The organism is Clostridium sp. LS3 (assembly GCF_055330225.1).
This window is the reverse complement of sequence record NZ_CM143921.1, coordinates 1271272-1501957: the sequence shown is the minus strand read 5'-3', so window position 1 is coordinate 1501957 and position 230686 is coordinate 1271272. Positions and strand designations below refer to the sequence as shown.

General features: G+C 28.2%; 224 protein-coding genes, 3 pseudogenes, 2 riboswitches and 1 other annotated feature (2 of these 230 running past the window's edge). Of the genes and pseudogenes, 14 read left to right on the top strand and 213 right to left on the bottom strand.

Going from position 1 to position 230686, the window contains the following annotated elements; all coding sequences use genetic code 11:
• From rpe to ACZJV1_RS06620, 64 genes and pseudogenes are all read right to left on the bottom strand, one after another.
• Positions 1-510, bottom strand: the 5' portion of a protein-coding gene (gene rpe, locus ACZJV1_RS06935; RefSeq protein ID WP_460287824.1) for a ribulose-phosphate 3-epimerase. It extends 138 nt beyond the left edge of the window; 510 of the gene's 648 nt are visible here — the first part of the coding sequence; its start codon is at positions 508-510; its stop codon lies off the left edge, out of view.
• On the bottom strand, positions 504-1373 hold the full coding sequence (gene rsgA / locus ACZJV1_RS06930; RefSeq protein WP_411170497.1) for a ribosome small subunit-dependent GTPase A: 870 nt from the start codon (positions 1371-1373) through the stop codon (positions 504-506). The genes rpe and rsgA overlap by 7 nt, the downstream gene beginning before the upstream one ends.
• Positions 1374-1485: 112 nt before the next feature.
• Positions 1486-3438, bottom strand: a complete 1953-nt coding sequence (pknB, locus tag ACZJV1_RS06925) for a Stk1 family PASTA domain-containing Ser/Thr kinase (RefSeq protein WP_463651835.1) — start codon at positions 3436-3438, stop codon at positions 1486-1488.
• A gap of 1 nt (position 3439) precedes the next feature.
• The gene (locus ACZJV1_RS06920) at positions 3440-4159 is read right to left on the bottom strand and encodes a Stp1/IreP family PP2C-type Ser/Thr phosphatase (RefSeq protein WP_460287828.1); all 720 of its coding nucleotides are present in this window, start codon (positions 4157-4159) and stop codon (positions 3440-3442) included.
• A 15-nt stretch (positions 4160-4174) separates the two neighbouring features.
• The gene (gene rlmN / locus ACZJV1_RS06915) at positions 4175-5206 is read right to left on the bottom strand and encodes a dual-specificity RNA methyltransferase RlmN (protein ID WP_463651834.1); all 1032 of its coding nucleotides are present in this window, start codon (positions 5204-5206) and stop codon (positions 4175-4177) included.
• Between the two features lie 8 nt (positions 5207-5214).
• A complete protein-coding gene (gene rsmB, locus ACZJV1_RS06910; RefSeq protein WP_411170493.1) occupies positions 5215-6534 on the bottom strand; it encodes a 16S rRNA (cytosine(967)-C(5))-methyltransferase RsmB in 1320 nt (439 codons plus the stop codon).
• 10 nt (positions 6535-6544) lie between these two features.
• A complete protein-coding gene (locus ACZJV1_RS06905; protein ID WP_411170492.1) occupies positions 6545-7243 on the bottom strand; it encodes a zinc metallopeptidase in 699 nt (232 codons plus the stop codon).
• A gap of 45 nt (positions 7244-7288) precedes the next feature.
• Positions 7289-8215 (bottom strand): methionyl-tRNA formyltransferase, encoded by a 927-nt coding sequence (gene fmt, locus ACZJV1_RS06900; protein WP_463651833.1) that lies wholly within the window; start codon positions 8213-8215, stop codon positions 7289-7291.
• A 15-nt stretch (positions 8216-8230) separates the two neighbouring features.
• Entirely contained in the window at positions 8231-8674 is a 444-nt protein-coding gene (gene def / locus ACZJV1_RS06895; RefSeq protein WP_411170490.1) for a peptide deformylase, read from the bottom strand.
• 11 nt (positions 8675-8685) lie between these two features.
• Positions 8686-10884: a primosomal protein N' gene (priA, locus tag ACZJV1_RS06890; RefSeq protein ID WP_463651832.1), complete on the bottom strand. Its 2199-nt coding sequence runs from the start codon at positions 10882-10884 to the stop codon at positions 8686-8688.
• Positions 10885-10941: 57 nt separating this feature from the next.
• A complete protein-coding gene (gene coaBC / locus ACZJV1_RS06885) occupies positions 10942-12141 on the bottom strand; it encodes a bifunctional phosphopantothenoylcysteine decarboxylase/phosphopantothenate--cysteine ligase CoaBC (protein ID WP_463651831.1) in 1200 nt (399 codons plus the stop codon).
• A gap of 2 nt (positions 12142-12143) precedes the next feature.
• The gene (rpoZ, locus tag ACZJV1_RS06880; protein ID WP_322546209.1) at positions 12144-12368 is read right to left on the bottom strand and encodes a DNA-directed RNA polymerase subunit omega; all 225 of its coding nucleotides are present in this window, start codon (positions 12366-12368) and stop codon (positions 12144-12146) included.
• On the bottom strand, positions 12349-12987 hold the full coding sequence (gene gmk, locus ACZJV1_RS06875; RefSeq protein WP_460287836.1) for a guanylate kinase: 639 nt from the start codon (positions 12985-12987) through the stop codon (positions 12349-12351). The genes rpoZ and gmk overlap by 20 nt, the downstream gene beginning before the upstream one ends.
• Entirely contained in the window at positions 12987-13256 is a 270-nt protein-coding gene (gene remA, locus ACZJV1_RS06870) for an extracellular matrix/biofilm regulator RemA (protein ID WP_042396960.1), read from the bottom strand. Before remA ends, gmk begins: the two co-directional genes overlap by 1 nt.
• A 14-nt stretch (positions 13257-13270) precedes the next feature.
• Positions 13271-14152, bottom strand: coding sequence for a YicC/YloC family endoribonuclease (locus tag ACZJV1_RS06865; protein ID WP_463651830.1), 882 nt, complete (start codon positions 14150-14152; stop codon positions 13271-13273).
• Positions 14153-14459: 307 nt separating this feature from the next.
• Positions 14460-15827 carry an NCS2 family permease gene (locus ACZJV1_RS06860; protein WP_460287838.1) on the bottom strand — a complete coding sequence of 456 codons (1368 nt, stop codon included), beginning with the start codon at positions 15825-15827 and terminating at the stop codon, positions 14460-14462.
• 108 nt (positions 15828-15935) lie between these two features.
• A riboswitch (purine riboswitch) is annotated at positions 15936-16037 on the bottom strand.
• Between the two features lie 72 nt (positions 16038-16109).
• Positions 16110-17081: an asparaginase gene (locus ACZJV1_RS06855; protein WP_463651829.1), complete on the bottom strand. Its 972-nt coding sequence runs from the start codon at positions 17079-17081 to the stop codon at positions 16110-16112.
• A gap of 476 nt (positions 17082-17557) precedes the next feature.
• Positions 17558-17953: a PBECR3 domain-containing polyvalent protein gene (locus tag ACZJV1_RS06850; RefSeq protein ID WP_460287840.1), complete on the bottom strand. Its 396-nt coding sequence runs from the start codon at positions 17951-17953 to the stop codon at positions 17558-17560.
• 147 nt (positions 17954-18100) lie between these two features.
• The gene (spoIVA, locus tag ACZJV1_RS06845; protein ID WP_460287841.1) at positions 18101-19579 is read right to left on the bottom strand and encodes a stage IV sporulation protein A; all 1479 of its coding nucleotides are present in this window, start codon (positions 19577-19579) and stop codon (positions 18101-18103) included.
• A 175-nt stretch (positions 19580-19754) separates the two neighbouring features.
• Complete coding sequence (locus tag ACZJV1_RS06840; protein ID WP_463651828.1) at positions 19755-20750, bottom strand: NAD(P)H-dependent glycerol-3-phosphate dehydrogenase; 996 nt, start codon at positions 20748-20750, stop codon at positions 19755-19757.
• Between the two features lie 2 nt (positions 20751-20752).
• Positions 20753-22069, bottom strand: coding sequence for a ribosome biogenesis GTPase Der (gene der / locus ACZJV1_RS06835; RefSeq protein ID WP_411170480.1), 1317 nt, complete (start codon positions 22067-22069; stop codon positions 20753-20755).
• Positions 22069-23403 (bottom strand): DUF512 domain-containing protein, encoded by a 1335-nt coding sequence (locus ACZJV1_RS06830; protein ID WP_463651827.1) that lies wholly within the window; start codon positions 23401-23403, stop codon positions 22069-22071. Before ACZJV1_RS06830 ends, der begins: the two co-directional genes overlap by 1 nt.
• 437 nt (positions 23404-23840) lie before the next feature.
• Complete coding sequence (phoU, locus tag ACZJV1_RS06825) at positions 23841-24497, bottom strand: phosphate signaling complex protein PhoU (protein ID WP_411170478.1); 657 nt, start codon at positions 24495-24497, stop codon at positions 23841-23843.
• Positions 24498-24521: 24 nt separating this feature from the next.
• Positions 24522-25271, bottom strand: a complete 750-nt coding sequence (gene pstB / locus ACZJV1_RS06820; protein ID WP_460288191.1) for a phosphate ABC transporter ATP-binding protein PstB — start codon at positions 25269-25271, stop codon at positions 24522-24524.
• A 44-nt stretch (positions 25272-25315) separates the two neighbouring features.
• Entirely contained in the window at positions 25316-26140 is an 825-nt protein-coding gene (pstA, locus tag ACZJV1_RS06815) for a phosphate ABC transporter permease PstA (protein ID WP_463651826.1), read from the bottom strand.
• Positions 26141-26142: 2 nt separating this feature from the next.
• Positions 26143-27027, bottom strand: a complete 885-nt coding sequence (pstC, locus tag ACZJV1_RS06810) for a phosphate ABC transporter permease subunit PstC (RefSeq protein ID WP_463651825.1) — start codon at positions 27025-27027, stop codon at positions 26143-26145.
• Between the two features lie 61 nt (positions 27028-27088).
• Positions 27089-27937 (bottom strand): phosphate ABC transporter substrate-binding protein, encoded by an 849-nt coding sequence (locus tag ACZJV1_RS06805; protein WP_463651824.1) that lies wholly within the window; start codon positions 27935-27937, stop codon positions 27089-27091.
• Between the two features lie 209 nt (positions 27938-28146).
• Complete coding sequence (locus ACZJV1_RS06800) at positions 28147-29853, bottom strand: HAMP domain-containing sensor histidine kinase (protein ID WP_411170473.1); 1707 nt, start codon at positions 29851-29853, stop codon at positions 28147-28149.
• Positions 29854-29856: 3 nt separating this feature from the next.
• Positions 29857-30555, bottom strand: a complete 699-nt coding sequence (locus ACZJV1_RS06795) for a winged helix-turn-helix domain-containing protein (RefSeq protein ID WP_411170472.1) — start codon at positions 30553-30555, stop codon at positions 29857-29859.
• A 13-nt stretch (positions 30556-30568) separates the two neighbouring features.
• Positions 30569-31306 carry a peptidoglycan editing factor PgeF gene (gene pgeF / locus ACZJV1_RS06790; RefSeq protein WP_463651823.1) on the bottom strand — a complete coding sequence of 246 codons (738 nt, stop codon included), beginning with the start codon at positions 31304-31306 and terminating at the stop codon, positions 30569-30571.
• Between the two features lie 145 nt (positions 31307-31451).
• Positions 31452-31907, bottom strand: a complete 456-nt coding sequence (nrdR, locus tag ACZJV1_RS06785) for a transcriptional regulator NrdR (protein ID WP_411170470.1) — start codon at positions 31905-31907, stop codon at positions 31452-31454.
• Between the two features lie 69 nt (positions 31908-31976).
• Positions 31977-32303 (bottom strand): YlmC/YmxH family sporulation protein, encoded by a 327-nt coding sequence (locus ACZJV1_RS06780; protein WP_460287848.1) that lies wholly within the window; start codon positions 32301-32303, stop codon positions 31977-31979.
• Positions 32304-32370: 67 nt separating this feature from the next.
• Entirely contained in the window at positions 32371-33144 is a 774-nt protein-coding gene (gene sigG / locus ACZJV1_RS06775; protein ID WP_411170468.1) for an RNA polymerase sporulation sigma factor SigG, read from the bottom strand.
• A gap of 81 nt (positions 33145-33225) precedes the next feature.
• A complete protein-coding gene (gene sigE / locus ACZJV1_RS06770) occupies positions 33226-33933 on the bottom strand; it encodes an RNA polymerase sporulation sigma factor SigE (protein ID WP_411170467.1) in 708 nt (235 codons plus the stop codon).
• Between the two features lie 8 nt (positions 33934-33941).
• Positions 33942-34739, bottom strand: a complete 798-nt coding sequence (gene spoIIGA, locus ACZJV1_RS06765; RefSeq protein ID WP_460287850.1) for a sigma-E processing peptidase SpoIIGA — start codon at positions 34737-34739, stop codon at positions 33942-33944.
• 224 nt (positions 34740-34963) lie between these two features.
• A complete protein-coding gene (gene ftsZ, locus ACZJV1_RS06760; protein WP_411170465.1) occupies positions 34964-36085 on the bottom strand; it encodes a cell division protein FtsZ in 1122 nt (373 codons plus the stop codon).
• Between the two features lie 534 nt (positions 36086-36619).
• Complete coding sequence (locus ACZJV1_RS06755) at positions 36620-37675, bottom strand: type IV pilus twitching motility protein PilT (RefSeq protein WP_463651822.1); 1056 nt, start codon at positions 37673-37675, stop codon at positions 36620-36622.
• A gap of 116 nt (positions 37676-37791) precedes the next feature.
• Positions 37792-38487 carry an RNA polymerase sporulation sigma factor SigK gene (gene sigK / locus ACZJV1_RS06750; RefSeq protein ID WP_411170463.1) on the bottom strand — a complete coding sequence of 232 codons (696 nt, stop codon included), beginning with the start codon at positions 38485-38487 and terminating at the stop codon, positions 37792-37794.
• A 234-nt stretch (positions 38488-38721) separates the two neighbouring features.
• Entirely contained in the window at positions 38722-40293 is a 1572-nt protein-coding gene (locus tag ACZJV1_RS06745; RefSeq protein ID WP_463652143.1) for a penicillin-binding transpeptidase domain-containing protein, read from the bottom strand.
• Positions 40294-40400: 107 nt separating this feature from the next.
• Complete coding sequence (gene udk / locus ACZJV1_RS06740; protein WP_411170462.1) at positions 40401-41018, bottom strand: uridine kinase; 618 nt, start codon at positions 41016-41018, stop codon at positions 40401-40403.
• A gap of 21 nt (positions 41019-41039) precedes the next feature.
• Complete coding sequence (locus ACZJV1_RS06735) at positions 41040-42275, bottom strand: peptidase U32 family protein (protein ID WP_460287853.1); 1236 nt, start codon at positions 42273-42275, stop codon at positions 41040-41042.
• Between the two features lie 4 nt (positions 42276-42279).
• Positions 42280-42924 (bottom strand): O-methyltransferase, encoded by a 645-nt coding sequence (locus ACZJV1_RS06730; protein WP_460287855.1) that lies wholly within the window; start codon positions 42922-42924, stop codon positions 42280-42282.
• A gap of 28 nt (positions 42925-42952) precedes the next feature.
• On the bottom strand, positions 42953-43960 hold the full coding sequence (gene mltG, locus ACZJV1_RS06725) for an endolytic transglycosylase MltG (RefSeq protein WP_460287856.1): 1008 nt from the start codon (positions 43958-43960) through the stop codon (positions 42953-42955).
• Positions 43961-44056: 96 nt separating this feature from the next.
• Positions 44057-45883: a translational GTPase TypA gene (gene typA, locus ACZJV1_RS06720; protein WP_460287857.1), complete on the bottom strand. Its 1827-nt coding sequence runs from the start codon at positions 45881-45883 to the stop codon at positions 44057-44059.
• Between the two features lie 154 nt (positions 45884-46037).
• The gene (locus ACZJV1_RS06715) at positions 46038-47705 is read right to left on the bottom strand and encodes a ribonuclease J (RefSeq protein ID WP_411170457.1); all 1668 of its coding nucleotides are present in this window, start codon (positions 47703-47705) and stop codon (positions 46038-46040) included.
• 66 nt (positions 47706-47771) lie between these two features.
• Entirely contained in the window at positions 47772-48245 is a 474-nt protein-coding gene (locus tag ACZJV1_RS06710; protein ID WP_411170456.1) for a Fur family transcriptional regulator, read from the bottom strand.
• Positions 48246-48279: 34 nt separating this feature from the next.
• The gene (locus tag ACZJV1_RS06705) at positions 48280-48555 is read right to left on the bottom strand and encodes a DUF1292 domain-containing protein (protein ID WP_411170455.1); all 276 of its coding nucleotides are present in this window, start codon (positions 48553-48555) and stop codon (positions 48280-48282) included.
• Positions 48556-48632: 77 nt separating this feature from the next.
• Positions 48633-49049, bottom strand: coding sequence for a Holliday junction resolvase RuvX (ruvX, locus tag ACZJV1_RS06700; RefSeq protein WP_463651821.1), 417 nt, complete (start codon positions 49047-49049; stop codon positions 48633-48635).
• A gap of 47 nt (positions 49050-49096) precedes the next feature.
• A complete protein-coding gene (locus tag ACZJV1_RS06695; RefSeq protein WP_008678270.1) occupies positions 49097-49354 on the bottom strand; it encodes an IreB family regulatory phosphoprotein in 258 nt (85 codons plus the stop codon).
• Positions 49355-49493: 139 nt separating this feature from the next.
• Positions 49494-52133, bottom strand: coding sequence for an alanine--tRNA ligase (gene alaS, locus ACZJV1_RS06690; RefSeq protein ID WP_463651820.1), 2640 nt, complete (start codon positions 52131-52133; stop codon positions 49494-49496).
• A gap of 52 nt (positions 52134-52185) precedes the next feature.
• Positions 52186-52360, bottom strand: a binding site (T-box leader).
• Between the two features lie 63 nt (positions 52361-52423).
• Positions 52424-53455, bottom strand: coding sequence for an AI-2E family transporter (locus ACZJV1_RS06685; protein WP_463651819.1), 1032 nt, complete (start codon positions 53453-53455; stop codon positions 52424-52426).
• Positions 53449-53931 carry a PRC-barrel domain-containing protein gene (locus ACZJV1_RS06680; RefSeq protein ID WP_411170451.1) on the bottom strand — a complete coding sequence of 161 codons (483 nt, stop codon included), beginning with the start codon at positions 53929-53931 and terminating at the stop codon, positions 53449-53451. Before ACZJV1_RS06680 ends, ACZJV1_RS06685 begins: the two co-directional genes overlap by 7 nt.
• A gap of 92 nt (positions 53932-54023) precedes the next feature.
• A complete protein-coding gene (gene mnmA, locus ACZJV1_RS06675) occupies positions 54024-55106 on the bottom strand; it encodes a tRNA 2-thiouridine(34) synthase MnmA (RefSeq protein WP_411170450.1) in 1083 nt (360 codons plus the stop codon).
• Between the two features lie 8 nt (positions 55107-55114).
• The gene (gene nifU, locus ACZJV1_RS06670) at positions 55115-55546 is read right to left on the bottom strand and encodes a Fe-S cluster assembly scaffold protein NifU (RefSeq protein WP_463651818.1); all 432 of its coding nucleotides are present in this window, start codon (positions 55544-55546) and stop codon (positions 55115-55117) included.
• Positions 55530-56729, bottom strand: coding sequence for a cysteine desulfurase NifS (gene nifS, locus ACZJV1_RS06665; RefSeq protein ID WP_463651817.1), 1200 nt, complete (start codon positions 56727-56729; stop codon positions 55530-55532). Before nifS ends, nifU begins: the two co-directional genes overlap by 17 nt.
• 2 nt (positions 56730-56731) lie before the next feature.
• Entirely contained in the window at positions 56732-57184 is a 453-nt protein-coding gene (locus ACZJV1_RS06660; RefSeq protein ID WP_460287867.1) for an RrF2 family transcriptional regulator, read from the bottom strand.
• A gap of 103 nt (positions 57185-57287) precedes the next feature.
• A complete protein-coding gene (locus ACZJV1_RS06655) occupies positions 57288-58529 on the bottom strand; it encodes a replication-associated recombination protein A (RefSeq protein WP_463651816.1) in 1242 nt (413 codons plus the stop codon).
• A 32-nt stretch (positions 58530-58561) separates the two neighbouring features.
• A complete protein-coding gene (locus ACZJV1_RS06650; protein WP_463651815.1) occupies positions 58562-59044 on the bottom strand; it encodes a hypothetical protein in 483 nt (160 codons plus the stop codon).
• Between the two features lie 147 nt (positions 59045-59191).
• Positions 59192-61816 carry a bifunctional acetaldehyde-CoA/alcohol dehydrogenase gene (adhE, locus tag ACZJV1_RS06645; RefSeq protein ID WP_463651814.1) on the bottom strand — a complete coding sequence of 875 codons (2625 nt, stop codon included), beginning with the start codon at positions 61814-61816 and terminating at the stop codon, positions 59192-59194.
• 550 nt (positions 61817-62366) lie between these two features.
• Positions 62367-63114, bottom strand: a pseudogene (locus ACZJV1_RS06640) (ABC transporter ATP-binding protein); the annotation flags it as partial.
• A 96-nt stretch (positions 63115-63210) separates the two neighbouring features.
• Positions 63211-63624: a HutP family protein gene (locus ACZJV1_RS06635; protein WP_463651813.1), complete on the bottom strand. Its 414-nt coding sequence runs from the start codon at positions 63622-63624 to the stop codon at positions 63211-63213.
• A gap of 111 nt (positions 63625-63735) precedes the next feature.
• Positions 63736-64185 carry a MarR family winged helix-turn-helix transcriptional regulator gene (locus ACZJV1_RS06630; RefSeq protein ID WP_460287874.1) on the bottom strand — a complete coding sequence of 150 codons (450 nt, stop codon included), beginning with the start codon at positions 64183-64185 and terminating at the stop codon, positions 63736-63738.
• Between the two features lie 139 nt (positions 64186-64324).
• Positions 64325-65032, bottom strand: a complete 708-nt coding sequence (locus ACZJV1_RS06625) for an MgtC/SapB family protein (protein ID WP_460287876.1) — start codon at positions 65030-65032, stop codon at positions 64325-64327.
• 154 nt (positions 65033-65186) lie between these two features.
• On the bottom strand, positions 65187-65591 hold the full coding sequence (locus ACZJV1_RS06620) for a hypothetical protein (RefSeq protein WP_463651812.1): 405 nt from the start codon (positions 65589-65591) through the stop codon (positions 65187-65189).
• Between the two features lie 294 nt (positions 65592-65885).
• On the opposite strand from ACZJV1_RS06620, the gene ACZJV1_RS06615 reads away from it, so the two are divergent.
• Both ACZJV1_RS06615 and ACZJV1_RS06610 read left to right on the top strand, forming a co-directional pair.
• Positions 65886-66206 (top strand): YqfO family protein, encoded by a 321-nt coding sequence (locus ACZJV1_RS06615; protein ID WP_411170440.1) that lies wholly within the window; start codon positions 65886-65888, stop codon positions 66204-66206.
• A gap of 130 nt (positions 66207-66336) precedes the next feature.
• On the top strand, positions 66337-67605 hold the full coding sequence (locus tag ACZJV1_RS06610) for an FAD-dependent oxidoreductase (RefSeq protein ID WP_463651811.1): 1269 nt from the start codon (positions 66337-66339) through the stop codon (positions 67603-67605).
• A gap of 62 nt (positions 67606-67667) precedes the next feature.
• Here ACZJV1_RS06610 and ACZJV1_RS06605 read toward each other — a convergent pair whose 3' ends face one another.
• The 11 genes from ACZJV1_RS06605 to ACZJV1_RS06555 all read right to left on the bottom strand — a co-directional run bounded on the left by ACZJV1_RS06605 (position 67668) and on the right by ACZJV1_RS06555 (position 77683).
• Positions 67668-68465 carry an RnfABCDGE type electron transport complex subunit B gene (locus ACZJV1_RS06605; RefSeq protein ID WP_460287881.1) on the bottom strand — a complete coding sequence of 266 codons (798 nt, stop codon included), beginning with the start codon at positions 68463-68465 and terminating at the stop codon, positions 67668-67670.
• Positions 68466-68478: 13 nt separating this feature from the next.
• Positions 68479-69057 carry an electron transport complex subunit RsxA gene (gene rsxA / locus ACZJV1_RS06600; protein WP_411170437.1) on the bottom strand — a complete coding sequence of 193 codons (579 nt, stop codon included), beginning with the start codon at positions 69055-69057 and terminating at the stop codon, positions 68479-68481.
• A gap of 14 nt (positions 69058-69071) precedes the next feature.
• A complete protein-coding gene (rsxE, locus tag ACZJV1_RS06595) occupies positions 69072-69800 on the bottom strand; it encodes an electron transport complex subunit RsxE (protein ID WP_411170436.1) in 729 nt (242 codons plus the stop codon).
• 21 nt (positions 69801-69821) lie between these two features.
• Entirely contained in the window at positions 69822-70436 is a 615-nt protein-coding gene (locus ACZJV1_RS06590) for an RnfABCDGE type electron transport complex subunit G (protein WP_411170435.1), read from the bottom strand.
• A 6-nt stretch (positions 70437-70442) separates the two neighbouring features.
• The gene (locus ACZJV1_RS06585) at positions 70443-71333 is read right to left on the bottom strand and encodes an RnfABCDGE type electron transport complex subunit D (RefSeq protein ID WP_411170434.1); all 891 of its coding nucleotides are present in this window, start codon (positions 71331-71333) and stop codon (positions 70443-70445) included.
• Between the two features lie 31 nt (positions 71334-71364).
• Entirely contained in the window at positions 71365-72291 is a 927-nt protein-coding gene (locus tag ACZJV1_RS06580) for a 4Fe-4S dicluster domain-containing protein (protein WP_460287883.1), read from the bottom strand.
• A gap of 275 nt (positions 72292-72566) precedes the next feature.
• Positions 72567-73493, bottom strand: a complete 927-nt coding sequence (locus tag ACZJV1_RS06575) for a tetratricopeptide repeat protein (protein WP_463651810.1) — start codon at positions 73491-73493, stop codon at positions 72567-72569.
• Between the two features lie 28 nt (positions 73494-73521).
• Complete coding sequence (locus ACZJV1_RS06570) at positions 73522-73857, bottom strand: hypothetical protein (RefSeq protein WP_463651809.1); 336 nt, start codon at positions 73855-73857, stop codon at positions 73522-73524.
• 16 nt (positions 73858-73873) lie between these two features.
• Complete coding sequence (locus ACZJV1_RS06565) at positions 73874-75007, bottom strand: SEC-C metal-binding domain-containing protein (RefSeq protein ID WP_463651808.1); 1134 nt, start codon at positions 75005-75007, stop codon at positions 73874-73876.
• Between the two features lie 143 nt (positions 75008-75150).
• Positions 75151-77382, bottom strand: coding sequence for an AAA family ATPase (locus ACZJV1_RS06560; protein ID WP_463651807.1), 2232 nt, complete (start codon positions 77380-77382; stop codon positions 75151-75153).
• Position 77383: 1 nt separating this feature from the next.
• Entirely contained in the window at positions 77384-77683 is a 300-nt protein-coding gene (locus tag ACZJV1_RS06555) for an ATP-dependent Clp protease adaptor ClpS (protein WP_460287890.1), read from the bottom strand.
• Positions 77684-77920: 237 nt separating this feature from the next.
• Between ACZJV1_RS06555 and ACZJV1_RS06550 the strand changes: the two genes are divergently transcribed.
• Positions 77921-78325, top strand: coding sequence for a hypothetical protein (locus ACZJV1_RS06550; protein WP_411170427.1), 405 nt, complete (start codon positions 77921-77923; stop codon positions 78323-78325).
• 108 nt (positions 78326-78433) lie between these two features.
• Here the strand turns inward: ACZJV1_RS06550 and ACZJV1_RS06545 are convergent, their stop codons facing one another.
• From ACZJV1_RS06545 to ACZJV1_RS06470, 16 genes are all read right to left on the bottom strand, one after another.
• A complete protein-coding gene (locus ACZJV1_RS06545; protein WP_411170426.1) occupies positions 78434-78982 on the bottom strand; it encodes a hypothetical protein in 549 nt (182 codons plus the stop codon).
• Between the two features lie 79 nt (positions 78983-79061).
• Complete coding sequence (locus ACZJV1_RS06540; protein ID WP_460287893.1) at positions 79062-79223, bottom strand: hypothetical protein; 162 nt, start codon at positions 79221-79223, stop codon at positions 79062-79064.
• A gap of 103 nt (positions 79224-79326) precedes the next feature.
• Positions 79327-80658: a PTS sugar transporter subunit IIC gene (locus ACZJV1_RS06535; protein WP_411170424.1), complete on the bottom strand. Its 1332-nt coding sequence runs from the start codon at positions 80656-80658 to the stop codon at positions 79327-79329.
• Positions 80659-81106: 448 nt separating this feature from the next.
• A complete protein-coding gene (locus ACZJV1_RS06530; protein ID WP_463651806.1) occupies positions 81107-82198 on the bottom strand; it encodes a DUF871 domain-containing protein in 1092 nt (363 codons plus the stop codon).
• Complete coding sequence (locus ACZJV1_RS06525) at positions 82191-82511, bottom strand: PTS lactose/cellobiose transporter subunit IIA (RefSeq protein ID WP_411170422.1); 321 nt, start codon at positions 82509-82511, stop codon at positions 82191-82193. Before ACZJV1_RS06525 ends, ACZJV1_RS06530 begins: the two co-directional genes overlap by 8 nt.
• Positions 82512-82537: 26 nt before the next feature.
• Entirely contained in the window at positions 82538-82846 is a 309-nt protein-coding gene (locus tag ACZJV1_RS06520) for a PTS sugar transporter subunit IIB (protein WP_463651805.1), read from the bottom strand.
• 198 nt (positions 82847-83044) lie between these two features.
• Complete coding sequence (locus ACZJV1_RS06515) at positions 83045-85777, bottom strand: sigma 54-interacting transcriptional regulator (protein WP_411170421.1); 2733 nt, start codon at positions 85775-85777, stop codon at positions 83045-83047.
• A gap of 143 nt (positions 85778-85920) precedes the next feature.
• Positions 85921-87246 carry an APC family permease gene (locus ACZJV1_RS06510; protein ID WP_411170420.1) on the bottom strand — a complete coding sequence of 442 codons (1326 nt, stop codon included), beginning with the start codon at positions 87244-87246 and terminating at the stop codon, positions 85921-85923.
• Positions 87247-87317: 71 nt separating this feature from the next.
• A riboswitch (Lysine riboswitch) is annotated at positions 87318-87490 on the bottom strand.
• A gap of 62 nt (positions 87491-87552) precedes the next feature.
• The gene (locus tag ACZJV1_RS06505) at positions 87553-89988 is read right to left on the bottom strand and encodes a heavy metal translocating P-type ATPase (protein WP_463651804.1); all 2436 of its coding nucleotides are present in this window, start codon (positions 89986-89988) and stop codon (positions 87553-87555) included.
• Positions 89989-90123: 135 nt separating this feature from the next.
• On the bottom strand, positions 90124-90915 hold the full coding sequence (locus tag ACZJV1_RS06500) for an ABC transporter permease (RefSeq protein ID WP_463651803.1): 792 nt from the start codon (positions 90913-90915) through the stop codon (positions 90124-90126).
• Position 90916: 1 nt separating this feature from the next.
• Positions 90917-91735: an ABC transporter permease gene (locus tag ACZJV1_RS06495; RefSeq protein ID WP_463651802.1), complete on the bottom strand. Its 819-nt coding sequence runs from the start codon at positions 91733-91735 to the stop codon at positions 90917-90919.
• A 3-nt stretch (positions 91736-91738) separates the two neighbouring features.
• Complete coding sequence (locus tag ACZJV1_RS06490; RefSeq protein WP_463651801.1) at positions 91739-92740, bottom strand: ABC transporter ATP-binding protein; 1002 nt, start codon at positions 92738-92740, stop codon at positions 91739-91741.
• Positions 92741-92961: 221 nt separating this feature from the next.
• Positions 92962-93837, bottom strand: a complete 876-nt coding sequence (locus ACZJV1_RS06485) for a hypothetical protein (protein ID WP_463651800.1) — start codon at positions 93835-93837, stop codon at positions 92962-92964.
• A 359-nt stretch (positions 93838-94196) separates the two neighbouring features.
• Positions 94197-94877 (bottom strand): response regulator, encoded by a 681-nt coding sequence (locus tag ACZJV1_RS06480; RefSeq protein WP_460287903.1) that lies wholly within the window; start codon positions 94875-94877, stop codon positions 94197-94199.
• Positions 94870-96039: a sensor histidine kinase gene (locus ACZJV1_RS06475; RefSeq protein ID WP_463651799.1), complete on the bottom strand. Its 1170-nt coding sequence runs from the start codon at positions 96037-96039 to the stop codon at positions 94870-94872. Before ACZJV1_RS06475 ends, ACZJV1_RS06480 begins: the two co-directional genes overlap by 8 nt.
• Positions 96040-96178: 139 nt before the next feature.
• On the bottom strand, positions 96179-96985 hold the full coding sequence (locus ACZJV1_RS06470) for a cation diffusion facilitator family transporter (RefSeq protein ID WP_411170413.1): 807 nt from the start codon (positions 96983-96985) through the stop codon (positions 96179-96181).
• A gap of 485 nt (positions 96986-97470) precedes the next feature.
• Between ACZJV1_RS06470 and ACZJV1_RS06465 the strand changes: the two genes are divergently transcribed.
• Positions 97471-98781: a VanW family protein gene (locus ACZJV1_RS06465; RefSeq protein WP_460287906.1), complete on the top strand. Its 1311-nt coding sequence runs from the start codon at positions 97471-97473 to the stop codon at positions 98779-98781.
• A 66-nt stretch (positions 98782-98847) separates the two neighbouring features.
• Here ACZJV1_RS06465 and ACZJV1_RS06460 read toward each other — a convergent pair whose 3' ends face one another.
• The 5 genes from ACZJV1_RS06460 to ACZJV1_RS06440 form a co-directional block, all read right to left on the bottom strand.
• Complete coding sequence (locus ACZJV1_RS06460) at positions 98848-100056, bottom strand: BaiN/RdsA family NAD(P)/FAD-dependent oxidoreductase (protein WP_463651798.1); 1209 nt, start codon at positions 100054-100056, stop codon at positions 98848-98850.
• Positions 100057-100168: 112 nt separating this feature from the next.
• The gene (locus tag ACZJV1_RS06455; protein WP_463651797.1) at positions 100169-101824 is read right to left on the bottom strand and encodes a hypothetical protein; all 1656 of its coding nucleotides are present in this window, start codon (positions 101822-101824) and stop codon (positions 100169-100171) included.
• Positions 101825-101827: 3 nt separating this feature from the next.
• On the bottom strand, positions 101828-102610 hold the full coding sequence (locus ACZJV1_RS06450; protein ID WP_460287910.1) for an ABC transporter ATP-binding protein: 783 nt from the start codon (positions 102608-102610) through the stop codon (positions 101828-101830).
• Positions 102611-102681: 71 nt separating this feature from the next.
• A complete protein-coding gene (locus ACZJV1_RS06445; RefSeq protein WP_460287911.1) occupies positions 102682-103656 on the bottom strand; it encodes an aromatic acid exporter family protein in 975 nt (324 codons plus the stop codon).
• Between the two features lie 24 nt (positions 103657-103680).
• Positions 103681-104556, bottom strand: a complete 876-nt coding sequence (locus tag ACZJV1_RS06440; RefSeq protein ID WP_460287913.1) for a radical SAM/SPASM domain-containing protein — start codon at positions 104554-104556, stop codon at positions 103681-103683.
• A gap of 162 nt (positions 104557-104718) precedes the next feature.
• On the opposite strand from ACZJV1_RS06440, the gene ACZJV1_RS06435 reads away from it, so the two are divergent.
• A complete protein-coding gene (locus tag ACZJV1_RS06435) occupies positions 104719-105240 on the top strand; it encodes a J domain-containing protein (protein ID WP_411170406.1) in 522 nt (173 codons plus the stop codon).
• Positions 105241-105303: 63 nt separating this feature from the next.
• Here ACZJV1_RS06435 and ACZJV1_RS06430 read toward each other — a convergent pair whose 3' ends face one another.
• The 3 genes from ACZJV1_RS06430 to ACZJV1_RS06420 all read right to left on the bottom strand — a co-directional run bounded on the left by ACZJV1_RS06430 (position 105304) and on the right by ACZJV1_RS06420 (position 107740).
• Positions 105304-106413 (bottom strand): M20/M25/M40 family metallo-hydrolase, encoded by a 1110-nt coding sequence (locus ACZJV1_RS06430; RefSeq protein ID WP_460287915.1) that lies wholly within the window; start codon positions 106411-106413, stop codon positions 105304-105306.
• Positions 106414-106819: 406 nt separating this feature from the next.
• Complete coding sequence (locus tag ACZJV1_RS06425) at positions 106820-107233, bottom strand: hypothetical protein (RefSeq protein WP_460287917.1); 414 nt, start codon at positions 107231-107233, stop codon at positions 106820-106822.
• Between the two features lie 168 nt (positions 107234-107401).
• Entirely contained in the window at positions 107402-107740 is a 339-nt protein-coding gene (locus ACZJV1_RS06420; RefSeq protein WP_460287919.1) for a hypothetical protein, read from the bottom strand.
• A gap of 158 nt (positions 107741-107898) precedes the next feature.
• Between ACZJV1_RS06420 and ACZJV1_RS06415 the strand changes: the two genes are divergently transcribed.
• Positions 107899-108321, top strand: coding sequence for a hypothetical protein (locus ACZJV1_RS06415; protein ID WP_460287921.1), 423 nt, complete (start codon positions 107899-107901; stop codon positions 108319-108321).
• A gap of 71 nt (positions 108322-108392) precedes the next feature.
• Here the strand turns inward: ACZJV1_RS06415 and ACZJV1_RS06410 are convergent, their stop codons facing one another.
• Positions 108393-109295, bottom strand: a complete 903-nt coding sequence (locus ACZJV1_RS06410) for an aldo/keto reductase (protein WP_460287922.1) — start codon at positions 109293-109295, stop codon at positions 108393-108395.
• A gap of 196 nt (positions 109296-109491) precedes the next feature.
• Here ACZJV1_RS06410 and yjeM point away from each other — a divergent pair, with 196 nt between their 5' ends.
• On the top strand, positions 109492-110994 hold the full coding sequence (yjeM, locus tag ACZJV1_RS06405) for a glutamate/gamma-aminobutyrate family transporter YjeM (protein WP_460287924.1): 1503 nt from the start codon (positions 109492-109494) through the stop codon (positions 110992-110994).
• A gap of 40 nt (positions 110995-111034) precedes the next feature.
• On the opposite strand, the gene ACZJV1_RS06400 is transcribed toward yjeM, so the two are convergent.
• The gene (locus tag ACZJV1_RS06400; RefSeq protein WP_460287926.1) at positions 111035-112459 is read right to left on the bottom strand and encodes a hypothetical protein; all 1425 of its coding nucleotides are present in this window, start codon (positions 112457-112459) and stop codon (positions 111035-111037) included.
• Positions 112460-112660: 201 nt separating this feature from the next.
• Here ACZJV1_RS06400 and ACZJV1_RS06395 point away from each other — a divergent pair, with 201 nt between their 5' ends.
• Entirely contained in the window at positions 112661-113863 is a 1203-nt protein-coding gene (locus tag ACZJV1_RS06395) for a dicarboxylate/amino acid:cation symporter (RefSeq protein ID WP_460287928.1), read from the top strand.
• A gap of 47 nt (positions 113864-113910) precedes the next feature.
• Here ACZJV1_RS06395 and ACZJV1_RS06390 read toward each other — a convergent pair whose 3' ends face one another.
• The 18 genes from ACZJV1_RS06390 to ACZJV1_RS06305 form a co-directional block, all read right to left on the bottom strand.
• On the bottom strand, positions 113911-114795 hold the full coding sequence (locus ACZJV1_RS06390) for a ComEC/Rec2 family competence protein (RefSeq protein WP_460288194.1): 885 nt from the start codon (positions 114793-114795) through the stop codon (positions 113911-113913).
• A 224-nt stretch (positions 114796-115019) separates the two neighbouring features.
• Positions 115020-115490 (bottom strand): threonine/serine exporter family protein, encoded by a 471-nt coding sequence (locus ACZJV1_RS06385; RefSeq protein WP_460287930.1) that lies wholly within the window; start codon positions 115488-115490, stop codon positions 115020-115022.
• A 2-nt stretch (positions 115491-115492) separates the two neighbouring features.
• A complete protein-coding gene (locus tag ACZJV1_RS06380) occupies positions 115493-116257 on the bottom strand; it encodes a threonine/serine exporter family protein (RefSeq protein WP_460287932.1) in 765 nt (254 codons plus the stop codon).
• Positions 116258-116396: 139 nt separating this feature from the next.
• Positions 116397-116819 (bottom strand): UDP-N-acetylglucosamine pyrophosphorylase, encoded by a 423-nt coding sequence (locus tag ACZJV1_RS06375; protein WP_460287934.1) that lies wholly within the window; start codon positions 116817-116819, stop codon positions 116397-116399.
• Positions 116820-116897: 78 nt separating this feature from the next.
• Positions 116898-119516 carry a 3'-5' exonuclease gene (locus ACZJV1_RS06370; RefSeq protein ID WP_463651796.1) on the bottom strand — a complete coding sequence of 873 codons (2619 nt, stop codon included), beginning with the start codon at positions 119514-119516 and terminating at the stop codon, positions 116898-116900.
• 243 nt (positions 119517-119759) lie between these two features.
• The gene (locus ACZJV1_RS06365; protein ID WP_463651795.1) at positions 119760-121538 is read right to left on the bottom strand and encodes a M3 family oligoendopeptidase; all 1779 of its coding nucleotides are present in this window, start codon (positions 121536-121538) and stop codon (positions 119760-119762) included.
• A 109-nt stretch (positions 121539-121647) separates the two neighbouring features.
• Positions 121648-122331: a helix-turn-helix domain-containing protein gene (locus ACZJV1_RS06360; protein ID WP_460287940.1), complete on the bottom strand. Its 684-nt coding sequence runs from the start codon at positions 122329-122331 to the stop codon at positions 121648-121650.
• 202 nt (positions 122332-122533) lie between these two features.
• Complete coding sequence (locus tag ACZJV1_RS06355; protein WP_460287942.1) at positions 122534-122878, bottom strand: FMN-binding protein; 345 nt, start codon at positions 122876-122878, stop codon at positions 122534-122536.
• A 27-nt stretch (positions 122879-122905) separates the two neighbouring features.
• Positions 122906-124330 carry a flavocytochrome c gene (locus tag ACZJV1_RS06350; RefSeq protein WP_460287944.1) on the bottom strand — a complete coding sequence of 475 codons (1425 nt, stop codon included), beginning with the start codon at positions 124328-124330 and terminating at the stop codon, positions 122906-122908.
• A gap of 116 nt (positions 124331-124446) precedes the next feature.
• On the bottom strand, positions 124447-125145 hold the full coding sequence (locus tag ACZJV1_RS06345) for a response regulator (RefSeq protein WP_460287946.1): 699 nt from the start codon (positions 125143-125145) through the stop codon (positions 124447-124449).
• A gap of 2 nt (positions 125146-125147) precedes the next feature.
• Positions 125148-126686, bottom strand: a complete 1539-nt coding sequence (locus ACZJV1_RS06340; protein ID WP_460287947.1) for an ATP-binding protein — start codon at positions 126684-126686, stop codon at positions 125148-125150.
• Positions 126687-126983: 297 nt separating this feature from the next.
• Positions 126984-127562: a hypothetical protein gene (locus ACZJV1_RS06335; RefSeq protein ID WP_463651794.1), complete on the bottom strand. Its 579-nt coding sequence runs from the start codon at positions 127560-127562 to the stop codon at positions 126984-126986.
• Between the two features lie 92 nt (positions 127563-127654).
• Positions 127655-128806, bottom strand: coding sequence for an AlbA family DNA-binding domain-containing protein (locus tag ACZJV1_RS06330; protein WP_463651793.1), 1152 nt, complete (start codon positions 128804-128806; stop codon positions 127655-127657).
• A 120-nt stretch (positions 128807-128926) separates the two neighbouring features.
• A complete protein-coding gene (locus ACZJV1_RS06325) occupies positions 128927-129484 on the bottom strand; it encodes a TlpA family protein disulfide reductase (RefSeq protein WP_463651792.1) in 558 nt (185 codons plus the stop codon).
• 14 nt (positions 129485-129498) lie between these two features.
• Complete coding sequence (locus ACZJV1_RS06320) at positions 129499-130179, bottom strand: cytochrome c biogenesis CcdA family protein (protein ID WP_460287953.1); 681 nt, start codon at positions 130177-130179, stop codon at positions 129499-129501.
• A gap of 223 nt (positions 130180-130402) precedes the next feature.
• Positions 130403-130552: a hypothetical protein gene (locus ACZJV1_RS06315; RefSeq protein WP_460287954.1), complete on the bottom strand. Its 150-nt coding sequence runs from the start codon at positions 130550-130552 to the stop codon at positions 130403-130405.
• A 23-nt stretch (positions 130553-130575) separates the two neighbouring features.
• On the bottom strand, positions 130576-131004 hold the full coding sequence (locus ACZJV1_RS06310; protein ID WP_460287955.1) for a DUF3783 domain-containing protein: 429 nt from the start codon (positions 131002-131004) through the stop codon (positions 130576-130578).
• A 110-nt stretch (positions 131005-131114) separates the two neighbouring features.
• A complete protein-coding gene (locus ACZJV1_RS06305; RefSeq protein WP_463651791.1) occupies positions 131115-131636 on the bottom strand; it encodes a putative ABC transporter permease in 522 nt (173 codons plus the stop codon).
• A gap of 194 nt (positions 131637-131830) precedes the next feature.
• Between ACZJV1_RS06305 and ACZJV1_RS06300 the strand changes: the two genes are divergently transcribed.
• The gene (locus ACZJV1_RS06300) at positions 131831-132703 is read left to right on the top strand and encodes a cation diffusion facilitator family transporter (protein WP_463651790.1); all 873 of its coding nucleotides are present in this window, start codon (positions 131831-131833) and stop codon (positions 132701-132703) included.
• Positions 132704-132772: 69 nt separating this feature from the next.
• Here ACZJV1_RS06300 and ACZJV1_RS06295 read toward each other — a convergent pair whose 3' ends face one another.
• The 5 genes from ACZJV1_RS06295 to ACZJV1_RS06275 all read right to left on the bottom strand — a co-directional run bounded on the left by ACZJV1_RS06295 (position 132773) and on the right by ACZJV1_RS06275 (position 137692).
• Positions 132773-133426, bottom strand: a complete 654-nt coding sequence (locus tag ACZJV1_RS06295) for a TIGR03943 family putative permease subunit (protein WP_463651789.1) — start codon at positions 133424-133426, stop codon at positions 132773-132775.
• Positions 133427-133434: 8 nt separating this feature from the next.
• On the bottom strand, positions 133435-134340 hold the full coding sequence (locus tag ACZJV1_RS06290) for a permease (RefSeq protein ID WP_463651788.1): 906 nt from the start codon (positions 134338-134340) through the stop codon (positions 133435-133437).
• Position 134341: 1 nt separating this feature from the next.
• Positions 134342-134965: a GTP-binding protein gene (locus ACZJV1_RS06285; RefSeq protein ID WP_463651787.1), complete on the bottom strand. Its 624-nt coding sequence runs from the start codon at positions 134963-134965 to the stop codon at positions 134342-134344.
• Positions 134966-134975: 10 nt separating this feature from the next.
• A complete protein-coding gene (locus tag ACZJV1_RS06280; RefSeq protein ID WP_463651786.1) occupies positions 134976-135917 on the bottom strand; it encodes a CobW family GTP-binding protein in 942 nt (313 codons plus the stop codon).
• Positions 135918-136069: 152 nt separating this feature from the next.
• Entirely contained in the window at positions 136070-137692 is a 1623-nt protein-coding gene (locus ACZJV1_RS06275) for a cell shape-determining protein (protein ID WP_463651785.1), read from the bottom strand.
• A 173-nt stretch (positions 137693-137865) separates the two neighbouring features.
• Here ACZJV1_RS06275 and ACZJV1_RS06270 point away from each other — a divergent pair, with 173 nt between their 5' ends.
• Positions 137866-138483 carry a DUF975 family protein gene (locus tag ACZJV1_RS06270; protein WP_463651784.1) on the top strand — a complete coding sequence of 206 codons (618 nt, stop codon included), beginning with the start codon at positions 137866-137868 and terminating at the stop codon, positions 138481-138483.
• A gap of 442 nt (positions 138484-138925) precedes the next feature.
• On the opposite strand, the gene deoC is transcribed toward ACZJV1_RS06270, so the two are convergent.
• From deoC to ACZJV1_RS06250, 4 genes are all read right to left on the bottom strand, one after another.
• Positions 138926-139600 (bottom strand): deoxyribose-phosphate aldolase, encoded by a 675-nt coding sequence (gene deoC / locus ACZJV1_RS06265; protein ID WP_463651783.1) that lies wholly within the window; start codon positions 139598-139600, stop codon positions 138926-138928.
• Between the two features lie 120 nt (positions 139601-139720).
• Positions 139721-140767, bottom strand: a complete 1047-nt coding sequence (locus tag ACZJV1_RS06260; RefSeq protein ID WP_463651782.1) for a DNA polymerase IV — start codon at positions 140765-140767, stop codon at positions 139721-139723.
• 11 nt (positions 140768-140778) lie between these two features.
• On the bottom strand, positions 140779-141729 hold the full coding sequence (locus ACZJV1_RS06255; protein ID WP_463651781.1) for a DUF4003 family protein: 951 nt from the start codon (positions 141727-141729) through the stop codon (positions 140779-140781).
• 439 nt (positions 141730-142168) lie between these two features.
• Positions 142169-142444, bottom strand: coding sequence for a hypothetical protein (locus ACZJV1_RS06250; protein WP_463651780.1), 276 nt, complete (start codon positions 142442-142444; stop codon positions 142169-142171).
• A gap of 181 nt (positions 142445-142625) precedes the next feature.
• Between ACZJV1_RS06250 and ACZJV1_RS06245 the strand changes: the two genes are divergently transcribed.
• Together ACZJV1_RS06245 and ACZJV1_RS06240 are read left to right on the top strand one after the other, a co-directional pair.
• Positions 142626-143147: a ferritin-like domain-containing protein gene (locus ACZJV1_RS06245; RefSeq protein ID WP_411170370.1), complete on the top strand. Its 522-nt coding sequence runs from the start codon at positions 142626-142628 to the stop codon at positions 143145-143147.
• Between the two features lie 103 nt (positions 143148-143250).
• Entirely contained in the window at positions 143251-143667 is a 417-nt protein-coding gene (locus tag ACZJV1_RS06240; RefSeq protein ID WP_411170369.1) for a hypothetical protein, read from the top strand.
• Between the two features lie 60 nt (positions 143668-143727).
• On the opposite strand, the gene thiI is transcribed toward ACZJV1_RS06240, so the two are convergent.
• From thiI to ACZJV1_RS06220, 4 genes are all read right to left on the bottom strand, one after another.
• Positions 143728-144882 (bottom strand): tRNA uracil 4-sulfurtransferase ThiI, encoded by a 1155-nt coding sequence (gene thiI, locus ACZJV1_RS06235; RefSeq protein WP_411170368.1) that lies wholly within the window; start codon positions 144880-144882, stop codon positions 143728-143730.
• Positions 144879-146024 carry a cysteine desulfurase family protein gene (locus tag ACZJV1_RS06230; protein WP_463651779.1) on the bottom strand — a complete coding sequence of 382 codons (1146 nt, stop codon included), beginning with the start codon at positions 146022-146024 and terminating at the stop codon, positions 144879-144881. The genes thiI and ACZJV1_RS06230 overlap by 4 nt, the downstream gene beginning before the upstream one ends.
• 543 nt (positions 146025-146567) lie before the next feature.
• The gene (locus ACZJV1_RS06225) at positions 146568-147005 is read right to left on the bottom strand and encodes an ACT domain-containing protein (RefSeq protein ID WP_411170366.1); all 438 of its coding nucleotides are present in this window, start codon (positions 147003-147005) and stop codon (positions 146568-146570) included.
• A 126-nt stretch (positions 147006-147131) separates the two neighbouring features.
• The gene (locus tag ACZJV1_RS06220; RefSeq protein WP_463651778.1) at positions 147132-149681 is read right to left on the bottom strand and encodes a calcium-translocating P-type ATPase, SERCA-type; all 2550 of its coding nucleotides are present in this window, start codon (positions 149679-149681) and stop codon (positions 147132-147134) included.
• A gap of 243 nt (positions 149682-149924) precedes the next feature.
• Here ACZJV1_RS06220 and ACZJV1_RS06215 point away from each other — a divergent pair, with 243 nt between their 5' ends.
• Complete coding sequence (locus tag ACZJV1_RS06215) at positions 149925-151565, top strand: putative manganese-dependent inorganic diphosphatase (protein WP_463651777.1); 1641 nt, start codon at positions 149925-149927, stop codon at positions 151563-151565.
• 153 nt (positions 151566-151718) lie between these two features.
• On the opposite strand, the gene ACZJV1_RS06210 is transcribed toward ACZJV1_RS06215, so the two are convergent.
• The 77 genes and pseudogenes from ACZJV1_RS06210 to ACZJV1_RS05830 form a co-directional block, all read right to left on the bottom strand.
• On the bottom strand, positions 151719-152492 hold the full coding sequence (locus tag ACZJV1_RS06210; RefSeq protein WP_460287971.1) for a flagellar hook-basal body complex protein: 774 nt from the start codon (positions 152490-152492) through the stop codon (positions 151719-151721).
• 14 nt (positions 152493-152506) lie between these two features.
• Entirely contained in the window at positions 152507-153289 is a 783-nt protein-coding gene (locus ACZJV1_RS06205; protein WP_460287972.1) for a flagellar hook-basal body complex protein, read from the bottom strand.
• Complete coding sequence (locus tag ACZJV1_RS06200; protein WP_463651776.1) at positions 153282-153428, bottom strand: hypothetical protein; 147 nt, start codon at positions 153426-153428, stop codon at positions 153282-153284. Before ACZJV1_RS06200 ends, ACZJV1_RS06205 begins: the two co-directional genes overlap by 8 nt.
• A gap of 56 nt (positions 153429-153484) precedes the next feature.
• On the bottom strand, positions 153485-153958 hold the full coding sequence (locus tag ACZJV1_RS06195; protein ID WP_411170360.1) for a hypothetical protein: 474 nt from the start codon (positions 153956-153958) through the stop codon (positions 153485-153487).
• A gap of 110 nt (positions 153959-154068) precedes the next feature.
• On the bottom strand, positions 154069-154794 hold the full coding sequence (locus ACZJV1_RS06190; protein ID WP_411170359.1) for a FliA/WhiG family RNA polymerase sigma factor: 726 nt from the start codon (positions 154792-154794) through the stop codon (positions 154069-154071).
• A gap of 14 nt (positions 154795-154808) precedes the next feature.
• On the bottom strand, positions 154809-155450 hold the full coding sequence (locus tag ACZJV1_RS06185; protein ID WP_411170358.1) for a flagellar brake protein: 642 nt from the start codon (positions 155448-155450) through the stop codon (positions 154809-154811).
• Positions 155451-155461: 11 nt separating this feature from the next.
• The gene (locus ACZJV1_RS06180) at positions 155462-156325 is read right to left on the bottom strand and encodes a MinD/ParA family protein (protein WP_463651775.1); all 864 of its coding nucleotides are present in this window, start codon (positions 156323-156325) and stop codon (positions 155462-155464) included.
• Entirely contained in the window at positions 156319-157476 is a 1158-nt protein-coding gene (gene flhF, locus ACZJV1_RS06175) for a flagellar biosynthesis protein FlhF (RefSeq protein WP_463651774.1), read from the bottom strand. The genes ACZJV1_RS06180 and flhF overlap by 7 nt, the downstream gene beginning before the upstream one ends.
• Positions 157476-159545, bottom strand: coding sequence for a flagellar biosynthesis protein FlhA (gene flhA / locus ACZJV1_RS06170; protein WP_411170355.1), 2070 nt, complete (start codon positions 159543-159545; stop codon positions 157476-157478). Before flhA ends, flhF begins: the two co-directional genes overlap by 1 nt.
• An 8-nt stretch (positions 159546-159553) precedes the next feature.
• Complete coding sequence (locus ACZJV1_RS06165) at positions 159554-161401, bottom strand: fused FliR family export protein/FlhB family type III secretion system protein (RefSeq protein ID WP_463651773.1); 1848 nt, start codon at positions 161399-161401, stop codon at positions 159554-159556.
• 14 nt (positions 161402-161415) lie between these two features.
• Positions 161416-161685 (bottom strand): flagellar biosynthesis protein FliQ, encoded by a 270-nt coding sequence (gene fliQ, locus ACZJV1_RS06160; protein ID WP_411170353.1) that lies wholly within the window; start codon positions 161683-161685, stop codon positions 161416-161418.
• A 10-nt stretch (positions 161686-161695) separates the two neighbouring features.
• On the bottom strand, positions 161696-162469 hold the full coding sequence (gene fliP, locus ACZJV1_RS06155) for a flagellar type III secretion system pore protein FliP (RefSeq protein ID WP_463651772.1): 774 nt from the start codon (positions 162467-162469) through the stop codon (positions 161696-161698).
• Positions 162470-162482: 13 nt separating this feature from the next.
• On the bottom strand, positions 162483-162851 hold the full coding sequence (locus ACZJV1_RS06150) for a flagellar biosynthetic protein FliO (RefSeq protein ID WP_411170351.1): 369 nt from the start codon (positions 162849-162851) through the stop codon (positions 162483-162485).
• 18 nt (positions 162852-162869) lie between these two features.
• On the bottom strand, positions 162870-163316 hold the full coding sequence (locus ACZJV1_RS06145) for a flagellar basal body-associated FliL family protein (protein ID WP_463651771.1): 447 nt from the start codon (positions 163314-163316) through the stop codon (positions 162870-162872).
• Positions 163309-164058 carry an OmpA family protein gene (locus tag ACZJV1_RS06140; RefSeq protein WP_463651770.1) on the bottom strand — a complete coding sequence of 250 codons (750 nt, stop codon included), beginning with the start codon at positions 164056-164058 and terminating at the stop codon, positions 163309-163311. Before ACZJV1_RS06140 ends, ACZJV1_RS06145 begins: the two co-directional genes overlap by 8 nt.
• Complete coding sequence (locus ACZJV1_RS06135) at positions 164058-164864, bottom strand: motility protein A (protein ID WP_463651769.1); 807 nt, start codon at positions 164862-164864, stop codon at positions 164058-164060. The genes ACZJV1_RS06140 and ACZJV1_RS06135 overlap by 1 nt, the downstream gene beginning before the upstream one ends.
• 14 nt (positions 164865-164878) lie before the next feature.
• Positions 164879-165070: a flagellar FlbD family protein gene (locus tag ACZJV1_RS06130; protein ID WP_411170347.1), complete on the bottom strand. Its 192-nt coding sequence runs from the start codon at positions 165068-165070 to the stop codon at positions 164879-164881.
• A 136-nt stretch (positions 165071-165206) separates the two neighbouring features.
• The gene (locus ACZJV1_RS06125; RefSeq protein WP_411170670.1) at positions 165207-167363 is read right to left on the bottom strand and encodes a flagellar hook-basal body complex protein; all 2157 of its coding nucleotides are present in this window, start codon (positions 167361-167363) and stop codon (positions 165207-165209) included.
• Positions 167346-167849 (bottom strand): annotated as a pseudogene (locus tag ACZJV1_RS06120) (flagellar hook-basal body complex protein); the annotation flags it as partial. The gene ACZJV1_RS06125 and the pseudogene ACZJV1_RS06120, both read right to left, overlap by 18 nt.
• A 76-nt stretch (positions 167850-167925) precedes the next feature.
• Positions 167926-168312 carry a TIGR02530 family flagellar biosynthesis protein gene (locus ACZJV1_RS06115; RefSeq protein ID WP_322412523.1) on the bottom strand — a complete coding sequence of 129 codons (387 nt, stop codon included), beginning with the start codon at positions 168310-168312 and terminating at the stop codon, positions 167926-167928.
• 21 nt (positions 168313-168333) lie between these two features.
• Positions 168334-169038: a flagellar hook capping FlgD N-terminal domain-containing protein gene (locus tag ACZJV1_RS06110; protein ID WP_463651768.1), complete on the bottom strand. Its 705-nt coding sequence runs from the start codon at positions 169036-169038 to the stop codon at positions 168334-168336.
• 12 nt (positions 169039-169050) lie between these two features.
• Positions 169051-170550, bottom strand: a complete 1500-nt coding sequence (locus ACZJV1_RS06105) for a flagellar hook-length control protein FliK (protein ID WP_463651767.1) — start codon at positions 170548-170550, stop codon at positions 169051-169053.
• 17 nt (positions 170551-170567) lie between these two features.
• Positions 170568-170999 (bottom strand): flagellar export protein FliJ, encoded by a 432-nt coding sequence (fliJ, locus tag ACZJV1_RS06100; protein WP_463651766.1) that lies wholly within the window; start codon positions 170997-170999, stop codon positions 170568-170570.
• Between the two features lie 14 nt (positions 171000-171013).
• Entirely contained in the window at positions 171014-172324 is a 1311-nt protein-coding gene (fliI, locus tag ACZJV1_RS06095; protein ID WP_463651765.1) for a flagellar protein export ATPase FliI, read from the bottom strand.
• Between the two features lie 15 nt (positions 172325-172339).
• On the bottom strand, positions 172340-173098 hold the full coding sequence (locus tag ACZJV1_RS06090; protein ID WP_463651764.1) for a FliH/SctL family protein: 759 nt from the start codon (positions 173096-173098) through the stop codon (positions 172340-172342).
• The gene (fliG, locus tag ACZJV1_RS06085; RefSeq protein ID WP_411170341.1) at positions 173082-174098 is read right to left on the bottom strand and encodes a flagellar motor switch protein FliG; all 1017 of its coding nucleotides are present in this window, start codon (positions 174096-174098) and stop codon (positions 173082-173084) included. Before fliG ends, ACZJV1_RS06090 begins: the two co-directional genes overlap by 17 nt.
• Before the next feature lie 4 nt (positions 174099-174102).
• Positions 174103-175664 (bottom strand): annotated as a pseudogene (gene fliF, locus ACZJV1_RS06080) (flagellar basal-body MS-ring/collar protein FliF).
• 20 nt (positions 175665-175684) lie between these two features.
• Positions 175685-175984 carry a flagellar hook-basal body complex protein FliE gene (gene fliE, locus ACZJV1_RS06075; protein WP_411170339.1) on the bottom strand — a complete coding sequence of 100 codons (300 nt, stop codon included), beginning with the start codon at positions 175982-175984 and terminating at the stop codon, positions 175685-175687.
• Between the two features lie 9 nt (positions 175985-175993).
• Positions 175994-176398 carry a flagellar basal body rod protein FlgC gene (gene flgC / locus ACZJV1_RS06070; RefSeq protein WP_463651763.1) on the bottom strand — a complete coding sequence of 135 codons (405 nt, stop codon included), beginning with the start codon at positions 176396-176398 and terminating at the stop codon, positions 175994-175996.
• 2 nt (positions 176399-176400) lie between these two features.
• Positions 176401-176799 carry a flagellar basal body rod protein FlgB gene (gene flgB / locus ACZJV1_RS06065; protein ID WP_463651762.1) on the bottom strand — a complete coding sequence of 133 codons (399 nt, stop codon included), beginning with the start codon at positions 176797-176799 and terminating at the stop codon, positions 176401-176403.
• A 579-nt stretch (positions 176800-177378) separates the two neighbouring features.
• Positions 177379-178239, bottom strand: a complete 861-nt coding sequence (locus tag ACZJV1_RS06060; RefSeq protein ID WP_463651761.1) for a flagellin N-terminal helical domain-containing protein — start codon at positions 178237-178239, stop codon at positions 177379-177381.
• A 407-nt stretch (positions 178240-178646) separates the two neighbouring features.
• Positions 178647-179738, bottom strand: a complete 1092-nt coding sequence (locus ACZJV1_RS06055) for a DUF2920 family protein (RefSeq protein WP_463651760.1) — start codon at positions 179736-179738, stop codon at positions 178647-178649.
• A 41-nt stretch (positions 179739-179779) separates the two neighbouring features.
• Positions 179780-180043: a hypothetical protein gene (locus ACZJV1_RS06050; protein ID WP_463651759.1), complete on the bottom strand. Its 264-nt coding sequence runs from the start codon at positions 180041-180043 to the stop codon at positions 179780-179782.
• A 215-nt stretch (positions 180044-180258) separates the two neighbouring features.
• Positions 180259-181050, bottom strand: coding sequence for an acylneuraminate cytidylyltransferase family protein (locus tag ACZJV1_RS06045; protein ID WP_463651758.1), 792 nt, complete (start codon positions 181048-181050; stop codon positions 180259-180261).
• Positions 181047-181982, bottom strand: a complete 936-nt coding sequence (locus ACZJV1_RS06040) for a Gfo/Idh/MocA family protein (RefSeq protein ID WP_463651757.1) — start codon at positions 181980-181982, stop codon at positions 181047-181049. The genes ACZJV1_RS06045 and ACZJV1_RS06040 overlap by 4 nt, the downstream gene beginning before the upstream one ends.
• Positions 181983-181986: 4 nt before the next feature.
• Positions 181987-182967 carry a Gfo/Idh/MocA family protein gene (locus ACZJV1_RS06035; protein WP_463651756.1) on the bottom strand — a complete coding sequence of 327 codons (981 nt, stop codon included), beginning with the start codon at positions 182965-182967 and terminating at the stop codon, positions 181987-181989.
• On the bottom strand, positions 182964-184145 hold the full coding sequence (gene neuC / locus ACZJV1_RS06030) for a UDP-N-acetylglucosamine 2-epimerase (RefSeq protein ID WP_463651755.1): 1182 nt from the start codon (positions 184143-184145) through the stop codon (positions 182964-182966). The genes ACZJV1_RS06035 and neuC overlap by 4 nt, the downstream gene beginning before the upstream one ends.
• A complete protein-coding gene (gene neuB, locus ACZJV1_RS06025) occupies positions 184142-185143 on the bottom strand; it encodes an N-acetylneuraminate synthase (protein ID WP_463651754.1) in 1002 nt (333 codons plus the stop codon). Before neuB ends, neuC begins: the two co-directional genes overlap by 4 nt.
• 21 nt (positions 185144-185164) lie before the next feature.
• Entirely contained in the window at positions 185165-185857 is a 693-nt protein-coding gene (locus tag ACZJV1_RS06020; RefSeq protein WP_463651753.1) for an acetyltransferase, read from the bottom strand.
• Position 185858: 1 nt separating this feature from the next.
• Positions 185859-186911 carry a nucleotidyltransferase family protein gene (locus ACZJV1_RS06015; RefSeq protein WP_463651752.1) on the bottom strand — a complete coding sequence of 351 codons (1053 nt, stop codon included), beginning with the start codon at positions 186909-186911 and terminating at the stop codon, positions 185859-185861.
• Positions 186901-188097, bottom strand: coding sequence for a LegC family aminotransferase (locus ACZJV1_RS06010; protein ID WP_463651751.1), 1197 nt, complete (start codon positions 188095-188097; stop codon positions 186901-186903). Before ACZJV1_RS06010 ends, ACZJV1_RS06015 begins: the two co-directional genes overlap by 11 nt.
• A gap of 12 nt (positions 188098-188109) precedes the next feature.
• Positions 188110-189096, bottom strand: a complete 987-nt coding sequence (locus ACZJV1_RS06005) for an NAD-dependent 4,6-dehydratase LegB (RefSeq protein ID WP_463651750.1) — start codon at positions 189094-189096, stop codon at positions 188110-188112.
• A 689-nt stretch (positions 189097-189785) separates the two neighbouring features.
• The gene (locus ACZJV1_RS06000; RefSeq protein WP_463651749.1) at positions 189786-190079 is read right to left on the bottom strand and encodes a hypothetical protein; all 294 of its coding nucleotides are present in this window, start codon (positions 190077-190079) and stop codon (positions 189786-189788) included.
• Entirely contained in the window at positions 190079-191857 is a 1779-nt protein-coding gene (locus ACZJV1_RS05995; RefSeq protein WP_463651748.1) for a motility associated factor glycosyltransferase family protein, read from the bottom strand. Before ACZJV1_RS05995 ends, ACZJV1_RS06000 begins: the two co-directional genes overlap by 1 nt.
• Positions 191858-191933: 76 nt before the next feature.
• Positions 191934-192761: a flagellin N-terminal helical domain-containing protein gene (locus ACZJV1_RS05990; protein WP_463651747.1), complete on the bottom strand. Its 828-nt coding sequence runs from the start codon at positions 192759-192761 to the stop codon at positions 191934-191936.
• Between the two features lie 524 nt (positions 192762-193285).
• The gene (locus tag ACZJV1_RS05985; protein ID WP_463651746.1) at positions 193286-194113 is read right to left on the bottom strand and encodes a flagellin N-terminal helical domain-containing protein; all 828 of its coding nucleotides are present in this window, start codon (positions 194111-194113) and stop codon (positions 193286-193288) included.
• A gap of 522 nt (positions 194114-194635) precedes the next feature.
• Positions 194636-195463 (bottom strand): flagellin N-terminal helical domain-containing protein, encoded by an 828-nt coding sequence (locus ACZJV1_RS05980; RefSeq protein WP_463651745.1) that lies wholly within the window; start codon positions 195461-195463, stop codon positions 194636-194638.
• 169 nt (positions 195464-195632) lie between these two features.
• Positions 195633-195962: a flagellar protein FliT gene (locus ACZJV1_RS05975; protein ID WP_463651744.1), complete on the bottom strand. Its 330-nt coding sequence runs from the start codon at positions 195960-195962 to the stop codon at positions 195633-195635.
• A 9-nt stretch (positions 195963-195971) separates the two neighbouring features.
• Positions 195972-198032, bottom strand: coding sequence for a flagellar filament capping protein FliD (gene fliD / locus ACZJV1_RS05970; RefSeq protein ID WP_463651743.1), 2061 nt, complete (start codon positions 198030-198032; stop codon positions 195972-195974).
• A 129-nt stretch (positions 198033-198161) separates the two neighbouring features.
• Positions 198162-198542: a flagellar export chaperone FliS gene (gene fliS, locus ACZJV1_RS05965; protein WP_463651742.1), complete on the bottom strand. Its 381-nt coding sequence runs from the start codon at positions 198540-198542 to the stop codon at positions 198162-198164.
• Between the two features lie 13 nt (positions 198543-198555).
• A complete protein-coding gene (locus ACZJV1_RS05960; protein WP_463651741.1) occupies positions 198556-198846 on the bottom strand; it encodes a hypothetical protein in 291 nt (96 codons plus the stop codon).
• A 15-nt stretch (positions 198847-198861) separates the two neighbouring features.
• On the bottom strand, positions 198862-199212 hold the full coding sequence (locus tag ACZJV1_RS05955; protein WP_463651740.1) for a flagellar protein FlaG: 351 nt from the start codon (positions 199210-199212) through the stop codon (positions 198862-198864).
• A 107-nt stretch (positions 199213-199319) separates the two neighbouring features.
• Positions 199320-199544 carry a carbon storage regulator CsrA gene (gene csrA / locus ACZJV1_RS05950; RefSeq protein ID WP_463651739.1) on the bottom strand — a complete coding sequence of 75 codons (225 nt, stop codon included), beginning with the start codon at positions 199542-199544 and terminating at the stop codon, positions 199320-199322.
• A 19-nt stretch (positions 199545-199563) separates the two neighbouring features.
• Complete coding sequence (gene fliW / locus ACZJV1_RS05945) at positions 199564-199983, bottom strand: flagellar assembly protein FliW (protein ID WP_463651738.1); 420 nt, start codon at positions 199981-199983, stop codon at positions 199564-199566.
• A gap of 13 nt (positions 199984-199996) precedes the next feature.
• Entirely contained in the window at positions 199997-200992 is a 996-nt protein-coding gene (flgL, locus tag ACZJV1_RS05940) for a flagellar hook-associated protein FlgL (protein WP_463651737.1), read from the bottom strand.
• Between the two features lie 11 nt (positions 200993-201003).
• Positions 201004-202839: a flagellar hook-associated protein FlgK gene (flgK, locus tag ACZJV1_RS05935; RefSeq protein WP_463651736.1), complete on the bottom strand. Its 1836-nt coding sequence runs from the start codon at positions 202837-202839 to the stop codon at positions 201004-201006.
• A 17-nt stretch (positions 202840-202856) separates the two neighbouring features.
• Entirely contained in the window at positions 202857-203267 is a 411-nt protein-coding gene (locus ACZJV1_RS05930; protein WP_463651735.1) for a flagellar protein FlgN, read from the bottom strand.
• Complete coding sequence (locus ACZJV1_RS05925; protein WP_322545457.1) at positions 203260-203541, bottom strand: flagellar biosynthesis anti-sigma factor FlgM; 282 nt, start codon at positions 203539-203541, stop codon at positions 203260-203262. Before ACZJV1_RS05925 ends, ACZJV1_RS05930 begins: the two co-directional genes overlap by 8 nt.
• Positions 203542-203723: 182 nt before the next feature.
• Positions 203724-204833, bottom strand: coding sequence for a flagellar motor switch phosphatase FliY (fliY, locus tag ACZJV1_RS05920; RefSeq protein ID WP_463651734.1), 1110 nt, complete (start codon positions 204831-204833; stop codon positions 203724-203726).
• Positions 204826-205821 (bottom strand): flagellar motor switch protein FliM, encoded by a 996-nt coding sequence (gene fliM / locus ACZJV1_RS05915; protein WP_460288041.1) that lies wholly within the window; start codon positions 205819-205821, stop codon positions 204826-204828. The genes fliY and fliM overlap by 8 nt, the downstream gene beginning before the upstream one ends.
• A gap of 16 nt (positions 205822-205837) precedes the next feature.
• Positions 205838-206236, bottom strand: a complete 399-nt coding sequence (locus ACZJV1_RS05910; protein WP_322413014.1) for a chemotaxis protein CheW — start codon at positions 206234-206236, stop codon at positions 205838-205840.
• A 21-nt stretch (positions 206237-206257) separates the two neighbouring features.
• Positions 206258-206617, bottom strand: coding sequence for a response regulator (locus ACZJV1_RS05905; protein ID WP_411170314.1), 360 nt, complete (start codon positions 206615-206617; stop codon positions 206258-206260).
• A gap of 15 nt (positions 206618-206632) precedes the next feature.
• Positions 206633-207232, bottom strand: coding sequence for a chemotaxis protein CheC (locus ACZJV1_RS05900; RefSeq protein ID WP_411170313.1), 600 nt, complete (start codon positions 207230-207232; stop codon positions 206633-206635).
• Between the two features lie 14 nt (positions 207233-207246).
• Positions 207247-209268 (bottom strand): chemotaxis protein CheW, encoded by a 2022-nt coding sequence (locus ACZJV1_RS05895; RefSeq protein WP_463651733.1) that lies wholly within the window; start codon positions 209266-209268, stop codon positions 207247-207249.
• A 14-nt stretch (positions 209269-209282) separates the two neighbouring features.
• Entirely contained in the window at positions 209283-210047 is a 765-nt protein-coding gene (locus tag ACZJV1_RS05890; protein ID WP_460288043.1) for a CheR family methyltransferase, read from the bottom strand.
• Between the two features lie 8 nt (positions 210048-210055).
• Complete coding sequence (locus ACZJV1_RS05885) at positions 210056-210646, bottom strand: CheB methylesterase domain-containing protein (RefSeq protein WP_463651732.1); 591 nt, start codon at positions 210644-210646, stop codon at positions 210056-210058.
• 15 nt (positions 210647-210661) lie between these two features.
• Positions 210662-211162 (bottom strand): chemotaxis protein CheD, encoded by a 501-nt coding sequence (locus tag ACZJV1_RS05880; RefSeq protein ID WP_411170309.1) that lies wholly within the window; start codon positions 211160-211162, stop codon positions 210662-210664.
• Positions 211159-211605: a chemotaxis protein CheW gene (locus tag ACZJV1_RS05875; protein WP_460288048.1), complete on the bottom strand. Its 447-nt coding sequence runs from the start codon at positions 211603-211605 to the stop codon at positions 211159-211161. Before ACZJV1_RS05875 ends, ACZJV1_RS05880 begins: the two co-directional genes overlap by 4 nt.
• A 15-nt stretch (positions 211606-211620) precedes the next feature.
• Positions 211621-213390, bottom strand: a complete 1770-nt coding sequence (locus tag ACZJV1_RS05870; protein WP_463651731.1) for a DUF342 domain-containing protein — start codon at positions 213388-213390, stop codon at positions 211621-211623.
• 118 nt (positions 213391-213508) lie between these two features.
• A complete protein-coding gene (locus ACZJV1_RS05865) occupies positions 213509-214324 on the bottom strand; it encodes an aminotransferase class IV (RefSeq protein ID WP_463651730.1) in 816 nt (271 codons plus the stop codon).
• A 14-nt stretch (positions 214325-214338) separates the two neighbouring features.
• Positions 214339-214977 (bottom strand): HAD-IB family hydrolase, encoded by a 639-nt coding sequence (locus ACZJV1_RS05860; protein WP_463651729.1) that lies wholly within the window; start codon positions 214975-214977, stop codon positions 214339-214341.
• A 176-nt stretch (positions 214978-215153) separates the two neighbouring features.
• Positions 215154-216347, bottom strand: a complete 1194-nt coding sequence (locus ACZJV1_RS05855) for a pyridoxal phosphate-dependent aminotransferase (RefSeq protein WP_463651728.1) — start codon at positions 216345-216347, stop codon at positions 215154-215156.
• Between the two features lie 13 nt (positions 216348-216360).
• Positions 216361-217182, bottom strand: a complete 822-nt coding sequence (locus ACZJV1_RS05850; protein ID WP_463651727.1) for a PHP domain-containing protein — start codon at positions 217180-217182, stop codon at positions 216361-216363.
• A 274-nt stretch (positions 217183-217456) separates the two neighbouring features.
• Complete coding sequence (locus tag ACZJV1_RS05845) at positions 217457-217786, bottom strand: DUF1292 domain-containing protein (RefSeq protein ID WP_460288055.1); 330 nt, start codon at positions 217784-217786, stop codon at positions 217457-217459.
• A 144-nt stretch (positions 217787-217930) separates the two neighbouring features.
• Positions 217931-221443: a pyruvate:ferredoxin (flavodoxin) oxidoreductase gene (gene nifJ / locus ACZJV1_RS05840; protein ID WP_463652142.1), complete on the bottom strand. Its 3513-nt coding sequence runs from the start codon at positions 221441-221443 to the stop codon at positions 217931-217933.
• A 180-nt stretch (positions 221444-221623) separates the two neighbouring features.
• Positions 221624-222049 (bottom strand): flavodoxin, encoded by a 426-nt coding sequence (locus ACZJV1_RS05835; protein ID WP_411170301.1) that lies wholly within the window; start codon positions 222047-222049, stop codon positions 221624-221626.
• A 157-nt stretch (positions 222050-222206) separates the two neighbouring features.
• Complete coding sequence (locus ACZJV1_RS05830) at positions 222207-223298, bottom strand: undecaprenyldiphospho-muramoylpentapeptide beta-N-acetylglucosaminyltransferase (RefSeq protein WP_460288058.1); 1092 nt, start codon at positions 223296-223298, stop codon at positions 222207-222209.
• 298 nt (positions 223299-223596) lie between these two features.
• On the opposite strand from ACZJV1_RS05830, the gene ACZJV1_RS05825 reads away from it, so the two are divergent.
• Positions 223597-223779, top strand: coding sequence for an alpha/beta-type small acid-soluble spore protein (locus tag ACZJV1_RS05825; protein ID WP_322395167.1), 183 nt, complete (start codon positions 223597-223599; stop codon positions 223777-223779).
• Positions 223780-223886: 107 nt separating this feature from the next.
• Here the strand turns inward: ACZJV1_RS05825 and recJ are convergent, their stop codons facing one another.
• The 4 genes in view from recJ to ACZJV1_RS05805 are tightly spaced (at most 21 nt apart) and all read right to left on the bottom strand, a layout consistent with a single transcriptional unit that may run on beyond the window.
• Positions 223887-225668: a single-stranded-DNA-specific exonuclease RecJ gene (gene recJ / locus ACZJV1_RS05820; protein ID WP_463651726.1), complete on the bottom strand. Its 1782-nt coding sequence runs from the start codon at positions 225666-225668 to the stop codon at positions 223887-223889.
• Between the two features lie 19 nt (positions 225669-225687).
• Positions 225688-226227: a DJ-1 family glyoxalase III gene (locus ACZJV1_RS05815; protein WP_463651725.1), complete on the bottom strand. Its 540-nt coding sequence runs from the start codon at positions 226225-226227 to the stop codon at positions 225688-225690.
• Between the two features lie 16 nt (positions 226228-226243).
• A complete protein-coding gene (locus ACZJV1_RS05810; protein ID WP_463651724.1) occupies positions 226244-229150 on the bottom strand; it encodes a DNA topoisomerase IV subunit A in 2907 nt (968 codons plus the stop codon).
• A gap of 21 nt (positions 229151-229171) precedes the next feature.
• Positions 229172-230686: the 3' portion of a DNA gyrase/topoisomerase IV subunit B gene (locus tag ACZJV1_RS05805; RefSeq protein WP_463651723.1), read on the bottom strand. It continues 435 nt past the right edge of the window; the window shows 1515 of its 1950 coding nt (coding positions 436-1950); its start codon lies off the right edge, out of view — the gene reads right to left on this strand; it ends in the stop codon at positions 229172-229174.

Below are 230686 nucleotides of genomic sequence, written 5' to 3'. Positions count from 1 at the left end.
TAGTAAGCCTTTATTAGACGATAAACTCATTTCTTTAACTTCTTTTATTTTGTCTAAAGCGTAAGGTATAAATTTTTGACCTCCAAAGCCAGGATTAACTGACATTATAAGAACTAAATCTAATTTATTTATAATATCTTTTAAGACAAAAGTTGGTGTTCCTGGGTTTAATGAAACCCCAGCTTTTACACCTTTTGATTTAATGTATTCTATAGCTCTATCTATATGCTTTTCAGCTTCATAATGTATAGTTATTATATCTGCTCCAGCTTCTATAAAATCATCTATATATCTTGATGGATTTTCTATCATCAAGTGAACATCAAATACCTTATTAGTTTTATTTCTTATTGATTTTATAACTGGTAATCCAAGACTAATATTAGGTACAAAGTTTCCATCCATAACATCTATATGAATAAGATCAGCACCTGCCTTATCTAAGTTTATAATTTCTTCACCTAACTTTGAAAAGTCTGCTGATAATATTGATGGTGATATCTTTACCATTTGTATTTTTCCCCCTCTAACAATTCTTCTAGTATTCTTATATAAAAATTATATCTTGTTTCGTTAATTTTACTTTCTTGTAATGCCTTTTTTACTGCACATTCAGGCTCTTTATTATGAAGGCATCCTCTAAACTTACAGTTATGATTATATTCTTCAAATTCTGGAAAACAATATCTAAGTTCTTCTTTTTCCATAAAACCTATTTCTATATTTGAGAATCCTGGGCTATCTACTAAATATCCATCTTCTATTTCTATAAGCTCACTATGTCTTGTAGTATGTTTTCCTCTACCTATTTTTTCTGATACAACTCCAGTCTCCATATGAATTCTATTAATAAGTGTATTTATAAGAGTGGACTTACCAGCACCTGATGGTCCACATAAAACTGTTTCATTATTTTTTAATCTTTCTTTAAGGAGTTCTATACCTTCTCCCTTTTTAGCATTTATAAATAAAACGTCATATCCTATATCATTAATTTTTTTCTTGACTTCTTCTTTTTCCTCTTCTGTTGCCAAATCTACTTTATTTAAGCAAACTATTGCCTTTATATTATTGTATTCACATAAAATTAGAAATCTATTTAAAAGATCAAAGTTAATGTCTGGACTTTTTATTGCAAACACAACAAAAGCTTGTGTAACATTTGCTACAGTAGGCCTTATAAGCTCTGATGTTCTATCAAAAATATCTTCAATTACTCCCTTTGAATTAGAAACACTTATATCCACACTATCTCCAACCATAGGCTTCATATCCTTATGTCTAAATTTCCCTCTAGCCTTACATTCTATAATACCTTCTATAGTTTTAACATAGTAAAACCCACCAATTCCCTTTATTATTTTTCCTTCCATGCTTCCTCCAAATAATTTAATCTTTATATTTATAATAAACAGATTTCATCAAAAAATGCAAATAATTTTTACATAAAATAAAAATCAGCTTTTTAGCTGATTTTTATTTTAATTACTGATTATTACTATCTTGTGGTTTTTCAGGCTTATCTTTCTTAGTTGTTAATGTTACTGTTCCACCTTTTTTAACTTCTGGTGTAAAATCAGTTACTATTGCATCATCATCTTTTGGCCCTTTAATATCTACTTTAAGTCTAGCAACATCTAACCTTGCTTTTGCCTCTAAAAGTGTTGTTTCATTTGCCTTAATTCCCAAATCACTTACATTTATCATCTCTTCTTCAAATTTTCCTACAGTTAAAGTTATTGAAGTTCCTTCTTGAACCTTAGTTCCAGTAATTGATTGACTTAATACAATTCCATCTTTCTTACTATCGTGTGTTACTTCCTCTTTAACATCTATCTTTAGCCCTTTTAGTATTTCTTGTGCATCTGATAAACTTTTATTTACTACATCTTTTACATCTACAAGCTTAACTTCTTGACCTTTACTTATAACTAATTCTATCGAAGTATTCTTATTTATTTTTGTTTTAGCTGCTGGATTTTGTTTAATTAAATATCCTTTTTCTACTGAGTCACTATATTCTTCTTTTATATTATAATTTTTAAGTCCTTGAGACTCTAAAATTTGCTTTATATTTGTAACTTCATAATTTCTAAAATCAGGCATCTCTACTTGCTCTTCTCCTGCTGAAACAACAACTTTTATAGTTGAATCCTTCTTTACTTTTGTTCCTGATTTAGGATCAACTTCTAATATAGTATTCTCTGGCTTATCACTTTTCTTTGTATCTTTTACTTCTAGTTTTAAGCCTAGTTTAGAAATCTCTGATTTAGCTTCATCTACAGTTTTTCCAACTATATTAGGTACTTCAACTTCCTTACTACTTCCCTTTCCACTAGCTAAGAAAAATCCTAGAGAGCCTAGAATAAGCACTGCAATTATAATACCAATTGTAATTAAAGCTTTTTTTATTCCATTTTTATTCTTATTTTTCTTTTTATTTGAAAAATCATCTTCATCTTCAAAATCATCGTCATCATAATCTTCTTCAAAGTCATCATCATAGTAATCATCTTCTAATTTAGAAACATGGGATGTCTTTTGACTTTGAGCGTTTATTGGTGTCATAATAATAGTGTGATCACTATTATCTACTACTGAATTACCAATAACTACGTCAGGATTTTCTTGTATTTTTTGCAAGTCCTGAATTATTTCCTTAGAATTTTGATACCTTTTTATAGGCTCTTTTTCCATTGCTTTAAGTATTAATTTATTTAAGCTATCTGGAATAGCAGAATTAATATTTTTAGGTGAAACAGGTTGTTCTTGCAAATGCTTTAGTGCTACTGTAACTGGAGAATCCCCTTCAAAAGGCAATCTTCCTGTTACCATTTCATATAAAACTATACCAAAAGAATATATATCAGATCTGAAATCTATATAAGTTCCTTTTGCTTGTTCAGGTGAAAGATAATGTGCTGATCCAATAATACTTGTAGTATTCGTTATAGTTTGAGAATCCGTAGATTTAGCTATTCCAAAATCGGTAACTTTTACTTCTCCAGATTCAGTAACTAATATATTTTGTGGTTTTATATCTCTATGAATTATATTATTTTTATGTGCGCAATCTAAAGCTTTTGCTATTTGAAGTGCTATTTTTATAGCAGTATTATAACTAAGCTTCCCACTATAATTAATAAGTTCCTTTAATGTTTTTCCACTTATATACTCCATTACTATATAGTCCATTTCATCTTGAGTTCCTACATCTAAAACATTAACTATATTAGTATCTGATAAATTTGCAATGGCAGTTGCTTCTCTTTTAAACTTCTGGGAAATCTCTTCATTGTCTGCAAATTGCTTTTTTAATATTTTTACTGCAACATATCTATTTAGCTTATTACATTTTGCTTTATAGACTTCAGACATCCCACCTTCCCCTACTTTTTCAAGAAGCTCATATCTACCACCTAGTATGATTCCATTCATATTACACCTCTCCTCCAAATAACATTACAGTTATATTGTCTCTTCCACCTTTACTTCTTGCTAGTTCAACAAGTTTATCACAAATATCCTGTAAGTCTTTTTCTTCTATTTCAAATGATAAAACCTCTTCTAAGTTTATTTCATTAGTTAACCCATCAGTGCACATAACAAAAAAATCAAATTTATTTTGTTTTAAGTTAAATATATCTATTTCTACAACTTCCTCTGTCCCTATTGCTCTCGTTATAACATTTTTTTGAGGATGCTTTATAGCTTGTTCCTCAGAAATACTACCACAATCTAAAAGTTCCTGAACTAACGAGTGATCTTTCGTTATTTTTGTAATACTATTAGATTTTATCCCAAAGCAACAACTATCTCCAACATTAGCTATTTGAATATTATTTTTAGTTATTAAGCATGCAACTATTGTTGTTCCCATGCCATTATAAGTTTCCTTACAATGAGATAAATTATATACCTTCAAATTTGCATGCTTAATAGCATCCTTTAATATATCTTTACTACTTCCATTCTCAAAATTATCTTTTATGTATTTTATTAAGGATTTAGAAGCAGTCTTGCTAGCAATTTCACCAGCATTATGCCCTCCCATTCCATCTGCTACTACATAAATTTTAAAGTTATCTTCTTCATAAAATTCTGCATAATCCTCATTTAGGTTTCTTACGTTACCAACGTCACTTTTTATACCAACCATAAACACCCACTCCCCCTATTTTTTAGCCTTTAAGAAATTTCTCCTTAACTGACCACAAGCCGCGTTAATGTCACTACCCATTTCTCTTCTTACTGTAACTTCGATTCCATTCTCACTTAATATCTTTTCAAATTCCTCTATTGTCTTTTTTGACGGCCTTTTTAGTGTGTTTTCTTTTATTTCATTAACAGGTATAAGATTAACGTGACAAAGTCTACCCTTTAACAATTTTGAAAGAGATTTTGCATCTTCTTTTCCATCATTTATACCTGATACTAATGAATATTCAAAAGTTATACGTCTTCCAGTTTTCTCAATATAATAATCGCAAGCATCTAATATTTCTTTTATAGAATATTTATTTGCAATTGGCATTATTTCTCTTCTCTTTTCATCACTAAAAGCATGTAGTGATATGGCTAATGTTATACTATACCCCTTGTCTGCTAGCTCATAAATCTTAGGAACTAATCCACATGTTGAAAGAGTTATATGTCTTTGACCTATATTTAGTCCATATTCAGCATTTACTAAATCTAAAAATTTAGTAACATTTTCGTAATTATCAAGGGGCTCCCCACTCCCCATTAATACTATATTAGAAATTCTCTCTCCAATAATCTTTTGAGCTATTATAACTTCTGATAAAATTTCACCTGCAGTTAAATTTCTAACTCTACCTTCTAAAGTTGAAGCACAAAACTTACATCCCATTCTACATCCAATCTGTGTAGAAATACATATAGAATTCCCATGCTTATATTTCATTATTACACTTTCAATGATGTTTCCATCATTGAAAGCTAATAATAATTTTTGTGTACCATCTAATGTAGATTCAAAACTTTCTATTACTTCTGGAATTCCTATATGAAAATTCTCCTTAAGCTTTTCTACTAACTTCTGTGGTAAATTTTTCATTTCTTCAAAATCCCATACATTTTTGTATATCCAAGAAAAAACTTGCTTTGCTCTAAAAGCACTTTCTCCATTTTCCTTCATCCATAAGGAAAGTTCTTCTAAACTATAATTTAATATATTATTCATTATATCACCTATTTTATCTTCTTTATTTTTCCCATAAAGAAACCATCCATAGAATCACTTGGTAATATAGTTAAACTTCCATCTCCATTATATATAAAGTTATTGTTGTTCCCTATATATATTTTTTCTATAGCTGCATCGTTATGCTTTGATAAAAACCATTGTATATTTTCTTCATTTTCTTCTTTATTTAATGTGCATGTAGAATAAACAAGAGTTCCACCTGGTTTCAAGTATTGCCAAGCATTTTCCATTATTTCCCTTTGTATTGGAACTAAATCTTTTAATTGTTGTCTTGTTTTATTCCATTTTATTTCTGGTTTCTTTCTTATTATTCCAAGTCCTGAACAAGGTACATCTATTAAGACTTTATCTCCATAACTTATATAGTTAGAATCAAGCTTAGTAGCATCCATAGTTTTACACACTATATTACCTAACCCTAATCTATTTGCATTTTCTTCTATAAGAGATAATTTGTGTTCATGTAAATCAAATGCTAATACTTCTCCTGTATTACATAATAACTCAGCAATATGAGTAGTTTTTCCACCTGGTGCTGCACAAAGATCTAAAACTTTATCTCCTTCTTTTAAATCTAGTAATGGTGCAACAATCATCGCACTTTCATCTTGAACTGTTATAAGTCCTTCTTTAAACAATTCATTATCTTCTATTCCTTTTCCACCTTGTATAGCTATAGCTTCTGGACATGCATATCCTTCTTCTATATTATATCCAGTATCTTCAAGTCTTCTATAAACATCATCGTAGTCAGACTTAAATTCATTTACTCTAACAGTAACTTTTGGTGTTTCATTTAAGCCTGCCATTAATCTCATAGTTCTTTCTTCACCATATTGTTTTATGAAAAGTCTTATCATCCATGGTTGAAAAGAAAATTTGTATGCAAGTTCATCTATTCTATTTCCTGGAACTAAAATTTCCTTTTCATCTTTTATATAGTTTCTTAAAATACCATTTACAAGCTTAGATGATTCTAAAGAAACTTCTTTAGCCTCTTCAACTGCTTCATTACAAGCTGCATATTCTGGTATCTTATCTAAAAAGTACATTTGATAAATTGCTACTCTTAATATATTTAATACAGTAGTATCAATTAGGTTTATATCCTTAACAAAATTTCCTATTAATACATCTAAGGTTCTTTTTCTTCTTAAAGTTCCATAAACAATTTCTGTTATAAGTCCTTTATCCTTATCTTCTATTTCTCTGCTACTAAGTTCATTTGAAAGAACTAAATTAGAATATGCTCCTTCTTCTAAAACTCTTTGTATTATTTGTCTTGCAAGTTTTCTACTGTTCATTCTTCACCTCTTAATTATCGTTATATCTATTATTTATAGCTATTAATCTTAATAACTGAGAAATAGCCATAAGCGTTGCTGCTACATATGTCATTGCAGCTGCATCTAGAACTTTTTGTGCTCCTTTTAATTCATCTCCATATAAAAATGTTCTTGTTTTTAATATATTCAATGCTCTTGTAGATGCATTAAACTCCACTGGAAGAGTTATTAATTGATAAATTACTGCTCCTCCAAAAAATATTATTCCAACCTTTGCAAATAAAGGATTGCCTAAGAATATACCTATCATGAATAACCATATTGATAAGCTACTTCCTATATTAACAGCTGGCGCTATTCTAGTTCTTAAAACTAAAGGGGCATAATGAGTTTGATGTTGAATCGCATGCCCACATTCATGAGCTGCTATACCAGCAGCTGCTATAGTTGCTCCATCATATACTTCTGGTGAAAGTCTTATAACTCTTGCTGATGGATCATAATGATCTCCAAGGTGTTTCCCATATCTTTCTATTCTTACATCAAAAAGACCTGCACCATCTAATATACTTCTTGCAACTTCACTTCCAGTAACACCACTTAAGGTTCTAACAGTTCTATACTTTTTGTAAGCACTATCTATCTTAAATTGTGCCCAAAAAGCTATTATTATAGCTGGTATTAAAATTATATATGTTGGATCAAATAAAAATCCTGGGTAAAACATAAAACCCTCTCCTTTTATATAAATTTTAAACTATACTTATGTTGATTAAATAACCTTCTTATTTAGTTCTATTTCATTACCATTTATATACTGCTCTATAGTTAAAGGCTTTCCATTTGGAAATTGAATTTTTTTAATTAATAATACTCCTGAGCTAGTTGAAACTTTCATTCCTTCTTTGGATACACTAATTATAGTTCCTGGCTCTTTATTACTAGCTTCTGATAAAATTTTACTTTCATATATCTTCATAGATTCTCCATCATAAGTAGTATGTGCAATTGGCCATGGATTTAAGCCTCTAATTAAATTATGAATATCCTTAGCAGAATTATTCCAATTTATTTTTCCTAATTCCTTATTTAACATTTTAGCATAAAATGTTTCTTCACTTTGTTTTTCCGGAGTAATTTTACCTTGTACTAATCCCTCTATAGTATTTATTAAAAGATCTGCTCCTCTATTCATTAAGATATCATGTAAATCACCTGTTGTCATATCATCAGTTATTTCTACCTCATCTTTAAGAAGCATATCTCCAGTATCAAGTCCTACATCCATTAGCATAGTAGTATTACCTGATTTCTTTTCACCTTGTATTATAGCCCAATTTAAAGGAGCTGCTCCTCTATACATTGGTAATAATGATGCATGTAAATTTATACATCCATATTTAGGTATATCTAATACTTCTTTAGTTAAAATTTGCCCAAAAGCTACTACTATTATAAAATCTGGCTTTAATTGTTTTAGATAATCTAAAGCCTCTTTGTCTTCTTTTAGCTTAACTGGCTGAAAAACAGTTATATTATTTTCTAAAGCTACCTCCTTAACTGGAGAGTAAGCCATCTTTTTTCCTCTTCCTTTTGGTTTATCAGGTTGAGTAAATACACTTTCGACTCCATACGTCTCTATTATTTTTTTTAAAGATGGTACTGAAAAATCTGGAGTTCCCATAAATACTATTTTCATGTTAATCCTCCTTTGCTATTTTAGATAATCTACAAATAAAGTCCCATTTAAGTGATCATTCTCATGAAGTACAGCTCTTGCTAAAAAGTCTGTTGCTTCTAATATAAATTCTTTACCTTTTTCATTTAAAGCTTTTACCTTTACATAGTTAGGACGTTCAACATCTGCAAATTCTCCTGGTACACTTAAACATCCTTCTTCTCCCATTTGAGTTCCTGAAACCTCTAGTATTTCTGGATTTATAAAAACTCTAAGACCATAATCATCATATATATCTATAACAAATATTCTTTGAAGTATTCCAACTTGAGGTGCTGCAAGACCAACTCCATCGGCTTCATACATAGTATCTGCCATATCATTAATTAACTTTAATGTTCTCGGTGTTATTTCAGTAACAACCTTACACTTTTTCCTTAATGCTTCATCGCCATTTTTTCTTATATTTCTAATTGCCATTTTATTACCTCCTAAGTCAAGTTATTTGGATTAATATCAATAGTTACTTTTACTTCATTATATACATTCTTGTTTAATTGATAAAGTTTATCTTTTATTTTTTTGCAAAAATCTAAAGATAAATCACCTTTAAATAATATTTGCCATCTGTAATTATCTTTTATTTTAGATATAATACATGGAACTGGTCCTAACATTTCTACATTTAGATAATCTTCTTTAATTTTTTCTAAATCATTTTTTAATATATTCATAAACTCTTTTAATGATTTTTCATTTTTTGAAGACCCATTTAATAATAGTATTCTACCAAAAGGAGGGTAATACATCAAACCCCTAGCTGTAAATTCTTCATTATAAAACCCTTCATAATCATAATTTTTTGCATAGATTAAACTATAATGTTGTGGATTATATGTTTGAACTATAACTTTACCTTCTTTGCTTCCCCTTCCAGCTCTTCCTGCAACTTGTGTTATTATTTGAAAAGTTTTTTCTGCTGATCTATAGTCTGGTATGTTTATTGACATATCAGCAGCTAAAACACCTACTAAAGTAACATTTTTAAAGTCTAATCCCTTTGATATCATTTGTGTTCCTATAAGTATATCTCCTTCTCCACTTTTAAAAGAGTTATAAATATCTTCATGAGAATTTTTATTTCTTGTTGTATCTACATCCATTCTTAAAACTCTTGCATCTTTGAAGTACTTTTTAACTTCTTGTTCAACTCTTTCTGTTCCTGCACCAAAATGCTTTACATATTTACTATTGCATTTTGGACAAACTTTTTGCTGTTTTTGCGCAAAGCCACAATAATGACATACTAGGTATCCATTTCTATGATACGTCATAGATATGTCACATTTATGACATTTAAATACATATCCACAACTTCTACATGATACAAAAGTTGAAAAGCCTCTTCTATTTAAAAATAGAAGAACTTGTTCTTTTCTATTTAAAGTTTCTTTAATTTCTAAGAAAAGTTTTTTACTAAACATAGATATATTCCCACTATTTAATTCTTCTCTCATATCAACTACATCCATTATAGGCATGGGCTTATTATCTATTCTATTATTTAACTCTATTAGTTCTATTTCTCCTATAATAGCTCTATAGTAAGTTTCTATAGAAGGGGTTGCAGATCCTAATATGACTTTACATCCCCTTATCTTACTGATAAATTCTGCAACTTCTCTGGCTTGATACTTCGGATTTTGTTCTGACTTATAAGTATTTTCATGCTCTTCATCTATTATGATTAAACCTAAATTTGAAACAGGTAGAAATAAAGCACTTCTTGCTCCTATAACAAGCTTAGCCTTTCCAGCTTTAACTCTATACCATTCATCATATCTTTCACCATCTGATAATCTACTATGGAATACTGCTACTTCCCGTCCAAATCTTCCTTTAAACCTTTCAATCATTTGAGGCGTTAAAGAAATTTCAGGAACTAATACTATTGAAGATTGCCCTTTAGAAATGGCTTCATTTACAAGGCTCATATAAACCTCAGTTTTCCCAGAACCAGTTACACCTTTTAATAAAAATACATTATTAGAAGATTTTTTTATTATGTCTATAGCATTATATTGATCATCATTAAGCCTTGGCTCTTTATAATATTTATATTCTTTGCAGTTATACCTATATACTATTTCTTCTTCTACCTTTAAATAACCATCTTTTATTAATTTATTAATTTTATATAGAGAAAGTGAATAAATGTTTGTAAGCTCACTTTTATTATATTTTCCATTGTTACACCTTACAAAATTTAATATATCTCCATACTTCTTCTCAATTTCTTCACTATAATTAGTATTCTCAACTGCTATAACCATTTTAGATTTATTTTTAGCACCTTTTAATATTCCTTGAGGAATAAGCAATCTAATAGCATCTATATATTTACACAAATAATTTTCTCTTATAAAGTTTATAAGCTTTAAATCATCTATACTTAAAAGCGGTTCTATAGATTCTATATTTTTTATCTTTTTTATTTTTATACCTTCTATTTTTTCTTCTATTATAGACACTACAAATCCATCTGCAATAGAATTTTTAATTCCAAAAGGCACCTTTACCCACTGACCAATTTTTATATCCTTCTTGATTTCCTCTGTTACTTCATAAGTAAATGGTTTATCTATATCTAAAGCATCACTATTTATCACAACTTCTGCATATATTTTCAAATTTATCACCCTTTTATTAGGTAGTATTTTTCCCTTATAATAAGAAGAAAGCGCATTTTAGCGCTTTCCTAATATAGTTTCAAAGATCTTTGATGCAACTTCTTTTTTACTCATCTTATCTAAATATATTTCTTCTCCACCTTTTGAAATGATAATAACTTTATTATCATCACTTCCAAATCCAGTGTCAGCACTTGTAATATCATTTGCTACTATATAATCTAAATTCTTTCTTTCTAATTTCTTTTTTGCATTTTCTACTACATTATTACTTTCTGCTGCAAAACCTACAAGAATTTGATTATTTTTCTTTTCACCAAGAATTTTTAATATATCATTATCTCTTACAAAGGTTAAGGTTAAATCCCCTTCTCCTTTTTTTATTTTCTCATTACTATAATTTTTTATTTTATAGTCTGCAACTGCTGCAGATTTAATAACAATATGACTTTCTTCAAAATTGTCTAAAATTGCATTTTTCATTTCTTCATTTGTTGTTATATTTATTACTTTTATTCCAGCAGGTGGATTTATATTAGTAGGCCCCGATACTAATGTAACATTAGCACCTCTACGATTAGCTTCTTCTGCTATATAATACCCCATCTTTCCTGTTGATCTATTTGTAATAAATCTAACTGGATCTATTTTAGAATAAGTAGGCCCTGCACTAATTAAAACATTTTTACCTATTAAATCTTTAGACTGTTCTTTTTCATTTAGAGCCTCTAATACTCTTTCTACAATTGTATTTACATCTGTCAACTTTCCTTTTCCTAAGTCCCCACAAGCAAGCCTTCCCGAAGCTGGTTCTATAAATTCATATCCATATTTTTTTAACTTTTCTATATTATCTTGAACTATTGGATTTTCATACATATTAGTATTCATAGCAGGTGCAAAAATAACTTTTGCTCTGGTTGCCATAATAGTTGTAGATAACATATCATCAGATATTCCATTTGCAACTTTACCAATTATATTTGCAGTAGCTGGTGCTACTAAAAAAACATCTGCTCTTTTTGCTAGTGATATATGCTGTATTTCAAAAGCCTTTGGTTCAGCAAACATATCTGTTACCACCATATTTTGACTTAATGATTGAAATGACAATGGAGTTACAAACTTAGTTGCAGAATCAGTCATAATAACTCTTACATCAATATCCTTTTTCCTTAAAGCACTTATAATATCTAAAGCCTTATAAACTGCAATTCCTCCACTTATACCTATACATACACACTTTTTATTATTCATTTTTATTTCAAACCTTCTTTTGTAGATGTAGCTTCATATCCAACTTCACCTTCATTAACTTCATTTATAGCAATAGTTAGAGGCTTCTTTGATTTTGTTGCAACTAATGGCTCACTTCCATTTATTATTTGTCTTGCCCTTTTTGAAGTAACTATTACTAATGAATATCTATCATCTACCTTTTTAAGTAAATCCATTATTGATGGATTAATCATAGAGTTGTTCATGAATTAAACCCTCCTTAGAATCTAAAATTGTATTTTCTTTTATTCTATCAACTCTGCATTTTTCTGCAGCTATAATTGACTCAACTTTTGATACCGCTATATCTAAAGTATCATTTACTACAGCATAATTATATTTTGAAACATAGTTTATTTCTTTATATGCATTTTTAAATCTTGTCATTAAAGATTCCTCTGTTTCACTACCTCTTTTTATTATTCTTTGTTTTAATTCTTCCATTGAAGGTGGAAGTATAAATATAAATACACCTTCTTTAAAATTCTCTTTTACTTGTAATGCTCCTTGTATATCTATTTCTAATATAACATCTTTTCCTTCTTCAAGCATTTTTTCAACATTAACTTTCGGAGTACCATAAAAATTTCCATGGACATTAGCATATTCTAAAAATCCATTTTCTTTTACTTTTGATTCAAAAACTTCTTTTGTAAAAAAGTAATAGTTTACTCCCTCTACTTCTCCTACTCTTGGAGCTCTTGTGGTAGCTGAAACTGAAAGATAAATATTTTTATCTTTCTCTAATAAGGCTTTACAAATAGTACCTTTTCCTGCTCCCGAAGGACCTGAAATAACTATTAAAACCCCTCTATTGCTCTGCATTATTCATCAACCTCATCTACTGCCTCATCTTTAACTACAAGTCTATGTGCTACAGTTTCTGGCTGAACTGCTGATAGTATAACGTGATCACTATCTGTTATTATAACAGCTCTTGTTCTTCTACCATAAGTGGCATCTATTAACATTCCTCTATCTCTAGCCTCTTGTATTATTCTTTTAATAGGTGCTGACTCTGGACTTACAATCGCAACAAGTCGATTAGCTGAAACTATATTACCAAATCCAATATTAATTAATTTTATACCCATTACTTTCCTCCTAATTATTCTATATTTTGTGATTGTTCTCTAATTTTTTCTATTAGATTTTTTATGTTAATGACATAGTTTGTCATATTCATATCGCTTGATTTTGAAGCTATTGTATTAGCTTCTCTATTCATTTCTTGGATTATAAAGTCTAATTTTCTTCCTATTTGGCCCTCTTCATTAAATGTTTCTCTCATCTGATTTAGGTGACTCTTAAGCCTAGTTATTTCTTCATCTACAGCTGATTTATCTGCTATTATAGCTATTTCTTGTGCTATTCTAGCTTCATCTATTTCTATTCCATCAAGTAAATCTTTAAGCTTATTTTCAAGCTTCTTCTTATATGTATTTGGTACTGTATCTGCTATTTCTTCTATTTTATAAACTAATGATTCTATTTCATTTAGCTTGCTTAAAATATCTTCTTTAAGTTTTTCACCTTCATTAATTCTCATATTATCCATCATAATAAGAGCTGAATCTATAAGAGGTTTTATTACTTGCCAAATCTCTTCTATAGAACTTTCTTCTTCTACAATTGTTATAACATCTGAAAACCTAGCAATTTGAGTTGCTGTTATATCATTTTTTACACCTAAATTTCCCTCTATTTCTTTTAAACAATTATAATAACTCTCTGCAAGCTTTAAGTTTAGCCTTGCTACCCCTTCACCAGTTGAATAACTTTTTTGATTAATAAATATATCTACTTTTCCCCTAAAAAGCTTCATATTAATCAATTTTCTAATTTCCTCTTCTAAAGAAATTATACTTTTAGGTAATCTGATATTTATATCTAAGTACCTACTATTTACACTCTTCATTTCTACTGAAAATAAATATTTATTTCCTTCTTCACTGCTAGCTCTGCCAAAGCTAGTCATACTTTTAACCATATATGCCTCCAAAGTTTATCTTTTATTCTTTATATATATTGTTCCTATAAATTCTTATTAACTTATATAAATTAGAACTATAAAATCCTTATATTAATTAACAAACTTCTTTAGAACATATATATATTAGTTCATATATAATTTAACTGTCAATATAATGTTCACAAATTGTTAACATTTTATTTTTCAATAACTAAAAAGAAGTAGAAAAGTTAATATTCTACTTCTTTTTAGGCTTATTAATATAAAATACTTTTTTAATTTATAAAATTGAACATTTTAAATATATTTTATATTTAATTACGTCTTATAAAACAGTTAGCTTAAATATAAAAATTATAGCAAGAATTATCATAACTACTGAAACCTTTGTTTTGCTTTCTTTATTTTTACAGAATATATTATGAACTAAATTTATAATTACATATGATAATATTCCTATAGTTAAACCATCACCAATACTATAAGTTAAAGCCATAGCTGTTATTGTTAAAAAGGCTGGAACACCTTCTGTTATATTTGTAAAATCTATTTCCTTTACAGCTCCAAGCATTAAATATCCAACATAAATTAACGCAGGTGCAGTTGCACAAGATGGTATTGCTATAAAAATTGGTGAAAAGAACATTGATAATAAGAATAATATTCCTGTAGTTATAGCTGTATATCCCGTTCTACCCCCTGCTGCTACTCCTGTTGAGCTCTCAACATATGTTGTAACAGTTGAAACCCCCATAACTGCTCCAAATGTTGTTGCTATAGCATCAACTAATAAAGCACGTCCAGCATTAGGAAGATTACCATCTTCATCAAGCATATTTGCCCTTGATGCTACTCCAACTAAAGTACCTACTGTATCAAAAAAATCTACAAACAAGAAAGTGCAAACGATAACAATAAATTTACCTATATTTTCTAAGTTCGCTATATGAGAGAAATCTAACTGCCCTGCTATTGGTGCAATACTCTCAAACTTAAATATACCCTTAGGTAAATATATTCCAATACTAGATGCTGCTTCTGGATTTATTAAAGCGTATCCCCAAGCTAGTAAAGTACTTGTAACTATACCAAATAAGATAGCTCCTTTAACATTTTTCTTGTCTAAAACAGCTATTATTACAACTCCTACTAATGCTATTACAACTGTTGGAGTAAACTCCCCCATGCTAACTAATGTTGCATCATTTTTTACAACCAAACCTGATCCTACCATTCCTATAAAGGCTATAAAAACACCTATCCCTGCCGTTACAGCATGCTTCATAGTCATTGGAATCGCATTTACAACAGCTTCTCTTACTTTAAATAGAGATAACAATATAAATATAATACCTTCAATAAAAACTGCTGTTAAAGCTGTTTGCCAAGAAATTCCCATTCCTATTACAACTGAAAAAGCAAAGAAAGCGTTTAGTCCCATTCCTGATGCTAAAGCAAAAGGTAAATTAGCAAATAACCCCATTAAAATACAAGCCATAGCTGCTGTTAAACATGTAGCTGTAACTAATGCCCCAGCAGGCATTCCAGTTTGAGATAGTATATTAGGATTTACAGCTATTATATAAGCCATAGTTAAAAAAGTTGTAACACCTGCTACAATTTCCCTTTTAAAATTTACATTTTCATTTGATAGTATAGGCAATAAGCCTTGCTTTTTTGATGAGTTTTCCATTACAATCCCCCTAATATTTTATATATATAAAAAGTCGCTATAAATTATCTAAATAGATAACTCATAGCGACTTTTCACCAAATATAAATTATATAACTATAAAACTATATAATTCACACTTTTACTCATAGTCAAGATTTTTACGGTATCCTGGTAGAAACTAATGACCCTTATTGTCACTATTATATGAGGTATCTCTTACGAATATTATTATACCCTAAATTTTGTAAACCTGTCAACCGAAACGTATAAATTCTTATTATGTTAATCTAAAATTCGTATTTATTGTTGAAAAAAGTCTTTTATATCAATTTCTTTTTTACTTGAAATAGCTACTAGAAGCTTTATCCTCGCTTTTTGTCCAGGCATACTCTCTTCAAAAAGCACCCCTAAATCCTTAAGCATCTTACCTCCACCTTCATATCCATATGATTCATATACCCTTCCTTCAAAACATCTAGAAACTACAACTACAGGAATATTTCTATTCAACGCCCTTTTTATTCCATCAACCATAGTTGGTGGAACATTTCCTCTTCCCATTGCTTCAATAACGATTCCTTTATATCCTTTATCTATAAAATAATCTATGTAATCAGAATCCATTCCAGCTACGCATTTAATTAAAGCAACATTTCCCTCTATGCTATCAACATTATAAGCTTTATATTTCTTTGTGTTTCTATAAAATAAAACCTTATTGTTGTCTACTATTCCTATAGGTCCAAAGTTAGGAGTTCTAAATGCATTAAGCGCCATAGAATTTGCCTTAGTTACTTCTGCTGCTGAATTTAATTCACCATTAAAACAAACTAAAACTCCTCTCCCTTTTGCATCTTCAGAAATAGCAGTACATATTGATGTTGCTAGGTTAAAAGGTCCATCATATCCAAGTTCTGAACTGCTTCTCATTGCACCAGTTACTACTATAACTTTTTCTGTATTTATTGTTAAATCTAGAAAATATGCAGTCTCTTCTAAAGTATCTGTTCCATGGGTTAATACAACTCCCTCAATATCTTCTCTATCTACTAATCCTTTTATAAATTTGCTAAGCTCTAACATATTTTGAATTGTCATATGTGGAGAAGGTTTACTAGAAAAACTATACGACTCTACCTCTGCAAATTCTTCTATCCCAGTTACCATAGACATTATTTCTTCACCAGTTAAACTAGGGACTGCTGCCTTTATTCTTTCATCAACTTTCATAGATATTGTTCCACCATTAAAAACTACTGCTACCTTTTTCATACTTCCCCTCCTAAAGTTAATAATTAAATATTTTACCTTATTTAAATTTAATATCTGCAGCTATTACATTATAAGTTCTTTAATTTAATATAATTATATATAAAAAAGTCGCCAAGACGAGCTTGCCGAGTCGTCGACTTTTTTCACGCATGTGCATTTCCGAAGCTTGCCTGAGGAAAATCTTGCACGCGCACTTTATTCTATTTTTTTACTCTATAGGGCTAACTTTAATAACTTATACGCTATAAATAATTTATTCACAGATTTTAAAAATATAATTTCCTATGGAGTAAAATAAAAACTCTTGGATAGTCCAAAAGTTTAAAAATAGATTATTGGTAGGTCGACTTATCCTACATCTCTTATTACTGATATTTCAGCGTGTGAGGAGCCATTTCTCACCTCAATAATCATATTTATTTTAAGCCAATATAAATATTATAGCTTTGGGATTAAAATGTTTCAACTTTTATTTATTATTTCCATCTTATAAGCTTTCCACTATATAGTTTGTTATTTATTTTTACATCGCTTATAGGATACATTGTAGAAACATATATATAATCTCTTTTATTATCTATATCTATACCTATTAGTATATTGGTATCTACTTTTTTTATTAATTCAATGTGAGTTCCCTTTTCAGTTAGCTTATATACCCCTATATAATCTGGATCTTCAATTATTTCTCTCATGAACTCTATTAAATTTCCAGATATTTTTTTACTTAAGTGTTTACCATGTCTCTTTTTAATATGCTTTATTACTCCTGGGGATGCATAGATGGTACCTGTAAATTTTACCCCTAAGTTTTCTGCCATTTTTTCTTTAAAATATCCTACTCTCTTATAGGCACAAAATTTTTCTTCCATAAATATCCCTCAATTCTGTATAGTGTATATTAGCTTTAATTTTTAAACATTCTATATAATATATTATTCATTGATGATACATAAATTTACTAATATTTTAATAGACAAAAAAAGAGGCTAGTCAAATTTATGACTAACCTCTTTATATTATAGTATTATGCAGATTAAACCACCGCTACCTTCATTTATTATCTTTTGAAGGGTTTTTTGAATTTTTATTTGGACATCATCTGGCATTTTATATAATTTATTTTGTAGGCCTTCTTTAATTAATACCTCTAAAGGCTTTCCAAACATATTACTTTGCCATAATGATGCAGGATCCTTTTCAAATTGCTCCATTAATGATTTTACCAATTCTTCACTTTCTTTTTCTGATCCCATTATAGGGCTTATTTCAGTTTTAATATTGGCTTTTATAAAATGTAATGACGGAGCTGATGCTTTTAATTTAACTCCAAACTTAGTTCCTTGTTTAACCATTTCTGGCTCTTCAAATTTCATTTCTGCTAGTTGTGGTGCTACAAGACCATATCCGGTCTCTCTTACATCAATTAACGCATCCTTTACTTTATCATATTCTTTCTTAGCAAAATTAAGTTCTTTTATTAATGATAATAAATCACTTTCTGATTGAACATTTAAATCGCAAATTTCACTTAATATGTTATAGAATATTCCATCTTTAGGTTTCATTGTAATTGTAGCTGTACCCTCTCCCAAATTAACTGAACTCATCTCTGTTGGAGCTAAATTCTCTTCTTCTTTTAATAAATTTAATGTAGACCTAATATCTCTAACCTTGCTTATGTTTTCACACATTTCTTTTACTATATTAAAGAAATTTTTCTTAAGCCAATGCTCAGGCTCTAGTTTCTCAACCCAACTTGGCATATTAATATTTATTTCCTTTACAGGGAACTCCTTAAGTACATGCTTAAATATATCTTCTACATCATTTTCGTTCATGTTTGCTACATCCATAGCTTGAACTGTAACATCATATTTTTCTTCTAAATCTTTTTTCATTGCTCTTGTTTCTGGAGCATTGACATATTTAGTGTTAAGTACAACTATAAAAGGCTTATTCATAGCCTTTAACTCTTCTATTACTCTTTCTTCTGCTTCTAAGTACTCACCTCTTTCTATGCCTGTAATACTACCATCAGTTGTTACTACAAGGCCTATGGTTGAATGATCTGTTATAACTTTTCTAGTTCCTATTTCTGCTGCATCTTCAAAAGGTATTTCGTATTCATACCATGGAGTATTTACCATTTTAGCTTCTTCACCATCCATATATCCTACTGCACCTTTTACAATGTATCCGACACAATCAACCATTCTAACTTTAAATTTTATGTCCTCATCAATAGTTATTTCTACTGCCTCATTCGGAATGAATTTAGGTTCCGTTGTATGAATACTCTTTCCTGATCCACTTTGAGGTAATTCATCCTTTGCTCTTTCTTTCTTATAGTTATTATCAATCTTTGGTATTACCATAAGGTCCATGAATTTTTTAATAAATGTTGACTTACCTGTTCTAACAGGACCAACAACACCTACGTATATGTCTCCCTGTGTTCTTTCAGCTATATCCTTGTATATATTAAAACTGTCCACGGTGTACCCTCCCATTTATTTTTAACACTATATATATATTCAAGGATATAAAAAAATATACAACTTTTTAAAATTTTAATTCTTCCCTGAATTTTATATATAATAATATATTATTTCAAATCAGATAATATTACTTAACAATAAAGGAGAAGTAAAATTTACTTCTCCTTTATTGTTAATATATTTCGTTTTTTCTTTCTCTTTCCATTAAATCTACAACAGCCTCTTTAGGATTTTTATTTTTAAACAATATTTTATATAGAATATCTGTTATAGGCATCTCTATATTTAAGTCTTCTTTTAATTCATAGAAAGCCTTGCAAGCTTTAATTCCTTCTACTACCATTCCAACTTCATTTATAGCTTGATCAGTTGTTTTTCCTTCACCAATTAAAAATCCTGCTTTTCTATTTCTAGAATGAAGACTAGTACATGTTACTATAAGGTCTCCCATTCCAGTTAGGCCAAGAAATGTCTCAGCTTTTCCACCTAGTTTCATTCCTATTCTAACTATTTCAGCCATCCCTCTAGTCATAAGAGCTGCTTTTGAATTATCGCCATACCCAATTCCATCACAAACCCCAGCTGCTAATGCTATTATATTTTTAACTGCACCACCAATTTCAACACCTACTAAATCATCATTTGTATAAACTCTAAAGTTTCTATCTATAAATAGATCTTGAACTTTTTTTGCAGCCTCCATATCACGCGAAGATACAACAACTGTTGTTGGTATATTAAAAGCTACTTCTTCTGCATGACTAGGCCCAGATAATATTACAGCTTTATTATTAGGTAATTCCTCTTCTATAACTTGAGACAATCTTAAATTACTCTTCTCTTCGATTCCTTTTGCTATACTTATAATAATAGCATCATCGTTTATTTTTCCTTTTAATGATTTCGCTACAACTCTTATTACATGAGATGGAACTGATAAAACTATAAAATCTGCATCTCTTATAGCATCATCTAGATTAATATAAGCAGTGACATTTTCAGGTATATGTAAATTTTTAATATATCTATCATTTTTTTTATTTATATTAATATCATCAACTACATGTTTATCTCTATCATATATACTAACTTTATTTCCCTTGTTAGCTAATAATATTCCTAGAGCAGTACCAAAGCTACCTCCTCCTAAAAAAGTCACATTCCTCATAATTATTCCTTCCTCTCCCTATATTCTACTTGAATACCTGTTCCACTAAAATCAAAACTTTCTCTTAATTGATTTTCTAAATATCTTTCGTAAGAAAAATGTGTTGCACTTGAATCATTAACAAAGAAAATAAACTTTGGAGGCTTTGAAGCAACTTGAGTTGCATAGTATATCTTCATTCTCTTTAGACCTACTATTGGAGGTTCTTTCATAAGAACTGCTTTGTTTATAACTTCATTTAATATCCCAGTAGGAATTCTCTTTGAATAGTTATCATAACATTCCTTTGCAATTTCTAATACTTTATGTGTTCTTTGTCCTGTCTTAGCAGATATAAATAAATATTTTGCATATTTTAAGAACTTAAGGCTCATTTGTAAATCTTCTTTATATCTTTGCATTGTTTTATCATCTTTTTCAATTAAATCCCATTTGTTAACTATAACCATTATAGCCTTATTCATTTCATGAGCATATCCTATTATTTTTTCATCTTGCTCAGTTACGCCTTCTGTTGCATCAATCATCAAAATACATACATCTGCTCTTTCTATTGCAGCATATGTTCTAATTACTGAATATCTTTCTATTTCCTCTTTTACTTTGCTTTTTCTTCTAAGTCCTGCTGTATCAACTAGAATAAATTTTCCATGCTCTGTTTCTAAATTGCTATCTATAGAATCTCTTGTTGTTCCAGGTATATCTGAAACTATTAATCTATCTTCTCCAAGTAATTTATTTATTAAAGAAGATTTTCCTACATTTGGCTTACCTATCATGGCTATTCTTATAAATTCATCATCTTCATCATCTTCATTATATTTATCAAAGTTTTCAACTACTCTATCTAGCATATCTCCAAGGCCTAATCCTTGTGATGCTGATATTGTTACTGGATCTCCTATACCTAAGTTATAGAACTCCCAAGCATTATCTTCCTCTTTTAAAGAATCTACTTTATTAACAACTAAAACAACTTCTTTTTTGCTTTTTCTAAGCATACTTGCTACTTCATGGTCAGCGGGTGTTAATCCTTCTTTACCATCAACAACAAACACTATAACATCTGCTGTTTCAATAGCTATATTAGCTTGCCTTCTCATTTGTTTAACAATTATATCTTCTCTTTCTGGTTCTATACCACCAGTATCTATCATTGTAAAATTATAGTTAAGCCATTCAGCTTGAGCATATACTCTATCTCTAGTTACACCTGGAGTGTCTTGAACTATAGATATCCTTTGCCCTGCTAACCTATTAAATAAAGTAGATTTACCTACATTTGGTCTTCCAACTATAGCAACTATCGGTTTACCCATTATTTTTCCTCCTCACAATTTGCATTTATTATGTCAATAAGGTCATCTCCTGTATAATCACAAACTATCACCTTAACGCCTAACGCTTTTTCTAAATCTTCAATTCTTAAATCATCCAGCATAATCATATCTGCCGGCCCAAGCTCATAACCTTTTCTAAACATATTATTTGGCATAATTAAATAATCTGTTTTTATCTTTCCTTTCAATTGATCTATTATATCAGTTCCAGTTAAAAGTCCTGCTACTGTTATAGTATTTCCAAAGAAATTATTAGTAACCTTATATACATCTATTTCAATATTAGCATTATTCTTCATTATAAGATCTGCGGATCTTTTTATCTCATCGTAAGCTAATTCACCAGTTACCATTGAAAAACTTCCCTTGGAAGTTGTATCTAGAAACTCTACCGATCTTTGAACAACCTCTCTAAAGTATCTAATCATACCTACTCCATCTTCTAACTGATCATATTCTGAGTAAAATTCTTCATTGGGAACATCTAAGCCAGCTACTACATAAAACTCATCTGATAATCTAACAAATGGAGCTCCTGTTTCTTCTATAAATTTCTTTTGTAGATCTTGAATCATCGTAATTTCATTCTTTGATGTTTCTTTTGTAAATGTATCTACATGAGGTAAGTTTTCTCTAAACTTAGTAATTCCTATAGGTACAACTGCAACATTTTTTACATATGGATGTAATTCGTATAAATCAGTTACAGTTTTTCTTAATTCTTCTCCATTATTTACATTAGGGATACATACTATTTGCGCATGCATTTCAATTTCTGCATCTCTTAGCTTTTTAAGCCTTTCCATTATAGCTCCAGCAAATCTATTTTTCAACATCATTACTCTTAGATCTGGATTAGTTGTATGTACTGAAATATTTATAGGACTTATCTTATATCTTATTATTCTATCTATGTCTTCATCTTTCATATTAGTTAAGGTAACAAAGTTACCTTGTAAAAATGATAATCTTGAATCATCATCTTTAAAATATAAAGTATTTCTCATACCTTTAGGAAGCTGATCTATAAAGCAAAACATACATTTATTTGAGCAACTTTTTGCTTTATCCATTATCCCACCTTCAAATTCAAGGCCTAAATTTTCTCCATATTCCTTTTCAATTTCGTATTCCCATACCTCACCATTAGGCTTTTCAATTTCTAGAAGAATTTCTTCGTCTACTGCTAAAAATTTATAATCTATAATATCATCTATAGGCGTACCATTAATTGATAATAATACATCATCAACTTCTATCCCAACCTCTTCTGCAATACTTCCAAGGTCTACTTTTTTAATTAAATTTTTCATATTTTTTCACCTCAATGTCTTAAACATATTATCTTTAATCATGTCATTCTATATAATAATTTTCTCCATTTATAAAAGAAAATATCTAAAATTCTCATGAATAAGCCATTTTATACTTAAAATAAAGGCTTATATTCCTATTGAGCAAACTTCACCCAAGTATAATAATCACTTGATGTTATATTACATTAATAATAATATCTAGTCAATAAAAAAGTCGCCAAGGCGAGCTTGTCGAGCCGTGGACTTTTTAGTGCATGTGCATTTCCGAAGCTTGCCTGAGGAAAATCTTGCATACTCACTAAATTCACGTTTTTACTCTTTAGGATATACCTTTAATAACTAAATATCTCACAATAGTTGTCTACAATAAATATAAAAACATAACTTCCTAAAGAGTAAAAAACATCCCCATTATAGAGGATGTTTCATTTTATCTATTCGTTTAAGTCAACATAATTACCTTTCTTAGAGAATATTATCCATTCACATATGTTTGTTACATGGTCTCCAATTCTTTCTAAGTACTTTGATGCGAATAGTATTTGTGTTCCTTGATTTATCATTGATTCATCTGTTCCCATTTTCTTTAATACAATTGCAAACATCCCTCGATAAATCTCATCTACTCTATCATCCATATCACAAATTTCATATGCAGCTTTTTCATCTCCATTTACATAAGCCTCAATTGCCAGCTTTATCATACTTGTAATTATATCAACTATTTGCCAAACTGGAGCTATTTCATTTGAAAAGTTAACACCTTTAACTCTTGGAACTATTTTGCAAATATCTACTGCATAATCTGCCATTCTTTCAAGATCAGTTACTATTTTAGATGTAGTATATATACTTCTTAAATCTCTTGCAACTGGTGATTCAGTAGCCATAAATTTAATACACTTTTCTTCTATTTCCCTTTGAAGGTTATCTACTTTATCATCGTTTTTTATAACCTCTTTAGCTAAATCTGAATTTTGATCTTTAAGTGCAATCATACTATCGTATATTTGTTTTTCTACTAAGCTAGCCATCTCAATAAGTTCTGAGTTTAGCAATTTTATCTTATTGCTCATTACTTCTCTCATCATTTCAAATCACCTCTTATATATTTTTTAACCGAATCTTCCAGTAATATAATCCTCTGTTCTCTTATCCTTAGGTTTATAGAATATATCTTCGGTATCTCCATATTCTATTATTTCACCATTTAAGAAAAATGCTGTTTTATCTGCAATTCTTCCTGCTTGTTGCATATTATGCGTTACTATTATAACTGTATACTTCTTTTTTAATTCTTCCATTAACTCTTCCATTTTATTAGTTGAAATAGGATCTAATGCAGATGTTGGTTCATCCATTAATATAACTTCAGGTGAAACTGCTATGGTTCTAGCTATACATAACCTTTGTTGTTGACCTCCTGATAAACCTAAAGCACTTTTTTTCAATCTATCTTTTACTTCATCCCAAAGTGCTGCACCTTTTAAGCTTTTCTCTACTATTTGATCTAGAGTTTTTTTATCTTTTATTCCATGAAGCCTAGGACCATATGCTATATTATCATAAATTGACATCGGAAATGGATTTGGTTTTTGAAAAACCATTCCTACTTTCGTTCTCAATGCAATTACATCTTTACTTTTATAAATATCGTCTCCATCAACTAATATTTCTCCATCTATTTTAACGTTATCTATTAAGTCATTCATTCTATTTAAAGTTCTTAAAAATGTTGATTTACCACAACCAGAAGGTCCAATAAATGCAGTAACTTTATTTTCCTCTAAATCTATATTTATATTTTTTAATGCTTGATTTTCACCATAATATAAGTTTAAATTTCTTACTTTTATTTTAGGCATTACTTCCTTTGACATCCTTACACCTCTTAGTTTTTTATTCTTAATTAGTAATTTGCCTTACTAAACTTCTTAGTTATTAATTTTGCTGAGATATTTAACACTAGTATTATAACAATTAAAACTATTCCAACAGCAGCCGCCTGTTCTATATCGCCTGCTTCCTGAGTAACTAAATAAGATTGAACAGTTAATGTTCTCGCACTAGACATTATACCTTTAGGCATTTTTGCAACAGTACCTGCTGTTAAAAGTATTGCTGCTGACTCTCCAACTACACGTCCTACTGAAAGTATAACTCCAACTAATATACCTGGTATAGCACTTGGAACTACAACTTTATAAAGGGTTTGGAACCTTGTAGCTCCAAGCCCTAGTGAAGCTTCCTTATATGAAGAAGGAACTGCTTTTAAGGCTTCTTCTGTTGTTCTAATTATAACTGGTAATATTATAATTGAAACTGTTAAAGATCCTGCTAATAAAGAATATCCAAATTTTAAAGTAACAACAAAAAATATTGATCCAAATAATCCATATACAATAGATGGTATTCCAGATAAGCTTTCTGTTGCAAATCTTATTAACTTTACTATTTTCCCTTGTTTTGCATACTCTGTTAAATGAATTGCTGCAAGTACTCCTATAGGGGTTGCTACTATTATAGATATAAAAACTGTATATAAAGTAGCTACTATCATAGGTAAAATTCCACCATTACCTGATGCTGAATAATTTTTTGTTAAAAAATCTATACTTATGTGCTTATATCCTTTAATAAATATAAAACCTAAAATGCATATTAATATTCCAACTGTAAGTCCAGCAGAAATCCATAATAGCCCCTTTAAAATATTTTCTTTTAATTTTCTCATCTTTAATTACCTTCCTTATTAGAAAGTTTACTTAATACTAAATTTAATAATAAGATAAACAAAAATAATATAACCCCTGTTGCAAATAACATTTCCTGATGAGTTCCAAATGCATAACCCATTTCTAATGCTATATTAGTAGTTAATGGCCTAACAGGATCTGTTAATAATTTAGGAATAATAGGTGAATTTCCTGCTACTAATATTATTGCCATAGTTTCGCCTATTGCTCTACCTATCCCTAATACTACCGCTGCTAAAATACCAGACTTTGCAGCTGGTACAACTACTTTAAATGTAGTTTCTATATGTGAAGCTCCAAGAGCTAAAGAGCCCTCCTTATAATGTTTAGGAACTGCTCTTATGGCAGTTTCTGAAACTGTCACTATTGTTGGTAGCATCATAACAGATAAAACTATTATAACTGCTAAAAGGCTTTGTCCCTTTGGAAGATTAAAAGTATTCATAATCCATGGTACTATCACCGCCAGCCCAAAGACACCATATAAAACAGAAGGAATACCAGCTAATAATTCTACTGATGCTGATATTATTTTACCAACTCTTTTTGGGGCAATCTCTGCTATAAATATAGCAGTTAAAATACCAACTGGTACCCCTATTATAAGAGAACCCAGTGTTCCAAATACAGAAGCTAATACCATTGGTAAAATACCAAACTTTTCTGATGTAGGTATCCATTTTGTCCCAAATAAAAATTCTTTAAATGAATATCCTTTACTAATAAAAGGTGTTAATCCCTTATAAAATACAAAACTTATAATTAATAACAAACTTATTACTGCAATAAGAGCACTTACTAAAAATACTCCTTTTGATATATTTTCTACTATATACTTACTATTATTCTTTTTAACATTCAACATGCTTAACCCTCTCCTATGAAAGTAAGAATGCCCTTAAAAGAGCATTCTAAATAACCTAAAGTTATTTAACTGGAATTAACTTATTTTCTTTAACTATTGTTTGCCCTGGATCGCTTAATATAAAGTCTATTAGCTTTTGACCATCTTCCGTTAAGTCTCCCTCTTTAGATAATACTAAGAATGGTCTTGAAATCTTATATTGACCTGATTTCACTAAATCAGCATTAGGCTCAATTCCTTCAACATTAACTATATTTACTTTATCATCTAAGTATTCAAAGGATACAAATCCTATTGCATTTTCATTTCCAGCTACCATTTCTTTTAATCCACCATTACCATTAGAAATCATCGCATCAGATCTTAGTTCTTCTGATTTATATTTAACTATTTCTTGGAATGCATCCCTTGTTCCTGATCCTTCTTCTCTTGAAGCAACAACTATTGGTGCATCTTTTCCGCCCTCAATTTCCTTCCAATTAGTTATTTTACCAGTATATATACCCTTTATTTGATCTAATGTAATATTCTTAATAGGATTGTTTTTATTAGTTATAATTGCTATACCATCATATGCTATAACTGTTCCCTTAACTTCTTTTGCCTCTTCAGCTTTCAATTCTCTTGAAGACATTCCAAGTTCTGATACTCCATTTATAGTGTCTTTAATTCCTGCTGATGATCCTACTTGATTTATCTCTATTGAAACATTCTTATTATCGCTTTCATACTTTTGAGCAAGCTTCTCCATTAATGGTCCAACTGATGTTGATCCTGAAATTGATATTGTTGTTGACTCTTTCTTGCTTTTTTTGTCGCCTTCTTTATCGCTTGAACAACCTACAAAAGCCCCTCCTACCATTGAAACTAATAAGGCAGTGCATATAAGTTTTAAGCTCTTTCTTTTCATAAAATTCTCCTCCAAATTAATAATTTAAATTTAAAAATTTAAATCTATTCATTTTTATTATTAATTTTCTTTACATACTAATATTAATCCCTAAAAGTTAAATAAATATTAGTTAAAAGTTAAGAAAAGTTATATAAATGTTAAAAATTTTTAACATTAACAGCTTTTTATATGCAAAAAAGGAAAAGATTAATAAAATCCTTTCCTTTTTAATAGATAGAGTCATTAAATTTTATACTTTTTCTTAATTTTATAGTGAATTTAGTACCTATATTTAATTTAGACTTAACAAAAATTTCTCCATTAAACATCTTTACTATATGTTTTACTATTGCCAACCCTAAACCTGTTCCACCCTTAGCTCTTGATTTATCAACTCTATAAAACCTTTCAAATATTCTTGGTAAATCTTCTTTTGGAATGCCAACTCCATTATCTTCTACTTCTATATAAACATATTCTTTAATATCATAAGTTATTATCTTTATATTAGATCTATTGCTTGAATACTTAATTGCATTTTCTACTAAATTTAATATCATTTGAAAGAACTTATCACTATCTCCAATTAATTCATTAGTTCCTTCATTTATAAATTCAATAGTTATTTCTTTTTTGCCCATTTGAGGAGTCACCATATTTATTACATCTTCTATAACTTTATTTGGATTAAATTTATCTTTTTTCATTTTATGATTATTTTCAATATTAGAAAGAATTAAAATATCATTTATTAAATTTGTAAGCCTTTCTGCTTCTTTATCAATTATATCTAAAAATTTATTTCTAGTATTTATATCCTCAACAAACTTAAGTGTTTCTGCAAAACCTTTTATAGATGTTAATGGTGTTTTTAACTCGTGGGAAACATTTGCAACAAATTGGCTTCTAATATTTTCAAGCCTTTTTATATCTGTTATATCTTGTACAGTTACAACAACTCCTATAGGTATCTTTTTATCATTTATTATAGGAGATTTTTTTATTCTAAGTTCTTTTGGTATAGGATGAATAAGTTTTATTTCTTTCGTTTCTATTGCTGGTATATTTCTCATGAAACTTATTATATCATAATCTATTATATACTCTGATATATTTTCACCTATAATATCCTTTGTTATTCCAAACAAATTTTTAGCATATGGATTTATCAACATTACTTTTTGCTTATTGTCTATAGCAATTACTCCACTTTCCATACTTTCTAAAATGGCCTCTAATTTATTCCTCTTGTCTAAAGAATCATTTATTTTAGATTGTAACTGATCTGCCATATTATTGAATGTACTTGCTAATGAACCTATTTCATCATTTGTATATATATTCACCCTTCTACTATAATCTCCATTAGCTATTTTGTTTGTTGCAATTTCTAGTTCTTTAACAGGATAAATAATAGCTCTTATTAGCTTTAATGATAGCCCTAAGGATAAAAGAACTACAAATATTATTACAATAATATAGTATTTAATATAATCTTCTGAAAAGACCCTTATTGTATATAAAGGTAATGAAGCTCTTATTATCATGTTATCATTTATCTTTGTTGCATAGTAAACTACATTAGTCCCTTGAGTACTACTATATCTAGTTGAAGACGCCTCGTCATTTTTAAATGCTGCAATTACTTCTTCTCTATTTAAATGATTTTCTAAATTTTCATTATCTGTATCACTTAACACATTTCCATCTTTATCTATAAGTGTAAATCTAACTTTAGTATTATTTATTTTAAAATCTTGTAAGTCCTCATTATTAAATCTATTTAATTTTATTACTAAATTGTTATAAATAGATAAAACTTCCTTAGTTTTATCTATTTCTTTAAGGTTTACTAAGGCAATAAAAGAACATGTAACTATTAGTAATGCAAATATTACAGTTATTAATGATGATAATAATATTCTTTTTTTCATAGCTTAATTATTAGGATTAAACCTATATCCTACTCCTCTTATAGTCTCTATAAATCTTGGATTTTTATCATCTACTTCAATTTTCTTTCTTAAATATCTTATATGTACATCTACAGTTCTAGTTTCACCTACATATTCATATCCCCATATTTTATCTAAAAGAGTTTCCCTAGTTAATATTTTACCTCTATTTTTAACCAATATTTCTAATAATTCAAATTCTTTTAATGTTAAATCTATTTTTTTATCTTGTATAATTACTTCTCTTCTATCAAAGTTTATAAATATACCATTAGCCTTAAAGATTTCTTCACTTCTATCTAAGGATTTTGTTCTTCTTAAAACTGCTTTTATTCTTGCTAATAATTCTCTTATAGAAAAAGGTTTTGTCATATAATCATCTGCGCCAAGCTCTAATCCTAATATCTTATCTAATTCTTCCCCCTTTGCTGTAAGCATTATTACAGAAATATCTTTAGTTTCACTATCATTTCTAATAGCTTTACAAACATCAAATCCATCTAATCCAGGAATCATTAAATCTAATAACATAAGTTTTGGATTTTCTTCTTTGGCAAGTCTTACAGCATCTAACCCATTATTAGCTGTTATAACCTTATAACCTGAGCTTGTTAAATTATAACTTATTAATTCAACTATATGATCTTCATCATCTACTACCAATATCTTTTCTTCTGACATAAATAACTCCTCCTTACTCTATAAATGCAAATGAAAATAATCGACCATAAGTACCTTCTGATTTTCTATAGGAATAAAGCTCTATATCATTTTCACAATAAGTACATAAATCAAGTAAATATATGTTATCATCCATAACACCTAAATCTTTTAGGTCCTTTAAAATGCATTCTTTTAAGCTTAAATTTCTTCCATTAAATAGTTTTTCCTCATTTATACCTGTTTTATCTAAAAAATTTTGTTTCAATTCATTAGAAACTTCATAGCAGCATTGTTTTATATGTGGACCTATAAAAATCTTAGTTTCTTTTATATCTATTTTAAACTCTTCCTTCATCTTTATTAATATTTTTAGTACTATTGAATTAAATGTTCCTTTCCATCCACTGTGAATAGTAGCAATAGCCTTAGATTTTTCATTAACTATAATTATAGGAACACAATCGGCTGTAAATACCCCTATTGCAATATCTTTCTCAGAAGTTATTATCCCATCTCCTTCTTCTTCTTTTATGTTCTTATAATCTTTGTTATAAATATAAACCTTGTCACTGTGGACTTGATTTAAATAAATAACATCTTTTAACTTGAAATCTTCCTTTATACTATTTAAATTTTCTACTCCATACTCTGTATGCCTATTAAAACTTCTATCTTCTTCTGCTGTAGAAAATACTACATTTGTACTACCAACTTTGTAAATTAAAAAATCTCTTTTTTTATCAAAATTATTTGGTGTTAAGATTATCATAACGCCACCTCTTTTAATTTATTTTAATATATTTTACCATTTATTGATCATATTTTCTATTTTTTTAATTATTTAAGTATATTTTAACCTATTTTTAACCAAAAAAGTTAACTTAAAATAGATCTTTCTATTTTAAGTTAACTAATTATTCCTTAGAAACTAGATTTTTAATTTCTTCCAAAAATGTATTTATGTCTTTAAATTGTCTATAAACTGAAGCAAATCTAACATAAGATATTTCATCTAAATTCTTAAGTCTTTCCATAACCATTTCTCCAATAATCTTAGACTCTACTTCTGTTATCATCTTATTAGAAATAGATTTTTCTATATCTTCTGCCAGCTCTTCTATTTGTTTTCTTGATATAGGTCTCTTTTGACAAGCTATTATAAGTCCATTAATTATCTTTTCCTTATTAAAATTTTCTCTTGTCAAATCTCTCTTAACAACTAATATAGGAATGTCTTCAACTTTTTCATAAGTAGTATATCTTTTATTACAACTTAAACATTCTCTTCTTCTTCTAATAGTAGTGTTATCGTCTGTAGATCTAGAATCTACAACTTTACTCTCTTCAAATAAGCAAAAGGGACATCTCATTTCTATCCACGCCTTTCCTAAGTATTATCTTAAGTATATATAAATTATACAAGCTTTTTTAATCTATTGCTAGATATTATTTGATAAATTAAAATCATCTATATCAGAACCATTAACTAATATAACCTCTATACCTGCTTTTGTTACTTTACTCCATGGTATTTCCAAGTCCTCTTCCTTACTAAACCAACTCTTGTTAGTTCCTGGTAATATAATTGATATTACTTTGCTTTCTTCAACATCAATAACAAAATCTTTTATAAAACCCATTTTAGATCCTGTTTTTATATCTATTACCTCCATTGTTCTAAGAGCATTTAAAGAATGTAATAAAAGTTCTTCCTCAGTCTCTGAATACATATCAGCTTCTACTTTTGTGTTATCAAATAACCCCATAAACTTATCCCCCTTTAAATAATGGCATGTACATATTTTATTAGTTTAAAAGAGCTCTTTAAGAGCTCTATACATATTTTCTCATATGCTTTAATGCAGTTTTTTCTAATCTAGATACTTGAGCTTGAGATATGCCTATCTCATCCGCTACCTCCATTTGAGTTCTTCCATTAAAAAATCTTAATGTTAGTATTAATTTTTCTCTATCATTTAATTTTTTCATAGCCTCTTTAATAGATATATTTTCAAGCCAGTTTTCATCAGTATTTTTAGAATCACTTATTTGGTCCATTACATATATAGCATCTCCACCATCATGATATATAGGTTCAAATAGAGACACTGGATCTTGAATAGCATCTAATGCAAATACTACCTCTTCTCTTGGTAAATTAAGTTCTTTAGCTATTTGTGAGATATTAGGTTCCTTATTATTATCTTTTATAAGTTTATCTCTAACTAATAATGCCTTGTAAGCAATATCCCTTAATGATCTACTTACTCTTATTGAATTATTATCTCTTAAATACCTTCTTATTTCACCTATTATCATGGGTACTGCATAAGTTGAAAACTTAACATTTTGACCTAAATCAAAGTTATCTATGGCTTTCATTAATCCTATACATCCAACTTGAAATAAGTCATCAACATTTTCCCCTCTATTATTGAATCTCTGTATCACACTTAAAACTAACCTTAAGTTTCCCTTAATAAAAGTTTCTCTAGCATCTTTATTTCCATCTCTCATACTTAAAAGTAGTTCTCTTTTTTCTTTCTCTTTTAATATAGGTAGTTTGGAGGTATTTACACCACATATCTCTACTTTATTAATAATCAAGCTCATCAACCCCTTCGGAAGTAATAACATACTGCATTAAAAAGTATCCCCGAGAGTTATAGCTTTTATACTAAAGACAACCTAAATCATTTTATTGATTTCTTTTTTTAATCTATTTATTATTTTCTTTTCTAATCTAGAAATATAAGATTGAGATATTCCAAGCATGTCAGCTACTTCTTTTTGTGTCTTTTCTCTAGTACCATTTAAACCAAATCTTAGTTTTACAATTTCTTTTTCTCTATCATTTAAATGTTTTAATGCTAAAAATAATAATTCTCTATCAACTTCATCCTCTATTAAGTTATAAACTGTATCATTTTCTGTTCCTAAAATATCAGATAGTAAAAGTTCATTACCATCCCAATCTATATTTAAAGGCTCATAAAATGATATTTCTGCTTTTACCTTACTATTTCTCCTTAAATACATCAAAATTTCATTTTCAATACATCTTGAAGCATATGTAGCTAACTTTATTTTTTTCTCAGGATTAAATGTATTAACAGCTTTAATTAATCCTATCGTTCCTACAGATATTAAGTCTTCTACGCATACTCCTGTATTTTCAAATTTTCTAGCTATATAAACAACTAGCCTTAAATTTCTCTCTATTAATATATCTCTTATAGATTCATCTCCATGTATAAGCTTTTCTACAAGTTCTTCTTCTTCTTCTTTTTTTAATGGTGGCGGAAGTGCATCATTCCCACCTACATAATGAACTTCTCTTCTAAAAATTTTAATCTTTTGTAAAATCCTATTTATTAATACTCTTAAACTTATCATAATATCACCTATATTACCCCTCTTGATAGTAATGCATTAAATTCATTTTCTTTACTTAATTTATTTTTACAACTACAAATTATAACTTCTACTGTTTTCCATTCTTTATCTTCTCCTCGAATTCTAACTCTTTCACTTTTGAATCCCTTTAAATTTCCTTCTTCTCCTATAGTGCTATATGGAATATAAAATTCTTCATCACTTGGTAAATTAAATCCATTCAAAAAATTATTTTCTATTATTATACAAGGCAAATTTGTTACAGGTTCCCTTAGGGCATTTCCAGTATCTAATAAACCTTTTAAAAATAAAGTATTCTTCTCATGTGAAATCTCTATTTCGTATATAAAGTTTTTTATTAAGGCTCTTTCTCTTAAGTAATCTACTACTCTAACTATAACTATGTATAGTATCATTATTGAGATTATTAAATATTTTATAGAATAATTTCTAATTTCAAAAACTCTAAAAACACTATATTGATTGTCCATCATTGAAAAGGCAAAGCAAATCCCGCATAATGTAAAAGATACTATCAAAAAAGTTGCTGAAGCCTTTATTATATTTATTGTTTTAAGACTTTTATTAGTTATTACTATCATTAATAAAACAACAGCAATTTTAAATGGTAAAGATGTTAAAATACTATTTTCTAAAAATAAAGCTATTGTATAAAAAGCTCCTACTATAGCCCCAATATAAATAGTTTTGCTATATTTATATCTAAGTACTTTCATAGTAATTAATAATAAAAATAAGTTTACAATAAAGTTTTCTATTATAAGTATATCTATGTAAACTACCATACGCATCTCCCCCTCTGTAATTAAATTATAAACTGTTAGCTTTTAAAATTTTGTCATAAAAACTCTTTATAAAATATATTTTCATCCCTTATTTACTACATATATTTACACTTATTTGATTATTTTAATAAAAAATAACAAGGAAATACTATAATTATTAATATGTGATAGAAATAAAAAAAGACTAAGAAAGCATCACTTTCTTAGTCTTTTTTATAATTTACTTATTTTCTTGATCTTAAGAAACTAGGAATATTTACACTATCAGTTTCAATATCTAAAAGAGGATCTACTCTTTTTGTTGGTTCTGATATCTCTACTTCACTTTTCAATGGTTGTTCTTTAACAATTCTCTTTTCAAATATAGGCTCGTGATTTAATATTTTATTATTATCTTCTTCGAAACCTGTAGCTATAACAGTTATTCTTATTTCATCTGTTAAAGTTTCATCTATAACTGCACCAAATATTATGTTTGCATCTGGGTCTGCTGATTCTCTTACTATATCTGCTGCTTCATAAACTTCTATAGCACCTAAATCAACTCCACCTGTAAAGTTTATAATAACTCCTGTTGCTCCATCTATAGATGTTTCAAGTAATGGAGATGAAATAGCTTGTCTTACAGCATCTTGCGCTTTATTATCCCCTGTTCCATGTCCAACACCCATATGTGCAAGGCCTTTATTTAACATAACAGTTTCTATGTCAGCAAAGTCCGCATTAACTACCCCTGGGATTGTAATAAGGTCTGAAATAGCTTGTACCCCTTGTCTTAATACATCATCAGCTAACCTAAATGAATCTAAAAGAGTTGTCTTTTTGTCAGCCATGCTTAATAATCTTTCATTTGGAATTATAACTAAAGTATCAACTGCCTTCATAAGGTTCTCTATCCCCATTTCAGCATGTCTCATTCTTCTTTTTCCCTCAAATGGGAATGGCTTTGTAACTACTCCTACAGTTAATATGTTCATAGATTTAGCTATTTCTGCAACTACAGGAGCTGCACCAGTTCCTGTTCCACCTCCCATACCAGCTGTTATAAATACCATATTTGCGCCTTTTATAGCTTCTGCTATTTCTTCTCTACTTTCCTCTGCAGCCTTTTTTCCTATTTCAGGATTAGCTCCAGCTCCAAGACCCTTTGTTAACTTTTCTCCAATTTGAATTTTAACATTAGCATGAGATAGCATTAAAGCTTGTTTATCTGTATTAACGGCAATAAACTCAACGTTTTTTAGCCCTTCAGCGATCATTCTATTAACGGCATTTCCACCGCCGCCTCCACAACCAATTACCTTGATATTGGTTAATTCTTGCATATCTACTTCGAAATCTAACAAAATAATTCCTCCTTTAGAAAATATCTACTAGTAATTTTTCTACTTTGTTTCTTCTCTTCTTAATAATCTCAATTCAATCCTAATATATAGTAATATATATTAATTCTACATCATACTGTACCTTTTTAACAATACTTTAATAAACTAAATAAGAAAGATTTTGTTATTTAAAGACAATAAATGTATATTTTCGAACTTTTATTTACATTTTATTACTTAAATTCTTTGTGATTATTCTTACAATATGGAAATTAATATAAAATCTATTCATTTTTATAAAAATAACCATTATTTTTATAATTAAATTTAATAAAATTCAATTATTATTTTATCATTTATAATTAAATAACTCAACTATTTAGTTCATATTATAATAATTTTTAAATAGTATTATAAGCCTACATCATTATCTATTATTAAAATATATTAAAAATATTTATAAATCTTATATTCAACAAAGATTTTAAATTTCCTTTATTAAATTTTATTATTTTATAAATTTTAATAAAAAAAACAGAGATGTTCTCTGTTTTTTTATAAAACCATTATTCTTTTTATAGTTTCTCTATCAACTGAATATGTTAGTGCAGTTTCTTCATCTATAATTCCTTTTTTATATAATTCTGCTAATGCCATATCCATTGTTTTCATACCATATTTTCCACCAGTTTGAATAGCTGATTCTATTTGGTGTGTTTTACCTTCTCTAATTAAATTCTGAATTCCTGGTGTTGTAGTCATCACTTCTAAAGATGCAACTCTCCCCTTATTATCTTCAGTTGGTACTAGCTGTTGCGATATAACTCCCTGTAGTACTGCAGCCAGTTGAACTCTTATTTGTTGCTGTTGGTGTGGCGGAAAAACATCTATTATTCTATCTATAGTTTTAGCAGCTCCTATTGTATGTAGAGTGGAGAATACTAAATGACCAGTTTCTGCTGCTGTTATAGCAATAGAAATAGTTTCGAGGTCTCTCATCTCCCCTACAAGTATAACATCTGGATCCTCTCTTAAAATAGCCTTAAGTGCAGTTTTATAACTTTTACTATCTTTTCCTATTTCTCTTTGATTAATTATGCACTTATTATGCTTATGAAGATATTCTATTGGATCTTCTAATGTTATAATATGCGCTTCTCTTGTATTATTTATTTCATTTATCATAGCTGCTAATGTTGTACTTTTACCACTTCCAGTTGGTCCAGTAACTAATACTAATCCCCTCTGTTTGTTTATTATGTTCTTTATTACCTTTGGGTGTTTTAGCTCATCTAAAGTCGGTATTTTTAATGCAATTACTCTTACAGCAATAGCATCACTATTTCTTTGTTTAAATATATTTACTCTAAATCTACCTGTTCCCGAAATAGAGTAAGATGTATCCATTTCACCTATCTTTTCATATAATTCAAAATTATCTCCTAGTATTTCCTTAGCAAAATCTCCTAATGCATTGGGACTTAATTTCTCAGTCCCTAATTTAATCAAACTACCATTAACTCTTATTGTTGGGGGTAATCCAACTGTTAAGTGTAAATCCGACGCTTCTTTTTCTATTGTCTCATTTAATAAATCATTTAACACATACATTGCTTTATATCCTCCATGTTGATATAATATGTTTCTTTTACATATTCGATAAAAATTCCAACATTCCTTCTTTATATTTCATAATATTTCAACATAAGATATATTTATATATGTTTTTATTTGCTAGACATCTCTTTTCTCAATTTTCTAAGAGCTTTTTTTTCTATTCTAGAAACATATGATCTCGATATTCCAAGTAATGCTGCTATTTCCCTTTGCGTTCTACATCTTCCATCAATTAATCCGTATCTCATTTTTAAAATTTCCCCTTCTCTTTCACTTAGAGAAACACAAATTTTATTGTACAATTGTTTAATTTGAAGATTACTTTCAACTTTTTCTAATACTGAATCTTTGTCACTACTTAATACATCAATTAAACATATTTCATTACCTTCTTTGTCCACTCCAATTGGATCTTGTAAATAAATTTCATTTTTTTGCTTCTTATTATTTCTAAAAAGCATTAATATTTCATTTTCTATACATCTTGATGCATAAGTAGCTAATCTAGTTCCTTTTGATGAATCAAAAGAATCTATAGCCTTTATAAGTCCAACTGTTCCTATAGATATTAATTCATCTATATCTTTATTTGGAAAATTATACTTCTTTACTATATGGGCTACTAACCTAAGATTTCTTTCTATCAATATACTTTTTGCTTCCTTATCTCCATTTTTTAAAAGTTTTAAATAATGCTCCTCTTCTTCTTCTTCAAGCGGTTTTGGAAATGTATTATTTCCTGTAATATAACCAGTTAAAAATATAGAATTACATAACAGCTCTATAATATTAGATAAAAAAAACACAGAACTTCCTCCTCGTAGTGCTTATTATATAATATGATGAAATCCAAAAATATTGCTTGTGTTTTTTAAAATAAAATTGGAATATTTTCTTATATAGACTTATAAAATTATTTTATCTTTTAATAATTAGTTTAAAATAAAAAAAACTATTTAATATATATTGTTTATGAACTTATAGCATAATAAAAACTGCTATAAGTTCAAATTTTTATTTGAGCTTTATAGCAGCTTCATTTATTTAAGAAGTATTTTTATTATATCTCTAAAAATAGGTGCTCCAGTATTTCCCCCACCTAGTTCTCTTCCATCTGGGTGCTTTTCTCCAATATTGGGAGCAATAACAACTATAGTATATTTTTTTCCTTCCATTTGAAAATATCCTGCAAACCATCCATGGTTAGTACCACCAGTTCCCGTAGAAGTTCCTGTTTTTCCTCCTATGTTTACGCCTTCTACCTTAGCCTCAAATCCTGATCCTTCCCAAATTACCTTTGACATTGTTTCTTGAGATATTTTAGCTGCGGTTTCACTAAATATTCTAGTAGATTTTTCTTTAAATTCTTTTACAACATTATCATTATTATCTATAATAGATTCTACTATTGTAGGCTTTATATAAATCCCATTATTTACTACTGTATTGTATAATCCTGCCATTTGTACTGGTGTAACCATAATAGTTTGACCTATAGATATATTGTTCATGCTATTTTCTTCAGTAGGTTTAACTCCTGAAGCTTCATTTCTATTTTCTCCCTTCAAGTTAAATACCGGCTTAAATAACCCCATTTTCTCCATATATGTCACCATTTTATCATATCCAATTTTTGCTCCTACCTTTGCAAAAACATCATTACAAGATACTTTCAACGCATCCTCTACAGAGATATCTCCATGACCGTAGGCTTTGCCATTTTTACTGCATATTTCTCCTGTACATGAAAAAACATCATAAGGACTTATTAATCCTAAATCTAATGCAACAGTTTCTGTTATAACTTTAAATATAGAACCTGGCTCATATCCTAGTTGCTCTATTCCTAAATTCACGTTAGCTTGAGTTTCGTCCTTTTGAACCATAGCTCTTATTTTACCGCTTTCTGCTTCAGAAACTACAACGCCTACGTTCTTTAAAAAAGAATAATCCTCTTTTTTAAGTACCTCCCTAATCTTTTCTTCCCACTCTTCATTTATAGTTAGTTTTATATTATTATTTTCTCCCTCATTTAATAAGCCGTCTCCATAAATAGCTTTTTCATCTAAATAAAACTTTGCTTCTGGGTAATTATTGTATTTTATATAAGAATTTAAGTCATTCTCTAAAGAATCTTCTACTACATTTTCATCATTTATATTAGCTAAAAAATTATTCGTTTTCCAAGCTTCTTTAGTATCTACTTCATCATATATATATGTGTATATTCCTTTTATATTTTTTAATTTATTTACCTTATTAAAAGTTTCCTCACTCACTGTATAATATATTTTTTTTCCACTATTTTTCATTAAGTCTGAATAATTAAAGTCAGGATTCTCAGATTTCATTATAAAATTTAAAGCCATTAAATCTTCTAAGGTTTCTTCATAATTATTAAGCATAAAAGGCTTTGTATCTACTATAACAATGTACTTTTTTGTATAATCTATTAAGTCTTTTCCATTAGTATCAAATATTCTATACTTCATTTGAGATAAATTTTCAGATTGATAATTTTTCATTTCACCAGAAACATATGATGATGGATGTATTTGAAGGAAATATAATCTTAATATTAATAATAGAATAATTAAAAGATAGCCCCCCATTATAATTACAACTCTTTTAAAATTCACTTTATTTTTTACTTCTAACAAAAAAACACCTCCCTAGGCTTAATTCTAGCCTTTAGAGGTGTCTTTTATACATTTATTTACTATTTTAATATATCTTTTATCTTTGTAACAAGTATATCTATAGCAACTTTATTTTGTCCGCCTTCTGGAACTATAATATCTGCATATCTTTTAGTCGGCTCTGTAAATTGCATGTGCATAGGTCTTACTACACTCAAATATTGGTTAATAACTGATTCAACAGTTCTTTCTCTTTCATTAATATCTCTTACTAATCTTCTAAGAATTCTTATATCAGCATCTGTATCTACATATACCTTTATATCTAATAGTTCTCTAAGTCTTTCATCTTCAAGTACTAATATACCCTCAACTATTATTATATCCTTAGGTTCAACTCTTACTATTTCTTTTGCTCTATTATGCTCAGCAAAGTCATATATAGGCTTATCTATTCCAATTCCATTAATTAAATCAGACAAATGCTTAATTAATAAGTCATTATCAAAAGCTTTTGGATGGTCATAGTTAGTTTTTACTCTTTCATCCATAGTTAAATGACTTTGATCTTTATAATACATATCCTGTTGTATCATTGCAATACATTCATTGGAAAAACTTGAGTATATAGCATCTGCAATACTACTTTTGCCTGATCCAGTTCCTCCTGTTATCCCAATTAATATTGGCTTTTTCATTATAGTTCCCCCTTCTTTTGTCTAAAGCTCTAAAACTTTCTTTCCTTTAATTAACATGTCTTTTTCTTTTAATGGAGTTTCAACCTTAGCTTTGAACATCATATGAGCTCTATTAGCTACATTAGTTTTAACATCCTTTTCCACATCGAACATCTCATTTAAAGTTATATTAAAGTTAGGTGTATGAGCTCTTAAAACTTCAACTTCATCTCCTTCAAAGACTCTATTTTTTTGAAGAATAGTCGCCTCTTTAGTTTCTGAATCATAACTTTGAACAATACCTACTATATCATAATCTCTTACATAAGATGATACATCATAGTTTTGTTCACCTGTTTTACCAAAGAAGAAACCTGTATGATACTGTCTATGACTTATCTTTAATAATGTATCCATCCATTCTTGCTTAAACTCGTAAGTTTCTGGATTAGCCATATATGCATCTATAGCTTCTCTATAAGCCTTAACAACAGAAGCAACATAGAATTCACTCTTCATTCTACCTTCTATTTTAAAAGAATGTACTCCACTTTTCATAAGTTCAGGAATATGCTTTATCATACATAAATCTTTTGAATTCATTATATATGTACCATCATCATCTTCTACAACTGGATAATATTCACCCGGTCTTGTTTCTTCTACTAAGTAATATTTATATCTACACGCATTTGAACATATACCTTTATTAGCATCTCTTCCTAACATATAGTTTGAAATAAGACATCTTCCTGAATAAGCTATGCACATTGAACCATGTATAAATACTTCTAATTCACAATCTTCTGAAATATTCTCTTTTATAACATTTATTTCATTAAGTGTTAATTCTCTAGCTAAAACTATTCTTTTAACTCCTTGCTCATACCAAAACTTAGTTGCCATCCAGTTAACTGTATTAGCTTGAGTACTTAAATGTATTTCTAAATCTGGTGCTGCTGATTTAGCAGCCATTATTATTGAAGGATCTGCTACTATAATTGCATCTACGCCTAAATCATATAAACCTTTAATATATTCTTCTACACCCTTTAAATCATGGTTTCTTGGGAATACATTCATAGTAACATATAATTTTTTACCTCTATCATGGCAATATTTAACTCCTTCAGCCATTTCATCATTGGTGAAGTTATCTGAGAAAGCTCTTAAATTTAACCTTCCTCCACCTATATATACAGCATCTGCTCCAAAATCTATTGCTATTTTTAATTTTTCTAGACTTCCTGCTGGTGCTAAAATCTCTGGTTTAATCATAATTTTACCTCCTTTTAGTCACTGCAATTCCATCCCCCATTGGTATTACAGAAGTAATTAAATTTCTATCTTTTGATACTAATTCTAAGTATTCTCTCATTCTTTTAACTATTGTTATTTTTCTTCTTTTTACTAATTCATTTGATGCAACCATACCCCTAAATAAAACATTATCTGCTACTATAATTCCATCACTTTTTAACAGCCTTAAACAATGCGGTAAAAAATGATTGTAGTGTCCTTTGCCTGCATCCATAAATATTAAATCATAAGGTTCATTTAGATTTTCTAGAATCTCTAAACAATCCCCCTCTTTAATTTCTATTTTTTCACTAAGACCGTACTTATTAAAATTTTCTCTAGAATATCTTATCATAATTTCGTCACGTTCTATAGTAGTAATACTTGGTTTTGTTCCTGAAGCTTCATACATTAAAATCGCTGAATATCCAATTGCAGTTCCAAGTTCTAAAATTCTTAAAGGCTTCTTCATACTAACTATGAATTCTAAAAACTTTGCAGTTTCCTTTTGTGCTATAGGAACCTTATTTTCCTTCGCAAAATTTTCTAACTCTTTATACTTATCATCATTTTCTAGTATTAAGCTTCTTATATATTCTTCCATATAATCATGGGTTATTCCACTCATGTTACTCCTCCGAATAGTAAGTTTGTTATTAATATCCAAGTTCCTTTAATTTATTCATAAAGTCAACATCACTATTAGTAAAATAATGAGTTTTATCATCTTGAAGTACATAAAATAAATAATCAGTCTTCTCTGGTTTTAATGCGGCCTTAATTGATTCTAAACCTGGATTAGATATAGGACCTATAGGTAAACCATAGTTTTTATATGTATTATATGGAGAATCTATTTCTAAATGTTTATCTAAAACAGTATTTACATGTTCTCCTAAAGCATAAATAACTGTAGCATCTATTTGAAGCATCTTATCATCATTTAATCTATTAATTATAACTGATGAAATTAAAGGTCTTTCACTATCTATCCTTGCCTCTTTTTCTATCATAGAAGCTATATTTACAACAGTTTCTATATCCTCATCTTTAACTGTCATATTTGTTTCCTTAAGAGCTCCCTGTAGGACTTCCTTAAATCTAAAAACCATTTTACTAATTATTTCTCTAGGTGTTTCTCCAACTTTTATTAAATATGTATCTGGAAATAAATATCCTTCTAAATTATATCTCTTTTCACTATTTATCTTCACAAATGATGGTGGTTCATACTCTTTTACAGCTCTAATGAAATCATCTTTGCTACAAATTCCTTCTTTTTCTAGCTTTTCAGCTATATCATCAATTGTGTATCCTTCAGGTACTGTAAATTTAACTACATCTAGTGTAGAATCACTAGTTAATGTATTTATTAATTCATTAACACTTAAATCATTACGTAAAACATATTCACCTGGCTTAACATCTATGTTTTTACCTGAAAGTTTAACATATAATTTAATAATCGGTACACCTTTAATTTGATTTTCCTTAGATAATGAATCTATTATACTATAAAAACTATCCCCTTCTTGCACATTTATAACTATATCTTCAGATGTATTAAAAGGTTTGTTTATTATTCTTTTAAATAAAACAAAAGAACTTATTGTTAATATTAAAATGATTATTATGGGAATCATTTTTGACTTAAAGCTTCTCATAAAAACCCCCTATATATAAAGTAAATAGCCATTATAGGCTATTCACTTTATTATAATACTTTTTTTTCAACTTATAAAGACATTTTATTTCATTTATTATTTTCTATTTCTACTTGTTATTCTTCTTCTTTCTGCTGAATCTAAAACTCTTTTTCTCATTCTTATGCTTTCTGGTGTAACTTCAACTAATTCATCTGAATTTATAAACTCAAGACATTGCTCTAATGTCATTTGTCTTGGAGGTATTAATTTAACTGCATCATCTGATCCTGATGCTCTAGTATTAGTTAATTTCTTTCCTTTACATATATTAATATCTATATCTTCAGCTCTAGAACATTCTCCAACTATCATACCTTGATATACTGGTATTCCAGCATTTATAAATAATATACCTCTTTCTTGAGCATTGAATAATCCATATGATATTGCATCTCCATCTTCAAATGAACATATTGAACCTCTACTTCTTCCTGGAAGTTCTCCTTTATAGCTATCATAACCATGGAATACATGGTTCATTATTCCATTACCTTTTGTATCTGTCATAAATTCATTTCTAAATCCAATTAATCCTCTTGCAGGTACTATGAATTCAAGTCTTGTATAACCATTAACAGCTGAAGTCATATTAACCATTTCAGCCTTTCTTGGTCCAAGCTTTTCCATAACTGGTCCCATAAATTCTTCTGGTACATCTACAGTTAAATATTCCATTGGTTCTAGTTTTTTACCATTTTCTTCTTTGAAGATAACATTTGCTTTCGAAACTTGGAACTCATAACCTTCTCTTCTCATTGTTTCAATAAGAATTGATAAGTGTAGTTCCCCTCTTCCTGAAACTTCGAAGCAATCTGAAGATATTTCATTAACTCTTAAACTTACATTTGTTTCTAATTCTTTTAATAATCTATCTCTTAAATGTCTTGAAGTTACGAATTCACCTTCTCTACCGGCAAAAGGAGAATCATTAACCATAAAGTTCATACTTAATGTAGGCTCATCTATTTCAACGAATGGTAATGCTTCAGGTTCTTGAGCATCTGCAATAGTTTCACCTATATTACAATCTGGAATACCACTTAATGCTATTATATCTCCAAGTGAAGCTTCTTGAGCATCTTCTCTATTTAATCCGTTATAAGTAAATATACTTGAAACTTTATAATTTGATGTAGTTCCATCTTTTCTTACTAATGCAACTTGTTGATTCTTTTTAACAATTCCTCTATGTATTTTACCAATTGCTATTCTACCTACATATTCGTTTGTATCTAAAGTAGTAACTAACATTTGGAATGGGCCGTCTATATATCCCTTTGGTGCTTCTACGTTTTCTAATATAGTTTCAAATAATGGAACCATATCAGTATTTGTATCTTCAACATTATATCTTGCAAATCCCTCTCTTGCTGATGCATATATTATTTGGAAATCCAATTGTTCATCATCTGCACCAAGTTCTAAGAATAATTCGAATACTTCATCAATTACTTCTTCTGGTCTTGCATTTGGTTTGTCTATTTTATTTATAACAACTATAGGTTGTAACCCTAGTTCTAATGCCTTCTTTAAAACGAATTTAGTTTGCGGCATTGGTCCTTCATAAGAGTCAACTACTAATAAAACAGAATCAACCATTTTAAGTACACGTTCAACTTCGCCACCAAAATCAGCATGTCCTGGAGTATCTACTACATTTATTTTTACTCCATTATACATAATAGCTGTGTTTTTTGAAAGAATTGTAATTCCTCTTTCCTTTTCTAAGTCATTTGAATCCATAACTCTTTCTTCTACTTTTTCGTTGCTTCTAAAAACATGGCTTTCTTTTAATAATGCATCCACCAATGTAGTTTTACCATGGTCAACGTGAGCTATTATAGCTATATTTCTTATATCATCTCTACTTATTAATTTCATTTGATTTCCTCCAGTATATATTTTTATAATGTAAACCTATAACTTATTTTTCCCAAAATAAAATTGGATACACTGGTATCCAATTTTAAATAAAAATTTATTTTAGACTATAATATATTCTAAGATTATTATTCTAAAATGTCAATATCACAGATTATATTTCCATGATTATTGGTAATATCATAGGCTTTCTTTTTGTTTTTTCATAAAGGTAACTTCTAAGCTCATCTCTTACTTTAGACTTTAAGCTTGCCCAATCAGTTATGTTATTTTCCTCACATTCCCTTAGTGCATTCTTAACTATTTCTTTAGCCTCGTCCATTAATCCTTCTGATTCCCTAACATAAACAAATCCCCTAGATATTATATCTGGACCTGCAATAACTGAATTATTTTCTCTTGATAAAGTTACTACAACAGTTAATATTCCATCTTGAGATAAGTGTTTTCTATCTCTTAGAACTATGTTTCCAACATCTCCAACACCTAATCCATCAACAAAAATTTGCCCTGAAATAACTGAACCATTTTTTCTTATACTACTTCTGTTTACTTCTATAACTCCACCATTTTCTGGTATAAGGACATTGTTTTCTGGCATACCTAATGATATAGCTAATTCTCCATGTTGTTTTAAATGTCTATATTCACCATGAATAGGTATGAAAAATTTAGGTCTTACTAAAGATTGCATTAACTTTAGTTCTTCTTGACATGCATGCCCAGATACATGAATTTCTGCTAAAGATTTGTATATAACTTCAGCACCTTTTTGGAATAATTGATTTATAACCTTTGAAACTAACTTTTCATTTCCAGGTATAGGTGTTGCTGAAATTATTACAGTATCTCCTTCAACTATATTTACTTTTCTATGCTCTGAATTTGCCATTCTTGTAAGGGCTGACATTGGTTCCCCTTGACTTCCTGTAGTAATAATAACAACTTGATTATTATTATATTTATTAATTTGATCTATGCTTACTAGAACATCTTTTTCAAATTCCAAATATCCAAGCTCTGCTGCTACTGCAACTATATTTTCCATACTTCTTCCTGAAACTGCAACTTTTCTTCCATACATACTAGCAGCATCAATTATTTGCTGTATTCTATGAACATTAGATGCAAAAGTAGCAACTATTACTCTCCCCTTTGCCTTTGAAAATAGTCTTGCAAAACTTTCACCTACTACTTTTTCAGACATAGTATAGCCCGGCTTTTCAACATTAGTTGAGTCAGCCATCATAGCTAAAACTCCTTTTCTACCAATCTCAGCAAATCTTGCAAAATCCATTGGTTCTCCATCTATTGGGGTGTAGTCTATTTTAAAATCTCCTGTGTGTAGAACTACTCCAAGTGGAGTGTGTATTGCTATTGCTACTGAATCTGCAATAGAGTGGTTAGTCTTTATAAACTCCACTGATACAGAGTTTAATTTAATTACATCTCTTGGCTTTACTCTTATTAGTTCTGTTGAACTTAACAATCCGTGCTCTTTAAGCTTTGTTTCAACAATTCCAAGTGTTAACTTTGTTCCATATACAGGTACATTTAATTGTTTTAAAACATATGGTAATGCTCCTATATGGTCCTCATGTCCGTGAGTTAAAAATATTCCTCTTACTTTATCTTTGTTTTTTAATAAATAATTAACATCTGGTATTACTAAATCAATACCGAACATATCTTCTTCTGGGAATTTTAGGCCACAATCTATAACTACTATATCATTTTTATACTCAATTACAGTTATGTTTTTACCTATTTCATTTATCCCACCTAAAGGAATAATCTTAACTTTTGCCTTTTCGTTTTTCAATATGTCCCCTCCTTCTTCTTAAAATATGTATTACAAAGGTTGTCATCTCCTTAGAGAGGAGTTCCTTTATTTATCCTGCTTATAATTCATCTCTTTTTGGCATTTTCTACAAACACCAAAGAATTTAACACTATGATCTAAGATTTTGAATCCATATGATCTCTCAACTTCTTCTTCAAGCTCATCTAAAAGATCATCTTGAACTTCTATAACACCCTTACATTCATTACAAACTAAGTGATGATGTCTATGACCTTCATCCTTGCGAACTAATTCATATCTGCTACAACCATCATTTAAGTCTAGTTTGCATATAACACCTAATTCTTCTAATAAAATAATCGTTCTATATACAGTAGCTAAACCAATTTCCGGACAACTTTTTTTAACTTCATCATAAATTTCTTCTGCAGTTAAATGTTCTCCTTCTTTATCTATAATAGTATCAACTATAGCTCTTCTTTGAGGAGTTAACTTATACCCTTTTTGTTTTAAATCTTCTTTTAGAACATTAAAATCTATACTATTTGATTGTTCCACAGACAACACCCCTTTCTTTATTTCTAGTTAGCTTTTATTCTTCATCGGCAAAAATAGTATCATAAGCTTCTTGAACTGCCGCTAATTCAACTTCATCATCTATAGGTATTAAAAGATCATCTCCATCTTCATCTACTCCTACCCTTAATGCAAATATATCATCCTCAGTATAATCATTATCATATACTATGACATATTCACTCTTTTCTTCTGTATCAGGATTTACCATATCAAAAAATGCAACAACATTTAACTTTACTAAATTTCCATCCTCATCATATAATTCCAATTGTTTCAAATCTTTATCCATTAAATTTCTCTCCTTTTTATAATTGTAATTTTTAGATTATAGGTTGTCAATAATAATTTTCAATTGGGAATCAAATATTATTTCATACTGAGTCTATCTAAGTACCCTTGCAATATGTACGTAGCAGCTATTTTATCAACTATTTTCTTCCTTTTTCCCCTTGATAAATCAGCCTCTAGCATAGCTTTATGTGCAGCTACTGTAGTCAATCTTTCATCCCACATCTCAACTTTTATTCCAGTAGATTCTTTTATAACTTCTGAAAGTTCTAATACTCTTTCTCCAGATTCTCCTATGGTGCCATTCATATTTTTAGGCAACCCTATAACTATAGTTTCTACTGAATATTCTTTACATAACTTTTTAACTTCTTCTATGTCTTGCTCTTTTTTAGTTCTTCTTATTGTAGTGATCCCTTGAGCAGTCCATCCTAATGGATCACTTATAGCAACACCTATAGTTTTAGATCCAACATCTAAACCAAGTATCCTCATATTTATCTCCTTAAACACTAAAGAGTGCCCGATTAAACGGGCACTCTTTATTTTATTTCTAAATAAGATTTTATAACTTCCTCAAGAATTTCATCTCTTTCAAGTTTTCTTAGTAAAGCTCTTGCTCCGTTGTAGCTTGTAATGTAAGAAGGGTCCCCTGAAATAAGATATCCAACCAATTGGTTTATCGGATTATAACCTTTCTCCTGTAACGCATTGTAAACATCTGTTAGTATTGATTTTGTTAAATCTTCTTTGTTGATGTTTAAGTTAAATTGCATTGTTTGATCTAAGTTATTATTCATATAACTGCTGCTAATTGCAGCTCACCCCCTTACTTATATTTAGTTAATAGTATCCCTAGTAATAGTATTTCACATTTTTAAAATTCTATTCACTGATTTTACTTAATTTAATTATACTCCATATAATTATAAAAGTACACTATTTTACTAAAGATTCTATTACTGAATATGTTTTTTCTATTGCAGATTTAATATTTTCAGGATTCTTACCACCAGCTTGAGCCATATCTGGTCTTCCTCCACCGCCTCCGCCAACAACTGCTGCAACTTCTTTAATTATCTTTCCACAATGGATTCCTTTTTCTAGTACATCCTTTGTAGCCATAGATATTACATTAACCTTTCCACTTACATTACTTAATAAAACAACTACTCCACTTGAAAGCTTGCTTCTCATTTTATCCCCTAGGTCTCTTAAGGCATTTCCATCTATTCCTTCTAGTCCATAAGCTACAACCTTAACTCCCTTTACTTCTTTAACTGAAGCTAAAATATCATCCTCAATTCCTGATGTTAATTTACTCTTAAGTTCTAAAATTTCTTTTTCCTTTTCTTTAATTTCTGCACCTTGTGAAGCTATCTTTCTGAGTACATCTTTTTCATTGCATTTCAATGCACTACATGCTTCTTTTAAAAGTCTTTGCTTTTCTTCCATATATTTTATAGCATTTAGTCCAGTTACAGCTTCTATTCTTCTTATTCCTGCTGCAACACCAATTTCAGCTATTATTTTAAACAATCCAATTTCTCCTGAGTTATGAACGTGAGTACCTCCACAAAGCTCCTTTGAGAATTCTCCAACACTTACAACCCTAACTTTATCACCATATTTATCATCAAATAAAGCCATTGCACCTGATTCTCTTGCTTCATCTAAAGTCATAAGATTCGTATCTACTACAAATACTTCCATTATCTTTTTATTAACTAACTCTTCAACCTTTTCTATTTCTTCTTCTGTTAACCCTTGGAAATGTGCAAAGTCAAATCTTAATCTTTCATCATCCACATAAGAACCTGCTTGATTAACATGCTTTCCTACAATTTGTTTTAAAGCTTCATGTAACATATGTGTAGCTGTATGGTTCTTTGCTATATTATTTCTTCTTAAGATATCTATTTTAAGTTTTGCTTCTTCATTAAACTTTATTGTACCATCTACAACATTAACATAATGAATAGTTTTTCCACCAACATTTTTCTTTGTGTCATAAACATATGCTTCCCCTGAAGCTGTTTTAATAACTCCCTTATCTCCTACTTGGCCACCCATTTCAGCATAGAAAGGAGTTTTTTCAGTAACTATATATCCTTTTTCTCCATTGGATAATTCACCCACAAAATTATTGTCATCAGCTAAAACTAATATATTTGATTTTTCTTCAATATTACCATAGCCTATAAACTCTGTGTCTATAGATGCATCAATTTTATTTATTGGATTCTCATCACTTCCCATATATGATGATTCACCTCTTGCACTTCTAGCCCTTTGTCTTTGCTCATCCATTTCTTTTCTAAATGCTTCTTGGTCAACATTCATTCCCTTTTCTTCTAATATTTCTTCTGTTAATTCTATAGGGAATCCATAAGTATCATATAGCTTAAATGCCTTTTCACCTTTTAATGTTTTTTCGTTAGAAGATTCCATTTCTTCTATATAATCATTTAAAATATTCATTCCTGAATCTATAGTTTCATTAAATCTTTCCTCTTCTAAAGAAACTATTCTTTCTATATATTCTTTATTTTCTAAAAGAATTGGATAAGCACGGCTATAATTTTCAACTACTGATTCAACTATTTCAGTTAAGAATAAATTCTTTATTCCAAGCAGCCTTCCATGTCTTGCAGCTCTTCTTAAAAGTCTTCTTAATACATATCCTCTACCTTCATTACTTGGTTGAACCCCATCGGAAATAAGCATAGTTACTGATTTAACATGGTCTGTAATTATTCTTAAAGAAATATCCTTAAGCTTATCTTCTCCATATTTCACACCTGAAAGTTCTGATACTTTTTGTAGTATATTTTTAACTGTATCTATTTCAAATATATTATCTACACCTTGCATTATTGTTGCTATTCTTTCAAGTCCCATTCCTGTATCTATATTAGGATTTGCAAGTTTATTATAACTTCCTTCTTCATTCCTATCGAATTGAGTGAATACAAGATTCCAAAACTCAACTACTCTATCTTCGTCACTAGCCCTTACAAATTCATCTACATTTGTAATTACTCCTTCACCTCTATCATAGTGAATTTCTGTACAAGGTCCACATGGTCCTACTCCTATTTCCCAGAAGTTATCATCTTTTCCAAGTCTAAATATTCTCTTTGGATCTACATCTGTTTTCTTGCACCATATATCAAAAGCTTCATCATCTTCTAAATATATAGTTACATATAATTTATCTTTTGGAATTTGAAGAGTTTCAGTTATAAACTCCCATGCCCAAGGAATAATTTCTTCTTTAAAATAATCTCCAAAAGAAAAGTTTCCAAGCATTTCGAAAAATGTTCCATGTCTTGATGTTTTACCTACGTTTTCTATATCACCTGTTCTTATACACTTTTGACAAGTTGTTATTCTTTTCCTTGGTGGCTCTTGTAATCCAGTAAAATATGGCTTAAGTGGTGCCATACCTGCATTTATCAATAATAATGATTTATCATTTTTAGGGACTAGAGGGAAACTCTCTAATCTTAAATGATCTTTTGATTCAAAAAAGCTTAAATAAGCTTCTCTTAATTCGTTTGTTCCCATGAATTTCATAGCTATTACCTCCAAATTTGCTTTATATAATAAAAAAAGTTTCCATCCCTAAAAAAGGGACGAAAACATAAATTCCGCGGTGCCACCCTAATTATGTATTAAAAAAATACATCACTTAGATAATATAGCTCCAAGATAGCTTCAATATATAATGTAAGAAGTTTTCAGCATCCACTTCCTCTCTGCATACATAAACTATATTTACTCATTCTTTTCAACGCTAAATATTAAATTTTCTTATATTTCAATGAAATTATAGTTTATTTATTAAAATATGTCAATTATTTTATTTAAAACAAATAATTATTAATATCATCATATATAACCTTTATTATAACCCCTATTGGAACTGCAACTATCATACCTACAAAACCACCTAACTTCTCCCCTACTAAAAGAAGTATTATTATAATTATAGGATGCATATTAGTACTATCTCCAGTTATTTTAGGAGACAATATATTTCCTTCTATTTGTTGAATTATAAACACAGCAATAAGTGTCCACAGAGCCTTATTAGGTGATTCCATTAAAGCTACAAATATAGCCGGAACTCCACCAATTATTGGGCCAAAATAAGGTATTATATTTAGTACACCATTAAAGATTCCAAGTATTAAGGCAAATTTCACTCCTATAATCATGAGAACTGCAAAGGTTAAAACTCCAATTATTCCCGATAACAACAACTGACTTATTATGTATCTCGCTAGAACTTTATCTATATGACTAATAAGCTTTTTAGTTATTATTCTTTTTTCTGTAGGTAATATTAATAAAAGTTTATTATAAATTAAATCTCCATCTACTAAAAAATAATATGTAACTATAGGTATAATGGCGAGAGAAATTAAACTTTCAAAACACATAAATAACTTCTCAAGGAAATTGCCAGCGAGATTGCTAAAAAATATATTTACTTCCTCACTTATTTTAAAATATAGTGTTTGAAAAAATGATATATCATTTAAATGCATCTTATAAGCCAAACTTTCAATATATTCATCAATATTATCTAATATGTATCCAATATTATAACTTTCTCTTATTAATGAAGGTATTACTATATATGAAATTAAACATAAGCTTAATAATATTATTAATATAATTGAAATTGATGATATTTTTTTGCTTATATTAAATTTCTCACTTATACTATCTCTCATAGGTTTTAGAGCATAAGCTAAAATAAAGCTAATAAAAACAATATTTACTATACTATTTATTGTATTTATTTTTATATATAAAATTAGGATTATTATAAAAGATAAGATTATTAAAATTGGATTTATCACTTTTTTATATTTTTTATAACTCAGCATGTTTTTCTCTTACGAGGCAAGCTTTGAAGCCTAACCTCATCACTACCATAATATAAAATAAAATCTTCCCCTAATACACAATTTTTTAAAAGCAATATTTCCTTACCCTTTATTATCCTATCAAATATTCCAGAACTCATTATTAATCCTTTTATAGAAAAATCATTTTTTTCTATAATTAAATCCTCTAAAATCCCTCTCATAACATTATTTTTATCTTTTATATCAATATCTTTTATTGATTTAAATGATAATCCCTCTTTTTCACTTAACTCTTTTACAATCATAACTTCTTCTAAAGAAATTATATCATCAACCTTTACAAAATTCTTTTTGCTAAATAAAAAGTAGTTAGATATAAAAAAACCTTTTATTTCACCATTGTAAAAATCGATATAAATATCATCTACTATCCCTAAGTACTTCCCCCTTATATTATAAACCTTTAACAAATAGAAATCCTTGGTCTTTAACATAGTTAATCTCCTTTCTATAAAACAATAACTATATTATCCCCCAAAGAACAAAAAAAATTCTCATTGATCATCTATGAGAATTTTTATTTTATTTATAGAATTTTTTCTATTATTCCACCACCAACAACTATATTTCCATCATAAAATACAACTGATTGACCTTTAGTAATTGCTCTTTGTTTATCTTTAAAAGAAACTTTAACTCTACCATTAGGAAGTGGTGAAATTGTAGCTTCTGCTGGTTTTGCTTGATATCTTACCTTAGAAGAAACCTTTATTTCTTCATTTAAAGTATCAAATGGAATAAAGTTAACATCCTTAGCAACTAAGTCTGTCTTAAACACATCTTCTTCTGGCCCTATAACAACTTCATTAGTTCTTGGATTTATATCTGTAACAAAAACAGGAGTACCTAAAGATAAACCTAACCCTTTCCTTTGGCCTATTGTATAATAAACTATCCCCTTATGCTTACCAAGTACATTACCATTTTTATCAACAAAATTCCCTTGTTGTATTTCATTAGGTCTAACTAGTGTAATATACTTACCATGATTATTATCAGGTATAAAACATATTTCTTCACTATCTTTTTTATTGTGAACAGCAAGACCAATTTCTTTAGCTATTTCCCTTATTTTATCTTTAGTATAATCTCCACAAGGCATTAATGTTTGACTTAATTGTTCTTGAGTAAAGTTATATAAAGCATATGTTTGATCCTTTTTATCATCATCAGCCTTTATTAAAAAATATCTACCATCTTCATTTTTTTCTATTTTAGCATAATGTCCTGTAGCTACATAATCAGCTCCAATACCTTTAGATCTTCTTAAAAATTCATCAAACTTTATATGTTTATTACAAGCTATGCACGGATTTGGTGTCTTTCCTTCCATGTATTCTTGAACAAAATAATCTATAACTTTTTCTTTAAAGGAATCCTTAAAATTTAGAACATAAAAAGGGATTCCTAATTTGTCAGCAACTCTTCTAGCATCTTCTACTGATGAAAGTGAACAACATCCACCTTCTCTTTCAATATAATCTTCAGATTCATCATCAAAATGTTTCATTGTCACGCCTATTACATCGTAACCTTGTTCTTTTAAAAGGTATGCAGCAACAGAGCTATCTACTCCACCACTCATACCTACAACAACTTTCTTTTTCATACTGTTACCTATTCATGACCGTGAACATGATCATGTATATCATCATGCTCTTCAAAATCCCAAAGCTCTAAACCTGAATTTTTTCTATAATCATTAATTGCCTTATGAATTGCTTCTTCTGCTAATACTGAGCAATGCATTTTTACAGGTGGAAGTCCATCTAAAGCTTCTGCAACTGCTTTATTAGATAATTTCCAAGCTTCTTCTACAGTCCTTCCTTTAATTAATTCTGTTGCCATTGATGATGAAGCAATAGCTGATCCACACCCAAATGTTTTGAACTTAACATCTTTAACTATATTTTCTTCAATTTTTAAATAAACCTTCATTATATCTCCACATTTAGCGTTTCCAACTTCCCCTACTCCATTTGCATCTTCAATTTCCCCTACATTTCTTGGATTTCTAAAATGATCCATTACCTTATCGCTGTACATCATAATATTTTTCTCCCTTCTTTAAAAAGTCTTCCCATAATGGAGACATATTTCTAAGTCTTTCTATAATAGGTGGAACAACTTCTAATACATAATCTACATCTTCCTCTGTTGAAGCATCACCTAATGTTAATCTTAAAGATCCATGAGCTAACTCATGAGGTAAACCTATTGCTAATAACACGTGAGATGGATCAAGTGATCCTGAAGTACATGCACTACCACTTGATGCACATACCCCTTCAAAATCTAAAGATAGAAGTATTGATTCACCTTCTATAAATTCAAAAGTTATATTAGCATTACCTGGCAATCTTTTATCACCTTTAGGTCCATTTAATCTTGTATGAGGCACCTTTAATAATCCCTCTATTAATTTATCTCTAAGTGCAGTTAATTTCCTATTATGTTCTTCTAAACTCTCTGTTGAAAGTTCTATAGCCTTTCCAAGACCAACTATTGAAGATGTATTTTCAGTACCTGCCCTTCTAGCTCTTTCTTGGCCACCGCCATGAATTAAATTATCTATTCTTACACCTTTTCTTATATAAAGTGCACCCGTTCCCTTAGGTCCATAAATCTTATGTCCTGCTAATGATAATAAATCTATATTCATTTCTTTAACATCTACAGGAATATTTCCAATTGCTTGAACTGCATCTGTATGGAATAATACTTTTCTTCCTCTACAAATTTCACCTATTTCTTTAACAGGTTGAATTGTTCCAATTTCATTGTTTGCAAACATAATTGAAACTAATATAGTTTTATCAGTTATAGCATTTTCTAATTCTTGTAAATTTATAAATCCCTCTTCATCAACATTTAAATATGTTACTTCAAATCCATTTTTTTCTAAATACTCACAAGTGTGAAGTACTGCATGATGCTCAACCTTAGTAGTTATAATATGATTTCCTTTTTTTCTATGGGCTGATGCTATTCCCTTAATAGCCCAGTTGTCTGCTTCTGATCCACCCCCTGTAAAATAAACTTCATTTGGATCACAAGTCAAAGCTTTTGCAACTCTACTTCTAGCTTTATCAATAGCCATTTTAGTTTCTCTAGAAATACCATAAAAAGATGATGGATTTCCATATTTCTCTGTGAAATACGGCATCATTTCTTCTAGAACTTCTGGTTTAACATATGTAGTTGCTGCATAATCCATATAAACATTTCTCATATTTATTCGCTCCTCTTTACAATCTTAATGGATTGATTTTCATCCTTCATTCTCGTATAGTCATCAACTATATCTTGAAGTGTTATATTTTTCATTACTTCATCAATACTATTTTTAATTTTTTCCCATAACAATCTAGTAGCACAAAAATCAATATTATCACACTCTGTTCCTTCAATACATTCTGCAATTTCAACAGGGCCTTCAAGAACATCCATTACATCTGCTACTGTTATATCCTTTGGGGTTCTATTTAATACATAACCACCTTGAGCTCCTCTTATACTCTTTATAAGTTTAGCTTTTCTAAGTGGTGAAAATAATTGCTCCAAATAATATTCTGATATACTTTGTCTTTGTGATATTGTTTTTATTGAAACGGGGGCATCTCCGTAGTGCATTGCAAGGTCTACCATAGCCTTGACCCCGTATCTACCTTTAGTAGAAAGCTTCATTATACTTCCCCCTTTTTAATGTTGACTATTTTAGTAGCCTTTACTTTTATATCTTATCAAACCACTCTACTATTGTCAATAATTCCAACTCTTCTCATAAAGCCTATTTTATGCTGGTCCAGTACTTATTTATACTTTCTTCATATTTATTTTTTTGAGGAAAATAGTATTTTGTATTATCTAAGTTATCAGGCATATATTGTTGTTTTATATAATGATTTTCATAATCATGGGGATATTTATAACCTCCAACACCTAGATTCTCTGCTCCACTATAATGGGAATCCTTTAGGTGATTTGGTACATCTCCTATATTTTTATTTTCTAAATCCTTTATTGCATTAGAAATAGCTAAATATGCACTATTTGATTTTGGTAATGTTGCTAAGTATATAACAAGCTCTGATAATATTAAAGAAGCTTCTGGAAGCCCTACCTTTAAAGCTAGTTCTATACCTGAATTAACAACAGTCAATGCATTGGGATGAGCAAGCCCTACATCCTCAGCTACTATTACAGAAATTCTTCTTATTATTGCCGTTAAGTTTCCTGATTTAATAAGCCTAGCTAAATAGTGTATAGCTGCATCTGCATCACTACCTCTTATACTTTTCTGAAGAGCACTTAACAAATTATAATACTCATCTCCACTTGCATCTGCTCTCATATGAGATTGATTTAAGCTTTCTATATATTCTACAGAAATCTTTTTTACTTTTTTAAGTTGAGAATTTATAGCAAGTTCTAATATATTGTAAGCCTTTCTATAATCTCCTTGAGAAATTTCACTGATATATTTTAATGCTTCTAATGAATATTCCACCTCTATATCTTCATTAATTAACTTCTTTATTGCCTTTTCTAGCCCCTCAGTTATTTCTTCTATATTTAAAGCTTCAAATTTAAATATGTTGCATCTACTTAATATAGCCTTATGAATTGCAAAATATGGATTTTCTGTAGTGCTAGCTATTAATGTAACTCTACCATTTTCAATAAACTCTAACAAAGCTTGTTGTTGCTTTTTACTAAAATGCTGAAGCTCATCTATATAAATAACTACTCCATTATAATTAAGTAAACTATCTAAGCTTTCAGTTATTTCTTGAATATCTTTAACAGAAGCTGTAGTTGCATTTAACTTATAGAATTTTTTATCCACATAGTTAGCCATTATATTAGCTAAAGTTGTTTTCCCCGTTCCTGGTGGCCCATATAATATACAGTTAGGAATCATCTTGTTTATAATTAAATTATATAAAGGTTTTCCTTTAGCCAATATATTTTTTTGACCTACAAAATCCTCTAATCTTTTAGGTCTCATTATTTCTGCTAATGGTTTCATATCATATCCACACTTTCTTAAATACTTTAACTTTATTTAAATCCTTCATTTAATTCTGCTGCTTTTTCAAGGTTTTCATACTCAGTAAGCCCTTCTATAAAATATAGTCCATCTTTTTCTTTTACAACAACTTCAACAGGAATATTTTCTCCTGTTGCTTCATCACTTGCTTTTTCATCACCATGAATCTCTACTGCCTTTGCTTTTATATTTAAAATCATACAAACCTTATACTTACCATTTTCTTCCTTAATACTTTTAACTGAGCTTTCATATTTTTCAAGGTTTAGTTCACCTATATATAAGGAATAAAATTCTACATAATTGCAAACATAAAAGTTTTTTTCACTTATATGCTTTTTCATAGTATCATCATATCCATTTTTATAAGATAAAACTAGATCTATTGTTTCTTTTATGTCTTTTTCTTTTCCTTTACTTATACCCTGAGAACATCCAAACATAAGTATTTGTATAAATATTAAAAAAGTAACTACTAAAATTCTTTTTTTCATAAACTTCCTCCACTTTTAATGTTAATCTTATAAGCCCTTAAATAAGTTGTATTTATAAATAATATCATATTTTTTTTGTATATATGTATAGTTAGGCAATAAAAAATAGAGGATACTTTTAAAATCCTCTATTTTTTCTCTTATATATTATTTTTTCTTAGTTTCTTTTTTAACTTCTTTTACTTTTAGTCCTTCATAAGCATTTATATACATTTGTTTAATTTCGCTCATTAATGGATATCTTGGGTTAGCTCCTGTACATTGATCATCAAATGCTTGCTCAACCATTTCATCAATTGTTGCATAGAAGCTTTCTTTTAATACTCCTGCATCTGCTATTGATTTTGGCATTCCAACTTTATCTTTTAATTCGTCTATAGCCTTTGTTAATAATTCAACTTTTTCAGCTTCTGTATTTCCACCTAGTTGTAGGTAATCTGCTATTCTAGCATATCTCCAAGCTGCATTTGGATATTTGTATTGAGCAAAGGCTGTTTGCTTAGTTGGTGCATCTGCTGCATTAAATTTAATTGATTCATTTATTAATAATGCATTAGCCATACCGTGTGGTAAGTGATGGAATGAACCTAGCTTATGAGCCATTGAGTGGCAAATTCCAAGGAAAGCATTAGCAAATGCTAAACCTGCTATTGATGCAGCGTGAGCCATCTTTTCTCTTGCTTTTACATTTGTACTTCCTTCATTGTATGCTACTGGTAAATACTTAAATACTAACCTTATTGCTTCTAACGCTAATCCATTAGTATATTCTGATGCTAATACTGAAACATAAGCCTCAATTGCATGAACTAAAACATCAATACCTGAAGCAGCTGTTAATCCTCTTGGCATACTCATCATAAGTTCAGCATCAACTATAGCCATATCTGGAGTTAGTTCGTAATCTGCAAGTGGATATTTAACACCTGTTTTTTCATCAGTTATAACTGCAAATGGTGTAACTTCTGATCCTGTACCAGCAGAAGTAGGAATAGCAACCATCATTGCTTTTTCACCCATAGTTGGGAATTTATAAACTCTCTTTCTTATATCCATAAATCTCATAGCTAAATCTTCGAATCTAACTTCTGGATGTTCATACATTACCCACATAATTTTAGCTGCATCCATTGGTGATCCTCCACCTAATGAAATTATAACATCTGGATTGAATGCAAGCATTGCTTCTGCACCTTTTTTAGCTGCTGCTAGAGTTGGATCTGGCTCAACTTCTGAGAATATTCTAAAGTCTATTCCATATCTTTCTAAAACGTCTGTTATTCTAGCTGTATATCCAAGTTCAGCCAAAATTTTATCTGTTACTATAAATACTTTCTTTTTACCCATATCATGTAATTCTTGTAAAGCGATTGGTAAACATCCATATTTGAAGTAAGTCTTTTCTGGAACTCTAAACCAAAGCATATTTTCTCTCCTCTCAGCAACACTCTTTACGTTAATTAAATGCTTAGGACCAACGTTTTCTGAAACTGAGTTTCCTCCCCATGATCCACATCCTAGTGTTAATGAAGGCGCTAGTCTAAAGTTGTATATATCTCCAATAGCTCCTTGTGATGCTGGCATATTTATTAATGTTCTTGCAGTCTTCATAGCTGCTCCGAATCTAGCAATTCTTTCTGTTGATTTTATTTGATCTGTATAGAATACAGACGTATGACCCATGCCACCTAATTCTATTAATCTACAAGCTTTTGTTAGAGCTTCATCAAAAGTTTTGACTCTGTACATAGCAAGTACTGGTGATAATTTTTCATGTGAAAATGGTTCTTCTAACTCTACTGATTCAACTTCTCCAACTAAAACTTTAGCTCCTACTGGAACTTTAACCCCAGCCATTTCAGCTATCTTGTATGCTGGTTGGCCAACCATATTAGCATTTAAGCCACCTTTTTCATTTAAAATTATCTTTCTAACCTTATCTACTTCTTCACCTTTTAATATGTATGCTCCTCTTGCAGATAATTCCTTTTTAACTTCTTCATAAACTTCATTCATAACTAAGATGCTTTGTTCTGATGCACAAATAACTCCATTATCAAAAGTTTTTGAAAGAAGTATTGAGTTTACAGCCATTTTTATATGAGCTGTTTCATCTATAATAGCTGGGGTATTTCCTGCTCCAACTCCTAAAGCTGGTCTTCCTGATGAGTAAGCTGATTTAACCATTGCAGGACCACCTGTAGCTAGTATTATATCTGATTCTCTCATAACATTTTGTGATAATTCAACTGATGGTTCATCTATCCAAGCTATTATTCCTTCTGGTGCACCTGCTTTAACAGCTGCATCTAAAACTATTTTAGCTGCTTCAATTGTAGCTTTTTTAGCTCTTGGATGTGGTGATATAATTATTGCATTTCTTGTTTTTAATGCAATTAATGTTTTAAATATTGCTGTTGATGTTGGATTTGTAGTTGGAACTATAGCTGCTACAACTCCTATAGGTTCTGCTATTTTAGTTATACCAAAAGTATGATCTTCTTCTATAACTCCGCAAGTTTTCATATCTTTATATTGATTATATATATATTCTGCAGCAAAGTGATTTTTAATTACCTTATCTTCTACAATTCCCATTCCACTTTCTTCAACTGCCATTTTAGCAAGTTTAATTCTATTGTCACTTGCTGCCATAGCTGCTTGTCTGAATATTTCATCTACTTGTTCTTGTGTGTAAGTGGCAAATACCTTTTGCGCTTCTCTTAATTCTTTAATTCTTTGAGTTAATTCTTGTGCATTTGTTACAGCCATTTTAATTCCTCCTACATATCTATATAATAATTTTATTTTCTAAATTCTCTTTTTTGTCTATCGACTAAGTACAAGTTTATTTTAGTATATTGTCTAATTTTTGTCAATCTTTTTTGTTAAAAATTTATCATATTTTTTAAAATTATTTTTCCGTCCTATTTTAATACATTATTATAAAGTTATTTTACACATATTCAAACCATTTTCCCCTTATTATGTTCATATAATATAATATTCGACTTTTATTATCAAGCTATTTTCTGATTATTTGTGTTATTTTGAATATTGATATAATCTAATCGTAACTAATCTCTTAAATGTATATGGCATTTAAAGCAATATTATTGTTATATATATAACAATAATATTTTAATTTCTTACTTTTCATCTTTTTAAATACTCTCATCTAGATTTTAATATACAATTATAACTTAATTACTATTACTTTTCCTAAAAATCATATTAAATATTCATATCATATAAAGGTTGTTATAAAAAAAATAAATAGAAGGTTGTAATATAAATAAAACCTTCTATTTATTCAATAATACTATGCTAATAAAGTTCTATCACTTAAGTCTTCATTTACATTAGCTTCCTCAAATAATTTCATTAATTTGGAATGAGTTAACTCTTCTTTTTCCTTATCTTTTACATCAATTATAATTTGTCCACTATGCATCATAATAAGTCTATTTCCACTTTTAATATCTTGTTTTAAATTATGAGTTACCATAATAGTAGTTACTCCAGTTTCTTTAACCATTTTTTCCGTTATATCCATTATCTTTAAAGAAGTTTTAGGATCTAAGGCTGCAGTGTGCTCATCCAATAATAATAATTTGGGCTTTGTCATAACAGCCATTAATAATGTCAAAGCTTGTCTTTGTCCTCCAGATAATAAATTTACTTTTGTATATAATTTATCTTCTAATCCTAAATCTAATTCTTTAAGAATATTTTTATAATAGTTAATTCTTTTTTTATTTATTGCGAAAGACAATCCATAAATTTTTCCTTTGTTATCAGCTAACAATAAGCTTTCTAATATAGTCATGTTCGGTGATATACCAAGAGATTGATTTTGAAAAACTCTACCTATATTTTTGGACCTTTTATATTCATCCTTATTTGAAACATCTTCTCCATCTAATAGTATAATTCCACTATCACACTCTATATTACCAGATACTATATTTAATAACGTTGATTTTCCAGCACCATTAGATCCAATTATACTTATGAAATCTCCTTTTTTTTACTTCTAAAGAGAATTTAGAAAAAACTTTATTTTCATTATTTTTTTGTAAATAAAAATATTATAAAGTTAAAAATAAATTAAAGTTTAAGGGGCTGTTATTTTATAACAGCCCCTTAAACTTTAATTTTACTATTTATTCTGGAACAGCTCTATGTCCTATTCCTATCACAACCTCATCTAAATGTAATAGTCCAACACTAAGGAAAATACATACACTTAAGTGCTCACCTTTTCTAGCAATGCCTACTTTTCCTCCTACATTTTGACCACTTGCTCTATTCCAAACTTGCATTAAAGCATCTCTTGTTGCTCCTATTACTCCACCTTCATGCAAGTGTTCTTCTCTTATTACTCCATTTCTTTTAGAGGCTACTAAAGCCCTTTCTAATATTTTAGAAGTTGAGTCATTTATATTTCCGCCTATATTAACAGCAGTAACTAATACACTTTTTTTCTTGAATTCAGTTTTTAATTCTTCTTCCTCTTCTCTTGATGAAATAGCCATTCTTACTGAATATTTAGCAACATCTAAACTAGTGTTTCCCATAATATCCTCCCACACTCTAATTATTTACCCCTTAATAATATCACAAATATATTACTGAATATAGTAAAATTAAACTGTTGAAAGTAAATAACTGAAAGTTTATTCCAAATATTATTCTATTGATTCACATTTCTCCTTAAAATAATTATTCAGTTTTTCTAAAGATTCTACAAGGACATCTCTTTCGTTATCTAAAAGTCCACCCATCATAGATTTAACCATTTCATTATGAAATCTTTCGTGTAGCCTATGTGCAACTTTTCCTTTCTTCGTTAACTCTACAAGAACTACTCTTCTATCTTCTTCTATTCTTTTTCTATCTACATACCCCTTTTTAATTAGCCTATTTATTGCTGTTGTTAAGGTACCCACAGTAATCCCTAAGTCTTGTGCAACCTCACTCATCATTCTTTGTTTTCTTCCTATTGCTTCAATAGTATGCATTTCTCTAACTGATAAATCTGAAAAATGTCCATTTCTTAATGTTTTTTCTTCAATCTGTAGTATTTCGTTAAATATCTTTACTAATAACTCATTAACTACATTTTCACTTCTTTCCATAATAATTTTATCCCATCCTTTTTCTATAGTTCCTCAATTAAATAATAATCTAATATAAACTAAAATTCAATTACATAATGAATATTTTTATATAAAATATTTTGATTATCAAAGTTGTTTTACCTTTATTATATTAATATCATTTTATTACATTTAAATATACTATATTTTTATTATTTTTTAGATCATTTAATATAGTTTCAAAGCTAATATATTGAGGCTTTAATATAGTATAAATTGCATGAACTTCTTCTTTTGAACTATCTTCTTCTAATAAATACTCTATAACTTTAATAATTAAATTTTTACCTTCTAAATACTTTTCTATTTCTAACTTAGTATCCTCTAAATTATTATACTTAATTTCAATTTTTTTAATTACATTTTTAGATATGAACCTGTTTTCTATGCTTTTTAAAAATACTAGAGTTATTACAATTATTATAGCTCCAAATATACTTACATAATACTCGCCCATACCTATAGATAATCCTAAACATGCTACCACCCATAATGTTGCTGCTGTTGTTAACCCCTTTATATTACCTTTAGTATGCACTATAGCTCCAGCTCCAATAAACCCAACTCCAGTTATTACTTGAGCGCCTAATCTTCCATAATCTATTTTTATAATTTCACTTAGATCCTTGTTAGCTTCAATAATTGCTATAGCCTTATTTCCTATATCAATTTGTAGCAAAGATATTATTGTAGCTCCTACACAAACTAATATATGTGTCCTAAGTCCTGCTGCTCTGCGTTTTCTTTCCCTTTCATATCCTATAATACCACCAACAAAAACTGAAAATATCAACCTTATTATTATTTCCCTAATACTTAATGGCATGTTTTCCTCCCTTAAGAGTTTATAATATTATAGTATTTAATTTATATAAATTTGCCATCAGCCTATATATTTAGTAAAGCCTTATGAATATATAAACTTATAAAAATAAATTGAAACAATATTATTAAGGGAGCTAATTTTTAGCTCCCTTTATTTAAAGCATTGTGATCGATAATAAAGTTACTATTATTCCTATAGCTATAATTAGATAGTAAAACCTATACTTACTTTCATTATCATATAGTTTTAATTTTTCTATCTTCCCTTTTGGATATATTACTTCAATTTCATCTCCTCGTTCTAAATTAATCTTATTACTTAAATATGAAATCGCTATTCTTACTTTTTTATCATCATCTTCAACCTCTAATATAGGATATAAATTTGCATTATATACTGTATTATATTCAGTTCCAGGCATTAGATAAGTGTAACTTTCAAAGCCTATTACTTTAGCTTTTTTTATAATAGATTTTTTATTTAATATAATGTTTTTCTCTAAATAAAAGAAAGTAAATATAGTTAAAATCAACCCAATAATTGCAAATAAAACTCCCATGGAAATCCCCCATTTAATGTATTATTTTATTATCTTCTTCACTAATATAGTATGCTATATCTTTTTAAAAGATATCTAATATGCTATTTTTCATATTTTTCTAATAAATTCTTTAATTATCTACTATTTTCTTTCACAATCTATACTATTAATAATAATTTATTAGTTTTTTAGGCATTTTATAAACTTTTTTAAATTTAACTTTTGTAAATAATAGACATTTATTTCGTTTACTAATTTACGTTATTAGGCTATTATTTAATTATAGCTATTAATAGGAGGTATCTTGTTTATATGAATTATACAAAAGTTAAGTTTGAAATATATATTCCTTCTGATTATTCAGACAAATTAAGAGAAGCTATAAATAGAACAGGCGCTTTAACTATAGGAGATTATGATAACTGTATGTCTATAAGTGAAGTCTCTGGATATTTTAGACCTTTAAAAGGATCAAATCCTCATATTGGAAAAGAAGGAGACTTATCTATTGAAAAAGAGGCTAAGATAGAATTTAGATGTGATAAAGATTTAGCCTTTGAGGTTATTAATGTTATAAAAAACCTTCATCCATATGAAGAACCAGTTTATAACATATTTCCAGTAATAAATTAAATAATAAAGATATTTGTGGTGGCTTAATTATAGTCACCATTATCTTTATGTTATAAATTTTATTTATAAGTAGCATTTTTATATAATTAGAATAATTTATTATAAACATTAATATATGAGGTACAAAATAATGAAAGTTGTTATAATTGGTGGTGGATTTGCAGGCTGCCAAGCTGCTATACAATCAAGGAAAATGGGTGCTGAAGTTCATATCTTAGAAAGAACTGATATGCTTTTAGGAGTTGGAAATGTAGGAGGTATAATGAGAAATAATGGTAGGTACACTGCTTCCGAAGAACTATCATTATTAGGAGCTCCAGAATTAATAGACATAATGGATTCTTTAGCTATCCATAAAAATATAGATTTTTCTGGTCATAAACATGCAAACTTAACGGATATAGGTAAAGCAGAACCAGAAATCAGAAGATATATCTTATCTTTAGGTATTAATATACATTTTAAAAATAGAGCCATTAATGTACACCTAGAAAATAATACTATAACTAAAATAAAATTATCTGATGGGTCCTTTATGGATGGTGATGTCTTTATTGAAACTACAGGTTCTACCGGATCTATGACTAACTGCTCACGTTATGGAAATGGATGCTCAATGTGCATTTTAAGATGTCCAAGCTTTGGAGGTAGAGAAAGCTTAAGTTCTAAAGCAGGTATAAAAGACATTATTGGAGAAAGAAATAACGGTGTACCAGGCGCCATGAGTGGATCCTGTGAATTACCACGTGAATCTTTATCTAAGGATATATTAGATAAACTAGATAAGTATGGAGTTGTTTCACTACCAATTCCTAAAGAGGATATTAATTTAGATAAATTAAGTCAAAAAGTTTGCCAACAATATGCTTTAAAGGATTTTGCAGAAAATATTATTTTATTAGATACTGGTCACATTAAACTTATGACTTCATATTATCCTTTAGAAAAGCTTAGAAAAATACCTGGACTTGAAAATGCAAGATATATAGATCCTCTATCTGGTGGCAACTCTAATTCTATTAGATATCTAGCCTCTAGTCCTAGAGATAATACTATGAGAATACTTGGCATAGATAATATGTTTTGTGCTGGTGAAAAATCCGGATTTTTTGTTGGCCATACAGAAGCAATGGTTACAGGTGCACTAGCTGGATACAACGCTTTTAAATATATCTCAAAGGAAGAACCATTAATACTTCCTAGAAGCTTAGCAATTGGAGATATAATAGCTTTTGCAAATGAAACTATAGACATGGAAAATGGCAAAAGCATTAGACATACATTTTCTGGTGGAGAGTACTTTCAAAGAATGAAAGAATTAAATTTATATACAACAAATAAAAATCAAATTCTAGATAAAGTAAAGACTCTAAAGCTCCTAAATATATTTAATAAATAAAAAATGTTAGCCTTAAATTAATTTTAAGGCTAACATCTCTTCTTAATTAAATATAGTTACTACTAATTAGAAAATATATTTTTTATTGCTCCTGTTGGACATTTCTTAGTACATAATTGACAATTTACACACTTATCATAATCAACCTTAGCTAGATTATTAACCACGTGAACAGCATCTTTAGGACAGTTTCTTTCACAAAGCTTACATCCTATACAGGCTGCTGAACAATTTTCCTTTACGTGCCTTCCTATTTCAATATTGTTACACTCAACTCTTACTTTCTTTGAAACTGGAACAGATTCAATAAGTCCTTTAGGACATATATTTATACAAGCTCCACAATTTGTACATTTATCTAAATTTACTTTAGCAATTCCATTTATTATTTCTAATGCATCAAACTCACAAACATTTACACAACTTCCAAGGCCCAAACATCCATATGAACATGACTTTGAACCTCCATCAATCATAAGTGAAGCTGTTAGACAATCACTTACCCCTTCTAACTCATATCTTGATTTAGCTGAATCACAATTTCCATTACATTTTACAAAGGCAGTCATCTTTTCAGCGGCATCTACCTTAATACCTAAAATCCCACCAATATCTTCTGCTGTTTTTGCTCCCCCTACAGAGCATAAATTAGGCTTTGCTCCTACTGTTACAACTGCTTCAGCATATGCATCACATCCAGCAAAACCGCATCCCCCACAGTTAGCACCCGGTAAACATTCTCTTAACATTGGTATTTTAGGATCAACCTTTACTTCAAAAGCTTTTGCTGCAAAACCTAGTAGTACTCCAAAAATCAACCCTAGAATTCCCAAACTTAAAGCTGCAAATAAAATATTCATTTTAAATCTCCTCCTAGTGAATTAATCCCTGGAATCCTAAAAAGGCAATTGACATTAAAGCTGCTGTAAATAATGTAATTGGTAATCCTCTTAGAACTACTGGTATATTTTCATTATTATCTATTCTTTCTCTTATAAAAGCTAGTAGCACTATAGATAACATATAACCTAATGCAGCTCCTAAACCATTTACTATAGACTCTATAAAGCTATATCCTTCTTGTATATTTAAAGTTGCCACACCTAAAACTGCACAATTTGTTGTTATAAGAGGTAAATATATCCCAAGTGCTTTATGAAGAGCTGGAGATAATTTTTTCATCGCCATTTCAACAAATTGAACTAATGCTGCAATAACTAGTACATTAGCTATTGTCTTTAAGTATTCTAATTCTAATGGAACTAGCATTCCATTATATACAATCCATGACATTATAGAAGCTAATGTCATAACGAAGGTTACTGCAAGTCCCATACCTATAGCTGAATCCTTTTTCTTTGAAACTCCAAGGAATGAACATATTCCTAGGAATTTTGAAAGAACAAAGTTATTTACAAGCATTGCTGCTATGAAAATCATAAATAATTCCATTTGTTACACCCCTCTTAGTCCTTCTTTTTCTCTTTTATTTCTATTTCTTTTATTTCTATTCCGTTATTGCTTCCACAAGAACCAGTTCCACATCCTGAACAACTTCCGCAACTATGTTCTAAAGATTTAACTGCTTCTCCAGTTCTAGCTGCTTTTCTTATATTGTAGGCATTTAAAATTACCATAAGTCCACCTAAAGTAAAGAATGCTCCTGGTGCTAATATCATTATAGAAGCTGGTTTAATGCTTTCTGGTAATATTTGAATTCCTAGAATTTGTCCAGCTCCTAAAATTTCTCTAAAAGTTCCTATTAGGAATAATGCAATTGTAAAGCCAATTCCCATTCCAATAGCATCAAAAATAGATGGTAAAACTGGATTTTTTGAAGCATATGCTTCTGCTCTACCTAAGATTATACAGTTAACAACTATTAATGGTATAAAAATTCCTAAAGATGAATAAAGACTTGGAACATATCCTTGCATTAACATATCTACTATTGTAACGAATGATGCAATAACTACTATATATGCTGGTATTCTAATCTTATCTGGAATTAATTTTCTTATTGCTGAAATCATCATATTAGAAAATATTAAAACTATAGTTGAAGCTAGTCCCATACCTAATGCATTTTTAGCATTTGTTGTAACTGCTAAAGTAGGACACATAGCTAAAACTTGAACAAAAATCGGATTTTCGGTAATTATTCCATTTTTTAATCTTTCAATTAATTTATTCATTTTTCTCCTCCTAATTTATTATTAGTTTGCACTTGCTCCTGTATCTGCGTCAGTACCTTCTTGTGGTGCTAATTCCTCACCTTTTATATTTTCTAAATAAAAAGAAATTGCTTCATTTACTGCAGTCACAGATGCCTTACTTGAAATTGTAGCTCCTGATATAGCTTCTAATTCATTATCTTTATTAGGAGTTGTTTTAACTACTTCTAAATATCCATTTGCAGGTTTACCTTTAAATCTTGAAGTAAATTTATCTTCTGAAATTTTAGCTCCAAGACCAGGTGTCTCACTATGTGATAGAACTTTAACTCCTGCAACTTTATCATCTTTTGATATACCTACAACAAAATCTATTGGTCCATGGAAGCCTTTACTGTTGATCTTTAATACATATCCAACAACGTCACTCCCACTTACTGCTTCGTATATTTCCTTTACATTGCCTTCTGAATCTAAATTTATATCCATATCTTTAATACCTTCAGCTTGTGGTAATATATAACTTAAATCCTCTTTACTAATTTTAGAATTTTCTATAATTGCTTCTTTAGTTAAATCATTAGCAAAACCAAGTAATAGTCCTGCTATCATAGTTATAATTAGAAGGATTCCTCCTAGCTTAAAATTCTCTTTCATACTCTATTAAGCCTCCTTCTTAACTTTTATTTTTTTAGTTGTAAAATATTCTATAAGAGGAGTAAATAAATTAGTTATTATTATTGCATAATAAGGCCCTTCTGGATTAAAACCTTTTACTGCTATAATTGATGCACAAACCCCTGCTATTAATCCAAATATGTACTGCCCAACTTTTGTCATTGGTGTTGTTCCATAATCTGTGGTCATAAATATTCCTGCTATAAAAAATGCTCCTGGAAGTAATAAGTCTTTTCCAAAATAATTATACATTAGCATTGATGATATTATAAATGTAAGCGGAGCTCTTAAACTAATTCTTCCTCTTAACACTAAATATAATCCACCTATACATAGAGCTAAAATAGAAACTTCTCCTATGCTTCCATTTGCTTGTCCTATTATTTTGTCTATTAAAGGTACTACTACTTCTGAAGTTTCAGATGCTGATGATGTTGCATCTGCTACTGGTTTTGCCATTACTCCAGCCCATGATGCAATTAAAAACGCCTTAGTTGCAGCTGCTGGATTCATAAAGTTCTGTCCAAGACCACCAAAAAATTGTTTTACAACAATTGTTGCAAATATTGATCCTATAATTGGTATCCATAATGGAACATAGGTTGGCATAATAAGTGCTAAGATAATACCTAATACTATTGGACTTAAATCACTTAAAAAAGCCCTTTTCTTTACAAACTTATTCCAAATACCTTCTGCTATAATACTAGTTAAAACTGTTGCAACTATTACTTTAACAGCATCAATTTTATAAAAATATACTCCTGCAAATATTGCCGGAATTAATGCTATAATAAAATCGATCATTATCTTATTAATCCCAAGCCCCTTTTTAATATAAGGTGCTGGTGATATTTTAAGATTTCTATTTTCCACACTCTTCACTCCTATTCAGATTTTATATTACTTATTTGAATGTTTTTGCAGTTTTTATAGTTTGTGCGATTTCTATATTAGAAGGACATACAAAGCTACATAAACCACAATCAATACATTTTTCTCCACCAAATTTAATAAATTCTTCTTTTTCTCCCATTTTATGAAGTTCGACTAATTTTATTGGATTTAATCCTTCTGGACAAATTCTTAAACATTTTCCGCATCTTATACAGCTATAGCTTTCCTCAGATAGTGAATCTTTTTCTGTTAAGAATAGTATTCCTTTAGAATTGTCTGATACTACTGAATCTAAATTATATATAGGTGTTCCATTTATACTTCCACCATCAATAACCTTCTTAAGTTCATCAGCTTTACCATTTAAAGCTTCAAAGACTTCTTTATATGTTGTTCCTTTTTTTAACGCAACAACTTTTCTACCATCTATAGCACTTCCATAAACAGTAGATAATATCTCTACTCTTTTTCCTCCTAAAGTTTGTCCCAATTGTACTACTTCTACTAAATCATAAATAATAGCCTCTTGAACATTTCCATAAGCTTTAGAAATCAATTTATTAGAATATAAATCTGTTATAGGTGATACTTTTATAACTTCTCCATATTCTTTCAATGCTTCTTGTAGACTTTTATCTTTTCCATCTACTACAAATTTCATTTCTGAAATTGACTTAATTTTTTCTAGTCCTTTTTTTAAATCTTCTTTTCTTTCTTTTACTATTGTTCCATATCCATTTAAATTAGGTTGAAAACTAAAAGCTTTAATTATAACTTTTTTACCTCTATTATTTTCATAAGGTAAAATCAAGCTTTCTTCGATTTCCTTAGCATTTAATTCTTTAGAATTATCAACTGATAATTCTAATATGCTAGCATCACTAAGTGTAAATAATTTGTTCAAAACATTTACACTATTAAAAAGACTACTTAACACTATAAAAAACCTCCTACTTTTATGCAAGTATTTACCGTTAAAATATACCACATTATCCGTATATTTTAACGGTTACAATGATATAGTACCATAAATAGAGTATTCTCACAACTTTTGTAATATTTTTAACAAAGTTTTTAATAAAAATTTAAAAATTTTTATACAAAACATTATAAACTCAAGAATCTCCATTAAAATCATAAAAAAGATTTTTTTAAAATTTGTTTTTTAGTTATTTTTTTAACTATTCTCTTTCAAATGAAAAAAGCAAGCTATTACAGCTTACTTTTTAAATAGTCATTATATTCCTTTAAATTTCTTAATTTATCTAATTCTTTGTCCTTCATCATATAATCTAAAAATAAATCATTTAATTCTATACTCTTTACTAAATCCTTAAAAGATTTATGTAATTCATCTATATTAGAGTAAAAACAACTTCTATTATAATATAAAAAGCCTGAATCGCTATTATTTTCTATTCCTTCCGTAATAACTTCTATAGCTTTATAAAAATAATTTTTCTCTCTATATAAAACCGCTAAATTTAAATAACTATATGGATAATATGGATTTTTTTCTATAGATTTTTTATAATATTTCTCTGCCTCATTGGCTTTATTTAGATTTTTAAGCAAAACTCCCATATTAAATATAATTCTAAAATTGTTTGAATCTATTTCTAATGCCTTTTCCATATATTTAAGTGCTTTCTGAAACTCTCCAAGTTCTTCATAAATACATCCTAAATTTGCATTTGCCCATAAATCCTCTGGAACTAAATCTAAAGTCTTATTATAATATTTTATTGCATTTTGCTTATCACTTATTTCATCATATGCATTTGCTAGATAAAAATATGCTCTATCATAGTTATTATCTAACTTAATAGCAGTTTTATAATATTCTATAGCCTCTTCTAAAAATTCATCTTCATCATATAAAACCCCTAAGCCATAATAAGCCCTTGCATCTTTTTCCTCTACTAATATAGCCTCTCTATATTTTTCTTCTGATAAGTCCTTATACCCTAATTTATCATATAAAAGTGCCATATCTAGTATAAGCTCTATATCTTTTCTACCCTCTTCAAATCTATATGCCTTTCTGTAAAACTTTAGTGCTTTTGCATATTCCTTTTCAGTTATAAAGCCTCTTGCTATATTAATATAATTTTCAAAAAGATATCTATTATCTTTCATTTTATGACCTCATTTTAATTTTATTTATCTAATCTGTAAAGGTTCTTATTCCTTTACTTATTATGTTAAAGAAAAATATTTCTATTAGAATTATAAACACTATAACAATAAATATATTCATATTAAAGTATATTGATGCAGATGCTAAGAAAATATATAATGATCCCTCTAATAAAACAACTTCTCCAATCCATTTAGAAAATAGCTTTATATCTTTAATTTCTGAAAGATTAAAATTATTATTTATCATAGAAAAACTTTCTACTATAACTTTTAAAAGTAAAAGTTTCTTTTTTAATAATACAGTTATTCCAAGTATAAGCTCAATAAGTCCCCATATTAATAATATATATTTAAAAACCATACTTAACTCCCCTTTATTATTTACCACAACACTTTTTATATTTTCTATTACTTCCACAAGGACATAGATCATTTCTTCCTATCTTGTCACTATTTACTATAGTCTTTTTATTCTTTTCAATTTCACCTTCTGAATTTCCTTTTAAAGTCCATCTTCTTACAGTCATAGATAGCTTTTTTAACTCTTCTTTAAGTATATTATTTTCTTCTTCACTTTCTATTTCATATGCCTCTAAAAATATCTCTATAGCCTCTTCCAATGAAGCTTCATTTTTTATAGCTATAGAAAAGCTATCTATTTCCTCTTTTAGTATCTTTTTATCTATAACAAAAAGTTCATTTAGAACCTTTTCAAGCCTATTAGCTTGTTTGTTTTCTTCAATATAATCAGGTTTTGCAGCTTTAAATAAAGTCTTTTTATCAAACTTTGCAAAACTTATATCTGTATTTTTATTAGTTTCTTCTATTATTAATCTAGGTTCTTCTACATCTATATGATAAATAATATCCTCATCTAATTGATAATCAAAGCCTAGTTCTTGTCCATCTAAAAGTAAACTTCTAATTCTTTCCTCTTCAAACTCATAATTGTAATCTTCTCTAATAATCTTACAAATATCCTTTATTGTAAGAGCACCATAAAAATAGATTATTCCAGCTGAAAGCTTTATAACTTCTGAGTTTAAAATAGAATTTAATCTTAATTCTTGATTTAACTTATCTTTTATTATATCACATAATTCTTTAGGCGTTACCACAAATAGTTTTGCTTTTTCAACTCCAGTAAACATTATTCCTCTATTTCTAAAATAGTTAGCATTTATCAGCTCTGAACCAAAATATTGTTTTTTACCATTTAAATTTATTATTTCACTTAAGTATGAAAATGCATCAAAATCTAATAAGTTTAATATATAATCAATATTATTTATAATTCCATCTTTAACTTTTAATAGAGCATCTGATTTCTTTAATGATGTAATTCCTTTAACTGAATATTTACTTCCTACTTTCACTAATTCTTCTTTAGTCATTCTATCTAAATGATATTCTAAAGATTCATTATCTTCTACATCTTTCCAAAGCTTTTCTACTTTTCTAATATCTTTTTTTATTATTTCTTCTTGTATTTTACTTATATCCTTATCCATACTAGTCACCTCTTAACTTCAATTAAAAAACATATACAATTATATATGTTTTTTTAATTTGTGTACATATTAAGATTTTTAACTTAATAAAATAGATGATATAATTTTTATCTATATCATCTACTTGTCTTTTAATAATTTATTTAAATTCGCTCTATTTTGAACTCATTATTTTCTATAAACACTTTACACTTCCCTCCTTTTGAAAGCCCTCCAAATAGCAATTCATCCACTAATAATGGCTTTACCTCAGAATTTATTACTCTTAATATTTCTCTCGCTCCAAACTCTTTAGATAATCCTCTTTCACTTATAAACTTAATACATTCACTACTAAATTCTAAATTTACGTTTTTACTAAGAAGTTTTTCACTAAACTTCTTTAGTTCTTTTTCTGCTATTTCCGTAGCTATTTCTTTGTTTATTTGGTTAAACACAACTATTTTATCTAACCTATTTCTAAATTCTGGAGTAAATATTCTCTTAACTTCATCATTTATAGCTTCCATTTTTATAGAGTCTCTTCCAAAACCAACAAGATTTTTACCTATATCTCTTGCGCCAGCATTAGAAGTCATAATTATTATTACGTTTCTAAAATCAACCTTTCTTCCTCTATTATCTGTAAGTGTTGCATAGTCCATCACTTGTAATAATACACTTAAGATATCTACATGCGCCTTTTCTATTTCATCTAATAGTAGAACACAGTTTGGTTTTTTTCTTATAGTGTCTGTTAATAATCCGCCTTCTTCATAACCTACATAACCTGGTGGAGACCCTATAAGCTTTGAAGCAGCATGTTTCTCTCCATACTCACTCATATCAAATCTAACCAAATCGATTCCTAATGTCTTTGCTAGTATTTTTGCTATTTCTGTCTTTCCTACTCCAGTTGGCCCAACAAAAAGCATTGATGCAATTGTCTTATTATCATCATTAAGCCCTGCTCTAGACATCTTTATGCATCTTGTTACTTCTTCTATAGCAGTATTTTGTCCAAAAATATTTTTCTTAAGTTCACCTTCTAAGGCTTTAAGAGAATTTATCTCTGTATTTTCAATAGTTTGTTTTGGTATAAGACAAATCTTTGATATTATTTCTTCAATTATATTTTTATCTACAATTCCATCTTTATAATATTCCTTATTTATATCAACATAAGCTCCTGACTCATCTATAATATCTATCGCCTTATCTGGTAAAAACCTATCACTTATATACTTTGAACTTAAATTTACAGCCAGTTCTAGTGCTTCTTTTGTGTATCTTACATTATGATAATTTTCAAAATTTTCTTTAATTCCTTCTAATATTTTTATGCTTTCTTCTATACTAGTTTCTTTAACCTCAACAATTTGAAATCTTCTTATTAAAGCCTTATCTTTTTCAAAATATTTCTTATACTCATCAAATGTAGTTGCTCCTATAAACCTTATTTTACCCTCTAATAAATATCCTTTTATTAAACTACCACCATCTAATGAGCCTCCATTTAAGGCACCTGCTCCTACTATATTATGGATCTCATCTATATAAACTATAGGATTTTCATAGCTTTTTATTTCATCTAATATTTGTTTTATTCTTTCTTCAAAGTCTCCTCTATATTTTGTACCCGCAAGTATTGATCCAATATCTAAGGAAAATATTTGTGAGTTTTTAAGCTTATCTGGTACATTTCCTTCTTTTATAAGCTTTGCAAGCCCTAAAGTTATTGCTGTTTTTCCAACACCCGGCTCTCCTACATGAACTGGATTATTTTTAGTTCTTCTACAAAGAATTTGGATAGTTCTATCTATTATATCCTTTCTTCCTACTAAAGGATCATTTTCCTCGTTAGATAAAGTGTCTGTTAAATTAATACAATAACTACTTAATATACTCTTTTTGGAGCTATTTCTATTATTAATCCCCATCATATTTATAGAGTTTCTAGTTGCATTATCTTCTCTAGATTTGTTATGAGAAAGTTGAAATAGCAAATCTGATCTATTTATATCTTGCTTCTTTAAAAAATATGCTGCATAACTGTCTTTAAGAGCATAAATTGCTGCTATTATATGTTCTAGTTCAACTATATTTCTCTCACTAAATGCAGCTTGTTGTGTTGCTAATATAAATATATTTCCTATTCCATAGCTTTCTTCTGGATCTTTATCCTGTGATTTTTCTACATACTCATTTATATAGCTTATTAAGTCATTTTTCAGCTCTTCTATGTTACAATTTAATTTACTAAGTATTTCTTTAAAATTTTCTTCTTCTAATGCACTTAGCAATAAATGTTCCGGTGTTACATATTCATCTTTATTTTCTTTTGCCATTTTATATGCTCTAAGTAAAATATCCTTAACAACTTTACTAATATCCATTTTAATCCTCCTCTACTGTAAGCTTAAAGGGAAATTCTTCTTCCTTTGCAATAGCCATAGCTTTACTTGCTTTAGATATAGCTATATCATATGGATATATTCCCGCTGTTCCCTTACCATTTTTATGAACTTCTATCATTATTTTGTTAGCTTCCTCTATACTTTTATTAAATATATCACTTAAAATAGCAACAACAAACTCCATAGTTGTAAAATCATCATTATGCATTATAACTCTAAACCTTTTAGGTACTTTTATATCTACAAGTTCTTTTTCTATTACATTAACATTAGTTTCCAAATTAATTCCTCCATAATTGTAATTTTTTATATAAATCTTATTTAAAATTATAGAATTTTTGATATCCTATATAAATCATACTAAAATATAATTATATATATTATATTATTTAAAGTCATAAAATATCAATCATAATAAACCAACTGATTAAACCTATTTAAAATACTTTTGAGCATTTATCTATTTTCTATGTACCTAATATATGCTAAATCATATATTATAATGAGGTGATAAAAATTGGAAGATCAAATTTTAAATTTAGTAAATATAACATCTCATGCTAAAAACAATACAGATATTACATTACAAGAAACAAACGAAATCCTTAAACAACTACCTAAAATATTAAATCAAATGAAAAGTGTTATTTTAAATACTAGTCATAACCTTGCTGTTTTACAAACAGAAGTCCAATTTATAAAAACTGAACAAGATAAGTTTAAAACTGATATTACTCAAGTGCTAAATATTTTATCAGATAAATATACATCCATAGATAAGGTTCGAGAAGATTTATCTGTGTTAGATCAAGTTTTAGGAAAAAGAATGACTGAGCTAGAGGATGAACTAGTATTAACTCAACAAATGTCGACCAAAAGTTTGAATGAAGTTCTTAAATTCAAAGAACATTGGAAAATCTAGTAGGACTGTACTTCTAATACAGCCCTACTAGATTTATCTTTTACTTTTTAAATAAACTACGTGTAAATTAAAAGGATAAATACAATGATAGCATTTATCCCTTAAAATTTATTTAACTTCCATAGTTCCTGTTACTTTTGATTTTTCATCCATATGGAATGTATTTTTTGCATCTTCATTTTTGAAATAAACATTCCCATCTATTATTGCATCTTGTAATATCACTCCATTTACTTCTACATATACATCCCCTTTAACTGTTCCACCTTCAATTTTTGCATTTTCATCTTTTATTGTAAGCTTTGGTGTAGTTAATGTATATGCCGCTGCTTTAGCATTGTTTTCACCCTTTTTATATAATGCTAAAACTCGAGGTGTTACCACCATTTTACTCGGATCATTTTTGTCAGCTTTTTTAAAGCCAGTATTAAGTACTACTTCTTTAGTAGTGTTAACATCATTTTCTAAAATTACAATCCAGCTTCCTTCAACTGCTTTAAATAGATTTCCTTCGTCTGTTACTCTTGATGGAGATGTCACAGCATCTGTTACTGGTGGTGTATTTTGATTTGTAGTACCATTTTCGGTTTTTTTATTACAACCAACGGATATTAGTGCTACCATTACTAAAGGAATTATTAATGATTTAGATTTCATATCAATGTCCTCCTTAAATTTTTCATTAATAATTTTCCCTTATTTATATTAAATTATTTATACTTAATTTATTTAATAATTAAAAACTTAATCCTGTAAGCAAATAGAACAATAATAAAATACTTATTATTGCACAAATATTAGTAGCTGCTTTTGATTTTCTTTTTTTAACATTTTCATCATTTTTATCTTCTGTTACATAACTAAATAAACTTTCAAATTTTTGTTTAAAATTACTCATAATACCAACTCCTAAAATTTGTGCAAAAAGGATAGCTTTAATACTATCCTTTTTGCTTTTCATTCTATTTTAATATTATTATTTATAGGGCACTTTATCCTTCTTAAGCAATTTCTGCTTGTTCCATTTCTAAGTTCTTCTTATCAGCATAAGCAACGAATGGTAAGTAAATTAATACAGAAACTACGATATTTAATAATGCTACTGCACCACCTTGCCATTGACCAGTTGCTAAGATTGCGGATATTACTGGTGGACAAGTCCACGGAACTATTACTGATGCTGGTGCAACAAAATGTATTGCACTTAATCCATAAGCTATTAAAGCTGATGCTATTGGAGCTAATATAAATGGTATAATATATATTGGATTTAACACTATTGGTAATCCAAATATAACTGGTTCATTAATGTTAAAGAATGCTGGACCTGATGCAATGTTTCTTATTGATTTATTAATAGCACTCTTTGACTTAATTATCATAGCTATCATTAAAGCAGCTGTTAATCCAGATCCACCAAGGTTAACATATGAATCTAGGAATTGGCTGTTTATAATGTTAATTCCTTCAGTATTTCCTGCTGCTATAGCTGCCATGTTTTCAGCTGTTAATGCAAGGAATATTGAACTTATAATTGGTGCTAATATATTTGATCCATGTAATCCAAAGAACCATAAAATTTGTTGTATTAATATTAATAGTAATAATACTGGTAAAGAGTTTGCAAGTCCCATTAATGGTTTTTGTATTAATGTATAAACTTGTAAGTAAACTTCTTGGTATCCAAAAGCTTCTAATATAGCAAATACTATACCTACTAAAGTTAAAGTAATCATTGTTGGTAATAAAGCTGAGAATGATCTTGATACTGCTGGTGGTACTCCATCAGGTAACTTAATAACTAACTTCTTATTTTTAGCTAACTTAGCAAAAATTGTACCTGTAATTAAAGTTGTTATTAATATAGTAATTAATCCTGAAGGTCCAAGCCATTTTGTGAATAAACCAGGTTCCCATCCAAGTGTTCCAGCATCAAATCCTCCCCAAGTAACTGGAGCTTTGTAAGCAAACATATTTGTTAAAATTAAGCATGATGCTAATGTAACTAATCCAGTTGCAAATCCATCAACATCATATGACTTACCTAAAGCATATCCTATTGATATTGCAGCGAATAATCCCATAAGGAACATTGATCCCCCATATACATTTAGCGCAATTACATCTAACCAATGCAAAGGTTGCCCTACAGCAAATAAATCCTTAACTGATTGAATTGGAAAGTTGTGAATTAAAAGACCGAAAGAACCAATAATCATAAGTGGCATTATTGTAGCAAAACCATCACGTATAGCTACTAAGTGTCTTTGAGCACCTATTTTAGATGCTATAGGAACAATATAACGTTCCATCCAATTCATGAATTTTTCCATTTAAATTCCCCCTTAAAATTTTTTGTTTATTTTTACTGATTTTCTCTAGAATGTTTTTTATTGATAATTTCGCTATAAAGAGTAAACCAGTTAATAGCACTTCTTAAAATCCTTTACATTAAAACTTTGTTTATTTTTGTTTTTTCTCTTGCTTATATATAAAGCAATTTGCGTGCCAACTTTTTTCAAAACATTTTTTCTTAAACCCATTGATATATCTAGCTTTCATCAACTGTTTTTTTACACACTTATTTTTTTATTTCTGTGTAATTGCATTACACAAACTATCTAAAAATTTATTTGTGTAATAATATGTTAATATTTCAAACTTTGATAACTTATATACTATAAATAATTTATCCATAGATTTTAAAAATATAATCCCATATAGAGTAAAAAAAATTCTGGCAAAAACCAGAATTTTTTTAACCACTAGATTAAATAATATCTATTTTTCTAATTTAAATGAAAATTTACTCCAAGGTTTTATATAATCTAATAAAAATATTTCATCTTCAACTATCTTAGCAACTACATTTGTCTTTCCAGTATTTTTCATATCCTTTAAAGCTACTTGTAGCTCTCCTGCATATCTAGTGTATAACTCCGTATCAATTAAAATATCCCCTCTTTTTATATTTGCCAAATTATATGGTGGGAAGCTTTCCCCTTTATATTTAACTCTACTTTGAGTACTTCTTGCCATGTATTCTGAAGAATCTCCTCTATTAAAATGAAACTCTTCTAAAACTATTTTTTTATCTAAATCCCTTATTTCATCTACTAATTCAATAGTAAACTCTAACATTTCCTTGTTTAACTCACTTAAAGCTTTAAGTTCATCTTCTGATGCAAAAGCATTTGCTATTATAACATCATCAATTAAATCTGTTGCAAATAAGTGCTTCGCTTGTGCATCTATCGGCAAATCTCTATGCATTTCTAAAGTGCATAGCCCCTCTGATACTGGCCAAGGCCCATATTCTGCAGAAGATGAATTAACAAAGGCTGCTGTTCTTATTCCTAACTCTTTAAATTGCTTACTTGAATTTATAAAATTTTCATAAGATAGGCCTGTATAAATATGAGGATAAAAGTTATGACATCCATAAAGGTTATTTAAATTAGCCTTATATGAAAGTATATTATCTACATATTTTGTCCCATTACTAATGTTTAACTCTATTTTCAACCCGTACTCGTTAAATGTCATAACTGACTCTTCATATCCACTAAACCCCATATCAAGCCTTATACCTGAAAGCCCCATATCTTTGAATACTTTTAAATCAAATATAGATGCCTTTAACTTATTAAATACAGTTGGATCTATATCTGCTATAACCTCCATATCATTTTCATTAGCTACATTTAATATATCCTTAAATTCAGCTAAAATACCGTCAATATCTTTATCACTTGCAGATATTAAACATGTAAATATTCTTTTAAACCCATACTTAGCAGCAAGCCTTATATAATCTTTTATTTTATCAATTGAAGTATTATTAGGATATATTGATATCCCAAGCTTATTCATTCTTATATTCCACCTTATTTAATTTTTCATGAAGATCTATAATTTCTTCTGCTAAATCCTTTACAACCATTGATGTCATTAAATGATCTTGTGCATGAACTAATAATAATGATACTTCACATCTATTTCCTGATGCTTCTCCTTGAATTAAGCTAGTTTGCGTTGCATGGGCATCACCTAAAGTCTCTTTTGATTTTTCTATTAATTCTCTTGCTTCATCAATTTGTCCACTTTTAGCTAATTGCATGGCTTCCATTGCATAGCTTCTAGCTTCCCCACTAAAGATAATTAGATCCATTATAATTTTTTCCATTGGTTACACCCCTTTTACGATTATTGCTACTTATTGCTTATTAAAAGCGCTTGTTTTAAAACCTTTTCCCCATTCATTGTTCCATAGTCCACTGTGTTAATTACTTCCACTGGAACCCCCATTGGCTCGAATTTAGCTTTCATTTTACTTAATAAAAATCTAACTTGTGGCCCTAATAATAATACATCTATTTCATTTTCATGTTTCTTTAATTCTGCCTCTCCAACAGCATTTATTGTACAATCAATTCCTTGAGCCTTAGCTACTGCTTGCATCTTACTAACTAATAATGATGTTGACATTCCTGCTGAACAAACAAGTAATATTCTTTTCATTTAAATTCCCTCCTCATATATAATTCCTTACACTATATCTAATAGCAATTTTAATGCCAAATTGAATTTCATAAAAATTCTAATTACTATTAACTTGAAGGTCCCTTTTTTAGGGACTTTCAAGTTACATTAAAAGAAACTTTAGTGTGTAACACTTAATTACACACTTTTAGATCATATTATATATTGAATCTTATTTTACACAGAGGTCTTATTATTAACTACCATCTTAACAATATGGGCTAACTCATTTTCACCTATATTTACATTATAATTTTCTTCTAAAAGTTTTAAGCATTGTTTTATAAGTATAAACTCTCTATTATTAGAATGTCTAAATTCATTTAACATAACAAATGGAGTTTCTTTACCACCTTTATTTAACTTATCTATTAGAAAACATATATGAATAAGAATACCAATCTTTACTTCATGAATTAACCTAATATTTAAATGCTCTTCAATATGAATTAAAGTTTTTCTTATATCTCTTATTAATTTATATGAATCTATATTTTCTATTTGTTTTTCCATGCTTTCCACTATCTTATGATACTCTTCTTCTTGTAATATAAGTTTTTCTAAATCGTTAATCCCTTCACCTGAAAGTATATCTGCTGCAGATATAAATGGAATATTAGGAACATGAGTATTCATCACTCCAACCATTGCAATAATATTATATTTTTGTTCTAAAGATTCTATATTACTGTAAAAATCATCTTTATCTAATATGTTAAGTGCATGAATCTTAATATTTGTTTTACTATTCATATTATTTTCTATTATTTCTTTTAATCTTTGTGCTGATCCATCTCCAGTAAAGCAGGATGTTATTATAATGCTTTCCTTTTGGTCTATTTTAGATGCAGCTCCTTGAATTCCATATCTCTTAATTTCTAAGCATGATTCATATATTTCTTTTAAACCTCTTCCATTTAAAGCTTTTCTACCAGCTTCAATAACTAATAAAGTAGTAACCATATCAATAGTTTTTACATTGATATCAGTTTCATCCTTTATCATATCTGCAAAATTAGTCAAAGATCCCATATCTACTAATAAAAAGATACCTTTTCCAGTATGAATTTCCTTTATTTTTTCCATAGCTAATTTATACATATCTTCTGCTTTCATACTTAATGGCATATCCAAAGCCTTAACATATTCTTCTCCAATTAGAGAGTTTGCAACTTCTACCATAGATGAAGCTGTAGAATGACCATGCATTATTACTAAAACAGCCACTCTTACATCCTTTGCTTTATCTTTTTCATAAGGATTTGTGGCTAAGAACATAGTTATATAACCGATTTCGTCTAAGGGAACTTCTATTACAAACTTTTTATCTATTATACTAGCTACTTCCATTGCTACTATAAATTCTCTAGCATACTCGCCTCTAATAAAGTTTAGTTTAGGATGAAATATCTTAACACCTTTCCTTATTCGCTCTAGGCTACCTTGAATATGAAGGGCTAACCCAAAATAAACTTTTTCATCGTAATCCCTATTTAATTTTTTTGATGCATATAAAAGAATTTCTTCAACTAAATTAACTATTTCAACATCAACAACTTTTGATATTTCTTCTTTTCTAAATCTTTCTGGCAAATCTCGTATATATTTTCTGAAATATTTTTCTATATCTATATTTAATATTTCATCTATTTCTTTTTCTTCTATTCCATCTTTTCTTAACTCTTCTATTTTTTGCTCTATTCTATCATAAAACATAGTTCCATCTTTAAATTCTTCTAAACCTGTTTTATCTTCAATTAAAGCAATTTTATCTTTATATGAAAACTTAAGCACATCTCCCATATTACTTAATATCTCATCAACTTCATCCCTATATTCCTGTAACTTCATAAGTCCCACTTTCACTCGTTGATGCAAATCTTCTTGATCTACCAATATATAATCTTTATTTTTTGCTTTATATTTCAAAAAGGCTCTTGCACATGAAAGTTGAATATCACTTTTTAACTGCCCTATATTATTAGGACAATCATATAATAAAAATGATATTAAAGCACTTTTATTGAAATAAATACTTTTTGATACTCTTTGCGATTCAATTTCTATAAATTCCCTTAATAAGTAATATCTTTCCTTTATATTTTTTTCTTTTAAGGATGGTAACGTTATAACCATTGGTATTCTTCTACTAAAGGTTTTAAGTAAAAATGATTGAGGATCCTCAGTTGTAGCTGCAATGATTTGTGCTTCTACATGAACTAATTTTTCTGTATCACCTAAAACTCTAAAATAACCTTTATCAATATATGTAAATAACATTTCTTGACCTTGTGGAGATAATCTATGAATTTCATCTAAAAATAATATTCCCCCATTTGCTTTCTTTAGTAAACCATCTCTATCAGAATCTGCACCTGTATAAGCACCTTTCTTAACACCAAATATTTGTGCTATAACTAGTTGTGGATTATCTGCATAATCAGCACAGTTAAATCTTACAAAAGGTGCTTCATCATTTATAACTTTAGACTCAATTGCAAAATTATACATAGCTTCTGCAAACATAGATTTACCAACACCAGTTTCCCCTAAAATTAAAGTGTGTAATCCTCTTGGGGGATATAAAATTGCTGCCTTGGCTTGTTGAATCGGAATCTGCAAACTTAATTTTGCACCAACTAATGTGTCTAGACTATTTCTTTTTTTCTCTTTTACGACTTTCTTATTTTCTTTTGATTTAGATACTTCAGTTCTTACTATAGAACTATATTTTACTGGATGGCCATCTATTTTATCAACTACACCATCTTTATAAAGCTGATTTAAATATCTGCTTACATTAGCCCTATCTAAGTTCATAAAAGCACTAAGCTCGCTTGCTGTTATTCCTTTTTTACTTTTCATTTCTAACCGCTTTAAAGCATCATAAACTTCATTTATCTTACTCATATTTTTTAATATCACCCCAATGTAAACATTTATTTGCTATTAATTTTAACATACATTTATTTTTTTTTACATTAGTAAAATTTTTTAATTCAAAATAAAAACCCTTCTAAAATTTTAGAGGGTTTTTTTCTAATATTTATAATTTAGTTTAAATTGCTTTTATTCTTATGGTAATTATATATATAAAATGGCACTCCTAATAACATAAGTATAAATCCCCACATTACAATTTCTGCTCCTGAACCATATATTGTCCATAATGTATATATAAATGCTAGTAATGGAATTATTCCTTTTTTAATGAAAATTTGTAAATTAAACTCACTTGACTCTCTAAACATAATCATCATTTCTGCTGCTGCAGTTAATAAATATATTGGCAAAAATGCTAGCGTTGCTAATATAGTTATAAATGTAAATGCTGAAACCATACTTTTTTGGTAATTCATTATTAAAAGTATATTAACTAATATGGATCCAATTATTAAAGCATTAGCTGGAGTTGAATATTTAGGATGTAATTTCCCAAAACATTTAGGAAATACACCATCTTCTCCTGCTGCATAAGCAACTCGTGCAGTTGATAATAACCACCCAATAGTTGTTCCTAAAATACATATAACTACTGAAATTGCTAATGGCTTTCCAATTGATGTTCCTAAAATTTTAGTTAATATATCAGTAAGCGGTGCAGAACTTGAAGCTAATTCTTTGTTAGACATTACCCCCATACTAGCAACACTTATTAATATGTATATTACTGCTGATATTAGCATTCCATAAATAGTGCTTTTCTTAACATTTTTTTCTGGATTACTAATTTCTCCTGCAGTTACTGTGGCACTTTCTAAACCTACAAATGCCCATAAAGTTGATGTTGCCGCAAGAGGTATTGAATTTACTCCCTTTCCTTCTGGCATTAAAGGCAATAAATTGGAACTATCAAAATTTAAAAATGCTATGACTATAAACAATGCGAAAAATACAATTTTAAATACAGTTACAAATGATTGAACCTTTCCAGCTTTTTTTACTCCAACAATGTTTATAAATGTAAATATCCATAAGATAGAACTTGTATAAATTATTGATATTAGTGGATTATTTAGTGCTGGAATTATAGCTGCACTATAACTTGCCAATGCTACTATTATAGCTGCATTTCCTATCCATGAACCATTCCAATAAAGCCAAGCGCTTAAAAATCCTGCAAATTCTCCAAAAGCTTCTTTTGTGTATTGATAAGCTCCTCCAGTAGATGGATACTTTGAACCTAAATTAGCAAAGGATATAGCTATTAAAATAGATCCTATAGTTGTTATTACCCATGCAATAATAGTTGCCATTGGACCTGATAATTCTGCTAATGTAGCAGGTAACATAAAAACTCCTGAGCCTATCATATTTCCACAAACAAGCATTGTAGCCATAAATAAAGTGATTTCTTTTTTCATATGTTTCTTTTCCATTTTTTTCTCCTAAAAAAAGTAAGCTCAAAGATTATTCTTTGAGCTTATATTTATTGCAAACTTTAGACAATAATAAAGATAGCTCTCCACAAAAATATTGTGGCAGTTTTGTATATATTTTATACAATCCCAGTATATAACCTTTAAGCTAAGCTATATACTTCGGCAATAACCCCTTTCATATTAAATCATAGTGCTTACCTCATTAATATTACTTTTAGCTATTGCAGCCTCTACCAATAAAATATTAAATTTCCTTCTTAATTCTATCAAAATTTATATATATGTCAAGGAAATATCAAATATTTATACATTTGCCTTAAACTTTCTAAGCCTTAAGGCATTTAATAATACTGATATTGAGCTTAAACTCATTGCTCCTGCTGCTATCATAGGATTTAATAATGGTCCACCAAACACATGAAGAATTCCCATTGCTACTGGTATTCCTAGTACATTATAAGCAAATGCCCAAAATAAATTTTGCTTTATATTATTAATAGTTGCTTTACTTAATTGAATAGCTTTTATAACATCTATTAAATCACTCTTCATTAAAACTATATCTGCTGACTCTATTGCCACATCTGTACCTGATCCTATTGCAATTCCTACATCTGCTTGAACTAATGCTGGGGCATCATTTATACCATCTCCCACCATAGCGACCTTCTTATTTTCGCCTTGTAACTTTTTAACTTCATTTGCTTTATCTTCTGGTAGTACTTCTGCTAAAACTATATCTATTCCAACTTCTTTTGCAATTGCTTTAGCTGTTTTTTCATTATCACCAGTAATCATAGCCACTTTTATTCCCATACTATGAATTGCTTTTATTGCCTTTTTACTATTTTCTTTCACAGTATCAGCTACTGCTACAATTCCTTGGATTTTATTTTCTACTGCTAAGAACATAGGTGTTTTACCTTCTTCTGCTAACTTATTTGATTTCTCTTCTAAATCTTCTAAGTTTATTCCCCTATCCTTCATTAACTTTTTATTTCCTAAAAGAATATTTTCATTTTCTATTTTAACTTCTATTCCATGTCCTGGTATTGCCTTAAAACCATTTATTCCTTTTAGTTTGAGACCTTTATCTTCAGCTTCTTTAACTATTGCCTCACCTAATGGATGCTCTGATCCTTTTTCAGCACTAGCTGCTAAAATTAAAATTTCTTTTTCACTTATATCCTTTGTTATTATATTAGTTACTTTAGGCTTTCCTTCTGTTATAGTTCCTGTCTTATCAAATACAATAGTCTCAACTTTATATGCAGTTTCTAACGCTTCTCCACCTTTTATAAGAACTCCATTTTCAGCTCCCTTGCCTGTTCCTACCATTATTGCAGTAGGTGTTGCTAATCCAAGTGCACATGGACAAGCAATAACTAATACTGATATGAATATAGTTAGTGAAAATACTGCTGACTCTCCTGATATATACCATCCTAATGCAGCTATAATGGCTAATATAATTACAGTTGGTACAAAATATGCTGATATTACGTCTGCAAGTTTTGCAATTGGCGCTTTTGTTCCTTGAGCATCTTCAACTAATTTAATTATTTGTGCAAGAGCAGTATCATCCCCTACCTTAGTAGCCTTATATTTAATAAATCCTGTTTTATTTATACTTGCTCCAATAACTTTGCTTCCTATACTCTTTTCCACCGGAATACTTTCACCTGTAAGCATAGACTCATCTATTGATGTATTTCCTTCTATAACCTCTCCATCAACAGGTAACTTTTCACCTGGTTTTACTAATACAACGTCTCCTACTATTACTTCTTCAATAGGAACAGTAATTTCATTACCACTTCTAATAATGTTTGCAGTTTTAGGCGCTAATCCCATAAGTTTCTTAATTGCCTCAGATGTTTTTCCTTTTGATACAGCTTCTAAATATTTTCCTAAAGTTATTAATGCAAGTATTACTGCTGCTGATTCAAAATATAAATGCATTGCATAATCATGATCACCTAGATTTATTTTATATATAGCAAATAATCCATAAATCACTGCTGCTGAGGTTCCTATTGATATTAATGAATCCATGTTAGGACTCAGTTTAAATAAGTTTTTAAATCCTATTAAATAGAATTTATATCCTACTATCATAACTGGTATAGTTAATAATAATTGCGTTATTGCAAAATTTAAAGGATTCATCATAGGATCTATAATTTTCGGCAAATGCATTCCTACCATGTGTCCCATTGATATTATTAGTAATGGAACTGTAAATACTAAGGATAATACAAATCTATACCAGAGCTTTTTATAATCTGGAATTTTATTTGAGGAACTCTCCTTTTTCTCTTCTATAATTAATTTATATCCCGCTTTTTCTACTATGCTTTTTATATCTTTGATAGATATTTTATTTTCATCAAAGCTTATATTAAGCTTTTCAGTAGCAAAATTCACAGATGAACCTAATACACCATCAGCTTTTTTAGTAACTCTTTCCACTCTATTTGCACAAGCTGAACAAGTCATTCCCTCCACTTTAAAACTATAGCTCTTAGTCTTCTTTTCTACACTATATCCAGCTTTTTCAACTGCTTTCTCAATGTCCGAGCTATTTAACTTTTCATTGTCATATTTAATACTTAAAGTTTCTGTAGCGAAATTCACACTTGCACTATCTACTCCTTCAAGCTTGTTCATTACTCTTTCGACTCTGCTTGCACAAGCAGTACATGTCATACCTGATATTTTAACTTTTTCTTCTTTCATATTAAACCCTCCTTTTTACCCCTCCCCAGGGGTGTGGTATAGCTTTATTATACTCTTTTCATTTATAATGTCAATAATAATTCTCAATATAAATAAAATAGACATATGTATACATTGTACACATATGTCTATTATTTAACTTCCCGCACTCTCATATACGCTAATACCTTTTAGCCATATTTTATATGATACTATTATAGATATTAAACTTACTAAAAACGGTAAAAGTACACCACTTAACATATTCCCTTTCCCAATGAAATATGCTCCCGGATAATAACCTGTAAATGCAAATGGAATAAGAAATGTTAATATAAATTTTATAGCAGCCGGATAAATACTTATAGGATATTTAGCAAATGTACTTATCTGATATGTCATAAACATATATGACTGTGAGAATTTTACCCAAAATGCTATTGATGCTGTTGCAAGCTTTATAGATGTATATATTAATGTTGCACATATAACTACAAAAATAAACTCTACTATCTTAATAGGTGAATAGATAATATTTAAATTTAATGATGCTGTTATTAATAAAATTAAACCAATTATAACTTCTCCAAATCCATCTGGTTGAAAACTTTCAGATATAACTTGAAATAATGGATTTATAGGTCTTAATAAATATTTATCAAATTCACCTTTAACTATAGTTTTCCAACTAAATATCCATAGATAATCAGTAAAAATATGATCTATACCTCTTGGTATTTGAGCAAATCCATATATAAATAATATTTCATAAAAGCTCCATCCATCTAATGTAGGTATAACGTTAAAAATTAACTTTATAAATATAACTCCAGCAAATTGAACAAATATAAATCCTATAAGCCCTAATATAAAATCAAGTCGATATTCCATTAAAGTTTTTATATATTGTTTAAGAAATTTTACATATAATTTTATATATCTATTCATTTTACCCTCCTAATATAGTTAATTCTTTTATTAAAGCTTTCCACATTAATCTAGCTATAATCATAAGTATTAAAACCCATAAAAATTGAATAGACATAGCTTTAATAATTTCAATATTAGTTAACTTTCCTATATATATCATACTAGGAGTATATATCATAGAACTAAAAGGAAGAAAATTAAATACACCTTGTATCCAATTAGGAAAAAATACTATAGGTATTAATGAACCCGATAATAATTGTGATATAGCATTCATAATTTGAGCTAATCCCCACATATTTGTTACTTTAAAAGATAATAATCCAAAAATATAGCTATAATAAAAATTAATCATAAACCCATTAATAATACTTATAAAATATAAAACTATATTTATAATTGAAAAACTACCTCCATAAGCTATTTGTAATATAGTTACTATTATAAAGCCTATTAAAAATACAACTATGAAGCTATACATTAGATTTCCTAGGGATTCAAAAAACATTCTTTTTTTATAATTTATGGGTCTAATTAAATTTATGGCTATAGACCCATCTTTAACTTCCCTACTTATTGAATGACTTATATCTGAACTAGTTACTACAGTTGTTATAAATGATATAAGCACATATATTATCATTTCATTTAAACTAAATCCTTTTATAATTAAAGTTTCTGAATTCCTATATATTGCTTTCCACAAATAATATGTAACAAACAACATAATAAGCTCACCTAAGAAAAATATAATTGCATTTGCTCTATAAGATAAATTTTTTTGAAATGTATTTTTTGTAAAGGTTAAATATGATTTTATGTCAAAAATAGACTTCAATATTTACACCTCTTTTCTATATATCTTTTTTATTATATCTTCAATGCTTGTCTCAACAATAGAAAAGTCCAATACATTAAATTTATTTATAATTTTAGAAATTATTTCTGCTTGAGTGATAACGTTTCTATTGAATCTTATTATAATTTTGTTATCTTGAGATTCCATATTTAAATTATCGTCACTTATATTTAATTCATTATTAATATTAAACTCATTATAACCATTCAAATTCTTCACTTGAACTTCAATAGTTGTTATATATCCATAATTATCTTTTATTTCTTTTAAACTACCATCGTATATCTTGATGCCATTATCTATTATTATAATTCTATTACATAATTCTTCTATATCATTTAAATCATGAGTTGTTAATATAATTGTAGTTTCGTATTTTTTATTTATTTCTTTTATTGCACTTCTAACCTTTTCCTTAACAACTACATCTAGTCCTATAGTAGGCTCATCTAAATATATTATTTTAGGGTTATGTAATAATGCTGCAGCTAAATCTGCTCTCATTCTTTGTCCAAGAGACAATGTTCTAACAGGACTCAGTATGAAGTCATTTATATCTAAAACCTCACTCAAAAATTCCATTCTTTCCATATAATCGTTATCATTTACTTCATATATATCCTTTAGTAGAGAAAACGTTTCCGAAAGTGGTAGATCCCACCATAATTGAGTTCTTTGTCCAAACACAACACCTATATTCTTTGCGTTCTTTTCTCTATCTTCATATGGAATCAATCCATTTATGGAAATGTTTCCAGAAGTAGGCGTCAAAATTCCTGTCATCATTTTTATAGTAGTCGACTTTCCTGCGCCATTTGCACCTATATATCCTACAATTTCTCCATCATTTATTTCAAAACTAATATTATCAACTGCTTTCTTGATTACATATTCTCTTGAAAAAAAAGATTTGATTGCTCCTTTAAATCCAGGATACTTCTTGTTACTTCTAAATTCCTTAGTTAAACCTTCGACTTTTATCATATTTTCACCAACTTTCAAACCACAATTAAATATTTCCAATTAATTCTACAGTCCACTAACTATATAGTCAATAAAATATACTTTTAAAATACTTTTATTTAAAATATTTGTATTTTAATACAATATATAGTCAATTAAATTGTTTTATTTTATAAAATTTACTATTAAAATTTAATTTTTATAACTAAAAAGCCACCTAAAATTAGGTGACTTTGAATTTATTATTTAACAGAATCTAAGACATCTTTTACAGCTTTTACATAAGTTCCAACTTTAATTGATACTCCTGACACTGCATCAGTATTTCCTTCATCATTAGTTAACTTAACCTTTGAAAGATCGAAGTTATTTTCAATCATGAACTTTTCTAATAATTCCATTTGTTCATGCCATTTCTTTGCTTCGCCTTCCTTTATTACATATTTTCCTTCTTCTGAAGCTTTTCTCTTCATTGTTCCATCTTCTTGCTTAACATCAATATTTACTCCTACTGGTTTTCCATGATTAAATACAACTTTTGTAACCACAATATCCTTTTTCTTTCCAGTTGAATCATAAGGTGTCTCTGCAATTTTAGCTCCAGTATATCCTGTTTCTAGTTCTTTTCCTGACTTAACTGAATCTACAACTTCTTTAATAGCATTTAAGTATGAACCAACTTTAATTGATACTCCTGATACTGCATCAGTATTTCCTTGATCATTAGTTAGTTTAACTTTAGATGTATCTACTTTGTTTTCATTAAGGAAGGCTTCTAACAACTCCATTTGTTCTCCCCAGTTCTTAGCTTCACCTTTCTTCATTACATATTTTCCTTCTTTAGCTGCTGCCTTTTTCATTGATCCATCTTCTTGACGAACATCAACTAAAACCTTTACAGCCTCCCCATCTTTAAACTCCACTTCTGTCACTATAACGTCACCTTTTTTACCAGTTGAATCGTATAAAGTTTCATAAGTTTTAGTTCCAGTAAACTTTTCACTTTTCTCTGTTGATGTAGCATTTTTACTATTTGAATTAGAAGCTTCTTTACTCCCACATCCAACTAGTAATGCTGTTGATAATAGACATACAGCTATAATTTTTTTTGATATCATAAAATCTCTCCCCCTAAAATGAACTTTACAAGACAATTTTATAATGACTTTGTATTTTTTTCAACAATATTGTTAAATTATTATCTTATATATATCTCAATTTCATTTATTTATATAATATAAATTATTAATTTATTTATATTATAGGTTATTAAAAGTATTAATATTAAAAATATTAATACTTTATTATTAAATAACTATATTTCACCAATTATAATTGTATATTCTATAAAATAACATATTACATTCTTACCCCATTGTAAACGTATGTATAAATTTAATAATCATCTTTTTTCAACGCTTATTTCTCTATTTTTCAATAAATATATATTAGTTTTATACTTATATCTTTACAAAAATTACTTTAATTTATTATTATAAAAAACCTCTATATCATTTCTAATTGCATATATAGTAGCTTGTACTCTATCTTCAACTTCTATTTTTTTAAATATACTTGTAATATAATTTTTAACTGTTTTCTCTGATAAGAATAGCTTTTCAGCAATTTCCTTATTCTTTAACCCCTGTGATACCTCATATAATATGCTTAACTCTCTATTAGTCAATAATTCTAAAGCTTCCACTTCTTTATGGTTATCTCTTATATTACTTTTAATATCTAAAAATATAGCTTTAATCAGAGATTTATCAATATATTTTTCTCCTAAATACACACTTCTTATTGCAGTTACAATTTCACTTCCAGCTGACTCCTTTAATATATATGCATCTGCTCCTACGTCTATTGCTTTCATTATAGTTTTTTTATCATTTTCAACTGTTAGCATAACAACTTTTATATCTTTATAATGTTCTTTTAGAGTTTTTAATGTATCTAACCCATTCTTTATTGGCATATTTATATCTAATAATATTACATCAGGCTGTTTATCATCTACTGCTAATAGTAATTCTTCTCCGTTTCTATATTGTCCTAATATTATTAAATCATCTTCAAAGCTTATTATTCTAGTCAATCCTTCTCTAATTAAATCATGATCATCAACTATTATAACCTTTATCTTATTATTAACCATTTTCTTGTACCTTTCTACTTATTGGAAGTCTTATTTTATATGTTGTGCCATTTCCATAAGATGATTTTATTTCTATTTTCCCTCTTAACTGTTTAACTCTTTCAAATATGCCAATTAATCCATAGCAATTACCTTTTTGTTTTACTCTTAATAAAGTTTCTTTGACATTAAACCCAACTCCATCATCTTGAATGTAAATACATATGCAATCTTTTATATAATTAATTCTTAATTCTACAAACTTAGCTTTAGAATGTTTTTTCATATTATTAAATATTTCTTGAATAATTCTATATGTAGCAACTTGTATTATTTTTTCTACTTTATACTCACCTTCATCAACAAGTGCTTTTATTATTATATTATTTTCTGATGATATGATATTTACCATTTCCTTTATAGCTTCATATAATCCTAATTCCTCTAAGGACAATGGTCTTAAATCATATATTATTCCTCTTACTTCTTTTAAAGCCATTCTAACATTTGATTTTAAATCATCTAACTCCCTTATTCCTTTATCTAAATCCTTTTTTACAACAACTTTACAAAAATCTACTCTCATCATAGCATTTGCTATATATTGTGCAGGACCATCATGTATTTCCCTAGCAATTCTTCTTCTTTCTAATTCCTGATTTTCTAAAATCTTTATTCCTGTTATCATTTGAAACTTTTCATCTTTATCATTTAAAATATTTAAAACATTTCCTTCTAGATATCCTAATGCTATATTTATTTGATTCACTGCACCTTCAGCTTCTTGTATACTTAAACTATAATTTTTCAATGTTCTCTCTAGCGAATCTCTTTTCTGAACTAGTTCTTTCTCTTCATTTTGCTTAGTTACATACTTTACTCTTATATCTAATGCTTCTTCATATATTTCTTTAAAAAAATTATTATCTGACTCTGATAATTTTTTAGACTCCTCAACTAATTTATTTCTCATAGATCTATCTATTTTCTCTAAATAATCTACTTCATCAATAACTACAGACAGTCTATTTTTAACTTCTATAAGCTGATTTTTTTTCACTTCTAATTCATCTCTCATTTTATCAGCTATATGAAAAATTTTACTCTTACTTGAGTCTATTTCTTCAATTACATCATGAATTACATCTTTTACATTATTTGTGAAATTAATTTCTTTTTCCATAATACCACCAGTCATATTTTAATAGTTAAATAATTAAATACTATTTTAAAATAACATAAATCCGTAAAATAGTAAAATATGTATAGTATTTTATAACATATAAAAAAATACTACCCTAGATTAACTCTAGGATAGTATTTTATATAGCCCACTTTTTATTTTTAGTAAATGAGACATTCATCCATTTTTTTAAATCAAAATGATTTGTATTATTATCTATTATTTCTCTAACCTTGTCCATATCTTCTACTGATCTTATCTTTGAATCCTTAGATACTATAAAATCAATTTCTATTCTAAGCTCTCTACCTACTTTAGCAACTCTAGCTATAGAATCCTCTAAGTTATACTCTTCTTCAATTTCTTTTACTAATGTATTTATATCATAATTGATTTCATCATCAACCTTAAAATTAGTTACTTCTCTAAATGCTTCTAATATAGAAGTTATAGGCATTCTTAAAAATATTGTAGAACTTAAAATAACCATTCCTGGATCCACATAATTTGCTAAATTTGCTAACCCAATAGATTTTAAAAGTATTGAAACTAAAAATCCTACTAATACTCCTACACTTAACATAGCATCCATAAACCACTGATTACTTTCAACTTTAACTATCTCAGATTTTAGATTTTTTGATTCCTCCCTCATATATAAATAGACTGCAGTACATCCAATAGATGAAATCAATGCATATCCTAATGCGAATCCTGCTTCAACATCATTTCCTCCATTTAAAACTTCCCTTATAGAAGAAATCATGTTTATAGAACAAGTTATTAAAAGTACTAATGACTTAATAATTACTAATATAGGTTCTAATGTAGCCTTTCCAAAAGGATAATTTTTAAAATCGTTTTTGTTTATAAAATTAGTAGTAATAATTGCAAATAATGCTAAAATTAAACTTATAAATGAGTACAGTCCATCAAAAGTTATCATTTCTGAGTGTATAGCTCATCCCCATGTAATACCTAAGGCAGCGAAGAACAATCCACCTACTGCTGAAAACCTAAGAATTCTGTTTTCCGCCTTCATAATATCACTCCTTTATACAAAAATATTCTAATAAAATTTTATTCTTTTACACTTATTTTCTCAACTCATTAAAATGTTATATAACTTCTATTAATATGACTATTCTCACTTTTATATTCTTATAAGAAAAGCATAAAAGTACATTTTATGTATTATATCTATACAAGGCAATACTCTAACTTACTATAAAGTGCTTATATTAATTTTTTACATTATTGTACTTATATTTATATATTTTTTATATTTCTTAAAACTTGCGATTTTTAATAATATAAAATGTATATTTATATAGTAATTTTTTTCCATAAGTTCTTGAAATTATTAACGCTTAGGGGTAAACTATATATGTCAATTGAATGACAAAGTAATTTTATAGAAAGTTGGTATTTATGAGTAATAATAATCTTAATCCCCAAACACCAGAGGAAGTGGTGAAAATTAATGAAAAAAGTATAATTCCAATTTTGAAATCTTGGAAGTTTATACTTGCCTTATTTCTAATCCTAATTTCCGTTTTAGGTTATTGGTTAGTTAAAAATATCAATTTGGTTAATAGTTATTCTGATAAGGTATATCCTGGTGCTTATATACTAAATAAAGATCTAGCTGGATTAGATAGTAGTGATTTACACACTACCCTTTTATCTTTAGTTGATGATATAAGTAATAAAAAAATTAGTGTTCAAGCTAATGGAAAAAACTTTGATATCTTATATAAAGATTTAGAAGCTACAATTAATTATGAAAAGCTTGAAAGTGAAATTTTAAGCTTTGGAAAAAATGATGGTTTTTTCAAGAAAGTAAATTTAATAAAAAGACCTGAAAATAGGGAGTATGAATTTGAAGTTCTTTTTAATGATGAAAATTTAAATTCATTCGTTACAAATATCTCTACTAATGTAGATACTAGCCCTACTAATGCTTCTATAAATATTTCTGGTAATTCTATAAATATATCAAATGATTCTACTGGACTTAAATTAAATTCAACAGAATTATTAGAAAATATAAAATCTAAAATAAAGGATATGAAAGCACCAAATGTGGTAGAGGTTGTTGGAAATGTAGAAGTTGTTGAAGCTAATATTAAAGCTGATGCATTAGGCACTGTAAATAATAAGATCTCATCATTTTCCACAAGCTATCCTGCGGGTCCAAGTGGTACAAACCTTCAATTAGCTGCAACAAATATAGATAATACAATAGTTATGCCTGGTGAAACTTTTTCAACCGAGAAAGCAATTGGACCAACTACTATTGAAAATGGATTTGTAGCTGCTAATACCTACGTTGGTGGTCAAGTAGTTCCAGGAATAGGTGGCGGTGTTTGCCAAGTTGCCTCAACACTTTACAATACAATGTTAAGAGCCGGAATACTACCTACAGAAAGACTTAATCATATGATGAGAGTTTCATATGTTCCTATAGGACTAGATGCAACTTTAGCTGATAACCTTATTGATTTAAAATTTACAAATAATTTTGATTTTCCTGTTGTAGTAAACTCTTATGCAGGAAATGGGAATTTAACCATTGAATTTTGGTCAAATGATACTGTTAAAAACGGAATAACTTATGAACCAGTATCAATACCTTTAGGTCCATTAAGTGCAGACGCTTATCTCCGTGGATATAATTCAAATGGTGAATTAGTTATTGATCAGTACTTAGATAGAAGTACCTATCAACCATTTCAATAATTAAATTTAACTAATTAATAAAAAAAGATAATTTGCATTTATTTAGCAAATTATCTTTTTTTATTTTTATTCTCCTAGCATTCCTGCTAAATATCCAGTTGAAAAAGCCATTTGAAGATTATATCCACCAGTTTCAGCGTCTATATCAATAACTTCTCCAGCAAAAAATAATTTTTTTATTTTCTTTGATTCCATAGTAGAGGAATTTATTTCTTTTACACTAACTCCCCCACTAGTAACCATAGCTGCTTTAATTGTAATTGTATCTTCTGCAGTTAAAGGCATTTCCTTTATATATTCTATTAATTTTAATTCTTCTTCCTTTTTTAACTCTGCAATTTTAACTTCACTTAAATTCAGAATATTTAATATTTCTTTTATAAAATTTTGAGGTAAGTAGACTTTTAAATTATTTAATAAACTTTTATTTGAGTTAGATCTAATTATTTTAGATAATTCATCTTTAGATATTTCAGGTAAAAAATCTAATTTTATTTCTACTTCTTTTTCTTTTAAAATTTTATTTATGTAAGAGGAAAACTTTAAAACTCCAGGACCTGATATACCAAAATGAGCAAATATCATATCTCCTTGACGTTGAATTTTTTTCTTTTTTATAGTAGTACTTATAATTACTTCTTTCATTGATATTCCTTGAAGATTCTTAATAAATCCTTCTTTTATAACGAGAGGAATTAATGCTGGGTATAATGGATTTATAGTATGCCCGTGATTTTGTAATATATCATACATGCTACCATCAGACCCTGTAGTAGGATAACTTTTTCCTCCTGTTGTTACTATAACACTATCTGAGTATATTCTTTTTCCTTCTTCTGTTACTATTCCTTTAATAGACTCATCTTCCACTATTAAATCATTAACCTTTGTATTGTATAAAACTTTTACATCATTCTTCATAAGATCTCTCTTAAATATTTCTATAACTTCATCAGCCTTATCGCTTTTTGTAAATACTTTTTGATCATATTCCACTTTATATTCTAAATTATTATTTGAAAAATACTCAAGTAAATTAGTATTTGAAAAAGTATAAAATGCACTATATAAAAATTTCTTATTTGTTACTATTTTATCGAAAAACTCTTCTATATCTCTATTATTAGTTATATTACATCTTCCACCACCAGTAAGCTTTAACTTTTTACCTATCTCATTATTTCTTTCAATTAAAGTAACCTCATTGTTTTTTGAAGCTGATAATGCTGCCATTATACCAGAAGGTCCTGCTCCAACAACTATAACCTTTGCCATAACCTATCTCCTTAAAATAATCTCATTTAATCTTTGAACTATATTATATACTAAAAATAAATTAAATAAAATAAAATCACTTAAACTTCTAATTTAAGTGATTTTAAACCTTTTATTTCTCTATTAACTTTTTCTTTGATACATTAAATACATTTTTCCATAATAAAATATCTATTCCTAATAATACTACTGCATAAATATATAGCCAAGCTCCAGCAAAAGTTGCTCCTAAATGTCCCACTATTACTATAAGTATAAAAACTAAAGAAAATAGAAGTGAAATAATACTATCACCATTATTAGTTCCCTCAAACTTTTCTGAAAAAGGATATGATTTACTACTAACAGAAAAATTTAATATTATAATTAACACTAAAGATAAGAATGCCACTATTAAATGTTTTATTACAGAAAAAGAAAATAACATAGTAAATATTATTGATAAAACTATATATGGAGGTATAATTAATTTAAAAATTGTACCTTTAATTACCCCTTTATATATTGAAGATACCTTATTAATTGGAGCTACTTTGTATATCCATGCTCCATTATACCTTTCAGAATATCTAAGCATTATAAGTATATTAGGTATCATTAAAGCAAAAGCATATATAGTAAAAAACGATTTAGAATTCATTAGTTGCTCTCTCATATGGCTAAAACTTACTCTCTCAAGTCCTATCATCATAAATATAAAAGGAAATAAAACTCCCATAGCCATGCTAGGATATACCTTAAGCTTAAATTCACGCTCTGAATCTATTATACCTATTGAGAAGTTAAAAAAAGCTCTTTCTATATTATCTCTACATATAAAATTACTAAGCTTTAAGGAAAGCTTGTCCTTCTTTCTCTTTTTTTCACTGTTATTATTTAACTTTTGTAAATACTTTTCAAAGGTTGGTGTTAATTTCATATAAAGTAATATAGATGCTATTGGTATAACTAAAGCTAATACAGACATTGTTATTAAATGTATGTCTACTACTCCCCCATCTATTATTGCTAATGGAGCTGCAAACCACATAGGAGCAATAAAATAATGCCATCCTTTCATTTTATATGCAACTTTATCTATAGAAACAAATTGGAATATCCTAGGCACAATCTGATATCCTATTATCATAAATACACTTAAAGCTATTTGCACAAAATTTATCATATCTTTTAGTTTTTCTCCATCAAAAAACTTTAAAACTAAAAGGTATGCTAAAGCAGTTATCATTATCATAAATACATCTATAAGTACTATTTCCAGTAAAAATATTAAGAAAAATCCTATTCCATATTTAAAAGCTGCTAATAAAGAAAATCCAGTTAATGCTAAGGTTAAAGAAATTATATATATACAAACATGAGTGATTTTAGCTGCATTTATAGTTTTATTATTGACCCCTTTTGTAGCAATTATATTTTTATCCCTTACATCTAATATTACATAAGAAAAATCAGATATAAATATAGTAAGTATCATAAACATAATAGCTGCAAAATACATTGACATTTGGTACATTATATTTATTTTAAAAATCATTATAGATGCAAAAAATAACCCAATAAAAGCATATAATAGTAAGGACTTGTAAAACTCATTAGAATCCTTTTTCTTCTTTTTAACTTCATTATTAAAAACTGTTGCCTTTCTTCTTCCATCCATAGTAAGCTTAGTAGAAAGTATAAGCTTCATCATATCATAGTCAACACCAGCTTTATCATATATCCATTTTAATCTATCTAATATCTTAAATACTTTAAAATCTCTCATACTTTATACCTCGTTAACTATAGATATAAAGTTTTCTGCTAATTCTTTATATTGATGGAATCCTGTAAGTTCATTAAATATACTTTCAAGAGAGCTTTCTTTATAATTATTTTTTAGTTCTTCAAAATTACCATCTGCTATTATTTCACCATTATTAATTAAAATAATTCTATCGCTTATTTTCTCTACTACTTCCATTATGTGAGAAGAATAAAATACAGTTTTTCCATCCTTTGCAAGGTGAGCTAATATCTCTTTAATAATCATTACACTATTGGCATCTAATCCGCTTAATGGTTCATCTAAAAATAATATTTCTGGGTTATGAAGTAGACTTGATATAAGTATAAGTTTTTGCTTCATACCTTTAGAATAAGATGAAATTCTTTTCTCGTAAGCATCCAATATTCCAAGTATATTCATTAATTCTTTAGCTTTATTATCTGCTTTATTATAGTCTATTCCATATAATTGAGCTATAAATGTAAGATATTCCCTTCCTGTTAAACTATCATATATTTCAGGAACCTCTGGTACATAACCTATTTTCTTTTTATAACTACCATCACCTATAGAAACTTCTTCACCAAAAACTTTTATTTCTCCCGTGTATCCTGTAACTAATCCCATAATTAATTTTACAGTAGTACTTTTTCCAGCACCATTTGGTCCTATATATCCTATTATGCTTCCTTTATTAACCTGAAGATTTATTCCCTTTAAGACTTCTTTATCTCCAAAGCTCTTTTTTAAATTTATTAATTCTAAAACATTGTTATTACACATATTATCATCCCCTTTAAATAATTTTACATTATTAATTATAATTTGTAAGATTTTTACTAAGGATCATTTTATTACTTTTTTTCATTTGATAAATCATAATTTAATACAAAGTTTCTCTTTATATTTAATAAGTCTTCCATATCATTTAAAAACTGAAGAAGCTGTGCCCTATTTTCAAATTCTTCTCTTGTTTTTGGAAGAGACATTTTTTTAAAATCATTTTTTAGTATATTTAATTCTTCTAATAGCTCTTTACAATCATTTGTCTCTTTAATTTGATCTGCTACGTTTTTAGTAAACTTAGATATCATGTGAGTCTGTTCAAAAGACATATAAAAACGCTCAAAATGCAGTCTCATTTTCTTTATAATATCGAATTGATTTTTCCTCATATTTATATAATCAGTGTAATAGGAATCAATTTTATAAAAATTATTATTTGCTATTTTATAAGCTCTTTCATTACTTTCTTTTAATCTTTTTTCTAAATCTCTCATTAAATTTTCCTCATCTATATCTACTGTATGAGTCAATAATGATTTAGACATTTTTGATAAAATCATTCTATATCCTTTTTCTATATACTCCTTATCTTCATTAAATTTAAGATGAAGGGATGGCATAAAAATATTAGCTATTGATGCTACTCCAATTCCAATTATCATTATCAATAATTCATTTATTATCCAATATTGATTTATTGAACTTGCTATTAGTAAATGAGTTGATAATACTACAGCAGGAACCATTCCCTCGGAAATATTAAAATTTGAAGTAAAAGGTATAAAAATTAAAAGAAACAATCCAAAAGTCAAAGGATTTTGACCTATAAATCCATATATTAAAACTGATAATACAATAGCTACTAAGCAGGCAATCAATCTATTTTTTCCTACTATTAATGCCTTTTTTCTAGTATCTTGTACACTTAAAATTGCTATAACTGCTGCAACTGCTGCAAACTGTAAATCTAATAAATTTGCTAATAATAATGATACAGTTGCAGCTATAGACATTTTTACTGCTAAATTATAAATATATTTCATCTATACCCTCTCTTTTAATATTAATTATTTAAATTTTCTTTTTGCGTAGCCACACCTTTTACATAAGTCTTCAACTGCACGTCTCCTAGAAAAGCCATCATATATATTTCTTGCTCTTTCTGACTTTAATATATCTTCTAAGCTTTCAGTAAATATATTTCCTAATGGTATTTTTCCTTCACTATCTAAACAGCATGGTACTACTGTTCCATCTAATAAAATACCCATTTGATCTCTAAGTCCATGGCAAAACACTTCTTCACTTAAAAGTGAAAGATTAATATCCGGCCAACTAAATTTCTCTGCCATATTTAAATATACTCTTTCTTTTAACTTAAAACTTTTTTTCTCAATTAAAGCTTCACTTAAACTAAAATCAAGAGATAACTTCTCTTCTATTAATCTTAATATATTTAAATTTAAATCATTATTAGCCTTTAAATCCTCTGTATCTATATTCCAAAGTCTTAAAGCACATATAACTTCACTTTTTCTATTAGCCTCATTAATAAAATTCAGTACATTATTTATATACTCATAAAAATCTATATTGTTATCATTAGCTTCAAAGCTATGCAATGATAAATTTACTTGTCTTAATGCTTTACTAGATATTAATATATCCTTTACCTCATTTATTAAAGTTCCATTAGTTGTTATATTCACTTTTAAATTAGCTTCTTCTGCAATTAAAAGAAAATCCCTTAAGTTTTTATTTAAAAAAGGTTCTCCCATTAAATGAAGGTAAATATGATTAGTGTATCCCTTAACTTTATCCATAATTTTTTTAAAATCTTCTTTGCTCATAAATCCTAATTTTCTGCTAGTTTTAGGACAAAAGTTACAACTCAGATTACAAATATTAGTTGTTTCTATATATATTTTCTTAAATCTTGTCATCTGTTATCTCCTCTTTGATTATATTTATAAAATTAATTTATCACATTCTTGTCTTCTTTCCAAATATATTTAAATTTTATGACGAAATTAAATTGTAACATAATTAATTAAATAACTATATATTTATAATAAGTATATAACTATGAAGGATGTGAAACTATTTTGGATCCATATAAAGTTTTAGGGATTACTCCAGACTCTTCTAAAGATGAAATTAAGCAAGCTTATAAAAATATATTAGATGAATATAACCCTAATAATTCAGATTTTAACTCTCGCCCCCTTGCGGAAGAAGTAATTTCCGAAGCTAATATAGCCTATGATGTTTTAGTAAACGGTGCTATATATAAAGAAATTAGAAATCTTATAGATAATAATAATATTTCTTTAGCTGAAAGTAAATTAAACCTTCTAGACTTAAAAGACTCTGCTGAATGGAATTATCTCCAGGGATTTGTTTACTTTAAAAAAGGATGGTTCGACAGTGGAGTTCAACATATTGTAACGGCAAATGAACTTGATCCAAATAATGATGAATATGCCAGGACTTTAAACACTTTAAAAGCTCGTGCTAATGAAATAATAAATTATTATAAAAAGACTAACACTCAACCTCAACCTCAAAATAATATGAATGCTTGTGGTGGAGGCAACATGGGTGGTGGAAGTGGAGGAATGTGTTAGTTAAAATTAGCAATAATATAAGGAACAGTAAATAAGATTATATACTGTCCCTTATTATTTTTATTATTTATTTTTAACTAATTCTAATATTAATTTTGATAGTTTTTCTAGATCATCTATTATCATATGCTCTTCTAATGTATGTGGTTTTCTCTCTCCACTAGAAAGGTTAACTGCTTTTATACCATTTCCATTAAGTATATTAGTATCGCTTCCCCCTCCTGATGATGCTGTTTTCCCCTCTATTCCAATAGCTTTCATAGCCCTTTTAGCTTTATTTACTATTTCATCATTTTCATCTATCACAAATTGCCCAAATACTCTATTTACTTCTATTTCAGCTTTACCACCAAATTTTTCAGCATATTTTTTAAATGTTTCTACCATATGAGTCGTTTGATTTTCTAAAGAATTTATATCTGTACTTCTTGTTTCTGCTTCAATAATAACTTCTGGACAAACTATATTAGTAGCAACTCCTCCACTAATTTTACCTATATTTGCAGTAGTATTTTCATTTATTCTAAGTAACTTCATATTAGAAATAGCTTCTGCTGCTATTTGTATTGCACTAATTCCTGACTCTGGAGAAACTCCTGCATGAGCTGGCTTTCCTATAATTTTTACTAAAAGCTTATCTTGAGCTGGCCCCTTTACTATAATAGTTCCAATATCTCCACTTGAATCAAAAATATAAGCTTTTTTAGATTTTATCTTAGAATAATCTAAATTCTTAGCTCCATATATTCCTGCTTCCTCTGCAATTGTAAATACAACCTCTATATCTGTATGCTGGATTTCTTCTTCCTTTATAGCTGTTAAGGCTTCTATAATAGATGCCACTCCACCTTTATTATCTCCACCTAAAATCGTTGTTCCATCTGAATAAACTATTCCATCTTTTATTACTGGTTTTATTCCTTTTCCAGGTGTTACTGTGTCCATATGCCCGCAAAGCATTATAGTTTCCCCTTCAATATTGCCTTTTAACCTTGCTATTATATTTCCTGTATTTGAACCTACTATTTTACCTGCATTATCAAATTCCACTTCAAAGTCTAATTTTTCTAAATCTCTTTTTAATCTTTTTGCAAATTCACCTTCATTATAGCTTTCAGAATCAATTTGAATATACTGTAAGAATCTTTCAAGAACTCTTTCCTTATTTATCATATGTCTTCCTCCTAAAACAATTTAGTATATAATATATTTTACCAAAATATTAGATAGTTAACAGCTTTTTTAGTTTTTAATATTTAATAGACTTAAATCTTAACTTAATAAATAATTAATTTAATAAAACTCTATTTATAATTTATTATATTTTCTCTAAATTTCTTGTATAATTGCTTGAACTTAATAATATTAATAAATATATAATTATTTAGGAGAATATTATGGGTAAATCAAATCAAAACAAGAAAGCTAATGCAAAAGATAAAAAGAATGATAAGAAAGACTCATCAAAAAAAAACTCAAAAAAGAAAAAATAAGTATTAACAGTTATAATATTCTTTATCAAAGCTCTGATTTAAAAATAAAAAATCACCATATATTTTAACTATGGTGATTTCTTATTTTATTCTAATTGAGTTAATAACCTTCTCATTACATCTTTTAGCTTTCCTTCGCCAGTATCTTCATGAGTTACTGCAATTACTAGCTTTATATCATTATCTGATGGATCCCATTTATAAGCCTTCATATCCATTATTGCTTCCTCTGGTAAAATATCTTCCATATCAGTAGCTAACTCTTCAGATAAACTTATGTATTCTTCAAAAAGTTCATCTTCATTTAAACCTTCTATACTATAATCATCTTCTATAATTCCATTTAATGTATCTATATCTATACTTAAGTTAAAAGCTATTGTGTCTTCCCTTTTAGTTCCCTTACTCATATCTTTAATAATCTTAAATTCTGTATTATTCTCAATTTCATTTTTTACTTCTTCTGTATCAACTACTTTTCTTCCAAATGCAACGTACATAATTTCGCCTCCTTATTAATAAATATTTACATCTTTTTTAAAGTTATACCTTAAAGTTTTTTGTTGATTTCTTAATCAACTCCTTTAGCTTTTTTAATTCTTTTAGATACTTTTTATGCTCTAATTAGGAAAAGCTTAAATAAACCTTATATGTACTTTAATCTTAACTTACTTTTTTATCTTTATAGTACTCATTACATCACTAAATAAATTGTTATAGAAATTATCAAATCCATCATCATCCAGATTAATTTCTTCATTATCGCTTATATAAAACTTGTCCATAGTGGATACAATTAAATCAAATTTTTTCAAATCATTTTCTTCTAATAATATATTGAACAAGTATGCTAAATGATTTTGCATATATTTTTGCATTTCTTTAATATCTTTATCTTCTAACTTTCCTTCATCATATAACTTTTTAACAGGCCCATTTCTAAAGATAAAATAAGCTGATGCTTTTGTTATTTTAATTATATAATCTTTTGGTATTCTATCCTTCATTTTCTCACCTCAAAACTTATTGCTCATGTATATTTAACTATATTTAATAGTAAAAAACAACCCTACTATGTTAACAAACTGTTATAACTATCATATGAATTGATGAAAGTCATTCTTTGTATTATAATATATTTAATATATTTTACAGAGGTGTTAACATGAGATTTTTTCAGGGTATATATGGAATAGATTTATTATCATTAATGTTATTACTTTTAAGTTCTATACTTAATATATCTCATTATACAAGAATTATAGGATATGCAATATTTATAATTGTTATATTTAGAACATTTTCTAGGGATATCTATAAAAGACAACGTGAGCTTAATTCATTTGTTAGATTTATAAATAAGCCTTTATCAAAATTTGGATTTACTATTCCAAGCAATATTCCTCCTATTGATTTAAGATATTTTTCTTTTGCACTTACAATTCTAAAAAATAAAATAAATGAAAAGAAAAATTATAAAATAACAAAATGTCCAAGCTGTGGTCAAAAGTTAAGACTCCCTAGAAAAAAAGGGAAAATAGTAGTAACTTGTAAAAGATGTTACAATAAATTCGATTTTAGAACTTAGAATCATTAGATGCTAAAATAGCAGGATAGAAATCTAATATAAATAGATCTCTATCCTGTTTTAATTATATCTTAAGGAATATCTATCCCTCTTCCTGCTACATATATCTCAAACCATTGGTCTCTTGTAAGATTTATTTCCGTTGCTCTAATAGCTGATTTAATTCTATCTATGTTTCCAGAACCAACTATTGGCATAATCTTACTTGGATGCATTAGTATCCATGCATATACAACTTCATCAATATCCTTCGCTTCGACTTCCTCTTTTATCTTATTTAAAACTTTTCTAACTCTAACTGAAGCTTCATCTTCCCCCTTAAATATTCTTCCTCCAGCTAAAGGTGACCAAGCCATTGGGTTAACTCTTTTTTCAAGCATTAAATCAAGTGTTCCATTTTCAAAATGCTCTAAATTTAAAGGAGATACTTCTATTTGGTTAGTCACTAGCGTATTCTCTAAATATGAATTTAACATATTAAACTGTGCTGGTAAAAAGTTAGATACACCAAAGTTTCTTACTTTACCTTCACGCTTTAATTTTGTAAATGCTTCTGCTACTTCTTCAGGATTTAATAGTGCATCTACTCTATGAATTAATAAAATATCTAAATAATCTGTTTTAAAATTTTTTAAGGATCTTTCAGCTGACTTTATTATATGTTCTTTGCTTGTATCATAACAATGAGATTTATTCTCTGGTCTATTTACTGAAGGAAACTTAATTCCACACTTAGTTACTATTTGTAACTTTTCTCTTAGTCCATTTTTTAAATTTAATGCCTCTCCAAATTTTTCTTCACAGCAAAAATTACCATAAATATCAGCATGATCTATTGTTGTTATACCTAATTCGTAAACTTCTTCAACTAATTTTAATAGCTCTTCATTACTTAATTTCCAATCAATTAATCTCCAATGTCCATGAACTATTCTAGACATTTCTAAATTATCACTTAACTTAACTTTTTCCACTTATATTCACCCTTTTAATTTCATTTATCACAAATATATATTTAACATTTTCATATATAATTTACTATTAAATTATATCATAGCTTTTTAAAACTTTATTAATAATTAAAATATTAATAATGGTCAAAATTCCCTTAATATATTGCTTTAATATTGTACACAATAAATTTAAGTAATATTTTAAGGAGGTTTAATAGTGAGCAATAAAAAATTAGATAATGAAAAATTAACTTTATCCGCTCTTATATTAATTATTTTTACATCAGTCTACGGCTTTAATAATATTCCAAGAGCCTTTTACTTAATGGGCTATTCAGCAATTCCATGGTATTTATTTTCAGCATGTTTTTTCTTTATACCTTATGCATTTATGATGGCCGAGTATGGTGCAGCTTTTAGAAAAGAAACTGGTGGAATTTATACTTGGATGGATAGATCAATAGGACCTAAATATGCATTCGTTGGTACATTTATGTGGTACAGTTCTTATTTAATTTGGATGGTTAACGTATCATCATCTATTTGGGTGCCTTTATCCAATTTAATTTTTGGATCTGATAATACTTCAACTTGGTCTTTGTTTGGATTAAATGCACCAAGAACACTAGCTATATTAGGATCTATCTTCGTTATATTAATAACATTTATATCTTCTAAAGGTCTTAAAGGAATTGCTAAAGTTGCCTCTGTTGGAGGTATATTTGTAACTAGTGCTAACTTAGTTCTATTAATTGGTGGATTAATAGTATTAGTGGGAAATAACTTTAAGTTAGCTCAGCCTATAGATGTTAATGCATTCCTATCCTCTCCTAACCCAGCTTATCAATCTCCTTTAGGAATACTTGGATTTCTTGTTTTCGCATTATTTGCTTATGGAGGCCTTGAAGTTGTTGGAGGGTTAGTAGATTCAACTGAAAATCCTAAAATTACTTTTCCAAGAGGAATAAAAATAGCAGCAATATTTATTGCTATAGGCTATTCTCTTGCAATTTTATTTGAAGGTTTTTTTATAAATTGGAATAATGTTTTGAGCGGTAAAGAAGTTAACATGGCAAATGTGTCATATATAGTTATTAAAAATTTAGGTATTGAAATTGGAAAAGTTTTTGGTTTATCCTCTTCTTCAATTGATACTTTAGGATTTTGGTTTGCTAGATACATTGGACTTGCAATGTTTTTAGCCTTATTAGGCGCATTCTTTACATTAGCTTATTCTCCATTAAAGCAACTAATAGAAGGAACACCCGCTGGAATCTGGCCTAAATCATGGAGTGAAAAAGATAAAAATAATATGCATTCAAATGCAATGTGGGTACAATGCATTATAGTTGTAACAATAATATTAATTTCATCTTTTGGAGGCAAAAGTGCAAGTATATTTTTAAATTACTTAGTTTTAATGGCAAATGTAGCTATGACAATTCCCTATATGTTTTTATCTTTTGCATTTATTTACTTTAAAAAGAAGAAGGAAATTGAGAAGCCTTTTGAAATATACAAAAAAAGTTCATTTGCTACTGCCGCGGCAATTATTGTAACTTTAACTGTTGGTATTGCAAATTTATTTACAATACTTCAACCAGCAATAGAAGCAAAAGACTACATCTCTACTATATTTCAACTTGTTGGACCTATAGTATTTGCAGCTATAGCCCTAATTTTATATTCTTTATACGAAAAGAGAATTGCTAATAAATAGAATAATGGATGTAAGTTATCTTACATCCATTATTCTATAATCATTTATTTTCTTGCAATAATTTAACTTTTTCTAGTTCCCTTATAAAGCTATCTCCATTAGAATTATCTATATAAAAAACACACATTATATTATCATCCAGTTCATTAATAGTTGTCGTAATTCTTGTATGATTTATTAACTTATCTACTTCAAATTTTCTATTTAAATTTAAATATTTATTCTTGCCATTAATTTTTATATTTTTACAGTTATCCAGTACCTCTACCTTAACATCCTCTTTTGTTTTAATTCCTATAATCATTCCATTTTTAGTGTATTTAAAAGAATAGCCGTCTTGCTCAAAACTTCCCATCTCCTCTATACCATTTATAATTTCCTCATAGTTATCCCATTCTCTTTCTATATCATCTTTATCATAATAATAATACCTTATATACAAATCTAAATTAAAAATTTTACTACTACTGCTTTCTATATCAAAATCATCTTGGATATCTTTATGATAACTTTCTTTTAATTTTTTATTTATTTCAAATATATTTTCTTTTATTCCTTCACAATTTTTTCTTACCTTATCTATTGCTTCTTTAAAATTCTCGGCATCTATAGGTTTGTTTAATTGAAAGTCCATTAATATGATTTTAGAGTTATATCTTATTAAACCAATGTTGAATTTAATTTCATCATTTTCATTTTCTATTGAAGTTAAATTTTCTATAACATCACTAGTATTTTCTATAGAATTATTATTCTTTAAAATGTTTACTACTATATCTACAAACTCAACTCTTTTATTAAGCTTCTTCAGAACTATAGATACATTTTCTACTTTTCTTTCCCCAACTAAAGTTACCATTTCTGATAAATCTGATAATACCCCACTATTACATTTGTCTAATTTTAGTATTAGCCCATTAATGCTACTGTCAACCTTAATATTGTACTCATTTCTTAAATTAACTTCAATTTCTTCTTGTAACTTTCCTTCTCTGTCTGCTATATATCTATTTACAGAATCTTTATCTAATAATAGCTTTTTTGCTTTATTTAAATATCTTAAGCAATTATAATAACCTTCCATCAACTTTCTCTTATTTTGCCTATCACAATTTACATATAAATTTCTATAATTTCTTATTAATAGGTTAATGGCAGATAAAGCTTCTATAATCGATATTTCCATTTCACTTTTCACTGTTGATAATTTATATTTATGATCATAACATAACTCCTCATGATCTCTATTTCCACTTAAAAAATTCTTTAATATTGAATTTTCTAATTCTAATCTAGCTAGATTTATGTTATAAATATCTTTTCTTAAATAATGATAGCTTTCCAGTAAATCATCCTCTTCACTATATTCTCTAATAGCCTTAAATATATCACTTAATATCTCTATTGCTTCATCTAGTTTTTCTTCACATTTTGAAGACTTTTTAAAAATATTTAGCATATTCATAACATTCTCCTTCCTATCTCTACTGCATCTTATGTTAAATGCATTATATTTATTTAGGTTATCCCATTTTAAGGTATTAATACATTTTTAGAATTTATTAATATTTTTCTTGACATTTTTTCCTTCAAGTTGTATTATGTATCTAAATCAAATACATGTGTTTTTTATATGAATACATTTTGATAAAAAGGGGGCTTTAATATGAAAAATAAATCATTAATACTAAAAATATTTATAGCATTAATAACAGGCATAATTTTGGGGCTAGCCTGTAAAAACTTTAACGTTGATTTTCCAATTAGACTTCTAGCAACTTTCAGTGAGCTATTTGGAAGTTTCTTATCATTTATTATTCCATTAATTATGATTGGTTTTATTGTTCCTGGAATAGCTTCTCTTGGACATAAATCTGGAAAAGGATTATTGATTACAACTTTAATTGCGTATATTTCTACACTATGTGCAGGATTTTTAGCATACTCAGCAGGGTCTTATTTGCTTCCTAAGTTATTAAAAGCAAATTCTTTAGTTATAGATTCAGGTACTGGGGTAAATCCTTTCTTCAAAATTGATATTCCTCCTATGATGACTGTAATGTCTGCTTTAGTATTTTCATTTATTATGGGGATAAGCTTATCTAAAATTAAAAATAGTAGTATATTAAATATCTTTAATGAATTTAGCTCAATAGTTTCTAAAATTGTCTCCAATGTTCTTATACCTATAGTTCCTATATATATTGGAGCAATTTTCGCTAAACTTAGTTTTAGTGGAGAAATATTTAGTACTTTAAAAAGCTTTGCTTTAGTTTATATAATTTTATTTTCTATTCAAGGAATATATCTTTTAATGCAATATTCAATTGCTGGTAGTATTAAAAAAGAGAATCCATTAAAACTTCTTAAAAATATGATTCCTGCATATTTAACGGCTGTTGGTACTCAGTCATCTTCTGCTACAATCCCTGTAACAGTTGAATGTGTTAATAATAATAAAGTTAATGAGGAAGTAACTGATTTTGTAGTTCCTTTAGCTGCAACTATACACTTAGCTGGTGATACTATTACTCTTGTATTAACATCTATGGCTGTCATGTATATGACTGGTAGAACTCCTAGCTTTGTATTAATGCTTCCATTTATATTTATGCTTGGAGTAACTATGGTTGCTGCTCCTGGAGTTCCTGGTGGTGGAGTTATGGCGGCTCTTGGAATATTAGAGTCAATGCTTGGTTTTGGAACACTTGAAAAACCTATTATGATTGCGCTTCATGCTGCTCAAGATAGTTTCGGAACTGCAACTAATGTAACAGGGGATGGAGCTATTGCTATAATAATCGATAGTGTTTTAAACTCTAATGAAGTAGTGGCAGAAAATTTAGAAGAACTTAGAGTTCTAGAATAAATAAAAAGAGATATGAAAAAATAAATTCATATCTCTTTTTGTTTACTCTATTTTTTAGTTTTTATATCTATATTTTCTCCATCAGACAATATTGTTATTTGCCCTTGTTTGTCTGTTCTATAAGCCTTTATTCCATAATTATTTATTTTTTGTAATGTTTCTTTGTGTGGATGTCCATATTTATTATCTACTCCACAACTAATTACTCCATACTTTGGTGAAACTGATTCAATAAATTCTTTTGTTGATGAGGTACTAGACCCATGGTGTCCAAATTTTAATACATCGGCATCTAAATTTTTAGGATATTTAGCTACAACGTCTTGCTCAGCATGAGCTTCTGCATCACCTGTAAACATATAGCTTGTATTTCCAAATGTTAATTTCATTATAGGTGAATAATCATTAAACTCTTCATATGATTCATAAATTGGAGAATAGACATCTATTTTTGCTCCTTCTCCTAAATCAAAATTCATTCCTTCTTTTATAACTTTTACTTTTAAGCCTTCCTTCTTAACAGCATTTATCATATTTTCGAAAGTTTTTGTATTATGAGTTACCTTAGGCATATAAAAATTTTCTACTTTATATTTTTCAAAAACTTTTTCCATTCCACCAATATGATCTTCATGAGGATGAGTTGCTATAACAATTTCAAAGTCATCTATATTTTTTTCCTCTAATTGTTTTATAAGCTTATCTGCATCACTCCTTGGCCCTGCATCTATTAATATATCAAAATCATTTACTTTAATATAAGCTGCATCACCTTGTCCAACATCTAAATAAGATATCTCTAATTTACCACTTGAAACCCCTGTATTGAAATTTTTAATATCTTTCCCAAAATATAAAGATATTAATGCAATTATTCCAAATACAATAATAGTTATAAATTGTGCTTTTTTGTTTCCCTTATGCTTTCTCATAGTTTCTTCAAAGGATTTTTTTAATTCTTTTTCTTTAGTCAAAGCTTTATCTCTCCTTACTTACAAACATATATTCTTATATTAATACTTATTATATGTTTTTATAGTAAAAATGTCAAAAGGCGTTGCATTCTGTCCTGCAACGCCCCATAGCCATAGTCAAATTTAAAATATAACTTCTGACTATGCTAATATTATTTGCTTTTTTATTAATTTTATTCTTTTTAATTACTTAGATTTTCAAAATTTTCTTGGGTCTTTAATTTTTTACTTGAATTATATTTTATTAAGGTCTTAGTAATGGTTGAAACTAATATAATTCCAAGAGCTAGTACTCCTGCCGAAGCTAAAGTTTTTATTCCAGTTTCCAAGGACTTCATAACATTCCCTGTAATGGCTTCAACCATTGTATAATACATGCCACCACCAGGAACTAATGGTATTAAAGCTGCTATTACAAATGTAGTTACTGGTGTCTTTAATATTCTTGCAAAAATTTCTGAATACACACTTAGTCCCACAGCTGCCCAAAATAAAGCTGTTGTATCAGAACCACCCACCTTTATTGAAAACTTGTATATAAACCATCCTAATGCACCACATAAAGCTGAAAAAAATAAATTTTTACCTTTAATATTAAAAACTATTCCAAATGCAAAAGATGAGATAAAAGCAGATAACACTTCAATAATCATATTTATACTCCTCCAAATACTCTAATCCAAAAACTTAAAACTACACCAGTACCAATAGCAACTGCTATAGCTGTCAAAAATGCTTCTGCTCCTCGTGCAAGCCCAGATACTAAGTCACCTGCAACAGTATCTCTTATTGCATTAGTAATTGCAAGTCCTGGAACTAAAAGCATTATAGACCCTATTATAACCTTGTCTATATCAAATGCTAACCCAACTTTTATAGATATAATTGCTAAAAAAGCTAAAATTCCAGCACAAATACTTGTTATAAAAAATGAATTTAATCCTATTCCTTCTCCCTTTATAGAAAAATGTTTAACTACTATTCCTATTAAAAATGCTGCGATAGCATCTCTTAAAGATCCTCCAAATAAAAAAACAAACCCAAAGGCTCCTATTGCTGAAAATAAAATTGTCACTTTATTTGAATATCTCTTTTCTTCCTCTATTTCTTTAAGTTTAATCTTCAATTCCTTTACAGTAAAATTACTTTTTGATATATTTCTTGCTAAATCATTAACCTTATGAATCTTTTGCAAATCTACCGATCGATTTAAAATTCTAACTACAAGTGATTTTATTTCTCCTTCATGTGAAGCTGATGCTATAATTACTGTTGGAGTAGCATAACTATCAGCTACCTCTATTCCAAATGAATTACAAATTTTATTCATAGTTTCTTCAACTCTATAAGCTTCTGCTCCACTTTCTAACATTATTTTCCCTGCGTAAGCTGCTACTTGAAGTATATTATTTATTTCCATTTCTTTTCCCTTCTTTTATATTTAACTGCATATATTATACAATTCTCATAACAGCCTGTCTATATTGATTTTACTCTTTTAAAAATTTTATTTCTTAACAAAATAAAGGAAAAAATCTTATAGATTTTTTCCTTTAAAACTATATATTATTAATTATATTTGATATACTTTGAACTGAAGTATTTCTTATAGTAAAAATCATGTCTTCACCTATTCTAAGCTTACATTCATTTTCATTTATTTTAACTTTATTTAAATTTAATCCTGTAGCTCCAAATTCCTTATATTTAGTTGGTGCTACATCTATTTCAAATTTACTATTTTTAGCTCCTGTAATTTTTATTAAACTTCCTTCACATTCATTATCTTGTATATTTAAAGTTATTATATTATTTCCTTTTAGAACTATTTTATCTTCTGGAACTGCTATTACTGATACCTTTCCAGTCATAGTCATCCATCCACCACTTAACTTTATTTTAGAAAGTAATTCAACTTTGTATTCTTTTGTGATATTACTTAATAATTGTCCTAATTCATATACGTTTAAATTGTATTTCATCTTTCTTCATCCCTCACAGTATTTTATAAAATATATTTTATTATACTATAACTCTATACGAATAACTATAAATATCTTTTAATAATTATTATCTGTTTCTATATACTCTCTATCTATATATTCAAGAAATCTACTTGTTTCATTTTTTCTATTGTAATCTTCATTTAAATGTGCTACTAAATATAAATGTTTTCTCGCTCTAGTTAATGCTACATAAAAGGTTCTTTTTTCTTCTTCTAAATTATTTGATTTAATTGACATATAGGCTGGAAAAGTATTTTCTTGAAGTCCAACAATAAACACACTATCAAATTCCAACCCTTTAGATTGGTGAACAGTTATAATTGGAATTCTCTTCTTATTAGTTCTATTTATAATTAAATTTTCAAGCTCTCCATTAGAAAGACCTGTTAATTTAATTATATCTAATAAAGAATCTCTATTACTTTTTTTATTATCATCCAATTCTCTTACTAATACATAAAAATCTCTAAGTCTTTCTATCTTTTCTCTTCCTTCTTTAACTGCTTCAAGACCTCTTCCTGAATATAATGTTTTTATATTAAACTTATTTATAATCTCTACTATTATATCTTGCGGTCTTTTAAATTCAACTTCTTTAAATAATTCATTAAGCTTATCACTAATATATGAAAATGCCTTTAAATGCTTAGACATATAATTTATTCTTTTAATAGACGTCGGAATTAAATCATTATTTATGGCTCTAACTAGTAAATCACTAGTAGCCAATATATCGTCCATAGCATCATGACTTGGTTTATTTCTAGTTTCAAATATATTGCTTAATGTTTCTAATTTATAATTAATTAAATTTGGATGAAATCTTCTGTATATATCTAATGTGTCATAAAAAGTTTTGAATTTATGTTCTTCTAAATTATTTCTATAAAGTTCACTTGTTAAAATATTTATATCATATTGAACATTGTGTCCTACTACTACAGTATCTTTTGAAAACTCCAAAAATTCTTTTAATACCTTTTGCTTATCTTCACCTTTTTCATTTAAAAATTCATCACTAAACCCATGTACATTAAATGATGAAGCTACAGATTTTTTATTTTTTAAAAACCTTTCAAAGCTATCAATAACTTCTCCATACTTATTGATTTTTATAGCTGCTATTTGAATTATTTCATCTTCTGTTACATCTGTTCCTGTGCTTTCAACATCAAAAACTATTATATTATCTTTTGCAAATTCATTTATTAATAATGAATACTTTTCACCATAAACTCTTGCATTTATATCTATAAAATCTGATAGAGTAATTCCAACCTCTCTATATTCTTTTGATTCAATAATTTGAAAGGTTTTATCACCAATACCTGTTGGAAGCCTTTTTACTATTCTCTTTAAGCTAACATTGTCATATTTATTTGCAATAAGCTTTAAAAAAGCTATTATATCTTTTATTTCTTGCCTTCTAAAAAACTTAAATTGATCTACTAATATAAATTCAAAATCTGCTCCTTCATAGCCAATTATATTTCCTAGCTCTCTACTTAATTTTATATTATAATTGTTATCTCTACTTAAGATACAAAGCTTCGATATATCTTCGTCTTTTTCTTTTAAAGATTTTACTTCCTCAAATATAAATCTAGCTTCTTCTCTTAAAGTATTACACATCTTTAATTGTATTTTTTCTCCATTATCTTCTGCTTCTGAATATATTTCATTTCTATATATAGATTTATATTGTGATTCAAAAGCATTCTTTAAAAAGCTTAAAGAACCATTAGTTATATTCTTTGTTGATCTATAATTTTTAGAAAACACTATTTCAATTGGATTATAAGATTCCTTAAAGTATTCTAATATTTTATATGGTTCTGAACCTCTCCAACCATAAATAGTTTGAAACATATCTCCACAAAGCAAGATGTTATTTCCTTTAAATATCTTCTCAATTATAAAATATTCTAATGTACTTGTGTCTTGAACTTCATCTATATTTATATATCTATATTTTTCTCTTAAATTTAAAACAAGTTTATCGTCCCTTAAAATTTCCTTTGCCTTTGAAGTTAAATCTGTAAAATCTAATCCATGATTATTATAAAGCAATGAATTATATAAATTAACTAAAAAATGGCCTTTTTCTAATAGAAAATACTTCATTTCATTATTCAAAGTACCTTTTTCACTACAAATAGAATTTATTTTGCTTTCCTTATATTTGAATATATTTTTTATAGTTTCACTATAATCATCTAGAATATTATTACTATATAAATTAAGCTTTGCTCTTTCTATTTTTATCAGCTCTATAAATTGCTGTAATTTAAAAACAGAATAGTTATAATAATTACATTCTTTTATTATTTCTCTACAATCTTCTTCATCAAAAACTATGAAGTCAGTAAATATATCCGTTCTTTTTTTTGCATCACTTTTAATTAAATCATAACAAAAACTATGAAAAGTTCTTATAGTAATATCTTTAGCTTCTTCTTTAACGACTTTTTCTAAACGTTCTCTCATTTCTGCACATGCTTTATTAGTAAAAGTTATACATAATATTTCTGATGCCTTTGCTTTTTTGCTATTTATAATATTGGAAATTCTACTTGATAAAGTATTAGTTTTACCGGTACCTGCAGAGGCAAGTAATAAAATGTTTTTTTCTAATTCATTTACAACTAAAGCTTGTTCTTGATTTAAATTCACATTTACTCCTCCTAGCTTTAATATTTCAAGTTAATTTTATCATATATAACTAAATTAATATAAAAATATTATAGTAACTTAGTAATATATATATAATTTATGTTATTTTGTTTAAAAATACTGTTATGTTATTATAGAATATATAATATTCTATAAAAATAGTAAACATAAGTGAACTAACTCGAATAAGCTTAAATTAACATAAATTTAAAGGGTGTCGCAAAAGCTGACACCCTTTCTTTATTAATTTATTTCATAACTTAAAAAAATAAATCTTTCTATATCTTCTTCTATAAGTTTTAAAGAGTTTCTCCAGAAGTTAACATTATGAACATCTATATTCATTATTTTTGTTACATCACAAACTTTTTCTTTTCCTGTGACAGCTAATAACTCTTCATACTCCTTGCAGAAGATTTCACCTCTTTTTAAATATTCAGCATATAAACCTTTTGCAAATAAGTTTCCAAATGCGTATGGGAAGTTATAGAAGTTAGCTGTAGCATAATAGTAATGTGGCTTCCAAGTCCACATATATTTATGCAAGAAGTTACTATCAAGTCCATCTCCATAAGCTTCCTCTTGAGCTTTTATCATAACATCATTAATTTCTTCTACTGAAAGAGAACTTTCTTTTCTTTTTTCAAAAATTTCACTTTCAAATAAGAATCTTGAATATATATCAACTATTACTTGATTGCAATCTGATATTTCCGCTTCTAAAATAGCAAAAGCTTCTTCTTTAGTTGCATCTTTTATTGCACCTCTTTTAACTATTATTTCACAGAAATTAGATGCTGTTTCTGCCAAAGTCATTTGATATTCTGAATTTAATACAGTTTCATTTCTTAAGCAATGACTATGAAATCCATGTCCAAGCTCATGTGCCATAGTTACAACATCACTAAAGCTATTACCATAGTTTAATAGTATTCTACTTTCATTTATATCTTTTATACTTTCGCAGAATGCTCCACCTACTTTACCTTCTTTAGGCATTACATCTATCCAATTATTATTAAATGCTTTTATAACAAAGTCTGCTAAATTATCACTAAAGCTTCTAAAATTCTTTTCAACAAAAGCCTTCCCTTGCTCGTAAGAAAATTTCATTTCTTTATTTATAACTGGTGCGTATAAGTCATAAAATGGTAATCCATTCTTATGCCCTAAAATTTCAGCCTTTCTTTTTAAATATTTTCTAAAGGATGGTAAACTTTCTTTTATAGCCGTAAGCATAGCATTTAAAATATCCTCATCCATTCTTGACTCTTCTAAAGTCATATGAAGAGGTGACTTATATCCTTTAAGCTCTGAAGTAGTTAAAACTTCTCCTTTAATTCCATTTAAAGCTGCTGCTACTCCATCTTCTATTTTTTCATAAGACTTAATTTCTGCTTCATAAGCTTTTTTTCTTAAGTCTGCATCTGGACTATATGCCATGTTTAATACAACTGTTAATGGTAATGATTTATCTTCATTATCAATATTAATATCAACTTTATGTGTTGATATTAATAAATCCTTATAATTTAACCAAGCATCTGAACCTGTATTTCTCATTTTAGCAATTATAGCTTCTTCTTTTTCACTTAGCATGTATTTATTTTTTTCTATTATTTCTTTTATAAAGAATTTATGCTCTTTTAATAAATTAGATGAATTAATTAAACTATCTATATTATCTATATTTGCTACCCATTTGTAAATTTTAGTTAATGGTTCTGCTAAAAGACTATATTTAGAATTTATAACATCTAAATATTTTCTTCCTTCTGGATTTTTTGAGTCAGTGCTTAAAGTTAAATTTGCATAAGCACCTATTTTATTTAAAAGTAAATTTATACTTTCTAACTTATTTATTAACTCTTCTAATTTTATTAAATCATCTGACTTTTGATCAGTATTTTTAGCAAATGTTTTAAGTTCTTCTATTCCTTCATCCACTCTTTTTAAGTCTAACCTAAACTCATCTGAAGTGAATGATGGATATAGCTCTTTTAAGCTCCATTCTAATGACATAATTACTCTCCTTTTATACTTATTTTTAATTATATGCTCTGTTAGACATTTTTCCTCTAACATAGTCTAATTATATTATTAAAATTATTTTTATTCAATTATTTACCACTTATATTGAATAATTTTTATTTCTAAATTCTGATGGCGATATTCCTACTATCTTTTTAAAGGTATTAGTAAAATGACTTTGATCATGAAATCCTAACAATATGCTTATTTCTAATATACTTTTTTCTGTACTTAACAGTAACGTCTTTGATCTTTCAATCTTTATTTCTCTCAAATACTTCATAATAGATATTCCCTTATATTTTTTAAAACAAGTTGATGCATAGCCTACTGATATATTTAAATTATTACATATTGATTCTAGTGATGTATGATTTTCAATATTTAAATGAAGAGCTTGTAAAAGCTTATTAACTGTAAAGCTATCAGTAATTTCCGTATCATTTATTAGTAAATCCACATATTCATTTATCATTTTTGTCTCAATAATTTGTAAACTACTTATGCTATTAGCCTCTTTAATTTGCCTATAAAATTTATTATAAATTGGATGAAGATATTTTTTAGATATTCCATTTTTTATAATCTCTCTAGTATATACTGCATTCCAAATTATTAAATCATCTCTTTTATGCTCTTTATCAACATCATCTATAACTTCAGATTTATGTTTTTCATTAACTATATTTATTATTTCTTCTTTGTTTCTTGACTCCATTAAAAGTGATATTTTGTTACTAAAAATATTAAAATCGGATTCAAAACTTTCATACCCATCCTTCATAAATTATCTCCTAATCATATTTAATAAAAAGTATATACATATTATATTTCAAATATACAAATTCTAGCAACAAATTTTATTATTAATTCAATATCTCTTCCTTAAATATGCAAGATATAAATTAAAACAATTTAAATAAAAAAGTAGGCAGATTCTATTTTATGAAATCCACCTACTATATATAAAAATCTAAGGGCTTTTTTTATTTAGCTGCTGCTTCTAAAGCTTTATTTACAGCTTCTAATACACCTTTTGATGAATTAGTTGCACCTGATATAGCTTCAACGCCTTCAGTACTTTGTTTCTTTATTATTTCTGGAACTAAGTTGTCTTTAACACCATCTACTAAAGTCTTAGTTTCATGTTGCTCTGTTAAGTTTATTTCTGATATCTTTCCTTTTGCAACTTTAACTTCTACTTTTATTGCTCCAGAAGCTCCTTGTCCTTCACCTGTATATGTTCCATCTTTATATTTTCCGCCACCACAGCCAACAAGTACTGTTGCTGACAATGCTATTGCTCCTAATATCGCAGTTAACTTCTTCATTCTTCTTCCTCCTACAATGTTATTTATCTATTTTTTTATATATGCAGCTGCATTCTTTCCAGCAGTTCTACCAAATGTAACTATATCTGCTAATGCATTTCCACCTAATCTGTTTCCACCGTGTACTCCACCAGTTACTTCTCCTGCTGCAAATAAACCTTTAATAACATTTCCATCTTTATTTACAACTTCAGCATTTGTATTTATTTTTAATCCACCCATTGTGTGGTGAACAGCAGGTGTTACAGGTATTGCATATACCTTACCTTGATTTAATTGTCTTGGAAGATCTTCTCTCTTGAATTCCGAATCAGTTTTAGCTGCTGCAAATTCATTATATTTATTAACTGTTTGAACCATTGTATCTTTATCTATTGATAGTTTTTCTGCTAATTCTGCTACTGAATCTGCTTCTGTAACTAATCCCATATTAAAGTATTCTTCTGTTGCTTTTAAGCTCTTTCTTAATCCTTCATCAAAGAAAAGATAAGCTACTCCATCTTTTTGTTCTAATATAGCCTTAGAAACAACGTCTCTTGTAAATAATTCATTTGTAAATCTCTTACCATCTTTATTAATAAGTATTGCACCATTTCCTCTTACTGCTTCTGTAACCATTACAGCCTTTTCTGGGACAACTGTTGGATGTGTTTGAATTTCTGTCATATCTACTAAGTCTGCTCCAAGTTTTTCTCCAAGAACTATACCGTCCCCAGTAGCTCCAGTATGGTTAGTTGTTGCAAAACCTTTTAAATCTTCTTTATAGCTAACTACCATTTCTTGATTAGCTGAGAAACCACCAGCTGCTATAACAACAGCTTTTGTATTTATTGTATATTCTTTACCTTCTTTATTTGTTACTTTAACTCCTGAAACATTACCATCTTTATCTACAACTATTTCTTTAGCTTCATTCCATAATCTTAAATCAACTTTTTCTTTTTCAGCAGATGCTTTTAACGTATCAACTAAGTGAGCTCCTACTGCCGCTCCACCTGTTGGTCTGTGTGTTCTATAATTTGTAGCTCCTGCCATTCTACCAACATCTGATAAGTCTGCACCTAAATCTGTTAACCATTTAACTGAGTCTTTAGCTTCATTAGATAATTTCTTAACTAATTCAGGGTTGTTCTTTTCATATCCACCCTTCATTGTATCGTTGTACATAGTTTCAATAGAATCCTCTATGCCTTTTGATTTTTGTTGTTCAGTTTCTGCTGCATTTAATCCACCAGTAGCTCTATTAGTATTTCCTCCTACTATAGGCATTTTTTCTAAAACAACAACATTCTCTACTCCCTCTTGTTTAGCTTGTACTGCCGCAGATAAACCTGCTCCACCAGCTCCTATAACTACTACGTCAGCAGTTTCTTTTTTTCCACCACAACCAACTAAAGTTGTTGGAACTAATATTAAAGCTGACATTATTAATGCTAAAGTCTTCTTCTTCATTAACATTTCTCCCCTTAATCCTTAATTATTCTTTAAATATTTACAACTTTAGTATATTTGTTAATTTATAATCAATCAATATTGTGGTCTTATTGTTTATTTTGGTCTTTTTGGTCTTATTTTTTGATTATGTAAAAGTTTGTAGGCCTTCCTATCTTACCATATTCTTGAATTATATCTACTTTTCCTTCTCCAACCATTTTTTCTAAGTATCTTCTTGCTGTTACCCTAGCAAGTCCACTTCCCTTCGCGACTTCTTCTGCTGTCAATTTAGTTTTATTTTTAACATTCATATATTCTATTATTTTGTTATATGTCTTTAAACTTAATCCTTTACATAATTCTCTTTCTTCTGCCTCCTCTTCAATATAATCTTTATTTATTTTTAATATGTACTGATCAATATATTCTTGATTTATATTATCTATATTTTTCATTTCAAAAAATCTATCTTTATAATTAGATAATGCTTCTTTAAATCTTTCAAACTTAAATGGTTTTATTAAATAGTCTACAGCTCCATATTTAAAGGCTTCGTTTACTGAAGCCTTGCATTTATCTGCTGTAATTAGTATTGTATCCATATTAATTTCATTTAATCTAATCCATTTTAACAAATCTAATCCTTTTCCATCTGGTAGAAATACATCTAGTAAAATCAAATCAACCTTACTTTTAGCAATTTTCTCTTTAGCTTCTTTTATATTACTTGCTTCTCCAACTACTTCAAACCCTTCTAGTTTCTCTAAAAATCTTGTATTTATTTCTTTTACCATTGGATCATCTTCAATAATAAAAACTTTTATCTTAGTCATTACTATATTTCAACCTCCCATTTAGTTATTTTATCTGAAGTTAACTTTAAACGTCCATTTAATGAATCTATAATATTTTTTATGTTATATAAGCCAAGCCCTCTGAACTCTCCCTTTGTACTAAATCCTCTTTTAAATATTTTTTCTTTTATTTCATCTTCAATCTTATTTCCATTATTTTTAACTATTATTTTTATTTTTTCTTCTTGGAAAATTCCCACATACACATATCCACCCTCTTTTCCTTTTACTTCTTCTATAGAATTCTCTATAAGATTTCCTATAATGGTTAATATATCCTGTATTCTAATATTGCTAGGAATAGTTTTTAAATATGAGTTTTCATCAATTTCGAACTTTATTTTCATTTCATCAGCTTTATTATATTTTGAAAATAGTAATCCTTGTAATGATAGTTCTTTTATTTTACTTAAACTATCTGTAATTATTCCTCTTGTCTCTGTAGTTTGAAATATATATTCTAACGCTTTATCATTTTCCTCTAATTGTATTAATCCTGCTATAGTATGTAATTTGTTCATAAATTCATGATTTTGAGCTCTTAAGTTCCAAGTTAATTCCTTTACACCTGTTAATTCTTCAGCCATATTATGCACTTTTGTAAAGTCCTGAAGACTAGCAATTGCTCCTACAACTTTACCATACTCTCCTATAATACTATAGAAATTTCCCATAACTATAATATTATTATCCAATCGTATTTCCTTATTAAATATTCTACTTCTTCTATACATTACTTCATATAATAAGTTTATTATTTTATTATCTATTTCCTCATCTGAATTTATCTTTAAAATTTCCAATGCTTTATTGTTTATTGTTGTTATATGTCCTGAACTATTTAATGCTATTAATCCTTCTTCTATATTATTTATAATAGATTCTTTTTCTCTAAGCTGAATAGCTATCTCTTCAGGTTCTAATCCGTAAATATCTTCTTTTATATTGTGTGCTAACTTTCTTGCAAGAAATATTATTACTATTAATACACCTATAAATACTGGTATTAAATCAACAACATATTCTCTAACCTCTTCTTTTAAATCTCTCTTTAAAATCCCTACAGATACTACTCCAACTTGCACCCCATCTTTGTAAATTGGCACAAAAGATCTAATAGATTTCCCTAAATGACCTTCTCCTTCAGATATATAAGTTTCACCATTTTCTAAGGCTAATTTTTCATCTCCACCTAAAAATTTTCTACCTATATTATCCGGAATTGGATGAGAATATCGTACGCCTTCGTTATCCATAATTGTTATAAATAATAAGCCTGTCTTTAATCTTACTCTTTCAGCAAAGTTTTGTACTTTAAGATTGGTAGGGTCTTCTTTATCTGCTAACTCTTTTTGAATCATCGGATTCGCTGCTATAACAAAAGCTGTATCTGTAAGACTTTTTCCTATTGTTTCAGAAACTTTCTTATTTATTATAGCTAATGAAAAAATGCTTATAATAAATATAACAGCTATAAATATAGCAATTGTTAATTTTGTAATCTTTTTTTCTAGATTCATTTATATAGTCCTCTATGTTTTACTTTATTTAATATTTTTACACAATAATTATACATTAATATATAGCTTACAACAAATAAAAAAATTAACATATATAAGTTTACTTATTCCGTCACTCCGCTCAAAGTCAACGTAAACTTACATATGTCCACTTCCAAACTGAATGTAAGGAAAGTATAAAACAAATCTATTTTTTCAAATTAAATTTCTAAAAACATTATCTATTCACATTTTCAAAACTTTAATCTTTCATACTTTCCTAGATATAAAAAGGATGAGAAATTTTTCTCATCCTTTTTATATATTTTTTATTATATTTAATACATATGATTTAAATTCTTCAAAGCTTCCATTTTGTATTGAAGCCCCTTTATTTATCTTTCCACTATTAAAGTTATACTCTGCTGATCCATAATTAAAACTTGCGCTTGAAACTATTATACTAGACTCTGTAACTCTATAGTTAACTTTTGACATCATTACATCTCTGCAAAATTCTATAAAAGCATTAGCTTTTTGTACATCTCCACCGGAAACAACTCTCATAGTAAACTTAAATAATTCATATCCTCCAATAAGCGGAATCATAGTTCCATTTGCCATATAAAATACTTTTCCCATATTATAGAAATATTTCATATCTCCAAAACTCATTGTTCTAAATTCATAGTTAATATCTAAGCTTTCATTATTTAATCCTTGGAATTTTTCTACTATATCATCCCATGCTTTTGCTTCTGCACTTTTATTATTGCTTATAATACTTTTAAATTGTGAAAAAGCATTTTCTAAATCCTTATCTTTATTTACAACTGATCCATTAACACTCACACTGTATTCATTATTTTCATATATCAATTCTACTCTATTATTCATATTAAACTCTCCTTATTAATAATTATAAAATTATTATTTAATAATTATTATTATAACATAATTTATTTTAACATTTCAAGAAGTAATATTTTTTAACTATACATACTAGTTCCGGGTAATACTACTTTAAAGTAGTCATCTTCAATAGAGTTTATTAGCTTTACTTTTCCAACTCCATAAAAGGCTTTTTTAATCCTAGAAAATCCCCCACCATTATTTAAAAATCTTTTATTGTTATCCAATGTTATTAGCTTTTCATAAATCCACATATTTCTTTTACTATGAGTTGATACTTTATCTGAACTATTTTTTTCTATTAAAGCTCCTGGACTAATTATAGATATAGTCTTAAATCCAATATTAATCTCTATAATTCTATTAGTTGATGAATAATCTCTATACAAAACTGCATTTTTTATCCCTTCCACTATTGCTGATTTAGGATAATTCTTAGGCAATATATTAGAAATTATTGTTTCTGACTTATCTACCATTTGCAGAATACTTCCTTGAATTATTATAACCTCATTTTCATTTTTATTTACTTTATTTATTATCTTTATCATATTTTGAGGTAGCCATAAGCTATTATGATTTGAAAAAATTAATAATCCACCTAAAGTACAATTCATTTTTTCACTTTCTTTTTCCCTATATGCTATTCTAGAATTTTCTAAAAGAAATTCTTTATTTTCTTCATTAAGCTCTATTCCCTTATTTTCAAAATATTTTTTAAGTAAATTTTCATCTAAAAGTGATATATTACTTTTCATTATAATAGATGTTTCCATAAAAAAATCTAAATTTTCTTCAAAAGCTTCAATTAACTCCTGTTTTCTCATAGTATCAGTTGTAGAACCTCTTCTTATATAAAAAGCTCCATTTTCCCTAATCTGATATGGTTTTTGATCTCCTGAATATATAGTTATTATACAAATTTTTTTATCATATATTTCAACTGTGTCTACTGACACTGGAATTGGTGGTTCACATCTTGATGTAATTATTTGTTGCACCTTTTCTTCATTAATTATATCAATATCATTTAGTCCAATAACCTTCTTACTTTTATCTTCAATGCCAACTATTATATATCCTCTTCCACCTCTAGAATTGGCAATTGCACAAACATCTTTTGCAAGTTCCTTTTTGCTACTTTCATATTGTAAGGATAGTTTTAATTTAAAATCTAGCTTTACTCCTTCTTCCTTTTTTATTAAGGACATTAACTTTTTGCTATCCACTAAACCATCCTCCTATCTAAAAATAACTACTATATAATGTTATATTACTATAAAAATATAAGATCAGACACATAAAATTTTGCCTGATCTTACACTTTTACATATATTTATTATTTGTCACTATTTTATAAGCTTTTTAATATAATTATTTAATTCTGTTTCAGTTACTGCCCCTTCTTTATCAACTACTATATTTCCATCTATATCAATAAGTATTGTTCTCGGAATCCCTCTAACTCTATATGCATTTGCAGCACTTAATTTTTCATCAAATAAAATATTCATATCAAAATTATTCTCTTTTATATACTTAAGAGCTTTTTCCTTAGTTTCTCTTTGGCCATCAGTTAGATTAATCATAAGTATTTCAACATCATCACTATATTTTTTCATAGCTTTTTCAAAATATGGCATTTCTGATTTACATGGTCCACACCAACTAGCCCAAATATTAATTATTACTGGTTTCTTTCCTTTGTAGTCTGATAATTTTATAGTTTCTCCAGCTTCATTATAAACTTCAATGTCAGGTGCTTTCTTAGTTTCTTCAGTTCCTTTTTTATCTATAGTTTCAACTAGCATAACATCTTCTGATAAATAATTATACCCAAGCTTAACTATAACCAATAAAAGAACTAATGATATAACTATGGTTATTAACCTTTTCTTATTATTCAAAACCCTTAAACCTCCTAATTAAATGTAAGTAATCCTAGTAAAGTATTTAAATATCCTGTCATCATTAAAATACCTATTAATATAAGTAATACTCCTGAAATAATATTTATAGTTTTATAGTTTCTCTTTATAAAAGTAAAAGCTCCCTTTAAGCTCTCTATAAGTAGTGCTGATATTATAAAAGGGATTCCTAGGCCTAAGCTATATGTAAGTAACATAAATATCCCTTCCATTGAATTCTGGCTACTTGCAGCTATCATCAAAGCTGATCCTAAAAAAGTTCCAACACATGGAGTCCATCCTATTGCAAAAATTACACCAAATAAAACTGATTTTCTTAAATTAAGATTATTTAAGTCACTCTTAGTTCTTAACTTAAAACTTCTTTCTAATATACCTATTTTAAATAATCCAATATAATTAAGTCCAAATATAACTAACAAACCTCCAGCAACAATGTTGAAGACATTCATATATCTTTGTATAAAAGCTCCAAACGTGCCTGCTGCTGCTCCTAAAACAGTAAAAATTATTGAAAATCCAATAACAAAACCTATTGAGTTTATTAAAGCCTTATTCTCCTTATCATCTTCATTACTTCCCATAAAGTAAGAAATATATATAGGTAACATAGGTAATATACATGGAGAAATAAAAGTTATTATCCCTTCCAAAAATAAGATAAAATAATTCAATTAACCACTCCTTTACTCTTTTGGATAGTATATCATAATATTTGGAATAATAAAATAAGTTACTTTTTTGATACCTTGTTATTGTATAATAAGAAACTATGCTCTTTATATCTATAGTAATTACTAAATATATTACACAAAAATAGCTAGTATATTTTTTAAATTTTACACTAGCTATACTAAAAAAACATTATCATAAATTTTAATATGAAGCACCTTAAATTTAATGATTTAAATTTATCTTTATTGCCTCTAAGTCATCTTCATTTATTTCAAGTAATTTAATTATAGTTTCTTCATCTAACCCTAAGTTTTTAAGATTTAGAAACCTTGCTATTACTGTCTGTAATTCTACTTCTCTCTTTACACCCATTTTTATCTCACTCTCTTAGAATATTACTCTTCATCATGACTGAAGTCTTTTCCTGTTTTCAGTGCTATTCTTTCAGCAACTAGATTCTTTAACAATACATTTACAGTCCAATCAATTGATGTTTCAGTAACAGTTGCTTTTAAAACATTATTAATTCTAAATTTCTTTAAATTTTCAATAAATATTCCCATCTTCGCACCAGAAATATTATTAAATATTATAGCTTTATTTTTTATTCCATCTTCTGAATCATTTGATATAGTACCCTCTAGTACATCTTTCAAAATTGAATTTCCATTTTTATAATTTAAAGTTATTTTATCTTTAATTCCTAACATTCCAGCAAGATTACCTATTGTTTTTATTTCATTTGAATTGAAGTTACATAATATTATACAACTTCTACCTTCTTTAACTTCTGTATCTTTAATATCTAATTTTTCAAATGACATATCTTTCTCCTTCTTATTCATTAAATTTCTATATCTATATCATATAAAAATAATAAAAATTAAGCAACCTTCAAATTTATTATGTTACTGGATATTTTAATATGTGAATTTTAACTTTGGATTACGGGAGTTCTATAAAGCATTTTAACTGTTATTATAAAATCAAGTAACATTATAAATAAACCTATAACATTTGATATTTTCAAAAATCTTTCTAAACTTAAGTACATACTATTTATAATTGGTTGAACTAAATTTATACCAATGTAGCATAAAATCATCCAATATATAGAAAATCTTAATGTTATTAATCCTTTATAATTATATTTCAATTTAGAATAATCCCAATATTCTTTATTAAATATTTCTTTTAATAAATATCCACTTATAAATTCAACAGTTGTTGGAACTATTAAAGATATTATAAGAGTTTCTGATAAGTTTAAATCAAGATATCTATTAAATAATACTAAAATTGTAAAAGCAATACCATACATAGGCTTATACGGCCCCTTCATAAATCCTTCTTTTTTAAACTTACCACATATAATATAGCTATATATTCCTTCTATTAGCCATCCAACAATTGAGTATAGTAGAAAATTAGAAATAGTAAAGTTTATCATAGTCATAAAAACACACCAACCTTAATTAATTTTACTCTTAGTTTAACCAAAGTATATTAATTGATACCTCTTTCCCCTATTTACTTTTAAAAACATATTTCTCTAGTCATGTTTTTTACATTTTATATAATAGAGACTCATTGTAACTTTTGAAATTTGTAAGAATAAAATGAAATTATAGGTTATTTGTAAAGGAGCGATTGATTATAGAATCAAATTATAAAAAAGTAAAATTTATACTTCTAATATTGCTAATTGCTAATGTACTTGTTGCAGCTTCAAAAATATTAGTTGGATTAGTTATAAATAGTTCTAGTGTTATGGCAGATGGATTTCACTCTATTTCAGATAGTGCTTCAAATATTGTTGGCATAATTGGAATTGTTCTTGCATCAAAACCTAAAGATAATGATCACCCTTATGGTCATAAAAAATTTGAGACAATCGCTAGTATGTTTATTGGAACTATGCTTTTATTTATATCTTTTAATGTAATTACATCTTCTATAAATAAGCTGTTTAACCCTTCTGCATTAGAAGTTAGTATAGAAAGTTTAATTATAGTATTAGTAACATTATTTATTAATATTTGTGTTGCATTTTATGAAAGAAAACAGGGAGTTAAACTTAATAGTCAATTATTAATAGCAGATTCTCTTCACACTAGAAGCGATATATTTGTTTCTATTGGAGTACTTATAGCTTTGTTCGCTGTAAAGTTAGGACTTCCACCTATTATCGATACTATATTTTCATTTATAGTTGCTTTATTTATATTACATTCTTCTTATGAAATATTTAAAGACAATATCTCTACCTTAACTGATAGGGTAATATTAGATGAAGAAGTAGTAGTAGATATTTTAGAAGAGTTTACACACATAAAAAATGTGCATAATATAAGATCTAGGGGCTATAAAGATTATGTATTTTTAGATATGCATATAAAAGTAGATTCTAATTTAAGCATTGATGAAGCTCATAAATTAGTTCATGAAGTAGAGGATACACTCTCTAATAGACTAGGTAAAAAAATAGATGTTATTATTCACGTAGAGCCTAATAAGATGTAAATTTCAAATTAATAAACAAAAAGGAACTAGTTATAAAAAATTAAAAACTTTATAACTAGTTCCTTTTTGTTAAAAATATTGGTTATCTGGTGGGTTCACCTTTATATATTCTATTATATTAAAGTAATATTCTCCATTATATTCTATTTTACCTAAAGCTTTAATCCACTGACCTTCCTTTAAATTATCCTGACAAAATGAATTTAAACCTATAATTACAGAATCAGCTACACAGCAATTCATTTCTTCTCTTGCTAAAATAAATTTATTTTCATCATTGTACTTATGAACGAATCCAGTAAATACTATATTTTCACCTAGGAAATCAATACCATTTTCATTTATTTCATCTATTATATGATGATTTTCATAAGATATTTCTAATGAATCATTAATCCCATTACTTTTAAATTTATATTCATCTATTTCTAAATCGTTATTTAAAATACTATTATTAAATATAATAATTACGCCTATCATTAAAGTAAATATTATTGGTAAATAACTAATAGACCTATCCACTCTAGAATTAAAAGTTATTACTTTAAAGAGCTGTACTATAATAAGAATTGGTAATATTCCTAAAGCTACATAAAGATTTTTAGCAGTTTTAGGACTTAAAAACTTATACACATACCCATATGTCATTAAATAAGCAATAAATATTGTTAAAAGTATTAATATTAATAACCATATAAATTCATCTACATTGAACTTTCTCATATTTCCTCCTATATGATTATTGTTAAGCTTGCTGAAAATGCTAGTACAACTAGTGTAATTACCGTTATAAGCTTAAAAGCAAATTCCTTTTTAAAATATGATCCCATTATTATAACATTCTTTAAATCTACCATTGGCCCCAGTATTAAAAATCCTGAAATTGCTGGTAATCCAAAACTCGCTAGAAACCCTTTTGCTATAAAAGCATCAGCTTCTGAACATAAAGAAAGCAAGAAGGATATTAGCATCATTATAATTATAGATAGGTATTTTCCATTTGACATTTTATTTAACATAGATTCATTAACTATGGTTATAAAAACACTTGATAAAAAAGAACCAAATATGTAGTACTTAAGTATATTTGAAAATTCCTTATTAGCGTGCTCTAAACATAATCTTATTTTAGATTTATTATAAAAGTATTGTGATTCTATACATCCACAATCACAAATATTTTTATAATTATTATCATCCTTTATAACCTCTATTCCCCTTCTAGAAATAGATTCTATTAATAGTCCTATAATAATAGCACATAACACCCCTCCAAATATTCTTATTAATACTACTTTTATATCATTAAAAGCATAATATGTTGAGGCTATGACTACAGGATTTACTATTGGCACTGAAATCATAAATACTATTGCTACTCCAACTGGGACTCCTTTTTTTATTAAGCTTTTTGCAATAGGCACTATTGCACATTCACATATAGGTATAAAAATTCCAATAAAAGCTGCAAATAATATGGATATAAATTTATTTTGGGGTAATATTTTTTTTACTATGTCTTCTGAAATATACATTTGTATAGCTGCTGAAATTATAGAGCCGATCAATATAAATGGTAGAGCTTCTAATATCATACTTATAAATATAGTTGCCCATTTTTCTAACCCTAAAGTCACCTTATTTTTCTCCCTTCTTAAAAAGAGTTGAAAGTTTTCTAGATAATAACCCCTTTTTAAAATAACTACTTGATTTTAAATCACTATCTAATACATCTATACTTTCTGAATATATTATTGGAGCTGTAAAATTAATATTTTTAATTATTTTTATTAACGTACTCTTTTTACTTTTATCTACTAAATTCAAATTATTTAACACAATAAGCTTACTTGACTGTATAAATGGAACAAGTATTTCTCCCATATTCTTTAAATATATTTCTAAAGTACTAGCATCACCTATATAGTAATTTCCATAAAACTTTACTACTTTACTTACCTCTCTATCATTAATTAAAGTACTTATTATATTCAAATCATAAGTTCCATTAAACTCAATTATTAGTTTGCTATAGTTATTTTCTTTTACTTTATCTAAAATTGTTTCTTTTAGATATTTTGAATTCCTTAGGTAAACTATGTGTACACAATCCAAACTTCTTATTACATCCTTAGATCCTTTTTCTAATAAAATTACTAGTATATTTTCATCTTTACATATATCTGTAGTTAAATATGAACTTATAAAAGATGTTTTACCAGATCCTAAAAAACCACTTACAACTTCTAATTTACACTTCATTTATTAATCCTCATTTAAAAAGACTTTTTATTTCTTCTTTATTTAAATTAATTCCTATAAATGAAATTACACTTTTATTAATTTCTTTTATTTCTCTAATTTGAAACTCATCCTTTACAAAATCAAATTGCCCATTACTTCCATCTAATAGCTTAATAATCCCTTTTGCTCTTAGTACATCCCCATAGCTTTTTGAAGCTGAAATAAATTTAAACTTAGAAACTAACTCTGCCTTAGATATTTTAGAATTTGGATAAATTGCAAAAGTTTCAAAAACTTCATCTGCACTTTTATTCTCTATATCATTTTTGTTTAATTTCACTTTTATGCCATTACTTTCTCTTATATTTAATCTACTATATTTATTACCCTCTAAAATATGATCTCCATCTACCTTATCCCATGGATCAGTTATTATTGAAATTCTTGAATTTATTCTTTTTAATTCTAAAACTATCCCTTCTATTTTTTCTTTATTTAACTTTTGAGTTCTACTTAAAACTACCTTTTTTGTGTTTAATATTTGATCCTTATAAAATTCTTTAAAGTTTTCAATATACATACTAAATTTTTCTGGATCTACAACAGTTATTATATTTTCCACCTTTGTTTTTTCTTTAAGTTCTTTATCCTTAAAAACTTTAATTATATCTGTTAACTTAGCTACTCCTGAAGGCTCTATTATTATTCTACTTGGGTTATATTTTTCTATTACTTCTAATATAGCCTTCTTAAAATCTCCTTTAACTTGACAGCAAATGCAACCTGAATTTATTTCCTTAACCTCTATATTTGAATCTCTTAATATAGCTCCATCAATGCTAACTTCTCCAAACTCATTTTCTATTATTGCAATTTCCCTCTCATAATGCCCTTCTTTAATTAATTTTTTAATAAGCATAGTTTTACCTGCACCTAGAAATCCTGAATATATATCTATATTTACTTTCATATAACACCTCTATATAGTAATTGCTTATATAATTGTTCTAAACATTTTATGTGACAAATAATTAATATATTCATAGATTGTCTAAATAAAAAAGCTATAAACCAAATAAAGATTTCTCTAAATTTTAGTTTATAGCTTTTAATTATCTTAAATTAGCTTTGTACTTTTTTAAAAGTTAAATTTTCAAAAGAGTTAGTTAAAATAAATTTACCTTCCCCAACTTTTATAAATTTCACTCTAATCTTGTCTCCTACAGAGCTTAAAGCCACTTCTCTTGAAGTCTCTGTTGAAACTGTATAAATATTTTCACTACCTTTAATCTTTATATCATAAATACTAGTTCCATCTTTTACTACTAATCCTATTCTTTCTATTTCTCCTTCTAAAACTTCCTCGCTATTGCTTCCTTCTAGAGAAATATTAGTATTAGTTAGACCTTCTAAATAATTATTAAGAGTTGACTGAAGTGAATCACCAACACCAACTACATTATAATTTTTCACATTTACCATAGCATATTGTTTTACTAATCCATTAGAATCCTTTAAAGTAGTAAAATAAGTAGGTTCATTTTGTATATTTATTAGATATGGGAAAGTTGCTGTATATTTATATTGTTGAACCTTACCTTCTGCTGACTTCATACTTGCTGTTTCTGTTGCTCCTGAAGTCTTATACATACTTGTTTCTCCAGTTCTAGTATTAGTTAAAGTAAATCCAACTAAACCTTCATCATTTCCTACTGATGTTATTCCAGTATAGTAATAGCAAGTATCATTATTATATATTAAATTCATTCCCTCTGTAGTTTTCAGCTTGTCCTTGTCACTAAAATTGAATATTCCATGTACAAGTTCTCCCCATTTATCTATATAATTCATTATATATCTATCTGGTTGAATTCGATCTATCCATTTTGGTGCATCATTTATATCATATACCTCTGAATCTCCTGTTTGTGCATCTATTACTAACACTCCTGTTGCTTTAGCTTCTGTAAATCCAATTGCATTATCATATCTTGTTATTGCCCAATAAGGATTTCCTTCATCATCTAGTTCAAAAGTAAAATCAGTATGTCCAGCTCTCATATCTCTTAAATAAGCTGCTCTCTCTAAATCACTAAATAAAAATGCAGATTCTAAATACTTTATTTTAATATCTTTTCCATTTAATTCTGTAACTAATTGAACATCACTTTCATTAGTTGCACTAATCTTTATATATCCTGGAGTTCCTTCTCTATTTGTAATCCATTTAAATAATGAAGAATGCTCTAATGGTGCAACATAATAAAGCTGTTTGTTTACACTTTGAAGAGTTAAATCACCTATTGTTACTTGACTACCTAAGCTTGGAATCTCACCTAACTTTTTATCTGCTAACTTATAAGCAACATCTTTATCAATTATCGGTAATTGCTTTAAATCAATATGCTTTATTTCATTAGTGAAGTCTACTTCATCAACCTTACCTATTAATTCTCTATGAGCTTTGTAGTTAATTAAAGGACTAAAGATAACTAACCCTAAAATATATAAAACAGCTACAAAAGCTGCTAAAGCTCCATATTTTTTGTTCATTGTTATAATTGCATAAAATGCAGTTACAACTACAAATACTGCTACAATGTAAAATAAACTTAATGTTATATCTAGTATTAGATTACTACTAAAAAGTAAAAATACCCCTACTATTAAGTAAGCTGATATTAACCAACCTAGATACGTTGAAAGTTTTCCTTTTTTCGGTGCAAAATTTCGTATATTCTCCATTTTAATCCCCCTAATTATATCTTTTACTCCGTTATATGGTATATAATACAATATAATATATTGTTTGTAAATACATTTTCACTAAATTTTTTAATAAAACATTTTATAGATTTAGTTTACTATTTTGTAAATTATTGTATAATGATATTAGTATAAATTTTAGAGGTGTAAAAATGAATAGATTAGAACTAAAATCAAAAGCAAAGGAACAATTAAGAGGTCGTTGGGGAGTAGCACTAATTACTGTCTTCGTAGCTAATTTAATAATTAATTCTAGTATAACCAAAGAAACCATTGACTTTTTTGGAGAATTTTCTAGCTCTGTTTCTATTTCTATTAATATAATCTCACTTCTTTTTGGTGGAGTTATATCTGTAGGACTAAGTAAATTTTTACTAAATTTCATAACTAATAATGAAGAGCCTCAGTTTAAAGATTTATTTTCAAATTTTAATATTTACTTTAAAACTCTAGGCTTATATATTTTAATGATGCTTGCAATTGGTATTGCAACTTTATTTTTGATAATTCCTGGAATTATAGTAGCTTTAATGTTTTCTCAAGCTTTTTATATTTTAGCTGAAGATCCAAGTAAAGGCATATTTGAATGCTTAGAAGAAAGTTCAAATATGATGTCAGGTCATAAATGGGATTTCTTTGTATTAGAATTATCCTTTATAGGTTGGTGGCTTTTAGCTATTCTTACCTTTGGTATAGCTGGGTTATGGATTTCTCCTTATCAAAATTTAACAGAAGCAAATTTCTATTTAAATTTGAAAAATTACGAATAATAATTTTCTTTACTCCGTGGCATCACTCCAAGCTGTCATAAAATTATTATCCTCACTTAGAATTACTAAAAAATAAATTATAAAAACTTTATAATTTGCTAAAGAATAAAAAAACAACAGGAGTTACTAAACCTAACTCCTGTCATTTTTTTCATATATAATATAAGTAAAACTAATTATTGATAAAAGAGTCTATAACATAAACTACTTTTAATTGCAGAACTCTTAATTAACAATTATTTACCCCATTGATTATCTGTAGCTGTCTTCTTATCTCTATGACCTTCAGTAACGCTACTATTTCCTTTTTCCTTATGTTTTTTATTATTTCCATTGTTCATAATAAACACCTCCTATATAATACAAATTTATTATCTGCATTTATAAAATTTTAATTCTATAAAAAATGTTCATTATATGGATTTAAATATAAAATTTAATATTAATATGTTGAGTTTGATTCTGTTCCTTCACATATTGATATTGAAGCTGAAGCACCAATTCTTGTAGCTCCATTCTCAATCATAGCTATAGCATCTGCATTACTTCTAACTCCTCCTGAAGCTTTAACTCCAAGTTCTGGTCCTACTGTTTCTCTCATAAGTTTTATATCACTAGCAGTAGCTCCTCCAGTGCTAAATCCTGTAGAAGTCTTTACAAAGTCTGCCCCAGCTTCTTTTGATAATTTACAAGCAGTTACTTTTTCTTCATCAGTTAAAAGGCAAGTTTCTATAATTACTTTTGTTAAAGCCTTTCCTTTTGCAGAATTAACAACAGCTTCTATATCCTTTTTAACATATTCTAAATTTCCTTCTTTAAGCTTTCCTATATTTATAACCATATCAACTTCTGTTGCGCCCTTTTTAATAACATCTTCAGTTTCAAAAGCTTTTACTTCTGTTGTAGTTGCTCCTAAAGGAAATCCAATAACTGTACAAACCTTTACATCGCTACCCTTTAACATAGTTGCAGCTTTTTCTACCATAGCTGGATTAATGCAAACTGATGCAAAATTATACTCTAATGCTTCATTACAAAGTTTTTCAACTTCCATTTCTGTAGCATCTGCCTTTAAGATAGTATGATCTATCATTCTTGCTAAATCTTTTTTATTCATATAAGATCTCCTCCTGTATGTTTAACTATTTTTTCTCTAGAAATTTATTATAAATGAAAAACTCTAATAATTAAAGGGATTTTAAAACAAAGAGTATTTTTTATAAATATTAATTCATTTTTAAAATAGACTAAGTTGTTCCATTGTATTTTCCTTAAATGATGATACAGTCACGCCTATTAATCTAACTCCTTTTTTTAGTTCCTCATTATTTAGTATTTCCTCACAAGTCTTATATATATCCTCAAAATTATTTGTATAGTAACTTAATGTTTTACTTCTTGTATGATTTTGAAAATCACTTGTTTTATATTTTACTGTTATTGTTTTACCTTCTATATTTGCCCTCATAAGATATTTACTGATTTCACTAGAGAATTCCTTTAAATAAATAATTAACTCTTCTTTATCATCAGTATCTGTTTTTAAGGTTCTTTCTTTGCCATAAGATTTTCTATCTCTTTCTACTTCTACTTCTCTATTATCAATTCCACGTATTCTATCATAAATTTCTAAACCATATTTCCCAAGGTACTCTATATAAAAACTTTTTGGCATTTCATATAAGTCCTTTATTAAAAATATACCTATGTTATTTAGCTTTTCAACTGACTTTTTTCCCAATCCATGTATTTTAGATATTGGAAGCGGTAGCAAAATTTCAGGTATCATTTCTTTTGTTATAACCTTAATACCATTAGGCTTATTCCAATCAGATGCTAATTTTGCTAAAAATTTATTATATGATATCCCAATTGAAATAGTTAACCCAATTTCTTTAAAAACTCTGCTTTTTATATATTTTGCAGCCTCTATTACATTATTAAAATTACTATTAGTTATATCTAAATAAGCTTCATCTATTGAAAGAGGCTCTATAATTTGAGTAACATCTTTTAATATATTGAATACTTGATTTGAAACTTCCTTATATCGAATATATCTAGTTCTTAAGTATATTGCATGTGGACATAATTTTTGTGCTATAAAAATAGGCATTGCAGAATGTACTCCGTACTTTCTAGCTTCATATGAACAAGTAGAAACAACTCCTCGTTCACTTACTCCACCAACTATTACTGGCTTTCCTCTAAGCTTTTTATTATCTAGTTGTTCTACTGATGCAAAAAATGCATCCATATCTACATGTAAAATCAACCTTTCCATATTTACTCCCTTTAAGCTAAGGCTTCAGCAAACATCCCTTTATTTTTCGACTTTATAAAGCAATATACTCCTTGAGCTAATAGTTCATCTATATAGTTTCTTTTATCAGAAATATTTATAAATGATAATATAGATATTGCAATAATAGTTCTAAAACCTTTATCCATATAATATTCGTATTCACTTTCTTCTTCACAAAGAGTATCTACTACGTCTTCAATTAAATCAATGTTTTTTCTCATATCATTATTTGATAATACTCCTAGTAAAGGTAAGAATTGTTGAGCTAACTTTATATCTCTTTTCTCTAATTGTAGCATAAATTCTATTGTTCTATACATATTTCCTGAAGAACCATTTAACATTATTGCATTAGTTAGTCCTTGAATACTATTTTTTGACTTAATATTTAAATCTGTCATATGACTATAAATAGTTTCTATAAACTCATCAATTGTACTAACATCTATGTCGTTCAATGCCCATAATGCACAAACTAAATAGTCATCTTCTCCAGTTATATTATAATATTTTTCCTTTAACAAAATATAAACTTCCTTCATTTTATAAGCAATTTCATTCTTATCCTTATTATTGCCATACTTAGCTATAACAAATGCTGTTAGTACTAAGTAATCACATTCATTAAATCCTTGAAATTTAAGAATATCCATAACTTCATATATATCATCTATTAGTTGATTTTCATTACCTTCTTCTAATGAAATTAATAAAGATAGAATATAAAGCATGTCCCCTCTAAAAGGTGAAACCCTAGAAGAAGTTCCCTTTATATACTTTCTAATTTCTTTTACTTTTTCAAATGGAATTTCTTTTTTGTAATGGGCGAAAACTAAAGATGCAAAATGGTTAATTAAATCTCCATCATTTCTAAGATCTTTTTTTGCATTTCTATAGTTCTCAATTGTCAGATTAATTCTGTCTATGAGAAATTTCTCCATATATAATATTCCCTCACTTTACTTTAAGCATATTAATTACTCAAGACTATTATACTATAAAAACTGTGTCAGTTTTATAACAAAATTATAACAATTTATAAAAATTAAATTAAAGGTTCTCCTTTTATCTAAAGTTTAGGTAATACATAATATGTTTAGCTAATGCTATTGTTTACTTATTTAAGGCTATTTTATAGTTATATGATACATTTATAATTTTTAGTAATAATTATGTTTATAAATAAACTAAAAAAGAAAGATTATATATGATACATTTATAAATATTTTAAGTAGCTAAAATAAAGTGAATAATAATTTTTTTTATAGGCAATAATACTAATGGATACATCGATTAGTATCCTCTTAGTATTATGAAAAAAGATGGGAGACTTAATAAATCTCTCATCTTTTTATTTCTTATATAAGAAAGTATTATCCTTTATAAGCTTCTAACATAAAACCCTTTATTATATACTTCTTTATCATATTTTATCTCAATACCATTACATAACTTCTCATCTTTTTTAGCTATAACGAATTTTATATCACTAATTATAACTTCAAAATCTTCATCTGAAATAAAATCTGCATATAAATCATATGCAGGCTTTCCACAACCGATAGCTGCTACCTTTACTCTTATATGATTATAGTTGCTTTTTTCCACTTCACTTAACAATGCCTCTTTAGTTTTTTCATCAAATATTATGTTCATTTTATCCTCCTTTAGTTTTTTAATACTTATTTTAAGTTTAATTGTATATTATTCCTAAAATTAAAAATAATATAGTATATATTATACTACTATATTGTTTTCATATTTCAACTATTAGTTTTATATCACTATAAATGATATCTTCATATATTATAATAATAAATAATTTAAAGGTGATATCATGAAAAGTGATTATAAAAACTTAAATCTTAACTGCTCATTAGACTTACCTTATCCACAGATTGAAGTATGTAAAAAAAATATAGATTATGCTAACTTAATTAAAGTTAATTATTGTGGTATGGTTTCAGAATTAACAGCAGTAGCTCAATATACTTACCATGAATTAATAACTGATGATTATGTTAAAAACACTTTAAGAGGAATTGTAATTGTTGAAATGCATCATTTAGAAATCATTGGAGAGCTAATTTCTGCACTTGGTGGTAATCCTACTTTTTCTATAAAGAAGAAAGGTAAAGACTTTCATTGGAATTCAAAATTTATAAATACAGATAACTCACTAAAAAAACTACTTATATCAGATATTTCTATGGAAAAAGAATCTATAAAACAATATAGAAAAACTGCTAGTGTAGTAAAAGATGAAAACATAATTGCCATAATTAATAGAATAATATTAGATGAGGAGCATCACATAAACCTTTTAAATAGGTTGTATGAAAGAGAGTTAGGTAATTAATTTAACTTTTTGTTTAATTAATAATGGAATTATGTTATAATGACCTTGTTATTATAATTATTTGATTATTACAATATTTCTTAAATATAAAGGAGTTTTAAGTATGGGTTTCAAAGATAAGATGAGTAAATATTTTACAGATGCATATATGGAAAAATACGGTGATAGAATGACCAGTACTGCTGGTACTGTTTTATCTGTAAAAATTGAAGAAAAAAACATATTAGGTATTATGAGAAAATTAACTATTAATATTTTAATAAAGCCAGATATGGGTAAAGGTGTAGTTAAAACTCAATATAAAGCTAAAAAATGGTTTAAAAAGCCAACTTTTATTGAAGTTAAACAAGGTCATAAAGTAATAATTATGGGAATTGAAGGTGAAAAAGGTAAGGCTGATTCAGAAGTTATTACTATTTCAAATATAGCTAACTTAACTACTAAGAAAGACTTACAACCATTCGATCACAGTCAAATAAAGAAAGCAAGGCAGCAAGCTACAAGAATGAGAACAAGATAATAAAAACAGCCTATACAGGCTGTTTTTGTTTTACATTAATTTAATATAATAATCTATTATTTAATTAAAAACTACAAGTTCTGTTTCTTCTATAGCTTTATTTACTAATTCATCTATATTTAATACTGACTCTGATTGTCTTATCAAATCAACTCTTGGTTTTGTTTTAGGATGTTTTGGAACAAATATAGTACAACAATCTTCATAAGGTAATATTGAAGTTTCATATGTTCCAATTTCTCTAGCTATATCCATTATATCTGTTTTATCCATAGCTATTAAAGGTCTAAATACTGGTCTGTCGGCGCAATCATTACTTACCATTAATCCTTCCATAGTTTGGCTTGCAACTTGACCTATACTTTCTCCTGATGCTACTGATTGAATTCCATATTTTTCTGAAAGTGAGCAAGCAACTCTCATCATAAATCTTCTCATTATTATAGTTAATTCATCTTCTCTACATCCGTTTATTATTGCCATTTGTATTTCTGTAAATGGTACTATATGCAAGTTTACTCTTTCTGTATATGTTGAAAGTATCTTTGCTAAATCTTTAACCTTATCTTTAGCTCTTTCTGATGTATAAGGATGACTATGATAATAAACACAATGTAGCTCAACACCTCTTCTAGCCATTAGATATCCTGCAACTGGTGAGTCTATACCTCCTGACAACATAAGCATAGTACTACCATTTATCCCATATGGTAAACCTCCAGCCCCTTTAATTTTATCTTTAGTTGTATATATGTATGCATTTTCTCTAATTTCTATATTTACTAAACACTCTGGATTTTTAACCTTAACTTCTAATCCATTCATATGATAAACTACATATGCCCCAACTTCTTTAGAGGTTTCTAATGAGTTTTTAGGAAATAATTTATTTGCTCTATTTGTCTCGATTTTAAAGTTTTTTGGATTTGCTTCTTTAACTTTTCTTAGTGCTTCTTCCTTAATTGCTTCCATATCCCTTGGAACTTCTGTTACTATGCAAACTTCTGAAACACCAAAAACTTTTCTTACTCTTTCTGCAGCTTCTTCTATATCATCAGCTTTAATAAAGTATCTTCCCTGATCTGATATTAAGCTATATTCTATTCCCTTTAGCTTTTTCTTTATATTATCTCTAAGCTTTTTTTCAAATTTATTTCTATTTAAACCCTTTAAAAAAATTTCTGATGCATATTTAACTAATATCAATTTATTCATTTTTTGACTCTCCTTAAAAATGTTAATGAGCTTTTTAGAACTTCTATAACTTTATCAACTTCTTCTTTAGTATTAAACTTTGAAAATGAAAATCTGATAGCACTTTCTATTTCTTTATTGCTTAATCCTAAAGCTTTTATTACATAACTTCCTGCTACTACACTACTTTTTGATGTACAAGCAGAACCAGTAGCTACAAAAATATCTCTATCCTCTAATAAATGAAGTAACACTTCAGCTCTTACTCCAATAAAAGAAACATTTAATATATATGGTGTAAAATCATCTCTTAGTGGACTATTTATTCTTATATTATCTATTTCTTCTAGTCTTCTTATCATATATTCTTTTAAGCTATTTACGTAATTATAGCTTTCATTTTTCTGATTTGATGTTATTTCTGCTGCCTTATGTAAACCTACTATAGCTGGAACATTTTGAGTTCCACCTCTAACTCCCCCTTCTTGACTTCCACCACTTATAAGAGAATTTAAAACTATTCCTTTTTTAATATAACAAAATCCAATTCCCTTTGGTCCATGAATTTTATGAGAAGCTACAGATAACATGTCTATATTCATTTTTTTAACATCTATATCTAGTTTTCCATAAGATTGAACTGCATCAACATGAAATCTTGCTCTAGCGCTTTTCTCTTTTATTATTTTTCCTATTGCTTCTATATCCTGTATAGATCCAATTTCATTATTTACATGCATTATAGAAATTAATACAGTATCTTTAGATATAGCCTCACCTAACTCCTCTATATCTATTTTCCCATCTTTATCTACTTCTAAATATGTAACCTTAACACCATTTTTTTCAAGTTCCTTATAGGCCATTAAAACTGAATGATGCTCAAAAATTGTAGTAATAACATGATGCCCTGTTTTAACTAAACCTTTAATTATTAAGTTGTTTGCTTCACTTCCACCTGAAGTAAAGTATATTTCTTCCTTAGATGCATTTATGCTTCTTCCTAAAAATTCTCTTGCTTCTGTAAGTCTTTTTTCAGACTTTATTCCTATCTTATGGAGAGAAGATGGATTACCGAAGTATTCCTCCATTGCATTTGAAACTTCATCTATAACTTCTTTGTAAGGTTTTGTTGTTGAACTATTATCAAAATAAATATCCAAGCATTATCCCTCCTTTATTATCATATTACTCTATTTTAGCATTCCCTAAACTTAAAATTTCTAAATGTCATAAAAATACCTATATAAAATATATTTTTAAATCATCATAGTAAGATTAGTTCATTGTAAATTAAAATTCCTCTATCTTTTTACCATATTTAAACTTACTATATCAAATTTCTAAAAATAAATAAAGGTTTAATTTATTAATATGATTTTGTTCATGATCTAGTAAAAAAGATTATCTCTTTAAATATATAGTTATATATAGAGATAATCTTCTATTTTACTTATTATCACTCTTCATCTTTCTATACTCTATAATAAGTATAATTGTTGTTATTAAAATCACTGTAAATATTGACCAAAGTATTTCTAACAAAGGCTAATCTCTCCTAAAATATTTATATAATATATTTTATAAATATTATTAAGAAATATTACCAAACTATAATCTTATAAAAATAAAAGAAAGAATAATTTAAAATTATTCTTCCTTTTTAAAAGATTAAAACCTCTAAAGAAGCTTAAATCATGATTAAATTATTCCATGGCTACAAACTCTACCTTTTCTACATCTTTTAAAGTAGCTAAATATTCAAGTAAAGTTTTTAGATCCCCACTAAGTGATGATATATCAATTGTTAAGCTTAAATTAGCTCTTTTATTCATAGGTATTCCTTGGTTTATTGTTATTATGCTACCGCCTTCTTCAGAAATATAATTTAATATTCCCGAAAGCACCCCCTTGTTGTCTTTTATCATCATATTAATAGTTACCTTTTTTCCTTGCTCAGTTTCTACAAGTGCAAAAACTGAGTCCTTATATTTATAATAAACACTTCTACTAATATTTACAGTTTTAGCTGCTTCAGTAATATCCTTAACCTTACCTTCTTCTAATAGCCTTTTTGCATCTACTACTTTTTCATAGACCTCTGGCAAAACTCTTTTATCTACAACTAGAAAATTTCCCTTCATAGTACCACCTTCAAATAGAATAACCTTCAATTATTTATAAGAAACTTTTTTATTTTGTAACTTATTATGTTTATTATAAACTAAATTATATTATTTGATAAGTGAACTTTTTTAAATATATATTTATTATTTTTTTGATTTTATAAATAAATATACACTATTTATTAAGAAGATTATTCCTGAGTAGAATAGCACAATTCCCCATTGCTCAATCTTTAATGGTACAGTATTAAATACATCTGCTAAAAATGGAATATATAATATTGAACATACCATTAGCATTGAGACAGCTACAGCTCCAACTAAATAAGGATTACTAAATACCTTAATTTCAAAAATTGAATGTCTTTCTGATCTACATTCAAAAACATGCAGTAATTGTGACATAACAAGAGTTATTAAAGCTAATGTCCTACATGTAGCTAAATCCATTCCATATAATCTTCCTGTCATAAATGAAAGTAAAGTACAAATTCCAATTAAACATCCTCTTACTACAATCTTTGACCATAATCCTCTTGCAAAAATACCTTCACCTTTTTCTCTTGGTTGTTGCATCATTATATCTCTATCTGGAGGATCTACTCCAAGAGCAATTGCTGGTAAACCATCTGTCGCTAAGTTAACAAATAGTATTTGTATTGGAGTGAGTGGATTAGGTAAGTAAAATAATGATGCTAAAAACATTGTTAATACTTCACCCAAATTACAAGATAATAAATATCTTATAAACTTTCTTATATTATCATATATTACTCTTCCTTCTTCTACAGCTGATACTATAGTTGCAAAATTATCATCCATTAATACCATTGATGCTGCCTCTTTTGTTACATCTGTTCCTGATATTCCCATAGCAATTCCTATATCAGCTTCTTTTATTGCAGGAGCATCATTTACACCATCTCCAGTCATTGCAACTATATTATTTTGCTTTTTAAAGGCTTTTACAATTCTAAGCTTATGATGTGGAGATACTCTCGCAAAAACTCTTACATTTTTTACTTTTTTCATAAGATCTTCATCACTAGTTTTCTCAATTTCTTCACCAGTCATTGCTTGATCATCTGTATTACATATATTTATAGATTTAGCAATTGCTAAAGCTGTATTTTTATGGTCTCCTGTTATCATTACAGGTTGTATTCCCGCAAGTTTACACTTTAACACAGCATCTCTTACTTCTACTCTTGGTGGGTCGATACTTCCTGCAACACCTAAAAATATTAAATCTTTTTCTAAACCTTCACTCTTTACTAAATTATTTTCCTTATATGCTGCAGCTATGCATCTTAAGGCTCTATTTGACATTGATTCAATATATGATGCTACTTGCCGTTTCTTTTGAGCAGTTAATGGTTTTATAGTTCCATTTTCTAATATGTGAGTGCATCTTTCTATAACTCTTTCTGGAGCTCCCTTCATATAACAAACTTCCTTTGTTCCTTCCCTAACTATAACACTCATCATTTTTCTAGAAGAATCAAATGGAATTTCATAAACTCTTTGTGAATTAGAAACAAATGCTTTAAGTAAGTTTGTATCTTTAAAAAATGCTTTTATTAGTGCGGTTTCAGTAGGATCTCCATATAAAGCTTTTTCTATGTTTTTAACATTAAAATCATAATTACAGTCATTACAATAAACTAATGCCTTCATTATATTTGAATGATTGCTTAGTTCATCTTTATCAACATCGTATATCTTTCCGTTCATATATATTTCTTTCACTGTCATTTTATTTTGAGTTAATGTTCCTGTTTTATCTGAGCATATAACAGATGTACACCCTAAGGTTTCTACTGCCGGAAGCTTTCTCACTAATGCATTTTTCTTTAACATTCTGGATACCCCCAATGCTAAAGCAACAGTTACTATAGCAGCTAAACCTTCTGGTATTGCTGCAACAGCTAATGAGACTCCAAGTAAAAACATTTCTGTTATTTCATTACCTCTAAGTATTCCAAGAACCGTTACTACAGCACATATAGCTAAGCATAGTGCCACCAGTATTTTTCCTAGTGAATCTAATCTTTCTCTTAACGGAGATTTTTCTTCTTCGATATTATCTAAAAGATTTGCTATTTTCCCCATTTCTGTATTCATTCCAATACCATCAACAAGAAAAACACCTCTACCCTTTAAAACTGTAGTTCCCATAAATCCTTGGTTTTTCCCTTTTTTAGAATCTTTAGATACTCCTACTGATTCTCCAGTTAAAAGTGACTCATCTATCATTACACCTGAAGCTTCAATAAATGTACCGTCTGCTGGAATTCTGTCTCCAGCTTCTAAAATTACTAAATCACCCAATGTAACTTCTATTGAGTTTAATACCTTTAAAACTCCATCTCTAATTACTTTACATGTTGGGGCTGCAAGTTCTTTTAATGCCTCTAATGACTTTTCTGTTCTATATTCTTGTACGAAGCCCATTATTGCATTTACAATTACTATTATAAGTATTGTTATTGCATCTGCTTTATCTCCCATTAAACCAGATATTATAGTTGCAGCTATTAATACCCAAACAATAAAATCATTAAATTGAGATAAAAATATTATGATAGGTGATGTTTTTTTCTTGTGGGATAATTCATTTAACCCATAAGTGCTCTGCCTTTTCTCTGCTTCCTTTGTAGATAGACCCCTTGATATTTCTCTTTCCTGTATCACTGGTTGTCCTCCTTAAAATAGTTTCTATATATTATATTTAGTAAATTAAAAGATATGATTTTTTTTACTATTTCATATTTAATATATTTTTATTAATATTTATTCTACAAATTTTTTATTACTTGCTTAATAATATAGTTTAATATACAAATTTCTACATATACTTTAATTAGATAGCTTTACAAATCGGTAATATAAATATAGAATATGTATATATAATTATTAACTAAGGAGGGTCATAATTTGAAAGACGTAATTTATGTAACTGGACATAAGAATCCAGATTCTGATTCAATATGTGCAGCTTTTTCATATGCTGAATTTAAAAATAAGACAGGCAATATGCCTGCAATACCAGTAAGACTTGGAAATGTAAGTCAAGAAACTCAATATATTCTTGATTATTTTGGAGTTGAGGCTCCTAGACTGTTAAAAACTGTAAAATTAAAAATTGAAGATTTAGAATTTGATAAGATAACTCCTGTTTCACCAGAGATATCTTTAAAAACAGCTTGGAATATAATGAAGGATAGAAATATAAAAACACTTCCAGTAGCTGATGAAAATGAACATTTACTTGGAGTTTTAGCTATTTCTAACTTAACTTCTTGCTATATGGATATATGGGATAATAGAATTTTAGCAAAAAGTAGCACTTCTCTTGAAAATATAATAGATACTTTATCAGCAAAGGAAATTTATGTTGATACTGCAAGAAAAAATTTCCCTGGTAAAATAGTTGTTACAGCTATGCAACCTGATAGCATGAAAGACCATATAGAAGAAGGAGATATTGCTATAGTTGGAGATAGAGAAGAGGTTCAAAATGCCTTACTTGATCTTAAGATATCGCTTATGATAATTACAGGGTCTCATGCGCCAAGTGCTGCTATAATTGAAAAAGCTAGAGAAGCTAACATAAGTATTATTACAACTCCACATGACTCATTCACTGCATCAAGACTTATAATTCAAAGTATTCCTGTTGGATATGTAATGATTAAAGATAATTTAGTTACTTTCTCAACTGACGAATTAGTTGAAGATGTAAAGAAAGTTATGATAGATACTAGATACAGAAGCTATCCTGTTATTGGAGTAAATGGTAAAGTTCTTGGTGCAGTATCAAGATATCATTTAATCTCTAATTATAAAAAGAAAATTATTCAAGTTGATCATAATGAAAGAAGTCAATCTGTTGATGGACTTGAAGAAGCTGAGATTCTAGAAATTATAGATCACCACAGAGTAGCTGATATCCAAACTAGCGGTCCATTATATTTTAGAAGTGAACCTATTGGAAGTACTTCTACTATAGTTGGTAAATGTTTCTTTGAAAATGGAATAAGACCTTCAAGACAAGCTGCTGGACTTTTATGTGGTGCAATAATTTCAGATACTCTTTTATTTAGAAGTCCAACTTGCACTTCTCAAGATAAAAATATTTGCTTAAAGCTAGCAGAGATAGCTGGAATAAATGTAGAAGAATTCGCTAAAGAAATGTTTAAAGCTGGAACTTCATTAAAAGGAAAAACAGTAGAGCAAATCTTTAATCAAGACTTCAAACCATTTACAATTGAGGATACAAGAGTTGGTGTAGCTCAAGTAAATACAATGGATATTGAAGGATTTATGCCACTTAAAGATGAAATGCTAGCTTATATGAACACTAAGGCAAAAGAAGCTAAATTAGATATGGTACTGTTATTACTTACAGACATACTTAACGAAGGCTCACAAATACTAGTTGCTGGAGATAAACCAGAAATAGTTGAAAAAGCATTTAAAGTTACACTAAAAGATAGTACTGCTTTCTTAGATGGAGTACTTTCAAGAAAGAAACAAGTAGTTCCACCAATAACAGCAGCTGTAACATCAAAGTAATTTTAAATTTCACTTGAGATTGTTATGTAGTTTCTAAAATAAAAAGGCTGAGAAAATCTCGGCCTTTTTCATTTTATAGTAAAAATTAAGAGCTAAATATTCTAAACTTAACTCTTAATTCTTCACTATTAATTAGCTATTATTAGTTTTGTTTTATTTTGCTCTCATATTATTAAGCATTCCCCACATTTCATCTGCAGTTCTAACACCTCTTGAGCTTAATTCAAATGCTCTTTGTGTTACTATCATATCTGCAAATTCAGTGGCTACGTCAACATTTGAACCCTCTAATGCCCCTTGATATATGTCAAAATCTGCAGTTCTTTGAACCTGAACTCCTGGTGATGGAGTAAAAAGGTTATCTCCTATTGATAAAAATGCTCTATCTCCTACTGCCGTATATACTGGAATTTCTGCAACTTGTACAAAATTACCTTTATCCTTTATGTAAACTTGTCCCTTTTTATCTACAAGAAAATTGTTTTTATTAAAAACAACATTATTCTCTGAATAACCATTTAGATAATTAAGATTTAGTTTATTACCCCTATTATCTACTAGTCTTCCTCTAGCGTCTATTGCCAAAGCTCCATCTCTTGTATATGCTTCTTCTCCATTTGGTGAAATTATTTTAAAATATCCATTTCCATCTATAGATAAATCCGTACTTATTGAAGTTTGTTGAAGCATTCCTTGAGAGTTATCTCTAAACCACTCTGAAGTTCTTGTACCTGTTCCTATAACAGAAGTTTTGTCATTAAGTGGAACACCATTTCTATCTAAAGATTCTGTTAATAAATCTTTAAACCCAACTTCCATCTTCTTATACCCCATAGTAGTTGAGTTGGCTAAATTATTAGATATAGCATCTAATTTATCCTGATTTGCATTCATTCCTGATTTACTAGTCCATAAGGTTCTTAGCATAAGTTTTCCTCCTACTATCTAACTACTCCGATTTCATTTGCAGCTTTACCTAAAGTTTCATCAATTGTTTGAACAACTTTTTGATTAGTTTCAAAACTTCTCATAGTAGTTATCATATTTACCATTTCATTTGAAATATTTATATTTGATCCTTCTAATGCTCCTTGTGTTACCCAAACCTGCGCATTGTATATAGGGTTCTCTCCCTTATAATAGTTATCCCCTACTTTTTTTAGTTGTCCATAATCTTCAAAATCAGCTGTCGCTAATGTATGTGTTGCTCTATTTCCTATATATAAGTTGTTATTTTTATCTAAAACAAATTTATCTCCACCTATAAATATTGGCTCTAGTGCGCCTGTATTTTTATTTGATCCAAGCACTCTATCTCCATTGCTATTTATAAGGTATCCATCATTTCCAACTTTAAAGTTTCCATCTCTTGTATATAAAACTTCATTTCCATTATTAGTTTGTCTTTGTATAGCAAAAAAGCCTCTTCCCTCTATCGCAAAATCTGTTGGCTTATCTGTACTTTTAATAATCCCTTGAGTAAAAGCTGTGTCTACGCTATCTATTTTTGATCCTAAACTTAAGGTTCCAATTCTTTGAGTTACATTTTTACCATTAACTATTTTATCTCTATTTTGAATCATCACGTCATCAAAACTCTTTATTGATAAGTTGTCACCTTTAAATCCAGTTGTATTTGCATTTGTTATATTATTTGTTACATTAGCCTGTCTATTTTCCAATGATATTAACCCTGATACAGCTGTATATAGACTTCTAATCATTATTCTCATCCCCTTTAAATAGTACTTTACATTCACTGTCATAATGCATTCCAAGGCCTCTAGCCTTTTCTTCTATTTTGCTATTTGAAATTTCTTTATTGTAACTATAACCAAACATAAATATTGAAGTTAATACCATTCCTATCCCTATTCCCATAAGAATTTTTTTATCAGTTAAGAAATCTAATATTATACCTAGTTTTTTAATAAACTTTTTATTAATAATACTTCCCCCTTGCCTATGGATAGTTCTTCACATATTTTATCATCAGTTAACCCATTTTCTAAAAGCTTTTTAACTTTTTCTAGCTTATTATTTTCAAGGTTAACTTTATTCGAAAAATTTATTTCTGATATTACCTCTTCATTTATACTCTTATCTGAACTTTCTTCTGTATAGTTTTCAATATTACTTCTATTATCGTCCATTAATGTACTATTCTTAATATCATTGATAGATATTTTTAATTCCTCTATTTCTTTTTGTAAGTCTAATATTGTTTCTGCTAAATCTTTTCTTATCGAAATTATTTCCAAGTCATAATCTCTATTATTATTTACTTCTTCTCTTTTCAATATTTTTTCAAAAGATTTATCTTCTTTTTTTATAGCTTTAATATTTAAAATTATAAGTATAATTCCTATTAGTATTATTAATATAGGAAGCATTTTATCCTCCCCTTCTATATATGTTTCAATTAAGAATCTTAATACATTTATATTTTTATAAAACTAAATCCTTACTAATTATATTTACATATACTTCTAAAGTTAAAACCTTATATATAATTTACTTTTTGCATTATTCCTCTTAAATTTCTTATTGCTCTACTATGTAATTGACAAACTCTAGATTCCGATACCTCTAGGATTTGTCCTATTTCTTTTAGGGTTAATTTTTCATAATAATATAAGTTTAAAATAAGCTTATCTTTCTCCTTTAATTTTTCTATTGCTTCTGATAGTATTTCTATCTTTTCTTTATATTCCAATGATTCTTCTGGAGAAATAGTATTTTTATCTTCTAAAGTTTCCATAATTGTAACATCATCATCATCGGAATAAATTATAGATTCCAATGACATTACTGACATATAATTTATATAATTTTCTACTTGAGCAACTTCTTGAACTGATATATTTAATTCTTTTGCAATCTCTTGTAAGCTCGGCTCTCTCATATACCTATTTTGCAACTTCTCTACAGATTCATTATATTTAGCAAGCTTATCCATAGCACCTTTTGATATAGGTCTATTTTTTCTAATTTCATCAATCATTGCACCTTTTATTCTTAATGTTGCATAGGATGAAAACTTCATTCCCTTGCTTGAATCATATCTACTAATTGCATCTAAAAGCCCAACAATTCCATAACTCACTAAATCTTCGTATTCTAAATACTTAGTTTTGCCAAGCATAACTCTAGAAGCCAAATATTTAACTAATGGTATATACTTTTCGACTACTTGCTCTTTATGAATTATAGGGCTTTGACATTCCATACTAATAACCTCCTCTAAATAAGTTCCCTTTGCTTTCTCATTATTGTAAATACAGTTCTTATTATTTTTTCTCTAGTTGTATTATCTATATCATAAAATTTTATACCACATATATACCTTTTATCATCTGTCTTATCAGCTCTTACTACCTTGCCTCTTACAGTTATTTTTTGATTTTCATAAATTAAGTTTGCAACTATAATATCTTCAGCCTTTATTTCTTCCTTTATTTTAATTCTCATACCTCCACCACTTAAGTCTAGTAATAGAGCATGTTCATATTTTTCTTCCCCTTTAATTTCTTCTTTTAAATCTTCTTCTCTTATATAGTTAATTACTTGTACAACATTAACCCTTACATAATCTCTTCTTTGAATTCTTGTTATATCATAAGGTTTACTTAATCTATAAAAAGAAATATTTTTTTCTGTAGTTCTTCCTATAACTTTACTTTTATATCCAAAAAGATTACCCTTATTATCATAATAAATTTGTTCTATTACGTCTCCATCTTTTAAGGTTAAATAAACTCCATCTGTTACTGGAATAGTTATTAAGACCTCGTTGTCCGTTATATCTTGAATTGTAGATTTATACATATTCTCTTCCCACAGAACATCAATTCTAAAATTTATACCCAATTCTAACTTTGCCATGACTAACCCCCCTAAGAAAAAATATTAAAGAATTTTTTAAATAACCCTTGAGCTCCTATCCCTACAGATTGCTTTTTTTCTCCTATAATTTTCTCTGCTATATTTTTAATACATTTAGCTGCATCGCAATTAGGATATCCTATTACAAATGGATTTTGCTCCCTTACAGCCATAATCAACTTTCTATCTTCATATATAATACCTAAATAATTGACCTCTAAGGATAAAAATCTATTTACTGCTGTTTTAAATTTAAAAAAAGTTTGATCTCCCTCTTTTTTATCTAAAGCTTTATTTACTACAATATTAGCATTATTTTTTATTTTAAAGTGATCCACAGCCTTTAATAAGCTATATCCATCAGTTAATGAAGTCGGTTCTGGAGTTGTTACTAATATTAAATCATCTGAGCATGCAATAAAAGCTAAAACACTTCTACTTATTCCAGCTCCTGTATCTATAAAAATATAATCAAATCCTTCTAACATTTCAATTTTTTTTAGGAATAAGTCCCTTTGATTTTGCTGAAGATCCTCTATATTATTAAGTCCACTTCCTCCTGGTAGAAGCTTTACCCCTTCTGGTCCATCAACTATTATATCTTCTATTGCTAGCTTTCCATTCATTAAATCTAAAACACTATTTTTAGGATATATACCCATTAATACATCATCATTTCCCATTCCTATATCTGCATCAAATATTAAAACTTTTTTCCCTGATTTTACTAATGTAATTGCTAAATTTACTACAAAGTTACTTTTACCAACTCCACCCTTGCCAGATGTTATAGTTATTATTCTTGCTTTTCTTTTAGAACTTTCTAGGAGTTCACCTTTTGCTAGTCTTCTTAAGCTTTCTGCTTGATCTAACATATAGTTTCCTCCCCTAGAATAAGCTTTTGTATTTCATCATTAGAAGGTATTTTTATGTCATCAGGAACATTTTGTCCAGTTGTAATATATGCTATAGGTTTTCTTGATCTTTTCACTATATTATATATACCTCCATAGGAGCTTGTTTCATCTAACTTTGTTATTACTAATTTTTCATAACAAATCTCACTATAACCATTTAAGATTGTTATTATATCTCTATTTTTTGTAGTTCCACTTATAACTAACATTATGTGATCTGCATTAACTTTTTGAGTAAAAGCCCTAAGCTCAGATATTTGCATCGTATTTTTACTACTTCTACCTGTTGTATCTATTAAAACTACATCGCAATCCTCTAGCTCTTTAACTGCATTTTCCATCTCTTTTAATGTTATAACTACCTTAAATGGAATATTCATAATTTCAGCATAAGTTTTTAGCTGTTCTACAGCTCCTATTCTATAGGTATCTATAGTTATTAATCCAACCTTCTTCTTTTCTATTAAAGCTAATCTTCCAGCAAGCTTTGCTATAGTTGTTGTTTTTCCTACTCCAGTTGGCCCAACTAAAACTACCTTACCATTTAAATTTTCATGGCAAATATTAATTTCCTTATCTAATAACATAGTAAAATATCTTTTAAACTCTTCTATATTATTATAATCTTTACTTAATAATTCTTTTATCAAATCATCATCAATATCTATATTTTTTAGATATTCTTCTATTTCATTTTCTTCTTCTTCCTTATTAGTATTTTTAATAACTCTATTTAATAATTCTTTTATTTCTTTAACTTCATTTTGCATATTCTTATCATTATTGTTTAAATAATTATTCTTATCAACAATGATAGCTTCTTCTTTATTTATTTTTTTATCTTTTTCACCAATTATTTTTTTTATACTATCTAAGGATTCTTTAAAATCTATTTCAGTTTCTTTTTTTTGAGTAAAATTATTTTTTTTACCTATTTTATTATTTTCTAAAGCTGCTGTGACTTCAATTAGTTTTGGTTTAAAGTATCCTTTAACACCTGGTTCTTTTACTTTTCTTTGACTTATTATAATTGCATCCTTACCTAGTTCATATCTTATTCTAGTTAAAGCTTCATTCATATTTTTAACTAAGTATTTTTTTATTACCATTATAATGATACAACTCCTTCAGTTCTTATTTCTACATCATTTGGAATTTCATTTAATGATATAACCATTATATGTGGAAATACCATTTCTATAAGCTTCCTAAATACTGGTCTTATATTTGGTGAAACCAGTATAACTGGTTGATTATTATAGAAATAAACCCTATCCATAGTATCCCTTATACAGTCAAGTATTCTTGTAGTTGTATCTGGATCTACTGCTGGGAACGAACCTTGCATTGACTTTTGTGTATTAGCTGCTATTATCTCTTCTATTTGCGGAGATAAAGTAACTACAGTTATACTTCTATCTTCATCTATTATCTGATTGCAAATAGTTCTAGCTAAAGAAAATCTAACATATTCAGTTAATAGTTCTAAATCCTTTGTAAGTCTTGAATTATCAGCTAAGGATTCCATTATTGTAACCATATCCTTTATTGGAACTTTTTCTCTTAATAAATTTTGTAATACCTTTTGAAGTTCACCTATAGTCATAAGATCTGGTATAAGTTCATCTACAACAGTACTATATTTTTCTTTTGTATTATCAACAATTAATTGAACTTCTTGTCTTCCAAGTAATTCATAAGAATGTGCCTTTATTGTTTCAGTTAAATGTGTAACCATAACAGTTGTTGGATCTACCACTGTTAGACCTTTTATTTCAGCCTCTTCTCTTTGATCTTTATTTATCCAAACTGCTGGTAAATTAAAAGTTGGCTCAATAGTTCTTATACCTGCAATTTGTGAATTATCTCCTGATGGATCCATACAAAGAAGCATATTTGCCATAAGCTCAGAAGATGCAATTACAGTTCCTCTAATTTTAATAACATATTCATTAGTCTTTAACTGAAGATTATCTCTAATTCTTATAGGTTGAACAACTACTCCCATTTCTATTGCGCATTGTCTTCTAACAGATGCAATTCTTTGAAGTAAATCTCCACCTGTTGATTCATCTGCTAATGGAATTAATCCATAACCAATTTCAACTTCCATAGGTTCTACAGAAATTAAAGACATTACATTCTCAGGCTCTTTTCTTTCCATTTCAGTATATTCTTCTTCAACCTTAGCTAATTCTGCTTCCTCATTTCTTTGCTCTTCTTTAAATAAAAGATATGAGGCTACACCACTCGCTACTGATGCCAATAAAAATGGAAGCATTGGCATTCCTGGAATTAAGGCCAAGAAAAACATTACAGCTGAAACTATTCCTAAAGCAACTGGGAAAGTTGTAAGCTGATTAGTAAATGTTTTACCAAAATTATCAGATGATCCTGATCTTGTTACTAGTATACCTGATGCTGTAGAAATTAATAATGCTGGCACTTGGCTAACTAGTCCATCACCTATAGTTAATCTCGTATAAAGTTCCCCTGCTTGGGCTAAAGACATATTTTTTTGCATTACTCCTATTACAATACCTGCAATTATATTAATTATAGTTATTATTATTCCTGCTATTGCATCCCCCTTTACGAACTTAGATGCTCCATCCATTGCTCCATAAAAGTCTGCTTCTGATTGTAAATCTTGTCTTCTTTTTCTAGCTGTTGTTTCATCTATAACACCTGCATTTAAATCTGCATCAATACTCATTTGCTTACCTGGCATAGCATCTAGTGTAAATCTTGCTGATACTTCTGAAACTCTACCAGCACCATTAGTAATTACTACAAATTGTACAATTACTATAATTAAAAATATTATAATTCCAACTACATAATTTCCACCTATAACAAACTCTCCAAAAGCTTGTATTATACTTCCTGCATCTCCTTCAGTTAAGATAAGTCTTGTTGATGAAATATTAAGACCTAATCTAAATAGAGTTGTAACAAGTAGTAATGTTGGGAATACAGATAATTGTAATACATTAGTAGTAAACATTGTAATCATTATAATTACAGCTGATAATGTAATATTAAATGCTAGCAAAATATCTAATAACAACGGTGGAAGAGGTATTATCATCATAAGTACAATACCTAATACACCAAAGGCCACCAATACATCTGTATTTTTCTTTAAATTTATTTTGTTATCTAAAAGCAACCTCATCCCATCCTTTATTGTCTAGTACGTTTTTTTTTCTTATCTAGCTTATAAACCATAGCTAAAATTTCTGCTACAGCTTGATACATATCTTGAGGAATTTCTTTATCTATTTCTACTGCCTCATAAATCATTCTTGCTAAAGGTTTGTTTTCTATTATAGGTACCTTAGACTCTATAGCCTTTTCTTTAATTTTCATCGCTACAGTATCTGCCCCTTTAGCTACAACCTTAGGTGCCTCCGTTTTACCTTCCTCATATTTAATTGCCACAGCTAAGTGAGTAGGGTTAGTTATTACTACTGTAGCATCTCCAACTGATTCCATCATTCTTCTTTGAGACATTTCTCTTTGTTTTTGTTTTATTTTTGATTTAATTTGAGGATCTCCCTCCATTTGTTTATATTCTTCTTTAATTTCCTGCTTAGTCATCTTAAGCTCTTTGTTATGAAGCATAAATTGCACAAAATAATCTATAGCTGCTAGTGCCACTAACAATATACATATTTTTATAAATATTCCTAATATTAAAGACTTAACTTCAACTCCTAAAGTAGGAAGATATAAATTTCCTATTTGCATTATTTTATTGAAATTATCTTTTATGTATGAATAAGCTATAAAGATAACTATAGTTATTAATATTAGGTTTTTTATTAATTCAACTAATGCTTTTTTAGAAAACATATTTTTAAATCCATTAATAGGGTTTAACTTTCCAAACGAAGGTTTAATAGCATCTTTTACTATTAAAAATCCTGATTGCATTAAACTTGCTGCAACTCCAGCTATCATTATTGGAATTATAACAGGAATTATAACCATTGCTATTTTGCTTACTACAAGAGTGTTTATACCCTTCAAGCTATTTTCTGTTACCTCAATAGAGGACATATCTCCAAGAAAATATATTATATTTCCCTTTAATGATGATACAATAAATCCACTTGCTATCGTAATAACTAATATTGTAGCTATCATAGTTAATGCTAGTCCTACATCCTTACTTCTAGCAATTTGTCCTTTTTTTCTTGCATCACTTTTTTTCTTTGGAGTAGCTTCTTCTGTTTTTTCATCAGCCCCTATTAAAAATACAAGTGGAAAAGCTGTCATTATCTTTCTAAATATCTCTGGCAAATATGTTATGCTACTAATAAATAGCTTTATTATAATAGGTAATGATATTGATATAGCAATTATACCTACCAGCATTTTAACTGGCATTCCAAGTATCATTACATTTATTTGAGGTACTGCCCTAGATACAAGACCCATGCAAAGGTCTGTCAATATTATTATCAATACTATTGGTATTGCAATTTTCAACCCTATTATAAAGTAATTAGCTATTACTTCTATAAGAACCATCATTGTATCTGGATAAAGTATGCCTTTACCCATTGGTAAAATTATAAAACTTTCAATAAGCGATTTAATAAGCATATGATGCCCATCTACTATAAAGAAAATTACTAATGCTACATAATGAAGTAAATTACCACTTATAGTTGTGCTTGTTTTGCTATTTGGATCTATTGTATTAACCATACTTAATCCTATATGTACATCTATTAAACTTCCTGCCATAAGTATTACCTCAAAGGCTATGTTAGAAATCAATCCAAGCACTAATCCAGTGGTAACTTCTGAAATCATATAAATAATTAAATAATAATTACTGGTAATTGAATTTATATTTGAGTAATCTATTCCTCCAAGTAAGGCAAATGAAAAGATTAGCGAAAACATAGCTTTTAATATTTTTGGTGTTCCATTTGGGAAAAATACATTTGTTATAGCAAAAAAAGCTGTAACTCTTAAAAATATAAAAAACAGAGCTAAAAAGTAGGTTGTATCTACCATACTTCACCTACCTCCTAAGTAGATATTTTAATAATAAGCTCAAATATTCTTTCTGTAAAAGCTACTATGGTATGCAGCATAAAACTTGATAAAATAAGTCCTGTAGCTGCTATTCCTATAAGCTTTGGAACAAAAGTTAAAGTTTGTTCTTGAATTTGAGTAGTTGCTTGAAATATACTTATTATTAATCCAATTAAAATTGATACTATTAATATAGGACCTGCTATCTTTAATGATGTATATAATGCATCTTTTACAATTCCTATAATTAAATTTTCACTCATATTCTATCACCTATCCTCCAAAGCTCATGATTAAGGATTTCACCATTAAGTACCAACCATCTACCATTACAAACAATAACAGTTTAAAAGGTAAGGCTACCATTACAGGTGGAACCATAAACATACCCATTGACATAAGTACACTTGCAACTACCATATCTATTATTAAGAATGGTAAGAATAATAAAAATCCTATTTGAAAGGCTGTTTTAAGCTCACTTATTGCAAAAGCTGGTATAACAACAGTCAATGGTACATTATCTTTTGTTATTTCTTCTGTGTTTAATTTTGATGTTTCAACAAATAGCTCTAAATCCTTTTGCCTTGTTTGCTTAAGCATAAATTCCCTTAATGGCTTACTTGCAGCCTTCATAGCTTCCTCTTGATTTATTTTATTTTCCATAAAGGGCTTAAATGCATTGTTATTTATCTCTGAATATACTGGTTGCATTATAAATATAGTTAAAAATAATGCTAGCCCAATCAGTATTTGATTTGGAATTGATTGTTGCGCTCCTAAAGCATTTTTTAAAAATGAAAATACTACTATTATTCTTGTAAAAGATGTCATCATTATTATTATTGAAGGTAACAATGTTAAAATAGTTAATACAATCAATAATTTTATGTTGTCAACATAATTTTGAGGAGAAGTAGATTCACCACCTACTGAAATGTTGACATTTGGTACATTTATAGGCTCAGCACTTACAGCTTTATCAAAGGTAAATATTAAAGCTAATGCAATCAACATCATAAACAAATATTTTTTCTTTTTACTCATACAAATCTTCCTTCTAGTTATATTTATTCCTAAGTTTATTTATTTTACTTTTTAAACCTTTTATAGCTACTTCATATTGCTGATTAACTTCCTCTTTTTGTCTTTTCTTCTCCTCTTCTATAAGTAATATATCCTCTTCTGATATTTCATCTAACTTTTCAGTTTTATTAGTAGATGAACTCATTACATATCCTTTTTTCCCAACTTTTAATACTACTATTGAAGTTTCCTTTGATATTTGTGTTCTTTCTAAAACTTTTATATACTTTCCTTCATTAGCATTGTAAAATTTATTTCCACCTATTTTAAAGAGTAAATACATAAGACCAAATACTACTATTAATGCAAATATTAACTTAAATATTAAAAATGCCAAATCCATATTTAAATCTACTTCCTTCTACTGTACTATAATATCACTTATGTAAACATCTTTTAATACTCCTGATTTTAACTTTTGATTCATCCTAGCAATTATATCGCCTTTTAAAACAGCTTCATTTGCTGGCTCAAAATCCTTAGCCTTACAAGATTTTATATAAAATATAGCTACATCTCTAAGTACAACTTTTTTATCTTTTACTTCTTTTTCTAACTCTTTATTATTTTTATCATAACTTATAGAAAGATTTAGCTTTACATATCTTTTTGTTCCTTCATCGCTTAAGTTAACAAATACTTCTCCAACTTCAAAAAAAGCTTCCTCCATAACAACTGGCCTTGAGGCATTATTTTTATTCATAAAGTAATATACTCCTCCAAATGTTCCCCCACCTAGAATTGCCATGATAGCAATAATTATAATTAATTTGCTTTTTTTCTTTTTAATATTCTTCTCTTCAGCCATTATTTTTTTCCTCCTTATCAGTTGTCACAATCAAAATATCAACTCTTCTATTTTTAGCCATATCTTCATAAGTATTATTTGGTGCTACGGGATGATGTTGACCATATCCTGCTGCACTAAATCTAGTAGGGTCTTGACCCATAACTTCAGTAAAGTATCTAACTACATTTACTGCTCTATCTGCAGACAACTCCCAATTCGATGGAAACTTTGAAGTATTTATTGGTCTATTGTCTGTATGCCCTTCTACCAATATCGGATTATTTACAGATGAAATAAGTGAATTTATTTTATTAAGTATATCTTTGCTATCTTCTCTTAAAGCCGAACTTGATGTTTCAAACAATATATTATCTCTAAGTTGTATTACTATTCCTCTTTCACTATCAATTATATCTACAACAGAAGCTAAATTATTTTCATTTACAAATTCTTTAACATCCTTATACATTTTTTGTTGTTCTGTTAGCTCTATTTCAGGAGGTATGTTATCAGTTGCTTCTCCTCCAACTAATGGAACTTCTCCATTATATAAATCATACTCCATTAAAGTATCTCCTGATTGTCCAGTCATCATTGAAGTAAAAGCCTGAGCTATACTCTTAGTTTTTTGAGAGTCAACAGTTGCCATTGAATATAGTAATACAAAGAATGTAAGTAATAGAGTTACAGTATCCGCATAAGTTGCTAACCACTCATCGCCTCTTAGTCCTTCACCTTTATTTTTCTTCTTTCTAGCCATTAAATAACAACTCCTTCTCCATTTTCAATGCTGTTATTCAAATATTCTAATTTCTCCTTAGGAGGTAAGTATGTTATTAATTTTTCTTCTACTATTCTTGGGTTTACCCCTGATTGTATTGCAAGAATTCCTTCTAGCATCATTTCCCTTTCTCCAACTTCTTTTGCACTCTTTTGCTTTAAATTGGTTGCAATAGGGTTACATAAAAGATTAGCTATAAGTGATCCATAAAATGTAGTTATTAAAGCTTTTCCCATACCAGATGCAATATTAGATACATCTGTTAGATTTGCAAGCATTTGTATTAATCCTATTAGTGTACCAAGCATACCAAATGCAGGTGCATAAGCTCCCCAAGCTAAGTATATACCTGATCCCCTATCATGCCTACTTTCCATTTCTCCAATTTCTAATTCTAATATTTCTCTTATTGTTTCTGGCTCAATACCATCTACAACCATTTGTAATCCTTTTTTCAGAAAAGGATCCTCCATTTCAGATATATCATCTTCTAAAGATAATAAACCTTCTCTTCTTGCTTTTTTAGAAAGATCTGTAAATTGTAAAATTATATCCTTTACTGATGATTTATTTTCCTTGAAAGCTTGAATAAAAAGCTTTCCCATATTTTTCATCTCTTCTAATGAATATGTTATTAAAAGAGCTGATAAAGACCCTCCAACAGTTATTATTACAGATGATACATCCCAGAAAATCTTAAGACTACTTCCAAGAAGCATTCCGTAAAGCATTAATATTGAGCCTAATATTAACCCTACTAAGGTTAACGCGTCTGACTTTTTCATAATATTGCCTCCCATTATAACCTATAAGTAACAATCTTGTTTTTATATCTAAGTACTTCTTCTACTACCTCTTCTACACTTTCAAGCACAATATATTTTTTACCATTAGTTAATGTTATTAAAGTTTCAGGAACTTCTTCTATTTTTTCTATATGGTCTGCATTTAAAATAAAATCTTTATTGTTCATAGCTGTTACTTTAATCATAGAATCACCCTCTTTATTTTAGTAAAATCATTTTAGTAACTTTATAATATATAAATGAATTTACTTTATATACTGAAACCGCTTTGCTCAGCTAATTCTTTTAACTTAACTGAGCATTAGCGATTTTACCTTTTAACTATCTCTTTAAGTTAATTATATCTTGTAATATTTCATCTCCTGTTGTTATCATCTTTCCTGATGCTTGGAAAGCTCTACTTGAAACAATCATATCTGTGAATTGTTCTGCTAAATCTACATTTGACATTTCAAGCATACCTTGAAGATTTTCTCCATATCCCTTTGAATTATCATCATTTAAAGTTCCTATACCACTTTTTATAATGGCATCACCTGAGTTAACTGATCCACTATAAAGGTTACCTCCAAGTTTAGTTAACCCTTCTGGATTCTTAAAGCTTGCCATTGCAATTTGTCCAAGTGCTGCTACTCTACCATCTTCAAGCACTCCATTTATTATACCGTTTTTATCTATAGTATAAGTTTTAACTCTAAGTTCAGTATCTGTTCCTGGTATTCTTACCTTATCTGGAATTTTAAGAGTTTTTAATTCTCCATCATATGATTTAAGATTTTTTGTTCCATCTACAAAGTTAATTGTTCCATTTTCATTCATACTTTCTATTGGAGTTCCTCCATTTGTTTCTTCTGAAGTTACTCCTCCAATTTCCATTGGTTTTCCTGTAGCTGTTACTCCTTGAGCTATTCCTTTTCCTTCTAAAGCTCTAGTTAACGCATCTTGTATATTCTTAGCTGTAATGGCATTTGCTGTTACAAAATCTCCATCTATTGTTATTGTTTTATTCTTTTCATCTATAGTTGCTTCTGTCTTTGTTCCTGGAGTTATTTTTCCAACTTGGAATTTATATCCGTTTAATGCTGCACCTTCATCAAAAAGTATTTCTATTCCACCTACTTTGATCTTACCTGGTGCTTTATTAACTTCACCACCTTCAATATTATCAGAGGTTAATCCTGTATATGGTTTAGAAGTTCCTGACACCTTAACCTTTGGTAAATCAGTAGGATGAGCTGCTACTAAAGCTGCATTTATTTTATCTTCTAAATCTCTTGCTCCAACCTTTTTAGTGAAATCTCCTTTAATAACTAATTTAGGAGGATTTCCTCCAGCTGCTGCCTTATATTCTACAGATAATCCTGGTTCATTTATATCTGTAATTTCAAATTCTAAATTATTTAATAATGTTCCAGTAGGAAGTTCTACATTTAATCCAGCTATATTTAATGCTTTTGGGGATGTTGCTGTTACACCATTTTGGAATTTCACTTTATTTGTTACATCTGCTAAATTTATATTTCCTGTAACAGTCAATTGAGTCTTAACTCCATTTGCCTTCAACGCATTATTTAATTTTGTTTGTATCTCTGTATTAGTAAATTTAGCTGGTACTGTATTAAAATCACCATTTATTATTATATTTCCATTTTCAACCACTACTGTAAGAGGAGTTCCTATTGCACTTTCTCCTACAGAAATGGTGTAGTCATTAAGCTCTCCATTAGTTTGTCCTGCAAAAGTAAATCCACCAACTGATAAGTTAGTTGTACTTCCATCCTTAGCATTTACTATGTTTGCTGATGCATCAACCTTACCTGATGCATCAGACGCACCCTTTATATTTCCTAATGTAGCTGGAGTTCCCGTTACCTTTGCTTCTTGCTTTATTCCAGCTGCTTTAAGTTGATTATTTAATTCATCTTGTAAATCTGATGCATTAAATGATTTATTTAAGAAATTAGCATTTATTACTATTTTTTTTCTACCCTTTTCTACATTAACTTGAAGTGGATCTTTTGATATTTCACCTATTTCAAAGCTGTATCCATTTAGATCGCTACCTTCATTAAGTTGTATAGTAAATCCACCTATTGTAACAGCTTTGGGTGGTAATGCATCTGCTCCTCCTACAACTGCATCTGAACCTAATCCATCAAAACTTATAGGCTTTCCTCCAACAAATACTTGTTGAGATATACCTGCTGAAGATAATCCTTTATTTATTGCAGATTCAACTTGAGCCGGTGTTAAAGCACCTGATGATGAAAAATCTCCATTTACTATAATTAATTTTTCAGCTTTATTAATATCTGCTGATGTAACAGTTCCTGGTCCTACAGCCCCTAAAACAACTTTATATCCATTCAATTGTGAACCTGGTCCAAATCTGAAATCTAATCCAGCTGTATTTACTGAATTAGGAACTTGTCCTGTTGCTTCTTGTGAGCTATCATCATTAGTTAATGAATAACCCATAATTCTAAATCCATCTCCAGTTAATAGGTTTCCTTGTTCATCTAGTATAAATGAACCATCTCTACTGTACATTATTTCACTACCTGAATTAACTAGTGATTGTGCTGTTATATTATGTGCACCTGCTCTATGATTTACTTCTAATGTTCCATCATAAATTGCAGGTCCTTTACTTACCATAAAGAATCCATCACCATCTATAGCTACGTCTAAAGCTCTACCAGTTGGTTGCATCATACCTTGAGTCATAACTGAGTCAATACTTGCAAGTTGAACTCCAAGTCCTACTTGGCTAGCATTTACTCCCCCTTGGTTATTTGATGGAGCCATTGCATCTGATACATTTTGACTTAACATATCACTAAATCTTGCTCTAGATGACTTAAATGATGTTGTTCCTACATTTGATATATTGTTTCCTATAACATCTAGTTTAGTTTGATTAACCTTCATTCCACTTATACCGGAATACATTGATCTTAACATAAATTTGACCTCCAACCCTTTAAATTTTCTTGTCTCTATCATTCAACAAGAATTAAGCTTCCTATATAGGTCCAGCTTATAAAATTACAACACTATCTATATTTGTAAACACATTTTCTTTTGCTCTTTCTTTTTCTATAGCTGTTATTACCGTTTTATTTTCTATACTTGCAATTAAAGCTACATCCTTATAAATCATTACAGAATTTTTTGCACCCTTGTCTTGTGCTATTTGAAATCCTTTTGCTATTTCCTTCATATCTGTATCTGTAAAATTTATTTCTCTTAATCTATCTGCTGCATGTTTAGATAGTGTATACTCTTCATTATCTTTATTTATCGTTTCATTTAAAATATCATTAAACTTACTTTTGTAGTGATTATTTTTTTCATTTACCCTTTCATTTGGTAACTGAAAATTACCTACAGGATAAGCTTTTCCATTTATAACTCTAAAGCCCAAAAAATCACCTACTTTAACAATTTACTTGTCTTCTTCTGGCTCACTAGGTTTGATTTCTTCCTTACTATTTGAAGCCTTAACTATCTTATCATAAGTAAATTCTTTTATTTCATCCGAATCATGTAGCTTAATTCGTACTTTAACTACACCTTCATCTTTTACTACTCCTAAAACTTCTCCAGTGAACTTCTTTCCCTCTTTATCTTTCTCATTTAGCTCAACATGTTTTCCAATAAATGAGGATGCAACTAAGAATGACATATTACCATTAATATTATTAATTGATGGTAATGAATAATCAGGAACATCTAAAACCGTCATAACATCTGCTATATCAAATTCTTTATAAACATTTTGTCCTTTTTCGCTTATTTCTACTGATAATGTAGTTTTCCCAGCAGTTGTTGTTACAGCCTTTACAACTCCTGTATAAGGTTTACCTTCATTATCTACACTTTTCATGGTAACGCCTTTACCAATCATAGAATTATTAGCATAATTTGACATAGTATTATTTAAGTTAGTCGCCTGTTCCATTGAAGCAAATTGTGCCATTTGTGTAACATATTGAGTAGAATCATTATTTCCCATTGGATCCATGTTAGATAATTCTGCAGATAATATTTTTAAAAATGCATTTTTATCCATATCTTGTCCTGGCTTCATTATCTTGGTTCCTCTATCTGTTGCTCTTGATCCAGTATAGTTATTTATAGCATTAGACATTTCTCTTCCCCCTTATGCTAATAAATTTACATTACTTTCATTAAGTAAATCTTCTCTTATTTCATCTTCTTCAGTAAATATAACCTTTCCACTACTTGTACTTTCTTGCCCATTTTTAAAGTTTTCTGATGAATTCTCTTTACCACTAAAGAAAGTTGTATCTTCGTTATATATTCCTATATTTACTTCTTGAATTCTTATATTTTGTTCTGATAAACTCTTCTTAATATCTTGTAAATTAGAGTTTAATAAATTGTATGTTTCCTTTGATGTTGCTTTTATTTCTGCTCTCATTATTCCTTCTTCTGAAAGAATTTTAATTGTCATTTCACCAAGCTCTTTAGGATATACTTTCACCTTTAATTCCTGCATTGCATTCTTCATCATAAACTTAACATTTTTTATTATGTCTAAGTCTAGAGTTTGCTTATTAACAGCTACAGGTTCTTTAATTGTTTCTATATTGATTTTATTAAATTTATCATAAGAATTTAATATCTTTGAAAATGAACCCTTATTATCTCCATCTATAATTTTAGATAATATTTTATCCTCATCACTATTTTCATCAATATCATATTTTTTTAATGAATCATTACTATTTAAATTTTCATCATAGCTAGATTCATTATTTAATTTGCTTTCTACTTTTGCTATAATTGGAGTTTTATTAGTATCACTTTCAACTTCAGATAATTTACTATTAATACTATCTTCATTTTCATAGTTTTTTACACTTAATAAACTAGTGATAATTTTTGTTTTATCTTCATCTCCAATATTAGAGGATATCTTTTCTATGCTTTCTTTTGGTAATAAATCTATTAAAGATAAAATTTTATTAGCTAATTGTTTTTTATAGCTATCAACAGATGTTTCATCTAAATTTTTTGATTTTATATTTTCTAATATACTATCCGTTAATGTTTTTGCTTCTTTTAATAAATCTTTTAAATCAGTGGAAGTATTTTTATTATTAATATCTAAAAGCTTTATATCTATTAATGAATTATTAGACTTTACTTCTTCTTGTCCATTAAATAATGTTAAGAATACTTTTTCTACATCTTCAGAGCTTAGCTTCTCTAAATTAATACCAATAAGATTTTCATCTTCTATATTAATATTTGATAAATTTTCATTAGAAATATTTTTATTTAATAAACTTGAAAGTAAAACTAAAATTTCACTTAAAGAGTCTATATCCAAATCATTTCCCGGGAAATCTTCTTTTTCTGATATTTCATTTAATTTGTTAGATAGTTTAGTTAAGGTATTTTCATCACTATTAGAGTTTTTTGATACTAATGGCTCTTGGCTAGCATTACTATCTTTTGATTTCACATTGTTTAGAGTTAATTCTTTAGAAGAATTATTTTTAACCTCTTGATTAAAATATTCCTTAAACCCTTCTTTAATCTTATTTTCACTCTTTAAAACATCATTTTTTAAATTCACCCTAGAATTTTGTAATTTACTTTCTAAGTTAATAAAAGCCTTTGTATTTATCATCCTTTACTCACCTCCTTTCAATGCTTTCTCATATATGCATATAAAGCAAGCTCGTCAATTAAAATTTGTTCCTGTCTGTCTAATTCCTTATAGAACTCTGTAGATTTTCTTTCTTTTAATATATCTACTGTTTTTCTTTCTATTTGCTTTTTAAGCAAATCCTCTCTTCTTATATCAAGTTCCTTTAGTTTTACATTTAAGTTTTTTTCAGTTTCGTCAATTCCCTTATCTAAAGCAAATAAATAATTTCTTTTTATTTTTTGATAAGCTAAACTTTCTCCTTTATTTATTCCACTATATTTTTCATAATTACATTTAAGGCCATTTAGCTTTTCCTCTTCCATTTGTTTTTCTCTTTGTGTTTTAGTAAATAATCTTTTACTTTCTTCTTCTTTTTCTGTTCTTATTTCAAGAAGTTTCTCTAGACTAAACTTAAATTTATCTGCCATCTTTATCCATCCCTTTAACTTCTAAACATAGAAATTAGATTTTCTAAAGAAGTATCAAAATCTGATTTTTCTTCAATTCCCTGTTTTAAATAACTATTTAATCTGTCATTATATTGAATTGCTATATCTATTTTTTTATTACTTCCTTTTACATAAGCTCCTAAATTTATTAAATCTTCTGCTTCTTTATAAGTTGCAAGCAAATCTCTTCCTGTTGAAGCACATTCTTTATGAATATCCGACGCTATGTTGGGCATAAGTCTACTAACACTATTTAAAATATCTATTGCTGGATAATGATTTTTGTGTGCTAATGATCTTGATAATACTATATGTCCATCTAATATACCCCTTACAGTATCTGCAATAGGTTCATTAAAATCATCTCCATCAACTAAAACTGTATAAAAAGCTGTTATAGAGCCTTTATCAGATGTTCCTGGTCTTTCCATAAGCTTAGGTAGTTTTGCAAATACAGAAGGAGTATATCCTTTCTGCGCAGGAGGTTCACCAATAGCTAGTCCAACTTCCCTTTGAGCCATTGCAAATCTAGTTACAGAATCCATCATAAGAATAACTTTCTTGCCTTTGTTCCTAAAATATTCTGCTATAGCTGTAGCTGTTAACGCTCCTTTTATTCTTATTAAGGCCGGCTTATCTGAAGTTGCGCATACAACAACAGATTTCTTCATTCCTTCTGGCCCTAAATCTTTTTCTATAAACTCTAAAACCTCTCTTCCTCTTTCACCTATAAGAGAAATTACATTTATATCTGCTTCTGCTTCTCTAGCTATCATACCTAAGGTTGTACTTTTTCCAACTCCTGATCCTGCAAAAATCCCTATTCTTTGCCCCTCTCCAACAGTTAGAAACCCATCAATAGCTCTAACTCCTGTAGGAAGAATTTCTGTTATTCTCTTTCTTGATAATGGATCTGGCGGTTGATTTTCAAGAGGATATCCGTCTCCTTGAAAAATATCCTCTCCTTGAAGTGGATTACCTAATCCATCAAGAATTTTTCCTAGCAAATCATCTGAACATTTTACTTCTAAAGGCTTTCTTTCTGGCACTACTCTACAACCTGGAGAAATTCCTATAAGCTCTCCTAGAGGCATAAGCAAAACTGCATCTTCTCTAAATCCAACAACTTCACATTTAATAGGCTCATTTTCCTGATTATATATAGTACAAAGTTCTCCTACAAAAGCCTTGACCCCTTGTACTTCAATAGTAAGTCCTATTACCTGTTTAACTGTACCTTCTAAATAATATGTATTAACTTCTTGAATTTTTTTATTTAGTAAATCAAAATCTATATCTATCATATCTTCACCTAATGACTACTTAAATAATGCTTCTTCAAGTTTTTCTAAAGCAATATCTAAACCAACTATAGCTTTTCCAGTATTTTTTTCTATTGCTGCATTTCCACTTTCCATTAAAGGATCTTCTAGTATAAATATATCTCCTTTTATAGCATAAGCCTTTTTATAGTAGTCTATTTTATCTTCAATTGAATTTACATGTACTGGATTACACTTTATTATTATATTTTCCTCACTCTTAGCTTCTTCTAAAATATTATTTAATAAAGGTAAAATCCCATCAGAAGCTGTTATTTCTTTTTTAGCTATAACCTTTGCCATTTCAAAAGCTATCTTTATAATTTCTTTTTCTTTTTCTTGTAAATATTCTTTGTATTCAAAGTTTGCAGACTTTAATATTCTTTCTGCTTCTTCTATATTTTCCCTAACATTTCCCTCAGTCTCTATTCTTACCTTTTCTAGACCTTCTTTATATCCATCTTCAAAGCCATTTTCTTTGCCTTGATTATATCCATCTTCATAAGCTTCTTTTTCTATTTCAGCAGCTTTTTTTCTAGTATCCATTATTAATTCTTCAGCTTCAGTTTTAGCTTTTTTTAATATATTAGCTCCAAGACTTTCATAGCTTTTTTTAATTTCAAGCTCTAATGACTTTTTCTCTTGTTCACTTTCATCCTCTAAAACTTCTGCTTTAGTAATATAATTTGTTTGTATTTTCTTTTTAGAAGATTCTAAGGCAGAATTTCTTTTTATAAGATTATATGATAATTGCATCTTCTCCACCTCTTGAAATTATTATTTCTTGAGCATCATCTAACCTTCTAATGATAGAAACAACTTTTTGTTGAGCTTTTTCTACATCCATTAATCTTACAGGTCCTAAGAATTCCATATCTTCCTTAAGTGCCGCTGCTGCCCTCTTAGACTGATTTCTGTAAACAACATTAGCAACTTCATCAGAGCATCCTTTAAGTGCAAGAGCAAGCTCCTTACCATCAACTTCCCTAAGAATTCTTTGTATAGATACATCATCAAGAGTGATAATATCTTCAAATACGAACATTGAGCTCTTAACTATATCTGCAAGTTCTGCATCTTCTCTCTCTAAGCTTTCAGTAATATTCTTTTCTGTTGTTCTATCAACTTGATTTAAAATATCAACTAAAGTTTCAACTCCACCAAGTGAAGTCATTTCACTTCTAACAACACTACTTAATTTACCTTCTAAAACTTTTTCTATTTCCTTAATTACCATAGGAGATGTATTACTCATAGTAGCTATTCTATATGCTACTTCACTTTGAGTATCTTCTGGTAATTCTGCTAAAACCTGTGCTGCTTTATCTGCTTGAAGATAGCACAGTATTAGTGCTATTGTCTGTGGATGCTCATAACTTATTACGTTTAAAAGTTGATGTGCATCAGCCTTTCTAGCAATAGCAAATGGCCTATACTGTTGAGTAGCTTCAGTTACTTTACTTAATATATCATTTGCCCTTTGTGTTCCTAAAGCTTTTGAAAGTAAAGTTCTTGCGTATTCTATACCACCTTCTATAATATAATCCCTTGCTTTATTCATTTCTAAAAATTCATCTAATATAGTTTGCCTCTGCTCCGAAGTAACAGAAGATATATTAGCTATTTCATATGTTATCTTTTGTATTTCTTGTTCTGGAAGCTTCTTTAAAATTGCTGATGATGCCTCAGGTCCAAGTGTTATAAATAATATAGCAGCTTTTTGTACTCCATTTAATTTTGATGAATCCCTTGCCATCTTATCACCTCTCATTCTCAGCCAACCAAGATTTCACTATATCTGCTACTTGATCTGGTTTGTCAGTTGCATATTGCTTTATTTCATTCTCTATATGAGCTTTTGGATTTATACTTTCAAAGTTTATAGACGGCATAGCTACTGTATCTTCTCCTGAAAGTCTATCATCTATGATAACATCTAATAAGTTTTCTTTTGCCGCTTCCTTCTTCTTAGATTTCTTTCTAATTAAAATTAAAGTTACTATTACACCAATAAGTGCTAATATACCTAAAACTGCATATAATATTATTTTATTTCTCTTTTCTTTTGCTAATAATTCATTTATAGAATCAAATTCTTTTTGAGCTTCTTCTTTAGTAAGCGGATCAAATGTCATTCCAACTACTGATACACTATCTCCTCTCTCGGTGTTAAGACCTACTGCATTTGCTACAGATTTTTCAATAGCAGCTTGTACATTTCCATCTATATTTCCATCTATAAATACAGATGCTGTTAGTCTTTTAACTTCACCTGGTGCACTAATAGTCTTAACTTCAGTTTTCCCACTTTCATAATTAGTGCTTACTTCCTCCCTAGAAGAATTATTATTAGTATTTTTTTCTTCTATGGTATTTCCCATATTATTATCTACAGGCCCTTGACTGTTTTGTCCTGCTCCTGCTCCATTATTTTCCTTAACAGTTTGTTGACTCACAATAACTTTATTAGGATCTATTGTTGTTTGTGTTTTTTGTTTTGAATCAAAATCTAAATCAACATTAACAGAACTTTTAACCTTACTTTTTCCTACTACTGGTTCTAAAAGCTCAACTATTGATTTTTGAAGATCCTCTTCATATTTTTTTCTAAAGAAAATTGTTTTTCTATAGATTCTGCGCTTACTTCTCCACCTTCTGATTTATTTAAATCTTTAGTAAGAAGATTCATATTGCTATCTATTACTTCTATATTCTCTTTAGGTATGTTTTCGGTACTACCTGAAACAAGTGCAACTATTGATTCAACTTGTTCTTTACCTAATTTATTTCCTGGAATCAGTTTTAAATAAACTGCTGCCTTTCCAGGTTCTTTATCTTTTACAAAAACTGAATCCTTTGAAGGGGTTATATGTACTCTTACTGTATCTATTTGAGGAAAACTTTTTATAGTTTTCTCTAACTCACCTTGTTGCATTACTAATTTCTTTAACTTAAATTCTTCATCTGTCATACCAAATGAATTTCCTGTATCCATTAGCTCGTATCCTTTACTTCCTCCTGAAAGTTCTGGTGCAAGCTCTAATCTCAATTCATCAACTGAAGACTTTGGAACCATTATAGTTTCTCCTTCAATCTTCATATCTACTTTTTTTTCCTTTAGCTTATTTGTTACAAGTTGTGCATCACTTGGATCTAAATTTGAAAATAATACCTTATATTTAGTAGATGAACTATAAAAAACCAAAGATCCTATTGCAATAATGACTGTTACTAAAGCAATTATTATTGCAACTCTTATACCTTTACTAAATGATTTGAATTTTTCCCACAACTTGCTAAAGCTTTCTTTAAGCTTATTCATCAATAGCACTCCTTACCATATTACAATTGCATTCTAGTTAATTCCTGTACTGCTTCAACAACTTTATTTCTTACTTGTATTGCTAATTGAAGTGACATCTTCGCTTCTTCCATACCTAACATCATTTGGTGAACATCTACATTTTTCCCTGAAATGAAGTCATTTGTTATATTATCAGCTTCAACTTGTTTTTCATTTACTTTATCTAAACTATCCTTTAAAATATTTTGGAAATTACTTCCATTAGAATTAACTTTATTATCAGACACTATATTATTTTCAAAAACCTTTTCAGTTGGAACAAAATTATTTATTATCATTTCTTATCTCTACCTTCCTAACTCTAATGATTTTGTGAACATACCTTTTGTAGCATTTAAAGTATCAACATTCGCTTCATAAGCTCTAGATGATGCTATCATATCTGCCATTTCATTAAGTAAATTAACATTAGGCATAGTAACATAACCATCTTTATCAGAATCTGGATGGCTAGGATCATAAACTCTTCTTAGTTGAGATTCATCTTCTACTATTCCAACAGCCTTTACACCATTTAATTCCTTTGCCTTATCTAAATTTTCTTGAAATACGGCAATTTTTCTAACATAAGGTTTTCCATCTTTCCCTCTTGTTGTTGTAGCATTTGTTATATTGGACGTTATTGTATCCATTCTTAATCTTTCTGCTGATAAACCACTTGCACTTATTCTCATAGTATTAAATAAACCCATAATTATCTATTTCCTCCTGATATAACACTCTTTGTCATATTTAATTTCGAATTTGCTTGAGTAATTAAAGCATTGTACATTAATGTATTTGATGCTTGATTTACTTTTTCTAAATCCATATCTACGTTATTACCATCAGTTCTCATGCTTGTACTTTTGTCTGTTTCTACTTTGATTAAAGAATCATTTAAATTACCAGATAAATGATTTTTGTTAGTTTTCTTCAAGCTAAAATTTTCTTTAGCCTTTGATAAATTTTCTTCAAAAGAAACATAGGACTTCTTGTAATCTTTAGTGTTTATATTCGACATATTATTTGCTATTACCTTACCTCTTAACGAGGAAGCGTCTAATCCAAGTTTTATAAATTGCAATGTTTTGTCGTTATTATTTATATTCATAAGCTTCTCTCCCTAAAACAACATTTTTTATTCTATAATTTAGAAAAATATTTTTTATTTATTGCATTAATTACGAAATTTTTCCTACTTTTATATTATAGTTTAATCTAAATTATTTTTCTATAATAATTTTTATAAAAATCATCCTCAAATTTTTACATTCATAACCTAATAATCATTTAATTTATCGAATTCTATATATTTTTACATATTGTAACATTATTTTTAAGCATATTATCAAAAACATTGTATTTATTTTAAAAAAAAGAAAAAAACAGAGGAATTTTGAAAATTCCTCTGTCGATAAATTTATTTCATATTTTCTAAAACTCGTAAAATGTCTTCGGAAAATCTGTTAGTTTGTTGCATTAAATCTATAATTTAATCTAAATTATTTTTCTATAATAATTTTTCATAAAAATTTTTTTCATTTTTTTATATTCATACTATAATAATTATTTAATTTATCTAATTCTATCTTTTGAATATTATATAATAATTTGTATATATTAGTAAAATATTATATTCCTAGAAAATATAAAAAACAGAGGAAATTTGAAAATTCCTCTGTCGATAAATTTATTTCATATTTTCTAATACTCTCAAAACATCTTGTGGAAACCTGTTAGTTTGTTCCATTAAAGCTATAGAAGTCTCGTGTAATATAGAAGTTCGTGCATATTCTGCCATTTCTAAAGCAAGATCTGAATCTCTTACTCTGCTTTCTGCATTTTCTAAATTAAAAGAACTTCCACCTAAATTTTGAGATGAAGTATCCATCCTATTTTGAATTGATCCATACCTACTTCTAACTGAGTTTACAGTTTTAATTGCAGATTCAATAATACTTAAATTCTTTCCTGAATCATCTGACTTAGTTACATCTATATTCTTTAATGAATTTCCATCTGAATCAATAAGCATATCAGTAGTTATATTAAAGACAGGAATATTTATTTCTTCCTTTGCATTTGCTCCCACTACATGATTTAAATATTTAGGATAATTATTGTTAGTAACCTTATTTGAATTTAATAATTTAACACCATTAAAATCTGAATTGTTTACTGTATAATCTATATGTTCCTTTAATTGATTTATTTCTTCTTGAACTATATTTAAATCTTCTCTATTCATACTTCCATTAGCTGCTTGTACAGTCAATTCTTTAATTCTATTTAAAGCTTCACTAACAGTAGATAGTGCACCATCTGTTGCTTGCATCATAGAAATTCCATCTTGAAGATTTCTCTCAGCCATTTGAAGTCCTCTTATTTGCATTCTAAGCCCTTCACTTACTCCTAGCTTATTAGGATTATCCTTTGCTGAATTAATTTTAGTTCCTGTACTTATTCTATCTAAAGCTTTTGATTGCACAAATAAATTTTTCTTATAATTTTTATACACATTTAAAGATTGCATATTTTGATTTAATCTCATAATATTCTCTCCTATATTCATAATAATTTATCAACTTATGTTTAAATTATCGTTATACTAATAAACTTCTTTATAGTATAGCTTTAATATTTAAACTTGTACTTTTAAAACTCTTAAATCTACAGTTATTGTTTTATTATATAGTAAAAATTTTAGATGCAATTAAAACTAAGCAAAAAGTTCTAAAAATTTCAATAAATATTAGATCATATAAAATAAAATTGAAAGTAAATTTAATAAATCAAAAAGAAAAATATATGTATAGCATAAAAAATTTGAACTTATAAAATAAAAATTTCTTTATTTATTAAACATAAATCTATAGATATCATGTAGCATAGTAAAGGATATATTAATTTATATTTATCTTTTTTTAAATCGTAGATACCTAGTAAGATAATAAAATATCATTTAATTTTTAATGTCGGAACTATTGTACTATAATCAAAAATATAACTTCTTTTACTTGTCTCATATAAAACATTGCTCAAAGAAATCTGTTTATCATTTCTAAATCTACTATTATTCTTCATAACATATTCAAACATCTTTATAAAATCTGCACCTAATCCATGTTGTGTTGATTTAAACATTTGTCCATCAATTTCACTTGACGATATCTTATAAAAAAATATGTTATCTACATACTTAACAAAGTCTTCTTTATCTTTAGCAGTGATCAAACTATCATCTATCCCATGATAAGAAACTATACTGCAGTTATTTTTAAACTTCTTATATAATAAAGGCAGATAAAGAATTTCTTCATCATAATCTATTCTTTTTGCTAAATAATCGAATTGTACTGACAAAGTTGTATTTCCATATATATTATTAACATATCTATTGCCTTTTAGGTAAACTGGAAAAATCCATGATGAATTATCTATAATCATAGAAAATAAGTTAGGGGCAAATGCATTACATAGGTATGCTAAATAAGCTCCATGTGAATGTCCATAGATAATTACTTTGCCTTCATTAAATTTGTATCCATTATCTTTAATTATTTCCATTACACTAATAACTGCGCTAATATTATCTAATGCTTGCATTATTCCCATATCATTGAAATTCGTTAAATCTTCTTCAAATACTTCGTTACATAAGATGTTATAGCTATATTTATTAGAAACTTCTAATAGCCTCTTAAAAAATTCTTTATCTTTTAAAATATAATTTATTTCCTCTTTATTAAATATATTTTTCATCTCTTCTTTATTCAAGTTTATGGAAATATTATTGGGGCTTTGCATAAATTCCCATCCAAAGAAATCACATTGTACTACTATTAGATTATATGCATCAGCAAAATAATTTCTCATTTTCTTATATACTTTTGAATTTGAATTTGCTCCAAACCCAGAAATTAATAGTAATATTCCAGTGTTCTCATTAACTCCAGTTTCTGGTTCTGAAAAATATACTTTTAGTTTTCTCTCTTTAGTCTTATAAATACTGGGATGACCATATATATATATATCATATTCTTTAGCCAAAATATGCCTCCATTTTATTTTTGTAACTTTTAATAAATGCTCTATATAAAATATTTTTTTTGATTATTAATTAATTTTACTCTTAATTCTTTATTAGTCAGTACTTCTCTAATAATATTATCTAATTTTTCTAAATCTTTATATATAATATCATCAGTTCCTATTATTACTTCCATGTTATTTAAAGTTTTACAAATATCTCTTTGATTACCCGCAACAACTATTCCTATAGTAGGAACTTGCATAGCACATAATTCATAAAGTGTTGAGCCTGATGCTGATATTGCCATATCACATTTGGACATTATCTATGTATCCGCTATATTTAAATACTTTTTTTATTTTATAAACCTTAAACCCTTCTGATATTATTTTATTATCAAACTATATAATTCAGCGATGATAATTATGAATAATTAAATATTATAAATTCTAATAAAGCTAAAAGAATATCAAAGTGAAAAACAAGTTTTTGATGTAAAAACTTTAATTTATGAAATAATATTAAAAAGTCATAACCCTAATCAATATTGTTTTCATAGTTATTTAAAATATTCTCTATATTTTTTTGAATTTCTCTTATTGAAATATTTTTTTCAAATAAATACTTCGCTATTACTTCCATAAATTCAAAATCATTTTCAGAATCAATATCTAATACAGCTGTATCAATCATCTTCACAATATCTACTTTGCCATCAAATATAGAAGCAACATTTTCATCATATAAAAATTCTCTATCATAAGCATATATTGATGCATTCATATCTAAGACCTCTGGAGCTTGTTGCCTCGCTACATAATTTGAGTCTATCACTCTTGAAATAATCCCATTACAATCTTTAACCATATTAAAATACGGATTTCTCCTAGACTCAACTACCGAAAAAACTATATCTGAACTTTTATTTTCAATTTTTTTCTCAATTACATTTTGTAAATCATTTACTGTTCTTAAAGGCGATGTTATGTCAACGTCCACAACCACATCATATGTAATCATATTTTTAATTTCACACACCTTTAATGAATTTTTTATCACATCAATCTTAGGAGTATCATCCTTTGATAAATTTAAGTCTCGCTCCATCTTTGTTACAGCTAAATTAGTATCGTCTATTATCCTAAATAATTCTTTACTATCTGTATTAACACAAATATCTATATTATATCTTTTCTCATTATTCTTTATAAATAGGTCTATAGCAGATAATGAGTAATACACTAACGGATATCCTAAAAACTCTTTTAAATTTTTATTCTTTAATCCCTTCGAACCTGCCCTTCCACAAACAGTAAATAATATATTCATATGTTTACTCCTTCTGCCAATGAAAGTACTTTATTTGCATTAATCAAGGAATTACTATTTTCCTTCTTCCCATTAATCATATCAATAAAGCACTCCATCTCTTTTATATATATTAGATTATTATCCTCTTCATAAGTCTTTATTTTTAAATCAGGAAATCTTATCTGACTTTTAACTAAATCTCCAACTATCATGCCTTCTTTTGTTAATATTTCAATATCTCGTCTTCTTTCTTTACCAAAATAATCTAAATGAACCTCTATAATTTTATCTTTATACCTCAAAATATATACAGATAAATCATCACTATCTATTTCTAAATGAGAATACTTTCCTTTAACATTAATAACCTCTTCTGGAAATCCAAATAAATATACTATATAATCTAACTCATGGATACAATCTATACTTACTCCGCCGCCTTGATCTTTATGGGCACTATATACATTTCTATAGTCCACTCCCGGTCTCCAAGAAGGCAAGTATGATGAGCATTTAACTCTTACTGAATATATTACCTCTTTTTTTATTATCTGTTTTATATCTTCAATAACGTTAGTATATCTTAATGGAGCAGCCACATAATAAATTAAATTATTATCTTTTGGAAGTATTAAACTTAAATCATAAGTACTTTTATCAAAAACAGGCTTCTCTATAAACATATGCTTAGTTCTACTTTTAAAAAATACCATAGACTCATAATGCTTATATGTAGGATTAGTTATAAATACTATATCATAATCACTATCTAAACTATTAATATCATAAGTTTCTCTATTTATAAACTTACTTATATCTTCTGGTATATTTTTTTTTGATTTCCTAAAAGCATGTATTTCTAAATCTATTTGCTTATCACTACAAATTGTAATAATATTTTTTAAATGCCTCGTTCCAATTGATCCTAATCCAACAAAGCATATTTTCATTCTCTTACTCACCTTCAATCTTATCTATTATGCTTAATACATATAAATCATCATCAAAAGTATATCTTTCTTGATTTTTGCCATTTATTTTATCTATAAAAGTTTTTATTTCATCTAAATAAGCATTTTCAATTATATTATCAGCATATTTAATATCTCTATCTATTAGTTCATATGTTTTAATTTCTTTCAGTTCTTTAGTATTTAAATCTAATTCCATTAAAGAATTAGGTGTGCCCTCCCAAAAAATATGTAAATTTTCTCCATATACCTCTAATTTCCTTATAGCTTTTCTAGATACTACATCTACACAAAATACACCTTTATTACCATCACAATGTTCTAAAGAAACAATATATGAATCGTAATAATCTAAATGTAACTTGCTTATTTTATTTTTAATTACATTAATTGATTTTATTTCGCCAAAAGTTTTTATTATCCACGGCATCTCTATTGCAAATATTTCTCTACATCCATTACTTCTCTTTTCATTAACAAAAAAGTTCTTGTAATCTTCCCATGGATGCCAATCTGGTAAATACTGACCAACATGATAGATATAATTTAACTTTTCATTAGAAGTTTTAACTTTTTTCTTTATATAGTCTATTTCATTTCTATATAACATAGTTGACGATAAAAATAACTCCAATCCATTATTTTTAGCTAAACTAATTATATCTTCATATCCATCTTTGACTAAGTTAATTTCAGTAAAAACATGAAGATTATTTTCTAAGCATTCTAATATTATTTTATAATGTGATAACGGCGAAGTGCATATCATGCTAGCTATAGGTTTTTCTCTATATACTGCATCTGATATGTTATCATAAGTTTTAATATTAAATTTTCCTTCTACATCACATCTTCTATCTTTACTAATATCTATTCCAATAACCTCTATATATTTAAAATTATCTCTTATTAGCCTTATTCTTCTTTTTCCCATTGACCCTAAGCCTATAACTAGTATTTTCATATCTCACCTATATTTAATTTAATGTTATAAAATTTCTTTTTTAAATTTATATCTTGCCAAAATACTTCTTTAATTTTTTCAACTATTTTTAAAGAACTATTTCCATCACCATATGGATTATTAACATGTTTTATACTATTTAAAAAATCAGTCGTTCTAGCTAATTCAATAGCCCTTAAAATATCTCTTTTAACTGGCTCACAATTAATAGTTGAGAGTGCTTGCACTCTACCTTTTTGTCTATCCCCTATATTTATAGTAGGCTTATTAAAACTAGGTGCTTCTACTATTCCGCTAGATGAATTTCCTATAACCATAGAACAATATTTCATTGCACTTAAATACTTTAATTGTCCCATTGAGGTAAAACTTATAATTCTACTATTATTTTTCTCGCAATATTCATCAATCATCTTATTAATTATTCTGCCATCACTATCTGCATTAGCTTTTGTTATAATAAAATTCATATCTTTAACTTCATCTAATGCCATTAAAAGTTCTTGGAACTGTTCTTGTGAAGATTTTTTTTCAAGGGTTACTGGATGAAATGTAACTAGTCCATATGGCTTTTCAGGAGAAAACTTTATTTTTTCCTCTAAATTATTCTTTTTTAAAAGATTCATTTTTACTATATTTTCTACACCTATTGCGCCAAAATTAAATACTCTATCAGGATTCTCTCCTAATTGTATTACCCTTTTTCTATATTCTTCTGTAGTAGTAAAATGTAAGTAGCTCATTTTTGTTATACAATGCCTAAAAATTTCATCAAAAGCACCTTCTGTAGTCTCTCCCCCACAAAGATGTATTATTGGTATCTTTCCAATGCAAGCAGCCGATGCAGCTCCAAAAATTTCATATCTATCTCCTAAGACCAAAACCATATCTGGTTTTATTCTCTCAAATACTTCCGAAAAACTCATTATTGAAAGAGCTAATGATTTACTTACACCTACAGTAGAATCTGAACTCATCAAAATTTCTACTTTTTCATCAATTATAACTCCATCTGATTCAATTTCCTTATATGTATATCCAAACTCGTGCGAGAGATGTGCTCCTGTTACTATTACTTTTAAATCAAAGTCATCATCATTTTTAATTATATCTATCAAAGGTTTAAGTAATCCATATTCGGCTCTTGTTCCAGTAATAATTGCTATTCTTTTTCTCATAATTTTATTTGCTCATCTTCTTGAAAATCTTTATTAGCTTTTTTTCCTAGTACATTAAACCAGTAAATAGGTGATATACCTCCACCTGGACGCTTTAAAGTAATATTATCTTCATTAAAGATTTCTCCTTTTTTTATATTATTTTTAGCTACTATACTTCTTCTTGCTATATTCTTATTCTTTTCCTCAGATTTGCTAGCAACCTTTTCACCACTTCCTAAAGCTTTCGAAATATTTCTTATTTTAAGTACCATTTCCTTTAATTCTTTTGGCTCTACACTTGCTTTATGATCTGGTCCATCCATATCCTTATCTAGCGTAAAGTGCTTTTCTATTATAGTTGCTCCCATAGCAGTTGCTGCTATGGGTACCTCAATTCCTAGAGTATGATCTGAGTATCCGACATCTACTCCAAATTTCTCCTTTATAGTTACCATAGCTCTTAAGTTAACATCTTCAATAGGTGTTGGGTATTCAGTATTACAATGAAGAACTGTAATATCATTCGCACCATTTTCTCTTAATATTTTTAAAGCAAAATCTATCTCTTCTTCATTACTCATTCCAGTTGATATTACTATTTTACCGCCTAATTTAGCTACCTTTATTAAATAAGGTAAATTAGTTATTTCTCCTGATGGAATTTTAAAAATATTCATTTCTAATCCTTTTAAAAAGTCTAAACTTTCAAAATCAAACCCAGTTGATAAAAAAATTATCCCCTTACTATCACAGTATTCCTTTAACTTCTTAAAATCCTCAAAAGATAATTCTAGTTTCTTTACCATCTCTAATTGTGATTCCTCGCCTGCAGTATTATTTTTTTGATATTCTGCTTTATTAGCGAATTTTGAAACCACTTTATCGGCTTTAAACGTTTGAAATTTTATTGCGTTTACTCTCGCTTCAACTGCAGCATCAACCATTTTATATGCTAAATTTATATTACCATTATGATTTACTCCAGCTTCAGCTATAATAAATACATCGTCATTCATTTATATAACTTCACCTTCAATCTATTTATCCTTTACCTTTAATTCCTCTGCTGATGGACATACCATTACAACATTAGCTTCAACGTTCTTTACAACAAATGCCCCTAATCCAATAATACTATTTTCACCTATCTTTAATCCCTGCTTTATTGCAGAGCCTGCTCCCACTAATACTTTTGAACCTATAGTAACATTTCCTGAGATAGATGATAGTGGGTTTACTACACAGTAATCCTTTATACTTACATCATGACCAACTGTACAGTTAATATTAATAAGATTAAAATCTCCAATTTCTATATCAGTAGTTAATATTGCCCCAGAAGCAATTATATTTCCTTTACCTAGCTTAACTCTACTATAATCCATAACTTTAGCACTTGGAGAAATAATATTAGGATAAACAAGGTTAGAACAATCACTTAATTTATTATAAATTTTTTCTTTAATATTCGGAGTACCAATAGGAATAACCACTCCTATTTGTGTATATTTAGATGAAATTTCTTTAAAATCTGCATCACATGCTACTATTTTATCTCCGCAAAACAGTTCTCCTACTTTTTCCTTAGATTCACCAATATATCCTATAAAATTATATTGTTTTTCATAATTTTTATTATTAATTTCATCTAAAATACATTTCACTTCTTTAGATATTCCTGAAGTACCAAAAATAACAATTGGTAGCCCACCCCATTTATTATTATACATATTACTTCACTCCTATTCTTTGTATCATTTCCTGCATTTCATCTATTTGGCCCATATCCATCCAGCATTTTTCTGTGATTGGATATACACCAACTTTTCCACATTGACTCCTACATTTTTCTATAATATCAGGAAATCCTATAAACTGATTCTTAGGAATTCTATCTAATACCTCTGATTCTACTAAATACATACCAGTATTGGTTAAAAATGAGAATTCCGGTTTTTCAACCATGTTCTTGATTTCTCCTTTTTCATCTAGTTTTACAACTCCATAAGGTATAGTCAAATTTTTAACTGCGCATATCATAGTAATTAAGTTTTTGGACTCTTTATGATACTTATAAATGCTCTCGTAATCAGCATCTATTAATATATCACAATTTGAGAGAAAAAATGTTTTATTTATTTTATCCTTTAATAAATATAAACTACCTCCAGTCCCCAATGGTTTATCCTCTTCTATATATGATACTTCATAATTTTTGTCCAATTCTCCAAAATAGGACTTTATCATATTTTTTTTATAATTTACAGTTAAAATATATTCACTGCACCCAAAATCACTGAATTTATTTATTATTCGTTCTACAATTGGTATATCCCCAATTGGAATAAGAGCTTTAGGTAATATTTTAGTATAGGGATATAATCTAGTTCCTAATCCACCTGCCATTATTACAACTGGTATGTCTAATTTAATTCTACTATCTATCTCTTCCATTTGAAAATCATCCCAAAATACAATAGAATTTATTTTCCCATTAGTATCAACAACTGGAATAGAACTAATAGAATTATCTCTCATTATGTTTCTTGAATATTTTCTATCATTTTCTGTTATGTATATAGGGTTATAATTTATTATTGCTGTAGAGCTTGCATTTAAATCTCCATTTTTTAATATCCATCTTCTTACATCACCATCAGTTATTACACCTTTTAGCTTGTTATTTTTCTCTACTAATAATATTTTTTTTGCAGTATCATCTAATTTTTTAATTACTTGTCTAATTGTATACTTTTCATCAATAATAATTTCACTAATGTTCATAGCCAACCGACTTTCTAGGACAATGAGCATCCTTTAACTTTTGTATCACAAACTCTACATCAGTTTTTTCTAGATTGCTACCACATGGAATATTCAAGACATTCTTTATATAATACTCGGCTTTATCTATCTTATAATACTGACAGTCTTTATATGGTTTTTGCATATGTATAAGCCCCCAAATAGGTCTTGTTTGAATTCCCTGCTCTTGTAAAAACTCAATTAGTTTGTCCCTATTTAGTGGATATTTATTATAATCAATTAGTAAGGAATAAAACCAATAATTCGATGATATATTATTTTTAAAATCTAGAATTTCTAGTCCTTGTATATTATTTATTTGTTTCTTATATAAATGATAATTTTGCTTTTTTATATCAATAAATTTATTTAATTGCTCTAATTGTGCTACACCTAAAGCCGCTTGTAAATTAGTCATTCTATAGTTATAACCTATTTCATTATGAATATAATATAACAAATCATCTTTTGCTTGTGTAGAAAGATATTTTGCTTTATCTAATAATTCATCATTATTAGATACTAACATCCCCCCACCTCCTGTAGTAATAATTTTATTTCCATTAAATGAGTAAACTCCAAAGTCTCCTATTGTTCCTGCAAATTTACCTTTATATTTTCCATCTATAAAATATGACCCTAATGCTTCAGTAGCATCCTCAATAACCTTCAAGTTATATTTTTTTGCAACTTCCATCAAACTTTCCATATCGGCTATATTACCAAATACATGTACTACTATGACTGCTTTTATATGTTTTTTAGATTTTTTATTAATTAACTTTCCATCTATGCTATTACATTCTTCTTCACAGAACTTTCTTAATTTCTCTACATCCATTGTTAATGAGTCATCGCAATCCATAAAAATTGGTTCTGCACCTACATATTTTACAGGATTTACAGCCGCAATAAATGTTAATGTTGGAACAATTACTTCATCATTAAATCCTACATTACTTAATAATAATGATAAATGTAAACCTGCAGTCCCACTTTGACAAGCAACAGCTGATTTTACTTTTATATATTTCGAGATTTCTTTTTCAAACTTACTTATATAAGCTCCACCAGTAGATACCCACTCTTGTTCCACTGCATCTACTACATATTTCAATTCATTTCCTTTTAAATTTGGAACTGAAAGTGGAATAAACTTATCCATAAAATCACCCCATTAAAGATTATATATATCTGCTTTATATCTAGCTAAATTTGTAGGATTTTCAAACCACTTAATAGTCTCTTTTATACCTTGTTCAAAAGTATAATTAGGATTCCAAGTAGTTAAGTCCTTAATTTTTTTGTTAGAACCCAACAATCTATTGACCTCGCTTTTTTCTGGTCTTAATCTTTTATCATCGCATAATATTCTAACATTTGGATTTATCTGTCTTATTAACTCCTCAGCTAATTGTTTGATTGAAATTTCCTGTTGAGTAGCTATATTTATCTCTTCACCAATAGTTCTATGTGACTTAGCAATTTCCACGAATCCATTAACTGTATCTTTGACATAGTTAAAATCTCTTGTAGGTGTTAATGAACCTAATTTAATTTCTTTTTTACCTGAGAGCAATTGTGTTATTATTGTAGGAATAACGGCTCTTGCAGACTGTCTTGGTCCATATGTATTGAAAGGCCTAACTATAGTTATTGGCATATTAAAACTTCTATAAAATGATTCTGCTATTCTATCCGCTCCTATTTTTGTTGCAGAATATGGTGATTGTCCTTGAAATGGATGACTCTCATCTATAGGCACATACTTCGCTGTTCCATAAACCTCTGAAGTTGAAGTTACTAATATTCTATTAGTATCTAACTCTTTTGCTGCTTGCAATACATTCAATGTTCCCTTTATATTTGTATCTACATATGCATCTGGAGAATGATAGCTAAAAGGAATTGCTATTAGTGCAGCTAAATGAAATACTTCATCTATCCCCTTCATGGCTTCTCTTACACCATTTGGATCTCTTATATCACCTGTAAAAACTTCTATCTCTTTTAATTTAGTTCCATCTATTGTATCTAACCATCCCCACGAATTAAATGAATTGTAATATGTAAATGCTTTAACATCATGTCCCTCTTCTAACAAAGCTTCTGTTAAATGACTTCCTATAAATCCATCTGCACCTGTTACTAATACTTTTTTCATAAAAACCTCTACCTTCTTAGTAATATCTTTATTAACATAGTGTTGTTAACACCTTTATACTATAATAAATTAAAATAAAAATCAAACCTCTATTCAGATTACTCTTTCTAAATAAAGGTTCATAAAACTATTCTATGTCTTCATAAATTCTAACTGTTTTTTTTCATTTTTATACACACTTATTACCAATTCCGTATGCTTTAGCATAGGCTCTAACATTTTCTTATTACAATCTAAATTCAACTTTATACTCTCTAAAGTATAAGTTTCGAAATTACTTGCACTTATAACATTTGCACAAGAATGAATTAAATATTGAAATAACATTAAATAAGTTCTACAAGACCTTTTATTGGTTCCTCTGTTATTTTTAATGTATTCTCTATAGCTTCTTTTTCGTAGTTTAAATCTCTTGGTATGCCCTTTACTACATTCATTAATTTATCTATTTATGTTTAAATTATCGTTATGCTAATAAACTTCTTTATAGTATAGCTTTAATATTTAACCTTCTACACTAAATCTTCAAAACTTGCATTCTTTAGGTACATTAAGGTAATTCTATTAATCCATTGTTCTTTAATGACTCTAGATTTTCATAATATACATTACATAATTCTAACTTCTTATTATTCATATTAAAAGACCTCTTCTTATCAAATCTATATAAATATACTTATTTTAAATATTTAAAATGTAATAGTCTTTTTAATCTCTTCAATCAACTCATATTCAAATAAATCTGTTATTAATATGAAATCTTTGTTTTTAAAAGATTCTAATATCTCATTAAGTATTTCATTAAATCTTTCTATATTAACTTCATATTCTTCATTTATAGCTACTTCCTTTATAAATACATCTAAATATTCTACTATACTATAAAACACATTATAATTTAATTGCCCTGAATTTTTTCTAATTTCTTCATTATTTTCATTTATTAATTCAATTAAATTATTAGCAAACTCACATATATTCATTATATATCCACCTCTTCTAATTCTTTTTTTATATAATTTAAAGCATATTCAGCCTCATTCAGAATATTCTTATACAAAATTTTACTCTTTTTATATATTTTATTTGCTTTTTGAAGTTCTGAATCTGTATCTTTTATTTTATAACAAGGATTATATAAAATAATATCTATTGTTTCTGCAAATAGATACTGTATAAATTTAATATTATCAGGTATATTCTTAATCATCATATCCGCTTCGTCTAATACTTTTAATGAACTCTTTAAAACTTTATTTTTACTTACAAAATGACTGTAATATTTTTCATTTTGTTTAACTGCATTTTTTAAAAGTTCAATAAGCTTCCCTAGATATTTAATACTATTACTAAATATCTTTTCTGTATCTTCTTTGTTTAAAGCATTATTCATATCACTATAATTTATATTAACTAAGTCTTTTCTAGGCATCTTATCAAACACATCTTTATTTTCCATTAAATTTTTAACTTCAGTTCCTTTAATATTAGCTCCACCTTCTGTGGAATTAATGAACTTTACATGTGGATTTTCCTTTATAATCTCTTCAAATTGTTGTCTGAAAAGATCAAGTGACATACTAGTTCTAACAAGATTTCCGTAAATATCTTTAACATAAATATCAGATTCACTTATTACCTTACTTATATTTTCTTTTTCCTTATATTTTTCTTGAGTGAATCTAGCATTATCTGCATGAACTTTATCATCAGTATAAGCCAAATCTTGTCCAATAAATATAATAGGATTACACCCCATATAGATAGCTAACTTCGTGCAAGTATGTGCTACAGAGCTATAAGTAAATTGATAATTGGGATTATCCACTAATTCTTTAATCCATGGTGAGTATGGATAAAATATTCTTTTTTCATTATGTAGTTTTAAAACTTTAGTTGGAAGAATTTCTGAGTGTACTAATGTAGAATTATTTTTTTCAATTATACCATCTACAAGCTCATAAGATACTTCATGCGCATCAATTATAGATAAAAAATCAGGTTCTATATTTTCTTCTATTAAAGATCTCAACGTTCTTCCACCAGTAAAAATAATTGCCTTATCCTCAAAATTTTTAACTTGTTTTATATTTTTAGATAAAGATGGCCCTGCAGACACTATAATAGCTGGTTTATTTTTATATGTATTTCTAATTTCGTTAATCATTTTACTTTTATATAGATATTTCAAATTAGACACTGTACTTTCAAACCAAATTCTTGAGAAAGCCATATTTGTATTTCTATTTATAATTTTTTGCCTAGTTGAATTTCTAATAATATTGTATATTTCATAAATTTCCTGAATATAAATATTTTTATAATTTGGATATTCGTATATTCTAAATGCATCTAAAGCAATACTACTTACATATAAATCTATTAAATCTATATATTCACTAGACAGAGGCAAAACTATTATATTTTCAAAAGATTCTTTATTATCTTTAATATATAAATTATAAACTTCTATATTAGGTTCTAGGATAATAATTTTGTTATAATTTTTCACATAATTATTAATCTCTTTTATATATTCTCCTGTGGCTAATCCTATGATTATGATATTTTCATCAGAATTATCAATTATAATTTTTTTTAAATTATCTATATCTCTAGTAACAGAATATTTACTTCCTAAATATATGCTTTTATTCTCTGTTAAAATTTTTAATATATCTCTATTATCCCTACTTTTTTCAATTTCTATATTATATTTAAGCTTATTGTCTATATTAATCAACTCCTTATCTAGTTTCATATTCATATTATCGATACAATTAAATGAAACTTAAATAAAAAAAGGTACTGAAAATCAGTACCTTTCAATTTAATTATTATCTTAATAATTGAAGAACACCTTGTGGTTGTTGGTTTGCTTGTGCAAGCATAGCTTGAGCTGCTTGGTTAAGAATATTGCTCTTTGAGAAGTTCATCATTTCCTTAGCCATATCAACATCTCTAACTCTTGATTCTGCTGCTGTTAAGTTTTCAGAAGATGTATTAACATTGTTTATTGTATGCTCTAATCTATTTTGCATTGCTCCTAGCTTAGCTCTTTCTCCTGAAACTTTATCAATAGCAGTATTTATAGTATCTATCATTGCTGTTATACCAGCTGCTGTAGCTGAAGTATTTATTTTTACCACTGATGCTTTTACTCCTAAAGCTTCAACAGTCATTGTAGCAATTGCTAATGAAACCATTTGGTTTGAGTTTGCTCCTACTTGGAACTTAACACTTGTAGCTGAACCATTTAATAAATTCTTTTTGTTAAATTGTGTTTGAGTAGCTATTCTATTTATTTCTTGTTGTAATTGAACTACTTCTTTACCAATTTGATCTCTATCATCGCCTATGTTAGTGTCATTAGATGCTTGAACTGCTAATTCTCTCATTCTTTGAAGAATTGAGTGAGTTTCTTGTAAAGCACCTTCTGCAGTTTGGATTAAAGAAATACCATCTTGAGAGTTTCTTGATGCTTGATCTAATCCTCTAATTTGACCTCTCATTTTTTCTGAAATTGCAAGTCCTGCAGCATCATCACCAGCTCTGTTTATTCTTAAACCTGAAGATAATTTCTCCATAGCTTTTCCTGCTGCATTGTTGTTAACTCCCATATTTCTGTGTGCGTTTAACGCATTCATGTTGTGATTAATAATCATAATAAAATTCCTCCTTGATTTTTGTAATTGACATCCTTGTCTTATATTTTATATTTAGAACTCCTACCATTTTGGTGGAGAAATTCTCTATATAGAGCTTTAAGTTACTTAAGCTCATATTATATATTTCGTACAAAAAAAATTGAACTTTATGGTGAATTTAAAATTTTTTTAAATTTTTGCATTAAAAAAGCTATTTACTCTTTTATTATTTCCATAAGCATTATTTGCGCTTTTCATTTTATGAAGATTTTTTATTTCTTCTTTCACTTTAAACTGTTCTTCCTCAATAGTTTTTTTAACTTATTATCAAGTTCTAATAACCCATATGATAAATATAATTCTTTTATATTATCATTACTTATACTTTCTTTAATAGAACTAAAAGAAGGTCAAAATAAAATAGAGCCAGAGTTTTAACTCCGGCTCTTAGTTTTTCTTTTATTAAATTCCTAAAGGAGACTCCTCCTCCAAAGTCGGATGAGCAAGCTCCACTTAGCCAAATATAAAATTTGGAGTGTCGCTTATCTTAATAATTGAAGAACACCTTGTGGTTGTTGGTTTGCTTGTGCAAGCATAGCTTGAGCTGCTTGGTTAAGAATGTTGCTCTTTGAGAAGTTCATCATTTCCTTAGCCATATCAACATCTCTAACTCTTGATTCTGCTGCTGTTAAGTTTTCAGAAGATGTATTAACATTGTTTATTGTATGTTCTAATCTATTTTGCATTGCTCCTAGCTTAGCTCTTTCTCCTGAAACTTTATCGATAGCAGTATTTATAGTATCTATCATTGTTGTTATACTAGCTGCTGATACTGCAGTATCTATTTTTACTTTTGTTGCATCTACTGCTAAAGCTGAAACAGTCATTTTTCCAATTGCTAATGAAACCATTTGGTTTGAGTTTGCTCCTACTTGGAACTTAACACTTGTAGCTGAACCATTTAATAAATTCTTTTTGTTAAATTGTGTTTGAGTAGCTATTCTATCTATTTCTTGTTGTAATTGAACTACTTCTTTACCAATTTGAGCTCTATCATCGCCTATGTTAGTGTCATTAGTTGCTTGAACTGCTAATTCTCTCATTCTTTGAAGAATTGAGTGAGTTTCTTGTAGAGCACCTTCTGCAGTTTGGATTAAAGAAATACCATCTTGAGAGTTTCTTGATGCTTGATCTAATCCTCTGATTTGACCTCTCATTTTTTCTGAAATTGCAAGTCCTGCAGCGTCATCACCAGCTCTGTTTATTCTTAAACCTGAAGATAATTTCTCCATAGCTTTTCCTGCTGCATTGTTGTTAACTCCCATATTTCTGTGTGCGTTTAACGCATTCATGTTGTGATTAATAATCATAATAAAATTCCTCCTTGATTTTTGTAATTGACATCCTTGTCTTATATTTTATATTTAGAACTCCTACCATTTTGGTGGAGAAATTCTCTATATAGAGCTTTAAATTACTTAAGCTCATATTATATATTTCGTACAAAAAAATTGAACTTTATAGTGAATTTAAATTTTTTTAAATTTTTGCATTAAAAAAGCTATTTACTCTTTTATTATTTCCATAAGCATTATTTGCGCTTTTCATTTTATGAAGATTTTTTATTTCTTCTTTCACTTTAAACTGTTCTTCCTCAATAGTTTTTTTAACTTATTATCAAGTTCTAATAACCCATATGATAAATATAATTCTTTTATATTATCATTACTTATACTTTCTTTAATAGAACTAAAAGAAGGTCAAAATAAAATAGAGCCAGAGTTTTAACTCCGGCTCTTAGTTTTTCTTTTATTAAATTCCTAAAGGAGACTCCTCCTCCAAAGTCGGATGAGTAAGCTCCACTTAGCCAAATATAAAATTTGGAGTGTCGCTTATCTTAATAATTGAAGAACACCTTGTGGTTGTTGGTTTGCTTGTGCAAGCATAGCTTGAGCTGCTTGGTTAAGAATGTTGCTCTTTGAGAAGTTCATCATTTCCTTAGCCATATCAACATCTCTAACTCTTGATTCTGCTGCTGTTAAGTTTTCAGAAGATGTATTAACATTGTTTATTGTATGTTCTAATCTATTTTGCATTGCTCCTAGCTTAGCTCTTTCTCCTGAAACCTTATCAATAGCAGTATTTATAGTATCTATCATTGCTGTTATACCAGATGCTTTAGCTGCAGTATCTATTTTTACTTTTGCTGCATCTACTCCTAAAGCTGAAACAGTCATTGTAGCAATTGCTAATGAAACCATTTGATTTGAGTTTGCTCCAACTTGGAACTTAACACTTGATGCTGAACCATTTAATAAATTCTTTTTGTTAAATTGTGTTTGAGTAGCTATTCTATTTATTTCTTGTTGTAATTGAACAACTTCTTTACCAATTTGATCTCTATCATCGCCTATGTTAGTATCATTAGATGCTTGAACTGCTAATTCTCTCATTCTTTGAAGAATTGAGTGAGTTTCTTGTAAAGCACCTTCTGCAGTTTGGATTAAAGAAATACCATCTTGAGAGTTTCTTGATGCTTGATCTAATCCTCTGATTTGACCTCTCATTTTTTCTGAAATTGCAAGTCCTGCAGCGTCATCACCAGCTCTGTTTATTCTTAAACCTGAAGATAATTTCTCCATAGCTTTTCCTGCTGCATTGTTGTTAACTCCCATATTTCTGTGTGCGTTTAACGCGTTCATATTGTGATTAATAATCATAATAAAATTCCTCCTTGATTTTTGTAATTGACATCCTTGTCTTATATTTTATATTTAGAACTCCTACCATTTTGGTGGAGAAATTCTCTATATAGAGCTTTAATTTACTTAAGCTCATATTATATATTTCGTACAAAAAAATTGAACTTTATAGTGAATTTAAATTTTTTTAAATTTTTGCATTAAAAAAGCTATTTACTCTTTTATTATTTCCATAAGCATTATTTGCATTTTTTCTTTTGTGTAAACTTGCAATTTCTTCTTTGACCTTTCTTTGTTCATCTTCTATTGCATTCTTTAACTTTTCATCTAACTCTAATAATCCCATTGATAAATATAATTCTTTTATATTATCATTACTTATACTTTCATCTTTAAATAATTCTTTTATTAGTCTTTCTCTTTTATCCATCAGCTCGCCTATATCTATATCATTTTTTATATTTATTATAATATTTTCTGTTATCTTCTTATAACTTTCTAATATATTATTTATCATAGTATTTCCTTATTTCATTCCCAATTGTTGCGCTAAATAGCCTTGTTGAGAATTATATTTATTCATAATAGTTTCTAACTTTGAGTATTTAGTATATAAAGCTTGCTCTCTTCGAGAAAAGTCCTTTTCCATATCTTGCATCTTTTGTTCATATTTTTTTATTGATTTTGTTATTTCATTTGTATATGCAATTGAAGATCCTTCAATCCCTGCTTTTTTAATTATAGGTGATGTTACAGTTACAGTTTCATTGTATAATACATCTTTTAGTCTTTGCATAATTCCAGTTTCTGCATATTTTTTACTATCAGATAGTCCTTCTTCAGTTGGTTTTGCTTTTATAAATAAATTCATTACTTCTTCTGGATTTTGTTCTAAAGCATCTGAAAGCTTACTTTCGTCTATTGTGAAGGTTCCATTTAAAACTCCAGAATAATCTGCTACAGGTTTTATTCCTACTTTTTCTAAGTTAGCTCCTACTCCACTAACTAAATTTCTCATGGATTGCTTCATACTATTAGATATCCTTGTTAAATCCTGATCTCTACTTAATTGACCCTTTTGCACTTTTTCATTCCAAAGCTTTATTTCACTTTCTGACATTCCCTTCTTTTGCTCTTCTGTTAATGGCATAAAGCTTTTATTTCTTTTTTCAGTAGTTAAAGTGTTTAACTTTTCTGTTAACTTATTATAGTCATTTATAAAATTAACTAATTTATCTTTAACTGCTGTAACATCTTTTTTACCATTTACATCTATTTTCTCACCTGTAGGTATGTCTCCTGTAAATTTAAATGTTACTCCATCTAAAGTTATAGTATTAGAATTCCCTTTATGTGTATAAACTCCACCCTTGCTATCTTTAAATGTAATCTCTGCACTTCTAGCTGGATCAGAAACTTTGGCATCAGCTGGTACAATAGCTACATCTACTTTATAATCTGCTCCAGCTTTATTAGAAGTTAATACTATACTGGTTTTATCTTCACTTAAGCTAGCAATAATATTTATTCCTTGTTCTTTTAAAACTTTATTCAAGTAAGTTTCCAAGTCCTCAGATGGGTCTTTTTTAGATAAATCAATAACATTACCATTAATAGATATTTTATTAGCTATAGAGCTTATGTCTAAAGTGTTAGTACTCTTAGTTGCATCTTCTCCTGGTATAAAAGTTCCACTTTTACCATCTATCTCAATATTAGGATTTACAACTGTACTACCTAAAACTGTACTACTAAATGTAATATTTCCACTTTCATCAATTTTAGCAGTTAATTTCTTTCCATCTAATTTATTTTGTAATAACTTTTCTATATCTGAGTTTATAAGTGTATCATTAATTTCTACAGTTATTTCTTCACCATTTACAATTAACTTACCACTTGAATTTTTTAAATCATTTACTGAAAATCCACTTATAGTTGCAGCCGTTGCATTTTTACCTGGAACTTTCACTCCAGGATCAGTAGGACTAAAGGTTCCTCCAATTGTAAAGGCACTATCTTTTCCTAAAACTGTAGATTCAAATATAAATCCTTTTTTATTATTATTGACACCTTCTGCAGTTCCTGCAAAATCACTATATCTAACAGAAACATTAATTCCTGCTTTTTTTAATTCTTTAGTTAAATTAGTAGTTTTTTCTTTTTCTGTAGTTCCCTCTAAAGCAAATTCTTTTCCATTTATTACAATTTTATTATCACTTATAAGTGCCCTCATATCATCTTCTGTCACAACCATTTTTGCTGCTGTAGCTGTAGTTCCAGTAATTGTGTAGTTCTCTGGCTTTGCATCACTACCACCTGTAACAGTTAATACATTTTCATTGGAAGACTGTAATTTTGTAGTTGTCCAATTTTTAGTAAGCAATAAGCTATCTTTATTCGCTACATCAAAATATTTATTATAAAACTCTTTTGAATCTTTAATAACTTCTCTATAAAGTTTTTGCTTTATTTCAAGTATCTCTTTTTCTTGTCCTTTTTTATCTATTTTTATTCTATAAGGCTTCATGGAATCCTTAACTATTTGATCCATGTCTAAACCTGAAGCTAAACCTGTTATTCTCACTTTTTAAACCCCCCGTAAATAATGTGAAAAGTGAAGAGTTATTGAAATAATTCAGCTATGCTAAACTATACGTTTTTCTAAACTACTTAGTAGTTTATTCCTTAACCTTTTCACTTTTTAATTCATTTCTTAACTTCTCTTTGATATTTCATATGCTTCATACCATGTATCTCTTACGCTTTCTATTACTGGTATAAGCTCATCCATAGCATTTACATCCTTTTTCAAATTTATTTCTACTAACCTTGTTTTTATAAAATCATAAACCTGATATATTTGTTTCGCCCACTCTCCAGCATTTTCATCTAAACTTATCATTAACTCTGTAAATATATTTTGAACTTTCACTAAGTTTTCGTGGCTTTTCTTTATATCTTTATCTGCCAATGCTTCTCTTGCTATTTTAGAAAACTTTACAGCTCCATCTACTAACATTAATAATAGTTGCTCTTTTGATGCGTAATTTACGCTGTTATTTTTATATACGTTTAATGCATTATTACCATACATTTATTGTTTCCTCCTACTTTTTAACATCTAAAAAGGTGCCATAGCCAATTGCATTTAAGTTTTCTTCTTTTTCACCATTAAGGCTTATAGTGGGCTTTTCTAACTTTGTAGCATCAACAGTAATTTTATTGTGCTCCATTTGTTTTCTTTCTTCCTTTACATATTCATCAAAAAACTTTTTCTTCTGCTTTTCGCTATCTTTATTAATGATTATGCTTGATTTTCTATGAACCTTACCATCTTTTGTTTTTTCATAAATTTTTCTTCTAAGGTCTGTGTCTATTTTATTTAGTAAGAAATTCATAGTTATCCCTCCCTATTAAGCCTTTTTGTCTATTGCAACTCCTACTAGCTCACACATTTTTGCTACTAGGTCTAATATTTTCTTAGGTGGACATTCCATTATTACTTCTTTCGTATCTTCATTTATTATTTTAATCATTACATCTCCAAGCTTTTCGTGGATGGAATACTCTGCATAGGTATGTTCATCTTTTAGAAATTTATTTAATTTGTCTATAGCCTTTGTTATATCTTCTTCTCTATATCCTTTATCCTTAGCTGTTATAGCTTCAACTACATCCTTGTTCACTACAACTTGCTTAACTTCTACATTTTTTACTGCATTTAGGTTAGCTTGTCCTCCTTGACTTGTAACCTTCATATCCATTTTTATTCCTCCTTTCTTTAAATTAATAATTTAAAAATTATAATTTATAATTTAAATCAATTTAATATATATTTTCTATAATATTATTTAAAATTAGTTAACGATATTTATTTTTTATTAATACTTTTTAATATATCTAGATTTACATTAATTTTAGTTGCTTCTCTGTTTTCATTTTGAACTTCTTCATAAAGCTCTTTTCTTAATATAGTCATTTCTTTAGGTGCTTTTATTGCAAGTTTTACACTTCCATCTTCGATTTTAGAAATTGAAATCTCTATATCATCACCTATTAAAACTGACTCTCCTTTTTTTCTTGTTATAACTAACAAATTTAACCCACCTTTTTAATTAATATATTTTTTCTTTTATACTATATTTTTCTTTATCTATAATATATTGTTCCCCTTTTTTGTTTTTTATATTTATTACTAGAGGTGCCTTTAAATTTGCTGTTATATCTTCTACTTTAGAATTTAATGTTACAATTGAGTATAGTAAAACATCTTCTGGATTTTCTATATTTAGCTTTTTTATAATTTCTTCACTTAATTTTACTTCATAATCATTATGTATAAAAAATGGAGAAATTATTATAAAACCTATATCGTTATCTTCTACTGATTGTAATATATAAAAAGGACTATCACTTTCTACTTCTTTTATTATATATTTTTTTAAATTATCAAAACCTGGTATTCCTTTTGCAAAGTTTATTATTTCCTCATCTTTATATATCATTTTTCCGTGTATTGGTGATATTAATTCCATATTATATCTTCTCCTATCTTAGGAAATCTAATAGTGATGGTTGAATTATCTTTGCACTTACTTGAAGAGATGCCATATATACACTTTGAGCTACTGTTGCTTGAATATTTTTTTCTGCAAAATCTATATCTTCTGTTTGTGATAAAATATCCTTCAAGTTAAAATTTTGTTCTTCATTTTGATTTCCTGCTGATTCCATTCTATTTTGTTTTGAACCTACCTCTGCTCTTATCTTTAAAAGATTTGACATTGCTTCATCCATAACCTTTAAATTTTCATTCGTTACCTTTTGGCTATCTTTCGGATCATCTGATGCTACGTTGTTTGTTATTTCTTTAAGTAGATTGATTACATTTACATCAGCACCACTTTTATCTTTAAATAAAAGTAAATCTGTTGCTGAGACACTATAATCCATAACAACGCCTTGAGAAACTTCAACACTAAGTTTCTTATTAATCATATTTATTTGATTTTCAACTTCTGGATCTAAATTATCAAGTTCTAAGTTTTCGCCATTTTTACCACTCAAATAAATAAAATTATTTCCTGTTGCTATATCTTTATTTGATCCTACTGGCTTAGAACTTCCTTTAGTTCCCCCAAATATATATTTACCATCAAAACTTGTATTTAGTATTTGTGATATTTCATTTATTTTTTCATTCATTTCATCTTTAATAGCTTTTTTCTCATCACTTCCATAAGCCGCATTACCCGCCGAAACCATAAGTTCTCTAAATCTTTGAAAGCTATTTCCTAATTGTTCTAAAGCTGTATCAGTTGTATCTAGCCAGTTTGTTGTATCTTTTATATTTTCATTATATTGAACATTCGCTCCTATATCTCTATGCAATTGCATACTTCTAGCTACTTTAAAAGGATTATCTGAAGGTCTTCTAATTTCCTTTCCTGAAGTAAGCTGATCGTTTAATTTTTTCATATAACCTTGATTTCTACCAAGGTCTTTTAAGAAACTTTTGCTCATCATCTGATTTGTAATTCTCATTTACTTACCTCCTATCTCTTTAAGCCGTTTACTATTACATCTAAAAGTTCATCTACTGTTGATATTATCTTTGCATTTGCATTATATGCATGTTGGAATTGCACTAAATTAGCCATTTCTTCATCTAAATTTACACCTGATACAGATGCTCTACTTTCCTCTATGCTATATAATAAATCTTCTTGATTTGTTACCATTCTTTGAGCTTCCTGTGTTTGTACTCCTAATCTATCTATAGTGTCTTTAAAGTAAGAATCCATTTTCATTCCTGAAGTGCTGTTTTCAATTTTAAGTCCATTATTTAAAAGGGAATTTCCTCCTTTAAATTTATCAAACATATCTTTTCTTGTTATTACAGTTTCATTTATATCTTGAATTCTTATTAATGAATCTCTAAGTTGTGCAATGGCTAAAGCTCTAGCTCCATCGCTATCTCCATCCATAATATTTTCATGAGTATATGGAAATAAATCATCATGGGTTTTAGTTTTTATCTTCATTACATCTTCTAATATTTCCTTATTTACAGAAATATTTTTAGCTGTTATATCTTTCTCAGCCAGTAATGTTTGATCTAAATTTCCTAAAACTCCATTCCCTCCATATTTAGCTATATCCTTATTAACAAAGAAAGGAAGAAAATCTTTTTCAGCTCCTGCTGTGTTATTTAGAGGATCTTCAATTCCACTGTGAATTGCATTTACTGAAAAAGCCATTGCTTTGGCTAATTTGTTTAATTGATTCATGTAATCTTCTATATCTTTTTGAACAGATACTAATCCATTAACATTTCCAGATTGAGGCTTGAACACCATAAGTTGAGAATAACTTATAACTTCTCCATCTCTTATTGGATATCCATCTCCTTTAGCTGCTTGACCATTTTTATCTGCCCATATAATTCTATTATCTTTAATCTCTTTAGCTTGCTCTGGAGTTATTCCTGTCACTTTTAAAGTTTGCTTATTAGCATCACTATCCACATTTCCATTTTTGTAATATGTAACTATATAAGTTTTCCCAGAAAAATCACTAGTATCTAGTTCTACATTAGTTACATATGAAAATCTTGCTGCATCACCATTAGGCCTAGAATTAACTAAAAGTGGAGCTTTCATACTACCAACTTCCGTTGGTTTTAAATCTATACCATTAAATTCTCTTTTATCAACTTGTATTGAAAATTTATAACTTAGTTGATCTAACAGTAAATCTCTTTTATCCATTAAATCATTTGGTGTATTTCCTGCTACAGTAACACTGATTATTTCTTGATTTACTCTATCTAGTTGCTCCAATAAGCTGTTCACTTCAGTAACTGAACTTTTAAGCATATCTTGTGAATTAGTTTGTAAGCCTTCAAGCTTTGTATAGGTAGCATTTAAAGCATCTGTTAATGCTGCTGTTTGCTGAGCCACTACAGTTCTAGCATTTGAACTGTTAGGTTGCTTAGATAATTCTTGAAAAGAATCAAAAAACTTTCCCATTAATGTTGAAATTCCTGTGTCTGATGGTTCATTAAAAACACTTTCTACTTCATAAAGAAAGTTATTTCTTAAATCATACTTCCCTAATACAGAATTTTCTCCTCTTACTTGATAATCTAAAAAGTTATCTCTTACTCTTTCTATAGCTTGTATCTGTGCACCTGTTCCCATTTGACCAGGTTGAATTGATGATCCCATTGATGGTCCACCAAAGGGTTTAGTTGTTTCTATTTTAGCTCTTTGTCTCGAATACCCAACGGTATTAGAATTTGCAATATTGTGAGAAGTTACATCTATACTTTTTTGTTGTACATTCATACCTCTTTTTGCTATATTAAATGTTGAAAATAATCCTGACATCTCTTCGCCTCCGCTTACTACCTCTTTATAGTTCCATAGGAATTATATACAGGTACATCTCTCTTAGGATTTAATAAATTTAAAAGCTTATTTGTAAAGCTTAATTGTTGTTTTATTAGTAACTCATTTGTATCCTTTTGAAGTATCATTTCATTTAATAGTTTTTGTATTCTTCTGTATATATCATCTAAATCACTATCCTTTGAATCTTCTATTACCTCTTTGATAGAGTGTTTTCCTAAAACCCTTCTTCTATTGACCTCAATTTCTGCTACAGTTTTATTTTTCAGCTTTATCTCTTCTACTATAGACTCCATTCCAAATACATCTTTATTTATAATTAATTTATATTGTTTATCTAATAAAACTAATAATTCATTTAATTCTGTTTCTTCATCCATAAGTACATTCTTTAGATTATTAATCATATTTTTGTCCTCTCATGGTATATATCATTTCTTTAGCAATAAGCTTTGCATCACATTTATATACTCCATTGTGAATCATGTTTTTAATTTCTAAAATTTTCTTACTATTATCATAATTAACATCATTTACTGAATAATCATTTAATGTTCTAGCTACTTCTGATAATTCAATCCTATCATAAGATTGTTTCTTTTCTAATCTATCTATTTTATTAGAAGTTACTTTATTATAATAGTTAATTCCATTTGTATAACCTACACCTTTAATATTCATAATCTCCTCCTAATAATATTCTTATATATTTATTTATCGTATTTCTTAGTTATAAGTTTATACATTAATTGAAAATAGTTAATTTCACTTATATTTTATCTGTTAGCATTTCCTTTAAGTTAAATTTATCTAATACAAAAAAACTATATCAAATTAATTTGATATAGTTTCTTTAAATATATTTATTTAAGTGATTTTATTCTATCTGCACCACTTATAATACTAGTTATTCTAACTCCAAAATTTTCATCTACAACTACAACTTCACCGTAAGCTATTTTTTTGCCATTTATTAATACTTCTACAGGTTCTTCTGCAAGTTTATCTAATTCTATTAAAGACCCTGTACTTAAGTTTAATATATCTTTAATGCTCTTTTTTGTTCTTCCTAAAACAACAGAAACATTTAATGGAACATCTAGTATTAAATCAATATTTTTATGAGATTCTCCTATATTTCCTTGTGAAAGAGGTGCAAAGGTAGCTCCATGTACTTCTACAGGTTTTTCTACTTTTCTTTCTTCCACAATATGAATAGGCTTTTCTTCTATATTATATGAATTACTGCTATTTTCTTTATTTTGCTTAGTTTCATTTACAACTTTTTCCGTATCAACTTCAGTCGCAACTTCTTCATCTTCACCCATCATTATTGATACTATTTTTTTCGCAGTGTTTATAGGTAATATTTGCATTATATTAGAGTTTAATAACCCTTCTATAGTTAAATCAAAACATACCTCTACAATTTTTTCATCTTCTGGTATGTCCTCTGATATATTTTGTGCTATATCATTCCATATTTTTGATTTTGGAGGTGATATATTTACTTCTCTTGCAAACATAGTTGCCATAGATGTAGCTGCTGAACCAATCATTTGATTCATCGCCTCTTGAACAGCACTTACTTCTATTTCTGATAATTCAGTAGTTTCAACTTGTCCATCTCCGCCCATCATAAGATTCGCAATTACAGCTGCATCTTTAGTTTGCATTATTAATATATTTCTTCCAGTTATTCCCGATACATATTCTACATCCAAAATTATATTAGGATATTTGAATCCATCTTTAATTTCTCTTAATGTTGTAATTTTTACTTTTGGAGTTGTTATATTTACTTGTTTATTAATAATTTGATAAAGAGCTGTTGATGCTGATCCCATGGATATGTTTCCAATTTCCCCCAAAAGATCTTTCTCTATATCAGATATTGCCACAGGCTCTTTATTCTCTGTGCTCCCATTTAACAATGAGTCTATTTCCTCTTGAGATAAAAACCCATTACTCATTCTCAATCACATCCTTATCTAAAATATCTAAAAATTCTATTCCTATGTTTTTTCCCATCGTCCCAGGTTTTGCTATAAAATATTCTTCATCTTCTACAAAAACTTTAACTGGATCACTATATTGAGAATCTAAAATTAAAACGTCACCGTTAACTAACTTTAAAAAGTCATCAACATTTATTTGTGTTTTCCCCAGCTCAACATGCATATTTACCTCTACAGGCTCTATACCTTTTTTAAGCTTTTCTCTAGACTCATCTTCAAGCTCAGATTCATCAACCTTAAACCAATATTGAACAACAAGTTTGTCTAATACTTTTTCAACACTTAAATATGGAATACATAAATTCATATATGTTGTGCTTTTTCCTAATTCAACTGAAAAACTAAGTAAAGCAACAGGCTCATTAGGTGCTAAAGTTTGGTTAGCCGATGGATTAGTTTCAAGGACTTCAAACTCTGGCTTTACATCTAATATACCATCCCAAGCTAGTACTAAGCTCTTTATCATTTCTGAAGTTATATTTGATAAAATATTTTTATCGATTTCAGAGAATTCTTTTGCACTCTCTTCTCTATTTCCTGTTCCTCCTAAAAGTATATCTAACACTTGAAATGAAAATTGAGGATTCATTTCAAGTAATATATTACCTTGCAAAGGTGGCATCTTAAATACAGTAAGTATAGTTGGATTTGGAATAGAGTGAATGAATTCTTCGTATGTTATCTGCTCCACGCTTTGAATATCTACCTTAACATGTTTTCTAAGCTGTCCAGAAAGATAATTGCTAATTATTCTTGCAAAAGCATCATGTACCATTTCTAAAGTTCTAATATGATCTTTTGAAAACTTCTGAGGACTTCTAAAATCATATTTTTTTATTTTATGCTTTTCTTCTTTCTCTTTTAGTTCTTCTGGTTCAACATCTCCTGTAGATAGGGCAGATAAGAGAGCATCTATTTCACTCTGTGATAAAACCTCTGCCATTTCTCTCCCTCATTTCCTAGTGATTTAATAGTTTCTCTATGTCTATTATTGTTAGTAATTTACCCTCTAGGTCAATTACCCCTTTTATATATCCTTCTGTATTATGTGTTTCTAATTTTTGCAACTTATACTCATCTATATCTATAACTTCCTCAACCTCATCTACAGATATTCCAATTTCCTCTTCATCAACTTTTAATATTATTATGTTGTTTTGTTTTTTATCAGACTCTATATTTAACAATAAGTTTATATCAACTAAAGACTTTATGCTCCCTCTAAGATTTATTAAACCTCTTATGTAATTTGGAGCTTTAGGCACTCTTGTGATACTCATCATATCATTTATACTTAATATTTTATCTGTCTCCACTGCAAAATGTTCTTCACCTAGTTTAAATATTACAAATTGCATTTAACTTCCTCCTAAATAGTTCTAACCAACTACCTTTCTTATTGCTTCTAAAACTCTATCAGCTTGGAATGGTTTAACAATAAAATCTTTTGCACCTGACTTAATAGCATCCATAACCATTGATTGTTGTCCCATAGCTGAACACATTATGACTTTTGCTCCTGGATCAAACTCTCTAATTTCTTTAACTGCTTCTATTCCATCCATATCTGGCATTGTTATATCCATTGTAACTACATCTGGATTTTCTTTTTTATATAAATTTACTGCTTCTATACCATTGCAAGCTTCTCCTACAACTTCAAATCCATTCTTCTGTAATATATCCTTTATCATCATTCTCATAAAAGCTGCATCATCAACTATTAAAACTTTTGTCATTTTAATCCCTCCAAATTATTTTATTCCTAATGATTCTAAAATTTTTTCTAATGATCCTGGAGATGGTACGAAATAAAAGTGACCTTGTATTTTATTATCTCCTTCTCCAATAAATAGTGTTTCTATATCTAAAACATACTCTTGGTGCTGTCCTGTTTCAACAAATGTTGAAATAAGTATTGCACTTAGCATGTCATTAGCTACTGCTGGTACTGATACTGTGGCCTTTAACCCTGTAAAACTTGCAATTGCATTCATAAAAGATGATGATATTATATTACCTATTTCTCCTATAACGGAAATACCCATTTCCGTTATACTTTCTTCATCAATACAAGTCATCTTAGATATCATATTTAAAGCTACATCTTCTTCAAAGACATAAAGAATACTTCCTGGAATGTCGTCAAGTACTTTTACTAGTACAGCCACAACTCCATTTTCTTTATAACTATTAAATAATTCATCAAATTCTATTAAATTCATATTTGGAACTGACATATCTATCTTAGTTCCAAGTAGCATTGATAATGATGTCGCTGAATTACCTGCCCCTATATTTGAAACTTCTCTTAAAGCGTCTAATTGAAATGAAGTTAAATCCTTGTATTCCATAAAGATCCTCCTTTCTAAATCAATGCTGCCACATCAAGAATTAATGTTACTAAACCATTTCCTAATATTGTAGCTCCTATATATTCCTTTAGTGATTTTAATGTCTTTCCTAAAGGCTTAATTACTATCTCTTGTTGTCCAAATAATGAATCAACAAGTAATCCAACAGTCTTCTCTCCAATTTTAACTATAATTATAAACTTCTTTTTACTTTCTTTAGTTTCTATTCCTAATCTTTCATTTAGTCTAATTAAAGGTATAATATCATCTCTATAAACTATTACTTCTTCACCATTTGTCTTTTTAATATTCTCTTCTTTATAATCTATAACTCTATCTATAAATCCTAATGATATTGCTAAAGTTTCATCTCCAACCTTAACTAAAAGAGCTTGTATTATTTGAAGTGTTAATGGTAGTTTTATAACGAAACTTGAACCTTTACCCTCTTCGCTAATTACATCTACAGTTCCACCTAGTGATGAAATTTTTGTTTTTACAACATCCATTCCAACACCTCTACCAGATATATCTGTAACTACTGTATTAGTACTGAAGCCTTGAGCAAAAATCAGATTTCTTATATCATTATCACTTAGTCCCTCAGTACTTATTCCAACTTTTTCAGCCTTAGCCTTTACTTTTTCAATATTTATTCCTGCTCCATCATCGCTTACTTTTATTAATGCTTTAGTTCCTTCTTGATATGCAACTAATTTTATAGTTCCAACTTCACTTTTGCCCTTTGCTGATCTCTCTTCTTTAGTTTCTATTCCATGATCAGCTGCATTTCTCAAAAGATGTATTAATGGTTCTCCAATTTCATCTATAACAGTTCTATCAAGCTCAGTTTCGGCACCTTCTATAATGAAGTTTATTTCCTTCTTAAGTTCCAAAGATAAGTCTCTTATCATTCTTGGGAATCTATTAAATACTACTTCTAACGGTAACATTCTTATTTTCATAACTAAGTCTTGTAAGTCTGAAGTTGTTCTTTCAACTTGTTCTAATGTCTCTATTAATTCCTGTGACTTATCATTTATAACTATTTGTTCTAATCTAGTCCTATATATAACAAGCTCAGAAACCATATTCATAAGCTTATCTATTCTTTCTAAATCAACTCTAACAGATTGATGTGCTCTTTTATTATCTCTTTTCTTATCTTGCTTTTCTATTTTATTTGATGTATTTATAGTATCTTTTATTTGAATTTTCTCTATTTCTTTTACTATTTGATCTTTTGGTTCAATATTATCTACTTGATGATTTTCTTCTAAGGTTATATAATCTACTTTCACTTCTCTAACTTCAGAAATATTGTTTACTAAATTTTCTACTTCTTCTTTTGATTTAGCTGTTATCAAAACAAAGGTTAACTCCGTATCAAATTGTTCATTTTCTATATCTTCAGTTGATGGAAAAGATTTTAATATTTCCCCTTGTGTTTCAAGCTCTTGAACTATTAAAAATGCTCTTGCTGATTTTAACAAAGTATCTTCTCTTAAAGTTATTGCTATACTAACTCCGTTAAAACCATTTTCATTTGCTTGCTTCATTACTGATAAGTCATACTCGTTTAAACTTACACTTATAGAATCTTCTTGTATGTCCTTCTCATTAATTATTTGTTCTTCATTACTTATTGAAACATTTTTATCATCAGCAACACTTTCTAAGGCTCTTATTATATTTCCTATTTCTACTTCTTCATCATTTCCTTCTTCTATATTGCTAACCATTCTTTCTAAAGTATCTAAACAATCAAATAATACTGTAACTACATTGCTAGTAACCTTTAGTTTACCTTCTCTAAATTTCGATAAAACATCCTCCATCTTATGGGTTAATTCTGCTATATTATTGAATCCCATAGTTGCGGCCATTCCTTTTATAGTATGAGCTACTCTAAATATTTCATTTACTTTATCTATATTATTTGGCTCTTGCTCTAGATCTAATAAAGCTTCATTTAAGGTTTGTAAATTATCCATTGATTCTTCTAAAAACATTCCCATGTATTGAGATACGTCCATTTTATTTCACCCCTTTATACTTTCTTATAGATAAAAGTAGAAACTTTCTCTAATCCATATTCCTTGTAATTGTATATGCTTTCTGTTGCTCCAACAAATAGTAATCCCCCACTTTTTAAAGAGTTTGAAAACTTTTTAAATATTTCTTTTTTTACATCATTTTTAAAATATATTATTACATTTCTACACACTATTAAGTCAAAATCTTTTTCATAATTACCTAAAATTAAATCATGCTTTTTGAAAGTAACAATAGATTTTATTTTACTGTCTATGATATATTTATCTTTTAATATTTTAAAATATTTTCTTTTATAGTCTTCACTTATATTTTTCACTTCTCCTTGGACATATTCTCCAAGCTTTGCCTTTGCTAATATAGTGCTGTCTATATCAGTGGCAATTATATTGTTTCTTCCTGCGGGATTTATTTCATTTAGCATCATCGCTATACTGTAAGGCTCGCACCCTATTGAACAGGCTGCACTCCAAATTTTCAATTTATTATTAGTTAAAATATAGTTTTTTAAAGTTTTCTCTAATTCCTTAAACAACTCTGGATTTCTAAAGAATTCTGTAACATTTATAGTTATAAAATCTAAAAATCTTTGTCTTTCTTCATCATCTGATAATAAAAGTCTTTTATAATCATCTAAAGATTTTACTCCTATTCTTGACATTAAGCTTCCAATTCTTCTATTTAATTGTTCCGGCTTATATGCATTTAAATTAATATTGAACTCTCTATATATCCAATTGTGAAATTCTGTAAAGTCCATATATCCTCCTAATTTGCATTAACTAAGCTTTTTATTTTAGAACCTACATCTTTTAATGAAAGTACATAGTCCACGCATCCTGTTTCATAAGTTACTTTTGGCATTCCATAGATAGTGGAACTCTTTTCATCTTGTGAAATAGTTATGCCTTTATTCATTTTTACAACTACAGTTCCTTCAGCTCCATCTTTTCCCATCCCTGTTAGGACAACTGATATTATTCTATTAGTATATATGGCTGATGCTGATATAAATAATTTATCAACAGCAGGTCTTACCCCCCAAATTGGAGGTTCTTTATTAGTCCTTATAACTCCTGGCTTTTCCACAGTCATATGAAATCCTCCTGGAGCAATATATACTTTATTTTTTTCTATCTTAATACCATCACTAGCCTCTAAAACATCTAGAGCACATTTTTTATTTAACCTTTCTGCAAAAGCTTTGGTAAATCCACTTGGCATATGCTGAACTACTAAAACAGATATGTCTAGATCCGTAGTTAATTCTGAAATTACTTTTTCTATTGCATTAGGACCACCTGTTGATGCTCCTATTAAAATTATGTCTCGTCTACTTTTCAAAACGTTATGTACCAATAGTGCATCCACCTCCTATAGTCTTTTTAGACTACTTCCAATACTTCTAATTGTAACTGCACCATCTTCACTTTCTAAAATCATAGTTCTTCCTTTGTTTCCTCCTGTATCTTCCGCTATTAAAGGAATAGATAATTTTTTTATAGTTTCTACAACAGCAATGCTATTTCTTTTCCCAATATCACTAATAATTTTCTTATCTGGAAAGTTGAACATTGACGCTCCACCTGCTATTTTAGCTGTTATGTTACTCTTTCTACATCCAAGAGATATCATTTTTGATAGCAAATTTTCAATTCCTAAATCAGCGTACTTAAAAGGATTGACTACGTTTTTGAATTGTGTACTATCTGGTAACATTATATGAACTAATCCGGAAATTCTTTTTTCCTTATCATATAAGGCTATACCGACACAGGATCCAAGTCCCATGGTTATTAATCTATCTGGGGCAGAAACAATAGCTCCATCTGCTATTCCAACTCTAACCTCTTTCTTCTCCTCCAAATTCGTCACCCCTGAAAAATAATCTCTTCTTCTTCTATTGTTAATATTTTTTCTAAGTCTAGCATTATAATTATATTATTATTTTTCTTTACTAGTCCTTTTATATATCTTTTTGATATTAATGTTGAAAGACTTTCTGGATTGCTTATTTCCTCATCCAATATACTTTGAACTTCACTAACACTATCTACTGATATTCCAAATTTACCTACATCTCTTTTTACCACTATAATTTTTTTATCCGAGGTATTTTCTAATTTTAGCTTAAATTTTTTTACAAGACTTATGATAGGTAAAACTCCATTTTCATAGTTAATTACTCCATCTAAAAAACTTGGTGAGTCTGGTAAAACAGTAGGTTCTTCGTAACCTAGAATTCTTTCTACTTCCATTATATCTGTGGCATAAAACTCATGACCTAGTTTAAAAACTAATATTTTTATCTCCTTCATTATCTCTTTTTCCTCCTACAGAAGTAATTTATCTACAACTAAACTACTATCTTTATCTATATAAGCATGTACATTTTTTGATGGCTTTTCTAAAATATATTTTTTATTTCCTATAATGAAAATAGTGTTATGATATGCAGTGTCTACAAAAATTTCTCCATCTTTATCTACTTCTAAGTTAGTAAATACTCCTGAATCACTACCTACAATTGAAGCATTAATACACTTACCCGCTTTTAAATGCCCACCTCTACATACAGAATTTTTTAAACAAAATTTAATATTACCAGATGAACTTAATTTACTAGTAAACAATCCTTTACCAATTATATTTATATCGCCTACAACGATTATTTCAGACTCTTGCGCATATTCTATAGTTAAATCTGAAGTTATTATTGTTTCTTTTTCTAATTCTTCTAATTCCTTATTTAATTCTTCTATTATTCCTTCAACTTCAGTAATATCTTTTATATTACTAGGAGCTGCACCTATAAGCTTTCCTCTAATTAATTTTATAACTTCCGAATTGTAGCAACTATCTTTCATAGCATTCGACATAGCCTTAACACAATTCTTAGAAACACTTTTATATTTTGTTTCTATTAATAATTTAACTATCATTCCATCAGTTATATCCTTTTGAATTAAATTATGCTCTTTTAAATAAACAACATTAGCTACTAGAGACTTTAAATCCTCTTTTAACTCATTTAAGGTTTTAATTCTAATCTCTTTAACTAAATCTGCTCCTCCAACTTCAACAACAGAATGAACTACATTGCCCAAAATTTCCGATGTATTCTTCGACTCTATAAAAGCATTAAATACTCCACTTTTTACAAATACACTACCACCTGAAGTTATTTTCATACCTTCAGTAACTTTTCCATTTATTTGAACATTAGCAGGGAATTTAATATTTCCTGTAGCCATTGTAACATCCTTATTTAATATATATATAGGTTCAACCCATATAGTACCTTTATTAAAATTTGGTTTTCCATCTATAGTTGATATTATTAAGTTATCTTTTAGCTTACAACCTTGTCCAGCTAAAAAATTGATTTTTTTCTTTTCCTTTCCTGGTATTCTTTCAGAAAAAACACTTTTCCCATCAACACCATTTTCCCCTTTTATAATTTCGGCTAAAACTTCATTAGCTTTAACACTTGTTATATAATTAAAATCTCTAAAATCTATTTTTTCTTTATTTTCATCTATTTTTATTTTTTTGCTATAATTAAAAAATATTTTTAAACTATCTTCAATTGGAGGTTTTACTTTTACGCCTTTTGCCACTAGCATTTTATTTATATCTTTATTAACTTTTATGTATTCTATAGAATCTTTATCTATTCCATAAGATATACCAACTTTTTTTAACTCATTAATTAATTGATCTTCTGTAATTATAGGAGGTTCATTTCCCTCTTCTATATCTAATTCTAATATTAAATTATTAGTTTCCTCTAAATCTTTTAAGTAATATATAACCTCTTTTTTATAAGAAATAGATATATAAGCCTCAGTTTTATCTGAATTAAAGCTTATATCTATTGTTCTTTTTCCAGGCTCCTTTAACGCCTTAAATTCTATAGAGTCTTCTTCTTTTACAGTGCTTGTTCTATTTATCTTCTCACCATTTATGTATAAATCCCCATCTAAAGGTGGTGAAATGGTAGCATATTTACCATTTCCAATTGGATTTTTAATTATTATCTTTCTGCCTTTTACCAAAGCACTTCCATCAACGTTATTGACCTTATTATAATTTTCTTCCATTCGCCCAAACACCTCTCTACTACTTTACCATACTTTAATTTCCATTTAATAATATCATACTTTAATATTTTTTTAAATATTATTTAATTTTTTAAAAAATATATAACTAATTAGCATATTAACATCTAAATTTTTCTACATACAACTTTATTTCTTCATCAAATTCCTTAATTAACTTTCTCATAATCTCATTCTCTATATTTAAATTTATATCATCTACTTTTGATATTGGAAGTATTTTAGGCGAAGTTCCTGATATAAACATAGCATCTATTTCTTTTAAATCATTAAAATTTATCTTTTTTTCTTCAAAAGTTATTCCTAAGTTCTTAGCTAAAGATATTATTCTACCTCTTGTAACTCCTGGTAAAACATCCTCTAATGGAGAAGTGTATAATTTTCCTTCTTTTATCATAAATATATTAGATTTACTCCCCTCTGTTATAAAACCATTGGAATTCACAAGTATCGCTTCAAATGCATTGGATTTAATAATTTCATCTGTTACTTTTTTTCTAAAATTACTATCAACCACCTTTGCATTAGGATTTATTCTTTCCCCGTGATAAAGTATAGTTTCAACTCCACTTTTATACATATCATCTCTTGGGTAATTATGTTTTATAGTAAAAACTTTCATTGTATCTGTTTTTATATCGAAGGTAAGCTTTATATTACCGTACTCTAAATTGTTAGCATGTATAAGTCTAATTAAGTAATCCTTTATCTTATCATACTTATAAGAAAATGGTTTTTCCATTAATCTAAAAGAAGATTCTAATCTTTTTATATGATCTTCATAAAATAAAGGAACTTTATTAATCACTCTTATAACTTCATATATAACTCTTTCTTTTTCTGTCGTATCATTTGTATAATTATTTATACTTTCTAAATGACCATCTTCCAAATAGTATTCTAAAATAGCTTCCATATTAATTCTCCTCACTACTTCCATTTTAATATCTCAAAATTATTTTTCTTTTTATAATTTATTAAATATGCATTTCCAACTAAATCTAATAAAGGTTTATCTGATAATGAATCTGAAAACATATAGGAGTTTTTATAATCAACATCTATGTTATCTCTTTTTAAAACTTCTTTAAGTCTCCTTACCTTTTCTTCACCCTTACAATTTTCTCCTTGCATTCGTCTTATAAATTTACCATCTTTTAAAGTAAATTTTGTTCCTATAATCATATCAACTTCCTTTATAGCATAAAATTCCCTTAAATAAAACTCTGGAGAAGCTGATATTAAATATATTTTATATCCTTGCTGTTTTAAGTTTTTCATCATTTCTATGGCATCTTTATATAATATTTTTTCTAGAACATCTTTATAGAAATTTTTAATTAATAAAGTTAATTCCTTTTCATCTATTCCATCTATAAATTTAAGAAAACTTTCTTTAACTCTTTTTTCATCATATATTTTTATAGAATACATCAATCCACTATACAAAGCTCTTGGAAGAAATTTAATACTCCTTATATCTTTAATAATAACATATTTAAATAATTGCATTAGAGTTTCTTTTCTAGTTATAGTATAGTCTACATCAAATATTGCTAGTTTATCCATCCCAACCCCTCCTAGGCTATTTCACTATTAATTATATACTATAATCTGCTATATTTAAACAAATTAGTCACTGAATTGACTTTAAAGTATAGACTATATCTGAAGACAAAAAAATATTACTGTTTAAGATATATCTATAAAGTAAACTACTCAAACAATAATATTTTTTTATTTTATTAACTTAATTTTTTTAAAAATTCTTCTAATCTATTTAATCCTTCTTTTATAATTTCTATAGATGTTGCATAAGACAACCTTATATAACTATCTAACCCAAAAGCTGCTCCTGGTATTACTGCAACATTTTCTTCTTTTAATAAGCTTTTGGAAAAATCTAAAGATGTTAGTATCGGATCTCTATCTATTGATTTCCCATAATAGTTTTCTACACAAACCATTATATAAAAGGCCCCTTTAGGTCTTATAATTGATAAACTATCTATTTTTTGTAATCTATCAATCATGTAATTTCTTCTTTTTTCAAACTCTTTTATCATAGCCTCTATATTAATTTGGCTTCCAGTTAAAGCTTCAACAGCCGCATATTGAGAAATTGAATTTACATTTGATGTAACATGACTTTGGACACTGCTCATAAGGGTAGCTATTTCTTTGCTAGAAGCAGAGTATCCTACCCTCCAACCAGTCATAGCATAAGATTTAGATAATCCATTAATTACTATAGTCCTATTGAATGAATCTTCTGATATAGAAGCAATACTTATATGATTTTCATTATCATATATTAATTTTTCATATATTTCATCTGATATTATTATTAAGTCACTTTCTTTTGCAAACTCTGCAATTTCTATTAACTCTTTTTTGCTATATATACTTCCAGTTGGATTGTTAGGACTATTTATTAGAATGGCTTTAGTTTTATTTGTAAGAACATCTTTCAAATCTTTAATTGTATATTTGTAATCATTCTCTTTAAGAGTGTTAACAAATACTGGTATGCCATCTGCTAATTTAACTAACTCAGGATAACTTACCCAATAAGGAGTTGGTATTATAACCTCGTCTCCAGGATTAAGTATCGCCATAAAAGCATTTGCTAGACTTTGCTTAGCTCCTGTAGATACTACCACTTGGCTAGGCTCATAATATAATCCATTCTCTTGTCTAAATTTATTACAAATAGCTTTCCTTAATTCTAAAATTCCACTTGTTGCTGTATATTTTGTTTTTCCTTCTTTCATAGCTAATATAGCTGCATTAATTATATTTTCTGGAGTATTAAAATCTGGTTCACCTGCGCCAAAACTTATTACATCAACTCCTGATTCTTTCAATGCTTTTGCCTTTGCTGTAATTTCTAATGTTATGGATGGGTTAATTCCCATTGCTTTTTTTGATAAATCCATTTTATACCTCCATTTATTTTTTTAAATTTATAAGTTTATTTAATAATTCTTCATTTATTCCATAACTACCTATTGTATTCTCATTGCAACATTCCTTACCATGATAATCACTACCACCCGTTATAAATAATTTATATTTTTTGCATATATTATAGAAACTATTAGTTCGTTCTCTAGAATGACTAGGATGATATACTTCTATTCCCTTTAATCCATAAAACTTCAAGTCTTTTACTATATTTTCTATGGCTAACCCTTTATAAATTTGTCCCGGATGTGCTAGTACCGCAATTCCCCCTGAATTATTTATAACTTGTATGGCATCTTTATAGTTTAATTTGCACCCTCTCACGTAAGCAGGCTTTCCCTTGACTAGAAAACTAGTAAAAGCAGCTTTATAGTTGTCAAAGTATCCTTTTCTAACCATTGCGTTAGCAACATGACTTCTTCCAACTGTAGAGTCTAAATCAATAGCTAAATCATCTATAGCTAAATCAATATTATTTCTTTTTAACTTAAAAAGTATTTCTTCTACTCTATTTATTCTAGCTTTATTTAATTTATCTACAGTATTTATTAAGTTTTCATCTTTTATATTTATAAAATAGCCTAGTATGTGTAACTCTAAATCTTCATACTCAGTACTTAACTCTATTCCAGGTATCAAATTTATATCATCATATGAGTTATTAATCACATATTGTGACATTATGGAATCATGGTCTGTTATAGAAATATTTTTCACTCCTAAGCCTTGAGCAGTTTTTATAATTTCTTCTGGTGTCATGTTGCCATCTGAATAATTTGAATGAATATGTAAATCTGCATAGTTCATTTTAACACCTTATTTCTTAAGTATATATATTAAAAATATATCATTATTAATATAAAATAACAATTAAAAAATTGTAGATAGTAATTTCCCTTGCTCCGTTGTTTCACTCCAAGTCAACGTAAACTTATATATGTTCTCTTGAAAACTGAATGAATAAAAGTATAAAATAAATATATTTTTGTAAATTACTAAAAGCCTATATAATCATATCTCTAAAAATTTCAAATTTTATATTTTTCTATAAATAAAAAAAGTGCCTTATTTGGCACTTTTTTTATTCTTCATCAACTAATTCTTCACTATAAAATTTTGATACTCTATCAAACTCTTCTTCTTCTGGAACTACTAATTCTCCATCTTCAGTTGATCTAAATAAGTAAACTGAATCTTCATTTGGATCTTGAGCTAAAATATACTCATTTTCCTCAAATTCAAAAGCATCTATAATTGGACATGATACAACATTTCCATTATCATCTTCTAAATCTACAACAAAATGCTCGTGATGGTCTTCTCCACATCCGCATCCTTCATGATGATCATGTTCATGATGATTTCCACACCCAGTTCCTTCGTGGCATCCACATTTATTTTCATTATCCATTGTTATAATCCTCCTTCATGTAGGTTATCATTCTATTTAATTCTACCCTTAATTAATAGAAATTAAAAGCAAAATATTAAATTATTTTTCAATTGATGTTATTAAATAAAAAAATAAGGGGCTAAATAGCCCCTTATTTTAAAACTATTGTTGTTCAGCTAATCTCTTGTAGTTTGCTAATCTTTCCATAGCATCCTTTTCTGTCTTCTCAAATAGAGCTTCAGCTGCTTCTGGGAATGCTTTTGCTAATGAAGCATATCTAACTTCTCCCATTAAGAATTCTCTAAAGCTACTCTTTGGTTCCTTAGAATCTAATGAGAATGGGTTCTTAGTTCCAATTAAACTTGGATTGTATCTGTATAGTCCCCAATATCCAGATTCAACTGCTTTTTTAGCTTCATCTTGGCTATTAGCCATACCATTCTTAATACCATGGCTTATACATGGAGCATAAGCAATGATTAATGATGGACCATCGTAAGCTTCAGCTTCTGCTATTGCCTTAAGAGTTTGGTTCTTATCTGCACCCATAGAAATTTGAGCTACATATACATATCCATATGTCATAGCCATCATTCCTAGATCTTTCTTCTTAGTTCTCTTTCCTGATGCAGCAAACTTAGCTATTGCAGCAGTTGGAGTTGATTTTGAAGATTGTCCACCAGTATTTGAGTATATTTCTGTATCAAATACAAGAACATTTACGTCTTCTCCTGAAGCAAGAACATGGTCTAATCCACCGTATCCGATGTCATATGCCCATCCGTCTCCTCCGAATATCCATTGAGATCTCTTAACTAGGAATTCTTTATCCTTTAAGATTTCTCTTGCATAATCAGCATCAACATTTTCTAAAGTAGCAAGAACTCTATTACCTCTATCTCTTGTACCTTCTCCACTGTTCATGTGATCTAACCAGTCTTGAAGTACTGCTTTAACATCTTCTGAAGTTTCTACTTCTAGAGCCTTCTTCATGTTATCAGCTATTCTTTCTCTTATAGCCTTAACTCCTAAGAACATACCTAATCCAAATTCAGCATTATCTTCGAATAATGAGTTAGCCCAAGCTGGACCGTGTCCTTCATTATTTATTGTATATGGAGTTGCTGGAACTGATCCACCCCAAATTGATGAACATCCAGTAGCATTAGCAATCATCATTCTATCACCGAATAATTGAGTTACAAGCTTAGCATATGGAGTTTCTCCACAACCTGCACAAGCTCCTGAGAACTCAAATAATGGTTGTTCGAATTGGCTACCTTTAACTGTGTTCTTATTCATTGGGTTCTTCTTAGGTGCAACATCTTTAACTGCATAATCCCAAGCTTCAATTTGCTCTTCTTGAGTATCCATTGGTTTCATTATTAATGCTTTACCAGGTGCTGGACAAACTTGAGCACAGTTTCCACAACCTGTACAATCTAATGGAGTAACTCCAATTGTATAGAATGTTGGTTCTTCTGTCTTTAATGCCTTTGCAGGAACAATTTTCATTGATTCTGGTGCATTTTCTTTTTCATTTTCATTTAATAAGAATGGTCTTATAACAGCATGTGGACATACATATGCACATTGGTTACATTGGATACATTTATCTTGTTGCCATTCTGGAACATTGATAGCTATACCTCTCTTTTCATATGCAGCAGTACCTGCCATGAATGTACCATCTTCCATTCCATCAAATGCTGAAACTGGAAGGTCAAATCCTTTTTGAGCATTAATTGGCTCAACAATATTTTTGATGAAGTCTGGAATATCATTTCTATCTTTCTTAGCTTCATCAGCAGCATTCTTCCAATCTGCTGGAACTTCTATTTTAACTACAGATTCAACACCTTTATCTATAGCGGCATTGTTCATATTAACAACTTTTTCACCTTTTTTACCATATGACTTAACAACAGCGTCTTTTAAGTATTTAACAGCATCTTCAACTGGAATGATGTTAGCAATCTTAAAGAATGCAGCTTGCATTATCATATTGATTCTTCCACCAAGACCAATTTCTTGTGCTATCTTAACAGCATTTAAAGTGTAGAAATCAATGTTATTTTCAGCTATATATCTCTTCATTGAAGCTGGTAATTTTTCATTAACTTCTTCTGGTGTCCAAATTGTATTTAATAAGAACTTACCATTTTTCTTTAATCCTTCTAATACATCATACTTATAAACATAAGCTTGATTATGACATGCTATAAAATCAGCTTTATCAACTAAATAAGGTGACTTAATTTGTTTCTTACCAAATCTTAAGTGAGATACTGTTATACCACCTGATTTCTTTGAATCATATGCGAAATATCCTTGAGCATACATATCTGTATGGTCTCCAATAATTTTTATAGCACTCTTATTAGCACCAACTGTACCATCTGATCCTAATCCCCAGAACTTACATGCTTTAGTTCCTTCTGGAGTAGCATCTATATCACCTGATATTTCTAATGAAGTATTAGTTACATCATCAACTATACCAATTGTAAATCCATCCTTTGGATTTTCTGATGCTAAGTTAGCATATACTGAAGCTATGTGTGCTGGATTTGGATCTTTTGAACCTAATCCATATCTTCCTCCAACTATAACTGGAGCATTTTCTCTACCATAGAATGCACTCTTAATATCTAAGTATAATGGTTCTCCAATTGAACCTGGTTCCTTTGTTCTATCTAAAACAGCTATAGATTTTACTGTAGCTGGTATTACCTTTAATAATCTTTCTGTTGAGAATGGTCTGTAAAGTCTTACTTTAACTACCCCAACTTTTTCTCCCTTTGAAGTTAAGTAGTCAATAGTTTCTTCAGCAACGTCAGTTGAAGATCCCATTGTAACTATTACTCTATCAGCATCTGGAGCACCATAGTAATCGAAGCAGTGGTATTCTCTTCCTGTTAACTTAGTTATTTCAGCCATGTAGCTTTCAACAACTTCTGGAATATCTTCGTAGAATCTATTTACTGATTCTCTAGTTTGGAAGTATATATCAGGATTTTGTGCTGTACCTCTTGTTACTGGGTGATTTGGGTTTAAAGCTCTCTTTCTAAAAGCATCTAAAGCATCATAATCAACTAACTTAGCTAATTCATCATATTCTAAAACTTCTATTTTTTGAATTTCATGTGAAGTTCTAAATCCGTCAAAGAAGTTCATAAATGGTATTCTAGTCTTTATAGAAGTTAAGTGAGCTACTGCTGCTAAATCCATAACTTCTTGAACTGAACCTTCTGCAAGCATTGCAAAACCAGTTTGTCTTGCAGCCATAACGTCTTGATGGTCTCCAAATATACTTAATGAAGAAGTTGCTAATGCTCTTGCTGATACATGGAATACTGTTGGAAGCATTTCACCAGCAATTTTGTACATATTTGGGATCATTAATAATAGACCTTGTGATGCAGTATATGTTGTAGTTAATGCACCAGCTTGTAAAGATCCATGAACAGCTCCAGCTGCTCCAGCTTCTGATTGCATTTCCATAACCTTAACAGGTTGTCCGAATATGTTCTTTCTTCCTTGTGCTACCCATTCATCAACATGTTCAGCCATTGGTGATGACGGTGTGATTGGGAATATAGCAGCCACTTCTGTAAATGCATAAGATATATGAGCAGCAGCCGTATTACCATCCATAGTTTTCATTTTTCTCATCATGTTTGACCTCTCTTCCTTATATATAAAATTTTATAAATACGTTAAATACAGAAATTTCAAACTGTATTTATTATTAAGAAATAAATTTTGGGCAAGAAAAGATTCAATCGCTTTAATTACGTCTCCGTACCCAACCCCTATCAGGTACTTCCCTGAGTCTTTATCCCCTCAAAGAATCTATTTTGTTAATTCCTCACCAAGGTTCTTTGCCTCTAAAAGCTCTTCTTCACTTGGCGATTCTTTAACGGCGATGTGTCCTGCAACATTAAAGTCATAGTCATTCATACGTTGAACCCAGTCAACCATGAATTTTCCATCGTCCCATCCATATGATCCAAATAATACTATCTTCTTTTGTTTGTTAGGTAATAGCTTAAATTGATTTATAAATGGTTCCATTTCATGTTGTTCAATTCTATTATTATCCATTGATGGACTTCCGAAAGCAACTGCGTCAGCTTCAGTTACATCTTCAACTGTTGCATCGCAAACATACTTGACATTTACATCTGCACCAGCTTCTTTAGCACCTTCTGCAATTGAGTTTGCAAGAACCTCAACATTGCCTCCATTACTCCAATAAATAACAGATATTTTTTTCATAATTACATCACCTCATCCTTTGACTTAAATTAAGTCATTTTTTTGGATATGCACTACCTATTTTTACTTACTATTTTATTATATAACACTATTTTTATTTTGCAAGTTTTATACATGTCATATTAATTGAATATAACCTTTGCACATAAAAAATAGCTTATTTTATTTTATTTAACTCTATACTTTGGATTATTACTCTAAAAATCGCATCTACACCATTAGTAATACCACTATTTTTCATATTTTTTATTATAGTATCTTTTTTATTTTTAAGTTCTTCAATTTTTGATAATAGCATTTCTTGATTTTCCATCATTTCATCTTCATCAAGCACTACTGAATATCCTTCTTTTTCAAAGGATTTTGCATTTAAAATTTGATCTCCTCTACTTATCTTCTTAGATAATGGAATTAAAAGAGTTGGTTTTTTTAGTGCTAATAACTCAAATATTACATTTGCGCCAGCTCTTGATATTACATAATCTGCTGATTTTAATAAATGTGGAAGTTCATCTTTTACATACTCATATTGTATATATCCTTTAATATTATTTAACTCTTCTGCTAAATTACCTTTTCCGCAAATATGAATAATATTAAATGTTTCCAATAGTTTATTTATATTTTTTCTTACTTCATCATTAATGCTTTTAGCCCCTAAGCTCCCACCTACTATAAGTAATATTTCTTTATTATCTTTAAATCCGCAAATTTCTTTTCCCTTAATACTACTTCCGTTTAATATTTCTTTTCTTATAGGTGTTCCTGTTAACACTCCTTTTCCATCTTTTACATAATTTAAACTTTCTCTAAAAGTAACACATAACTTTGAACAAAATGGTGAAGATAACTTATTAGCTAACCCTGGAGTTAAATCTGATTCGTGGGATACAACAGGAATTTTTCTCATTGAAGCTGCAATCACTACAGGTACTGCAACAAATCCCCCCTTAGAAAATATTATATTAGGTTTTTCTTTTTTAAGTATTTTATTTGCTTCTACAACTCCCTTCATAACTTTAAAAGGATCTGTAAAGTTTTTAACATCAAAATACCTTCTAAGTTTTCCTGAAGAAATTTGGTAGTATGGTATATTGGCATCTTTTATTATTTCTTTCTCAATGCCATCCTTGCTACCTATATATTTTATTTCAAATCCTTCTTCTTTTAACTTTGGTACTAAAGCTAAATTAGGGGTAACATGTCCTGCCGTTCCTCCCCCAGTCATTATTATTTTGTATTTATTCATTTAAACACTCCTTTTAAAACTAATATTTTATGAAATATATTATTAAATCTTTATCCTCTATTTATAAAACATATAAAAAAATTATTATTTTTCAAAATAAATTCCTATATCAATATATCATATTATTTTAAACAATTTAAATGTTATTTTTAAATTTTAAGTAAGAAAAAAACTTTATTTTAATAAAAATATAATGTACTCTCTTCCACTATTATACCCTTCTTCCTTAACTTACATATTATAATTACAAAAAAATTGCACAAGCTATAATCACAAAGGAAAAAGGAGGTGAAAAGACATGGCACAAAAATTAGTACCAGAAGCTAAAAATGGATTATCTAAATTCAAAAACGAAGTAGCTAATGAAATGGGAGTACCATTTTCTGACTACAATGGAGAACTATCTTCAAAACAATGCGGTAGCGTTGGAGGAGAAATGGTTAAAAGAATGGTAGAACAATATGAAAGAGGCATGAAATAGTTTTTCATTTGTTATATCATTAATGTATTACTTATAAATAAAGTAATGCTACAAATAAAGGAGTTATCTTAAAGTGATTAATATCATGTTAAGATAACTCCTATTTATTAATTAACTCTTATATGTTTTATCATAAGCTGAATATTCCTTCTACCATTAAACTCATTAATATTAGGATAATAAATTATATCTGCCATTGTATTTATATAGCTACTGTCGCAAGCTCTTGAAAAATCTTCTTCTCCATACCTATCTATATAGTCTTTCTTAAAATCAATAAATTTATCAAAGCTTACACCATCTATATATAAATATTTTTCATTAAATTTAAATTTAAATCTAAGCTTTAAAAAATTCTTCTCTTTTCCTAAAAGCCATATTCTTTCTACAAGAACATTTTTTACTGCGAATAAAGGGCTAGAATTCCCCTTACCAAAAGGTCTTAAACTTTCTATTACTTCTATTAACTCTTCATTTAAGTAATTTAAATTAAGTGGAGAATCTATCTTTACTATAGGAATAATATCCTCATCGCATAAAGGACAGATAGAGTTTAACTTTTCTCTTAAGGATATTATATTCTCCTCCTTAAGTGATAATCCCGCAGCCATCGGGTGACCTCCGAATTTTTCTAACAATTCGCTACACTTACTTAGTTCTTCAAATATATTGTATCCTTCTATTGATCTTGCAGATCCCTTAGGCATTTCCTTTCCTTTAGTTATTACTATACAAGGCATATTAAATCTTTCTTTTACTCTGCCCGCAACTATACCTGCTATACTTTCATGAATTGTATCATCATAAACTACTATTACTTTTTCTTCTTTTTTCTTTTCTTTTTCTATTCTTTTTATAATTCTTTCCGAACTTTCTTTTGTTAAATCCTGCCTTATTGTATTTAGTTCATTTAGCTGCATTGCTAAATGTTTTGCTTTCTCTAATTCTTTAGTAATCAATAATTCCACAGATAGATCTGCTGTTTCTAATCTACCAGTAGCATTTATACAGGGTCCTATAACAAACCCCAAGTGGTATTCCTCTATTTTTTTATCACTTAATCCAGTTACTTTTCTCAATTCCTGTATGCCAAGATTTTTACTTTCATTTAATAGCTCTAGTCCCTTTTTAACTATTATTCTGTTCTCATCTACTAAATCTACAACATCACAAACTGTTGCTATAGCTGCAAACTGTATAAGATTTAAAAATTTCTCTTCACTTATATTAAATTCATCATATAAACACTTTGAAAATTTTAATGCAACTCCTGCTCCACATAATTTTTTAAATGGATAGCTACAATCTCCTCTTTTAGGATTTACTACTGCATCAGCCTCTGGAATAGTTTCTACTAGTTCGCCATTAATATTTTCTCTAATTGGTATATCATGATGATCTGTAATAACTATCTCCATTCCTAATTCTTTAGCAAGCTCCACTTGTTCAAAAGCTGAAATTCCATTATCACAAGTTAAAATAACTTCATAGCCTTCTTCTTTAAGCTTTCTTATTCTACCACTGTGCATTCCATAGCCTTCATCTTCTCTATTTGGGATATAGTAGCTATAATTAGCTCCAATACTATTTAATGCATTAAAAAATATCACAGTGCTAATTACTCCGTCACAATCATAATCTCCATAAATTATTATTTTTTTATTATTTAAAACAGCATTTTTTATTATATCTATACCCTTTTTCATATCAGCCATAAGATGTCCATCATAAAAATCATGAATTGTTCCATTAAGAAATCTACTAACTTCTCCAACTGTATCTATGCCTCTATTGGCTAAAAGCCTTAACACTAAAGGATTTTCATTTATAGAATTAGAGAGCCTTAAAAAGCTCTCTTTTTTATTTACTAGTATCCAATTTTCTTTCATTTTTCCCCCTTAGGCAAACCTAAAATAACATAGCTTTTTTTATAGAATTCACCTTATCTTTTGAAATTTGAGATAGTATTTCAAAAGCAAAGGGAATTGCTGCTGCTGGTCCTTTTCCTGTAATTATATTACCATCTACTACAACTAAATCTTCTTTATAATTACAATCACTTATTTCATTTTCAAATCCAGGGTAACAAGTCATATTTTTATTTTTTGTTATTCCTGCTTTACCTAAAGCTATTGGCCCTGCACAAATAGCGCAAATCCATTTATTTGAGTTGTTAAACTTATTTATAAGTTCAATAACTCTTTCACTATCCTTCAAATTTCTAGCTCCTGGCATTCCACCTGGTAAGACTAAAAAGTCGTAATCTTCTATTTCCTTATTCATAATATCTTTATCAGCTTTCATTTTTATATTGTGAGAAGTAGTGACCTCTTCACCTTCTAATGCAAATGTATGACATATTACATCAGTTCTTCTTAATATATCAACAGTTGTTAAAGCCTCTAAAGTTTCAAATCCATCAGCTAATAAAATTGCTACTTTTGCCATAAAACCATCTCCTAAATTATATTATTTCTTTAATCTCATCATCTAAAGCAATAGTCATTATACTACTTCCTTTTCCTGCTCTATTTTGAAGTTTTATATCTTCTAATTCTATTACTTTTTTTTCTTTATTTTTTGAAATTAAAGTTATTTTATCTAAAGAAGTTAAAGCTATTTCATTTACATTTCTTTCGTATTCTCTACCTATTAATGAACCATAAATAACCTCATCATTTTCTTTTAAGCTTATACCTGTAACCCCTGATGCTACTTTTCCCATTGCATTAATATTTTCTGATGAAAATTTTATTCCCATAGCCTTTTTAGTTATGATTATAAGTTCTGTTTGTGATTCATTATATATTTCAACAGATATTAACTCATCATTTTCATATTTGAATTTACATGAAATTTGTGAAGAATAACTTCCCTCAAACTCTAATAAAGAAGTCTTTTTAACCATTCCCCTTTTAGTAAAGAAATAAATGAATTTATTTGATTCAAAGTTTTTTATAGAGATTAACTTTATAACTTTTTCGCCTTTTTCTATGTTATCTACTATTTTCTCTAAAGGAAGTTCTCCTGTTGCTACTCCTTGAAGTAAGAATGCTGGAATTTTAAATACTTTTCCCATATTAGTGAATAATAATACATCACTTAAAGAATCTGTACTTGTTTTTAAATTATCATTCTTTTTAATAGAGTTAAATCCTTTTATAGTTCCCTTAGCTGTTATTCCTATTGAAAAAGCTACAAACTCTAGATTTTCACTATAATTAACCTTTATTATCTCATCTTTACTTGGTAAATTAAATAATACTGTTGGTAATATATTTCTAGGTTGATCCTCTATATTAGGAATTGGTAATCCAAAGGACAATCCTTCCTTAGTGACAAATGACAAGAAGTCTTTTCTTTCATCTTCTTCTAATATTATTATATTTATAACATCTTCTTCATCCTTAAGCTTTAAAGCCTGAAGTTTTGTATAGCTTGTTTGGAACTTATCTAAAGAACTCTTTTTAATTCCACCTCTTGAAGTTACAAATTGAATATATTTATTGGGCATAAATGAGCTTACTGAAAATACCTCTACTATAGTTTCATTTTCTAAATTTAATGTCTTTATTATATTATCTACTCTTTCCCCTTTCTCCTTCCACTTACACTCTGGAATATTTATCCCTTTTGTTTGATACATATTTCCTTTGTTTGTAAATAACAATAAGCTTTCAGTTGTGTTAGATTTAAATAAAAACTTTAACTCATCCCCTTCTCTATAGTCAATATCTTCAGCTTTTGCACTTAATCTATTGAAGGTTTTTAGAGGAATTCTTTTTATAAATCCATCTCTTGAAAGTGTCACCGTAACATCTTCAACAATTATAAGTTCCTCTATATCGATTTTTGCTTCATTATCATCCTTTATTATAGATGTTTTTCTAGGATTTCTATATTTATCTGATACTTCTTTTAATTCTGTTTTAACTACTTTAAGCAACTCTTTTTCTTCTGATAATATCTTTCTTAGTCTTTTTATAGTCTTTTCTAGCTCAGCATATTCTTTTTGAAAAACCTTTATTTCTAATCCAGTTAATCTATATAACATTAACTCTAAAATTGCTTCTGCTTGCATTTCTGTGAAACTAAATTTATTTATAAGATTTATCCCTGCATCTTTTTTCGACTTAGATTCTCTAATAGTTTTTATAATATCATCTAGTACATCTATAGCCTTTATAAAACCTTCAACTATGTGGAATCTTTTTTCTGCAATTGCTAATTCTTTTATAGTTCTTCTTGTAACTATCTCTTTTTGATGATTAACATAATGCTTAATTATAGTCTTAAGTCCCATCGTTTGTGGCTTTCCATCAGCTAAAGCTACCATATTGAAGCTTACATTACATTGTAAGTCAGTTCTTTTAAATAGATACTTAAGTACTTTGTCTGCCACTTCCTCATCTACTGCTTTTCTTAATTCTATAACCGCTCTTACTCCGCTTCTGTCAGACTCATCTCTTATATCTATTATTGACTCTAAAGCCTTTGAATGTCTTTTGTCTCCAGTCATTTCAGATATAGTTTGAAGTAATTTCGCTTTATTCCTTCTGTAAGGAAATTCAGTTATAACTATACCAACTCTTCCATTTTCAAGCTTTTCTATACTAGTTTTAGCTCTTAAAGTTACTTTTCCTTCTCCAGTTTCATAAGCAGAAAGCATAGAATTTTGGCCTATAATAACGCCACCAGTAGGCAAATCTGGGCCTTTTATATAATTCATCAACTCTTTAGTAGTTATTTCTGAATTATCTATATAAGCTAAAACACCATCAGTAACTTCTCCTAAATTATGTGGAGGAATATTTGTAGCAAGACCTACAGCTATTCCAAAGCTACCATTCACTAAAAGATTTGGATATCTACTCGGTAATACTTTTGGTTCCATTTCACTATCTGAATAGTTTGGAATCATATCAACAGTATCTTTATCTATATCTCTAAGCATTTCCATAGCTATTGGAGCAAGCCTTGCCTCTGTATATCTCATAGCTGCAGCTCCATCTCCATCCATAGATCCCCAGTTCCCATGACCATCTATAAGAGTTTCTCTTGTTGAAAAATTCTGAGCCATTATTACCATTGCATCATAAACTGATGTATCTCCATGTGGATGATATTTACCTAATATATCTCCTACTATTCTGGCTGACTTGTAATATGGTCTATCAGGAAATGCTTTTAATTGGTAAGCACCATATAAGATTCTTCTATGAACTGGCTTTAGTCCATCTCTTACATCTGGTAAAGCCCTATCCTTTGCAACTTCAATAGCATAAGGCAAATAGTTATCAGGCATTGCCTCTTCTAAAGGGACCCTAATTATATTATTATCCCTTGGTATATCATTAACTTTCTTCGCCATAACTTTTCTCCATCCTATTAATTAAAATTCTCCATATCTGTACATATAAGTTTTTCTCGGCTCGACTATATCACCCATAAGTAATGAAACCATTTTCTCTGCTTTAGCCGCATCATCAATAGTTACTTGTAATAAAGTTCTAGTTTCTGGATTTAATGTAGTTTGCCAAAGTTGATCTGGATTCATCTCTCCAAGTCCTTTATATCTTTGTATAAGTGCACCTTTTCCTATTTCCTTTTTTACACTTTCTAGTTCATCATCACTGTATGCATACTTATGAACCTCTTTACCTTTAACATTTTTGTAAACCTTATATAAAGGTGGTTGTGCCAAGTATAAATGACCATTAGCAATTAAAGGTTTCATATATCTATATATATAGGTCATCCATAGAGTTCTTATATGGTATCCATCTACATCAGCATCACTCATTATTATTATTTTGTCATACTTTAAATCTTCTTCCCTATAATTTTCTAATGTGCCTGTACCTACTGCAGTATTAAATATTTTAAGTTCTTCTGATGCTAATACATTTTCAAGCTTTTGTTTTTCTGTATTCATTATTTTACCTTTAGAAGGCATTATTGTTTGAAATCTTCTATCCCTTGCTTGTTTTGCAGATCCACCAGCAGAGTCTCCTTCAACTACTATAAATTCATTAACAGTGTTATCTTTTAATGTACAAACAGCAACCTTTCCTGCAAGTGGTGCAGCACCTTTTCCTATCTTCTTTTTTTCAGCTTCATTTATCTTCTTAATTTTATCTCTTCTTTGAGCTGCTTGAAGAGCATTATTCATTAGCATTGTAGCTAATTCTTTATTATCCTCTATCCATTCACTAAATTTAGTATATGCTAAGTCATTCATCATGGTATAAGCTTCAGTACTACCCAATTTAGTTTTTGTTTGGCCTTCAAATATTGGATTAGTAATTTTAATTCTTACTATAGCTGTCATTCCTTCTCTTAAATCATCACCTTCAAAATCCTTATCCTTTTCTTTTACAAGTCCAAGCTTTTTAGCTCCTTCTTTAAAAGCCCTTGTCATTCCTGTTTTGAATCCTGTTTCGTGAGTTCCAGCTTCTGTTGTTGGAATATTGTTAACATAGCTTGCTATATTTTCTGTTGTAGAATCAGTAAACTGAATACAAAGTTCTCCAAACATTTGTATATTATTAACTGTTCTTTCTCCCTCAAAATAAATGGGTTCTTGATGTAAAGCTGTTTTACTCTCATTTAAATATTCTATAAAATCTAAAAGTCCTCTTTCAGAATAATATTCTTTTCTAAATTCTTCTTCTTTTCTTAAATCTATTAATTCTAGATATATTCCTTTGTTTTGAAAAGCTAGTTCTTGTAACCTTTCGTCTATTATGTCAACTTTAAAATCTACCGTTGAAAAAATCTCTTTATCTGGCATAAATGTAACTTTAGTACCTGTATCTTTTGTCTTTCCTACTACTTCTAACTTAGTAACAGCAGTACCAGGCATATCTCTTTTAAGCTCTTTATCATAAGAATATTCAAATCTTTG

Bases quoted from the DNA above. Each gene is read 5' to 3' on its own strand.
- fliJ (WP_463651766.1), bottom strand. From the start codon at position 170,999: ATGGCAGATAAATTTAAGTTTAGTCTAGAGAAACTTCTTGAAATAAGA.
- ACZJV1_RS06450 (WP_460287910.1), bottom strand. From the start codon at position 102,610: ATGTGTAATAACAATGTTTTAGAATTAATAAATTTAAAAAAGAGCTTT.
- coaBC (WP_463651831.1), bottom strand. From the start codon at position 12,141: ATGAATAATAAAAAGTGTGTATGTATAGGTATAAGTGGAGGAATTGCA.
- ACZJV1_RS06305 (WP_463651791.1), bottom strand. From the start codon at position 131,636: ATGACTATGATAAACTTTACTATTTCTAATTTTCTACTATACTCAATT.
- ACZJV1_RS06345 (WP_460287946.1), bottom strand. From the start codon at position 125,145: ATGACTAAGATAAAAGTTTTTATTATTGAAGATGATCCAATGGTAAAA.
- ACZJV1_RS05845 (WP_460288055.1), bottom strand. From the start codon at position 217,786: ATGGATAATGAAAATAAATGTGGATGCCACGAAGGAACTGGGTGTGGA.
- ACZJV1_RS06525 (WP_411170422.1), bottom strand. From the start codon at position 82,511: ATGGAAAAAATTATAATGGATCTAATTATCTTTAGTGGGGAAGCTAGA.
- ACZJV1_RS05825 (WP_322395167.1), top strand. From the start codon at position 223,597: ATGGCACAAAAATTAGTACCAGAAGCTAAAAATGGATTATCTAAATTC.
- flgB (WP_463651762.1), bottom strand. From the start codon at position 176,799: ATGAATATAAATAATAACGACAAAACATTGCAATTTATAAAACTTGGA.
- spoIIGA (WP_460287850.1), bottom strand. From the start codon at position 34,739: ATGGTAGTTTACATAGATATACTTATAATAGAAAACTTTATTGTAAAC.
- ACZJV1_RS06240 (WP_411170369.1), top strand. From the start codon at position 143,251: ATGGGTTTCAAAGATAAGATGAGTAAATATTTTACAGATGCATATATG.
- ACZJV1_RS06475 (WP_463651799.1), bottom strand. From the start codon at position 96,039: ATGGAAAAAGAAATTAATTTCACAAATAATGTAAAAGATGTAATTCAT.
- ACZJV1_RS06000 (WP_463651749.1), bottom strand. From the start codon at position 190,079: ATGAATATATGTGAGTTTGCTAATAATTTAATTGAATTAATAAATGAA.
- ACZJV1_RS06755 (WP_463651822.1), bottom strand. From the start codon at position 37,675: ATGTATGTGTTAAATGATTTATTAAATGAGACAATAGAAAAAGAAGCG.
- ACZJV1_RS06360 (WP_460287940.1), bottom strand. From the start codon at position 122,331: ATGAAGGATGGGTATGAAAGTTTTGAATCCGATTTTAATATTTTTAGT.
- ACZJV1_RS06140 (WP_463651770.1), bottom strand. From the start codon at position 164,058: ATGGCTAGAAAGAAGAAAAATAAAGGTGAAGGACTAAGAGGCGATGAG.
- ACZJV1_RS06440 (WP_460287913.1), bottom strand. From the start codon at position 104,556: ATGACAAGATTTAAGAAAATATATATAGAAACAACTAATATTTGTAAT.
- ACZJV1_RS06680 (WP_411170451.1), bottom strand. From the start codon at position 53,931: ATGTTAAAGACCAAGGATTTCTATTTGTTAAAGGTTTATAATATAAGG.
- flgL (WP_463651737.1), bottom strand. From the start codon at position 200,992: ATGAGAATTACAAATCAGATGATGAGCAAAAGTTTCTTAAAAGACCTT.
- neuC (WP_463651755.1), bottom strand. From the start codon at position 184,145: ATGAGAAAAAGAATAGCAATTATTACTGGAACAAGAGCCGAATATGGA.
- ACZJV1_RS06250 (WP_463651780.1), bottom strand. From the start codon at position 142,444: ATGAACATAATATTTGATGAAAAAACTAAAGAGGCATTGTTAAGTGAA.
- ACZJV1_RS06210 (WP_460287971.1), bottom strand. From the start codon at position 152,492: ATGCTAAGAACCTTATGGACTAGTAAATCAGGAATGAATGCAAATCAG.
- mltG (WP_460287856.1), bottom strand. From the start codon at position 43,960: ATGAGAAGCTTTAAGTCAAAAATGATTCCCATAATAATCATTTTAATA.
- fmt (WP_463651833.1), bottom strand. From the start codon at position 8,215: ATGAAAATAGTATTTATGGGAACTCCAGATTTTTCAGTACCATCTTTA.
- der (WP_411170480.1), bottom strand. From the start codon at position 22,069: ATGGGTAAACCGATAGTTGCTATAGTTGGAAGACCAAATGTAGGTAAA.
- fliE (WP_411170339.1), bottom strand. From the start codon at position 175,984: ATGATAATAAATAATTTTGTTCCAACTGAAAAGGTTTTTGAAAATAAT.
- ACZJV1_RS06850 (WP_460287840.1), bottom strand. From the start codon at position 17,953: ATGGAAGAAAAATTTTGTGCCTATAAGAGAGTAGGATATTTTAAAGAA.
- ACZJV1_RS06545 (WP_411170426.1), bottom strand. From the start codon at position 78,982: ATGAAATCTAAATCATTAATAATTCCTTTAGTAATGGTAGCACTAATA.
- ACZJV1_RS05980 (WP_463651745.1), bottom strand. From the start codon at position 195,463: ATGATTATTAATCACAATATGAACGCGTTAAACGCACACAGAAATATG.
- ACZJV1_RS06920 (WP_460287828.1), bottom strand. From the start codon at position 4,159: ATGGTTGGTATAAAAAGTGACGTTGGTAACGTAAGAAACCTAAATGAG.
- fliQ (WP_411170353.1), bottom strand. From the start codon at position 161,685: ATGAGTGAAAATTTAATTATAGGAATTGTAAAAGATGCATTATATACA.
- ACZJV1_RS05890 (WP_460288043.1), bottom strand. From the start codon at position 210,047: ATGGACTTTACAGAATTTCACAATTGGATATATAGAGAGTTCAATATT.
- ACZJV1_RS06225 (WP_411170366.1), bottom strand. From the start codon at position 147,005: ATGAAGGGAAATTTTCTAGTTGTAGATAAAAGAGTTTTGCCAGAGGTC.
- ACZJV1_RS06840 (WP_463651828.1), bottom strand. From the start codon at position 20,750: ATGAGGAATGTGACTTTTTTAGGAGGAGGTAGCTTTGGTACTGCTCTA.
- fliY (WP_463651734.1), bottom strand. From the start codon at position 204,833: ATGAGTAATGGGTTTTTATCTCAAGAGGAAATAGACTCATTGTTAAAT.
- ACZJV1_RS06420 (WP_460287919.1), bottom strand. From the start codon at position 107,740: ATGAAGGATAGAATACCAAAAGATTATATAATTAAAATAACAAAAGCA.
- ACZJV1_RS06455 (WP_463651797.1), bottom strand. From the start codon at position 101,824: ATGAGAGATTTTAAAGTATTTAAGATATTAGATAGATTAAAATGGATA.
- ACZJV1_RS05990 (WP_463651747.1), bottom strand. From the start codon at position 192,761: ATGATTATTAATCACAACATGAATGCGTTAAACGCACACAGAAATATG.
- nifS (WP_463651817.1), bottom strand. From the start codon at position 56,729: ATGAGAAATGTTTATATGGATTATGCAGCAACTACATATGTTAAACCA.
- ACZJV1_RS06430 (WP_460287915.1), bottom strand. From the start codon at position 106,413: ATGATAAATAAGGAAAGAGTTCTTGAAAGATTCTTACAGTATATTCAA.
- ACZJV1_RS06795 (WP_411170472.1), bottom strand. From the start codon at position 30,555: ATGTCAGAAGAAAAGATATTGGTAGTAGATGATGAAGATCATATAGTT.
- ACZJV1_RS06150 (WP_411170351.1), bottom strand. From the start codon at position 162,851: ATGGATTTGGCATTTTTAATATTTAAGTTAATATTTGCATTAATAGTA.
- ACZJV1_RS06090 (WP_463651764.1), bottom strand. From the start codon at position 173,098: ATGCAATTATCATATAATCTTATAAAAAGAAATTCTGCCTTAGAATCT.
- ACZJV1_RS06650 (WP_463651815.1), bottom strand. From the start codon at position 59,044: ATGAAAAAAAGAATTTTAGTAGTTACTTTTTTAATATTTATACAAATA.
- ACZJV1_RS06275 (WP_463651785.1), bottom strand. From the start codon at position 137,692: ATGGAGAATATACGAAATTTTGCACCGAAAAAAGGAAAACTTTCAACG.
- alaS (WP_463651820.1), bottom strand. From the start codon at position 52,133: ATGAAATTCATGGGAACAAACGAATTAAGAGAAGCTTATTTAAGCTTT.
- ACZJV1_RS05900 (WP_411170313.1), bottom strand. From the start codon at position 207,232: ATGGAATACAAGGATTTAACTTCATTTCAATTAGACGCTTTAAGAGAA.
- ACZJV1_RS06385 (WP_460287930.1), bottom strand. From the start codon at position 115,490: ATGATTATTGAAGTGTTATCTGCTTTTATCTCATCTTTTGCATTTGGA.
- ACZJV1_RS06745 (WP_463652143.1), bottom strand. From the start codon at position 40,293: ATGGGGGGCTATCTTTTAATTATTCTATTATTAATATTAAGATTATAT.
- ruvX (WP_463651821.1), bottom strand. From the start codon at position 49,049: ATGAGGATACTTGGTTTAGATGTTGGATCTAAAACTATAGGTGTTGCT.
- ACZJV1_RS06145 (WP_463651771.1), bottom strand. From the start codon at position 163,316: ATGGCTGAAGAGAAGAATATTAAAAAGAAAAAAAGCAAATTAATTATA.
- ACZJV1_RS06635 (WP_463651813.1), bottom strand. From the start codon at position 63,624: ATGGGAAACACTAGTTTAGATGTTGCTAAATATTCAGTAAGAATGGCT.
- ACZJV1_RS05930 (WP_463651735.1), bottom strand. From the start codon at position 203,267: ATGATTAATAATCTAAAGAATGTACTTATGGATGAAGAAACAGAATTA.
- sigE (WP_411170467.1), bottom strand. From the start codon at position 33,933: ATGATAAGTTTAAGAGTATTAATAAATAGGATTTTACAAAAGATTAAA.
- ACZJV1_RS06625 (WP_460287876.1), bottom strand. From the start codon at position 65,032: ATGCCATTAAGTATTAGGGAAATAATAATAAGGTTGATATTTTCAGTT.
- ACZJV1_RS06575 (WP_463651810.1), bottom strand. From the start codon at position 73,493: ATGAAAGATAATAGATATCTTTTTGAAAATTATATTAATATAGCAAGA.
- ACZJV1_RS06185 (WP_411170358.1), bottom strand. From the start codon at position 155,450: ATGGCAAAGTTAGAATTGGGTATAAATTTTAGAATTGATGTTCTGTGG.
- ACZJV1_RS06060 (WP_463651761.1), bottom strand. From the start codon at position 178,239: ATGAGATTAAATCAAAATATGCAATCTTTAAATGTGTATAAAAATTAT.
- ACZJV1_RS06560 (WP_463651807.1), bottom strand. From the start codon at position 77,382: ATGGATATTAGTAAAGTTGTTAAGGATATTTTACTTAGAGCATATAAA.
- ACZJV1_RS06165 (WP_463651773.1), bottom strand. From the start codon at position 161,401: ATGGTAGATACAACCTACTTTTTAGCTCTGTTTTTTATATTTTTAAGA.
- ACZJV1_RS06010 (WP_463651751.1), bottom strand. From the start codon at position 188,097: ATGGATAAGTTTATTCCACTTTCAGTTCCAAATTTAAAAGGAAATGAA.
- ACZJV1_RS06465 (WP_460287906.1), top strand. From the start codon at position 97,471: ATGAGTAATAATAATCTTAATCCCCAAACACCAGAGGAAGTGGTGAAA.
- ACZJV1_RS06280 (WP_463651786.1), bottom strand. From the start codon at position 135,917: ATGAAAGTAAATATAGATATATATTCAGGATTTCTAGGTGCAGGTAAA.
- ACZJV1_RS06660 (WP_460287867.1), bottom strand. From the start codon at position 57,184: ATGAAGCTTTCTACTAAAGGTAGATACGGGGTCAAGGCTATGGTAGAC.
- ACZJV1_RS06470 (WP_411170413.1), bottom strand. From the start codon at position 96,985: ATGATAACTTTTGATGGACTGTACTCATTTATAAGTTTAATTTTAGCA.
- ACZJV1_RS06905 (WP_411170492.1), bottom strand. From the start codon at position 7,243: ATGTTTTACCCAGGATTTTTATTTGATCCAACATATATAATTTTAATA.
- flhA (WP_411170355.1), bottom strand. From the start codon at position 159,545: ATGAGGTTGCTTTTAGATAACAAAATAAATTTAAAGAAAAATACAGAT.
- nrdR (WP_411170470.1), bottom strand. From the start codon at position 31,907: ATGAGATGTCCCTTTTGCTTATTTGAAGAGAGTAAAGTTGTAGATTCT.
- ACZJV1_RS06285 (WP_463651787.1), bottom strand. From the start codon at position 134,965: ATGAAGTGTAAATTAGAAGTTGTAAGTGGTTTTTTAGGATCTGGTAAA.
- ACZJV1_RS06205 (WP_460287972.1), bottom strand. From the start codon at position 153,289: ATGATTAGAAGTCTATATACAGCTGTATCAGGGTTAATATCATTGGAA.
- ACZJV1_RS06260 (WP_463651782.1), bottom strand. From the start codon at position 140,767: ATGGAAAGGTTGATTTTACATGTAGATATGGATGCATTTTTTGCATCA.
- nifJ (WP_463652142.1), bottom strand. From the start codon at position 221,443: ATGAGAAAAATGAAAACTATGGATGGTAATACGGCTGCTGCTCATATA.
- rsxE (WP_411170436.1), bottom strand. From the start codon at position 69,800: ATGAATAAATTAATTGAAAGATTAAAAAATGGAATAATTACCGAAAAT.
- ACZJV1_RS06780 (WP_460287848.1), bottom strand. From the start codon at position 32,303: ATGGGGTTATTTGATAACACAAAAGTAGAAGCTGATATGTATTCAGAG.
- ACZJV1_RS05850 (WP_463651727.1), bottom strand. From the start codon at position 217,182: ATGAACTATGCAGATTTACATATTCATTCAAATTATTCAGATGGCAAC.
- ACZJV1_RS05875 (WP_460288048.1), bottom strand. From the start codon at position 211,605: ATGAAGGAGATAAAAATATTAGTTTTTAAACTAGGTCATGAGTTTTAT.
- ACZJV1_RS06390 (WP_460288194.1), bottom strand. From the start codon at position 114,795: ATGAGAAAGCATAAGGGAAACAAAAAAGCACAATTTATAACTATTATT.
- ACZJV1_RS05860 (WP_463651729.1), bottom strand. From the start codon at position 214,977: ATGGATAAACTAGCAATATTTGATGTAGACTATACTATAACTAGAAAA.
- ACZJV1_RS05975 (WP_463651744.1), bottom strand. From the start codon at position 195,962: ATGATAAATAATATATTAGAAAGTTATAAGAAGATAACAGAAAATATT.
- ACZJV1_RS06350 (WP_460287944.1), bottom strand. From the start codon at position 124,330: ATGAAGAAGAAGACTTTAGCATTAATAATGTCAGCTTTAATATTAGTT.
- ACZJV1_RS06415 (WP_460287921.1), top strand. From the start codon at position 107,899: ATGAGATTTTTTCAGGGTATATATGGAATAGATTTATTATCATTAATG.
- ACZJV1_RS06730 (WP_460287855.1), bottom strand. From the start codon at position 42,924: ATGAGTGGAATAACCCATGATTATATGGAAGAATATATAAGAAGCTTA.
- pknB (WP_463651835.1), bottom strand. From the start codon at position 3,438: ATGAATGGAATCATACTAGGTGGTAGATATGAGCTTCTTGAAAAAGTA.
- ACZJV1_RS05810 (WP_463651724.1), bottom strand. From the start codon at position 229,150: ATGGCGAAGAAAGTTAATGATATACCAAGGGATAATAATATAATTAGG.
- ACZJV1_RS05855 (WP_463651728.1), bottom strand. From the start codon at position 216,347: ATGGATTTATCAAAAAAAGCAATGGGAATTAACCCATCCATAACATTA.
- ACZJV1_RS05815 (WP_463651725.1), bottom strand. From the start codon at position 226,227: ATGGCAAAAGTAGCAATTTTATTAGCTGATGGATTTGAAACTTTAGAG.
- ACZJV1_RS06005 (WP_463651750.1), bottom strand. From the start codon at position 189,096: ATGAAAAAAGTATTAGTAACAGGTGCAGATGGATTTATAGGAAGTCAT.
- ACZJV1_RS06865 (WP_463651830.1), bottom strand. From the start codon at position 14,152: ATGGTTAAAAGTATGACTAGCTTTGGCAGAGCTAGCAGTGAAGAAGGA.
- ACZJV1_RS06490 (WP_463651801.1), bottom strand. From the start codon at position 92,740: ATGATAAAAGTCGAAGGTTTAACTAAGGAATTTAGAAGTAACAAGAAG.
- ACZJV1_RS06190 (WP_411170359.1), bottom strand. From the start codon at position 154,794: ATGGAATGTCAAAGCCCTATAATTCATAAAGAGCAAGTAGTCGAAAAG.
- fliS (WP_463651742.1), bottom strand. From the start codon at position 198,542: ATGTATGGTAATAATGCATTAAACGTATATAAAAATAACAGCGTAAAT.
- pstC (WP_463651825.1), bottom strand. From the start codon at position 27,027: ATGTTGAATGTTAAAAAGAATAATAGTAAGTATATAGTAGAAAATATA.
- ACZJV1_RS05895 (WP_463651733.1), bottom strand. From the start codon at position 209,268: ATGGACGTATCTCAATACATGGGAATGTTTTTAGAAGAATCAATGGAT.
- ACZJV1_RS06020 (WP_463651753.1), bottom strand. From the start codon at position 185,857: ATGTATAATAATAAATGGGGTGGGCTACCAATTGTTATTTTTGGTACT.
- ACZJV1_RS05985 (WP_463651746.1), bottom strand. From the start codon at position 194,113: ATGATTATTAATCACAACATGAATGCGTTAAACGCACACAGAAATATG.
- ACZJV1_RS06295 (WP_463651789.1), bottom strand. From the start codon at position 133,426: ATGAGAAAGTTCAATGTAGATGAATTTATATGGTTATTAATATTAATA.
- rsmB (WP_411170493.1), bottom strand. From the start codon at position 6,534: ATGAACAGTAGAAAACTTGCAAGACAAATAATACAAAGAGTTTTAGAA.
- ACZJV1_RS05865 (WP_463651730.1), bottom strand. From the start codon at position 214,324: ATGGAAGCTATTTTAGAATACTATTTGGAAGATGGTCATTTAGAAAGT.
- ACZJV1_RS05830 (WP_460288058.1), bottom strand. From the start codon at position 223,298: ATGAATAAATACAAAATAATAATGACTGGGGGAGGAACGGCAGGACAT.
- ACZJV1_RS06335 (WP_463651794.1), bottom strand. From the start codon at position 127,562: ATGAATAATAGAGTAGAATTGATATATGAAAATAATGAATACAGTGTG.
- flhF (WP_463651774.1), bottom strand. From the start codon at position 157,476: ATGGTAATAAAAAAATACTTAGTTAAAAATATGAATGAAGCTTTAACT.
- ACZJV1_RS06245 (WP_411170370.1), top strand. From the start codon at position 142,626: ATGAAAAGTGATTATAAAAACTTAAATCTTAACTGCTCATTAGACTTA.
- neuB (WP_463651754.1), bottom strand. From the start codon at position 185,143: ATGAATGACGATGTATTTATTATAGCTGAAGCTGGAGTAAATCATAAT.
- pgeF (WP_463651823.1), bottom strand. From the start codon at position 31,306: ATGATAATCTTAACACCAAATAATTTTGATAAAAAAAGAGATTTTTTA.
- mnmA (WP_411170450.1), bottom strand. From the start codon at position 55,106: ATGAAAAAGAAAGTTGTTGTAGGTATGAGTGGTGGAGTAGATAGCTCT.
- rpoZ (WP_322546209.1), bottom strand. From the start codon at position 12,368: ATGAACAACTCTATGATTAATCCATCAATAATGGATTTACTTAAAAAG.
- ACZJV1_RS06130 (WP_411170347.1), bottom strand. From the start codon at position 165,070: ATGATTAAAGTAACAGCTATGAACAATAAAGATTTTATTTTAAATGCA.
- ACZJV1_RS06365 (WP_463651795.1), bottom strand. From the start codon at position 121,538: ATGTCATTAGAATGGAGCTTAAAAGAGCTATATCCATCATTCACTTCA.
- adhE (WP_463651814.1), bottom strand. From the start codon at position 61,816: ATGGCTGTAACAAATGCACAAGAATTAACTCAAAGAATTAAAGAATTA.
- ACZJV1_RS06200 (WP_463651776.1), bottom strand. From the start codon at position 153,428: ATGGTATTAACTTCAATATTTATGTTTGGTTATAGTTACAATAAAGAA.
- nifU (WP_463651818.1), bottom strand. From the start codon at position 55,546: ATGATGTACAGCGATAAGGTAATGGATCATTTTAGAAATCCAAGAAAT.
- ACZJV1_RS06510 (WP_411170420.1), bottom strand. From the start codon at position 87,246: ATGGAAAAGAAACATATGAAAAAAGAAATCACTTTATTTATGGCTACA.
- ACZJV1_RS06630 (WP_460287874.1), bottom strand. From the start codon at position 64,185: ATGGAAAGAAGTGAAAATGTAGTTAATGAGTTATTAGTAAAGATATTT.
- ACZJV1_RS05910 (WP_322413014.1), bottom strand. From the start codon at position 206,236: ATGCAATTTGTAATATTTAAACTAGGTGAAGAACATTTTGCAGTGGAG.
- def (WP_411170490.1), bottom strand. From the start codon at position 8,674: ATGGCAATTAGAAATATAAGAAAAAATGGCGATGAAGCATTAAGGAAA.
- fliW (WP_463651738.1), bottom strand. From the start codon at position 199,983: ATGGAATTAATATCACCAATACACGGAAAAATGATATATAAAGATGAG.
- ACZJV1_RS06015 (WP_463651752.1), bottom strand. From the start codon at position 186,911: ATGAACATTAGTGAAATTATTATTGATGAAAAGTATACAATTAGACAA.
- ACZJV1_RS05835 (WP_411170301.1), bottom strand. From the start codon at position 222,049: ATGAAAAAAATATCTGTTATTTATTGGAGTAATGGAGGCAATGTTGAG.
- ACZJV1_RS06340 (WP_460287947.1), bottom strand. From the start codon at position 126,686: ATGAATCTAGAAAAAAAGATTACAAAATTAACAATTGCTATATTTATA.
- ACZJV1_RS06860 (WP_460287838.1), bottom strand. From the start codon at position 15,827: ATGGAAAACTCATCAAAAAAGCAAGGCTTATTGCCTATACTATCAAAT.
- ACZJV1_RS06540 (WP_460287893.1), bottom strand. From the start codon at position 79,223: ATGAGTAATTTTAAACAAAAATTTGAAAGTTTATTTAGTTATGTAACA.
- ACZJV1_RS06270 (WP_463651784.1), top strand. From the start codon at position 137,866: ATGAATAGATTAGAACTAAAATCAAAAGCAAAGGAACAATTAAGAGGT.
- ACZJV1_RS05995 (WP_463651748.1), bottom strand. From the start codon at position 191,857: ATGAAACTAGATAAGGAGTTGATTAATATAGACAATAAGCTTAAATAT.
- fliI (WP_463651765.1), bottom strand. From the start codon at position 172,324: ATGATAGATATAGATTTTGATTTACTAAATAAAAAAATTCAAGAAGTT.
- ACZJV1_RS06255 (WP_463651781.1), bottom strand. From the start codon at position 141,729: ATGGAGAAATTTCTCATAGACAGAATTAATCTGACAATTGAGAACTAT.
- deoC (WP_463651783.1), bottom strand. From the start codon at position 139,600: ATGAATAAAAAAGATTTAGCAAGAATGATAGATCATACTATCTTAAAG.
- ACZJV1_RS06035 (WP_463651756.1), bottom strand. From the start codon at position 182,967: ATGAAAATACTAGTTATAGGCTTAGGGTCAATGGGAAAAAGAAGAATA.
- ACZJV1_RS06615 (WP_411170440.1), top strand. From the start codon at position 65,886: ATGAATTATACAAAAGTTAAGTTTGAAATATATATTCCTTCTGATTAT.
- ACZJV1_RS05960 (WP_463651741.1), bottom strand. From the start codon at position 198,846: ATGAATTTCTTACTAAATAAAATAGACACAGACCTTAGAAGAAAAATT.
- ACZJV1_RS06830 (WP_463651827.1), bottom strand. From the start codon at position 23,403: ATGAAAAATTTAATTAAAAAAGTAGACCTTGGAAGTATTGCAGAAGAG.
- ACZJV1_RS06485 (WP_463651800.1), bottom strand. From the start codon at position 93,837: ATGATATCAAAAAAAATTATAGCTGTATGTCTATTATCAACAGCATTA.
- ACZJV1_RS06045 (WP_463651758.1), bottom strand. From the start codon at position 181,050: ATGAATATATTATTTACTGTTTGTGGAAGGGCAGGTTCGAAGGGATTA.
- ACZJV1_RS06515 (WP_411170421.1), bottom strand. From the start codon at position 85,777: ATGAGTAAGATAAATGAAGTTTATGATGCTTTAAAGCGGTTAGAAATG.
- ACZJV1_RS06180 (WP_463651775.1), bottom strand. From the start codon at position 156,325: ATGTTAGATCAAGCAGAAAGCTTAAGAAGACTAGCAAAAGGTGAACTC.
- ACZJV1_RS06375 (WP_460287934.1), bottom strand. From the start codon at position 116,819: ATGAAATACAATTTAAACGTATATGAATTAGGACAATTATTAAGTAAT.
- recJ (WP_463651726.1), bottom strand. From the start codon at position 225,668: ATGAAAGAAAATTGGATACTAGTAAATAAAAAAGAGAGCTTTTTAAGG.
- ACZJV1_RS06855 (WP_463651829.1), bottom strand. From the start codon at position 17,081: ATGAAAAAGGTAGCAGTAGTTTTTAATGGTGGAACAATATCTATGAAA.
- ACZJV1_RS06705 (WP_411170455.1), bottom strand. From the start codon at position 48,555: ATGGATAAAGATTTGAAACAATTGGAATTATATGATGAGGATGGAAAT.
- ACZJV1_RS06655 (WP_463651816.1), bottom strand. From the start codon at position 58,529: ATGAAACCATTAGCAGAAATAATGAGACCTAAAAGATTAGAGGATTTT.
- ACZJV1_RS06480 (WP_460287903.1), bottom strand. From the start codon at position 94,877: ATGGTTAATAATAAGATAAAGGTTATAATAGTTGATGATCATGATTTA.
- ACZJV1_RS06610 (WP_463651811.1), top strand. From the start codon at position 66,337: ATGAAAGTTGTTATAATTGGTGGTGGATTTGCAGGCTGCCAAGCTGCT.
- remA (WP_042396960.1), bottom strand. From the start codon at position 13,256: ATGGGTATAAAATTAATTAATATTGGATTTGGTAATATAGTTTCAGCT.
- ACZJV1_RS06105 (WP_463651767.1), bottom strand. From the start codon at position 170,550: ATGATAAATACAAAGGCTTTTATTAACTTAGAAAGTAAATTACAAAAT.
- gmk (WP_460287836.1), bottom strand. From the start codon at position 12,987: ATGCAGAGCAATAGAGGGGTTTTAATAGTTATTTCAGGTCCTTCGGGA.
- ACZJV1_RS05905 (WP_411170314.1), bottom strand. From the start codon at position 206,617: ATGACAAAAGTTTTAATAGTTGATGATGCAGCTTTTATGAGAATGATG.
- ACZJV1_RS06425 (WP_460287917.1), bottom strand. From the start codon at position 107,233: ATGTACGTTGCATTTGGAAGAAAAGTAGTTGATACAGAAGAAGTAAAA.
- ACZJV1_RS06530 (WP_463651806.1), bottom strand. From the start codon at position 82,198: ATGAATAAGCTTGGGATATCAATATATCCTAATAATACTTCAATTGAT.
- flgC (WP_463651763.1), bottom strand. From the start codon at position 176,398: ATGGGTTTATTTAATACTATGAGAATAAGTGCAAGTGGTTTATCAGCA.
- ACZJV1_RS06040 (WP_463651757.1), bottom strand. From the start codon at position 181,982: ATGAAAATATGCTTTGTTGGATTAGGATCAATTGGAACGAGGCATTTA.
- ACZJV1_RS05955 (WP_463651740.1), bottom strand. From the start codon at position 199,212: ATGGATATGAAGGTTACAAGTCAAGGAGGACAAGCTAACCTAAATGCA.
- flgK (WP_463651736.1), bottom strand. From the start codon at position 202,839: ATGTCAGGATTATTTTCAACATTTAATATAGCAAAAAGAGGTATGAAT.
- ACZJV1_RS06195 (WP_411170360.1), bottom strand. From the start codon at position 153,958: ATGCTTCCTATATTAATAATACTAATAGGAATTATACTTATAATTTTA.
- ACZJV1_RS06315 (WP_460287954.1), bottom strand. From the start codon at position 130,552: ATGGGTGTAAAGAGAGAAGTAGAATTACAGACAGTAATAGCAAGGTTT.
- ACZJV1_RS06395 (WP_460287928.1), top strand. From the start codon at position 112,661: ATGAAAAATAAATCATTAATACTAAAAATATTTATAGCATTAATAACA.
- ACZJV1_RS06445 (WP_460287911.1), bottom strand. From the start codon at position 103,656: ATGAAATATATTTATAATTTAGCAGTAAAAATGTCTATAGCTGCAACT.
- ACZJV1_RS06400 (WP_460287926.1), bottom strand. From the start codon at position 112,459: ATGAATATGCTAAATATTTTTAAAAAGTCTTCAAAATGTGAAGAAAAA.
- ACZJV1_RS06135 (WP_463651769.1), bottom strand. From the start codon at position 164,864: ATGAAAAAGTCAGACGCGTTAACCTTAGTAGGGTTAATATTAGGCTCA.
- rsxA (WP_411170437.1), bottom strand. From the start codon at position 69,057: ATGGAATTATTTATGATTTTCATAGCAGCAATGCTTGTAAATAACTTT.
- rlmN (WP_463651834.1), bottom strand. From the start codon at position 5,206: ATGAATAATATATTAAATTATAGTTTAGAAGAACTTTCCTTATGGATG.
- pstA (WP_463651826.1), bottom strand. From the start codon at position 26,140: ATGAGAAAATTAAAAGAAAATATTTTAAAGGGGCTATTATGGATTTCT.
- ACZJV1_RS06520 (WP_463651805.1), bottom strand. From the start codon at position 82,846: ATGAAAAGAATATTACTTGTTTGTTCAGCAGGAATGTCAACATCATTA.
- ACZJV1_RS06460 (WP_463651798.1), bottom strand. From the start codon at position 100,056: ATGGCAAAGGTTATAGTTGTTGGAGCAGGACCTTCTGGTATAATGGCA.
- ACZJV1_RS06570 (WP_463651809.1), bottom strand. From the start codon at position 73,857: ATGGTTTTTAAATATATATTATTAATATGGGGACTTATTGAGCTTATA.
- ACZJV1_RS06380 (WP_460287932.1), bottom strand. From the start codon at position 116,257: ATGGAAATAAATAATATACTTCAAGTAGCAGCTTACGCAGGGAAAATA.
- ACZJV1_RS06110 (WP_463651768.1), bottom strand. From the start codon at position 169,038: ATGTCTAATGCTATAAATAACTATACTGGATCAAGAGCAACAGATAGA.
- ACZJV1_RS06355 (WP_460287942.1), bottom strand. From the start codon at position 122,878: ATGAAGAAGTTAACTGCGATATTAGGAGCAATAGCATTGTCAGCAACA.
- pstB (WP_460288191.1), bottom strand. From the start codon at position 25,271: ATGCCTAAAATAAAAGTAAGAAATTTAAACTTATATTATGGTGAAAAT.
- ACZJV1_RS06620 (WP_463651812.1), bottom strand. From the start codon at position 65,591: ATGGGAGTTTTATTTGCAATTATTGGGTTGATTTTAACTATATTTACT.
- ACZJV1_RS06505 (WP_463651804.1), bottom strand. From the start codon at position 89,988: ATGAAAGAAGAAAAAGTTAAAATATCAGGTATGACATGTACTGCTTGT.
- rsgA (WP_411170497.1), bottom strand. From the start codon at position 1,373: ATGGAAGGAAAAATAATAAAGGGAATTGGTGGGTTTTACTATGTTAAA.
- ACZJV1_RS06050 (WP_463651759.1), bottom strand. From the start codon at position 180,043: ATGTCCAAATGTGATATGGCAATATCAGCATCAGGCTCAACACTTTAT.
- ACZJV1_RS06500 (WP_463651803.1), bottom strand. From the start codon at position 90,915: ATGAATAGATATATAAAATTATATGTAAAATTTCTTAAACAATATATA.
- ACZJV1_RS05925 (WP_322545457.1), bottom strand. From the start codon at position 203,541: ATGAATATTAAAGGTGTAGGTTATACAAATGGAATTAACTATTATAAT.
- ACZJV1_RS06805 (WP_463651824.1), bottom strand. From the start codon at position 27,937: ATGAAAAGAAAGAGCTTAAAACTTATATGCACTGCCTTATTAGTTTCA.
- ACZJV1_RS06685 (WP_463651819.1), bottom strand. From the start codon at position 53,455: ATGCTGAGTTATAAAAAATATAAAAAAGTGATAAATCCAATTTTAATA.
- ACZJV1_RS06605 (WP_460287881.1), bottom strand. From the start codon at position 68,465: ATGAATATTTTATTTGCAGCTTTAAGTTTGGGAATTCTAGGGTTGATT.
- phoU (WP_411170478.1), bottom strand. From the start codon at position 24,497: ATGATGAGAGAAGTAATGAGCAATAAGATAAAATTGCTAAACTCAGAA.
- ACZJV1_RS06125 (WP_411170670.1), bottom strand. From the start codon at position 167,363: ATGGGTTATTCATTAACTAATGATGATAGCTCACAAGAAGCAACAGGA.
- thiI (WP_411170368.1), bottom strand. From the start codon at position 144,882: ATGAATAAATTGATATTAGTTAAATATGCATCAGAAATTTTTTTAAAG.
- ACZJV1_RS06310 (WP_460287955.1), bottom strand. From the start codon at position 131,004: ATGTCATTTGAAAAATTAGATATTAAAGATACAGAAGTTAAAGAAGGT.
- udk (WP_411170462.1), bottom strand. From the start codon at position 41,018: ATGAAAAAGCCAATATTAATTGGGATAACAGGAGGAACTGGATCAGGC.
- fliG (WP_411170341.1), bottom strand. From the start codon at position 174,098: ATGGCAAGGGATTCATCAAAATTAAATGGAGTACAAAAAGCTGCTATA.
- ACZJV1_RS06535 (WP_411170424.1), bottom strand. From the start codon at position 80,658: ATGGAAAAATTCATGAATTGGATGGAACGTTATATTGTTCCTATAGCA.
- ACZJV1_RS06695 (WP_008678270.1), bottom strand. From the start codon at position 49,354: ATGAATAATAACTTAGATCAAACAATGCAATTTAACTTAAACATCAAC.
- ACZJV1_RS06735 (WP_460287853.1), bottom strand. From the start codon at position 42,275: ATGATTAAACCAGAGATTTTAGCACCAGCAGGAAGTCTAGAAAAATTA.
- fliM (WP_460288041.1), bottom strand. From the start codon at position 205,821: ATGGCAGAGGTTTTATCACAGAGTGAAATAGATGCTCTCTTATCTGCC.
- fliP (WP_463651772.1), bottom strand. From the start codon at position 162,469: ATGAGTAAAAAGAAAAAATATTTGTTTATGATGTTGATTGCATTAGCT.
- ACZJV1_RS06800 (WP_411170473.1), bottom strand. From the start codon at position 29,853: ATGAAAAAAAGAATATTATTATCATCATTAATAACTGTAATATTTGCA.
- ACZJV1_RS06565 (WP_463651808.1), bottom strand. From the start codon at position 75,007: ATGGATAAGGATATAAGTAAAATACAAGAAGAAATAATAAAAAAAGAT.
- typA (WP_460287857.1), bottom strand. From the start codon at position 45,883: ATGAAATTAATAAGTAGAGATGATATAAGAAATATAGCTATAATAGCT.
- ACZJV1_RS05870 (WP_463651731.1), bottom strand. From the start codon at position 213,390: ATGGAAGAAAATTATAATAAGGTCAATAACGTTGATGGAAGTGCTTTG.
- ACZJV1_RS06590 (WP_411170435.1), bottom strand. From the start codon at position 70,436: ATGAAAGAGAATTTTAAGCTAGGAGGAATCCTTCTAATTATAACTATG.